Genomic DNA, 230,686 nt, shown 5'->3' with positions numbered 1-230,686 from the left:
AAATACATGGTGATGATATAACCACTGACACAAAGAATCAGATATTCGATCTTGAACTGCAATTCCCAAGGAAACTGAGGCAACCACTGTGTAAAGATAAGCTCGCCGTTGAACAAGGATCGAATACCAAGCAGTACAGTAAACAGGCCAAAGTATAACGGAGCTCTATCCTTACGTCGCAGCATGAACAACAGCAGGTTATACAAACCGATCACTAGCAAACTTGCCGTGATGAACATATCCCTGGCAAGATTCAGATTGGTCTGGGTCGTTAGTACGTCACTTCCACCCAGCTCGATATCCTTGGTAATGCCGCCCCGATGATGTTGGAAGTTGGATACTTGCATGACCAGCTCTAACGTGTCGCTTTCAGGCTGAAAATACACCAGCTTTGTTTCCAGTTGCGGGGTCATGCTGTGCTTGTCCTGACCAACCTCACCAACTTCTTCCAGCAGCTCGCCATTGACCCATAATTTGTACGCATTAAAAATGCTAGACAGCCGCAGAGCAAGCATCTCATCTCGATCCTGCTCGCTTAGATGAACGACCAGTCCAAAGGTTGCATAGCCTGTACCGCTCAGCCGCTGACCTTCTAACGGGTAGCCCAGCCAGGAGCTTGGGATGTTAATCCAGTGGTCCTGATTTCCTTCCCTTGCCGAACGAACCCGCATATCCTCAGGCGACAGCAGTTCTTGCCAATAGAACGCCCACTTCCCTGTTAATTTTTGCGGATTCGTACTAAGTTGAGCCTGCGTTAAATCCAGAATACCTTCTTCACTTTGGAGCCTAGGAGAGTCCGGCGAAGAAAGGACGACGTAGCCTGTAACCAAACCAATAACAGCAGCAATGATATACAACCAAACCTTACGAGAACCGACTCGGAGAATCTTCCTCATGATGAACCCAACCCCATTCTACAAGAGCGCAATAAGTAAGTTGATCATCCAAATAATATCATCATTACAGGAGAATGTACCCTGCAAATTTCTAGCAGGTGTCGATAGCTAACATCGCGATGAGACCCTTTTGACGACGCGCGCTTAGCTGGGTATGCCACCACAAAAAAAGTACGCACTTTGAAGTGCGTACTGATATGAAGGAGCTTATTCACAATGGATAATTCGAGCACAATCGCCATGTGCCAGAATCACAGATGACTCATGCATTATAGTGAATTATTAATGATTTCTGTGAAGGGCTTCATGTTGTACGTATCATCCTGAATGCGCCATTCTCCCTGATCCTGCAAAAAGGTGATATCACCCGATAACGGAATGGACTTGAACTCTTTGCCATGCTTATCCGTAAATTTCAAATCGAGCGTGTATTCCACAAGAATCCAATCACTCTTGCTATCTTTGATCTTGGTTTGTATATTTTCAGGATGCAGCAGAGCCTTCTCTTTGTCTGCTACACGTAAAGGAATCTTGTTAAATCGCGCATCTATATTGGATTCGAAATTCCTTTCTGTCAAAAATGGTCTGATTACTTCTGCTCTAGCCAGCAGACCCTCCACAGTTAACGTATCTTCATAGTCCTTATAATCAACAGTCAGTTCGGTTGTTTTATAATCCAGCGACATTTCGAGGACCTGCTGCTCATCTATGGCTGACGCCTTCTGATTGCTCACAATACTCGGCTGATTCGTCGCTGGTGGAATGGTCTCTTTAACGTTCTCGGCTGACTCAGATGGGGTGCACCCCATTATCATGACAGATGAAAGAAACAACGTACTCATCACATAAGCTAACTTACGCGAGGTGATCAACTCCTTTCTCTCCTTATTACTCTCAATTACCCCTTTAATAGGATATGATGTCCAGTTACGTAGCACAGCACATCCGAATAGAATATTTGTTTTATCATGCTGATAGGTTGTGTTATAGTCATCGGGAAGTGATTTGGAGGAGATAATGATGATGATCAAAATTACAACTGGACCAACTCTCGAAGGATAGCGCCTACGGGTCCAATAACTGCGTGTTTCCTTCAACATTGAAGGTGTGAAAGCTATGTCAACTTATCAAGTCGTTCCTATGATCTATGATTCCAAGGAACAGATTGAAGCTATTATTTTGCTCGAACAACAATGTAAACAGCTTGATTCCATTCATCTGAAAGCAGACCTTGACCATATTAGCAAAAAAGACGGAGACCACGCGCTCCTCTGTTATCGCCACGGTGATTTAGCAGGACTGCTCAGTTGGTATCCATCCGACGTCGTAACCGGAAATATTAACGCGATCGTACATCCGCATTATCGTCGCCAAGGTGTATTCAGCAGCCTACTGAACAGGGCCATCCTGGATATGAAACCACAGGGAATCAACCAACTCAGTTATCGCGTTCCTCAGGGCATATCTCCGGGTGTTCATACTGCACAATCCCTTGGAGCCGGATATGATCGTGCGGAGTACTCGATGCAACTTGTGAATCAAGTCCTTGAAGTTGCGGAACCGCCTGAACTAACGTTGTCCGTGGCAGAAGCGGAGGATATGGAGTTTATGGTCACTTGCTCATCCCAAGCTTTTGGAGATTCGGAGGACTGGACACGCAATTACTTTATGCAAACGAATGAACCCAGCCGAGTCACCTATATTGCATGGCAGGATCAACAGCCTGTTGGGCTGGTACGGGTCAACTCCATTAATGCAACAACCGCATTTATTCATAACTTCTGTATCTTGCCTGCTTATCAGGGACGGAAACTGGGGCGCACCGCGCTCAGTATTCTGGTGAATCTCCTAAGGAAACAAAGTTACACAGATATTCGCCTGTCTGTGGTTACCGAGAACGAACGTGCTTTGAATCTGTACCGCAGTGTTGGTTTTGAAGTGAATTCCGAGTATCACTATTTCAGCGGTAATCTCGGTAATCTATAAAAGGCAATGGAGAGAGATTGTTCTCCGCAATGGGAGACTTTCTCTCTCTTTTACGTGATACAGAGCCATACATTTATTTTCAGAGACCATTGGAGAATTGAAAAATCAATTTATAGCCATCGGACGTTTGCCCGTGCATTTCTCGATAGTTACCTTCGGTATAATTAGCCACCGTTTTCCGCCAGAAGGATTGGCCGATCTTATTGTTCTCCGATGGATTGGTGAACAACTCCCAACTTCCTCTAAACATGCCGAAAATCGTCGATGCCGCGTGTTCAGCAACGCCTACACCTCGAAACGGCCGCATCAGAAAGAAATTATGTACAAAGTAATCCGTTTCTTGTGAGTAATATGGCGGCACGGCTACGAACGCAAACCCTGCTGGAATGCTATCTACAATCATCAGGAACGGATAAAGACACTCCGGTTGTTCCCACCATACGTTCTGTACATCATACTGATCCTGTAACGTTCTGTACTCATGACTTTGTTCAAAAATCCCATGTTGATTCGGAGCATACTCTCCACCCAGACCATAATGACCGGATAGATCGTGCAAGTATAGCGGGTACATATTTTTAATCACATACGCCTCCTCCTTACTCGTTAATTTCACATCTATATTCATATTCACCAACCTTCCCAGTTGACCGAAAGATCTAGTTAAAGAACTCTCTTCGCATATCCTTTGTCCGTCATATGAATTGTACGCTCAGATATAGCACTCGAATATATAAAGAATCCTTAATAACCATTCTCTACATACGAAAAAGCCAATTCGATTGCTCGAACGTGGCTTTTAGTTTCATCCCTTTTTGCCATATACAATTTTCTTGATGCTATCCACGGATAAACAGTATTGCTCTGCAAGCTGATCAATGGTCCTACCTGCGGTGAATAGCTGGCGAATCTCGTTGTTCCGTTCCTGCACAAGAATTCTGCCACCCGAGTTCTCGCCCCACTTCTTATGGGCATCCTTGGGCCTAGGAATATAGATTAAGCCACCAGGGATATGACGCTGTATTTCTCTAAGCAATTCTTCCGGGAAGATTGTATCCGCATTAATATATTTCACGTTGCTCCACTCCTTAAAAGTTAAATTCTTTAAGGTAGCAGAGTCGTACAATGAACGCATTAAATATGCACTACACTACAATAGTATGGCGGAAATGGATTTCAGGCTCTATGCAAACAACCGCCGTTGTTCATCGTGTGGACTCTGCATAGAGCGGGTCGTTAAACTTCTTATGAATCGAATCATGGTAGCCCCCCATTCAATCGTCAAATCTGTAATAAACCCCTGTTAATTCTTCTGAAACGCTCCATAGCTTGTTTGAAATGTTAGCGTCATATAATTTATCGATAATCTTAGCGCTCTTGGGATAGCCCTTCGTGCCGCCCATACCACTGGGAGCAATATACTCCCCTCCCGTAATCGTCGGATCTGTTGCAGCATACAAGGTAGGTAATGCCCCCATATGTGCAGGTTGACTAATGATTTTCAAAAGACTCCGCATGAATATATTAGCCTGTTTCCCCGAACCGAAGGAAAATAGATTGGTATGCGAAATTCCTGGATGAGCGGCGATACTCATGGAATCAATATGGGCGGAATTAAACTTATTCTGCAGTTCTTTGGCAAACATCAGATTGGCTAGCTTGCTTTGACTGTAGAACTTCATGGGAGCATATCCTTTGGAGCCATCTAAATTATTAAAATCAATTGCACCATTACCAGCTGCCAAACTGCTTACAGTAACCACTCTCGATTTCGGAGTAGAAGTCAATCGAGGCAATAGCAGGCCCGTAAGCGCAAAATGGCCTAGATGATTACTACCAAACTGCAACTCAAAGCCATCCTTCGTCAACTGGAATGGAGGATTCATAATTCCTGCATTATTAACGAGAATGGACAAGGAATCGTATTGCTCAAGAAAAGCGGCTGCGAACTTACGGATACTAGCTAAATCGCTAAGGTCAAGCTGCATAACGACTACCTCTCCAGCGACATGTACAGACGACTTTATTTGATGAGCTGCCTTTTCACCTTTTTCCAGATTACGAACTGCAAGGATAACTTTCGCGCCTTTTTCAGCTAACGCTAATGCCGTTTCATACCCTAACCCACCGTTCGAACCTGTCACAATCACTACTTTATTGGATACTGTCGGGATGATGTCTTTAGTCCACACTTTGCTCATTTCTCTTCACACCTCTCTTATCTTTTCCTTAATACCCAAATGTCCAGCGTTTATAGCTTTTATCCCCCACCATACTGGCTAACACTCCGTTCCAGCAGCTCTCTAACCTGTTGCTTCAACTCAGGCGGCGAGATCACTTTCACTTCCGGGCCATAGGAGAGTAACTTTCGCGCTGTAAAAGAAAACTCTTCAGGCGGAACCAGTCCACGCCATTCATGGCCTTGATCCGACTTGAACAACACATCCGACGCGGCGATCCTTGCTCCAAATTCCGTGAATTGCAGCACCACTTCTACGCTCGCTCTGTCTTCTTTGGCATCTAGCCACGCTTTCAGACTCGGAACTGACTCATCCACCGATTCCATAATAGCCAACTGCTGCATACGATCCACCCGATACAACAATACACGATCCTTATTCCGGGCTGGCATGTACCAATGTCCCTGCTCATAGTAGATGCCATAGGGAAAGACTTGGACTTTTTTAAGACCACTGCGGGCATGATACATAAACTCGATTTCTCTCTTTTCTACCGCTGCACCCAATATCTCGGTTGTTAATGGTTCGGCATGCTCACCGGGATGCTGGACAAAGGTGATATGCTCTCTCATTCGCATAATGAGATCCTGTACATCCTCAGGCAAAGTGGAGAAATACTGCTCAGCCAGATGCTCACGCATCGTTCCATACGGAAAATCCGGGACTTGCTGTAGATATTCCAGCATCATAAACAGCCCTAATGCCTCCTGCTGTGTCAGTTGAAGGGGTGGCAAAATCCGATTAGGCAAGACCCGGTATCCGCCGTTCACGCCAACTTCGGTGTACAAGGGAAAGCCCAGTGCCTGCAACGCGTCCAGATCTCGCTGAATCGTACGAACCGAGACGTCGAACCTTTCTGCCAATTCTCGAGCAGTGAACTTCTGTCTGGAATCCATCAGACGCATAATGGCTAGCTTTCGATTATTCATGAATTCAACACCCTAACTACGTCAACTTTTGTCATAGTTAAAGTGTATCATACATTACAGAAGGGAGCGATGAACATGAACAATAACAAAACCATTTTGTACATTGCTATGAGTTTGGATGGATATATCGCAAGGCTGGACGGTTCGGTAGATTGGTTATTTGATGTGGAGGGTGATGGTGGAGACAACGGGTATGCTGCCTTTTATCAGACAATCGGGAGCGTTGTTATGGGACGTTATACGTATGAAGAGGTGCTCACACTGTCTGAAAAATTCCCCTATGCGGATCGGCCAACGTATGTGCTTTCCCGCTCGGAACAACCGCCCGCTCCACATGTACAGTTTACAAACGAGACGGTAGATACGCTCATCCCCCGATTAAAGCAGGATTCTGATGGAGATGTGTGGATTGTGGGTGGCGGAATATTGGTTCAGGCTGTGTTAGCCAAAAAATTACTGGATGAGATTGAAGTTGCCATCATTCCGAAAATCCTTGGTGAAGGCATCCCCTTGTTCCCAGTAGGCACTGTGCCCAGTCAATTCACAATGGTCCGCACTCAGACGCTCGGACAGATCATTTCGATTCGTTATGAGGTACAGAACAGCGTCACAGTGGACACACCCCCAAATATCTAGATAATGTAGAAGAAGAAACAGACCATTCTTATGATGAAGGGACCCCATAAAGTGAGACACATCTAACCATTGGGGTACCGTTCATGAAAGAGTGGTCTTTCCATCGACATGTTCAAGCTATCCTAGCATGCCTTGTACATATTCCGCTAACACTTCTGCCGTCCTACGGTGAGATAACTCGCCTGGATGAGTGCGCGCCCCTATCGTCTCTTCGGTTGTATCAGGAAGCTGGATGATTGAGACCTTGCGGTCCCCTGTCTCCTTCGTATACGCATCAACCGCACGGTAGATCGCAGGCATCATCGGGAAACCAAGCATGCCATACGCCCATACGAGGTGTGCCGCCGGATTGTTTTTCCGAAGTTTGAACAGGAACCGTTCCACCGCTTTCTCAAAAGCAGCCAAATCCTCTTCATGATACGTACCATCTTCGTTCATACGCTGCTTGTACACCTTGCCAGTGTCGGGATCTTTCCACTCAGGTGATTGAAATGCACCCCCATCATTGCTCCCCAGGTTCACAACGACCACATCCGGCTGCCACGAACTAAAATCATGGTGATCTCCTGCGCCGAGCGCTTCGGTACGTTCACCGGCAAGCAAGCCGCAGACCTGTTCGTAAACATTGGGGATATTCCCCTTCGGATTGTTATCCCAGCTTGTCAGTACACCCCAGCCACTCTGCGAAATAACCCGATACTCCGCATTCAATGCCTCTGCGGTCATAAACGTATAATTATGTATGCTACTAAACCACATTGGAATCCAATCCTCTTCCGCTTTGGCTCCAATTGCACCTTCACCGGAAGTAATGCTGTCACCAATAAACTCAATCTTGTACGTCTTTTCCTCTACAGGCAGAAATGTTCCATCCGATTTCACCGCATGAATCTGCAAGGAACAGCCCGGGTCTCCACTCATTGCTTGAACATCCTTAACGATCCGTACATTCTTCACCACATCGGCGTTCATGCCCCGGAATACACAGACCCCGTACCTTCCTGCGGTCAACATCTGCCGGCTCACCGGAACACCGTTAATGAGAACGCTAATCCAAGGCTCATACATATCATATTGTGACTCTACCTCTACCCATAGTTCAGAGCCCTGTACATTAAGTTCGATGGCACTTCCCGTCCAAAACAATGTCAAAGGTGCTAATTCACCTGTTGTTCGACCATGCACTTTGAGATAGGACAGTTCCGATAGCGAAACCGTCTGTATTCTTCCGTTACTTGATTGTACACTCACATATACTCCTCCTTAATAGATGGCGCTGAATGGCGCATGTCCTGTCTCGGCATTTCGCAACTGCATCAATCTTCCTTAGCCAACATCATCATCATCCCTGATCACGATAGAACGTGTCATCGACATCGGTTCCTTTTATTAGATTCACTTTGGGAATAGTTACACTAAACGTGGTACCTTTATCACCTAATGGGGCTGATTCCACCAGAATTCGTCCCGCCAACGACTGAACGATATCACGTACATGGGACAGGCCAATGCCCGTTGCGGCAATGCCGACTTCATTGAACTTCGTTGTGTAGCCCGGTTCAAAAATGACATCCCGTTTGGCTTCGGGTACGCCTTTGCCAGAATCCATCACTACGAAATGTACGTTATCTTCCTGCTCATATACACGAATCCGGATCGTCCCATCATGCTCAATCGCTTCTACCGCATTGGCAATCAGGTTGTTCATCACGGTTAGAAGAGGAATGTAGTAAGGGGATTCACAATCATACTGTTGCTCGATGTCGATCTCCACCTGCTTATGCAGCATCTCACTATATTTTCGGTTTGCTTTGCTGGCAAAGTTCAGCACTTCGGATAGGCTCATGTTGACCGCTTTTTCGTTATCATACAGCTTCAGCAGACCCGCCAGAATACGCTGTGAATCCTTCTTCACTTCATGAATTTGCTGAGCGATGCCCAGCGTGCGCTGACTGTATTGATTCATGTCCTGCTCCCGGAGATCGCGATATAGATCATAGCTGTCTGCCGTGATGCCTTCGATCGTATTCATCGCTTTCTTCAGGTAAAAGACCTCACCATACAGACCCGAGTTCACACTCAGCATCTGCTCCATCCGCTTCTCCTGCTCTGCATGTAAGAGCCGCATCTGCCTCACCGCAAAGCTGTTGTAGAGCCCAATGACAAAGTAACTTCGCAGACCACCCATCACCAACAGATATAACCATTCCTTCATATAAAAGATATTAGTCCCGTTTAATATCCCGCGAAGGAGCAACTCGATCAGATTGGATGAAAAATCAAGACATGTGATTAACCCACCAAGCAGAAGAGGCGGTATCTCATGGAATCGATTCTTGAATTTGCTAAGACCATAGGTGAAGATCACATAATATAGGCCCGCTCCCAGATTGTCCCGCATGCTTTCCAGAATGGACACGGTCTGCACATGATTGATTAGATCTGCCGACTGAAACAGGAAACTCGCGATGCCTGTCAGAATTCCTGTCTTCACATAAGACAGGTGCGGCATAATCATCAGCAGAAATAAAAGGATGCTGACCCCCAGCCCGATTCGGAAGTAATCTTCCCGGAACGGATTAATCTTGAATTGCGCCCCTACCGCTGTGGCAAAGGCGATGGCCGTCATCTGCACATTCTCATTTTTGACCCAATCTCGCATCGATCTCTTCACCCACTATAGCAACGTTTAGCGCCCACTGCCGGAATCCGCGCTTCTAATGTTAAATATACTAACATATGAAAGAAGCATTAGAAATAATTAAAATTAGGGAATGAACGCGCAAGCAAAACAAAAAGGCCGGAAGTCTTCACTTCGGCGGCCCTTTCTTTATATCTCATCCGGAATATCAAATGAAACCATCGTTCCCTCACCCGGCTCACTTGCGATTGATAATCCTTGACCATACCGTTGCAGCAATCTGCGGTTCGTATTCACAATGCCTATTCCGCCTTTTCCACCAGGCGTAGCATGTAGCAGGTCTGCAACCTTCTCCGGTTTGATGCCTTTGCCATTGTCCTTGACCTCAATACGGGTATAACCCTCATGGCGAGTGATAGACAGGCATACCGTCCCGCCCACATTCCGACTTAATAGCCCGTGTCTTACGGCATTTTCGATCAAGGGCTGAATCGATAGCGGCGGGAGAAGCAATGGCAGATCCGGCTCTATGTTCAATACCACCGACAACCGATCTTCAAATCGTGTTTTCTCAATAAAGAGATAGGCTTCCACGAGTTCAAGCTCGTATGATAATTTCACCAGCTCACCTGTATTGAGATAATTGAAGCTGATCCGTAGATACGATGAAAAAGCTTCTCCAAGCTTCCGCATATGCTCTGTATCAATATCACTTAAGACCATAAGTGAATTCAGCGTATTGAACAGGAAGTGGGGCTGAATCTGGGCCTGCAAATAGGCAGCCTCCATACGCAGGCGCTCCCGAATGGACTGATTCAACATGATCAATGCATGTATCCGATATTTTAGCTCCAACGCATCTACAGGCTTCGTAACATAATCATTCGCACCCGACGCGAAACCGGTATAGATATCCGGCGGCTGACTTCGTGCAGTCAACAGCAGTATGGGAAGCTCCGACATGGAGAATTGTTCCCGCACCTTCTGGGTTAATTCATATCCAGACATATTCGGCATCATCACATCCGTAATGAGCAGATCCCACTGACGTGTGCCCAGTAATTCCATCGCTTCCTGGCCCGAGCTGGCCGTAGTTATGGTGTATGGCTCCGTCGAAAGAATACTGACCAGCACATCCAGATTCACCGGATCATCATCCACAGCGAGAATGGCAGCTCTCCCCTCTTTTAACAACGGAGCCATCTCCGCTGTGGCCGAGGATTCCACTACGCCCATACCGGGACGGGGTAACAGGAATCCGTTAGGTGCATCTTCCATCATCTCCATCGCCTGTTCCCAGATCAGGGGAAGCTGCGGCTGAGCCAGATGGGTTTCATGTGCGAGCGGCAGATTGAAGCTGAATACCGAACCCTTTCCGAGTTCCGAGTGAACCGTTAGTGTCCCGCCGTGCAGTTCAACGAGCTGTTTGCAGATGTTCAGTCCAAGCCCGATGCCTTGTCCATCACTTATTCCATAAGACCCTTGTTCATATGGAAGGAATATGCGCATCCGCGTGGCCTCATCCATACCAATGCCCGTATCCGTCACATGAATCAGAGCGTGTCCTTCACGAATTTCGGCACTTACGGCGATCGTTCCTTCCTCCGTATGTTTGAGCGCGTTATGCAGCAGATTATACAAAATCTGAACGAGTCTTTCTTCATCAGCCATGACCAGTGGGAACGATTCCGTAATCTCCATATGAAGGCGGACTGGTTTCCGTTCTGCCATGAATTGCAGCATGGCCATAATGCCAGGCACAACCGACTGTATGGAGAGAGGTACCTGCCGCAGAATAATGCGATGCTCCTTCAATCGGACCACATCCAGCAAATCCCCGAGCAGATGGGACATCCGCCGACCGATCGTAATGAGCAACTCCATATCCTCCATGCTCCGTTCATCCAACCTGCTCTTCTCTCTGGTGACCACGTTGTGAGCGATGTTAATGATCCCGTGTAGCGGAGTCCGTAGTTCGTGTGATGTATTAGCCAAGAACTGATCTTTAATTTTGTCACCCTTCTGCAATTCTGTATTCAATAGCATATTCTCTCTGGCATTCCTGAAGTACTTCTTGAACCAATATGCAGAGAACCCCGTAATAGCAAAAATAATATCGATTGGATAATATACCGTCGTCACATCTTTGGCAGTCTCGGCCACGCTCCATAGCAGGTTGGATACAACGCCCCCTGCCGTTAGCAGCAGAAAAACCATGTCCCGGTCCGCTTGTTTCCTGAAAATCATCGTTCCGACGATGTATAGAAATCCAATCATGAAAAAGAGAAAGAATACGTTAATGATGTTGTAATGGATCATGGCATATGTAGTGTGAATGGGCACCACCACGATAACGGCGGTATAGATCAAGGAAATGACAGCATGTATCTGAAGCCATGTCTTTCGTATATGAACCATCGTTAATCTCTGGAATAACAGCAAGATACATACATTTTGTAACAACAATGAGATCAATCGAATTTTGATGCCCCAGGTATAATTGATAGGAAGCCATAACATCAATATATTATCATGACCCATCATAACCGCGATGCCAACAGATAAAGTTAATACGGCTCCAACCAGCAAGGAACGTTCCTGTCGATTAAATGCGTAGAGAATGCAGGCATACATGCCGTGAAGGAGCAAAATCAGAAAGATGACCATCTGAAACCCAATGGAGTACCATCGCGAAAAATCAACAGCTGCCTGTGAGCCGAAGCGAACAGACTTGCTAATCCCACCCATATACGGGCTGTCGTGGTTGGCTACGCGGATTAGCAGTTCAATGGCTGTTGTTCCTTCCTGATCGTAGGTCCCCGTATATGATGTGCTTCTGGGTGTATACGTACTGCTATCCACGGAGACCACACCCATACCCCCGTCGTTGTCTCCATTCATCTCAATCTCGGATGAACTTCGGATTCCCTTGAACCAGAAGGTAACAGGTGTCTGAAGCGGGTTTGTCAAAATACGCAATCGATATGTTCCGTAACCGTACGAACTATCTTGTTCCTGACTCTGTGCACTCCCCCAGTCTCCTGGGACCTGAACACTCTTCGCACCACCATTCCTCTTCGCAATCTCTTTCCGAGTTAGTAACTCATTCGGGTAGAGCTCCCATTCCCCATTCAAGTACATGACTGGAGATTGATTCAGATCCACACCCCGTAAGTCAATCACCCCATTAACGGCGCGATGCTCATCAACCGTGTAGAATAGCTGGGACCATGCCGAGCGCATACCAATCAATACTCCGAAAATGATCAGCATGATGATCATATATCTGTAACGATGCACAGGTTTCACTTGCAGTGATTTCATCAATTATTATGTCTGACTTTGGTTAAACCGAGTTTCCAGTCCTGATACCATTCGCTAATGTTCTCGCTGATGGGTATCTCCAAATCGTGCTCCATTCTGGTGGTTAAAAGACGATACTGTTCCTCTACACCGAGATCGTTGTGCATGTCATCATACAACTTCATTAGAATAAAATAACTTTCTTCTTCATCTGGAAGCATATGTTGGATACGCCTCGTGCTCTCAATCACTTTCTCCCCCAGCCCCTGCTGCTGGTAATACAGACTCAGTTGTCTCATATGATACAACCACAGGTAGCGTAACCTCTCCCGTTCAGGTTCGGCCCACATGTACTCGTAATTGCCCAGATACGTGCCCTTGTATAGATAGAGCGCTTGCTCATAGGCATGAACGGTACTTACGTCCACGACTTTCCATTGCCTGATTTCCTGTTCCCACTGCTCACTATCCAACTGAGCTTCACCCAATTCGAGCTTATAGCCTGCTTCCAAGTGCCCACTCTGAATCGTAATCATATCCATATTGTATGCTTTCAGGGTTTGGCGGACATGATACATTGCGGTATAGAGTTGATGCACCGTCTTATCCTCTTCCAATTCAGGCCACAGCATCTCAAGCAACACACTGCGATGAATCGTCTGATTCCGATGATGGAGTAAGTAAGCAAACAACTCCTGCGCTTTACTTGTGCGCCATTTGGCAACTTGTACATCCTTACCGGGAAGCTTAAAGTGAATCTGATTAAAACAGCAAATTAAAGGTACGTTCGTATCCTTAGACCGTTGCTCACGTTTTACGCTCAGTTTCTCCTGTACTCGGCTCACCGTCTGCTTCAATCGATCTTTCTGGATGGGCTTCATTACATAGTCCAAAGCCTGTAGCTCGAAGGCATGCACAGCATATTGGTCGTAACTGGTCACAAATATAATTTCGATGCCAGGTGTTAACGCCTGAATCTGTCTTCCCAGATCCATACCATCCATCTCTGGCATATGGATATCCAGAAATACAACATCAGGGCGATGCTCCATTATTCCTGCCATAGCCTCTGTCGGGTTCATGTATGTAGCGATAATCTCGATGCCGCTTACTTCTTTTTCTAGTGATTTTCTAAGGCCTATCAACGCTAGACGTTCGTCGTCAACCAATATCACTTTCACCGGAGCTTCCTCCTCGACCCTGAGGTCTTGAGATTTATTTTCACTATTATATCATAGGAATTTTAAGTATTTACGTTCTTGTTACCTATTTTTAATTTCTAGCAATTTAATTGTATAATACTTAATAGAAGACAGGTTAACAGATCCCGTCTAGAAGAGAGGAAGGTTCTATATGTCAGATACTAATCAAAGCTTTGGGCAAGCCCTTGTCAAATCATTGGTGGGGGAACGCGGTCATATCCGCATCGCCCGTGCTCTACCCGATATGGATGTCACACTTGCTGCTCGCACGCATGATGCGATGCCATATACCATCTATCAGTTGGTGAAACACATGCATTACTGGCAACAATTCATGCTCGATCACTTGGAAGGACGCAAGCCGCAACTCCCTGCTAACGTGAGTGAGAGCTGGCCCGAGGAGACAGGCCCACAGGATGAAGACACGTGGAAGGCGGATATCCAGGCATTTCTGGATGGAATTGATCAGGCGGTAGCCATTGCGGAAACTGCACAATTAGATGATCCACTGCTCTATTTCCCAGGTGAATCCAAGGCAGGACTTCTGCGCAATATCGCTTCCCATAACTCGTATCATCTGGGTGAGATTGTTCTGCTTCGTCGCTTCTACGGCGCATGGCCGCCACCAGGGGGCGGATTCCCGGCGTAAGCCATATGATGAATGGATCTATTGAATGAACGACATATGAAGCTGTGAAAGGAGCGTTCTTCTTTTCACAGCTTCTTGCCGTTGTAGCAGATCCGTATCTATCTATACGCCCATTATAACGTCCATGGCCTGCTCCAGAAGAGAGCGATGTTTATGGATGTCTTCCAGAATCTGAGTGACCGTACGATCATTCCGTAAAAAAAAAATGCATAAGAGGCCGATCCTCAATGGCAGAATCGACCTCTTATGCTCCTTCATCAATCAGAAGTGGGTGGCTTGAACCGGATTTCCCCCCGATTACTTCAAGAAAAGCTTTAGACTTCCGGTCTCATCAATCCTTGGATAAACGTCTCAAAATTCGGTGCAAGCGAAATGGTCATCTTGGGGTTTTCCCTATCCACATAGACCACTTCAGGTTCCCCGTCGTTACCAAACGAGCGATAATCAAGCATCACGACTCCCGATGCCAATGGCGACACAGCAATAACCACGCCAATCTCGGGATATCCATTACGCTCAATCAGAGTCCAGCTACCCTCTGTACCGCACAATGAGTAAGGCTTCTCACGCCCAATACCTAGTATGCCTTCGATTTCTATATACTCTGTAGCTCCTGAGTCTGCGTCCGTCACAGGGAAATAGCGGTTGTACGGAATTCCGCCATTATGTACCTTCATCAACTCAATATAGGAAGCAGGAAGACGGAACACCAATTGCTCCTCCACCGAATCAACGAGACCCTCACTTGGCAGAGCCGACACATAGTGCTCCAATGCCTGTTCACTGTCGTTCCAGAACTCACCGGATACCGGCTCAGGATCAGCGTGAACGATGGGCACCGTCGCAATCTCTGCACGGGATTCCGGGTTCGTTTCGGTTTCGGTATCGCTCTCTTCTCCAGCTTCAGATGGGGAATCAGATTCCTCTTCTTCTTGGTTTCGGATCCACTCCAGAAATTCCAGGGTGTCTTCATCTCCAGGGTCCAACTGATCCGCTCTTTCGAACGCATGTAGCGCATTATCGTATTGCTCCAGATAATAGTAAGCTAGTCCAATTCGATAATGCCAGAGCGGGTCGTCTGCCCCCTCATCTGCCACCGTCAGGAATTGCTCAACGGCTTCTTCATAACGTTCCAGATTATTCAGCGCTCGGCCCAGGTGATTAACCAGTTCATAATCCCTCACGTCTCCAGGAAGCTCCTGAACTGCATCTACAATCTCCAGGTATTTGTCTTCCTCGTGCCACGCTTCCAGTTGAACCAATAGATCTTCTCTCATTCCAATTGCCTCCCCGTTCATTCAATCATATTATGTATTGAAAATTATACCACTATCCAGATCACCTTCTCCAGCAGGACAAGATCCGTCTCACTTCATAACAAAACAAAAAAAGACGAGACAGCTCGTATACACGAACCGCCTCACCCTTTTTCCTGATGAAAATTATTCAATTCGTTCTATCTTTATTACAATCCTTCAATAAGTGCCTTAATGGAGCTATCGCTCTCCAGCGCACGGATGATGATTGTTACTGCTTCGGCACGAGTAGAATTGCCGTTAGGCGAGAACTCAGAAGTCGATGATCCTTGGATCAGATTAGCAGAGGAAGCCAGTTCAATCGCTTCGGCAGCCCAGTTTTCGGACTTCACATCGCTGAAATTAGTTGGTGCACTCGTCCCAATCGCATTCAGATCAAGTACACGAGCAATGATCGTCACCATCTCTGCACGGGAGATGGTCGCATTCGGCTTGAAGGTTCCATCTGCATAACCGCTGATGATACCCTTATCAGCCAGGGCACCAATGTAACCTGCAGCCCAGCTGGAAGTTGAATCCTTGAAGCTGTTTGCAGTCGGGCTTTCAACCAGACCGAAAGCTCGTGCAATCATCGCTGTGAATTCTGCACGGGTAACAGGTGCATTAGGACGGAACGAACCATTCTCGTATCCGTTAACCACACGCAATTTCAGCGCTACGTTAATGTTTTTGTTCGCCCAGTGACTCGCAATATCGCTCATGGCCAGCTGCTCATTTTTCGTTGCTGCAATAGCTTCGCTAACTGTTTTTAGCACATTTTCCTGACTTGTTACACCCGATTTGAACGGATTAGGCTGAGCAGTACCCGGATTGGTTGTATCCGTAACCGCCAGGGCAATCCGATCGTTCTGATACACTACCTCTGTGTTGAATTGACTTGGCAGACCACTTACCTCTACAGAAGCAAATTTGCCGTTTTGCTTGTGAGCACCATGGCTGACAAGTGTAATCATACCCTGAGCAGGTACATAACTGTTATCAAAATTCACTTGCAACTTACCATTCGCGTTCAACGCACCCTTTACGTTAAGCACATCATTAGTACTACTTACGTTAAGTTCCAGCGTTCCGTTAGCTGCTTGTGTAAAGTCACCTTCAATGTTCCATTGACCCTCTACATTCTCCGCAACTGTACCTCCATTATTCACTACATTACCGGTACCAAAAGCACTCAATGTTCCGCCTTCCAGTGTACCTGCGTTAACCTCAGTGCCACCAGAATACGCATTGTTGCCTTGCAGCATCAACGTACCATTGCCTTCTTTCGTCAGCTTTCCTGTTCCCGAGATGTTGTTCTTCCAAGTATCGAGGGCATGAAATCCTCCCTTGCTGGCATCCATGATCACCGTTACGTTGTTGTTGAATGCTCCATAACCGTCTGCCGCAGCAAAAAGATTCAGACGTCCCCAGCCTTCCGGATCATCCAGTACCGGATAACCTGATGCAATACCCGTTGTCGCCAGGACAGCGCGGCGTTGCTGATCGTTCAGATAAGGCTGTCTCGTTTCCAGCAGCACTTCCGCACCTTTAGGCACTTGTACCGGCTCTGTTGTGGAACCGATTTGCGGGAAGCCATACGTCAAACGCTGAGTGTATTCCGATTTGTTTCTAGCATAATCTGTGAAACGATCCTTACTTGTACCTGTCTCTTTCAAAAGTATATCGTGTGCCTGATCATACGCTTGTTTCTTCAATTCTGTATTATCTGGATCATTCAATGCTGATGCCGCAAACGCCGTTGCCAGTACACGGCCTCCCATAACATCAAGAGGGGAGTGCATTCCGGCTACGATCCGGTCGTCACCCATTTCCGAAGCACGTGTCACGAGCTCCTGGAATCGCTCAGGAACAGAATAGGCCAGTGCCAGTGCAGCAAGATAGGAGGCGTTCGTATGTCCACTCGGGAAGCCGCCATCTGTGGCTGGATTGCTACTTTGCACTGCAACCAGTGAAGGTACGATGACTGATTCATCCTTCCAGCGGAACGGACGCATGTATTGGTAGAACTTTTTCGCCTGTTGGGTTGAAGCATAATCACCGCGAACTTTACCTACCAAATCAACCATTTTACCAAGCTCGGAATTGGAATCCCCTGCTTTATTCGAGTCATTTTTGTCTGAATACTTGGTTGTAGCAGCGTCTGCCGGAATGCCTGCAATGGACGTAAATGTACCTGATTGCTCACGGTATACGCCTGAAAGTTTCCCCAAACCCTCTACTGCGCCATACGATTGATTGGTACGATCCGTATAGTATGCAGCATCTTCATCCGCTTTGGAGCGTGTCTGTGCGCGCTGTGCTACATAATCAATGTTGTAGTCCAGCACAGCACTGTTCAGTTTCTTCCCATTATCCCAAGAGTCTCCTGGCGTCCACAGATCCAGAAACTTGGACAGGGTTCCAATCGCCGGATTGCTATTTACAGTCATATTGTCAGGCTTATTATTCTTGTACGTATCTACGAAGTAGCCCCATGCCGGTTCTTTCGGTAATGCAACGGTGTCATTATTTTGTGCTGCAAGCGCAGCGCCCGGTGCCATGGAACTTGTCAGAACGACCAAACCTAGAGCAGCAGTGAACAGTCTTTTCGTGTTTTTGTTTTTAGTAGCATTCGTTTTCAAATCGTGTCGACTCCCATCGTTTAATAGTTGGTCTCGGTTCGGTCTCAATGTAGCATTGTGGCCGCCAACCAGCAATAAAACAATTTCGTCATTGTATCAATATCGACGCAATATCAAAAATCCTCAATATTTTACACTAAGTTAATATAAATCATGAACCTTACCGAAATCAGGTAGTGTATAATTTGGGCCGGGAGGAATGTCTAATGAAAAAATGGAACTCCGCATGGGCGGGTCTGGCGATCTCATATGGTTCCATCGTGGTCATCATTGTACTGCTCATATGCTCATTCTTCTATATCTATTTCTCGCGCAGTTATAATGAAGAATTAAAGAACAAGAATCAACTGATTCTTGAAAATACAGCCCGTACGATTGAAGGAACCGTATTACAACGTGTTCAACAGATGTATGTAGACCTGTCGCTCGACAAATCTGCCAACATAAGCATGTTCGCGGATAAAGCCAGTAATCGTGGCGGGTTGGATCATGTTGTTGATCTTCAAGAGCTGCTCAAGGCCAAAGTTGCCGGCAATGCCGACATCTCTCAAGCCATTCATCTCTATTATCCTAAACAAAACATCATGCTATCTTCGCTATACGGCCTGCGCTATGACGCAGATCAGGGCGAGAGTGCCGCATATTATACGGACTGGATTCAGGAGATGCGGACAAGCAAGCATAATAGCCTCTGGACGCCTTCACGCCATATCCCTAAGGATATTTTCTCCAGCATTCCGGCGGATACCAGCAATGATCTATTCACGTATGCACATAGCTATCCTTTTCGTTCTACGGGAGAGACCAGTGATGTCATCATCGCCATAGATGTGAAGGAAAGTGCAATAAACCAAATTATAGAGAATATGATGCCTTCGCAATATAAAGAAACATTTGTGGTAAACCGGGCGGGAAATCCCGTAAGTAACACGAATCAAGATCTGTTGATGCAGGACGGAAAATATGAGTCCAGTATGATGAAAGCGTTGAATTCCGGTCATGCCAAGGGCAGCTTTGATGAAGAGGTGAACGATGTATCCTCCGTCGTTTCCTATCAGACTTTGCCTTCAACAGACTGGATGATCTATAGCGCAACGCCCTCCAGCTTCTACTATAAGCAAGCAACCATGATCCAACAGCTCATCCTTGTCATCTGTCTTGTTGCCATAGTCGTCGGTCTTGCGTTATCCGCAGTACTCGTCCGAGCCAACTACAGTCCAATCAAGCGCCTCGTTGGCCGGGTTAAACACTTGTCTGGTCCGTCACCTAAGCATATCACCAATGAATACCATCTCATTGACAGTGCGTTCAATCAGTTGAACGACAAGGTAAGCGACCTGGAGGAGACGTTGCTGGCGAATAGCTCTGCAATCCGGCAAAAGGCAATCCTCCACCTGTTGCATGGTGGGTATACTCCTGAGCAATGGGCAGAGGACCTGCCTGCTCTGGGCATCTCACCACAACAATACTCTGCGTATTGTTGTTTGCTTCTGAATACAGGGGGAGCCCATCTGGGAATCCAATCAGATAACCTGTCTACGGCGTCATCCCGATTGATCCATGGACTGGAATCCCTGTCTCTACCGAACAGCCATCTCATTGCCGAGGAACTACCCGATAAGAAACTCGTGGTCATTCTGTGTACCAATCTGGATTCAGAGCCACTCCTGGATCAGCTATCCCATCTCCTCTCATCGGAGGCCAAACAACAATTCCATCGGGAGATCCAACTATCCGCTGGCCCTTGGGTACAGGAGTTGACCGATGTACATGAGAGTTTCAGTGAAGCCCAGACATTAATGAAATACGCATACTTCGTGCCTGAACTCACCATCCTGAATGATCGCAGCATACTCCAGCGCGAGCATAATCTGGAGGAAATTCCACAGTCGATGCTCACCAGATTCAGAGACAAGCTACATGCCAGGCAGCTGGAAGAGGCGATCAAGGCTCTGGACCAGTTCATTGCTACGATGCGCAAAGGTCTATATCCCGCAAACTATTGCCATTTCATGCTAGCAAACGCCGTATTCGTGTACTCCGATGTGGTGAAGAACGTTCGTTACAAGCACCCTCTTCAGCACGGCCAACCGGATCTGTACCAAGAATACGTCAGTATTGGCAACATTCTGGCGTACCGCAACTGGCTGGTGGAGTCGATCACGGTGTTTATCTCGGAGACCGAGAATCGGAACAGTGATCGGGCTGTTTCCACCATTGGGCTAGCGAAGCAATATATTAAGAATCATCTATCCGAAGACCTTTCACTGGAGGCAGTAGCCACTCAGGTATTCATTAGCCCCAAATATTTGAGCAAGCTTTTTAAAGAAGAAATGGGTGTTACCTATACCGATTACATCACTTCCCAACGGATGGAGCGGGCCAAGGAATTGATTGAAAGCAACAACATGACCGTTGAACGAATAGCCAGTTCGGTTGGCTACGGGACAACAGCCTATTTCATCAAAAGGTTCAAAGATATGTACGGCTGTACGCCAGGCCATTATCTGCGCAATATCTCTTCGGCAGCAATGGCAGATGCGGATCTTTAACATGAGGGGAGGGTTAGTGGATGAAAAAAAAGAGACAGCAACGTGTGACTGTGCTTCTCACGGTATTGTTTCTGGTCGGTATAACCAGTATTCTTGGTGGCTGTAATCTGCCTTGGTCACAGAAGGCCACCGTTGAAAAGGAACGCGTCGCGTCGATTAATTCAACGGATTCAACGCAAGCGCCACTCCACATTTCATGGACGATGCATCAGAATCTACCCGTCTCTGAAGATGCAGAGATGCTGAGTACTGTAGAAGATCAATTCGGTGTTGATCTCGATGTGTGGAACCTTGAAAACAACAAATATGAAGCTCTTCTGGACATGAAGCTGGCCCAAGGTTCCATTCCCGATCTGTTTCGCATCCGCCAGCCACAGGACTTACTGAAATACCAACAGCAAGGTGTGCTTGCTGAGATTCCTGAGGAAACGTTGAACACGTATGCCCCGAACCTGATGCGAACGATCCGTGAACAGGCACCTGCCTATGCGCATGCCGGGATGATTGACGGCAAATACTACGGAATTCCCGTCATTAATCCGACCAATATCTACCGCACACCTGTGGTGTATCGGCAGGATTGGCTGGACAAGCTTGGCTTGCCCGTTCCGCAAACGCTGGCTGATTTTGAGAAGATGATCTATGCCTTTACCTATGATGACCCTGATGGCAATGGCATTCAGGACACCTATGGTCTCTCCAGTGAAGGGATGAACGTGGTGTTTGGCGCCTTCGGGCAGATCGTCTTCGCAGATCAGCTCTACTTTGCCACGAAGGACGGGGAGAGGGTCATCGGTGCATTAGAACCGGAGATGCAAGAAGCCCTTCCATATTTGCGTAAATGGTACCAGGACGGTGTCATTGATCCTGAATTTGTCACCGGGGAGAACAAGGGCGGTTATAAACATTTGTCTCATGCCTTTATTAACAGCAGGATAGGCATGACATCGATGGGCAACTATTATCACTGGATTCAGGCGGGCGACTATCTGGACTGGCGATATGATCAGAATGGTCATATGGTGAAGACCCCGGCACAATCGACATATAACGTAAAAGAGCTAACTGCCAAAAAACCGGATGCCCAGGTTGTTGTCGGGAAACCTTTTACCGGACCTCACGGACAACGCGGCTCCAAAGGCTATGATATGCTGATGAGCTTTACGGCAATCGGTGCCGATGCCGTTAAAGAGCCTGGCAAGCTGGAGATGATTCTCCGTATTCTAGATTACGTGAGCGCGAACCCTGACCCGGACGAAGCAGCAACGATGACCTTTGGTATTAAAAATAAGCATTGGACCTGGACAGACACCCTCCCCCGGAACGTGATCATTCTTCCCCCATATGATACGATGTTTGGTTATCAGAACGGAATTGGTGCGAACATTGGCATGACAGTTCCAGTGAAGCAGACTGGGGAACGGGAGCGATGGGCATCCACGCTCGAACTGGATCAGGATGGTATCTATAACGCGCTTGAGGTGGCCACTCCTTCACTTGCCAAGTACGGACAAGAGTTGATTAAGCTAAAGAATAAGGCCTACATTGCCTTCATTACAGGCGAGAGACCGTTGAGTGAATTTGACGATTTCGTGCAGGAATTTATGGACTCAGGCGGTGCAGTCGTGCTGAAAGAAGCGAATGATCTGGCAAATTAAACAACGCAAAAAGGCTTCGTTACGTCAAGTTCGAAGTCTTTTTGCGCAGGATACTCACTTCAACTATTAGATGATTAAGGTCCGGTAATCACTTGTGGACTAGAGGGGAGTAATGCTGATTAATATGTGGGCGATATGGCGAAATATCGGAAACTGTTCATACATGGGTCTTTTTCTATATAACTCAGACCAAGTACTCCGCCATAATCTGCTCCATGTTATATGGTGTCACACCTTCATCCACCCCGTAGATCGTATCCGCCTGATCCATCGTATCCACCAGTTCACCTCTGGCCTTGGTGTGGAGCATGAACAAGTCATGCAGATTTGGTTTGCGTAATGTCGTCATCGCTTTGCCCATCAAGACCATGCCCTTCTGATTTCCCTCCACATTGTTGTTGAAGTCCGGGTATCTCTTCAGAGCCAGATCCGTCCAGATGATTGTACATTGAACCAGATCCAGAATAACCGGAATGGCGATCTGTGTATCTGCTGTAATATCGATCTTGTTGGCGACGGTGGACGGCTCATAGATCTCGCTAGACCCCGGCTTCTTCCGCATCATCCAGCCTGCAAAACATTCCGGCAGATCACAGTACGGATGACTGGTGAAGGAATGCAGCGTCGCAACCACATAACGTCCACCATAGTTCACGATCGAAGGAATATGCAGATCAATGAATTCACTCGCTCCGTAGGGTGCAGTCACCATATCCCCGCTATGGACCGCTTTATATTTCGCAGATCGCAGATTCGTGTACGAAATATGTTCAAGGTAATTCCAATTCTCGTCATACATGACGGCCGACAGATCAATGTCCACACGTCCTGTGGACTTGCCATCCACTTCCCCCTCTTTCCACCAGCTAAAGAAACGAATCGTATCACCCGCTGCCATCGGTACACGGCTTCCCCGCACAATCGTGTGAAGTGCCTTACTCGCTGATCTTTGGGAAAATGGCACCAGATAGTCCTTGAGCTGCGGATCGATGTAGGTCTTACCAAGCATGGGAAGAACGGCGAACCGTTGTACCAATGCCTGCTCACATAATTGTACGACTTCCTGACATATCGTCTCATCCATCTCCGGCAGCTGAACTGGAATCGCAAAAGCCTTTGCCACATTGCCTTTCGGGAAAAAGATACGCAGGTCCTGCGGTTCATTACGCTGCACAAAATGCTGTCTCACCTGTAACAGCACCGGGGTTGATACCTGCGCCGCTACCTCGCTGAATGCCAGCAGCACATAGGCTTCCTCTTCGGTGATGCGCAGCATGTGATCCAGCCTTCTGGCGAATTCACCTGGGCGCTGTGATAACAGATCGATCAGGGTCCAGATATTGCGATATTGGAATGCAAGCTCCACACTTCCATTGAAGGTTGTGAACGGTTTATCATTACGCAAAAGTTCAAAGGCTTCCTGACATCGCGGATACCTAAGCTTATATTCGGAAGGATGCAGAATTTCGCCCAGGCGAATCCAACGCTCCTTATAGCGGAGCATATCCTCTGTAATGGGGCCACACTGCTCCAGCAAGCCGAGCAGTAGGCGTCTCTCGCTCCGTTTAAATTTACGGAATGGGGAGGCGACAGCCAGACTGACGTCACCATCCGACCAGGAAACGGCTAGACGGAGCACATCGCTTGCCGTTTTGAAATAATGCCCAATCCGTTCCATATTCGCTTGTTCATACATTAATAGTGTAGCGACAACGAAGCCTACATTTTCTTTGAATGGAATATCCGCAGGCAGGATCGCATCCACCTCACTCGGATCTGCATGTTTCAATGCTCTTTTAATATCCTTCTTATCGGTATCGGATATGGAACCCTTCGCTTCAATGAGTTGGCGGATCAGCTTATGGAACGCTTGCTTGCTCCCCAGATCAATGACCTTCATATCCGTCCTGTCCAGTAAGGGCGATCTCCCTGCCAAGGGTTGACCGGAATAGTCCACTGCCAGATGGGTCAGATAATGAAAAATCGCGTTAAGGTATAGCTCTGCCTCATCCTCTTGCATGACTTGCAACGGAAATCCCGCATACATCGGTCTGTAATCCACATGGGCACCAACCATGACTTTGAGATCTTTCACGAGTTGGAGATATACTGCTTCGAATTGTTCCGTGGACAGCTTCCGTAGTGCGTGCATCAATTCATTCGAGAACGTGTATCCCAGTGCTTCAATATTTTTGAGGGCAGTCGCCAAATGAGCCTTAGGCAATCGTTTCTCCCCTTCATTAACTTCGATAATAAGTTGGTTTGTTCTGCGCAAATAGATGGTATTGTTCATGATTAAAGAGTCCAGGAAAGCCACATCCCTATACTATTGGATTAGGGTAGAAGGAAGGAATATGATAGCCTGGACGCCTCCTCTCTGAAAATGAAATCTTCAGGAGAGCGGCGACCCTATGATCTCCAATGATTGTAGAAGGAAGGATCGCCATAGCCTGAAGGCCATTGGTCCGAAGTTGTGACCCGAACCTTTGGTGAACTCATCATCTCAGATTCCATGATATCCCAACAGGGTGAAAGTATTACGACAATCGCTTCTTCCTGCAAAAGAATATCAAAAAGCCATTGCTAATCCCAAATATCAGCAAACATTGCGCTAGCTGCATGGCGTGCGATTTGTTCTATGGCTTCTTCTGCTGTCAGAAAAGATCCGATAATCTCGCAATCCTCTCTCTAGCAACAATTTGTTCTACCTGCTCAGAGAGAGATATTCATCATCTACCAAAATCACTCTCATATGCACAACTCCTCTGGCTCACTGATCATCCTTTAATCTATAATTTCACCATAAATATTCTTCATTGGCAGAGGACATGCAGGAATTTGAAATATAGTGTCGAAAACTAGTGTCTGCCATGAAACAAATAACCTATAAAAAGATACCCCGATATGTAGTGCTGTCGATTCTATTTCTGACTATTTTAATTGGTTTTCGCTGGATCTGGTCCGAATCTTTCACTATACCCAAACATCCTGAACCCAATAAGGGTGTTCTTGATCTTCGAGACTGGGATCTTGCCAACGCTTCACTAATATCCCTCGATGGAGAATGGGAATTTTTCCCCCATGCGTTAATCTCCAATCGCGACACAAGGATATCGAGCCACCCATCGACATGGATTCAAGTTCCTGGAGATTGGCGTAATACGTTACCATCATCTTCGTCATCATTCGGGTATGGAACGTACCGAATTCGTATTCTTCTGAACCCATCGGTCGAGGAAGTCACTCTCTGGGGGCAGATGATTAAGGCTTCATCGACCGTAGAGATGAACGGGACCATTGTTGCCAAATTCGGTCAACTCGCCACACATGCCGAAGCCTATCAACCAGAAAGGACTGCGTTTACAGCTTCCTATGCTCTTAACGGAGCCAGTGAAATTGATCTTCTTGTACAAACAGCGAATTTTGATGACCCTTACAGCGGTGGTATTATGCGCTCCCTCTATTTTGGATCTCCAGAAGCGATTGAAAATGAGCGAGGATTATCCATGGATTTGCAAAAAATTACGATCGCCGTACTGCTCCTGCACAGTCTGTATGCTTGTGTCATGTTTCTGTTTAACCGGAAGCAACGAGCTCTGCTGACGTTTTCTATGTTAACACTGACCGTTGCCCTAACGGTTGCATGCGACCATGACAGTCTTCTATTGAACTGGATACCGCTCAACTTCTCTTGGATGGTCAAGGTCACAGCCTTAGCCTATTCATTGTTCTCGTTCTTTCTTCTTCTGATGGCGAGAAGTTTCTATCATAGTCTACAAGGGCGCAGACTTTTCCACGTATATGCCAGCGTGCTTGGTGTCTACTCTGTATTTTTGCTGATTGCACCAGTAACAATGATCTACCACGTAATTGAGACCGGGTTCTCTGAGTTCCTTTATCTGTTTGCCATCGGCTGGTCTGTGTATCTGTTCTTCCGAATGGCAGCTGAGAAACGAAGTGATGCAAGCTTTTTGCTCTTTGCGGCAACCAGCAGCTTATCAAGTGCACTGTGGGGAGTCGTGAACTCCCATAACGAGATTACCAACGTGTATTATCCCATTGATGTCATCGCGGCCATATTCTGCTTCTCCACCTATTGGTTCAAGAAATACTTCCGCAATTCAGGTGAGATTGAGAAGTTATACGAACAGCTCAAAGAGGAGGATCGGCAGAAGGATCAGTTTCTTGTAAATACGGCCCATGAACTGCGCACACCCCTGCATGGCATCATCAATATTGCAGAGAGTATCGCGGTACGTGAACGGCGTAATTCAGGAAGTCAGCAGGCAGAAGACATGAAGTTGTTAGTTACCATCGGTCGACGCATGTCCCAACTGGTCGATGACCTTCTGGACGTGATTCGTTTGAAAGAAAAACGGATTAAGCTGGTGAAAAAGCCTCTATCTCTTTCATCTGTCATCTCAGGTGTTATCGGTATGTTCCGATTTATGGCAGAGGGTAAAAGTGTGCAAATGACCGTGGATATCCCAGAAGGAATACCACTTATTCAGGCTGATGAGAGAAGGCTTGTTCAGGTTCTCTACAACCTCTTGCATAATGCACTTAAATTTACCGATGAGGGTATCATTACCGTATCTGTTCGGGAAGATGGAGAGCACATCTTGATTCAAGTTTCGGATACAGGCGTTGGTATGAGTGAGGAGATACAACAGCGAATATTCGAGGCATATGAACAGGGGACCCCAGAGGCTCGTTTGAGTGGAGGAATCGGCCTCGGTCTAAATATCAGCAGGCAGCTCACCGAACTCCATGGCGGCCAACTCACCGTGCAATCTGTACCCGGGCAAGGATCGATCTTCCAAATCTCGCTTCCACGGGAAGATACCGCATCGCTAGCTGATCAGACGGAGCAGCGATGGGACGATCACAACTTCGAAGAAGTTGCGATTGCTGAACCGCAGCAAACCATTTCTCAAGATAAGACTGCCGCAAGAATTCTCGCCGTCGATGATGATCCTGTAAACCTGCGAGTACTGATCTCCATGCTTGCGAATGAACCCTACCATATTCAACCTGCCGCTTCCGCGCTTGAAGCACTTGAGTTGCTGGATATGGAGCCGTGGGACTTACTGATTGCCGATGTCATGATGCCTCATATGTCCGGCTATGAACTGACAGAGAATGTACGCAAACGGTATTCGGTATCCGAGCTTCCCATTCTATTGTTGACGGCTCGTAACGAACCGGCCGATATCTACGCCGGATTCATGGCTGGCGCTACGGACTATGTCACCAAGCCGGTTGATGCCGTAGAGTTGAGGCACCGCATCGGATCACTGATCGTGCTGAAACAATCCATCGATGAGCGGCTGCGCATGGAGGCTGCTTACTTACAAGCACAGATTCAGCCACATTTTCTTTTTAATACGCTCAATTCAATCATGGTTCTTAGTGAGATGGACACGGAGCGAATGCAGAAACTGGGCGATGCCTTTATCGAGTATCTTCAAACCAGCTTTCATTTCGTCAATTCGGAGAAAATGGTGGAGGTCACTCATGAATTGGACCTTTCACGTGCCTATCTCTACATTGAGAAAGAACGATTCATGGACCGGCTGAACGTTGTCTGGGAGATTCCAAGTGAGCTGAATCTGTGCCTGCCCCCACTATCCATTCAACCGCTCATTGAAAATGCAGTTCGGCATGGTGTACTAAGCAAAGTCGCGGGCGGTACCGTTTGTATCCGGATCATCAATCAAGCAACGGCTACCTTAATCGAGATCGAAGATGACGGTGTGGGCATGGGTCCAGAGCAGATCGAACAAGCTCTGGCTTGGCCCAAGAAGAGCACCGGGCGAACCGGTGGCATTGGACTAACGAATACACATCGACGGCTGACTCAGATGTACGGACAAGGCCTGACCATCGTCAGCTCACCCGGTCAAGGAACGAAAGTTTCCTTTGTGATCCCTTCTGACCGTAACAAGGGTCTAAGTGACAGGTGAGCCAGATGTAACCCTGCCTGACACTCCGTTCAGAGCGTGTGGGCAGGAAAATATAGACACGCCTAACGACAAAAAAAGAGCTAAGCCCCGTTGCAATCCGGCTTAGCTCTTTGGCATATTGAGTTAATAAAGCTACCTCATTAATATGTTAATCGTATCGGTATAAGGTTACACATGCAGCACATGCTTCTCATCGGATAAGCCAAGCGCCTTCGCGGTAGCCATATTCACTTCGCGAAGAAGGTCCTGGTTCTCAACAAGTGACACGCCATAGGAAGGAATCATCTCCTTGATCTTCGGCTGCCATGCCTCCATATGCTGCGGGAAGCAGCGCTGGAGAATCTCAAGCATGACCTGAACAGCTGTAGATGCACCCGGTGATGCCCCAAGCAGAGCCGCAATCGTTCCATCCGCAGACGTGACTACTTCCGTTCCGAATTGCAGTGTTCCCTTGCCCTGAGGGGTATCTTTGATCACCTGTACACGCTGGCCCGCCAGAACCATGTCCCAATCCTCACTCTTGGCACCCGGAACAAAGTCCCGCAATTCTGCCATGCGCTGTTCCTTGGACAACATCAGTTGTTGGATCAAGTATTTGGTCAACGAGATTTCTTTGACACCTGCTGCGAGCATGGTTAGCAGATTATGCATCTTCACAGACGTGATTAAATCGGCATTGGAACCCGTCTTGAGGAACTTCGGTGAGAACCCGGCAAACGGCCCGAATAGCAGCGACTTCTTATTGTCGATAAATCGGGTATCCAGATGCGGAACGGACATAGGCGGAGCCCCGACCGAAGCTTTGCCATATACTTTGGCATGATGCTGTTCCACGACTTTCGGATTTTTGCACACCATAAAGATCCCACTAACCGGGAATCCGCCGATATGTTTCCCTTCTGGAATGCCCGTCTTCTGGAGCAAATGCAGACTTCCGCCGCCCGCGCCGATGAAGACGAATTTCGCCTGATGGCGTTCCACGGCTCCGCTTTTCAGATTTTTCACCGATAACTCCCAGAGTCCATCACGGGTACGTTTCATATTCTTCACGCTATGTTCGTAGTGGATATCCACGTGTTGTTCCTTTAAATGTCCAAGCAGCATACGCGTTAAAGCACCAAAGTTAACGTCCGTGCCGGAGTCAATCTTGGTAGCCGCAATCGGCTCGTTGCTTGTACGATCTTTCATCATCAGCGGCATCCATTTCGCCAGCTCTTTCTTGTTATCCGAGAATTCCATACCCGCGAACAATGGATGGTTCGATAAGGAGTCATAACGTCTTTTCAGAAACTGGACATTGCTCTCTCCGTGCACATAACTCAAATGAGGAATCGGCATAATGAAGTCCCGCGGATTACGAATCAGACGGCTATTGACGAGATAGGACCAAAATTGCTTTGAGATCTGAAATTGTTCATTCACTTTAATCGCTTTGCTAATATCTACGGTTCCGTCTGGTCGTTCAACGGTATAGTTAAGTTCGCACAATGCAGCATGCCCGGTTCCAGCATTATTCCATTCGTTGGAGCTTTCCTCTCCTGCAGTGGCGAGCTTTTCAAAAACCTTAATATTCCAGTCTGGTGCCAATTCTTTTAGCAAAGTTCCCAAAGTTGCACTCATAATTCCGGCACCAATCAAGATCACATCTGTACTCGTTTGTCCCTGGCTCATGTCTACCGTCCTTATATCCTATATTTGCCAAAAGGATGTAAGCGTTGTCGATTTGGCATTTGAAGCAAGCCCATTCTTGAACGGGGTCGCACCTTCTCTGAATGAATATGAATATAACCTTGAACTAGTGTATCAATAATATAGAGCAATTTAAATATGCAATTTCAAGATATTAGCTATTCCCTCAGTATACGCTAGTTTATGTCAGATGGTTAGCCCGGTTATAGGCCTGAAAGATTTATTTGTTCAAAACAAAGAAAGGACCCCTGTTTTAGTGGGACTTGGCACATGAAATGTTGTATAGCCGCATTTAGTCGTAAAAATGGATGCGCCAAAAGCCGCTTCGAATCTCTTCGTCAGCGGCTATATATTTAAGATTAACCCTTACCACCCACGGCGTTTCCCGGAGTACTCAGAAGATCGAAATAAGTTCCTTCGTATACGAATGGCGTTCTTCAGCGAACAACGCATCCGCGCCAAAGCGATCAACAATCCGACCTTCCCGCATGACGATGATACGCTGGCTCATGCGATGTACCGCAGCCAGATCATGCGAGATGAACACGTATGACAGACCAAGCGATGTCCGGAGGTCAGTGAGCAACTGTAAAACTGAACCTTGCGAGATCACGTCCAGGCTGGCTGTCGGTTCATCCAGAACGACAACATCCGGCTCAATGCCGATGGCCCGTGCGATCGTTACACGCTGACGCTGTCCACCACTTAACTCGTGCGGATATCTTCCAGCCAAATCACTTGGAAGCTCGACAGCTTCAAGCAGCTTATGGACGTAAGCGTCCTTCGACGTGTAGGTAAAGTGGGACAGCTCGGCGTTTCGTCCAAGTTGTTCATATGGATCGATTAGTGAATCGGCGATCTTGAGCTTCGGATTCAGTGCAGCCATCGGGTTCTGGAATACAATCTGAATCTTCCGGCGATGAGGTCGCAATCGTCGGCCGCTCAGCCGCGCGATATCCTGTCCGCCCAGTGTAATCGAACCCGTGTCCGCATCTTCGATCCGCAGCAGACAGCGGGCAAGCGTACTCTTGCCGCAACCGCTCTCTCCAACCAGCCCAAGACACTCACCCCGGTTCAGGGCGAACGAAATATCATTCAAAGCTGGTCGGTCTGCACCTGCATACGTTCGGCTAAGATGTTCCACGTGAAGCACCGGATGATTAAGGATGTGGGGCGAGGAAGCAGTCTTTGCAACGGCGGCATCTAGAACGGAATCTGTATGCGCATGATCGGAATCTGTAGCATTTATAACTGCATTGTGTGTATCTATAGTATCTATGACCACATTGTCTGTATCTGCATTGTCTAACTTTGCATGGTTTACGCCTTTAGCAAGGTCACGGACCCGCACATTGGATTCTTCGGACTGATCGAGTCCATGGCGTTCTTCATTTGCAGTCGTCTTCATTCTGTTCCCGCCTCCTTCAATCCCGACTTCAGTGAGCGACTCAGAACGGGAGCCGCCTCGATCAGCTGGCGCGTATATTCATGCTGAGGATGATCGAGAATGCGATGCTTGCCGCCCGATTCAACGATCTGTCCTTCCTTCATGACCGCCAAGCGGCTGGCATAGCGACGTACATGACGCCAGTCATGCGTGATAAACAGAATGGCACAGCCTGTCTCCGCTTGCTTGCGTGCCAGCAACTCCAACACGCGATGCCCGGATACACTATCGAGCGCCGTCGTTGCTTCGTCAGCGATCAGCAGACGAGGAGACAGCATCAGCGACGTTGCTATAGAAGCACGCTGGAGCTGTCCACCGCTCAACTGGAACGGATAGCGGCGCAGCAATTCCGCACCAAGACCAACCGATTCCAGTGCTTCCTCGGCTCGTTTCTTGCGGATGGCAGAAGACTTCTCCCCATGTACCTTCTGGTACTCATCAAAGTGCCCACCAATGCTGCGAAACGGCGTAAACGCTCCCTGATAGTCTTGAAAAATATACGAGATACGGCTTCCCCGCAGGGCGCGCATCTCCTTAGGCTTCCGTTCGAGCAAGTTGCTGCCTTCGAACATGATTCGCCCCGACGCATGCAGGTTGGGCGGCAGCAGACGACCAATGGCTTGCGAGAGCAAGCTTTTGCCACTACCGCTCTGTCCAACCAGTGCCATGAACTCGCCTTCGCGAACAGCCAGAGAGACTTGATCTACAATCGTACGATCCCGACTGGAGATGCTCAGTTCCTCCATGGATAGAATCATGGCTGCACCTCCTTCTTCACATCAAACCGGTCTCGCAGGTAGTCGCCCAGCATGTTGGCGAGCAGGACTACTGAAACAATGGCAAGGCCCGGATAGATCATCAGCTCCGGCCGAGACTGGAAGTAAGGCCGCGAGTCATTCAGCATCGCGCCCCATTCAGGTGTTGGCGGCTGTGCGCCAAGGCCGATATAGGACAGTGATGAGATGAGCAGAATGATTTTGCCCAGATCGAGACTAGCTAACACGAGCACATGCCCTGCGATATGTGGAAGCAGATGTTTTCTCATGATACGACCGTCCGTTAGTCCGTTAGTCCGGGCGATGCGAATGTAATCCTTTTGGGACTCCGATAGAACCGTACTTCGAACGAGACGCGCATAACTGACCCACTTCACGATCACGATCGCCAATACCAGATTACCGATTCCAGCACCAAGTAAGCCACTGAGCACAATCGCCACGATGGTATCAGGGAAAGCCAGAAAGGCATCCGCAATCCGCATGAACAGTTTATCGACCCAACCACGTTTGTACCCTGCGATTAAACCAAACGGAATGCCGATCAGTAGTGCAGCCCCGAGTGCCAGCAGGCTATAACCCAATGTTTGACCACCACCAAGCAGCAGACGTGTCAGTACATCGCGGCCCAGATGATCGGTGCCGAATGGATGGAGGGTACTTGCGCCCTGCAATCGTCCGCGCAGATCGGTTAACGTATGGTCATGTTTCAAGTATAAAAAGGCATATAAGGAGGCCGCGATGACTAGCAGTGCAAACAGCAGACCCATGATCGCTTGCCAGCTATGTTTTTTAGCTTTTTTCGACGAAATGGGCATGGACATGGTTTTCATCGGTGGGCCTCCTTTTCCTTGAGTTTCATTTCGGGATTCAAATAATGATAAGACAGATCAACCGCCGTATTCACGAGGAATACCACGATCGCCATGATCAGGATGTAACCCTGGATCAGTGGGTAATCACGCTGGCGGATGGCGTCAACGACGAGCTTGCCGATGCCCGGATAAGCGAACAACACTTCGATCACGACGACTCCGCCAATCAGGCTACCGAGGCTTACGCCAAATACCGTAATCACAGGCGGGAGACTGTGCCGGAAGGCATGAACTAAGAAGATTCGGCCTTCGGATAATCCTCTTGCCCGGGCGGAACGAACGAACTCCTGACTTAGTGAATCTAGCAAGCTTGAACGTAAAAGACGCACATAGACGCTGGAGATGGCAAGTCCCAGCGTCAGAGATGGCAGAATAAGCGATGTGAATCCATCCCGGCCCATAGTCGGCAGGTTGCCGAAGCGTACGCCGAACATGTCGATCAGGATTAGGCCCAGCCAGAAGCTCGGCACCGCCGCACCCACAATGGACAGCATCCGGCTGCCTCGGTCAATCCAACTGCCGCGATGGAGCGCTGACAGCGAGCCGAGTGGGATCGCTATGACGAGCATGACCAGCAGTGCGCCAATCGTCAGTTCAGCTGTAGCCGGCAACGCACGCATCAGAGTCTGCATCACTGGCTGACCCGTTGAATACGACATGCCGAAATCCAGACGCACGAAATCAAACAGCCAGTTGCCGAACTGCACAGGAAGCGAGTCGTTGAAACCCATCTCCTCCCGTACCGCTTCGACCTGCTCCTGGCTGACGGACAATTCGTCTACGTTCAGGATCGTCAGCACCGGATCACCAGGAGCGAGACGAATGAACAAGAAGCTCACGAACATGATGAACATGAGAAAAACAAACACTTCCAGAAACTTACGAAGCAAAATGCGAAACATTACATCACATCCAGCTTGTTGGTAATCATGTAATATTCACTGCGCGTCGTGACCCAGTTCTTGATCTTCTTGCCGTTATAGGCAACGATCGTTGCTGGATGAAGGACGAATGAATTAAGTACATGATCATGCACATAGTTGGCTGCCTTCTCGGCAAGCTCTGCGCGTTTCTCCGGTTCAACCGTAAGCTTCAGCTCGTCGATGATCTTAGTCAATTCAGGATCTTCCGATCCACTAAAGTTAAGAGCACCCTTCGGGTGGTATGTTGCATTCAGGTAATAACCGGCATCCCCACGAGGAGCTGTCAAATTACTATACGTCGCAATATCCCAGTCTCGGTTGGACGCCATATAATCTTCCGGGGTGTCAATCTGGCGAATCTGGACGGCAATACCGATCTTCTTGGCGTCAGACTGGAACACTTGGGCAATCAGCGGCAAATCCGCACGAGCCGAATACGTCAGCAACGTCAACTGTAACGGTTTGCCGTCCTTGGTCATCACGCCGTTTTGCTGGGTGTACCCTGCTTCGCCAAGATATTTCACAGCCACATCAGCCCCGGATTCGGTTGTTGTATCTGTGTAGGTTGGTGCGAACGGCAGCGATGGCAGGAACGGTCCGATGGCTGCTTCGCCGTAGCCGAGCAAGATGGTGTCCACGATGCCCTGACGGTCAATCAGCGCGTCCAGCGCACGACGAACGTTGAGGTCCTTCATACCCTCCCGCTGCATGTTCATCGTTAGCTGATGCACGCGGAACGTCGACGTGGACTCAACCGTCATGCCGTCCATCTCTTTGATCGATTCGAGGCTCTCGACTTCTGGACGATATACGATATCAACCTGTCCAGATTTAAGCGCGAGTGTGCGGGCATTGGCATCTTCATTGAATGAGAACGTGATGGAATCCAGAGGCGATGCTCCGTCCCAGTATTCATCATAGCGGTCCAGTTCCAGCTTGCTGCCTGGTGTAAAAGAGGTCAGCTTGAACGGGCCTGTACCAATGGGCTTGTTCACAATGTCCGGCTCTCTCACATCGATAATCGCCGTGTTGGGATTCACCAGTTCCGAAGCGAACTCCGGGAACGGCTGAGTTGTGGTGATCTCCAGCTTGTCGCCCTCGGCTTCAATCGTATCGATCTTCAGCGCGTTCTGGATGGCTACATTCTCTTCCAGTGCCCGCTCAAGGGATGCCTTAACGGATTCACCCGTCATAGGCTTGCCGTTCTGGAAGGTCACATCATCTCGCAGGTCGATCGTCCAATGCTGACCGTCCTCGCTCTCCCAGCTCTCGGCGAGCCATGGAGCAACCGTCAGGTTATCTTCATCGAGACGAACCAGCGTTTCCGTAATGCCCGCGCGCAGCGGCACATAGCTGGAATCCACATGTGGATCTAGCGAGCTGGTGGAGAAGTTATATAGGAAGTGAACATTTTTATCGGTAGAAGGTTGCGCAGCGGGACTGGACTCAGATGATCCGCAGGCGCTCAACAGTCCAGCACTCAAGGCCAAGGAGACCAGCGCTAGCAGTGGCGTCTTTTTATTCAAGGTAATGCCCCTCTCTCTTAATCGTAATCATTATGATCTAAACAATGAGTATTATCATATCGTAATGATTACGTTTTGACAAGAGTTATATTGGTGGTGTAACGAGAAAGAATCCGACTCTCGGATGAGAGCGGATTCTTCATGTTTTTGTTACATATGAGGGCTTTATTAGTGGGCATTTCATTTGCGATCCGGGATTGTTTACATTTAGAACCATGCAGGGTTTCTCGAAGAGTTACAATCCAGTTTCGTAGTCTTCCAGCAAATGTGACCAGTAACCTCGATGTTCTTTAAGGATTAAACAAAATAGAGTTTATGCGGAACATTTCAGTTACAAAATTCGTTTAGCGTTTAAAGAGGGGGAGTACGATGAGAAGATATTCACTTATCGCCTTAATGTTTGCTGCAGTTATGGTCCTGATTCTTAGCGGCTGCCAAAGTTCTATTAAGCCCGATCAAGTCAGAGTAAGTAAAGTACCGAAGGAATTACACACCTTCTATCCTGGCGATATTACACAGGTTGATTCTATTGAAATGATGAGTGGCAGTGATGGTACTAAAAAAGTAACTACAGATCAAGTGCTGATTCAGGAATGGATTGAAAAGGTACGCGATTTAGAAATCGTTCTTGATCCGGATCAAGAAGATTCAACAGGGGTTTTGTTCCATGTCACGATGTTTGAGCAGGGAAAAGAAGTGCTGTACATGACACCTACCGATATGAATCATCAGCGAATGCAGCCACAGTTGGAATTGGCTGACCGAATGTCGGAACTTTATGATGCCATAGAATAAGAGTGTTCATGTGGCCTGTATTCAAAGTGATTACATTCCCAACAGTTCGATTTAGAATTATCCTTCGTAATCCACATTTTCAGCAAAGTAGGTTCTCTATGAAGTCAACCGCTTTACATCGGTTAACTTTTCCTGAAGTATTTGAATACTCGTACTCTGCAGTATGTCAGGATTTAATTCAGTAACAAAATCTAGAAACTGATGTGCATTTTTCATAATTTCTTCTGTAAAGGAAGCCGAACTTACATTAACACCATTCCAATTTGAGTATCTAAATTCCTCATTTGGTTCAGTAATAAATAAGTCCAGAATAACTTCCCGATCAATATCTTCTACTAAACTAACTTGTAGTTCCACTCCCTGCCGTTTAAACTCCAACCACAAATTAGCGCTATCAGGAATTCGATAAGCAACATATTGATGTATTCTAATCTTCTGGACTATAGTCAGTAAGTCCACAAACCATCTATTAAGTCTTTCATTACCAAATGGACAATCGTCAAAGAACATACCGTACTTACTTCCGTTAAAGTCCAATTCAATAATTCCTTCGATATCTTGTTTCGTTAGATCAAACTGCTTTGCAGACATTTGTTTAATTTCATCAAAGTTATCAATTGCTTTAAAAGAAATAGTGAACATATTTGTACACCCCTAATCTATTAAATCACTAATTTTATATATATGTGTACCATAAACGGAATCAACATTATCATTTCTAATGAAAACTTTAATCTGTTCATCAAATACAGTAAAAGTATGCAATCCATCCTTTATTCCCTGTTGCTTCAACTGATTAACGGCCTCTGTAGACGCATTAGTTATTTTATTATCAGACCACTCTTTATTAAAGAAAGACTTTCTACTTAGCATTTCATTGATTTGTTCATCGGACATTTTCTTTTGGAGATATGGGATTTGTTGCTTCGTACTATTAACAGAATGTCTATTAATAACATGGTCAATCAGATTTTGGCTCAACTGAGCTCTCTGCTCTGTGGCTTTTGGAGTTGCCTCTAGTGCATTTTTTTCTATACTCCCATTCTTAGCCTTAGCAGCCTCAATATTCTGCTTAATCTTCGCCACTGCGGGATTAGAAGCAGGCAATCGATAAGGCCCCTTACCACCCGGCATACTCCCACGAACCATCTGAATTGCCATGAAAATCTGACTGAACTTGAGAGACGCAACCATCATCTGAGCATACTTATCCGATACAGGCTCTCCTGTTGTAGGATGAATCCCCATCTCAAACGCCTTGATCTGTAACGCAAAAATATCTTCCCCAGGCGGTTCAACGTTTACAGCTTGCATACGATTAAAGTCCAGATGTCCCTGATCCCTCTCATAAGCCTGAAGGGCAGCCTGATCCGTAACACCTTTCTCATTCACAGGCATCATTTTACCAATCATCGAGTTATAAGCCATCCGATATCCCTTATCACCCGAACCTGAATCACCTGTTGATTTGGTCATCATAGCTGCGGCACCGACTGCTCCAATTGCACCACCCAGACTTACCCTCTGAGTATCTGCATCTTGGAATCGCGTGGCGATATCCTTCAATTCCTTCGATGTGTTCACCATACTCTCCAGCGCTTTATCCAGTATAGGTCGTGACTGCTCGAACTCATAGTAAAATCGCTCCTGCGTCGCGCCCATCCACATCATCTGAACGAACATGATCTGTCTCGTCAGATCACTTCGTATACTCTCTAACTGTTGTCTGGCTTGATCCACCTGATTCGATACGTGATGTAGTTGTTCAGGGGTAACTTTGATTGTACTCATACGTTTCTCCGCTCATTCGAAATAGGATTATCCTATGTTAGCAGAAGTGTGATATGTAAACTATCCGGCTAACATCCTGATTTCACCATGGTAAAAACACAAGCTGTGCTCCTCATCGGTGCTATGGTCCTATATGCATATACCCACTTCAAGGAATATCCTACCAGTTTCAGTAAATACCTTTCCTACTTCATTTCCTCCAGCATTACCCGATACCGCCCAATCTGCTCCGCTGTCGCCTCTTCCCGCAATGATTCCAACAATGCCGTGCACCTTATAAAATACCGATCCATCCCAAGCTTATCTGCTAACCGAGCCGCCTGCAAAATAAATTCCACTGACTCCTGCGGTCTTCCCATCCACCGTTCATACAAAGCCCGCTGATAACAGTAATGGTACATATCATCGTTGTTTAAAGAATCCATTTCTCTGACAACACCCTTTATCTGATCCTCGAACACAAGTAAAACCCGATCAATCTTCCATCTATACCGCACTGCTGCTTCCATAATCACTTTCAGACCTGCCAAACCTTCCTCCGGATGCTCAAGCAAAAAGTTCACATACTCCTCCCGCAGTTCCACCTGCCCAGCTTCAATCTCAAGAGCATACCGATTCGCTTGTACCTTATGCTTAAACTCCTGCACCACCTGCACACCTACCTCATCCAGATCCTCCATCCATCCCAGTTCTGCATACTGTTCGATACATGCCCGCGCCTGATCTACCTGTCCCATCTTCTGGTGGGCTATACCCCGCATCAAATGACTGAACCCATAATAGTAGACCAAGGGCCGCTCGATGTGTATATGTGGTGCAGATACTCCCTTTGACTGATACTCCTGCCGCTCTTCATGGATCGACTGCACACATTGATATAACATATCCGCCCTCTCCATCACCTTGTTCCAATTCTCAAAAGCCACAGCCATGTCCAACATTTCAACGATGATGTCCGGTTTGAGTGATTTTAGGATAGATTTCTGCAAAGGTGATTCCTCCTTTGATAGTATAGGCGAACAGTTTTTCTAATTACTCCTGTGAAGTAATGATATTCGTTTATTATACTACTTAAAATTAGTAAACAATATAATTATTACTATATATTTTAACCTGACTTTTATGACACATCTTATCTAAGCTTATTATGAGGTGATTCAAATGTCAGAGTTACGCCAATTAATTGGTACACGAATTAGAGCAATACGCAATGCCAAAGGTCTTACTCAACAAAAGCTAGCTGATATTGCTGGATTAGACTATAGATATATCGGAGCATTAGAAAGAGGCGAAAGGAACTTTTCCATTGATACTTTGGAAAAAGTCCTAGTCGCTTTGGATGTATCTATAAATGAACTAATGTACCTAGAAAACAAAACAAACTCTGTTGAAATTTTACGTAGAGAGGTCATTGATCAAATAGTTAGCATGACTACTGATTTAACTCAAGATCAATTAAGTATTATTAAAAATATCAATAAAGAGATTCGTACTAGTTTTAAAATTTAAAATTAATACTCCTTAAACGAAACCTGTAAATGACTTAGAAAACTTTACACTGTGCGCCTCCACAATTTTAGTACCATCTTTCGATATAGTTTTTTGCAGATTGTTATTTGCTCACGCCTAGCTTCTTCAAACTTGGTAGTGCACCTTCCATTAAGGAGAAAAGTTAGGTTCCGTTTATATAGTAATTTATTTTGAATATTATGGAGGATAAATATTGTACATTCTAGATAAAAACATAATTATTAATACCATGAGAGAAGCAGTAAAAGAACCTCTTCAGAAGTTGATGATAACCGATGCAAAGAAACAAGAGAAGACAAAAGAGATGAATAAGTTGCTTGATGAGGTACATAATCTTGTATTTCAAATGCTAAGAGATAAAGTCGGAGAGGATCAATTGTCAGAGTGTGCATTTTTAACAAGGTATTGCTGGATAATTGTATCATTAGAATGTCGTAATTATATTTGGAATTACGAATCAATGGATTTATCTAGAAGATCAGGAGAACTTTGGGAGTCTCTTGTTAAACTCTGTTGGACTTATCCTGTGAAAAAAAATGTAAGGAGATTTGCGGCCCCACATTTTAGCACTGTATCTTTACAAATAAAAAAAGCATTTCTAGAAAAAATAAGAAAAGGAAAATTATCTGAAGAATTAATAAGTTCAATTTATTATGATTACGAGCTACTATGGTCACTATTAGGTGAAAGTATTAATCTTGACTCAGATGAATTATTTGAAACCTTTGACGAGATAGAAGATAGCCTAATTGAGTCTGAAACTAAACATGAGAAAGTAATCATTGATTTTAAAGGTAGTTATGGTTCGAATGAAAAAGGAAATAAAGAGAGGCTTTTAACCGTAGCGAGAGTTTATGATATGTTAAATAAAAATAAGCTTACTGATAAATCTTATAGATGTATATTAGCCGTAAGAACTGTAGAATCCTCTGGGCATAATTATCTTAGACAGCTTGAGAGTTCAGGATTGTGGACAGTTATGCGGGGTAACGAAGTCTATAATATGATCCATAAATACACAGGCTTTGATGTTTTAAATCTCATAAGAGTTTACAATCTTAACATTGTGGATGATTTAGATAAGCCAACAGCAGAATATATGAGGAAGAATATTACCTCGAAGCAAGGGAAGTCGTTTGCTGAACATTATCTAACTTGGTGGTGACTTGAATAGATCTTAGGTTTGGCTTATGATTAACTTAAGCTAAACTTAAGATTTTTTGATTTGGGAGGATTATACTTTTGGACACTTTTAAGTCTTACTATACAAAATCACAATTTATTACAGATTACATGATAAAAAGAATTTCTCTTGAGGAAGGTGATCTTATCCTTGAGCCATCTGCTGGCGACGGGGTTTTCATTGATGAAATGTTGAAAAATAAATCTGATATTCAAATTGATGCGTATGACTTAAATGTTGATGCAATAGATGTTTTAAAAATAAAATACACCAAAAACTCCAATGTAAATATTACACACGGTGATACCTTATTAGACTTACAACTTGATATCCATGTAATGTCAAATGGGAAATATGATAAAATAATTGGAAACCCCCCTTATGGGGCATGGCAAGATCAAGACAAGAGGAGTACCTTGAAGAAAAAGTATGCGGGATTTTATGTTAAAGAGACCTATACTCTATTTCTATTAAGATGTATATCACTATTAAAAATTAATGGAATACTAAGCTTCATCATACCCGACACTTTTATGAATCTTCATAGACATAATAATTTAAGAGAATATATGCTCCTAAATACAAAAATAAAAGAGATTGTTCTCTTTCCTTCAAAATTTTTCCCAGGAATACAATACGGATATTCAAAAATGTGTATTGTAACGCTACAAAAGACCGATGATAAAAACATTGCGTTAGATAACGACGTTAAAATCATTAAAAATTTAAAGAAGCCGTCTGACATTGATAATATCACGCATGAAAGGGATCTGACCCATTTCAGCGTAGAATTATTGAATCAGAGAGTTATATTTGATTCTATAGATAAGGCCTTCCTTATTAAAGCAGGTGAAGGAGTCAGAAATTTAATTAATTCTTCTAAATTTACATTAGTTGATATTGCAGACTGTGTAACCGGAATCTACACAGGCGACAATAAAAAATATTTTAAAGTTTCATCTATAAATGTAAAAAACAATCTAAGTAAATGCCCTGTTATAGAAAAAGATGAAATAAATCATAATTTTAATAACATTGAAAATATTATGGAAGGTATTGAAGGTAACATGCACTTTATACCTGTTGTTAAAGGAAGTTCCGAAAGTTATATTCGAAAAAATGAATGGTTCATCGACTGGGGTAAAGAAGCAATTATTCATTATAAAACTAATAAAAAAGCTAGATTTCAAAATTCCCAGTACTACTTTAAAAAAGGCATTGCACTGCCTATGGTAAAATCGTCAAAGATTAGAGCAAACCTTATTGATAACCAAGTATTTGATCAATCCATAGTAGGTGTATTCCCAAAAGATGAGAAGTATTTGAATTTTTTGTTAGCATTTTTCAATTCAGAAGTTTTCAATTCGATAATTAATACTATTAATCCTACAGCCAATAACTCTGCAAATTATGTAAAAAAAATACCAATTATCTTGCCGAAAGAGTTATCTCACATTGATGAGTTAGTAAACCAACTAACAGATTTAAAAAAAATTAATGGTAAGGTTAATAATGAAATTCAGATTAAATTAGATAGAATCTTCACTGAATTATATTCTGATTGGATCATTTAATAATAAATGAAGTGTAATAATCATTTTTGTGAGAAAACATCTACTAGAATGGAGGTTTATCCACTGAATAGTAAAAATTAAAGTCATAAAATGTTGTTTCTGCATCTATATTTCTTTTTTTGGCAGATTGTCCGTTCTAATGCCTCAGCTACTCTGAGAAATATTTGCTAACCGCTTTACTCACCAGACATGCCTTCAGACCGTTCGGTCAGATATGTGAATCACGGCGCACAAACTGATTCCTGTTTACAGTAGTTGAGTTGGATACCCTTGCGTTTTCTCCTATCATACGCAAAGGTATCCAGCTCACCTTTTCCATATATCACACATTATATATTTAGTTTATTAGGGTTGGGCCACTCACGACAAACTTCCCTTTTTATTCAGCAGCCTACAGTCGTTTATCTTTGATATTCAACATCTTCAATCTAACTTTTTTAAGTCGATCTTATCACTTCAACAAACAACCCTAAACCTCAAAAAACAACTCCCCGCTCAAACGCCGCAAACTCAATCCGATTACGCCCATTCTGCTTCGCCTGATACAAGGCCTTATCCACCGCAGCGAACAGCTGGATCAGATACCCCTCTGGATTATCCGGTACATGCTCATACGCAAAATCCTCAATCGACAGAATACCGACGCTGATCGTAATCGACACCTGCGATATCTCGTGATTAACCACCATGTGGTTGGATTCCACAGCCAATCGTACCCGCTCCGCAATATCATTCGCCAAGTCATGCTCCGTGTGTGGAAGGTAGATCATGAACTCCTCCCCGCCATAGCGCGTCAGAATATCGGTACTGCGGATCGATTGTTTGACCGTCTCCGCCGTGCGGACGAGCACCTCATCCCCGATGACATGTCCGTAGCGATCATTGATCGCTTTGAAGTAGTCGATATCGAGAAGCAAGAGGGAGAACGGCGTTTTATATTGAATATTCGTGATCACCTCATGCGTCAGCTGCTGGGTTAGATAACGGCGGTTGTAACAGTTGGTTAGACTGTCCATTAGCACGAGTTCTTCCAGCTTGCGATTGGCTTCGGACAATTCCTGACGGATCAGGTCCAGCGCATGGTTCCGCTCCTGCAACACCTCATTCTGCCGATTCATCTCTTTGGCATAGAAACGCTCTTGCGAGATATCCTGGAAGGTTAGAATATGACCGATCGGCACAAGAGATGAATCGACAATTGGAGACGATTGCAAGATATATTGCCGGATCGTATCGTCCCGTTCCACGATCAATTCAATGTGAGACAGGGTATTTTTCTTTTGCCTGTAATGATTCAGGAACTCCCGATAGCTACCCGCGACATAGACAGATTCCAGGAAGGCTCCCATATCAAAAGAATCCCCCACATGCAGATCCATAAAGGATCGAGAGGCTTTGTTCGCTTCAACTATGACTTCATTCTCATCCAGTACCAGGATGCCATATGGAATGGTATTGATTACATCCTCATGGGCGATGGAGACCAGATCGAACACATTGTATCTTTTGATCACATAGACGAAGAACAGGTCCGACAGAAAGATCCCCAATGAAGTCATACCAGGAATAATCGGCAACCAGCGGGCTAGAACGACATTCAGAATCGCATCAATTGTTGCAAACACAGCCAAGACCAAGATGCCCCACAGGGTGATCCGCACCTGTTTTTTGATCATCGCAGACGTCTGCGAAGAATACACCGCCCTGAATAGAACCACGAGGGAAGTCAAGAAATAGCTCACCAGAATGACCATCACAACCCAGAACCAAGGGCCGTAAGCCCGCTCGATGTACCCGCCCTCCAGTGGAATGACGAACTCGTGCCATGGATTTGCGACCACACCTATAGCTCCGATCACCGCAGGGACGAATAGCAGGAAGGTTCCTTTTGCACTCAAACGCTCCGCATAACCGGTAATAAAGATCGTCAGTAGAAGCCACCCGCTCCCCAGCAGGGAGACCGCGACGAAAGATAACGTAACGTAGAACAACTGCAGACCGGAATCATCTGTGAGCGTACTCGCAAATTGACAGAAAGGCCACAGCATCATCAACCCGTGAAATAAAAAGTACACTTTATGTAAGTTCGTAATTCTAACCGTAGCAAACACATATACACCTACACCAAACAAAAGGACAAATAAAAAGAGATCATACCATACCAATGGGTTCACGAATCTTCTCCTTCTTAGATGCTACAATGACAACGTGGTTGTTCATAATTCTATATGATACTTATTTAAACTTCGATAAACACCTATACAATACGGCCAAGCAATCTTATTGGTTAATTTAACCATATCTTATCACACCCCCATAAGGGTGAGTAGCCCATACTCTGGAAGTCCGACCAACCTCTGATTGAAATTTGGATCTATTTTGCGCTTTTGTGAAGGAATCTGACTGTTACACGAAAAACCGCCCATATCCAACGGAGCGGCCAGCCAGCAATCTATTTTATTCAGATGATCCAAAACAATTCCGGAGTTAACCTCTCCGGCAGTAGTACACTCTCGTAATATTCACGAAAGTGTTTCATTCAGGTCTTTAACTACTACTGGAGAGTACTTCAACTTAGGATCAGGCTACATCTACTCTTCCCGTATTTCGGCTATGACTTGCCCATGATCAAGTAACCGTTCGCCTTCAGCGACCTGTTTCTCTGCGACCAACAGCTCCGATTGCAACGTATACCGTGCCTCCTTCATGAGATATGCTTCATGACTCATCACGACCGGATCTGCTTCACAATCAGGTGTAATGAGTGGTTCGTTGTCTGAGAACAAGTCTGGATTATCCTTCAGCATCTCCGTAATTACTTCTGCCGTCTTAGTCGCATCACACACTCTTACAACTGCATCGCCGAGCTTTCCTTTACGCATCGCACCTTCGCGAACCAGCACCTCGTCTACTTTCCAGAAGTGCTCTGACCATGACAACCCACAATGTCTGCGGGATGGTACTGAGATCTTGCTTTCATCCGGTAAAACCGTATATAGCATCTCATGCTCGTCCGTCATTCTGCCAGGGATGTCCACCCACTCTTCGACCCCATGGATAAACGTATTCCGTTTCAAGTCAACACCTACTAACAAGATCGTCGCTTTCCGATCGAGCAGTTTCCCCCATGCGGAACCTCGCGCACATGGCGTGTCGAAGAGATGATCGTCCTTCGTAAATACCTTTGCATCCCTTCCCAGTGCCGCTACCGAGTGTGTCGGGTGCCAGGAACGAACTACGCCAGGGCGTTGACGAAATAGTTCAGGCAGAATCCCAACGCAGCATGATGAAGTTTCCACGTGGAACACGGGGTTATCCGCATTGATCGTGGACCACGTATGGGTAGGTAACACTAGCAATCCGTCCTTCATATAGTCGCTAAAGGCATCCAACACCGTGTCCGCGCCGCCTTCGACCTCGCCTATACTTTTCATCGATGAGTGAATGAGCAACGTGCCTTGCCCATCCAAACCGAGCTGCTCTAGTTGCTGCATCAAACTTTCTTTTGTATACATGTCCTTCCTCCTTCATTTCGTATCCCTTTTCGATGGAAAAGCAAATCCTTGCTCCGCTTCACATCATGCTTCATAGCACTAGAGTAAAGGGCTGGATTCGCACCAGCCCCTCCTCATCAAACCGTACGTGAGGTTTTCCCTCATACGGCTTTCCGATGTTTGTCATTCATGGGCATGCGGTTCACAATAACGTTTTTAGTCCATACATGTTGGCAATATACTTGACTTCAGTCCCTGAACTCATCCAACTCCTGTACTGCCTCTTCTTCGCATACCACCGGGTTAATCGCTGCAGAATATACCAATCCAGCTTGGCTAGTCTCTTTTGGCTGTAGTTCGTGTAGTAGTAATTTCTCCATCCTTGAATCTTGGGATTGAGCCATTTCACATGCTCCGCGAACGATTTCGACCGCATACTCGGTGGAGCCAGTCTTTCTTTGATTACCCCTCGAATACGTTCCTCCGCCTTTTTCGTTAGCCACTGCTGCGTGGTGTGATACACCTTGCCTTGGGACGTTTCTGCTTTTGTTTTCCGGTGATGCATTCCTAAGAAGTCGAACCCTTCGTCTCCTGTCCATAGGCCTACAATGCGGGTTTTCGTTGGGTGCAAGGTCAACTCTAGACGTTCCATGATTCTGTTTATGAGTTTATATGCATGTTCAGCGTCCTTTTTGGTTTTACAGACCACTACTAAGTCGTCTGCATACCTTGTCAGTTCTCCGATTCCACTTCCGTGTTTCTCCCACAGCCGGTCAAAGTAGTTCAGGTAGATATTCGCCAGAAGCGGTGAGATAACGCCGCCTTGCGGTGTTCCTAAATCGGACCGCCTTACGCTTCCTTCTTCCATGATTCCCGCTTGAAGCCACTTCCGTATTAATTTTAGCACCTGCCTGTCATTAATACGCATCTGCACCAATTTCAGAAGCTTCTCTTGATTAATGGTGTCGAAGTAGCCTTGGATATCGACGTCTACTACCCATTTCCCTTTGCGGTTACAGGCTTTTCGGATTCGTTCCAGCGCTTCTTTCGCACTTCGTTTCGGGCGAAATCCGTAGGATACATCTTCGAAGTCTGCTTCGAAGATGGGTTCAATCACCAATTTGGTTGCCATTTGTATGACTCGGTCGTGCACGGTGGGGATGCCCAGCGGTCTTGGCTTCCCGTCTTTCTTTGGGATATAATGCCGCCGTACGGGCTGCGGATGGTAATTGCCTTCTTTCAATTCCCGTTCGCAGTCCTTCAGGAATTTCGTTTCTCCTTGCTCCTCAATATCTGCGAGCGTCACGGCATCTACTCCTGCAGCTCCCTTATTCGCTTTCACCCGTTTCCAGGCTTCGCACAGCACATCCCAGCGATAGACTTTGTCGTACAGAGCATGGAATTTGCGTTTATTGTTCTCCTTGGCCGCATGACCTAGCTTTTCTTGGAGTTGTTGAACTTTTTCCTTTGGTGTCGTTAGCCGGTTGGCATTCACTCACTCGTACCTCCTCCAAAAGCATAAACAAAGTAGGACTCCTTCCCTCCCTAAGGTTATGTTGTCCTTAGGTTCCTCGGTACTATGAGCCCCTCGGACTCCCTTCCCACAGACGGTTCATTTCATCTTCTGGACTTATAGAGCGTCTCTTTACGGGTTTCTAAAAAAAAATTCCGTGTGGGGGAGGGTCTCCCCAGTTCACTGCATTATCTTTCAATCCATGCCGTTCCCTTTACGCCGGAGGGTTCTTCACTGTTGTCCCAAGTTCTGCACAGCTTCCTTGGCCTTCGGTCCATTGTCACGAGACTCGGCTCCCTCTTTTCCCCTTCGCAGGGCCCTTTTGACGACGCGGCAGGATTCACTTGATGTTGCGGCCTGGGTTGTTGCTCGCCCGGTCTCTGACCGGTACTTTTGTCGATGCGCTTTTACACACAGATCTCGCCATGTGCAAGCATCCTAGCTACAAAGGTGGCTTGGCCCCTCCTTTGATTGGACTTTCACCAACTAGATAATGCGTGCCTCTGGGCACGCTAACAAACAAAGGGCCGAGGGTTAACCCCCGGCCACAGAGAAAGAATTGATATGAGTTCAGGCAGTAGCCCACGCTCCAACTTTTACTTAATAATCACGTACTCCAGATTCACCAGCTTCGCATACGTCACGATCTGATCTGTCGTCAGGTTCAGGGATACGACCGTATGGTGACCGCCACCATTTTCGATCCATGCTCTAACCCCGTCTTGGAAGTTCGGCTTCACGCTCCACAAGACGCGTGCTACTGGCAGGTTAGGTGCTGGAACGGTAGGCTCGAATGCAGACACTTCGTTGATCAGCAATTTGTAGTGGGTACCGAAGTCTGCCATGGATACCACGACACCTTCGCCAGCTTTGCCGTCGAATACGAGACGTGCCGGATCTTCGCGATCGCCAATGCCCAGTGGGGACACAATGATTCTTGGTTTCGTGCTCGCGAGTGTCGGATCTACTTCAAGCATGTGAGATTGAAGGATAGCTTCCTGTCCAGCGGCCATCTCGTAGGTGTAATCTTCCATGAAGCCTGTGTTCTCGTTATGGGCCATGATTTTTAGCAAGCGATCCAGCGCAGCCGTTTTCCAGTCACCTTCACCGGCAAATCCGTACCCTTGAGCCATCAGGCGTTGCACGGCCAGACCCGGAAGTTGTTTCATGCCATGCAGATCTTCGAAGTTTGTCGTGAAGGCACTGTAACCACCTTCGTCCAGGAAACGTTTGATCGCAATTTCATAGCTCGCTTGCACACGTACGCTGGCTTCCCAAGCTTCCTTGCTGTTTGTGCCATAGTCGAATTCGTACAGGTCTGCATACTGAGCAATCAGATCATCGACTTCCTGCTCTGTTACAGCGTTCACGTATTGCACAAGGTCGCCAATGCCGAAGTAATCAACCGTCCATCCGAATTGGATCTGTGCTTCCACTTTATCTCCTTCGGTAACACCCACGTTACGCATGTTATCTCCGAAGCGAGCCACTTTGAGATTGAAGCCTTCGTTAAAGGCAACCGCTACGTCCATCCAGTCTGCAACCTGCTGTTGCACTTCTGGGCGCTCCCAATAGCCGACAACGATTTTGTTTTGTTTTTTCAAACGCGCATTAATGAAGCCATATTCGCGGTCACCATGTGCCGCTTGGTTCAGGTTCATAAAGTCCATGTCGATCGTAGCCCAAGGAATGCTTTCGTTGAATTGGGTAGCCAAGTGCAGCAAAGGTTTTTGCAGCAATTTCGTACCACGAATCCACATTTTCGCCGGGGAGAATGTATGCATCCATGTGATGACACCTGCTACTTCGTCGCGGTAATTGACTTCCTTCATCGTGCTTGTGATTTTATCTGCGCTTACCGCCAGATCCTGCAATACGAGCGGGTACGGCAGTACGCCACTTGCATTAAGGGCATCCGTGATTTTCTGTGCGTTGGCTTTAACTTCGCCCAGTGCTTCTTCTCCGTACAAGTGCTGTGAACCGACCACGAACCAGAATTCTTTTGCTGCTGTTGCTGACATATAATCATCCTCATCTCATTTTTTTATAGTTGAACATATGGGTTTACACTTACCACTCCGAGTGCAGTACCATCTTCCGATCGCTGGTTATCCCCGGATTTTTTTGATTCCCTTTGTAAAGGGAAAATCCTGTGATAAACGCGAGCGCTTCGCTTCTCCAGCTTTCTTCTGTCTTCTCCGTTATCGTGTAAAAAGTATAGTTGAACAAAAGGGTCTACACTTACCACTCCGATTGCAGTACCATCTTCCGATCGCTGGTTATCCCCGGATTTTTTTGATTCCCCTTGTAAAGGGAAAATCCTGTGATAAACGCGGGGTATATCCTTCCGAAGTAGCTTTCTTGCAGAAAGCTTTTAGCTTCGCTTCTTCAGATTGGTTCTGCACTCTCCGCTATCGTGTAAAAGTTTTATACAACTTTATTGGTAGTAGTTACCGACAACTTATTCGCTTGAATTATTATCAACCGATCGTTAAATAACCAAATTACTTCTGTCCGTAATATGCGTCTTTGCCGTGTTTACGCAGATAGTGTTTATCCAAAATACCTTGTGGCAGTTCCTTCGCGAAGTTATTCAATTGCCGCGCGTACAGATTCATTTTGCATACTTCCTCCAGCACGACACTGTTCACCACCGCCGACTTGGCATCTTTCCCCCACGTAAACGGTGCGTGACCATGGAGCAATACAGCCGGGATCGCCATAACATCAATCCCACGCTGCTCAAATGTCTCAATAATGACGCGTCCTGTCTCCGCTTCGTATCCGCGATCCACCTCGGCTTGATTCAGGAAACGTGCACAAGGTACTGCTCCATAGAACGTATCCGCATGTGTCGTGCCCATCACAGGTACATCCAGCCCAGCTTGCGCCCAGATGGTCGCCCATGTGGAGTGTGTGTGCACAATGCCACCAATCTCTGAGTAATGCTTATATAGTACGGCATGTGTTGCGGTATCCGAGGAAGGTCTCATCTCACCCTCTACGACGTTACCGTCCAGATCGACCACAACCATGTCGCTTGCTTTCATCACATCGTAGCTGACGCCACTTGGTTTAATTACGAACAGACCACTTTCCCGATCGATTGCGCTGACGTTACCCCAAGTGAATTTCACAAGTCCGTGCTTGGGCAGTTCCAAATTCGCCTGAAATACCTCTTCTTTCAGTTGCTCTAACATGTTAATTCCTCCCGTTCTCTACCAGATGATCTACAGCTGCCTGCTCAATCGCAAGTCCATTCCGGTAGCGTTCGATAAATGCTTCAAACCCTCTCACATCCGATGCATCCGGCGCCACTTCGACTCCCTCCACATCGTTAAAGACCTTCTGCTCCAGAAACACATCCAGGCTCTCCTCTTGATCCTTGTTGATCATGTACGAAGCCAGAAGTGCCATGCCCCATGCGCCGCCTTCACCAGCGGTAGACATCACCGACACCGGTACGTTCATCGCAGCTGCTACAATCCGCTGTCCAACGACAGGGGTCTTGAACAGGCCACCATGAGCCAGAATGCTGTCAATCGACACCTGCTCTTGCTCTGTCAGGATGTCCATACCGAGCTTGAGTGCGCCGAAAGCACTGAACAGATGTGTCCGCATGAAGTTCGCCAGACTGAAGTTACTTTCAGGGGAGCGGACGAACAATGGACGGCCTTTCTCAAGTCCCGTAATGTTCTCACCCGAGTAGTAACCGTAGCTGAGCAAGCCGCCACCGTCTGGGTCAGCCTCCAAAGCCTTGTTGAACAACACGCTGAACAACTTGCCGTTATCCACTTCATATCCCATCGCCTGAGAGAATTCACGGAACAAGCCAACCCATGCGTTGATATCACTGGAACAGTTGTTGGCATGCACCATCCCTACTGGGCTACCATCCGGCGTGGTGACCATATCGATCTCGGGATACACTTTGGATAATTCCTTCTCCAGTACGATCATCGCGAATACGGATGTACCGACAGAGATGTTCCCTGTACGTTTACGCACACTATTCGTCGCCACCATGCCCGTTCCCGCATCGCCTTCCGGCGGACAGAGCGGAATGCCAGATTGCAGATCTTGCGAAGGGTCGAGCAACTTGGCTCCCGCTTCCGTCAATGCACCTGCATTCTCACCAGCGAGGTATACCTTGGGCAGGAGGTCCTCAACTTTCCACGGATAACCTTTGCCCGCGATCTGTTCATCAAACTGCTGGATCATGGATGGGTGATAATTATGTGTAGACTCGTCTATTGGGAAAATGCCTGAAGCATCGCCGATGCCAATCGCCTTATTGCCCGTCAGCAACCAGTGGATGTATCCAGCCAAGGTTGTCAGGTGATCGATCCGTGGCACATGCGCCTCTTCGTTCAAAACGGCTTGGTACAAGTGGGCAATGCTCCAGCGTTCCGGGATATTGAACTGTAGAAGTTCAGTTAGCTCCCTGGCAGCTGCTCCCGTAGTAGCGTTACGCCAGGTGCGGAAAGGTACCAGCAGTTCGCCCGCATGATCCAATGCAATATATCCATGCATCATGGCCGAGAATCCGATGGAACCGACCGTTCGCAGCGTAATTCCATATTTCTGTTCCACATCTTGCTTCATTTCACGATAAGCCGTTTGCAGACCTGTAATGATATCCTCCTGGTTGTACGTCCAATATCCATCTTTCAGGAGGTTCTCCCATTCATAACTGCCTGACGCGATGGTTTCAAAATGTTCGTCAATCAACACCGCCTTAATCCGCGTTGATCCAAATTCAATTCCAAGTGAAGTAGCGCCCTTGGTAATGGCTTCTTTCAAGTCCAATTGACTCATAATCACGTGTATCCCCTCTCTGGTCGCGATTTCACATCCTAAGGATGGCATATGTTGAGATGCACCCCTGTATAAAGTGCAGCTCCACGTACAGCATAAAGCTAGAATCTATTCCTAATTCGTATAAAGGCTTTCCTATAAGAATGCGCTTTCCTAATCTGACAGCCTTAGTATATTTTTTGTACGTACATTTGTCAATAATAACTGATAGTTATACTTACAATAATCACATACTCGCATGTAATCAGCCTTTTGCAATGTCTTTCAAGGTCTTTTTATCATCCATACTGGCTATGCTGTAAGGTACATCTCATCATTAAAGAGCCCGAAGTGTACGCATTATTGCGAAATTTGTACGGTTTCATTCTCAACTCTATAGAATCATGCTAAAATATGTACGTACAACTATTTGTACAACCCTGTTTCTATAGATAAGTCATGATGAAAGAAGTGGATTTCATGAAGCCCAAATACCAAGTCATTATTGATGATATAAAGAGTCATATCCTTTCGGGAACCTATAGCATAGGCGAACAGATTCCAACGGAGTCCGCATTGCAGGACAGCTACAATGTAAGTCGTCAGACGGTTAGGAAGGCCATTTTGGAGTTATCGAACGAAGGGTTTCTGCGAAGCGAAAAGGGTTCAGGCACCTATGTTAGCAATCAGTACCGATCCCGCTCGGGCGGTAATACGTCTAAGAAAACGATTGGCGTGATCACGACGTACATCTCGGATTACATCTTCCCATCCATTATTCGCGGTATTGAGAGTCGTCTGAATGAGGACAACTATTCGCTACTGCTCGCAAGTACCAATAATGATGTGGCTCAGGAGAAAAAAGCGCTCGAAATGATGCTCTCCTACGGTGTAGATGGCCTGATTATCGAACCGACCAAGAGCAATCTGTACAATCCCAATATTGCGTATTACCTTTCGTTCAAGGAACAGGATGTGCCGTTTACAATGATTAATGCGTTCTATGAGGAGCTGGAGGTTCCGTTCTTCTGCCTGGATGACGTGCAATCCAGCTATCTTGCCACTCGGGAATTGATTTCCAAAGGCCACACCCAGATCGGCATTATAGCTAAGATGGATGACTTGCAAGGCAAATATCGGATGAAGGGGTACATCAAGGCGCTGGGTGAAGCGAAGCTACGGTTCCATCCGGAGCAAGTGCTTTCCTTTGATACCGCATCGAAACCAGCGTTATCCTCTAATGTAGCAACGTATCTGAATGAAAACAGGGATGCGCTCACTGCGATCGTCTGTTACAACGACGAGGTGGGACTAGAGGTCGTGCACGCTTGCAGGCAACTGGGTATCTCCATCCCGGATGAGTTATCCATCATTGGTCAGGACAATTCATACATCGCCAAGAACGCCAACATCCGGCTTACCACACTAACTCATCCTCAGGAGCAGATGGGCCGCGACGCCGCCGATTGGGTGATTAAGAACCTGCAAGGCAAAAAGGATCTGCCTACGAACACCTACTATCAACCGGTACTGGTTGAAGGGGAAACGGTGAAAGAGGTTAGATCCTAGACATTTGATGTTCCTGACTGTAGTTGAATGATTCTAGTTGGTGCTTTTCACTCCCGTTTTATTCCAGAACATATAGCGGGAGTGTGAAGTAGAATGTGCTGCCCACCTCCAACGTGCTTTCTACATGGATTTCTCCTTCATGGTACTGGACGATCTCTTTGGCGATGGCCAAGCCAATACCACTACCCTGGATGGCTGGATTCCGCTTCTCCCGGAAGAATCGATCGAATACAAAGGGAAGCGAGTCCTCCCGAATGCCTGCACCATTATCCTGAACACGTATGGTCAGTTCTCCTACGGTACCATCTTCAGCATCCCATTCTTCGATATCGCAACTAATCCGAATTCGGCCTTCTGCCCCTGTATGCTGAATCGCATTGAACACCAGATTGGTCAGCACCTGTGTAATCCGATCCATATCCACAACGGCATGGTACTGATCCAACTTGGCTGCTTCAAAGGTAAGCTCAAAATCATATTGCATTTCGGCACGTACAACATCCAGCATGAATTTATCCTTGATTTTCATTACCAGCTCCTGAAGTGTCATCATGAGGAAGACCATTTCGGATTTGCCTGACTCCAGTCGTGACAACTCGAATAGATCATGAATCAGACGGTTTAAGCCCAGCGCTTTGACTAGAACCATCTGCAAATATCTGTTTTTATCCTCTTCCTGTTCTACCAGTCCAGATACAATTGCCTCCACATAGCCTTGAATGGCTGTCATCGGTGTACGAAGCTCATGGGAAATATCGCTAAGTAAACGCCTGCGGGATAGCTCCAGCAAGCTTAAATTTTTGTTTTTGCGTTCCAATTCCATGGTGCGCTCATGAATACGATATTCCAGATTGGTGTTCAGTTCGGATAGTTGCTCGTTCAGTTCAGCAAGCTGATGTGCATTCAGGCTTAATTCCTCAACCGATCTCTTCAATTGCAACAGCGTCAGAACACGACTCACCAGCTCATTACGACCAATCGGCTTCGATATATAATCATTCGCGCCCGCTCTGAAGCAAGCTTCAATCGTCTGATCTCGATTACTTGCTGTCATAATCAGGATCGGCAGCTCAATTAAACTATATTTTTCCCGGATCAATCCGCACAGCTCATACCCCGACATACCGATCATCATCAGATCCGCAATCACCAGATCAACTTCATGTAATTCATCCATACGTGCTAGCACTTCAGCACCACTACTAGCTATCTCAAACACACAGGATAAAGAGGTCAGTTGTTGAATGGCCACTTGCAGATTGACCGGCTCGTCATCTACAACAAGCACGCGATAGGGACGCTGCTCCGACATATGTAAGTCCGAGCTGCCCTCTGATCGGGTATATGAAGCCGTTGCCGCGGATTCATCCATGTTATTGTCAGACTTTTGCTTGATGAACAGAGCCATCCTGCTTGGCTTATTTTGCTCTGGCAACCGCTCAGTTGAACCATTTACCAACTGATTACGAATCGTAAAGCTGAACAGGGAGCCTTTCCCTACCTTTGAGGATACGTTAATTTCCCCTCCATGCAATTCGACAAGTTGCTTCGTAATTTTGAGACCAAGGCCTGTTCCTGTATCATCAATAGATTCAAGCTTCTCGAACGGGTTGAAGATCATTTCGAACTTGTCCTCCGCTATACCGATGCCCGTATCCTCGACACGAATCTCTACATAATCACGATGATAGGTTGCACTTACAACCACATGCCCAGAGGGCGTATACTTGATCGCATTGCCAATTAGATTGAATAAAATTTGCTGCATTCGATTGTCATCTGCATAGATCGGCGGAAAATCCGTGCCAATATGATTGTTCAACACCAGACTTCTGCCAGTGACCAGTGGCTTGACAACGGTTAGCACCACCTGCGTCAGTTGGTGCAGATCAATTTTGACAATATGTAATCGCATATCATTATTATTCAACAGAGCGTAGTCCAGAATATCATTAATCAAATAGGACATACGCTGACCGCTCGATACAATCATGTTGAGATGCACACGCTGGTTATCCTCCATCCGATCATCCATACTGTACAATAGGGATTGTGCCAGTCCGATAATGCCATTCAGCGGCGTGCGGAGTTCATGTGAGGTATTCGCGAGAAACTCGTCCTTTACTTTATCCAGATCAAGCAGGCGTGACGATAAACGTTCATTGGTTTTGATTGCATTGGAGAATTTGATCGATACAATGACGGATAAACAAATAATGAGAAACAACAGTCCATATGGAAAATAAATACCTGTTCTAATGGTCTGATTGCTCATCAAAATATCATTAATAACGGTAATGAAGAAGACAAAGGTACCTGCCAACATGAGATTGGCACCGGACATTCTATGGATCGCAGCCTTAATTACATACTGTATCAGCACAAAACCGATCACGGTCGCATAAACCTGCATGACCCCTGCCAACTTCGTATATACCTGAACCGGAGATACCATAATGAACAAGGTGAGCAGCACGCCTGGAACCATTAATACATTTCGCAGCCGTTTCGTCATTTGATCTGGGAAACTGTAATAGAAAAACAACACAAATAACGGGGCACTCCCGAGAAATCCGATATATTCAATTTTGATAAAGGCATTATCATTGAGCCCTTGGAGAAAGATGGATACTATGTATTGAGATTGAGCACTGTTTTTCATAGCTAGCAAAACACAAATCAGGCCAAAAAATAAAGATTCCCAATTTTTGCGCAAGAGGACAAATAAAAGAATGTGGTACAGCCCCATAATAAGCACACAGCCAATTAACAGGCTTTCGAACACGAGCTTCTGTTTCATATTATGATTCAGACTGTCGTAATTCCCCAAGGTTAGTGAAGCAAACAAACCCGCTTTGCGCTGCGTGTAGTTAGACACCTGAATGACAATGTCTGCCTCCTTGAGCCCTGCTTCCAATCGAAGCAGCGACGGAACCATATATGGATTCGCCTCTGACTCGCTGCGGCCTACAACACCACTTTCGGACACCAGTTTCCCATTGATCCAGATTCGGTGGGCCGTCGTAATGCCTTTGGTGATCAGTCCCAGTTCGGTGTCCGACTGTGGTAGTTGTACCCTAAGATGATAGGTGGCGTACCCTTTGCTTGGACGTCTCTCTCCGCCAGCTTCACTCTTATCCCATGAGCTGGGAACGGTAAGGTACTCCGCTTGGCCTGCTCTGCCTGCTGCAAAATCATCAGGCTCCAGCAATTGATTCCAATAAAACTCCCATTCTCCGTCCAGCCGGCTACCCTCACCCAGAATCTGCTCCTGTGACGTAATCGTAAGCTTACCCCTGCTCGCTTGAGGCTTGTCTTCATCTGAATTCAATTGAAAAGCCATCAGGATAATAAATATACATACAGCGAGAACTACCGGAATGCAATAGTAGAGGAAGGATACACGTTTTCTCATAGCAGCTTCACCGCTGATTACCCCTTTTATCCATCAAATAAAATAGCACAGCCATCGTGCTCACCTATGCATCATACCATAGCATTTTTCTATAGTTCATTGTTTTCAAAGTGTTTTTCAATTTCCTTTTTCTCCATATGAAGATACGTGTTAATCCACTGGTGGAGATGATACCGCTGCGGATCAACTGCAATGGCAATATCATCATCATGATCATCCAGTTGGACAAATTGCAATTGAAGGGCATACGCCGGGAACTTTTTGAGATAACGGGAAATTTCAAAAGCATCATATACGACTGCCAGCACATCTCCCTTCCGCACTCCATCAAATAGCTCTGCCGAGTTAAGATAGCCCATCTGATTTTGATCGGGAAAAAGATCATGTGCAAAACCCACATAAGAGGTCCCTGCCACAATACCAATTCGTTCGCCTCGTCCTTGGATGAGTGCAAGTGGATCAGTAACATCACCCTGATCATCCATTGCCGCAAGCTGCAAGCGGTTAATCAGCAGTGCTTGTTTCAAATTCAGATAAGCATCAGAAAATAATACCCGCTTCGCCCGCTCCAATGTCATACTCAGCTTGGATACGCCAATATCCACCTTACTCGTGGACACTTGATGAATGACTTCATCAAATGAATCGGCTGTACGAATAAATTCAGCATGCACGCCAAGCTTGAATGCAATATCATTGGCCAGATCCACATCGCTTCCCCGCAACACACCCTGATCATCAACATAAAAAAAAGGATAGCGGTCCTCGTGATAGAGGGCGACCCGAAGTTTGCCTCTGCTCAGAATGTCCCGAATATCCGACGGGTACGCTTTTAATTGCTGTTGGGTATACACTGGGAGTTCTGTTTTGCCCTCACCATTCTTCTTGTCGTCCACTCCCTCTTTCACAGACGGAGCCGAAGAATCTACCGGAGTTGGGCTGGTGACAGCTGAGCTTTCCGTTTCAACATGTTGTTCTGACTCCAATGAATAGCCCTGTTGTAACTTGCTTGCACATGATGTCGTCAATATGGATATTGCCAACACCAAAAACAAGCAGAAGGCCAAGCGACCGTATGTACCGATCATTGCTGGCCATCCTCCCCTCCATGTGAAACTTGAGTTTTGCGAAAGCAAACTGCGCATACGGTCATATCATACACAGCAATACGAACGTAGCAAAGTCTGCAGCGTGGAATAGAGACGGTTGCCAGACCTCCAACAACCTCTTCCAGTTCTGCTTCTAACAGTTCATCGACCTGCCTGATTTCCTCTTTATGATTGTTCTCGGCCTGCTGGTGCTCCATATGCCCGCCTCTTTCAAAGATTACCTTTCAGCCAAGTCGCGTCCTCATGTTCAGCTAGAGAACAGACTGAATCCCGTAACCCCATGTCGTATTTTGACCACTCATCCCATGCCCGTAATCAATAAGCAGACCCAACCCTTCGACCAATTCTTCCAATGCTGGCACTGGCGGTTTTAAGGCATATATATCAAACGCTTTGCGTTGATTGCGTCCGGTGGACACGTTGTTCTCTCTCTGAAAATATCCAAACGTCATTGCATTGACGCTAACCCGGAATGGAGAGAGTTCCTTGGCGAAGCTTTTGACAAAAGCAAGCGCTCCCTGGTTATACACCGGGGAGGAAGGAAAGCCGTTGTAATACAGTGAATCCGCCAACATCGGCACAATAATCTGCCCCCGCTGCTTGCGAGCCATTACAGCTCCTGCTGCCCGGCTGTACATGAACAGCTCATGTAGCAACCCGTAACTTTGCAGAGCAAAATCAGCAGGATTATGCCGTAGCTCTTCCAATTCATCTACCCAATGGTTACCGTGGATATATAGATCAAGTCCTTGCATTTGCGCGGCGTGCTCCGCTACCAGCGATTCAATGGCTTTCATTTCAATGACTGGTGCAACAATCGTATGAACTTGATCCTGCCATTGCGGCGGCAAGTTGTCTCTAAACGCGTCAGCCTGCGATGCCATCTGAAAGCTTGCCGTGACACGCATATCCCGCTGTAGCAAATACAGCGCGATCGCTGTGCCTGAAGCCGATTCGGCATGATGCAACAATACGTTCTTCATCGTCGTTCCCCCATTCCAATCATGCTTAACGCAAGAATCCGCCATCCAGTTTCAACGTATGACCTGCGTGATAACTGGCCATGGGCCCCGCCAAATACATAACCGCATCGGTTACCTCTTCGACTGAACCAAGCCTCCCGACTGCTGTATGTCTCAGGAAGTCTGCCATTTTCTCTGTCGGAACGCCTTGGGCCATATCCGTATCAATCATGCCTGGCGCGATGGCACTAACATGAATATTCTGCGAGGCATACAGCCGGGCATACAGCTTCGTCAGGCCCATAATGGCACCTTTGGAAGCAGCATAATTCGTCTGGCCTTCACGGCCATAAATGCCGCTGACGGACACCATATTAATAATGGCGCCCTTTCCTTGACGCAGCATATAACTCACGGCTTCCTGCGAACAGTAGCAGGTACCGATAAAGTTCGTATCCAGCACTTCCTGCCACTGCTGCTCTTCCATGAAGAGTGCCATATGATCACTCGTACGTCCTGCATTGTTGACTAGCACATCCAGCTGACCATACGTATCCACGATGTCTTTCATCACCTCGGCTACCCAAGCCTGATCGCTGACAGAACCTTTGTACAAGCTGATCTGCCCGCCAGCTTCCTTCGCAATGTCCTTCAACTGCTCGGCTGCTTCATCATCCCGTGCGTAAATACCGGCAACGACAGCACCTTCCGCCATGAATCTCAGGGCGATAGCCCGGCCAATGCCGCGTGTTACACCCGTAATCAGAATGACGTGATCCTGGAAGGTCATGATCCTTCTGTTCCATTCTGCCGACTTGCCATAATCAGCTCCGCAATGGACTGCACATCCTTCAGATGAATTTTCAATTCATCCGCCGGAATCTGCTCTACCGCCACCCCGTACAACTCCTCCATACCGACCATCACCTCAAATGCTTCAACCGAATCGAGGCCCAGCCCCTCACCGAACAAAATCAGATCGTCCGCAATTTCCTCTACTGTTATATCCTCAAGTCTAAGTCTGTCAATTAACAACTTTTGCTTGATCGTCAGCTTAACGGTATCCATATCCAAAATCTGCTCTACACCCATTCGTATGTGCCTCCTCAGGTATTAACCTTCTATTAATGATTATGATGATGTCTATGATGTCGATGATTTTGAAAAGAAACCCGCTGCTCACATACGCTTATCAGTCGTTCCACGCACTAACAACTGCGGCTGAATAGCTGCCGTTGGCGGTCGAGCTTACCACTAGAACATGCTGGAGCCGGTCTGTCTGTGGCACACCCAGATGAGCATAAGAACCGCTCGCATATGGACTCACAGCTGAACCACTTACTAGCTCCGCCGCCGCAGCAAGATGAAGCATCGAACTGTAGGACTCGCCATACCCGGCATAAGCATTGAAGCTAATGATGGGCGGCGTTGAATATTCTGCGGTACATGAGGATAAGGCTTGGAGCTCTATTTCCGTTTCCCCAGGTCTGCCGATGGTATTCAGCAAAATACAGTTAATCTGCGCCATGCCAATGCCCGCTTCATCTAATGCTGCCGCTACCGCCCGGCACAGCGTCGCTTCTCGCTGGAGGCCAATGGCTGCTGTGCCAAAGGCTGTGCCGAAGCCGCTTAATTCCGCATATATATCGGACTCGCTATGCACGGCTTGCTCCGCATCACGTAGCATTATACACACGCTACCTTCCACCATATGGAAGCGACTTGCTTGCAAGCCTTTAGCTCGATCAATGTCACTCGATAGTGCGGAACGTTCATCTCCTGCGCCAATAAGACAGCTCGTTAATGTCTGCTCACGAATTTTCCCTGCTGCATACAGCGCGGCTGTTAATCCCTCGTTACCTCCTGTGCTGAACGAACTGTTGAAGCCCAGCAGCTTCAGCTTCTCGGCTGTCTGTCCCGCCACCGAATTGATCACGGTGTGTGGGAAATATATGCTGCTCGCATATTCCGGCCCCTTCACGAATACAGACTCCAGATATTGAGAGATGCTATCTGTACTGCCGCGGGCTGTGCCATAAATAAAGCCAAGTTCTTCCTTCTCCTGCTCGGTTATATGAGCATCCTGTAATGCAGCAAGTGCGGCTCCAATCGTATTCTGCGACAGCTGATTCATTCTGCGCTCATATTTGCTTTTGTCATATTCCTTTAGGGAAAAGGAGGCTGGGCTGGCTGCATCTATAGGAGAGGAAAAAGAAGCTGCCTCCGCAAGCCAGTTCACAATTCCGCCCGAGTGGATACGCCCCCCACCAACAGCACCAATACCCGTAATAACCACTCGCCGCTTGGCATGGGGTGCTGGATTTCCCCTATTCGGCGCTGCAACATCACTCAGATCGGTCCGTAGCAATAACGAAACGTTATGTCCGCCAAAGGCCGCATTATTGCTGACGATATACTTGGGACGCATCGGACGCATGTTGTGCTGGATAATATCCACTTCTTCGCAACCCTCACGCGCCGTGTCAAAATGAAGCGTTGCTGGCACATAACCTTGCTTGATCGCGTATAGCGAAGTCACAAGCTCCAGCGCAGCGGCAGTACCCAAACTGTGCCCGAAATACGCCTTGCTTGAGCTGACTGGAATAGTTAACTGCTCACCGAAGCTGCGCTTCAAACCGTTCAGTTCCGCGCGGTCATTGGCCTGTGTTCCCGTACCATGTGCGTTAATATACGCAATATCGCGCTTTGCAACCTGACCCAGATTAAGCGCCATATCCACCGCCCGCTGCATCCCTGCCCCTTCCGGGTGTGGTGCGGTCATATGATGAGCATCATTGCTCAGCCCGTATGCACATAACTCTGCGTAGATGGTCGCCCCGCGCTGAACAGCAGCATCGAGCCGCTCCAGCACAACAAATGCTGCGCCTTCGCCCAGATTAAGGCCATAACGGCTGCCAAATGGGGAGGAAGGCAGCGGATTAAGCGCCCGGAGTACATTAAATCCGGCATATACACTATGCGACAGCGGATCGGAGCCGCCTGCGAGCATGACATCAGCATAACCCCAGCGAATCATATCGCTGGCATAGCCGATTGCATTGCCACTAGCGGCACATGCCGTATTTAACGTCGCCACCGGTCCCTGTACGCCGAGCCACTGTGCCGTATCATCACCCTGCTGATAAAAGGGATAGTTCGCGGTATTCTCTTCATCCAGTGCCGACAGATTCCATTGCTTCTCCAGCGATAATATACCACCATTACATGTTCCAAGTGACAGTCCAACCCTGGAGGCTGGAAGCGGATGCACAGCATCATTAACCTGACTCGTCGCAGCCACCATTGCAGGCATATCAGCTAACCCCCCAGCATGAGCCTGAACAAGAGCAGCTTCTGGTGCAATAGCCAGACCACTGCTGTGTAGCGCCTGCTTCGCGGCTGCAATCGCATAGCGTGCACACCAGTCCATCGACTGCTCTGCGGTATCCGCGAGAGCCTTTGCCCGCCAGGATTCGTCCAGTTGTCCCGCAAGCGAGCTTAACAACGCATCTGTATTGAAACGAGTCACTTTCCCAATCCCCGTCTCCGCTGCAAACATCCGCTCAAAGACGATCTGAGGTTCATTGCCCAGTGCACACAACACACCTATGCCCGTTATGGCTATCCGTTGGCCGCGTTCATTGTCTTTCATGCTCATCCCCCAATCCCTACTTTAATGACAGATAACTAACCCGCTTCTCACTCGTCTTCCATGAATAAGGTGCAAGCCACTGTTGGGCGAGCTTCATCATGACAGGGGTCGTCCGGTTTACCGTAAAAATACCGTAAGGAATACCTGCTTCCAATTGAAGCCGGATTGACCTCGCCAACATATGAAAAGCTAAACCTACCTGCTGATATTCGGGTGCAATGTATACTGCATCGTACAATATCGTGTCATCGGTTAATCGATACGTCATCGACCAGCCCTGAATCCCCTGCTCCGAGCGAAGTCCGAGACTATTGCTGGGCTCTAAAGGTGCAAAATTTTTGAACGGGGACAGGAAGTCTGGAATAATAGCCTCTGTTGATTCAATAGATCGTTTAAGCTCTTTTTCCGGCTGATCGGCCCATAGAAACAGCTCCAATCCGTTTGGCAAAGGACGTTCCCGCAACCAGCTTGCGCGAGCGATATCGCTATTGATATGGAAAACAATCGCTTCGCATATGGGCTGTGTCCAGCCTTCATGCTGTAGCCACGCTTCGATTGTTTCTGTAGAAGATTTACCGGCGTAATAGTAGACTCCAAGGTTCTGGACTTGCTTTTCCAGACAAAGGCTCCGCACTTCTTCCATGATGGAGGAGGCCATTCCCTTCCTGCGCCATGCCTTCGTGACGAACAGGCATTGCAGTATCGCATGCTGTGCCGTCGCCCCTTCTCTCAGCTCCAGAACAGCCAAACCAACCGGCGTATCCGCCACTTCAGCCCCCACCAGTACGTATCGAGTGTGCTCAGGGTGGTTCCTCTCACTCTGCTCCAATTGCAAATAAAGCCACTGATACATGAGCGGCTGGTATTTCAGTCTGTCATCCGACGTTAATCGCTTGATCTTGTACATAATGTTCCTTCCTGGCTGACAGAAGTGAAGCTGTAGCGCAATTCATGGACACATTCGCCGCTGTAATAATGGGATCAATAATTGGATTAATGGCGAGTAGTAGAATAATCGTCACTTCGGCTGGAAGCTTCAACATGCCTGCTATAATGGCAATCATGCCAATGGATACGACACCCGGAGACCCCGCACCTGCGATAGAAGTTAATACAGCCCCTAACAGCACCAGCATCCACTGCATGATCGTAAATTCGTATTCATACAATTGAGCGGTAAATGCAATGCCTAGTGTATACACAAGCACCATGCTGTAACGGCACATAATCATACCAATCGGCACAACGAGTTGAATGACGTGTGACTGCAGCTTCAGCTCTTTGCTTAAAGCATGCATACAAGATGGAACGGTAGCAATACTGTTTCGCGTACCAAATGCGATGATAAGTGACTCCTTCAACGCTTTGGCGATCACCCTTGGGGGCTGGCGCAATTGCAAGGATAGTACAGCAACGGAAATGACAATCAATACGACACTAACCAGATAAAACACCAGAATCAACTTCAACATCGCGGGCAGAATATCCAGGTTCAGACTCGCAAACTGTCCGGCCATCATGCAGAACAAGGCAAACGGCAGTGCGTACATCGACCAGGAAATCGCCTTCTGAAAAGCACCGAACAATACGTCAGCCAATTGAAGTACATCCTCCCCTTGCCTTGTTCGCATCATGCCAACGGCTACACCAACAATGACGGAGAAAAACAAAATTTGCAGCGTATTGTTCTCCATTAGTGCTGTAAAAATATTGGACGGGATCATGTCGAGTAAAAACAGCAAAATCCCTTGCGATTTCTCTTCTTCGACGGATGTCCCCTTCGCATTGGAGTCATTAACAATCGCACCAAGTACCTGCTTCGATTGCTCAGGCAAACCTGCTCCCGGATGCCCAATTTCACCAGCCGTAATTCCAAACACGCCGGAAATGATAAGTGCAATAGCGTAAACGAGGCACATACGCCCAATCGTTTTTACCGCACCACTTTGAATAAACAAGCTTCCAATGCTGGATATAATCGCAGTCATCATAATCGGGATGACACACATTTTCAGAAAGGATAAGTACAGATCACCGAAATCCGCCACAGCATGAGCGATGCTCGGCGCATATAGCCCCGTGGCTATACCAGACAACATGCACAGCATAATCATCCAGAACGACTTAATCCATTTGAATGACGAAACAGAAACAACCGACACACAAGCACCCTCTTGTTAGCTACGCAACGATACCGCTTCTATGACAATCACTGCCAAGTTGCTGTCCCACTCATCGCTTCACTATAAATTTGGAGCGATATCGCACCTGACGGCAGATATCACTCCAATGAAAGTTCTATTTAAGATTGAAAGAAATTATGATTTGCTGATATTTGAAGCTGCTGCATTACCAATGTTAGTACCCACGCCAATAGCTGCCCGCGCTGCGTCTTCAGCAATGCTGCCTACACCAGTGAAGAAATCAGTTGCGCCCTGTTTGCTGCCACCAGCAACAGATTCGAGTTCCGTTTCAGTCAACTCATCTTCTGTACCGCGTGCTTCTGGCAATACGATGGTTGCATGGTAGCCTGTTGCATCAACGATGTTGATTTTGAATTCTTGAGGTACCTCTTGTCCTGTCGCTTCTTTAATTGCTGCGTAGATGTCGCTTACTGCCAGTGCGCGAAACGCTGCATCTGTATTCGCTTTTGCAATTACTGCATTCACCGTATCCGTAACTTGCTGTTCAGTCCAACTCATCTTCTAATTCCTCCAATAATGTAGTTTTGTTCCTTACAAATATAAGAATAACAGTCCAGATTCAATCTGCTCTCAACTCTAATTCAATTTTAGTTCAAATATTTTAACCTTTATTTGGTAATGAAGCCACGATCCTTAGATTCAACCTCAACCGCTCTCAATTTTAGCGAGTTGGCATCGTTGACAGCCGTCTGCCGAACTCTTCAAAACCCTCTTTGCTTCCACCAGCAACGGATTCGAGTTCGGTTTCTGTCAATTCATCTTCTGCACCACGCACTTCTGGCAATACGATTGTTGTATGATAGCCTGTTGCATCGACAATGTTGATTTTAAATTCTTGTGGAACCTCATGTCCTGTCTCTGCTTTAATGGCTGCGTAGATATCACTTATTGCCAATGCGCGAAACGCTGCATCCGAACCTGCTTTCGCCAGAACGGCCTCTACCGTTTCATTCAACTGCTCCTGTGTCCAACCACTCATGTTTAATTCCTCCAATTTTAATTCAAATCTTTAAACTTTTATTTGGTAATAATGCCGCCATTTACTGGAAATGATATGGGGCCGATGGGCTTTACTTCATTATGAAAACGCATATCCGTAGTTGAAGCCGTACCTCCCAAGAGACCTATTCCACTGCCACCAGCAACGTTATCAAGCTCCGTATCTGTCAGTTCATCAGCAGCATTACGTACTTCTGGCAATATAATGGTTGCGTGGTACCCTGTTGCATCCACGACTCTAATTTTGAATTGTTGCGGCACCTCATGCCCCGTTGCTGCTCTGATCGCTGCATAGATATCACTCACTGCTAATGCACGAAACTCTGCATCCGAACCTGCTTTTGCCAGAACGGCCTCTACCGTTTCATTCAACTGCTCTTGTGTCCAACTCACGCTTCATTCCTCCTCAGATTCTTTTTAGTACATCTAATAGCATAGATGCCCCGCTTCAATCTGCCTTCAAATTGCATTCAATTTTAGTTCAAATGTTACGCTAACTGGCGGCTGGCAAGATCGGCGAACAAACCACGCTGCTGTAGCAGCTCCTCATACGTGCCGGACTGAATAATTCTGCCTTTATCAAACACATAGATCTGATCCGCCTGTGTAATTGTGCTTAATCGATGGGCAATAACGATCCTGGTCACCTGCAATTTGGTCAAGCTTTGGCTAACAATGCTTTGCGTCCGGTTATCCAGGGCACTTGTAGCTTCGTCAAAAAAGAGAATTTTCGGCCGCTTGGCAATCGCCCTTGCAATCATCAAGCGCTGGCGCTGTCCACCGGAAAGTGTGCCGCCGCCTTCGGATATCACCGTGTGCATCGCCATCGGCATGCTGCGGATATCCTCATCAAAGCCAGCCATCTCCGCTGCTTCCCACGCATCCTGGATCGTCAGATCAGATGTTCCAACAATGTTGGTGAAGATATCACCAGACATCAGTTTGCTATTTTGCAAGACGACACCAAACTGGCTTCTCAGCAGCCCCACATCCAGAGAACGTAGATCCTGTCCATCGAAATACACCGAACCGCCCTGCGGTTGCTCGAAGCCAAGCAATAATCGCATAAGCGTCGACTTACCACAGCCGGAAGCGCCGACAAAGGCTACGTACTGCCCTGCTTTGATATTCATCGACAGATCATTGAGCACGAGTGGCTGATCCTCGGAATAACGGAACTGGATATGGCGAATTTCAATCGCCCCACTGACTTCTCCCGGGTCTTCGAGCTGATCATGCAGTTCAGGCAACGTTTTGAGAATCGGTTTGGCTCGCTCATACAACGGTATGATATGCACGACCGATAATAAGGCAGAAGCCATAGCCAGCATGGCCATTAGAAAGCTCGAGAAGGCTGAGAAGAATGCGATGAATTGTCCTGCGGACAGCGTTGAATTACTGGAAACCACCAGATAAAACAGCACCATCGAAGCAGCCAAGGGGAAGAAGGACTGGAACACACTGGAGTAGTTATCCAGCATCCTGACCTTGAAGGACAATTTCTTTTGCTCCGCAAATGCCCTTGCCCATAGGAAGAACGCACGGTTCTCCGCCGCGGCCATGCGGAATTTGCTAATACCGTTCAGCAGCTGCAACACGGTGCCAGATATGCGTCCTTGAATATCCAGTAACCTGCGCTGGTAACGAATCTGTAGCAAACCAATACCCACTGTGAATGACATGGATATGAGCACCAGTCCTCCTGCGACCAGAGCAAGATTGGGGCTATAACGGAACAACAGCGCATATTGGAAAATGGAAAATACGCCTGTAAGCAGCGAGCCCAGAACAGCTCCTGATAATAGCTGTCGGATGGAGTTAATACTGCTCGCTCTGGAGGCTAGATCACCAGCCGTATAGTTGCGGAAGAAGGACACGGGCAGATTCAGCAGCCGATCCCAGATCGCGGCCTGAACAGAGCTTTCAACCCGCCCCTCCATTCGCATGGAAGCGAGTGAGCCAGCCAGCCGGAACAGTGCAATCGACAGAACAGCCGTGATGAGAATAAGTGCCATCTGGACAAGCGGTCCACGATACGATTCTGGAATAATCGTATCTACTAATATCCCTGTCGCAACTGGCATCATGATCCCGAGCAGACCTGCCAGTGCACCCATGAGCAGCACCATGATGAGATCCCGACGAATCGAACGATGTGTACCAAACTGCAAAATATCTTTAACACCAAGCGCACGAGCAGGGAACGTCCGGTAAAACATATACGCCATCGGCTCAATACCCGCCGCCAATGCACCATTAACGATCCCTTTTTCACCACTAAGCGGATTCTCCCATGTATAGGTACCGGCAGAAGCCGGAACCAAGGCAATGGGTTCATGCGCTGGTTCCATGTAAGCAAGGAGTGGCCCGTTATCTTCCTTCCACCATTCCCCTTTTAGCACAACCTGACGAGAGCGAACCCCCGAAGCCTCCGCGATTTCCTGAATAGGGGAACGCTGCGACTGTCTCTTCAGCTTTCTGGCTACAGGTTTAATTACGATGCTGGCATATTCGCCAACAACGCGGGAGGCCATAAACAATGGATCGGTTGAATCAAAAGCAATGGTCTGCTGGTTGTCTCCGCCTGTAACAGCTAGCAAACGCTTGAGTGCATGATCCATAAGCGAATCATCATGTTCGGTTCGCCGGATCAGGCGTTCATGCTCCTGCAACCGTTCTTTCGTCAATAGAACAGCCAAACGGCTGGCGATTAACTGATGAAACGCATATAAACCTTGCCATTGCTGATCCTGTTGCAGCCAATCTAGCGTGCTCAACAATTCAAGTTCAGCAGCCTGCTTCGTTTCCAGCCAGCTGGAGGATGTCACGGGTATATAATAAGGCTCTGCCGCCTTAATTGGATGTTCCGACATCCAATAGACGATACCTTCACGAATCTTAACCCACACCGTCTGCAACGATCGCCAGGTCTGATCCGGAGTAAGCTCCCAATGCTCACTTGGCTCCAGCAGTTCGAACTCCGGAGGGGCACTTCGCACACTCAGCGCCGCAGACCAGTAGCCCACCCATTGGTCGATCAATGGAGCAAGTTGCTCATCGTTCAGTCTGTATTCCTTTCGGTTCTTCATAAATAGATCCCGGTTCATCTGGCATACCTTCGTTCCCGCGGATGCGACCAGCAGCAAGCCCGTTTGCTCTATCCCTTCATAATCCTCAAATCCGAATAGGAGCGCACCTGCCTCCAGGCTAAATAAGTAGCGGCGCTTGTTTCTCGTCCCGCCCTTTTCAAGCTCAAGGGTAACTGCGAATACATCCACATAACCGGAATCGACATACCATATATCGTTTTGATCCGTCACCAGTATCGGTCGATTTCCCTCTACCTCATGACTCACACCATAACGTTCATACAATGAATGCAAATTAAATTGCACATCTTCAGCCATTTTCACACCTCCTTTTGCACGATTATCTATTGACTCTGAATGAGTCTGGTGTAGTAGCCATCTCGTTCCATGAGAGCATGATGCGTTCCACGCTCAATGATCTTTCCACGCTCCAGCACCACAATTTCATCCGCATCCCGAATCGTGCTAAGTCGGTGAGCCACGGTAATACAGGTTAATCCTCTGCGTCGTAGACTATCGTCAACCTTTTTCTCCGTTGCCGGGTCCAGAGCACTTGTCGCCTCATCCAAAATCAGAATCGAGGGATTGCCAGCCAGTGCCCTGGCTATTTCCAGCCGTTGACGCTGCCCTCCACTGAAATTGCCTCCATTTTCCGAGATCATATGCTCATAGCCGCCGCTGCGCTCCGCAATATGATCATGGATTACCGCATCCTTCGCAGCCCGAACGACATCTGTTTCCGGTATCGTGGAATCCCAGAAGGTAATATTCTCTTTAATCGTTCCTTCCAGCAGTACAATATCCTGATCGACAACCGCAAGGGAGTTGCCCATCCGGTTGCGGGAAATATCGTCGCGCGTCAAGTCATCAAAACGGATCTCACCATCCCACGGCTCGTAAATACCGGCAATCAGCTTGGCAATGGTCGATTTCCCACTACCCGATCCGCCAACCAGCGCAACCTTCATGCCCGGCTGGATCGATAAGTTAAACCGGTCAATCAGCGGGCCTTCCAGCTTGCTATAGCCATAGGTCAGATTGGTAATTTCGATCTGCCCTGATAACTTCGCTGTATCGGTCAGCTCTTCAGCCTGATCGGGGGTTTGGTTCATTTGTCTATCCATTGGATATTGCAGCACATCATCCAAGCGTTTCATGCTTCCTCCCGCTTCCTGAATGGTTCCAGCCAGTGCAACCATCTCATTGACGGGCTGACTGAAGCTGGCCGCTAGACTTTGGAAGGCTACCAGTGATCCGATCGTCAGTGCCCCATCCATCACCTGAAAGCCGCCGAGAAAAAGAATTGCTACGGCACTCAGACTCGTCAGTAGCGCAGGGACAGCCATCAGAAACTGGTTCGATACCCCGAATTGCTGCGTGGAATTAAGCAGTTTCGCCTGATACCCTGACCATTTGACGAAAAAGTCTGCCTCGGAGCTGTTGGATTTCAATGTCTCAATGACTTGCAGTCCGTTCATGGACACCCCTTGCATCTTGCCGGACTCCTGTAACAACCGCAGATTCTGGTCATTACGTTTGCGCGTTATCAATTGCATGAAGACCAGATTGAGCAGCGAAGCCCCCACCGCAAGACTTGTCAACACGACACTGTATTGCAGCATCAGCAGCAAATAAAACACAATCATGACGCAGTTTAGCGCCGCTACAGCCAGCTGCCCGGATAGTAACTGGGCAACGCGGTCATTGATCGCAACCCTTGCTGCGATATCTCCACTGAATCGCTGGGAGAAAAATTCGATCGGCAAACGCAACACATGCCAGAAAAAACGGCTGGATGAGCTTAGTGCAAGCTTCATTTCCAGCCTGAGCAAGTAATACCGTTGCAGCCACGTCAGGAAGGCCCGTAACAACGCGGTTAGTCCCATGCCAATTAACAGTGGGAACAACCAATTTTTCATATTGCCCAGTAGTATCTGGTCGATGAACACTTTGCTGAACACCGGAATAACCAGCCCTGGCAGCACCAGAAATAACCCAGCGATAATGGCAAAAATAAGTGCTTTTTCCGACCCTTGAATACGTCTGGACAGCGAACCAAGCACACTTGGTGCTTTCCCTTGACGGACATAGGTCGGGGAAGGCTTAATGGCAATGGCAACGCCAGTAAAGGATTGGTCGAACTCCTCAAACGTAATCTCGCGTGGACCTGTAACTGGATCATTCAAGAACACACGATCTTTAACGATGCCCTCCAGTACGAGAAAATGATTGAAATTCCAGTGGATAATCAGCGGCCAGGACATTTTCCTTAAATCATCCGGGTTTTTGCGATACCCTTTCGCTTCCATACCATATTGACGTGCTGCTTTGAGCACATTACTGGCCTTGCTTCCATCCCGGGAGACACCGCAGGCAATCCGCAGTTCCTCAAGCGGGATGAAGCTCTTGTAATATGCAAGCACGATTGCAAGCGAAGCTGCACCGCACTCCACAGCCTCCATTTGTAATACGGTTGGAGTCTTTACTCTTTTTGAGGCCACGAATCTGCTCTCCTTCGTTGGGCCTGGTGACCAAATATGTGCCACCGTGCCTGTCTCAATTATTTGAAATATGGGATAACCGTTGCAATCGGACGCTGTGAACTGACTGTAATCGAACCATCCACGATCATGCCGCTGTTAAGCCGAACAGGCGATCCCGCTTTCGTTGTCCAGTTATACCCGCTTGCCATCTCGGAGTTAGGTGAAAGATTCACACGAACTTCAAGGGATACACCCTGTGACGCCATCTGTTGAACCAGGCCTTCGTTGCCTAGCGTAGACATCATTCCTTGCACCGTTACCGGAAATTCAGTTACTGAAACAACCTGACCAATCAGCGATCCGAACTCTTCACGATTTATCGATCCCGGAGAAATACGCACCTCCATACCTGGAAGTAATTGTCTGCCCTGACTAACAGGCATATACAGCACGGCAATCAGTTCGTCCGTCTGCACCCCATACGTCTCCAACCGGATAATATCCGAGCCGTCACCAATATAACTTCCCGTTTTGGCCAACACCTCTTTCACTTTGCCAGTGTACGGGCTGATCACTCTTGTGCTGTATTCATAGCCAAGTTGCTGCTGCTTCAACTGTTGCTTCAGACTTTCAAGCTCTGCCGCATGTACATTTAGCTCTTTACCCTTTAGCCCTTCGAGGTTCGAAATAGCAAGCTTGGTCTGCTTCATCTGATCCAGCAGCTCTGGCTGCTCCATCCTTCCGATGACCTCACCTTGATTCACCGTGTCATTCTCGACGACGCGAATATCGCTTAACGCTCCTGCCGCAGAGACATGAACTGTTTTTAGTCCACCTGGACGAATAAGCACACCCGATGCATCTGCTTTGACGGTCATCGTACCGAAAATCCCCCAGTATAAGGCGGCCAGGATGAGTAGACCTACACCCGTTAACATAAGCCATCCACGAGGCGATGTTACCCGAACCAAATTATCGAGTTGCTCCGGGGAAGACAGACGCTCAACCGCCACTTTACGAAAAACTTGATTATTCATCACTACCTCCCAATGTTGAAGCCTGACACTGCCATGCCTTATTACGGATTTGGAATGTGTACTTCATCCAGTCGCTTGAACGTACCTGCTTCCAGCTTTTTCATGACGATATTCATTCCCTGAACATCACCCTGTGCGTCAAAGGAATGCTCACCGGTGACCCCTTCCCAACCCTTCAATGAGAGCAACGCGTTGGAAATCTCTTTGGGACTGCGTGATCCAGCTTCCTCGATCCCCTTAGCGAGTAACTTCAATGAGTCGTAAGCTTGCGCAGCCCATTTACCAGGCTCTTTCCCATATTTGTTGATGTATTGTTGTCGGAAGCTTTGATTAAGCTCAGAGTTGCCACGCTCATGATACACCGAAGCAACAATCGTTCCTGAGACAGCTTCTCCAGCACTCGCGAACTCTGCAGAGTCTAACGCATCCCCGCCAATAACGGGAATCGTCATGCCAGCTTCGCGGATCGCCTTAACAAAGGCGATTCCCTCTCTTGCTCCAGTGGCCACCATAATAAGATCACTATCGAGCGTCTTCCACTTATCTACGATACGTGAGATATCAGCCGTATCCTTATAACCTGACAGACGGTCTACGACATGAAGGCCTGATTGGGATGCCTGATCTTCAAAAGCATTCGCTAGTCCTCTGCCATACTCATCATCTGTATAATATATGGCTACATTCCGATGCTTGGTTTCTCCAGCGTACATGGCCAGTGCCTGCCCAAGCTGATTATCGTTAGGAATATTGCGGAAAATATAAGAGCTATTCACATCCGTCAGCTTCGGGGATGTTGATGCCGGTGTCAACATCACAATGCCAGCATGCGCGTATATCCGTGACGCAGGTACCGTTACTGACGAGCCACGGTGTCCAATGACTGCGCTAACGGCAGGATTATCCGCCAATTGCTGTGCAATTGCCATACCTTTTGTCGTAGAGGCCTCGTCATCCAATTCCAACAGCCGGATATTCTTCCCGCCCAGAACACCTTCCTGATTGATTTGCTCCAGCGCCAATTGGAGACCTTCATGGAATTGATCATTCTGCTTCTCGAAAGGCCATACTGCTCCAATAACCACCTCGCCAGCGGAACCGCCAAGTGCCTTCGACCTTGCTTGATCCGGTTCGGAAGATGAGGCACATCCGCTGATCATTAGCGCAATTCCAAGCAGTACAATGTTCCACAACAGCCCCTTCCGATGTATTCCCCCAATAACGTTCACTAGACTATCTCCCTTCAAAACTAAACCTTTATACCTATCAGTCCCACTGCAATACATTATAAAATAGCCCTAAACGTTAAACCATCAATTCAAATTCAAGATAACCTCAATTTCATTTAAAATCTAATGAATCCAATCGACTTATTTCTATGAACATGCGATACTTGAACCAGAGCGTTTTTGAGACTTTTGGCACGGTATGCTGCTGCTGGAGAAGCAACGATTGCACAAGCAATACCAGCAAGCTATACATAAGGAGAATGGATATCATATGTCTTCTAAACATACAATCTTGATTGTCGATGATGATCAGGAAATCAATGAATTGTTGGCGATCTCACTGAAAAGAGAGGGTTTCCATACCCTGTCGGCCTATAATGGTGTGGATGCAATTAAAGCTGCGCACCAGTATGCTCCTGATCTGGTCCTGTTGGATGTGCTGTTGCCGGGGATGGACGGGTATCAAATTTGTAGTGAAATTCGCAAAACGAGCACTATGCCCATTTTGTTCGTTAGCTGCAAGGATGAGGATATTGATAAAGTTCTTGGGCTTGGCCTCGGTGGAGACGACTTTATATCCAAACCGTTTAGTCCAATTGAGCTGATCGCCCGAGTTAAAGCACATATTCGAAGAAGCAATTTGTTGCATAAGCAGGTAGAGGAAATTGATAAAACGTTAAAATTTGATCAGTTGCTCATTGATCCCGACACTCATCTTGTGCTGGTTGACAACAAGCCTGTTTCCCTTTCAGCCAAGGAATTCAAGCTCCTGTTTCACCTTGCCAAAAATCCGAACCGGGTATACAAAAACGAGCAGCTATTCTCGCTGCTCTGGGATGATGTTCATATGGGAGATACGCATACGGTCATGGTGCATATCTACAATTTAAGAAAGAAACTCGAAAAAAACCCAGCAAAACCACATTACATTCGCACGATTCGCGGTGTTGGCTATAAATTTAATGATAAGCCTGTTGAAGTTGAAAGTGTCGATTAATCCGAGCTACGATATCACCAGAAATGGAAATAACACAAAGAAGGCCCGTCAGAATAATCTGCGGGCCTTCTGCTATTGAATACTATAGAGATTATTATTGCACCTGACCTGATCAGAGCCGGATTCCCATACCTATGATCTCACGTCAGTGTAAGAACGATCTGATCCCCGGAACGGGTGATTTTATAGATACCCTCCTGCATGTCGATGCCGTAATGTTTCTTCAGCAAATACTTGGCATTGAGATCCGTCTCCACAACCACCAGATAATCATAGCTGCTCAGCAGGTTGTCCATATTGTCCTCATAGAACAGCACGATCCCGTCCACATGTGGAGCATACAAGAAGTACTTTCCTACATATTGCATGTAATAATTCGTGACCTGCTGGTCCCTGTCTGAAGCGTAGAAGAGATATCTGTTGGTATCCTCCTGCCCTTCTTGGTACCACCGATCACCCGTAACCGCGTGAATCTTGTATGGAAGCGTCGTATCGTAGCTTTTGGCAATCGAGACAATACCATTGTATTCTGACAAAAGAATGGTGGCGGCAATCGCCATACAACCGATAATTCCCTTTTGATAATGGCCCTTCGTCTCAACTGTCTTAAAGGCTTGATAATCAGGCACTTCACCGATCCGGTAGTGAAAGGAACGCTCCAGATCGATCGCAGCACATAACACCAGCCCACCAGCGAACAGCACCACGATACTCGACGCATAACGCTCAAAGCCTGCCAGTACAATCGCCTCATCCAACGGCATGGAGAAGAGATACAGTGCCAGAATGCCTGCATAGTACAGTAACAATACAACGTCCAGGGCAATCAATGCTTTCCACAAGTTCCACTTCTTCTTGAGCACAACGATGGCAAATACAGAAGCTGCAATCGCTATAAGTTGAAAAATAACAATCCCAATCACAGGACGTGTCGTCAGATCCGTACTGGCCTTCAGGAAAGTCCACAGAATCTCCTGCATCTGCTCCTGCGTTTTGCCAGCCTGAACCCCCGAGGTAGCCACATCGAATTTGTTATCTACCCCTTGGAACACCGTTGCCATTCGCCAGCTCCAGCCAAAATAAGGAACCAATGCACCACAGATCGTGCCCACCATAGCCAGCGCGGATTTCCATCTGGACTTCTGCCCATGTGTAAGCCATGTATACACCAGGAACATAAGGCCGATGGCCGCGAAAATAATCCCTGTGCTTTTGATGATTGTTAGCAATCCCGCCAGTGGAAGAACGATGATACATGCCTTTTTGAGCTCATGCCGATACTGGTAGATAACTGCCAGGATTGCGAGCGCGTAGATCGGGAGCAAGAAGTCTACCAGCAGATTGGTGATCCGAATCGTAAGGTTAAAAAAAGAAAGCGTAGATAATCCGAGCCCGAGAAAAGCGTACAACAGAAAGCGTTTCTTCTCGGAAACGATGCCAAACATGGCGTAAAAACAGGAAAAGATCAGCAGACCTTGTGCCAAGAGCATCACGGACTGGGAGTGTCCCATAAAGTGACAGACATAATAAATGAATGACGAAGTTCCCAGCGGATAGTTTTTAAAATCAATCAGGCTCGAATCGGGTGTTGGAAAAGCATCTGTGCTGAGCATTTGCTTCAATACGATCGCCCAATGGGAGAAATTATCGTAATGTGTTAATTGGTTCTGAAAGAGTACCAGCAAGAAAACAAAAGTCCCTGCCAGGAATGAAAATTGGAATATGGAAAAGGACAACCGAAAGGCTGTCCCTCGGCGTAATCCAAGAAACACCGTTCCACCATACAAAAGCACACCTACAATTAGAATGACAAGGCTGCCCGTATAGAGCTGCCCTGCCAAACCACTTAGAAAAACAAGACAGGCGATTGAGGAAAACACAAACACAGGGATGAACTCCCAACGTAATGAAAGTGCCTTCCGCACAAACTGCATGTATCCCACGAAGGAGACTATCAATAAAACTCCCATCACAAATTGAAGCATAATGAGCATCTCTATCTCTCCTAACCCTCTCTGGTGAAACTCTCGGCATGTGGATGGGTCAAATCATTCAACAATTGACTAATTAGGCCCCGCTCCACAATATCATCGATATTCTCAACGGAGAGAAGCACTTCGCGATGATTGGCTGTTGTTTTGCCCGTATGCTGAAGAATAACTTCAATATTATTATGGGTATAAAACGTAACGACCGTCCCTGGTGAAATATCACCATGCAGACCCGTTGCAGAGAAGAAACGGTAATTGAAGCTGCGCAGCGTACAGCCAGCATTATTGGTAAAATCAACTGGTAGCGCAAGGGAAAGCCGTGGCATTTTTCGCTGATCTGATCTGGGCTGAACAATCCGTTTTTTGACATTGCGAAGCATATCGTCATAGGCCGTATCCCACAGATTCATCTGCTCAGGCAACGAGTGTTTGCGATCATAGATGAGCTGCATGTATTGACGGTTATCCGTCTCATCCTTCGGCTGAACCGTTGCGGAATAACGCCAACCTTCTCCATCTTGTTTTACATATACGATAACTGCATCGAGATTCGCTTCATAGCGCTCGGATTTCACCACCAGTGAGATGGTTTCCTGTTCCGGCAAATAAATGGGATAAGGGACGTAAAAGGCAATCCCATTCTCGGATACATCCACCGTTTTGGCCTGATAGCTCAGATTACTGGCTTGATATTGAATGGTTACATCCTCTTGTGCCCGAATGCGCTCCGTCTCCCGGTACGCACGACGGCCAACCATGAAGAACAGGGCATAGCACAGTGCAATCATGTTGTGAATCAGCCAGAAAATAATAATACTGCTGAAGAACAGCGCGATACCATACTTGCCATTGACATACCGAATCACTGCCGCAATGGAAAGCAAAAGCAAGAAGATATGCGGAAGTGCATATACCAGAGCAGACATCCATTGTCGACCGTTCGCTCTGCTTTTGTTCGTCACCTTGAATTTCTTCTCGCGGATGCCCAGGGTTTCCAGCAGAACCGGCCAGATCAGATAAGGCATAAATATGGTATCAATAACTTGACTCCATCGCTGATTCCGAATATTGCTGGATAGATATCGCATGGATACACTGTAGAAGAAATAGGATGGAAGCCAGAATATTAAGATTTGCCAGAAGGTTGTGTTAACAATCTGAAAATCAAATAACGCAAACAAAATAGGCGCCAAAATAAAAATCAGCCGGTTAAAGAAGGACCACCAGTACAAGAAACTGCTCATGTAGGTCACTCTCGTCCAGAAAGGAAGCTTCTCGGATAAGGGAGCACGCGTATTCTGCAAGCTTTGAATAATACCCCTTGCCCAGCGAATCCGCTGCTTAATCATACTCGGCACCGTTGTAGTCGTCTGCCCGGCAGCTTGAACCTCTTGAGTCGCATAGGTAATATAGCCTTCTTGCTGCAAGCGGATGCTTGTCTCAAAGTCCTCGGTGATTGTATTTAGCGGAAAACCTCCGATATCTTCCATGCCTTGACGGGAAATGATCGTGTTACTTCCTGTGTAGGCTACCGCATTGGAGGCGTTACGCAGAATGTTAACCTCTCTGGAGAAGAAATCCTGTTCATTCGGAATGCCTTGCTCTGCATACAGGTTAAACTGGAACAGATCCGGATTGTAGAAGCTCTGCGGGGTCTGCACCAGCCCCAGCTTGAAGTTCTTGTCCATTTCATCTTCTTGGCGAAGGCGCCATTCTCCATTCTCCTTAATAAACGTGGAGAGCAGGAAATAGGGGACCGTTTTCATCAAAAAGGTGTGTTGCGGGATCATATCTGCATCAAAAGTCGCAATGAGCGGAGATGAGGTTTTGCTTAGAGCATTGTTCAGGTTACCGGACTTGGCATCCTTGTTACCGGGGAACCCCAGATAGCCGATACCAAATTGCTTGGCAAGCTCCTCCACCTCAGGTCGTGCTCCGTCATCACATATATATATATGTACCTTCTGTTTGTCCGGATAATCCATGAACGTACAGGCATTAACTGTCTTATACAACAGATCAACTGGCTCATTGTGCGTAGCGATAAATACATCCACATCTGGATAATACTCCGGCGGGGCGGTTGGAAAATCAAGTTGTGTCCGTTCTTTTTGCATCTTTTGAAAGAATAATTCAAAGGTTGTCAGTACAGTTAACGTCTCAGCTACAATCAAGAGGATGCCGAAAATCACGTTCAGCACACCTTCGCCCCATGGCAGCGTAAAGAACGTGCGCCATAGCAAATAAATCGTCATCAGAATCATCGTGATGATAAAAAAGATATTTTGCCTCTTCTCGTTTTGCACTACAGCTGCTTCCTCCTAGCTGCAAATACCCATCTTCGCTGCAATTGAAAACTGAGCAGGAACAGCAAGGCATCACAGACAAATTTCGCCATTTTCTCATCCACGAAGAACACGGTGTGGAATACATATACCCCGGTACTGGAAAGCAAGATCACAACTCCGCATAACGTCAGATAGCGCCATAGACTTCCCCGGCTACTCTCCTTGCGGAATACAAAATACCGATTCAGAACATAGTTGACCACAATCGAAATAATCCTCGCAATCACGGTTGCGAGTAGAATTCTTAAATAGTGTTGTTCGCCCATAATAGGGCGCAGGAAGTCGATCAAAAACCAGGCAATGCCCAAATCGACCACAGAACTGGCTACCGATGACGAGATAAAGCGGAAGAAATTCGAGAACAGTACACCCATAACCCGGGCACTATCCTGGATTGCCTTAAAATGCGTACCCGCATTACCATTTTCATAGATGACCTGAATGGGTACCGTATGAATCGGTATCCCGGATTGGATACATGAAATCAGCATCTGCAGCTCATATTCAAACCGCGTGCCGCGAACATCCTGCATGAATGCAAGCAGTCCGGGCCCGAAAGCGCGGAGCCCGGTCTGGGTATCTGACAACTTCTTACCGTATAACATGGCAAAGATGGAGGAGGTCATCCGATTGCCTAGCAGGGACTTCGGCGGTATGTTTCCCTCGCTGAAGTTTCTTACCCCAAGAACCAGTTCGTCCGGGTGGATCTTGGCTTCCTGGGCAATGCGGTATACATCTTCTGCTGCATGCTGCCCGTCTGAATCCGCAGTGACAACGAAGCAAGATGCACCGTACTGCTGTCCTATATACTGAAAGCCGGTCTTGAGTGCGGCACCCTTTCCTTGATTTTCCGTATGCCTAAGCAGAGCACAACCACTCTCACGGAGCTCCTCAAAGATCGGCTGGTAGGCCTCACCAGATCCGTCGTCCACAATAACAATATTCGTCAAACCATACTCTCTCAATTGCCGTACATAGGCTGGAAGTCTCTCATCCGGTTCAAGTGATGGGATGAGGATGATCGTTTCGCCGTATTGTTTACCCATAATCATCCTAATAAGCCTCAATTCGACATGTTTTTGCAAATTCTTTTGGAATAAAGTGAGTATAACATCGATAGGTTATACAGTAAACGAATAACTTATATATATATTGGGAATAAAAAGCACACAATTGTAATGGAAAAAATAGGTGAAATTGGCTAGAAAATTAGAGAGAATTTATTGCAGATTTCAAGCTACAACCCATCGGGAATTCACGCAATTTGATAAAAGAATATGGGTATAACGCCTCATCTTCTCTGGGACAGATCTGGAACAAAAAATCACGCCCTCCAAGGGGAGGACGCAATTTGAATCAGATTGATTTAGTGTGTTAACATCGTCACGAACGCTTTCGGGCAACAACCGCTAACCGGCCATGTTCAGTCGAGTACTCACACGTAGACAGTACAATAAGTTGGTCACCATATTGAGCTGTTACACCCGTATCATAAAGGGCCAGTTTTTGGATGTTCTGAAGATAAGAATCAAATTCGGCTGGCGTACTCACATCTTCAATCTGGTAGTATTTAAAAACGTTGTCCGATTTGCGATACACTTTGGATAGAATAACAGCCACAATCTCATACTCTGCCTTTTCGTAAAGTGTACTGAACTGGAACGTAGCATGTTCTTGATAAAAGCTTTCGTTCTTGTACTTCATTAAATCTTTAAACATCCAACCACTCTTCATGTGATGACCATGAATTAGCCAAATGTCCGAATTGTTGGCCACACTATGCGCGTCCAAAAAGGGAAGGCCGCCTTGGTTTTCATTTTTATCAAAATCATGATTGAGATAGTACTCCGAATCCTGTGGGTTCTGCATGACCGGGTACTCAATTCGGGTACCATCAATCATTAGCCAGCCGAAGATGTCTGAGTTCCTCTCATAAAGCTCTCGGAATTCGGGAAGCATAACCGGCTCGTTGTTCTTATCGAACAAAATGGAGGGAACTGAATCCCCTCCACCTCTATCTGATCCTTCCTTCCAAATCTTTGTTAACTCTTCGATTTTCTGCTTCTCGGCATAGTCTCGCAAGAAAGTTCTCACAAGACTGACAAGAGAAACTACCAACACAAGCACGGAAACAGCGATAAGAATTTTTTTAGTTTTGCTCATTTTCTTAACGCCTTCCCTTCCATTACTGAATGTGCTTTTTCTTCTTGTTACCGAACAGACAGAACCCGATCGTCATCAAAGACATCAGCGCCAAAACCATATATAAGAATGGTGATACGCTGTTATCTCCAGTTTTCGGAGCATCGTCCAGCTCGTTCACGTCGTTATCGGTTCCGCTGTTAACAATGCCCGGTTCAGTCGTTCCGTTATCCGGGTCGGTATTATCGTTAACCGGATTGGTGACTTCGTTACCTGGCTCGGTCGTTACGTCACCGGGATCTGCAGCTTCGTTACCTGGCTCGGTTGTTTCGTCACCGGGATCTGTAGCTCCGTTATCTGGATCGGTGGTGCCGTTAACCGTCTCCGTAGTTCCATTAACCGGTTCGGTGGTGCCGTTGACCGGTTCCACAGTTCCGTTAACGGGGTCAGTCGTTCCGTTGCCCGGATCGGTGGTACCATTACCCGGGTTGCTCGTTCCGTTGCCTGGGTTAGTCGTTCCATTGCCACCGTTACCGCCACCAGATCGGATCGGCTTCATTGGTACATCGTATCTTACAATGTCAAAATCGACTGAAATTGTACCACTTGTGTGCGTTTCATATCCGTCTTTCGTTATGATCAGATAGTAATCTGCTTCAGGAAATACCATGTACGCATAGAAGCCATTAACATCGCTATCCTGCTCTGGACTCGCGTTATCGTGCGGCGGGAAATTTGGAACCGCAGGAAGCGTTACTTTGGTACCCGGAATGCGACCTTTATCTCTATTCCGCTGCGTATCCGCATAATACAGTGTAACTTTGGCTCCATCAATTTTCTTGCCAGTGCTGGCATCCCCTGTCGTTACATCATAAACCGTACCGTAAGGGTCAACCAATTCCTCGGAAATATTAAGCTCTCCGTTCGCTTTCACGTCCAGTTGTGTCACCTTCAGGAGCAGTTCCTCGCCTGTGTCAGCTGTATAGCGAACTTCCATTGTATATTTCTGCTCGCTTAGCCCTTCCACGGAGAAAGTTCCATTCGGTGCCATTGGAAAGGCCTTGAGCTGGCCATTCTCCTTAATATAATTGCCATCCTTGTCCTTCAAATAGATATGCATCTGGCTAGTAAACAAATGGTTGAATAGCTCTGTTGTTCCATTCATTTGCTTGAACAGAACAATTCCCACGGCCGTAATGTCTGCTGGAACAGTCTCGTCCGTTACACTGCTGTTCACATTTGCTTTTTGCGTGAACTCGACAGGTACATCCTTACCACCTACCCGATACCACTTCGTATATGTGATCGCATAGTCCGTATCCGCTACGGCTGGAATTGAATATTCACCCTTCTCATTCGTCTGCGTCCGAATCTCTTCGCCTGTCTTCAGATCGGTTACCGTAATCGGCGCATTCGGAATGACTTCTCCTGTGTTGTTGTTACGCAGCACGCCTTCCAGGTACGGGCGAGTATTGACATAATGTGCTTCAGACACTTTTTTCTCTGGAATAGTGCCCGTGTGAGTTAGACTCTCTGGACCCGTCACATAGCCATCTTTCGTATAATCATCCTGGGTCACCTTATACTGGAGATGGGTTGGCAGTCCTTGCACAGTGAGCGTCTGACCATCTGTAAGTTCGAAGGTATCCCCGTTCTTGATCATGCCCTTGCTACCGTCTGACTTCTCATAGTCGTAGGATTCATCCGATCCCTCACCTGTGAAGGTGACCTTGTACTTGAATGGCATCTTTTTGTCGTCATCTTTGCCTTTAACTGTGTTGCTGATTAACAGGCCGCCCTTCAATACTCGTACATTCGTAAACGGTGCATCTTCATCTTGGCCCTCCATGACTCCGGTATAATACCGTCCTTCAGGAATAGTCACGTATTCATCGATGGTGTATTCCTTCTGGGTAACTGTATATTTCAGATTCTTAGGCAGATCCGAAATATCCAGTGTCTCTCCATCCTTGAGCTTGAAGGTATCACCGGACTTGATGGTGCCCGTGACGTCGCCCGATTTCACGTAATCGTAGCTTCCATCCTTGCCTGCATCCTCAAAGATGACGGTGTACTCGAACTCCTTCGTCTTGTCACCGCCATTGCCCATGACCGTATTGCTGACGGTCAGCTTGTTCACGGTTCTTTCATTGACGAAGTCTGCCTTGTGATCGCCTTTATTCATGATTGTGCCAGACAGCTCTCTCGTCTCTGGCGTGGTTGTATAGCCGTCAACCGTCGTATAATCGGCCTCGGTTACGGAATAGACCAGATCCGCAGGTAATGCCGAGAGCGTAACCGATTCCCCGTGTTTGAGCGTGATTTTATCTCCGCTCTTAATCTTGCCAGATGTACTATCCGACTTCATATAGGCGTACGTTCCATCCTTGCCTTCACCCGTGAAGTTCACGGTGTATTCAAAATTCTTCAACGAATCGCTGCCGTTCCCTTCCACCTTATTGGTAATGGTCAGCTTCCCTTGTGCCGGCGTAGGTACAACCAGCGGATTATCAGAGGTTACTTTCACACCGTCAACCCAGATGGGCTTTCCAGGTGTGTTCCCAACATATACCTGATAAATTCTTGTCGTTGGCAACCATGTTGTTGTGTCAATATACGTTTCTTTCAGTTCATAATATCCTGGATCTGGGAATAGCAGATTCAGTTTTCCTCCGCTATCGGTTGTTCCTTTGGCAACTTCCGTTCCATCGCTTTTCTTATACAGTGTAAACTGTACGCCCTTTAACGGATTGTTGTTGGGATCTACCTTTTTCAGAGGCAGCAGGGCATTGGAGCTTGAACTGCCGGCTACGTCTGAATTGTCCAGTGTGCTTTCACTTTTGGCACTAATAGATTTTAGCTTATCATCGCCCATCAGCTTCACCACGTTGCCCAGTTTATCGCCAGCTTTCGCTTTAGAAGTATCAACCTCAGTTTGATACACAAACTGATAGAACTGATTAGGATCTTTCATTTGGAATGTTAGAACCGTGGTGCCATCCTCGCCCGGCTTGGCTTCCACTTGAACTTCAGCATTCGGGTCACTGAGATTCAGGGCAACACCATCCCGTTCCAGAGTACCGCTGGCCGTCAGTTTGGCAGGATAAACTGCAATACTCGGTGCGATCAGCACAAGCTGTCCGTTCTCTTCATAGCGTAGATTCATACCTGCGCCCAGGGTATCCTGTAAATAAACGCCCTGATCCATGTTGAATGGAGGGGTATAGTTCACTGTCCATTCCAAAACACCTGGAAATGGCTTCGTTACCGACTTGCCCAGCGTCTGAATAGGTACAATAACTTTACGCTGTTCAGTGATGACCTTCTCATCTCCGCCCCATGTCATATGAAGATCGGCTTTGTTATACACCACTTGCTTGTCTGTACCATTCGTCGTGTATTCGTCTAAATACTCCTGCAAAGTAGTATTGGAAGGTCTTGCCTTCACCAAAATAACATAAGGACTTTCCAATTTGGAGAAGTTGAAGATACCTTCATTACTACTATGGGAGAAATTCACCACATGAGCAGGGTCATTCGGCTCAATGATGGACACGGCATTGTTTCGAGTTCCAAAGCCCGTGCCGCTTCCATTATCCGAGTAGCCCTTATACAGCTCATAATCTCTTCCATTTTCAAAAGGAACGAATTCCCAGCCCTCCGGCAATGTGTCCACCAGTTTCACATTGGTGATGACTCGACTTCCGCCGTCTTTCGCCATTTCAACTGTGTTGTAGCCCGGCATATTGACGCCCAGGCGGAAGGTGACTGTCTTGGTTGTCCGGTCATAAGCGGCTACAGTATATTCATCGCCACTTGAAGAGCTGTCATACCCGATATAGCGTTGAATGTTGTTTGGACCATACCATGTATCAGCCGTCCCATCCCCCTTAATAGGATAGGATGCCGTAAGCATATCCTTATTCAGCATTCGCAGGTGTAGATTAGCGCTGTTTTGCGCTTGTTTTACGGTCTCACCGTCAATGAGCAAAGCCCGATTCCAGCTTGTTTTCCCTGCGTTAAAATCCTGTCTAAAGAGGATGTTCGGGTTAGTTTCAAGTGCACGGAAGCTGAAGGATGCAGCTTTTTCAGTGTACCCGGTCACCTTGATCAAATCCGCTACCACTTTACCGTCTACGGTTAAAGGAATAGCTTTCATAGTCAAACCGGTTGCATTCGCCTTTAGAGTTCCCGCCTTATACTGCTTCCAAAGCTGCGCAGAATTGACATTTGCTATGATTTTGGCAATTGTGTCCGCACTCACTTCGCTGGTTTCATCTACAGCGTTGTCCAAGACGTTCAAATCACCGCCATGTACCAGGACATCGTATACCGCCGCATTGGGCAAGGCATACTGTGGCGTTAGATTAACGGTCCACGTGATGCTACCCAGGTTATAATCTTCGTTTGATACTGCGCCTGTTTTGGTAAACGTGTGTGCGCCGATGTTGACGATTGCCTCATCCGTCACTGCGATAGGTCTTTTACCCGTCATTACATCGTTGTTCTGTATACCATCTGGTGTATCCAAATTCCAATTGGCACGAGGATCAATCTGGAAGCTGGAGCCGCTTATTGCCTTGCTCTTAATCCATAATTCTACTTTTCCATTCATATCTCCAAAGGAATAAACGCCATTTGAATCTGGTGTAATTGGTGTTTCTCCAGATACAGCGCCATCCTCCCGCCATTCAGCTGATATAAATTCCAGCCCAGCAGGTAATACATTGGTGATGGTAAAGTCCTTCAACCCTTTTTTGTTATATTGGTTAACAGTGACTTTCCAGGTAATGGTTTCATTCGCATGGTCATACGAGGCGCTGGCTTGAATCCAGTCGGGAGCAAAAGAAATTTCCTGACTTGCCTGCACCAACATAATATTGTCGTGTTTCAGTTCCACTTTTCCAGTCATATCCCGGTAGCTGCGACCCAGATTGCCTGGCGGATTCCGATATTCATAATAGTAAGATTCCTTTGGAATCCATGTTTTATATTCAACCTTTGGATCCAGACCTGTTCCCTGTGGAAAAGTGTAAGTCAGCGATCCATCTGCCCCAATGACTGGCGTTACATCTTGGTTGTTTACTTTGAATGAACCCTCCATATAGACACCACGAACATTTCCAAAGCCAGTATTATATGTTGAAGGATTCGTATAGAATACCTTCCCGTCTAACGGCAATTTAACTGTTTTATCAAACTGATCGAATGCCGATACGGTTGACTCCCAAGTAATCGCACCCTCAACAAATTGTGCCGGTTGAATACCACGATAACTATACTGGTCCCACCTGATCGTTCCAGGCGAGCTTAAAGTAATACTATGCGCTGCTGTAACATCCGGGTTTTTTAGCTCGTATACTCCCCCGAAAATTGTGATTGGCTTTGTTTCGCCGTAATTCAAGCCTGTTACATCCGAGTTGGCAGTGGTTTCGAAGCCGAAGGTAACCGCTCGTCCGACACCGTTAAAAAACCCATCGTCACCATTAAAAACAATCTTGATGCTATCCGGAGTGAAATAGGCGATGCCAAGCTGCTTCACACCTGAATCAGTTGTGGCCATCAAGGCTTTGGTAGCTGTTGGCAACACCACTTCATTGAAGTAGGAATCCCTTTTAAGCTCAATCGAGTCGCCCTTCTGAATGTACTTGGTCGTGTCATCCTGGTCGGCCGTACCCGCATAATCTCCCATCACGGGCACCCTGAGGCGCTCTGATTTGAGAGTAAACGCCTGTCGGCCTTGAATCGTACCGCCTGGAGCAACATCCGTTCCCTGCGTCACCGTCAGTGGAAAGGTTGGGTTAGCATCCATGAACACTGTCGTTTTGTCCGCCGGTTCTGCTGCCATCAACTGGAGTGCTGTTTTGGATGGCGAATCATCCTCAACATCAGACGACGATTCATCTGGCACATCGTCCGGTTCCTCAGGTACCGATGGTGGATCTTCAGTCGATGGTTCACCTGGTACGTCGTTCCCTACCTCAGGTGCCGAGGGCAGATTCTCAATCGTTGGTTCCTGATCGTTCACTACCTCAGGTACCCATTGCGATTCAGCTACATTTGGCGAGCCAGATCCGTCATCGGCATATACAGCAGCAGGTGACACCACTGTCTGCAAGACTAGTAAAACTGCTAGCCAGATCGATAGCATGGTTTTACCTATACTACGTTTTTGTTTCAATGTACAACTCTCCTCCACTTCTATAATTTCTGTTAAAGCTTGCAACTTTTTGCCCTTTCCTGGCTGTTATTCAACAACTTAAAACAGAAAGTGACAAAATGAGTCAACTATATATCGCGTGTTCGAACATTTTAATATACGGACCTATACAAATTCTCAACAATTTCCAGACTATGCTGACGCAACAGCTTGCATTAGTTCTCAGATGAGGACTACCCATTTCAACCAATGAAATAGATAAACTATTTAACGTTGTTATATGAAGTTTATACGCATAGAATTACAATCTCTACTTCTCGTAAATATTCTGGAATCCGTAGTCGTACGAAGGGGAGGGGAGATGATGCAATGAATCAACGTCCCCAAATGCAGTTGCTTCTACTCCAATGCTTCCGCCAACCATACTTGCATAGCCGAAGATTCCGCCCGATTCAGACGTAAGGCAATCTCCGTGTTGATCGGATCTGGCGGCATGAGCTCAACTAGGACACATACGGACTCTCGCAGCTGATTTAAGGCAAATATGCCTTCATCATCGAGCATTTTCATCGCCAGCTACCGGCGTATCACTTTCTTCTGCTTGCCTAGCAGACTCCAACGCCCATGACCAGGCAGAGATGCTCGGGGCATGTCCCTCGGCAGTAGTATATAGCGCACAATAATAGTACCGTTCACCATTTTCAAAAAGAGTGCAAAAGGACGTTCTGGCAGCAGCGGCGATCTCTGATTAGAGTTCTCCTTTCCATTCGTCGATCATCGACCACTTCAATATGAATTGGCTATCTGGATTAGATACCAGACACCCGCACCCACCAGGGCAGCGAACACCAGATTGATGCAGCCGAACACAATGAGTGACTTCGCTTTGCCTGGACCGATCCGGAAAGCGGTAGCGAGCTGGAAAACAGCCGGTAGCAGAAATGCCAACCATGAGATGGTTATCAGCTTTTCAGTTCTGAAGCTCCACCATACTACTGAACATGAGACACCGAGCAGTACCCAGGTAGAGATCATCTTTAGGGCGAACATCATTTCGGCCCCCTCCTATTTGCCATGAATCACAAGTCCATATTTATTGAAAATCCATGATTGGCTCAAGTCCTGCATTGCATCATGGCTAATACGCACCGTTGACTTCTGTTCCTTCATTGCATCTGCATCATGTGCTGAGAAGCGAAGCGGCTTGGTCATTTTTTTGATAGCGTCTCTTATTTCATCGAAAAGCGCATAGGTTAGCGGCTTATGATCCCGGATATCTTCATAGATATAATACTTCTCTTTTTCATCTTCCAAATTAACTTGAAAGCCTTTCGGAAATGAAAGCAAGATACATGGCAGTTCATCCTCTGCCCATTGTCCGTGATACGGAAAAGAAACACCTTCATTTCTCACAAAAAAACCTGAACTTTCATGATCGAACGCAACAGAAATGGAGTATACAAAAAAGGGATGAACATCGTTTCTCTTTTCACCTGTCACATAATACTGATAAAACGTCTGATACGCCTCATACACCTGATTATAATCATGCTCTGTCCGGGCAGCATTGGTATGATGGAATTGCACCTGTCTCTGCTCGAAAAGCTGTAAAAGACCTTTCAACTCTTCAGGAGTTATGAAGAACTTCAGTTTATAGAATCCACTGTTCTTTAATTTGTCCATTTCTTTTCGCTCACCTTCTGTAAATGTATCTTATTTCCATTATAGTGATCACTTGTCCTGAGTCTACCTACTTTACACCTGAATTTAGCGAATGAACTTTGAAAGGGTAGCGAAATATCAGGGTAATTGCGCCTGTGCGCGGGCAAAAGACAACCGTGGGGTGAACTCCAGACTACCTGACTTGTGCAGATGTGAGCAGGCCAACATAACGTGAGCAACACAAATTAGCTGTACGGGTGATCACCCGTACAGCTAATTTTGACTTATTCAGCTTTGGACCCAGATCATATTTGGAAGAGTTAAGGTTTAACTACAGCGAGAAGAGACTCATTCCCCTCAGAGATCACCGTTACATCTGTTGCAAATGTTGCATCACTTACATGTAGCGTTTCTCCAAGTTCCATCGTACTAATGTCAAATTCAATCGATGTTGGCAAGTGTCTCGGTAATGCCTCCACTTCAATAGAAGCTAATTGAACTTGCACAACTCCGCCCTGTTTTGTGCCGATCGGTGTGCCGTTGAACTTAACAGGAATTTTAGTGCGCATGATCTCATTCGTTTGCACCTGTTGAAAATCCACATGAAGCAAATCTCGTGTAACCGAATCACGCTGGAGGTCTTCCAACAATACGGTCAATGAGTCTTTGTCTTCAAACTGCAATTCAATAAAACCAGACGCTCCTTGCTTCAACCATTTTTGAAATTCTATTGTTGGAATATGAATCATCTCATTCTCGGTATTTCTGCCAAAAACAACGCCTGGCAACCGCCCGGATTTACGTAGATCCCTCAGTCGGGATGAATTTAATGGAATGCGGGTCTCCGCTTGAAAACTAGTAGTCATGCTATGTTCGCTCCTCTTTATTAAATGATATTTTCACATTTTTTATACTCATCCAACCATCCCCTGTTGGGGCTAAAGAGAGAAACATAGCATCACCACCTCCATAACCTATCCAATTGATTTTTAAATACATTTAATGTAAGCTCCCATGATATACATGAAGGCACTCTACTCCGAAGAGTAGAATGCCTATGAGATGCCTCAACCCTATCATAGAAACATCATTTTGTCGATCAACCCCATAATATGATCAAAAGTATCTGCTTCCTTATTCAATATCCTGCCCAATAGCATAGAAGAGATCGACTGCATGTAAGCATGAAAAAAAACACATCCTACAGTGGGATATCATTCTCCCAATCGGATGTGTTTTCCTATTTTAATATAAGATTTGGATAAGTTCTACATTACGAAGCTTTGGCTGCAACAGCTTTTTCAATTAGAGCTTTGGCATCATTAGTAGTGAGACCTTGTTTAGGTTGAAGCGATTTTTTATCTGTTCCACCCAGAATACCTTTGTCAATCAGTTTGGCCATAGGTTTAATTGCATAGGTAGACACGGATTTACCATCTTCGAATGTAGCAATAATCGTTGCCGCATTCGCTTCGGATGCCGGGCTGTTCACCAATTTTGCCAAAATCGTCGATGCCTCTTCCCGAGTAATATCACGTTCTGGGTAGAAGTTGCCACCATAACCTTGAATGAGTCCAGCATGCGTTGCTTCAGCAATCGCATCTGCATATGCAGCATTAGCAGCAACATCTTTGAACGCAGGTGCTGTAGCAACTTCGTTTAGTTTCAACATATCGACCAGAGCACTTACAAATTCAGCACGAGAAATGACTTCTGTCGTTACAGGTGTTTCTGTTGGCTCGGTAGATACAGCCAGGTTCGTGATACGTCCTTCATTTTTAGCCTCGATGCTACCGCCTTTATACGTATCTACAATGTACTGATAGAATACATCCAGATCAATAGGACCTGCCAAGGATGATTTAGCATCCAGCAGCACTTTATAGCTGTCTCCACCTGCTGCCATGAAGTTGTTAACTACTGATGTATATGTTTTTTTAGCATCGATCGGTGTACCATCTTCCAGACTCAAACTAGTAATACGTTCTGCAACTGGCTTATTGAAATCGGCACTATACTTTAAACCAGAGATTTGCAGTGTTTTGGTGTTGGGTGTACCGTCAGCATTGGTACCCCATTGTTGCTGCAATAACGTTTTAATCTGTTCGCCAGTCAGCTCCAGTTTCACTAACGTATTGCCGAACGGTTGGATTTTAGCAAGATCAGCGAAGGTCACATCACCTTTGGGCAGATCCGCACGAATACCACCTGGATTCATAAAAGCAAAGTCAGCATCGCTTGCTTTATCACCAAAGTCTGCTTGACGCATGGCATCTGCAATGAGGTTTCCTAGAGAAGCTTCGTTATTGTAAGCATCTGTACGAGTGACAGAACCATCTGTTGTACCTACTGGCTTCGTTAACTCAGGATGCTTGTCCAATGATTTTTTAATAATAGCCACCGTTTCAGGGTCTTCTTTCACACCCTCTTGAAAAGTCGTTGTAACCGTAGCTGATTTTTCAGTTACATCCCCTGTAGCAGGATCAATCATCAACTTGATATCTTCAAATGCTGTACCATAGGAATACGCTTGAACAATCAACTTTCCATTGACTTCACCGTTAGCTAGAGCGTGATTGTCACCTGCAACGATAACGTCAACAGGGGAATCTGCTGGTAAAGCTTTGGCCAAATCAGCCGCTTCTCCAGTAGTTACGCCTTCCTTGGTCGTTGCTGGATCATGCGCCAACACGATGATCGTTTCTACACCTTTATCTTGCAACTCTTTGGCATATTTATTAACGGCTTCCACTTCTTCTTCTGCGCTTAAAAAACGCACACCAGCGGTACCCGCTGGGGATACTTTGGCAGGTGTAGACTTCGTCACTAATCCGATGAATCCGATTTTGACTCCGCCTACTTCTTTAATCACATAGGGCTGAATCAATGTTTTGCCAGTAGCGGTTTCAATGACATTTGCATTAACATAATCAAATTTTGCACCCGCATGGGTTACCTTACCTTCTTTTGGATCCAGGCCACCAAAGATCTGTGCCTTCAAAGCAGCGACACCTTGGTCGAACTCATGATTTCCCAAGGAGCCTACATCAAATCCCATCATATTCATCCATTCCATGGTAGGCTCGTCGCGATCAAGAGACGAGGCTGGAGCAGATGCGCCAACCGAGTCTCCATTATGAAAGAGTAGGGAGTGCTCATATTTGGCTTGAGTTTCTTTGAGATAGGTTGCTAGAATCGGAGCAGATCCTGCCTTTTTATCACCGACCATTGATGTTGTATCCAGCTGACCATGAAAATCATTGATCCCGATCAAATGTACTTCTACATCGTTACCTGCCGCAGAGACAGAACCTGCTGCGCCAAATAGTTGCGTGAGTAATAGTGCAGTAGTAGCAATACGTATCGTGCTTTTGCCCAAAACTTTTTTCCAAGACATGAAATACAAAACCCCTCTCCAATTTTAGATCCTGAGATATTTTACCATAGTTCAATTCATAAAGATCGTAAAATATATAAAATAGATGTAAAAAGTTGAGAGACTGATCGGCTTTTTCTAGTACAAGAGACGAGATTGATCATTTCAGAATTTCATATAGAAAAATATGGCTTTTATATTTTCCGGTTGCTATAATGGAAAAAAAAGTATGTAAACTCACCTGATGACGCGACTTCTCTACTAGAGAACAAGCATATCCTACACGTAGCTTCCCTCTCCTAAAGCACACATCCCATTACATAATCCGTATCAAGAATTTCCAACTTTCTATTAAAGGAGGTGACCGTCGGGAGCATTTTAGATCTTGGTTCCTGTCTTTCCTACCAATATAAAAACATAGGAGCGTGTCCAATGAACAAACGACTTTTCCCAAAAACGATTCGAATTCTTATGGCTTGCTTGTTGATTCTCGCATTTGCTGTACCAGCAACGGCTTCTGCCGGCTATCTTGGAGATAAGCTCACGATCGGCCAAAGCATGGCGAAGGGTGACTATCTCACCTCCCAAGATGGCAGGTTCTCAGCCATTTGGCAGAATGACGGGAACTTCGTTATCTATCAGAATGGTTCTTCTCTTTGGAGTAGTGGGACAAGTAACAGTGGGGCTCTTTCGTTCAATTTTGAATCACAGTACGGGAAACCTGTCATCTATAAATACGGCATGAAATATCAAGATGTATACCAATATGCTAATCGTTTTGGATTCAACCCCGCAACAGGTAAATTCGAATTTTATACAGGTTGGGGATGGGATAAAGTTTTGATGATTGATACTTCTGTACAGGTAGCTGCTTGGTCTCCCAATACCACCTCATGGATTCCAGGTCATCACGGGAGCAGCTTACCGGCTAACACAACAGGTGATACACTGGTCATGCAAAGTGATGGCAATTTAGTTCTCTATAACACAACGCTGACCAATAACAATTATCCGAACAGCTGGATTCCTGTCTGGGCTTCCAATACAGGCGGGCGCTAAAAGGGAAAAGAACTGGAATGGAAAGAAATATAATGATGAAGAGCCGCATAATTTGCGGCTCTTTTTTTGTTCTCTGAGGAAGTTGATCGTTTAATAACGCCCGATGAGTTAAGCTTATTTTCATATATCTACAGATAAATGTGTTAATCTACTAAAAGGAGAATTGCCGTTCTACACTAAAGAAATGCTACATAAGTGAATACAGGCAGATCTTACGATAAACGTAGTTAGAAAGGAAACCCATGAATAGTTCCTTGAAGCAACTCATGAAATCATTATTAGTACCCGTGTTTCCCGGTGGAATCATAACCATTCTGATATTTTATCTGGATTACTTTCAATTCGAACTTGTTGAAAAATTTCTACTTTTTGCAGCTTTCGTCATTGTACCTCTTGTGATTTTACTTTTGAACCATGACGAAAAGAATAAACATCAACGAATGATTTATGCCGCTATCAGATGGCTTCAATTTCCCGCTGCGCTTCTGATCCTGGCCTCCGTAATGAGTAGTAAGATGTGGGGGTTAGAAAGCACGATAATACCAGGGATTCTGTCCCTTGGGTGGCTACTGTTCACACTGCTACTTGGCATCTATGGCATGACCACGATTATGATCTCTAAAGGAAAAGCAGCGGAAATAGCGATTGGCGCGGGGCTCGTTTATTTTTTTATCGGAGGCATTTGGTTTAGCTTATATCAATATCAATTGAACCTCTTCCAAGCTAATCCTGCAACGCACGCGTTAAGCTCGCTCCACTTTCATTTCTCATCTGCTATCGTTCCGATTTTTATTGGTGCACTGGGACGCATCATGACGAAGAAAAACTGGTATCCCTGGGTCGTTGCTATCGATATCATCGGACCCATTTTGATTGCGATTGGTATGATTTTCTCCAAGCCAATTGAATACATCGGTGTCACTTTGTTCGCCTGTAATATTGTGGTTTACACCGCTTATCTCCTTACTTACTTGAGAAAAAACGCTTTGGATATTAAGGCAAACATCTTTTTAGGCCTTTCTTGCCTAGCTTTCTACACGGTGGTTGTCATTTCCATCTTCTATCCGTTACTGAAAAATATGTACTCCTTAACCATACTCGATTTTATCCCCATTTACGGATCTCTGTATGCGTTTGGTTTTGTTTTATGTGGACTGATTGGTTGGGTGTATATGGTAGGCTTCATTAAGGAGTCGGCTTCATAGGAGTAGTTTATTCAGGTTCGTGCTATAATAGTGATCACATAAATAACATTCATCATTCTGCCGAGATGGCGATGATTAAGGAGATTGAATTTTGACGAACAACCATGATATTGGAGCAGTTAACGAACTACCGGAGAATTTTGAAGAGCTCAAACGAGCGGCTAATCGGACGTCAAGCTGGAGAGACAGACTGAATGCGGTGAACGAATTGGGGAACTGGAATACAGCCCCTACCATTAAGTTGCTGCAGCATGTTTTGAAAAATGATCAAGTGTTTCAAGTGCGCGAAGCCGCATATCTCAAGCTGAAACAGTTGGATGAAGATGTACAAATGCCTGCCAAAAACAAAGGTGAGCTGTTTAAAGGGACTAACAAAATTTTGCTGCGGATTAAAAAAAGCCTTCCTGAAGGTCACACATTTGAGGAATTTAAGGAAAAACTGCAAAAGACACGTCTGGATCTCTATGATACTTACGAGGGCGACAAAGATGCTGAATTCGACTCCTGGCTCCATGGAATTTGGGAGACACTAGGTAGAAGATAGCCGCCGTTCACCGTATAATAGCTGAATACAAAGCCACTCCAAAAAATGGAGTGGCTTCTTTATTTCTTCAGCGTCACCTCCATCAGATGTGGAGTTATTTTTTCTCTAAAAAAGCCACCACTGTCAAACTGATCTGACAAAAAAACGCCCTGTCTACTGATTCTTAAAAATCAGTAAACAAAGCGCAAAGTTAGAGCCTTTTTGAATAACCTCTATACCATTTATTCTGGTATATAAGGAAGATCCAGTGTCTTCGGAACGTTGATGACATGCTTTTCTGTATAAGTGCGGATACCTTCGGCGCCGTATTCACGGCCAATACCAGATTGCTTGAAGCCACCGAAAGGGAATCGAACATCCAGACCCTGCACAGCAGCTGTATTAATCATGGTCGTTCCAGCTTCGAGTTGACGTGCAACGGAGATGGCATCCTCTTCTTTCCCCCACACAGAACTCGTCAATCCATATATGCTTTCATTGTGTAGATGAATAACCTGCTCTTCATCGTCAAATGGCAGAATCGGAACCGTAGGGCCAAACTGTTCCTCCACTACAATCGGATCATGAACATCGCAACCTAAGACAAGCGTAGGTTGTAGGTAGTAACCTTGTTCAAACAGTTTCTGATCAAGAATTTGACCGAGAGGGATGACCTTAGCCCCACGCTTTTGCGCATCTTCCACCAAACCAAGCACATAATCCTTCTGCTTCAGGTTATTAACCGGGCCTACCGTCGTATTTGAATCAAAGGGATCACCAATTCGAATCCAGCGATTCGCTGCCTCGATATATTTCTCCACAAACTCATCATAAATAGAACGGTGTACATACACACGTTTGGCAATCATACAGATCTGTCCTGTTGTCAAGAAATTAGAAATGACAATCCGGCGCATTGCTCGCTCATCATGAACATCGAAGCTTTCCAAGAAGATCGCCGCATCATTACCACCAAGCTCAAGCGTCATATCCTTAATCGTTTCCGAAGCTGCTTTGATAATATGCTTAGCTGTTGCGGTTCCACCTGTAAAGGCGATCTTCGTAACAAGAGGATTACTAGTCAGTTCAACGCCTACATCCGCATCACCATGAACGACATTGATTACCCCAGCCGGGAACTCACTCGCAATAATCTCTGCCACCTTCGCTGCCGCCAGTGGCGCATATGGGCTTGGTTTAAGCACAATCGTGTTGCCCGCAAGTAGGACAGGAGCGATCTTGATCGTAGATAAAGCAATGGGATAGTTCCATGGACTAATCGCTGCTACCACACCAATGGGATCATAGGAAAGAATCGTTTTACCATTCTCATGCGTTTTGATCTCTTCCTGTAGAGCCGATTTAGCTTCATTACAAGCAAACTCCATCCACATTAACGAAACATAAATTTCACCGTGTGCATCATACAGAGGCTTGCCATGCTCTCTAGACAGCAAATGTACAATTTCACTCTCAGCTGCTCTAATCTTCTCGATCGCCTTGCGCATCATGGTAATGCGTTCATCAATGGAGGTCTGCTTCCAGGTTTTAAAAGCCACTGCCGCCGCTTCAATCGCTTCAACCGCTTGTTCTTTCGTAGTGACAGGGAAATAGCCTACGATCTCGGTTGGGTTTGTTGGATTTTCTTTTGCTAACTGCGAAAGGGATTTTACATTTTGACCATTAATGAACGCTTCAACTATAAAGGTCTCTTGGTCTGCTTGAATCGCCATTTTAAATCCCCTCCGTTATTTAAATTTATAATTATTTTATATTTATTAACTCCAAACTTCTTCTGCAATTTCCTTCACATAACGAAGTTTACGCCATTGTTGTTCTTCCGTTAGAATATTGCCTTCTTCTGTAGACGAAAAACCACATTGTGGGCTCAAACAAAGTTGCTCAAGTGGTACATAGGTTGCCGCCTCTGCAATCCGAGCTTTAATTTGTTCTTTATCCTCTAACTCGCCTGTTTTTGATGTGAGTAAACCAAGCACGATTTTCAAATCTTTTCGATTCACATATTGTAATGGCTCAAAACCACCTGAGCGCTCATCATCAAATTCCAAGAATAATCCATCTACGTTTAAGCCTCCAAAGATAACTTCAGAAGCGTACTCGTAACCACCCGTTGAGAAATAATTTGATTTATAGTTACCACGACAAATATGCATCGTCACAACTAAATCTTCCGGTTTATGAGTCAAGGATTCATTAATCATTCGCTGCATCGTTTTCAACTCTTCCGCCGGTTCCAGACCTTTAGCACGCAGCTTATCATGACCAGCTTCTGAGAATAGGTCTGCCCAAGCTGTATCATCTAATTGCAGGTATCGACATCCCGCATCATAGAAAGCTTGAATGGCTTTTTGATATGCCGCAATCGTATCCTGAAGGAATTGCTCTCGGTCCGTATAGATATTGGCGCCATTTTCCAAACGATATAGAAGCATGTTAGGGCTTGGAATGGTCTGTTTCGCCACTGTGTCACCTGCATGCTTTTTCAAAAACTCAAAGTCCTTAACAAAAGGATGATTCGAGAAATCAACTTTACCAACAACACGAATCCCGCCCTTGCGCGTTTGCATATTGTGGAATTTCGGTCCGTCTATTTGCTCATATAACTCAACACCATCCAAGCCGCCCAGAAAATCAAAATGCCACCAGCTTCTGCGGAATTCACCATCCGTAACTGCAGATACACCATTCTCCTTCTGCTTTTCAATAATTCGAATAATCTCTTTATCTTCCACAGCTCTTAATTCCTCATATGTGATGTTGCCTGATTTATATTGTTCACGTGCCTGACTTAAATCTGCAGGACGTAGAAAGCTGCCTACATGATCATTACGAAATGGTATCATAACTATTTCTCCTTCTAACTTTTTGGTTCACTGAGTATAGCATGATTGGAAAGACAGTATGTTATATGAAAAAAGCATGGCTAGTCATAGCTTTTAACAATAGCTAGAAGACTTTAATACGCAAAATCCATAACCTCCTATGGTAGTGGATTTTTAAGGTGGAGCGAGAAAGCATCATTTGGGCACATGTATGGTTATTGCGGATTTGATTATCGCGTATGCGATGTTCTTCATTGCCCCTTATAACACTCCAGCCAAATTAGTTGTTCAGGAGTATTTCATAACTTTTGATGAATGCCAAAAATAATAAGATTTATATGTCACCACATTATATATTGACTAAATATATATCGATTTGATATATTGTGTTTGTGATATACAAATTTACCCACAATACAAGGAGGTCAAATTTTGAACAGTCAAGATGTTATTTTAGGCATACTTATGAAAGAAGCGTTGACTGGATACCAAATAAAACAGTTGTTAGAAAATGTATTCTCTAATTTCTATAGTTCTAGTTATGGAACGATCTATCCCACACTTACCCGAATGGAAAAGGAGGGGTTGATCACTAAGGAAAATGTGCTGCAGGACGGTAAGCCTAACAAAAACCTTTTAAATATAACGCCTAAAGGCAGAGAGTGTTTTAACACCTATTTACTAGCACCGCTAGAAGGAGACAGCATCAGAAAATCTGATTTTATGATGAGGCTTTATTTTGGTGAATTCGTTGGATATGACAAGGTGATTGATTGGTTGAAGCAAGCCCAAGAGGTATCACAAAAAAAGTTAGATCAATTACTTGAGCAATATTCTCTCTATAAAGATGACATGCATCCAGCACAGATCATCTGCATCCAAATCGGGATAGAAGAATATAAGGCTAAACTTACAACCATTGCCGAGGGATTGGTAAACCTGGAGAAGTTAGTGCAAGAGTAGAGCTGAATATAGTGAATCCAAACGCTTACAAAGTAAGTTTGTACAAACATATTGAAGATGTAATGCTCATAGAACTTATAGGAGGAATGGTTATGAACACAATTTTTATCACGGGTGCTTCATCAGGGATTGGGAGAGCTACAGTAAAACATTTTGCGGAAAGAGGATGGAACGTAGTAGCCACGATGCGTTCACCTGAACAAGAAACTGAGTTTATTACACTAGATAATGTGTTGGTACTAAGGCTGGATGTTGAAAAAGAAGATACTATTCAATCTGCGTTAGCGGAAGCGATTAGACAGTTTGGTAGTATTGATGTTCTTCTCAATAATGCTGGATATGGAACAATGGGTCTAATAGAAGCCGCTACGGATGAGCAGATTAGAAGACAATTTGAAGTGAATGTTTTTGGTCTGATCCATATGACTAAAGCCATGCTGCCACATTTTAGATCTAATCAAAAAGGTCTGCTGATCAATATCTCTTCTATGGGTGGGAAAGTGACTTTTCCTACGATGTCTCTGTATCATTCATCCAAGTTTGCAGTGGAGGGTTTTTCTGAGTCAGTATCTTATGAATTAGCATCACAAAACATCAAAGTAAAGTTGATTGAACCAGGTGCTATTCAAACGGACTTTGGCGGAAGATCGATGGAATTCTACTTTAATGATGATGCATTAACGGACTATAAGGTATTTACTACGGCATTTCGGAGTAAATTGGGTGAGATGGAGAAACAATCGTCTTACGCCTCACCTCCAGAAATGGTTGCCGAAACCATATACCAAGCGGCCACAGACGGTACAAATCAATTCCGGTATGTAGTAGGTCCAGATGCCAAGATGCTCATTCATATGAAAGAAAATACGGATGAAGAAGAGTATTTAACTAATATAGCCCAACATTTCTCTTGAAAAAGGGAAAATGATGTAGTGGTGAAAAATACGAAAGGAGCATGCCTCGGCTGCTCCTTCGTGGCAAAAAGACAGCATCCACATGGGATACTGTCTTTTTGGTATGAAAATTTAGATTACGCTCTCCAGCAGCTCTTTCACTTCTGGCTGAAGATCTAATACATTAAGTAAGACCGTTAGAACCTCTGCACGAGTTGCTTTCCCGTGTGGATCAAAGTTCCCGTTATTCTTACCATTAATAATTCCAATCTGTGCTGCTTGCTGAATTGCGTTCATCGCATAAGGACTTGCACTGGATATATCCGAAAATTCACCTTTAGATACATCTTTGTTCAAGCTATCTAAGTTTACGATGCGTGAAAGAATGATAACGATCTCTTCACGACTAATGGTTTGTTCTGGCTTAAATTCACCGTTACCATACCCGCTAATAACGCCTACGCTTGCAAGAGCCTCGATCGCATCTTTTGCCCAGTGTTTACCGATGTCTTTTAATGAACTGGTTTGACCCATATTACTATTGTCGATTTCAAATAGACGTGCAGTAATGGATGCAAATTCCGCGCGAGTGATTTGGCCATTCGGATTGAATCTACCGTCGCTATAGCCCTGAATAACCCCAAGTTTTACAAATAGATCAATAGTCGATGCTGCCCAATGTCCATTGATATCTGTTAGCTCATTCTTCATCCCTGACTGATTAGCTTCTTCTATCTTAGATGCAATTTTGTTCACTAGATTAGTCGTATTTACAACACTATCACTGAAAACATTACCCTGAGCCTGAGGATTTTCAGGTTCTGGTGTTGGTGTTGGTGTTGGTGTTGGTGTTGGTGTTGGTGTTGGTGTTGGTGTTGGTGTTGGTGTTGGCACAGGGTTCGATCCTCCAGAGCCTCCGCCTGTTCCACCAGAACCTCCAGTTCCACCCCCACCTGAGCCAGGTCCTGGAGCCGATGTCGCTGCCGTTACCGTTATTGTTGCAATTGCTTTTTTGGTTGAGTCGAATTTCGACGTAGCTGTAATGATGTAATTTCCAATGGGTACATCTGTAGCTACTGTTACATATCCACTTGTACTCACACTCACTTTATTATTGCTGTCACTACTTGTCCATAATACCTCTTGTGACGCATTGTCTATCACAGTTACAACTGCTGTCAACTGCTTGCCTGTACCTTGCACCACACTTGCTGCTGAAGGATTAACGTTCACATTAGTCACCGATGGATGTTTAGATACTTCTTTCACGATGATTTCAGCTGATCCTGATATAGCAGGATTTACTGTTGAAGTTGCTGTAATTGTGTAGTCACCTGGCTGAGCATTTGGTGCAACAGTCACTAATCCAGTCTGATCTACTGATACATTAGAATTTTCATCACTCGTCCACTTTACTTCAATAGAAGCTTCACCCTGCACAGTCACAACTGCATTTAATTGCTGTGTTTGGCCTTGTTCCACATTCGAAGTAGCTGGATTAATGGTCACACTTAATACCTCAGGATCTACTACTTGATCTGTTACATTTATAATTGATGATCCAGATTTGCTAGAATCGAATGTTGATCTTGCGATAACGGTGTATTGTCCTAGCTCTGCATCAGAGGGTACGGATACTAAGCCCGTTTGATTTACTTCAATACCAATGCCATCATACTCATCAACTAACCACTCTACAGTCTCATCCGCTCCACCAACGGCATTAACAGTGGCAATCATTTGCTGTGTTTGTCCTAGTTTCACTTGTATATCTCCTGGTTGGACGGTAACACCTTTAACCTCTGGACCCACTAATGTTACAGACCCTGAATTTAATGATGGCACAGATTCTCCCTCAAGATTCTTCGCTGTCACTGTAAAAATATAGATCCCATTCGCTAGGCCTGTTACAGTAATTGGACTTGATGTTCCTGTTTGAGTGACAGGCGGTTTACCTATTGCACTTGCCGTTACTATATATTCAGTAATCGCAAGTCCTCCAGTATTAACTGGTGCTGTAAACGTAACCGTTACTTCTCCATTAACTGCTGTTGCAGATACACTCGTTGGTGCATCAGGAACAGAAACTGGCGTTACACTTGGAGAAGCCGCAGATGCCACTGATTCAGCTACACTATTCTTTGCCGTCACCGTAAAGGTATACGCTCTTCCATTCGTTAAGTCTGTTACCTTGATTGGGCTTGATAATCCTGTTTGAGTAACAGGAGGATTACCTGCTGAATTAGCTGTCACTGTATATTCAGTAATATCAGCTCCGCCATTATTAACTGGTGCTGTGAAGCTAACACTTGCTTCTTTATTACCTGCTGTTGCGGTTACGCCTGTCGGTGCATCCGGTGCAGCTGCTGGAGTCACGCTTGAAGATGGCGCTGATACCTCGGATGTTCCTTGGCTGTTTGTTGCCACCACCTTAAACGTATACGCTGTTCCGTTTTTTAAGTCGGTAACAGTAATTGGGCTTGATAATCCGGGTTTAGTGACCATTAAACTGTTGTCTACTGAGGTTGCAATCACTGTATATTGAGTGATCTCAGCTCCGCCATTATTAACTGGTGCTGTAAAACTAACAATTGCTTCTTTATTACCTGCTGTTGCGGTTACGTCTGTTGGCGCATCCGGTACAGTTGCTGCCGTCCCTAGAGTCACGCTCGCAGATGGCGCTGATGCTACGGATGTACCTACGTCGTTTGTTGCCTTCACCGTAAACGTATACGCTCTTCCGTTTGTTAAGCCGGTAACGGTAATTGGGCTTGATAATCCTGTTTTAGTGACAGGAGGATTGTCTACTGAGGTTGCAATTACTGTATATGCAGTAACCGCAAATCCTCCATTATCAACTGGTGCTGTAAACGTAACCGTTGCTTCTCCATTACCTGCTGTTGCCGATACACTCGTAGGTGCATCAGGAATGGAAAATACCTCTACACCTGGAGAAGCCGCAGATGGGGCTGATGAGCCTGCACTATTCTTTGCCGTCACCGTAAAGGTGTAGGTTCTTCCGGTCGTTAAGCCTGTTACCACGATTGGACTTGCCGTTCCTGTTTGAGTGATGGAAGGGTTTCCTGTTGAATTTGCCGTCACTGTATATTCGGTGATCGGACTTCCACCTGTATTGCTCGGTTCTGTAAATTGAACGATTATTCCCTTAATATCTTCTGCTGGTCCTACCGCTAGGATTGTCGGCGCATCCGGTGCAGTTGCTGCAGTTGCTGGAGTAACGCTTGAAGATGGCGCTGATGCTACGGATGGACCTTGGCTATTCTTTGCCGTCACCGTAAACGTATACGCTGTTCCGTTCGTTAAGCCTGTTACCACGATTGGGCTTGACGTACCTGTTTTCGTTATGGAAGGATTTCCAGTCGAGCTTGCCGTCACCATATATTCAGTAATATTAGCTCCGCCATTATTAACTGGGGCTGTAAAGCTTATCGTAGCTTCTCCATTGCCTGCTGTTGCAGATACACTCGTAGGTGCGTCAGGCACAGTTAATTTTACAGGCCATTCACTCCAAGTTCCTGTACTAACAGTAAGCTTTTGTATACGATTATTGCCTTCATCCGTAATATAGAGGTTGCCTGCTGTATCTGTAGCTAAACCACTTATTGATTTGTACTGTCCTAATTCAGTTCCGATACTGCCTATTTGCGTCCATAGTTGCGTATAAACTGAGTACTTTTCAAGAGTTGACGCACCTGCACCATTGCTAATACTAATATAAATATTATTCTCACTATCAATCTCAATTGCAGTAGCTCGAACATCTGTCCTAAAAACACTCCACTTATTGGTGACTGCATTTGGATCATACTTTTGAATTCGTGTGTTTCCATAATCAGCTACATATAAATTTCCACTTGAATCTGTTGCCATTCCAGTCGGACTGGAAAGTTGTCCAACTGCAGTGCCAGACAATCCGGTATTACCGTTATTACCTATTATGGTCCAAGTAGGTCCATCTTCGGCTATGTGTTGTATACGGTTGTTGCTATAATCTGTAACATACACCATTCCTGTGTTACTTACAGTAACGTCATTTGGTCCTCTGAATTTCCCAGCAGCGCTACTATTGTGTGCCTCAGAAGAGCTATTGAAAGCCGTCCAAGTTCCATTCTGTAACTTCTGTATATAGTTATTACTGGAATCGGCTAAATATAGTGCCCCACTAGGACCAATAGCCATACCTTTAGGAGACCAAAAACGACCAGGACCAGCACCTGGTTCATTTTGACCCGGCAAAAATGACCAAGGTGTCCAAACACCTGTACTTACTGTTAGTTTTTGAACACGATTATTCAATCTTTCCGATACATAGATATTACCATCTGCATCAACAGCAATCCCATGCGGAGTTACAAAACTCCCTACAGGCCCAGCTGGCGCTGCCTCGATTTTAGGTATAGGTAGATAGGATATTACAAGAAGCAAAGCCATCCCAACTGCAGCGAATTTCTTAAAAACACTAGCTCTGAATTTAAAAGCCATTCATACATCTCCTTCAGTTTCTAATTTCAAAATGCGACTAGATATGACTCATGTCACACTGAATCATAGTAAAAGTGAACAAAAAATGTATCAACCGAAAGTTGTAGACCATAGAAAAATGTCGAAAACCAAAAAAACTGATGCTATTTAGCATCAGTTTTCTACCTTTTATTCACTTGTTAGATTGCTATTACTTATGTTCACACGATGTGCAGCTCTTTCGCTCGAATAACAGCCTGTGCGCGTCGTTTGACGCCGAGCTTACCATATATATTAACAATATGTGTTTTTACCGTTGCTTCGGTTATACCTAAGCGCACTGCAATTTCCTTATTCGACAAACCTTCATTTAAAGTGACCATCACTTCAACTTCACGATTCGTAAATGGCTCAACAAGTAACTGTGAATCGTTAGATTTCACAACGGATGGATTAACACCTCTTGCTTCTGGAGAAGAATCCTCCTGTAAATATAAATATATTAATCGAGTAATCATAAGCTCTAGCACTCTTAAACTTCTTTCTACAAAAACATCTGTCACTTGTGTATTTTCCAAGTATAGTAGCAAGGATGCTTTGCTTCTTGGAAAACGTATAGGAACACAGAGAATAGAGCAAGGTGCTGCATTTGCAACATAAGGGTCTTTCACATAATAACTCCGGGTAGCATCACCTAGTATTACACTTTCACCCGTCATAGCAACATGACGAAGAATATACTCTGGATACAAGCTAGAGATCTCAGTTCGATTACTTCTCGCAGTCTCAGCTTCAATCCGGAAGTTTCCCCTTTTATATTCGAAGACATATCCCCGGTCTGCACCCAATTGGCGAATTGTGGCTACGAGAAACTGTTCCAACAAATTAGTGTCCTGCTCACTTGGCCATTTTACGATTTGTTCTAATAGTTTTTCCTCAGAATCATACGACAAGCCCTTTGCAACAGCCAACTCCTTGAATGGAGATTGTTCCTGTGGCGCAATCTTCGTATGATATGGCGATTCTTCCTGCTCCTTAGATGCAAACCACCATAAATCAGGATACTTATGCTTAATTTGATTTACTTTAGCGGTTACCCCCCAGACCGAATAGGCCATACAAGCATCCATGAGCATTATAGCTGCTCCATTCGTGCTGCCAATCTCCATATAATAATCCGCAAGCCGCTCGCAAGATATGGCTTCCATTAAGCCATGTTGCTCTTCTTTGGCCTGCTTAATTGCAGCCTCGTAATCTTGGCGCAAATCAGTCTTATCTCTGATTAGCCGCTTCCATTCAGCTTGGATCAGCAGATGTGCTGAGGAATTTCGGCCTAAATAACCAATCCATGTATTCATTTTGCGAGATAACTTTTTTAAGTGTTGTTTTGTATGACGCTGTTCTTCCAAGCTCGCGCTGCGATAGATGGCAACATGACATAAAGCCCTATACACTCGCAATTTTCGATTTTGGATCCAGTCTAAATCTAATTCTTGTTTCATTCCCCGCTCAGCCCAGCCTAATGCATCCGTATACCTACCTGCAAGGTAGGCCACTTCAAGCTTGTTAATACAGCTATAATTATCATATTGCTCCCAATTCTCTTCTCTACCTACAGAAACAAATCGTTCTTGCTGCATCTCATCTTGTAGAGCTTCACAATACTCCTTGGCATTCCGGTAGAGACTAAGCGTTCTATCATCCAGGATATCTCTTACCTTATTATCAATGAAAGCGAGTCGTTTAGATAAAGTAATTACACTGTCGTTATGCGTAACTAAAATTGTAATAATAGCCAAATTCGTAACCGATGTATCTCCAGACTCTAGTGCTCTTCGCATCGTCTTCTCTAAATAACCTGCCGCTTCCAGAGGATGCTCCAATTGCTTGAATAGTCCGATTACATACGAAATGCGATAATTGTTATCTGTATTGACAAAAGTAGTCGTTTTCAGATAATCAAGTGTTTGGCTCGGAAAAGCTTGGTATAAACCCGGTGCTCCGCGTTGTAGAAATATTTCATAACCACCCACAATGACCATTAAGGACTCATTGGTGCCCCGTTTTAATCCATAGCGAATAAATCTGGCACATAAGACAATGTACAATTGAGGATTATAGATGAGTAGAGCTACAGAAAGACCCATAATGAGCCTTGACATAGCCATATAATCTTCATCTTCATTCATCGGCAAGAGATGCAGCTTATTACGCATTCTATTTAAGGTAATTTGTGTAAGCAGAGCCTCTTTAAGTACAGTCCCTTTGGAAACCTTATTCGGTACGATCAAATCTAACTCCAAGAGTGCTTCTCTCCCCATTTGAATGGCTAACTCACTATCATCAAAGGTACGCATCTCTATTTGATACAAATAAAGCATTGCACGATCAATCTTATTTAGCTTATGTTTTTGATTCATTAATTGATCAAAAAGCGCCTTTGCTCGCTCTGTATTCCCGCCTATATGCTCACATACAGCTAGTCTGAAAATAATCTCGCAAGCAATTAAATCGGGCTCACTACCTTTTTCTACAACAAGATCCAAACCGATTTCAAAATATTTCTTGGCTTCTTCCAACTTCTTGTCATAATAAGCATTGGTTCCAGCATCAAAGTTAAAATGGCCAAGTTCCAACTTCTCTTCCTCATTCATTTCGCTCATACCTAAATTTAATTGATCTACTGCATTGAACATGACGTCATTGGGCCAATCCGGGCTATATCGCTGCAGAACACGCCCAATTTTCAAATGCCATTCACTTTGCTTGCCATCAGCAGTTTGATATACCATTTGCTGAACCTGAACATGTAAAAACATATAGTTTCTCTCATCCGTGTTCTCTGTGGATTCTTCATCTTCATAACAAATGATTCCCTCTATCTCTGCAGGTTGGAGTAGACGAAGGGTATCTGTCAGGGCATTCCCTGAAACTTGGGCAAGTATGACCGGCGAAAAGCTTGAACCTATTGCTGCTGCGATCCGCAGCAGATGCTTGGTATCATCAGACAGTCTACCCACGCCTGTCCTATACAGCTCAAAGCTCTCTGATGATTCATCCATTTGACCCTTAATCTCTTCACTCCACATCCATCGATGCTGCTTCTCATCGTAATACAGCTTATTGTCTGCATACCAACGATCTAGGAGCATCCTCATAACACAGGGGTTACCTTCCGATTGATCATATATCGTTCTCGCCAGCAACCGGGTACGGGTTGTATCCTCATGAACAATATGAGACAACCATTGCCTCACATCTTCGTAATATAACGCACTTAACGCTATAGATTCCACTCGATTATTCATAACCGGCGTATGCTGAGCACCAACGAACATCAAGCCTGTGAACGATTCGTTATGTATTAACTGTTCCAAAATTGCTAATGTTCCATCATCCGCCCACTGCAGATCATCCAGAAATATCACTAACGGTTGCAACGTCTCTACAAAACACCTCAACAATAAAGAAAGAACTTTACTGATCACAACTTCCGCATCTGAAAAACGTTCAGCAAAGCTGTTCCTATTATTTTTCAACAATACACTAACTTCCGGAAGAATCTCCACAAGCAATTGGACTTCTTGTTCCAATAGTTGTAATTGATTAAGCCGTTTCTTTACAGCATTAATTTTCGAGGCTGGCTCACTCCAGAGCTGCTCTATCCATTGACGAAGTACTTGCAAGATAGGATCAAATGGCCTATGATCCTCACTGATCGGATCACATTTCCCCTCGATGAATTGACCACCCTGCCTTATAACACTTTGTTTAAAATGCCCAATAAGCGCAGTCTTGCCTACTCCCTCACTGCCTGTAACATACATCTTAACAAAGCTTCCTGAGAACGCCTTCTCTAGCCCCGCCTGAAGCTGTTCTAATTCAGTACTTCTTCCAAAGAGTGCGTGCCCCGTTGTAAATATGCTAGCCTTGTCAAACTTGCCTACCTCAAATGGATGAATCGCACCACTTTTTTCAAGCATTTTTTTACAATGTTGCAAATCCTGAAGTAAACCATATGCGCTCTGATAACGATCTTCAGGCGACTTTGCCAGTAACTTCAGAATTATCGTTTCAAGCGGTCCTTCTAGCTCAGATCGAATTTCAACCAAGGGATGAGGAGACTCTGAAATATGTACAGAGCCCCAATCATTCCCGTCTTGTATTTGAAAAGGGAGCTGACCCGTGAGCATTTCATAGAAAATAACGCCTAGTACATAGAGATCACTGCGTTGATCTGGTGTGCGATTCATTCTCCCTGTTTGTTCAGGAGATTTATAAACAAAAGTTGACTCGACAATCTCTGTTATTTTAGCTGCGGATGCATCGATTTGAACTCTAATATTTGATGGATTCAATAATCCGATAATCTCATTGTTCTTATGCATCTTATACACCATATCCGTTAATGCAACGAACAAATGTACTACGAATTTCAAATCATGTAAAGGACTCGTCATCCATTCCTCTAAACTTTTCTCATCAGTTTGACTCATGTCGTCAGCCCTCGTTATATATCACATTTTAGGAAGTTATGTAGAGCAACCATCTGTCTATCTATCTTATCACATTTCATCTCCCCAAGGAGATATTCCTCCAGTCTGGCTCTGATGTTGCAAAAAGAGAGCAGGGAATCCCCTCTGAAGCTCGATCAGAATTTATGGTGAAATTTATCTAAAAAACAGCATGTCAACCTTTCGGTTGATACGCTATTATTCAGCTTCTTATATACTCAATGAAGTTTGTAGACCATGGATTGAATACGGGAGGATAGCGAAGCTGCATTATAAAAAAAGTCTAACCAATAAATAGGAGGTATATATAGAATGTATTTTTCTAACCGAGATTTAAAACAGAAATCTAAAAAAAGTTTTTTCTCAAAATTAATCATTGTCACATTACTAGTCAGCATCATTCAACCCATGTTGACCCACTCCACACATGTCTCTGCAGCATCTATGCAAGGCATATACTCTTTTGGGGCTGAGGGCAATGGGAGATTAGGCGTTTGGGCTTACAATACAACGATTCCGCATGAGATCGAGGACCTCCAAGACATTAAAGGAGTTGCTGCAGGGGCTTATCACTCCCTCGCTTTAACCACAGATGGCGATGTTTATTCCTTTGGGGCAGGAAACTCTGGACAACTAGGGCTCGGTAGTGATCTAGGTAGTAAACACACCCCTACAAAGATTGCTAATTTAGCTGAAGTCAAACAAGTCGCAGCCGGAAGGTCTCACTCCCTCGCCTTAACGGTTACGGGTAGCGTCTATTCCTTTGGCGGTGGTGGTGTTAACGACAACTTTGGGCAATTAGGGCATGGTGATTGGAGCGGGAAGAATACGCCAACGAAAATTGAGGGATTACCAGAGATTTCAGCAATTGCTGCTGGGCAGGATTATTCGCTTGCCTTATCTGTGACGGGTGAGGTCTATTCCTTTGGTAGAAATGACTATGAGCAATTAGGATATGGCGGAACTCAGACTAGCCCTAAAAAAATTGACGCTCTAAGCCATGTTACCGTAAAAGCAATTGCTGCTGGAAGAAATCACTCCCTCGCCTTAACCACCGATGGTGAAGTTTATTCCTTTGGCGCAGGAAGCTCTGGACAACTAGGGCATGGTAATACAATAAATAAGTTTAGACCTGAAAAAATCGCTGGTTTAACAGATATATCAGCGATTGCTGCTGGAGGAGCTCACTCCCTCGTCTTAACCACAGATGGCAAGGTGTTGTCCTTTGGTGGTAATGAATACAACCCTAGCCTCAACAATAACTATGGGCAATTAGGACACGGCGATACAATAAATCAGTCCAGCCCTAAAAGAATTGAAGCTGTAAACGATATTACAGTAAAATCGATTGTTGCTGGAAGCGAGAACTCCTTCGTCTTAACCGCAGATGGCGAAGTTTATGCCTTTGGTGCAGGGACGGCTGGGAAATTAGGACTTGGAACTACCAATAATGAGCTAACCCCTAAGAAAATGGAATTCGCAAAAAAGGTTACAGCAATCGCTGCTGGAGATGATCACACTCTTATGATGTCTACAATAGACAGCAAAATAGATCCTATAGATATTGTATATGATAAATATGTACAAGATGAAAATCACACAGACAAAACGATAAGTTTACAGTTGAATGGTCATTCCTTCACAGGCATTACGAATGAAGCAACCACATTAGTAGAGAATCAAGACTACACCGTCGATGGATCTAGCGTTACACTCAAAAAAGAATATTTGAATACCCTAGAAGTAGACATAGCTGCAACTTTGACATTCGCGTTTGATTCAGGCTTACCACAAAATTTATTGGTTTATGTAAATGACAGCACACCAGATGATGCAGACTTAACCGATCTCCAAGTGGATGGAACATCGGTGACAGACTTTGCTTCATACGAAACGGGTCCGTATGAAGTAAGTATCCCCTATACTCAAACATCCGTTGCAGTTACACATACAACATCCGATTCCGCTGCTACCGTTCAAGTGGCAGGAAACAAGAATCTTGTGGTCGGAGCAAATACCGTTACCGTTACTGTAATCTCGCAAAAAGGGACTCAAACAGTATACACGATTACCGTTACTCGTGCAGCTGCACCGACCGGTAATGGTGGTGGTAGTAATGGTGGTAGTGGTAGCAATGGAACATCAAGTGGTGGTGCCTCGACAACACCAACAACGCCGATTACCTCAACGAATGGAACCATTACAGTGCCAGTTGGTCGAGATGGCGAGATCAAGCTCGGTGGAGAGGTTACTGTATCCATCCCAAGTGGAGCCGCAGATCAACCTCTCACGATGACTATTGAAAAGCTGAAGGACATTGCAGCGCTTGAACAACAAGGAATCATCTTCGTCAGCCCCGTGTATGAGCTATTGAGTAATGTCCCGGGCAGCTTCAACAAGCCCGTCACTCTGACATTCCAATTCGATGCTAGCAAAGTAAAAGAAGGGCAGCATGCTTCTATCTACTACTACGATGAAAATCAACAACGCTGGATTGAGATTGGTGGTAAAGCAAATGGCAATACCATTACCGCAGCAGTCGATCGCCTTGCAAAATTTGCTGTACTGATCGTAGATAAGCAGCCAGATATAGCGTTTTCTGATATCGCAGGACACTGGGCAGAAGAACAAATTTATCAAGCTGTAGACCAAGGAATCGTGACAGGTTATTCTGATAAATCGTTCCGAGCGAATGCAAAGATTACACGTGCTGAATTTACAGTGATGCTAATGAATGCCCTCAAGCCGGCAGGAGATGGCCAAGCGCTCAGCTTTAGTGATAACGACAGCATTGGCGTATGGGCACAACGAGCCGTAGCTCAGTCTGTAGCGGCCGAGATCGTGACTGGTTACAACGATAGTACTTTCCGTCCAACCGCTAACATCACACGTTCGGAGATGGCAGCAATGATTGCTCGGGTATATGGATCAGGCTTGGCAACCGTAGATTCTACAGATTTTGCAGATGATAACGATATTCCAACATGGGCAAAGCCAGCTATTCAAGCCGTTAAAGAAGCAGGAATTACTCAAGGAATTGGAAACAACTTATTCGCACCTCATGCGACAGCAAGCAGAGCAGAAGCCATTACAATGATCCTGAATCTGCTCAAAGTACAGTAACGAATAACCGTCCCTAACATGAAGTAAATCAGAACACCTCCAAGAAAAGTCAACTATATCGTAAGATATAAGAGACCATTTGGAGGTGTTTTTTTATGTTAAACATTAGATCATACTGGATTTTCATTTTTAGCTTATCCCTACTTATGGTACGGTTCATTCCGATTTATCTTCACTGCGCGATAAATCTGTTCTACCAGCACCAGCCGCATAAGCTGATGCGGCAGGGTCATGCGCCCGAAGCTCAAGCGCTGCTTCGCACGGCGCAACACCTCATCGGAGAGCCCATGGCTTCCTCCGATGACAAACACGACATGGCTCGTCCCATACGTGCCGAGCTTGTCGATCTCCATTGCCAGCTCCTCTGAACTCCAGAGCTGGCCATCCAAAGCGAGCGCGACCACATGCGCCTCGCTCTTCACATGCGCGAGGATGCGTTCGCCCTCGCGCTCTTTCACCGCCCGAACCTCAGCTTCGCTCAGGGTATCGGGCGCCTTTTCGTCTGCGACCTCGATCATCTGAAACTTGATGTACGGGGCGAGCCGCTTGGCATATTCCTGAATGCCCAGCGTGAGATATTTTTCTTTCAATTTGCCTACGCCAATAATCTGAATAAACACGAAAAATCATTCCTCCTAAATTATCTTACTTGCGCAATATTCTATAAGTAAGATGCTTCACAGCATCGTTCGTTCCAACTGTAGTATACCTATACTACACATTTCTCCAAATTCTAACGAACCACACACACCTTATTCAGCCTCATTTCGGCTCCTTTAAAATCTAACGAATCTGAAACACGCTATCCCAGTCAAAACGAGCACTTCCCACCTCTCTTGAGGCCTTTTCAGTAATATAACGTGTCTACGATTCGTTAGATTTCAACCAGTCGGTATTTGCCACGAATAAGGTCCGTCAGGTTCGTTAGAGCTACTCGGACGATTCACACCCACGTCCCTAATTACTTCGTTGCCTACCAACCCCACCAATTCCCTGCACAAAGACAAAAAGAGCGCTCATCACGCTCTCTCTGCATCTTACTGTGATGTTCATACCGGATGGAAAGCCAGCCAGAAGCGCCACCTATAGTCACGCCTCCGTCCACCTAATTCCTACAGTACGCTAAACGACGAGGAATTCCGCATGCTGTTCGCACTCGGCGCACTTCGCAGGCGGGTCCCAGTCGGCAAATTCCGTCTCCTTCAGATCAACGATATCTGGAGCGTCCTCATACTCATCGACAAACATGTCGATGGCAATGTCCACGTGTTCTTTGCATACAACGTACATCCGTTAAGCATCCTTTCTGTAACCAGCTATGTTCCCGATTCACAACCGCGTATCCCATTACAGGATAGCCACTTCTCAGTTCTATCACACCTGCCACCGAAAAGAAACCCCTACACGCCTAATGAAAGCAAAAACATCCCTCCCGAATAACAGGATAAGGATGTTTGCCCTTTACTTATACCCTTTCCAAAAGTCCATCGTTAGACTCAAGGCCAAGAAATTTCGCCTTTAATTACCTGAGCGCTCGTCTCCAGATCGCCTGTATTCGTAAAGTCCGGATATGCTTTTTCCATGGCTGCAATCAGTTCTTTTGAATCTTTGGCTGTCTCTGCCTCTGCTTCAAACTTAGCAATATAATCACGGGTGAACGTAACACTGGATATATCCCCGACACTGGTACCCAGGTAATGACCTGGAATCACTCGCTCTGGATTCAATGCAATAATTTGGTCCAGCAGTTGGCGCCAGTAGTCACGGCTCTCTGGAGTTTGGTTATCTGCGATCCAGACGTGCGAATTTTCGTAGACAGGAACGCCACCAAGAACAGTCTTAATGGAAGGAATCCACAGGAACGTATGGGACGGATCAGAACCATCTAGACCGATAATCTCTACGGCTTCCCCATCTACGGTAAATTGAGCACCCTCAAGGACGTCCGGAACAATCTGTGCAGTTGGTGCATTTTCTTTCAGAATCGGATTCCAATAGTCATTCTTCACTTGAATTGTTTCCTTGATTCCTTCCACCGTTGCTGGAGTGGCAACAAATTTCGCATCAGGGAACGCCTCACGGATTACCGATAAACCAAAATAATAGTCCGGGTCCTTGTGACTGATATATACGGTGGTCAGTTCTTTACCCGTATCTTTAATCATTTTGACCAATTGCTCGGCATCATTCTTTTGGAACTGGGCATCAACGAGCACGACTTCAGTTGGGCCTTCAATCGAGTTTGATGAAACACCAAAAACGCTGTTTCCCCCAGGATTATAGGTGGTCACTTTCAGCTCCACCGCTGATATGTTTGTTTCCTCACTCTTTGTATTTTCAGCACCCGTAGCATTGGATGAAGATTCTGCCGAAGTTTCGGTTTTACTTGCTGTACCCGCACAAGCACTCAGAATTAACATGAAACATAGAACGAGCATAACGCCCACTGATGATCTTTTCGTAAACATTTAATTGATCTCCCTCTCTTTATGTCGTCGCCGTTTATCAATAACAATGTATCTAGCAATCGATTTGTTGATTTCTTATTCCGCCCCTATAGTCTGGTTGTACAATTGTTTCGACTAACATTAACATTCATTTAATATAATAATCCCCCTTCAAATCATTATGTGTAACTATTATAGTTACAACTTATATTTGTACTCATTATAGTTACAACTAACCGCATGTGTCAAGTCATTTATCCAGAAAAATCTATATCAAATAACATCTCCTCGCTACTCACAGACTTTATAAAATCACAAAAAAGCCAACCAGAAGTTTCTGATTGGCCTTCCCATATAACTCATCCTCCCTGCAATGTGCTTCATTCCACAGGGTCATATTCTTCAAATCCAATACTAATTTTAATTCAATCCCGACTGAGCCTTCGTTAACAGCTTGCCACCTTGAAAAGCAATAACAGCGTTGGCACCATTGCCGGCTGTGCCTTTATAGTTGTATACCACCATATTCTCCGCTTCACTCAGCGCTTCACCTTCGCCGCCTAGAATCTCGATAACATCTTCTACCAGCATGCCAACCTCAAGCTTCTCATACTGGGCAAACGTAATCAACACCCCGTCGCCTTTCCCCGCCGACCCATTGTTCCCTGGCACTACAGGTGTTTGGCCACCAGCTTCACCTACCGCAATCACCGTCGTACTCAGCTCACTCAACTTAGCCTCAAGCGCTGCGATCTTTTGCTCCTGCTTTCTGCTCTTGGCTCCCTGCTCCACCAGTTTCTTCTCAAGTCCTGCAATCTTCTCTTGCAAAGCACTTGTATCCACAGATGCCCCTGTTGTAGCTACCTCAGATCCACAGGCAGACAGCATAAACAGGGACAGTACCAAGCTCGTTCCCCCAAGCATCTTTTTCCTCAACCTTTTCATTACAAATACCCCTTCCTTTCTGAAATAAAAAATGTGATCGACAAACCGATGTTATTTGTACTAGCGACCGTCTCCAACATATTGACAACAGTTTACCACAGCCCGAGTCTGATGTATCTGCTCCTTTGGCTCCGGGTCTAACTGATCATGAGAACATAAAAATGGTTAATCTACTCATTTCCTGTCGAACGAGCACGCTCAATCCCTAGTACAGACAGTGTTATTTAGATACCCTGACTTATGTAATTACGAGCGGTCCAATCATATACATATTGCTTAACTACCAACTAAAAAAGAGTGGTCAGATATCTGATCACTCCTCTAGCATTGCCCTCTTTCAATCCAAGCAACGGTACACAGTCCGTTAAACATTCCCTATTCTGGCTTATCCGTCAGCTTCACGGATACCTTCTCCGCTTTGCCGTCCCGGTAAAAGGTCACTTCAATGGTATCCCCAATCTTTTTCTCATCGTATAGATATTTCCGCAGATCGAGCGTAGAGGTGATTTTTTGCCCATCAAACTCTGTAATGACATCATTTAGCTTCATACCCGCCTCGGATGCCGGACCCGATGCTTCCAGCACAACAACTCCGCTGTCCACGTGGGATGGCAGCTTCAGGTCCTTGCGCTGTTCATCATCTAGTGGTGCATAGGGATTGCTCAGATCCACCGTGTATACGCCCAGATACGGACGAGATACTTTGCCGTTCAAGAGCAGAGAATCAACGGTTCTCATCACTTCGTTCATCGGAATGGCGAAGCCGAGACCCTCAACGCCTGTGTCCGAGATCTTCATCGTATTAATGCCGACCACTTTGCCGTTCAGATCGACCAATGCTCCGCCGCTATTGCCTTCGTTAATCGCCGCATCCGTCTGGATCACATTTTGCTCCCAGTCGTATACGCCGTCCTGATTAATCGATACGGGCAGAATACGATCGGTGTAACTGACAATACCAGATGTCAGCGTGCCGCCCAGACCGAGCGGATTTCCGATCGCCAGTACCGTCTGGCCACGCTGAAGCTTACTGGAATCACCGATCTCTGCCACTGCACCCAGCCCTTTATCCTCTGCGGATAATACAGCAATATCACTCACGCGGTCTTTACCGACCAACTTTGCCTTGTGCGTCTCTCCGTCCACGGTCACAATCTCCAGATCACTCGCACCCTCCACCACATGGTGGTTGGTCATGATATAGGCCTTGCCATCTTCCTTTTTGAAAATGACCCCTGAGCCCAGTGCGGAATCCTCCATCGACAGGCTGCTGCCTGTTTTGTGATTCACAATGCTCACCACAGATGGACGAACATGCGCCGCTGCCTGAATAATCCGGTCATACGGATCAGCGATCTGGGATGTCTGTCCACCGCCTCCACCATTACCTGTAGCATTAGCCAGCGGTAACGATGTGGGCTGCATAATGAAGCTAAACAGCGTGACGGTCACGATGGAGCTGATCACCGAACTGATTACAGCTACTTTGACTGTGGAGCTGATTCCCGAACGCGATCTGCGCGGATTGCTCCAGCGGTCACGTCCACGTGCCCTGCCTCCAGGGCGAATGATCTGAAGTTTGCCTTTCTGTTCAGGTTCGGCGCGTCTTGATACTTTGGTTGAATAAAAATCGTCTCCAAACAATCCCATCGTGATCCTCTCCCCTTCGTTGTCACGCATCAAGACCCTGACTGCCGCCTAAGTTGTCGCATGGATCAACGATGATGTTCTTACGTTCTACACTCCAGTCACAGATGAGCCTCCAATTGCTGTCATTCACCAATTCTTTTGGACTCCCTTTTCCAAAGAAGAATTGTCCATAGCGTATGCTCTAAGTAGCTTTCTATCAAAAGCTTTCAGGCGAACGTTACGCTTCTCCAGCTTCGTTCTGTGCCTTCCGTTACGTGCGAACCTTGAATATCTCTCGTTTTCTCATGCTTTTTTGCATTTTCACAAAATGGTCTTTCATATCGCCGCACCCCAATATCAAATCGAGATACAGCGTCTATGTACAACAGAATGGACACGCCATCCTGTCAGTGACTCTATCAATCATGCTCTCGCATTCTACGACATGCCATTTCACACGCAAAACAGCCAAAATCACAATACTCCTACTATACTAAACACGTCAAATCCTAAAAAGTTGCATAATTACGTAGATTAACGCAAATTTCCGCTATAACGCGTTTAACAATAAAGGTCCATAGTATCTATCACCACAAAACCCGGTCCGCTAAGCGCCATTTTGGCAATTTAGAAGAACTTTTTCACTCCTGCATGGTCACAGATTCAGCATACACGCCCCACCACACAAATGTTAGCGGCAAAAAGAGGAATGTTTTCCACCAAGCCTGACTACAATAATAGTAAAAGACAATTCGAAGCTTCATAGAAGGAGGATGTATACATGGATCGTACACGTACAATTACTGCAATGGATGAAGTCCATATGGCGGCCAAGCTGGCCGATCTCAAGGAAGAACACTATCGTAATACCCTCGCACTCAGTACCATCATTGAACTACTTATTGATAAAGGCATCCTGACTCGTGAGGAAGTAGAGCGCAAAGCCGCCGAACTAGACAGCTTTATGGCTCACCCACCCTATCCCATGGTGTAGGACGGTCGTAATACGTATCACAGAGTTTGAACTCATGATCCTGATAAAAGCATCCACGGCTCTCCATCGCGTCGCGCACGGTCATTTTCGCCAAGTCCATCATATTATGATCCCGGCTAAGATGTGCCAGATACGTGCGCTTGATGCGTCCGTTCATCAGTTCACTGAGCGCTGCCCCAGCCGCTTCGTTCGACAAATGCCCGATGTCGCTCAGAATTCGGCGCTTGGTGTTCCACGGATAACGTCCCATGCGCAGCAATTCGACATCATGATTCGCCTCCAGCACCAGTACGTCCGAATCCGCAATCGCATCGCGGACCTTGTCACTCATATAGCCGAGATCCGTTGCGACCGACAGTTTCTCACTGCCATCATCGAACGTGTACCCTACCGGTTCAGCCGCATCATGAGAGATGCCGAAAGATTCCACGCGCAATGAACCAAAATCATGCTTTTCACCCGTTTCAAACACCCTGCGGTTCTCCTCTGGAATGCTCCCGACCGACTTCTCCAGCGCCGCCCACGTATTCAGATTCGCATAGATTGGTAAATTATATTTCCGAGACATCGCGCCTAGTCCTTTAATGTGATCAGAATGTTCATGTGTAACCAGAATCCCGTCCAGCTCTGCCCCAGAAATCTCCCTTTCCTGAAACAGTGCATCCAGTCGCTTCGCACTTAGACCTGCATCAATCATGAGAGATGTGCCTCCATGCTGAATGACCGTGGCATTGCCTGTCGAACCGCTGGATAACACGGTAAAATATATCCCCATAACGCATTACTCCCCTGGTTTGTCTGTCTTGGGACTGAATACATCCCCACTGATGCCCTGCACGTACAACACTTCGCCACTTTCCAGCACGAACCGCCATGCCGGCATCGCCACCTGTATATCTGAATTGAACAACTGGCCGTAATAGCCCAGCTGAATATCTTTGACAATCGCATCATTTGGCAAAAAGTTCTCGATCAGCGTTCCCAGCGCCTTCGACGCCGGAAGCACCTGCTGATCGCTCTCCTCTGCGGTCGTAATCCGCACCGGAGTCTGACGGTAACCCGTTATTTTCTGGTCGCTGTAGAATAGCTCCAGACTTACATTGAAGAGCGGCCACTTGCCATCCACAAGCGGATGAAGCACAAAGGCCCCGTCCACGGCCATCAGCTGATCCAGCCGATAGGTGCCGATCTGCGGTATCTCACTTTGCAGTGCATCCTCCAGCTCGCTCTGCGAGAAGATCAGCTTGCTATCTACAGGCTGCTCCAGTTCCACATCAACGCCCGCCTTATCCTCTTCAATGAACTCATAGGACAACTTGGGCAACTTCGGCGTTTCATTCGGGATGGGAGCCAGCACCTGAATGCCCTTCTCTTCCATCGCCTGCTGCGTATTATCTGCCAGTGAGGTGAAGTCCAGATTGGCTCCGGCCGTCTCCCGTGCATCCATCCAGATCTGATATCCCAGCACCAGATTAAGCAGCAGAAAGGCATAGATCAACACATTTTTCGCCCGTCCCCAATCCAAAACTTTCACCTCTCTCACTTAACTGGCTAAAATACTTTCAAACACTCTTGGATAATTGATCTCTATCCACGTTACCTGCTCGCTAACGAACTCCACACGCCTTATTTGCCCTATTTTCCGCAAGTTTGTAATCTAACGAATCTGAGAGAAGTTATTTCTATCATTTGTAGGCATTCCATCGGTTTTCACTCGTTTTCTGCCGGAATAACGTCGCTGAGGTTCGTTAGATTTTGCATTTAAGGCTAATTCGGCATTTAAGGCGTGTCAGATTCGTTAGCCGTTATCAAGATACGGTGGTTTCCTCACCGTTACCGAAGCGGATGACCCATACCGGGATCAGCTTCAGTCCGTCCTCGATTGTAGAAGGACGATACGCCGGATACACATCCACGACCTGGCGATTCTTGCCCGTTACCTTTTTAATTAGAGCCTTCAGCTTATCACCACCAGGCAAGTTCACCGACTTCTTCGTCTCTTCACCTTCATTCAGATATTCCAGTGATCGTTCATAACTGGACACTGTCTCCTGCTGCATCTCCATACTGATCGTGCCGAAGCGGAACTGCATCGAATCCAAAATCGGGAAGCTACCGTAATACTGCTGGAACTGAAGCTGTGTCTTGCTGTCAGCCGTCTTCAACATCATGCGCGACCTTCCTTTCCAGCCGCCATGCTGATTCACAAAATCAACTGCGGACAGCGCATCCTTGGCTGGATCAATCTGTCCCGCAGGTGGTGCAGCCGGATCGGTATAGCTGATCCAGCGCTGTTCCTGTTTCACTTGCAGACTGCGTTTGCTGTCCGTGTAGATCTCCGATCCATCCTTTTCCCGAATATTACGGGTCATGCTTGGATCGAAGAACAGGCTACGCTGCATCTGCTCCACAGTGAACTGGCCTGTAGGCACAACGGCTTCAATCGTCTCCAGCGCTTCTGCCGGGATATAATATCCACCGTCCATCAACGTATATGGCGTCCAGCTCGTACCAAAGTCGACATGCTGCTGCACGTCTTGTACCGTCAGGTCTGCCTGTGTTGCTTCATATACAACGTCTCCCTTGGCACTGAAGAACAGTGCATGGGCTTTTGTTTCGTTTTTTGCCGTATAGATCGAGATCCGGTTAATCGTCTCCCCTTGGAAGAGAGAGTCTGTACCCAGACGCATTACCCGCTGCAACAACGCAACCGGTATGCCTTCCTTGAACGAAAGTTCAAATCCGGGGTTCTCCTTGCGAAGCTGATTCCAGTTCACGGATTGCACACTCCGGCGCTGAAAATCATCAAACGCCCGCCCCTGTAACCGGGAATAGATCAACTGATAGAACGTGTTGCCAGGGTAGAACACGGTATGTTTATCCTCGCCCAGATGAATAATCATCTGATCTGGGAAGATCAATTCTTCAATATTACGTTCCTGACCCATATTCTCCGTTTTCACATAGTTCGTCTCGGAGGTCACAATAGAATCTCCACCTCCCGGCAAACGGTAGATCAGGAAATAGCTCTGCACCAGACTAGCTACAACAAGGGTAGCGAGCACCAGGGATTTAATCCGTTCCTTCATGGTGCTCACCCCCTTTCTCCCGCATCGGCAGCGTGAACGTTACCGTTGTACCGACGTCTACCTCGGACTCCAGAGAGATGCTGCCATCATGTGCCTTCACAATTTCCCGGGCAATGGACAGTCCCAGCCCTGTGCCTCCCATGCTGCGGGAACGAGCCTTGTCCACCCGATAAAACCGCTCAAAAATACGATCCAGATCCCGCTGTGGAATACCCATTCCCGTATCCGATATGGAGATGGCAAATGCATGTTCGTCACTGCGTCTGGCTGTAATCGTGATGGTGCCGCCTTCCAGCGTATACTTCAGCGCATTGGACACGACATTATCCAGAACCTGATCTATCTGGTCGCGATCCAGCGGAATAGCCGGAATATCATTCTCCACAGACAGCACAGACTGAATATCCTTCTGTTGCATCTGGAATGAGAATCGATCCGTCACTTCCTCCAACATCTCCAGAATGTCGGTTGGCTGCTTGCGTAGCAGGGCTTCCTTGGAGTCGAGCCGGGACAAATGAAGCAGATCCGTAACCAGCCTGATCATCCGCTCCGTCTCATTCTGAATGACGCCCACGAAGCGCCCGGCAAGCTGAGGGTCCTCCAGTGCACCATCATCTAATGCTTCCGCGTAACTCTTGATTGTGGTCAAGGGTGTACGAAGCTCATGGGATACATTCGCCACGAATTCACGTCGGGATGCTTCCAGCTCTTCCTGCTCCGTCACATCCTGAAGCACAGCAATGGTTCCGGTAATCCCCAACTCACGCCGATGAACCGGTGTGAACGTCATACGAATGACCACAGGCTCTTCTTGCCCCGCTGGTGCAATCTGTAACAGCGTTGAACCTGTGAAACCACTCGCGAGAGCTTCCGCATCCTCCGGATCAATGCCGAGCAATATAGCAAAATGCCTTCCTTCAATATCCGCAGGACGCATACCCAGAATGCTACTGGCACGACGGTTGACCAGAATGACTTTGCCATACTCGTCCGTGGCTACCACGCCATCACTCATATTGGTCAGGATGGAGGTGAGTTTTTCCTTTTCCTCTTCATTCTGAGAGAGTGCATCCCGAAGCCTGCTGGTCATATAGTTAAAAGCCCGACTGAGCTGACCAATCTCATCCGTGCCGAATACAGGTGTCTGCTGATCAAAGTTACCTTCTGCGACAGCTGTCGCCCTTCGAGTTACTTCCTTAATGGGCTGTGTGATCGTATGGGACAGAATGACGCCAAGCACCGCCGTTAACACCAGGGCAATCAGGATACCGGAGATGAAGATTTTGTTAATACCCTCCATCGTAGAATACAGCTCGTTCATGGATGCCGCGATGTAGACCGCACCAATGATTTTGCCGCCGGACAGAACCGGCTTGGCGACAACCTTTTTGCGAACATTATCCTCGTCTACGATATATTCCTCATTGTCCCGGATGCCTTGCAGCGCACGGCTAACGACGGTCTGGGTATTTTTGCGCCCAACATAATCCGAATGAGAACTTAGCGAGGTTGTCAATACTTTGCCACTGGCATCCAGTACCTGAATCTCGGCACCGTTAATGTTGAACAGATTGTTCACCAGCACGCGCAGATTTTCCGCCTTGTCCTCGCCAGCCTCTACTTCTCCACTCGCCATCGTCTCGCCTACGAGAACCGACAACATCTCCGCACGCGCCTGCAGATCTTCCGTAAAATTGCTCGTCAGTGAGTTCTTCATCGCACTCACAAAATAAACGCCGATCAATTGCATCGCAATCAGGATCAGCAGTACATAGATAATAATCAATTTCGCCTGAATCGTTCGGAAGAACGAGAATCGCGAGAATCGGCTCATTATATGCTCACGCTTTTGGCACTACGCACAAGATAACCCAGCCCGCGGCGAGTCAGAATCGTTTCCGGTTTGCTCGGGTTCTCCTCAATCTTCTCACGCAGTCGGCGAATGGTTACATCCACCGTACGTACATCACCGAAATACTCATACCCCATACCGCTTGTAGCAGATGTTCCCGTGTCATGACTTTACCGGAATGTTTCGCCATGTAATAGAGAAGTTCGTATTCGCGGTGGGTCAGGTCCAGTGGCTCCCCGCCTTTGTAAGCCGTGTACATGTCCATGTCAAATGCCAGATCGAACAGCCTCATGACCTGTCTTTCCTCATCTTCTGGCGCCTCTGCCGTATTAGCAGGCTTCTGCCGTCTGCGCATCTGTGCCTTCACCCTTGCGAGTAGCTCACGCGTACTGAATGGCTTCGTTACATAGTCATCCGCACCCAGCTCCAGTCCGAGCACCTTGTCAATCTCGCCATCCTTAGCTGTGAGCATAATGATCGGCATCTCCAGATGAGCACGCACCTCGCGACATACATCCATACCGTCCTTGCCCGGGAGCATCAGATCCAGCAGCATCAGATCCGGTTTCTCGGATAACGCCAGTTCAACTGCACGAATGCCATCAAATGCACAGATGACTTCGTATCCCTCTTTTTCCAAATTAAACTTCAAAATGTCCGCGATGGGTTGTTCATCGTCCACCACCAAAATCTTTCCCTGCATCGGCTGAATTCACCCCTATATCCTGCTTGATCCGCGCTAGCGGCTTATATCTCTCTTCTATGTTCAGCTTATACCAAAGCCTGGTTGATTGGTTTCTCTATATAAGTTGAACTAACGATTATTTACACTCACACTACGATGACAGAACAACCTTCCAATCACTGTTACCCCCAGATTTTTTCGATTCCCTTTTCTCAAGGGAAAATCCGGGGATAGCGTATGCTTCCGATGCAGCTTTCTTTCAGAAAGCTTTTAGGCGAAAGCTTCGCTTTTTCAGGTTTTTTCTGTCCTCTCCGTTATCGTGTAAATGATTAGTTCAACTTATATGCCTTGTTGTGTATAGTTTATAGTTTAACATACCTGAAGCACCGTCACATCCCGATCTGGGGCTTGGAGGTCTTTCATTGAAGATATTTTTCAGCAGCAAAAAAAAGGCCAGCTTCTCAGCCAACCTTGTTCTCATTCAAGCTCTATATTAGTTCAGATACGTCATCGGATTCTCCGCTGTACCGTTCTTCAGGATTTCGAAGTGCAGATGTGTCCCGGTCGAGCGCCCCGTGTTACCCATAACGCCGATGCTCTCCCCTTTTTCAACCACTTGTCCAACCTTTACACCGATACTGTCCAGATGTCCATACAATGTTTCATATCCATTACGATGGTTAATAATGATGACATTCCCATAGCCACTCTTCTGTCCTGCAAAAGTAACCACGCCTTCATCGGCTGATTTCACATCCCGATTACCTACCAGATCGACCCCTTTATGCTGACGACCCCAACGCTGTCCATAGCTGCTGCTCATGGATGCATTCGATACGGGCCAAGCAAATTCACCTGTACCTTCACCAACGACTTTCGTTCCGCTGAGAACCACTTCGGTTACGGCTACCTTGATCACTTCCTGACCAAGCCACTCTTCCTGAACAACTTCACCGTTTTCCTTCGTAATACGGTACTGCATACTTTTCAATCCGCTTTGTCCTGGACGCACGACTTTGGTTGTGCCTGCTTTCAGTTCAGCACTTTTGCGTACTTCCACTTGCGGTTTAATCTCAATCTGCTCCATAACCTGCTCAACCGATTTAACGGTAACGGCTGGTTTGGGCACAGTCAGGGTCAGTTCGTCTCCAATTTGCAGAGACGTTTCCTTAATACCTGGGTTATGTTTGCGAATCTCGATTTGTGTAATTTCATACTTGGAAGCGATCGAAGAGATCGTATCTCCTTCACGAACAACATAAGTTACAGGCGCGTCTTTACCAACGGTTAAAGCTTTAACCGCCTCGGACACATCCCATATTTTGTTCGGATCAGCCTTCACTACATCCGTCGCCACATCTTCCTTGATACCTACCGACTTCAGTGTTGTGCTCGGTCCCTCGTCTTTCTTCGAGGAGTTAGCCGATACCGACTTCGTCTTCAGCGAACTTCGCACAGCCGACGCCGATATGTATTGGTTTTGAACTTGTTCCAGAATCGCGTTTGCGGTTGCCTGATCCTTTACAATGCCAATAACTTCACCGTCTACCTTGAGTTCCACACCTTTGGCATAAGCCGTCAGCATATGGCTCAGTTTATCCAGCGTTTCATCACTGTTCACTTCAGGTTTGTACGCTTTTACCGTTTCGGTCGTGATGCCATCCGTGTTCAGCACCATTTCCGCATCCGGATATTTATGTTGATATTCCTCGGTTTTGTCTGTAAACAATTGCTGTAATAGCGCTTCATCTGCAATGGTACCAATCTCGCTACCTTTAACCAGTACCTTATAATACGGGACCGTGTTGGCGGTAACATATTGATTGCCCGCGAATCCAGCCGATGCTGCGATGAACACACCGCATGCTACTGTAATGATCCATTTGCGCGAGGCCAGAACGCGCTTCTTATTTAGACTGAAGTTGGACATGCTCATGTTGTTTTTGTCTTCGGCCGTCCGGTGTTCTCCGGATTGTTCGTGTACCCGGTCTTTGCCCGGTTGGCGTATGCCTCTGAAACCTTTCATGATTCTCTCCTTTTCAGCACTTCTCAGTTCGCATTTCTGTCAGGACATCACCCATCGTGTTGTCCCATGCTCGTTGAATACTTTTGTTTTGGGTGTCCGCAAATCAGGACTTTAGCTGCGCTCTTAAAAGTGTCAAAATCTTAACCTTTTATCACACCCGTATACTTTAACACAGATTTTACACTCATTTCAACTTTATACGTCACAAGCAAAGCCGCGCCACTCCTGGTTTCTCTGAAACATCCATAAGTTAACAGACTTATTCCTTCCCCCAGTATGCCTCAACTTCCGCTGTATTATGTACTTTCAATCCCTATTTAAGACTAGGTTCTAAGACCCACTTAAACCTGCTTTTATTTTCGTAAAAACACAAAAGAAAATCCTCACCAGATTAACTCTGATGAAGATTTCCGTTAACGATTGCCTTTATTCTATGACTGCCACAGGATCATCTATATATCACTCCACTTTCAGAACCTCCATGAGATTATCGTATTCTTCACTGGTCAGATACTTCGAGATCACCTGTTCAATGTCACGCAGTTCCTGTTCCGTCAAACCACCTTCCATCGCACCCGAGATCTGCTGCATTTCCTTCTGCGGCAGCTTGTTCATGAGCAGGCTGAAAATCTTTTCCTTCTCCTCCACTGGCAGTTTATCCTTCGCACCTGTGATATCATCCGGCGATACTACGATGGCATCATTACCTGTGGAAGCATTACCACTATTGGTTGCTCCGTTTCCGTTTCCGTTTCCGTTTCCGTTTCCTGAAGCTGCTGAACCGCTACCTTCCGCTTTTCCTGAATCGGTACCTGAACTTGAGCCTCCGTCCAAATCTGTTCCCGAACCCGCTCCCTCGCTCTCAGTGGTCGGGCTGTTGCTCTGGGACGTACCGTTGCCTACGTCTACGCCAGATTTACCACGCTCTGACCCGTTCCCCATAACCGATATGGCATCTTCCGGAACCTGTTCCTTCTCCGCTCCGGTCGGCTGATCCTTCGTGCCATTTCCCGGTTGGTCTCCCTCACTGGCTTTGCCACCGAGCGCACCCTGGAACATGGCAGTGAGTCCCATCGGTTGACCTTCCCATTGAATATTGAAACTCGCGAGCAGGGATTTCGCATAAGATTGTACAATTAATCCGGTCGTAAGCAGGGTCAGTGAACTGACCAACAATACGGTTAGCACGATTTTGACAAACCACACAAGCAACTTCATGTCCGTTTCTCCCTCCGATTATCCCACCCGTCTAGCATGTGCATGTCGGGGTCTGGACTCTACTGTTAACCAGTATTGACGGAAATCTCGGGATTATATCCGAAAAGTATACAAAAAACCTCCAGTCATCGCTATAAAAGCAACAATTGGAGGCTTAACCTGCCTGAGATCGGCAGACTAACATCATTTATAATTCAAGAAACAATCTCTCTTTATCGGTTCAATTATTCGTAGATAGGAAGAACCTGATTCGTCTGCTCACGATTACGACCAACGGAGAAGATGGCAATTGGAATATTCGTCAGCTCAGACACACGTTTTACATAGTTCTGTGTGTTCACTGGCAGGTCTTCCAGTTTCTTCGCTCCAGTGATATCTTCGCTCCAGCCTGGAAGTTCTTCGTATACCGCTTCACATTCAGCCAGCATTTTGAGGCTTGCCGGATAGTGTGTGATAATCTCGCCACGGAATTTGTACCCCGTACAAATTTTCACCGTTTCCAGACCGGACATCACATCCAGTGAGTTCAGAGAAAGGCCTGTGATCCCACTAACACGACGTGCATGGCGAACAACAACACTGTCGAACCAACCCACACGACGCGGGCGTCCAGTTACGGTACCGTACTCATGTCCAGTCTCACGGATTTGGTCACCGATGGCATCATGCAGTTCCGTTGGGAATGGGCCATCTCCTACACGCGTCGTATAGGCTTTCGCTACCCCAATAACTTGCTGGATACGAGCAGGGCCTACACCAGAACCGATACATACGCCACCGGCAGATGGATTGGAAGAAGTAACAAACGGATAAGTTCCTTGATCAAGGTCCAACATCACGCCTTGTGCGCCTTCAAACAATACTTTTTTGTCTTCATCAATGTATTCGTTGAGCACAACGGATGTATCACGTACGTAAGGACGCAGAATTTCTGCGTATCCCAGATAATCCTTCAGAATCTCTTCCACATCAACAGGCTCGCCGTTGTAGACTTGCTGGATGATCCGGTTCTTTTCTTTGACCAGATGGCGCAATTTCAGTTCGAACTCTTCAGCATCAAGCAGGTCAACCATCCGAATGCCGATCCGAGCTGATTTGTCCATGTAACATGGGCCAATACCCTTACCCGTTGTACCAATCTTGTTCGGGCCTTTGCTCTCTTCTTCGAGTGCATCCAGTACCATGTGATACGGCAGAATGATATGTGCACGCTCACTGATGGACAGGTTCTTTGTTGTAAAATCATTATCATGAATATAATTAATTTCTTCGATGAGTGCCTTCGGGTTGATAACCATTCCGTTACCAATGACACACGCTTTATCCGTGTAGAAGATACCTGATGGAATCATCGTCAGTTTATATTTTTTGTTATCAATCAGAATCGTATGACCCGCGTTATTACCACCTTGATAACGAGCCACTACATCAGCGCTCTCCGCCAAATAATCCGTGATTTTACCTTTACCTTCGTCTCCCCATTGCGTTCCCACTACAACTACCGTTGACATAGTTAACATTCCTCCGTGGGTGCCTTGCGCACCTTTGTATTGGTCTGTCCGTCCTCTATCCCGGCAGGAATTTTTATCGCAAAAAACCGGCGGAGAAGCGTGCTAACGGACAGTGAAAAGCTCCTTCCGTTACATTCAAGGGAAGGTTTGTGCTGCTTTAACGCAGCAGTATTAGTGTACCAGTCCCCATTTTCAAAGTCAAATCAAATGGCGAACAATTAGATATAGTACAACTATAATGTTCGGAATTAAGCCAATATATCGACACAAAAAACCGGAGACTTCAGTCTAAGCTTGCTTGACTGCGATCACCGGTTCATGAAATCCTATTTCATAGCGAATCTATATAGGGTATTTATAACCCTTGCTTGAGTTCATATACTCTAATCATAGATATCTTCGGGACAGACAATATTACTCCCCTGATCGGAGCGCATAGCGCCTGTCCGCTACATCGCAAAGGCGTCATTGTGCGCCCTCTCGTAATTGACGAATTTATTAAAGTTTTTCAGAAAGACCAGCTCCACCGTACCTACCGGACCATTACGCTGCTTGGCGATAATAATCTCGATAATATTCTTCTTCTCGGTATCCTGGTTATAGTAGTCATCCCGGTACAGGAACGCTACGATGTCAGCATCTTGCTCGATCGAACCTGATTCCCGCAAGTCACTCATCATCGGACGTTTGTCCTGACGTTGCTCTACACCCCGGCTCAGCTGGGACAAGGCAATAACCGGAACTTCCAGTTCCCGGCCAATCTGTTTCAGGGTACGTGAAATCTCGGATACCTCTTGTTGACGGTTCTCCCCAGCTTTACCACGTCCACTAATCAGTTGAAGGTAATCGATCAGGATCATGCCAAGGCCTTTCTCTTTCTTGAGACGACGGCATTTGGCACGAATATCAGCTACCGTAATCCCCGGCGTATCATCAATATAGATGTTGGCTTCTGACAAGGCAGCAATGCCCATCGTCAGCTTCTGCCAGTCTTCATCACCCTTGAAATCACCCATACGCATCACACTGGCATCCAGGTTAGCTTCTGCACAGATCATACGTTGCACCAGTTGGGCAGCTGACATCTCCAGACTGAAGATGGCAACCGTCTCCTGCGCACGAATAGCGACGTTCTGAGCGATGTTCAAGGCGAAGGCCGTCTTACCTACAGAAGGACGAGCCGCGACGATAATCAAGTCGCTACGTTGGAACCCGGCAGTCATCTTGTCCAGATCGATAAAGCCAGACGGAATCCCCGTTGTGGTTCCCTTATTCTGATGAAGTGTTTCCACACGGTCGAATACTTCCATCAGTACGTCCTGGATGGCTATAAAACCACTACTGGAGCGACGGTTGGAGATCTCCAGAATGCGACGTTCAGCTTCTCCCAGCATCCCTGCAACATCTTCGCCGCTTGTATATCCTTCGCTCACGATCTGTGTTGCCGTACGAATCAGGCGACGCAGCATCGATTTCTCTTCGATAATCTGAGCGTAATAGTCTACGTTCGCGGCTGTAGGTACACCATGGGCCAGCTTAGACAGATAACTTACGCCGCCAATGTCCTCCAGCTCACCTTTATCCTTCAGAAGAGAAGTAAGTGTCACGAGGTCAATCGGTTGATTTCCCTCGCCAAGCTGAATCATCGCTTCATAGATTAATTGATGGGGTTTATCATAGAAATCCTCGGTTTGCACCCGTTCCATCGCTGTAATCAGGGCCTCACCCTGCAACAGGATTGCACCCAGCACGGCCTGTTCGGCTTCCAGGTTCTGCGGGGGAATCCGGTCGAATGACATTTCGCCGCCCATCTTACTCTTCCGTTACCTGTACCTTCAAGGTTGCCTTCACTTCAGGGTGAATCTTGACAGTTACTTGCGTTACGCCGAGTGTACGAATAGGCTCGTCCAGCTCAATTTTGCGTTTGTCTACTTTCAGACCCTTTTTAGACAAAGCTTCAGCGATCTGTTTGCTAGTAATTGCGCCGAACAGACGGCCGCCTTCACCGGATTTTGCTTTCAGTTCAGTCACTTCTGCTTCCAGTTTCTTCGCAAGTGCTTCCGCTTCGGCTTTCTCTTCCTGTTTGAGTCTGTCTTCAGCCGCCTTCTGGTTGTCCAGTGTCTTCATGTTGCCGTCCGTTGCCAGACGTGCGATTCCACGTGGCAGAAGGAAATTCTGTGCATATCCCTCAGATACTTCCTTCACTTGCCCTTTCTTACCTTGACCCTTCATATCTTTTATAAAAATGACTTTCATTCGAACAGCCCCTCTTCCTTTTCGATTTCAGCCAGTACGTTCGTCAGCCGTTTTTCTGCCTCTCCAAGCGTTCCTTCAAGCTGCACGGCAGCATTTGTCAAATGTCCGCCACCGCCCAACCGTTCCATGACCACCTGAACATTCATGCGCCCCAGTGATCTCGCACTGATGCCAATCAGTCCATCCGGGCGTTCGCTTATAACAAATGAAGCGACTACGTCCGTCATGTTTAGCAATGTGTCCGCCACCTGGGCGATCATCATCTGTGGAATCTTGCTACCAGGGTCCGTGACCGCCAGCGCAATGTTCCCGTATACCATTTTAGCATGCTTTATGATTTCTGCCTTAGCAATATATTCTGACAGGTCTTCTTTCATTAACCGTTGGATCATAATGGTGTCCGCACCACTACGACGCAGGAAACCTGCCGCTTCAAACGTTCTGGATCCGGTATGCAATGCGAAATGCTTCGTATCCACCGTAATCCCGGCAAGCAGAGCCGTAGCTTCAAGCGGAGTGAATTGCACCTTGTCATGGATATATTGCAAGAGCTCAGTCACCAGTTCCGCAGCAGAGGATGCGTACGGCTCCAGATAGATCAACACCGCATCATTGATAAACTCTTCGCCCCGACGATGATGATCCACTACCACGACACGGGTAGCAGACTGAACCAGCTTGGGCTCCATTGTCATGGATGCTTTATGCGTATCCACCACAACCAGCAAGGTATGCTCGGTCATCATCTGAGTTGCCTGTTCCGGTGATACAAATGCTTTGGACAACTTCTCGTCCTTGTTCACCTGCTCCATTAAGCGTTCAATCGATGGATTAACACCATCCAGAACAATCCGTGCTTCCACATTGTACAGACTTGCTGCTTTCCATACCCCGATGGATGCGCCAATCGCGTCCATATCCGGAACTTTGTGCCCCATGATAAGCACTCGGTCGCTCTCCTGCATCAGATCACGCAGCGCGTGAGCAATGACTCGGGCTCTGACCCGTGTTCGTTTCTCCACTGCGTTGGACTTCCCGCCATAGAAAGACAGACGTTGTCCGGACTTCACGGCAGCTTGGTCGCCGCCGCGTCCAAGAGCCATATCCAGACTGGACTGCGCCAGTTCTCCCATCTCGCTGATGCTATCCGAACCGAACGCCAGTCCTACACTGAGTGTCATTGGCACTTTGAGGTCAGCGGTCATCTCCCGAACTTCATCCAAAATGACAAACCGGCTCTGCTCCAGTTCCTGCAAAGACTTATGATTCAGCATCAACAGATAACGATCAGAAGACAGGCGGCGCAGGTACACTTCATACCGCTTGGCCCATGACGTAATCTCGCTAGTCACACGGGCAATCAGCGCTGTACGTTGCTGGTCGTCCATGCTCTGGGCAGCCTCGTCCAGATTATCCAGAACGAGAATACCCAATGCAAGGCGTTCATTTTCATATTTATCACGAAGAATGGCTAGCTCCGTAATCTCGTATACATATACATACCGCTCCTGCGGGTTATGAATAACTCCATAATACCGATCATCCAGTTGGAATTCATCATGAAACTCCTTGGATGAAGGTTCCCTGGTTCCATCCTTCTTCTCTTTGGGCTGAGGAAGCTTGGGGAACAAGCTGGGTAGCGAATGGCCTACCATGGTCTTCTCCTGGAACATCTCCGCAACGAAGCGATTATGCCACTCTACCGTACGATCTTCGCTGTACAACACAATTCCAAATGGAAGCATGCTGACCGCTTCTCCTTCCATTCGTTTGATCCGAATGGACAGGCCATTAATGTAGTCGTTAAGCTCACGGCGGAACGCCAGCTCCGCCTTAATCATGACGATACCCAGCGCCGAGGCCAGTATCAGACTAATCAAACCAAGCGTCCAGTTATAGATGGTAACGAACATAACGAGCAACAGCAGCAGTATGAACGCCCATACGGTATAGTAGCCGTGCCAGCGTTTCTTCAGAAATTTAGGCATGACTCATCACCCTATCGTTTTGATTTCGATATTGCCTCACGAAGCGGGAACGCCAGATCGATAATTCCGATAATCCGAAGCGGACCAATGAAGAAGACTGCAACCGCCAGGAAATAAGGTATAACCGGATTCCACTTCTTGGTATGTGAGAGAAAGAAGAAGAAGCCGATCGCTTGAATCATGAAGCCCAGATTGATTAATGGCGACAGGTTCATGGCAATCATCGCCCAATACGTTCCGTCACTCTGTCTGGAGATCACTTCGATTAACAGTGCGAGGAAATAATACCAGATCAGCGCACGTGGCATACGCCACTCTCTCGCAGGTGGAAGCTTCGATACCGTCACACCCATCACATTCAGAATCGGACGTGCAATAACGTGAGTAATCAGCGCCATCACCATCGATGTCACAACCAGCGCAAACGGAATCATTAGCTGGGTCTGTTTGGCAACATCCTCCGTCATTTCAGGCGTCCATGCGAACCCGTTAATCATCTGATTAGATGAATTCGTGAGCGGTTCAATGGTCAGTCTGACCACATCTTCAATATAGCTGGACAGGTCAAATTGGAATATGACACTGCCGACCAACAGCAACAATAAATATTCTGCAAGCATCGCGCCACTTCCCGCCATTAGCGTGAACAAGGCCGATTTCTGTTTTTTATAGGCGTAACCCATAACAATCGCAGGCAGGGTGAAGATGAGCAATAGTAGCAGGTAGATCGGATGGAATATGACCAGAATAACGGCCACTGGCACGAGATGCCATATAAATGATTTTAGTGATAATGAAGCATACAAAATAACTCCCGGAATCATCATAAAAAATATGGCAAGAACCGATAAAGGAGTTAACAGCGAAAGTAACAGGAGCAGATAGACTGCGCTCCAAACAGCTGATTTAAAGCTAAATTTCAACAAATTCACCTCTTACGCATATGATCTTCTAGCGCGGAAATATCCTGGTACCAGTCTTCAAGCTGGTGACCTTCCTGTTTATGCTTTTTCAACTTCTCAACTAGCAGTGCATCCAGATCCTTGAACGGAATACCGAGCCTGCGGCCCAATATGTAACTACTCATGATCAAACTGGCAAGACTGTCCCCGATTCGGGTTGTACTGCCTTCCCATAACGCCTTGAATAATCGGGATACCTGATCAAGTACTTCGGTTTTCAGCCATTCAATCACTTTAGCACGTTTGGCTACATCCAGTTCTTTAGGCATATTGGCGAAAGTCACTCTCCCCCGAAAAAGCTTTATTCTCGATTATAGCATAAAAAGAGGGCCCGCAAAATTACCCAAATAGCGGAGAAGTCCTCCGAAACTGATGTCAGGTACTTATGCGGAGTCCTCCGTACATCCAATCCACATCTATCTTAATAGAAACTTCGAACTAACCCTCTACTCAGTCTTCTTTAAGTTTAACATGATACCGGATGGCTGTGATTATCCCTACTGTCACAATATTTATGAAATGCGTTGAAATCTTACTTGGCCTTGATTGATTCCTTAGCCACAATACCCTCGCAATATTCAATAATCTGACTCCGTCTCACAATACCAATAAACCGCTCCATATCATCAACCACAGGCACAAAGTTCTGGACTTTGGCCAGATTAATCAGATCTTCCATGTTGGCGTCAATGGATACGGGCTTAATATCGAGGCGAAGTGGAACGTCTTTGAGCAAGAACTTTGAAGCGTTTTCAAATGAAATCTTTCCCTCGGCATTCTTCATATACCACAGCAAGTCGCCTTCGGTAACCGTACCCATATATTTGCCTTCCTTATTCAAAATGGGCACCGCCGTGAACCGATGATACTCCATCCGTTCCAACGTTTGCCGCAGCGTAGAATCCGACGTCACGCACGTAACTTCTTGTTTGGGTAGCAAAAAAAATGCGATGTTCATACCCTTACGTATCCTCCTTGTGAATTTCTTCGATCAACTTATCTCGCTCAACTTATATTATACGGTTCAGAACGCAGGATGTTCCAAAAGGATATTCGATCCTGATGGTACCGCTAGGCATGATTCGTTCGTAATCAAAAGAAGACTTTTGAACAACCTCTGCAAAGAAAAAAACAGCAGCCCGCGAATAAACGTACTGCTGATCGTTGTCTACAACAAATCATCGGTATGGAATTAATTATTCAATCATCTGCCGGTCAGGGATCATCACTTCACTGGCTGGAGTTGATTGATCCATCCAGTTGGTAATCAGCTCTTTGGCATACTGGACATCTTTCTCGTCAGCACGGCCATAATAAATACCGTCTTTACGCATCCCCTCACCCAGAATGGTGAAGCTTGAAATCTGCGGTTTCTCCTGAGTAAGCACCTGTTTGGCCAGATCAATAATGAAGGAAGCTCGCATATCCGTCTGGAAGCTGTCTCCCATGATCTGAATCAATTCCGGAATTTTGGCGATTTGATTCACATTCAGCATCTCATTCGCCATCGCGTTCAGGAAAATCTGTTGGCGCTTGGTACGATTGAAATCACTATCCTCACGGTACCTCACATAATACAGTGCTTCCTGCCCATCGTAGATTGGCTTACCGCCTTCAATTGTGAATTGCACATGATTAGGGTCTTTGTTCACAATGTCCTCATCAATCGGCAGTTTGACACCTCCAAGCGCATCGACGACTTTTTTGATTCCGTCGAAGTTGATCGTGGCATAGTAACCTACATCGGCTTCAAGGAATTTCTCCACCGTATTGATGGACATATTCTCCCCACCAAAAGCATAGGCATGCGCCAGCTTGTCGTAATCATCTTCCCCATCCTTATTCGCATCCCGTCCCACAATCTGCACATAAGTGTCACGTGGAATGGATACTAACAATACTCGGGATTCCTTGGGACGAACCACAGCGTAAATGACGGTATCCGAGCGTCCACGCGTCTTCTCATAAGCGCGTTTGTCCGAACCGAGTAACAGCACAGAAAAAGGCTCCTTGCGATATACCGCTGGATCCGGGGTATTATTGCCTTCCTGCGGTACATAGGAGCGGGACAGCTGCTCTTCAACCGAGCCTGCCAGGAACAGATCAAATGCCGCTACAGCCAGCTGTTGACGGAATAAATAACCTCCGATTAACAAAACAACAAGCGATACGAGCGTTATATATAGGCCTTTTCTTCTTTTCTTCTTCTTATCTTTAGTTCTGCTCTTCATCCATTGATTCCTTCTTCACTATCAAAATGAATTACTGTACTACTCATTAAACGTCGGTCATGACTTGTGACTCGGTGTTCTCTGAAGTTTTCTCTCTCTGGAGTCAAGACACCGCTTACGCTCGTTCTATTGTAATCATTGCGGGATGATGAAAAGTTACAATCCGGTTAAATTGAAAAGAACAGCATCTCCTTTTTGGGTTACAAAAGGTACACTGTTCTCTTCATTTACCATGCCGCCTACTTAATCCGTTGAACCCTTTGTCACAGGATGACTCTTCTCTTTATGACGCAGACGTCCTGTTATAAGCGCCGCTATCAGCGTCAGAACAGAGAATAGGACTGCGGACCAGAACAGCCCATTGTAACCCTGACCTGTCGTTTGATGCAGTGCCTGGAGCAACACGTCGCGGATACCCGCATCAGGGATCTGGGACAGGCCCTCTGTCAGACTGGAGATATCACTCCCTGCTCCTCCACCCGAAGCGTATTGTTGCAGCATCTCGGGTGGCACCTGAATCCCCTGATCAGCGAATCCTGTCTGAATGTTGGACCCCAGATTGGAGAATGAACGGGCCAGGAATCCGGCAAAAATCGTAGGCGCAATCGCCATTGCCATCTGGCGGAATAACGAGCTCGTCGCTACAGCAATGCCTTTGTTGTTATCTCCTGCCTGTTCCGTAACCAGTACGTTAACCGGGGCACCAAGCATCATACCGAAGCCGATCCCTACGAGCGTACTCGCAATGACGAATTGCCAGATATGCTCTACCCATAGCGGGAATAGCAGGAAACCGATCGCCGACAATAGTCCAGCTACAGATAACGTCCAGATCGGACCTCTGCGGTCAACGAGGAAGCCACCGCCAGCCGCCCCAATCCCGGATGCCAACGCAAGCGGAGTGAACCAGTAACCGGAAGCTGTGTTGGATACGCCGAGATACTGCTCTACAAAGCCTGGAATGAAGATCACCGAGGCCAGGATGGCTCCGGAGAAAAAGGCAATCAGTAGCGTCCAACGGAAGGACGCAATGCCCAATAGCTTGGTTGATACGACAGGTTCACGCTCAGACCCTTCCAGCCTTTTTTCCATAAAGTAAAAGAGAACCAGAATGATCACCCCTGCCAAGAAGAAGCCGTAGAACATCGGTGATCCCAGGCTTTGAAGCATGTTCACACCGTCCAGATTGCTGAAGCTATACATTAAACTAAGTACACCTAACGTCAGGACAGCGATACCGCTCCAGTCCACTGCTGCACGATTAAGTTCCTGCTCTTCATGGATTAAACGAATACCTGCAATGAACAACAGAATGGCGATCGGTACGTTGATCAGGAACAACCAATGCCAGTTGCCCGTGATATCCAGTATGAAAGCACCTACATTGGGTCCCAGAATAGCGGCAACACCATTCATACCTCCGAGCAGACCCAGAGCAGTACCTTGACGCTCCGCTGGGAACTTGCTTAATACGTATGAGCTGGCAATGATAAATATCCCACCACCACCCAAGGCTTGGATGACACGAGCAATCAGGAAGAAGGTAAACGATGTGCTTAGTGCAACGAGCAGGGACCCGATCCCGAACAGCCCCACTTCGATCAGAAACAGTTTCTTGCGACCGTAACGGTCCGACAGCTTGCCTGCAATAGGGACACTCACCGCAAGTCCGAGAGTGTAGAGCGTAATCGTCCACGCCCCCCACGTCGGTGACACACCAAACGATGCATTTAAGGTGGTCAGTGAAGAAGTGATAATCCCGTTATCCAGCGCAGCCATAAATACCCCTATGGCAAACAGGATCAGCGGCCATTTCATTTGCTTTTGCATCACATATTCCCTCCCCGATCAGATCGTAATTCCAGAATCGTACCGTTGTATGGTACATATATATTAAACTGGATTGAATAATAATGACTCACTGGTCATTTTAAAACAAAAGAAATCGATATGTCAATTCATTAATATGATTATCTGGTTCATTATACCTCTGATCCGATAATATAAAGCTGCCCGCAGGTTCAATAGAACCTGCGGGACAGAAGCTTCATTCTCGGGCAAGATATCTGCAAAACCTGTAAGGGATGCAGGCATATCCAGTTTAAGTACACGTTGCAGAATTATGGTTGCTTCCGCAGGAATGATCGGGGTCGTTCAATCTGTCATTCCTTCTATGTATCCCAGTTGCTGTAGTGTCCAAGCCATCGTAAGTGTGAGAGCATAACCCTTGATGATGTCCATAATCACCCTTTATTTCGAACCCGAAAATCCATAATTCAACAGCTTCCGTGTCTCAATAAAACGTCCTTCACGCGTATCTGTTCCAAATACCACTGAAATCAGCCTTTTGCCATCCCGTTCTGCTGTTCCAACAAAATGATACCCGGAATTTTCATCATACCCCGTCTTCAATCCGTCATTCCCGTCGTAAGCATAGGGTCCACCAATGGAGGACAACATCCAGTTGGTGTTACTCATGTACATTCCTTTTTGATGCATTGATACTTGCACTTGACTGGAGACTCTTAGAATCTCGGGATGGTTACTGAGCAGATATCGTGCAAGCTTACATGCATCTACAGCCGTCATTACGGTCTGCCCCTGTATTTCCTGTGGACGGTTAGGACCAAGCAACTTTTCACTGAGACCTGTTGAGTTCGTGAAGTGTGTACCGTCCGACATGCCAATCTGATTCGCTTTCTGATTCATTTGCTGGACAAACTTCTGCTCTGTACCACTAATATGTTCAGCCAGGGCAACCGCTGCATCATTCGCTGAATAGACAGCTACAACCTGGAACAACTCCTGCACAGTGAATTGCTCTCCCTGTTTCATAGTCAGCTGACTGCCGCCCACTGAACTGGCATACAGACTCACATGAACAAGATCATCCCACCCGATATCTCCATTAATCACGGCCTCCATCACGAGCAGTTCTGTCATCAACTTGCTGACACCTGCTGGAGCAATTTCTTCAGAGCCATTGAAATCCATGAGGACCTGTTCGGAGTTCATATCCATTAGTACAGCAGATTCTGCTTTAATCCCCGGTTTGCCTACCAGCATGTCCGGTTTCACACCCAAATATATAATGACCAGCAGAGCCAGCAGCATACCCGCTCGTTTCCACCATGTTTTCATAAGATGATCACCTCTTACCTATATAGACGAAGTGAGGAGGCACTTTGTCTGCACTTTTTTGAAAAAAAGTTAAATTTTTTTTATATTTTGGTTACAAAAAAAACATGAACCCCATACACCCATGCCAAAGTGTACAGAATTCATGCTTTTATGTTGATTTTTAGCAACAAACTACTTAAAGGACCCCAATCCTTACAGCTGCTAATTTGATTGTATTACTCAGCCACTACAGCTTTATCTGCATTAACTTGCAGATCGTTTAGGTAAACGCCTGTTCCATCACCGATCGCGTAGTTCATTACACGTTTGTTAACCGGTGCTACAACTGCACGATACAGTGTTGGGAATACAGGTACTTCATCCACCATGTATTGCTGCCATTGATTGTAGATCTCTTTACGCTTGTCTACATCGAATGCTTCAGCAGAGACACCTTGTGCCAGCAATTTATCATTCTCTTCGCTGGAGAATCTGGAGAAGTTGTAGAGTGCATCACGGCCATACAGGCCGGATGGATCTACGTCAATACCAACGCCCCATGCGGCTTGATACACATCTACGTTTGGATCATCTTTACCCGTGTTACCTACACGGTCGTAGAAGCTGTTGAACTCAACCATTTCCAGGTTTACTTTCAAACCAATAGCTGCCCAGGATTGAACGTAGTAACGTGCCAAGGGTTCAGCTGTGTCGCCACCCGTCATGGATACAAAGTTGATTTCGAGTGGTGTTCCGTCCGGATTGGTACGGAATTCACCATCCAGTTTGTAACCAGCTTCCTCAAGCAATGCTTTCGCTGCTTCTGGATCATACGTTACACCCGGATTGTTGGAATCATGGAATTCTGGGTGAGACGGTGGAATCAAGGTTGTTGCATTCCAACGCAGACCGTTATAGAAACGTTTACCTACTTGATCGTTATCTACAGCCATCCACATTGCTTTACGCAATTTTTTGTCGCCCATTTTTGCTTCAGCATTGCTTACAACTTTTCCATTCTCTTCATCCCACGTACCCAGTTTGAATCCGATGTACGTATAAGCACGATCGATTGCACCCAGGAATTCTACGTTGGACAGGTTAGCATTGTCTTTGTATTGATCTGTCGGGAATGCATCCACGAGGTCTACTCCGCCAGATTTCAATTCTTGAACAACCGTTGTCGGGTTGATAACTTTCAGAGTTACTTTGTCCAGTTTTGGAGCTCCGCGCCAGTAGTCTTCATTTTTAACAAAAGTTACAGACTCCCCTGGTGTGATGACATCCACTTTAAATGGACCATAACCAATTGGTTTTTCACGTACTTCTTTGGAAGAAGACATTTTCGCTACATCCATATCTCCGAAGATATGTTTAGCAAGTGGATACGTCCATACGCCACCTGTCAGCAAGGATGGTGTGGACTCTTTATACGTAATGCTGATTTGTTTGTCGCTCAGCACTTTAATACCAGAGATTGTTTTTGCTGTTCCCGCATGGAACTCATCCATACCTACTACAGTAGTAAAGTTGGAGTCGTAACGTGGACCATCATACGCTTTGTTACCGATTACTTCATAAGCAAATTGCAGATCCTCAGCCGTTACCGGCTTACCATCATGCCAGTTTACATTGTCACGAATGGTCAATGTGAATGTTTTGCCATCTTCGGATGTCTCATATGTTGCTGCACCATCATTGGTGTACACATAGTCTTTATCCCAAGTTAGCAAGCCTTCATCAAACCATTGAAGAACCTGTACATCCGGGTTACCGGAGTAGAAGTTGTAGTTCAATGTACCTTCAAAAGCCGTATCCGATACAAGTCCGAATGTAATGGATCCACCTTCGATCGCAGTACCTTCATTCGTCTTGACATTGTTGAAGTCTTCAATGGAGTAAACGCCCTCTTCTTTAGCAGGTTTTACCTCTGTCTTTGTTTCCCCTGTGTTCGAAGTAGGCGCTGGTGTTGCCGCCTCTTTCTCCGAGCAAGCCGCAAGCGCCAGTACGAAGACCAGCATCATCGTGAAAAATAGTCCCCGTGAAAATAATCCCTTTTTCATGAACCTTTCCTCCCTTTTTTTAACCTCTTCTTTGTCTTGCATCAGTCGCACGCTTTAGGGCTTGTCCGACATTATTTATACTCAACATCAGTACCAGAATTAGTACCGATGCGGGTAGCCATATCCACCATCTGGATTCCAGGGTTTGCGGATTACGTGCATAGCTTACAAGTGTTCCAAGACTGGGCGTACTCTCGGGAAAACCAAATCCCAAGAATGACAGACCGGATTCGAGGCCAATGTTGGCAGCGAGATTCAATGTCATCGTTACAATGATAATGGAGCTTAGATTCGGAAGAACCTGTGAAAGCATAATCTTCAAATGGGAAGAACCTAATGTTTTTGATGCTTTTACATAGTCCAATTCCCGTTCCTGTAACGCTTTGGAGCGAATCAACCTGGCAATCCCCATCCAGAGGAATGCGGTCATGATAAGAGAGAACGAGATGATATTGTATTTCGGTACTGCCGTAACAAACGCGATAACAATCATCAACATCGGAAGGATCATGAAGAAATCAACAACACGCATAAACAGGTTGTCAATCATTCCACCGAAATAACCGGATAAAAGGCCAATGAAGATACCTATGAAGCCAGTCATTAACGTTACGATAATACCAATGGTCAGTGAGTTACGTGTACCTATAACCAGTTGGCCAAATACATCGCGTCCTCCGTAGTCTGTTCCAAGCCAATATTGCGCAGAAGGCGGTTCATATAACGCGAACAGATCCACACGTACGATATCGTCCTGATTCAGAATGAGAGATGTACCATATACAAGCAACATGACCAAGCCCAAGAAAATGAGCGAGATTAGTGCCACCTTATCTCTGACAAGCTCCCTCCATAAGATATTCAAGCTAGAGGGGCTTTTATCAACCTTTTGTGAAGTTACAACTACCTCGTTGGCCTTGCTCATCTTGTTTTCACCCCGAAATCTTCAAGTTCTTACTTGATCCGTATACGCGGATCTACAATTCCCAGAATTATGTCAGACAGCAATGCCCCGAGAATGGAAGCTACGCCATATAACAATACGAGTGCAGTCACAACGCTAAAGTCACGCAAAGAGATGGAACTCAGGAACAACTGCCCCATACCCGGATAACTGAATATGCTTTCGATAAATACCGTACCTCCGATAAGTCCTGTAATCTCATATCCGAAGAATGCGGCAATAGGTAATAGCGAGTTCCTCAAGATGTGTCTGTTATAGATCCGGGATTCTGATGCACCCTTGGCTCTTGCCGTAATAACGAATTCCTTATGCTTGATATCAATGATTTCACTACGCAAGTATTGAACGGTAGATACCGTCGTAATCAGTGCCATAGATAGTGCCGGTAATAATAGATGATAGAACTTGCTCATGACGTAGCTGAATGTACCTGGTATAAGTCCAGGCTCGACACTTCCTCCTGTTGGGAACCAGCCGAAGTGAAATCCGAAGATCCATACCATCACCAGCGCGAAGATGAACAATGGTGCAGCAAAGCCCAAGTATGTGTAACCTGTGATCAACCGGTCAGACCAAGTATCGTTATAACGACCACTGATGATACCCAGTGGAATAGCAATCAGGTAAGTCAGTACAAGTGTCGTCAGTGCAAGCCAGAACGTATTGGCTACACGCTGACCAATCAGGTCAGTAACTGGCATTTTGAAGCGGAAGGATTGTCCAAAATCACCTTGTATGGCATTTTTGATCCAGTCCCAATATTGCACGTACCATGGATTGTTTAGTCCAAGTCTTTCTCGCTGGGCTTCCAGTGCTTTGGGATCCACGCTTGGATCAAGCAAACCGGTTAATGCGTCACCCGGCATCGCTTTGGCCATCAGAAAGACCAAAAGACTTAGTAAAATAATCTGAGGGATCATTATGATAACTCTGCGTACTATCGTTTTCCACATATGGCCTTCAACCTTTCTGAGGTAGAGCTACTCGGTGAGTATCGGAAATGGATTGGAGCGAGTATGCAAGCCCTTCCTCATCAAAGAAATTTCGGTATGAATGTTCATACTCGGATTTGACCTGTTGACGGAAGGCTACCATTTCCTCTCGTTTGGTTGGGTCCATATCCGGAATGGCTGCAATGAGACGTTTGGTATAAATATGTTGCGGATTTTCAAAAATATCATTCGTTGTTCCCTGTTCCACATATCGACCTTTGTACATAATTCCAATCTCGTCACACATATGACGGATAATGCCGAGATCGTGACTGATGAACAGGTAAGTCAGATTCAATTCCTTTTGAATCTCCTGCATGAAGTTAAGTACCTGTGCCTGTACCGATACATCCAGTGCTGATACAGGTTCATCCGCAATAATCAATTTTGGCTTCAGTGCAATGGCTCGTGCGATGCCGATCCGTTGACGTTGTCCCCCAGAGAACTCATGTGGGTACTTGTAGATTGACTCCGGACTCAGACCAACTTTCTCGAGCAATTCCCTTACCTGTCTTTTCTCCTCGGTAGCTGTCAGACGTTCATAGTTTCGGAACGGCTCAGCGATGATATCAATAACCCTCTTCTTGGGTTGAGTGATGAGTACGGGTCTTGGAAGATCATTTGTACATCCCGCTGGAGTTGCCTGTCTTTGCGCCGCTCTGTAGCCAGGTTTTTGCCGTTGAAAAGGATCTTTCCTGCTGTTATGTGGTTCAGTCCAATAACGGCTCTTCCTGTAGTCGTCTTGCCTGAACCTGATTCTCCAACCAAACCGTAGGTCTGACCTTGCTCAATGGAGAAGCTAACATCATCAACAGCCTTTACACTGCCAATTTCCCTCTTGAGCAATCCACCGCGAATCGGAAAGTGTATCTTAAGTCCTTCTACTTCGAGTAATGCCATTATGTTATTCCTCCTCAGCTTGATCAGGGAAATGAAAGTGCTGGTAACAGGTACACCGTACATAGTGACCTGGCGCAATTTCATGCATCTGTGGGTTCTCTTCATGAGCCGAATCACTAATCCATGGAATTCGGGCCTTGAATCGGCACCCTTTACGAGGAAGATTTTTGAGTGAAGGTACAATGCCTTGGATGACATGCAATTTTGATTTTTCTTCAGACAAGGTAGGAATGGAGTTCAACAGTGAACGTGTATACGGATGCTTCGCGTCATTCATCAGTGTGTAGATATCAGCGATTTCAACAATTTCACCTGCATACATAACTGCAACGCGGTCAGCCATCTCGGCTACTACACCCAGATCATGTGTAATCAGAATAATGCCTGCGTTAATATCGTTCTTCAGATCACGGATCAGCTCCAGAATCTGTAGTTGAATCGTAACGTCAAGCGCCGTTGTTGGTTCATCTGCTATGAGTAGTTCTGGTTTGTTGGCAATAGCAATCGCGATGACAATTCTCTGTCTCATACCACCAGATAATTCGTGGGGATACTGCTTGTATATTTGTTCGGGACGTGGAATCCCTACCTGATTCAATAAGTGAATAACCTTTTCTCTCTTCTCTTTGGAAGACAGTTTGGACTGATGAAGCGTGAGAGTCTCTTCAATCTGTTCACCAATAATCATTAGAGGATTTAGTGCAGATAATGGATCTTGGAAAATCATGCCCATTTCTTTCCCGCGCAGCTTGTTTAACTTGTTGGCGGAGATATTAGCGATATCTTGACCTTTATATAGAATCTGACCTTCAATCTTTGCCTTGTTATGCAAGCCCATAAGAGAGAAAGCAAAAGCGCTTTTACCTGACCCGGATTCTCCTACAATGGCCAACACTTCATTTTTCTTAACCTTGAGGTTTACGTGATCAACTGCTGCATAATAGTCATCTTCAATTCTGAATGATGTAGTTAGATTTCTGACTTCCAATAGCTCTGTATTCAAATCAATCACCCTAACCCCATATTTTCTGTTGATCGTATTTATATGAAGAATGCATTCAATGTATATTTCCATGTTCTTGAAGATGATGAACGATAGTTTATACAAAATACCAAATCTTTAGGAGAATCAAATCTAACAGACTTTCATTTAGACCATTGGTCAATTAATGTTGACAATTCCTAGTGGAATTATATAGCAAAATAATTAATGTAATCATACGTGTAATTTTAGTTAACGTCAATGCTTATTTTGAGATTTTTGGTATAAATGTTTTTTATATCACAGTTCTGGATATTAGTAATACTTTAAAGGCTTTTCGCAAGGAATTTAAGAGGTCTCTCAGCACTTTTGGAAAAGAAATGTAAATAAGTTAAAGAACTTTTTACCATATATATAACATAGTAGTTACATCATATGTATATATATGTGTGGTTTATAGTGTAATATCATTAATATGTGTAAGGTAAGTGTTATATATAGGGGTAATGATTGTCTTCATTATATAGTAGCAATCCGAATAACTGGAGCAGTTAGAGTTGCATTTGAGATCATCTGAGTGAGTGGAGTAACAACCTAGTTAATATAGTATAGTTTTATTTATTTGCGAATGTAAAGACCAAATTGTCATCTTTTATCATTTATTTTACAAAAGAAAGAAAAAAGCCCTGCATAATGCAGTGCTTTTCTAATATTCATTCATATAATTGAATATATATTACCTGTTTATTTTGAATCCAGAGGTCTTTTACCACGTTTTAACTCATTGATACTTAAACCAAAATCCATCTGTAAGTGAGGATAGTCCGGAAAGTTAGCCCAGTCACCGCCCCAAGTGAACCCTAACTCTTTGGCGAGATCCACAACTTCCATCCAGTCTGTCTTGCCATTGCCGTTATCATCCCGTTCCATATCCCACACTACATCTCCCTCAGGAGTTCGAAGTGCAAAATCAATTGCTAATCCATAGTTATGATAGGACTCTCCACCAGGTGCATTAGTAACGATACTACCGGTACTTGAGCGTCCTTGATTAAATAGTGCATCTTGCTCCTCTGAACTTCGGTAGCCATGCGTTATCACGATGTCTATTCCTCGCCTCGCTGCCTTGCGTACCAATAACGTCTCATTCTCCGCTACCACAGGGTGAAGCCCGGTAATCGAAACCGTTTCTTGTATCGTTGTCCCCGGCCACATATTGTCTATCTCACCTTTTTGCTGTAACCATACATATATAATAGATAGTAACAACGTTGCTACGATCCAGAGTTTCAGACTTCTCTTTTTTCTATGTTTGCCTTTACGCTTAGATGTATTCATATCCACTCCTGATGTTTAAACTGATCGGACAGCTATTCCTGATACCTGAACCTTTTCAGTAGATTAGACTCTATTATAGTTCATTTGAGCCCTGAATGCTTCTACCTATGGAGATAGGAATAACTGACTTGTCAGCGTGTACATGTTGTTTCTATTTATACATATAAAAAAGCAGTCGGCTATAAGCCGACTGCTTCGTATGCAAGCTAAGTAGAAACTACTCAGTTGTGTATGGCAGTAATGCGATTTGACGGGAGCGTTTGATTGCAATCGTCAACATGCGTTGATATTTAGCGCTAGTACCTGTTACACGGCGTGGCAAAATTTTTCCACGTTCGCTGACAAATTTACGAAGCAAGTCCGTATCTTTATAATCGATGTGAGTAATTTTGTTAGCTGTGAAGAAGCACACTTTACGACGTTTATTACGGCCGCCACGACGTGCCGGTCTTTTATCGTTGTCTCCGCCTTCTCTTTGCTTGAAGCCCATGCTTTTCAGTCCTTTCCTATCATGTAACCCATATCTCGTTAGAGTATCGGTTCATGTTAAAATGGCAAATCATCATCCGATATATCAATCGGTTTTCCGTCATCGGAAAAAGGATCCTGATTGTTGCTACGCGAATTATTGTTATTGTTCGCGCGTCCGCTGCCGCCTCCATAAGAAGGCTCTTCACGCACGGGTTGCCCACCGCCACCACCGTTATTATCACGGTTGGCTGACTCCAAGAAACGGACATTATCGGCAATGACTTCGGTCACGTATACACGTTTTCCTTCGTTATTCTCGTAGTTCCGTACTTGAATGCGTCCTTCGACTGCAGCCAGGCGTCCTTTGCGCAAATAGTTTGCACAAGTCTCGGCAAGCTGTCTCCAGGTTACGACCGGAATGAAATCCGCTTCCCGTTCTCCCCTTGGCTTGTAAACGGTCTGTCCACTGCCAAAGTGAATTGCGTAACTGCTACTCCTGCTGGAGTGTAACGCAACTCAGGATCCCGGGTTAACCGGCCGATCAGAATGACACGGTTCAACAATGTAATCCCCTCCTTCAGAGCGTATTGGTGCGTTGATCACGAGTTGTCTTAAGCAGACTTAACGTCGTTTGTAATGAGATAACGAATTACATCGTCAGAAATCTTCATGAGACGCTCAAGTTCAGTAACGACTGCTGGTTCAGCAGTGAAATGTACCAGAACATAAACACCATCACGGAATTTCTTGATCTCATACGCAAGACGGCGTTTACCCATAACGTCGTGAGCAGTAATCTCACCACCGCCGTTGGAGATGATGCCTTGGAATTTTTCGACTGCAGCTTGAACAACTTCTTGCTCAATATCAGGACGAATAATGTACATCACTTCATATTTGCGCATAATTTTCACCTCCTTATGGACTCTGGCCCTCAATCTGTGTTGAGAGCAAGGAACGAGCACAAACTCGAACTATATTAATATAACAAAAACCGAGCCGAAGTGCAAGCAAACGTTCCCTGTACATATTGGCACATGATCACCCGGGCTATGGAGCACACTACAGAAGTATTAATGAAGTACATTACATTAGGCCAAGGAGGTTTTATCATGGGTGAAAAAACCGAGTTTGAACCAGGAGACAAAGCACCAAACGATGGAGAGTACACGGAAGTCGGGGAAAAAAGCTTTGTCTCGGAAATTCAGAACCCGAAGCGGGTAACGCTGCAAAAAGGCGAAGCTTTTCCCGAGACAAGCAATCATAATCGCAAGTGGAAGAAGCTGACCAAGGCCCGCGTTCACTAATCGCAATACCTTTCTAATGATCGATGTATATAAAATGTAATAACGCACATAATACAGTTAGGCGGTGCACGAGAGAGGTGTGGTTCCGTTGGACAACGAAGCCGATCATTCGCTGTTGGAGATTCATCACGTAATTTAAGAAGCAAGTGGTTGTGTATGTAAGGCCCTTCGTCTTAAACACGCGTATTGCTACGTGCAGTACACCAGGTTTCTGATTGTTACGACCGATTGTTTCCTAACAAACTAATGCACCGCCGGACAAAGAGCCCTTCGGGCTCTTTGTTTTTTCATTTATGTATTACGTATCCCCGAAGGATTGTTGGACCAACTCCAATGTAACGTACAAAAAAAGCCCTCCCAATTGGGAAAGCTTCTTATCGATCTTTTATTGAACTCAACATAATTGAGTAAATTACAGCTGAAGTGGCGGAAAGGGTGGGATTCGAACCCACGCACGCTTTGACACGCCTAACTGATTTCGAGTCAGCCCCTTGGGCCTCTTGGGTACCTTTCCGCAGCAATAATGATTATAGCATGCTCATTTACAGAACGCAACATCTATATGGAGCCTGCATGTAAACGTTATTATGGGCACTACATTCTGCATTATTGTGACATTAGGATTCCGTGGAATCTTCGGCTGAACGCAATACCTTTTTCATGTTTTTTTCGAATTTTGCTCTTGGAATCAACACACTGTGTTTACATCCGACACATTTGATCCGAATATCCATGCCCATTCGAATGATCTCCATCTCATTACTGCCACAGGGATGCTGCTTCTTCATCTGTACAATATCCCCAAGCTGGAAACTTTTACGCTCCACCAGTGCCATCCCCCTCATCTTTCTCCAGAGCTGCTGCATGTTCCAATGCTGCCTGATTGCTCATCTCATGATACTCCAATGTCTTTTTCACATCACCCTGTATCTGACGTTCCACAGAAGCACGAGAGTTAGGCATACATTCCGCTACAATTCGTACCACATACTCTGATGTAGACATGGACTGTATACCAAGCACATCCGGCACCTTCACAATATTCAGATCCCGTTCTTCGATTCCGACCAAAGACTGCTTCACCAAGTGCACTGATTCATCGAGACTCAAGTCCGCCTTCATAGGAATATCCACTACAGCAAGGGAATTCGACATGGAGTAGTTCGTCACACTCGCAATCGCCCCGTTTGGAATGATATGCACTTCACCCTGCCAGCTAACCAGTTTAGTTGTTCTCAGACCAATAACCTCAACCGTCCCCTTATAGGTTCCTGTCTGAATGACATCTCCCACAGCGAACTGATCCTCTAATATAATGAAGAAACCCGTAATAACATCCTTGACCAGACCCTGTGCACCGAAACCAATCGCAAGTCCGAGCACACCAGCACTCGCCAGCAGCGGACCGACCTGGATATTGATCTCAGATAACAGGAGCAGAATCATAATAAAATTACAGGTTATGGAGGTCGCATTTTTCAACAGTTCCCCAACGGTTATGAACCTGCGTGGATTTACGCGAATCTTGCCTTCCTGCTTGCGTGCCATGGAACGATCTATGATGCGATATACAACCTTAATGACAATGCGGGTGATGATGAAAATAATGATGATCCGGAATGAGCTGAACATAATGTTAAGCCACATATCGGCATCCGCAATTATGTTCCACATTTGATCGGTCCAGCGGAGGGCATCAGTAACGGTCGTTAATACACCGGTCATACTATCACCCTGAGCAAACTGAAATGGCAACATCCATCATCCCTCCTCTACATCGGTATGTTATCATAGCTGTCTTCCGTTTTGAAATAGAGGCCGCGGATCTCCACATACTCGTTACGAATGATTTTCTGTACTCTCTCCAAATCCTCTTTGGGAAACTGAATACATAGAGCACAGCCTGCGGTAATTTCTTTGGGTGTAGGAAACAAGTCGATCTCAATCTCGGCAAACTCCAGCAGCATTTCAGCACGCAGCGCCTGCTGGGTTGAGTCAAATGCAATCAGCATCCAATCGTTAATCCACTCGTCCATGTCCGGCTCCTTTCGCTATACGTTCAACCCTTGAGAAAAAGCTTGTCCTCATGAAGTATAAAACGCTCTATCTTTCCATATACTGTTACTACTATTCCAAGGGAAAGGATAGATCCTATGAATCCTACTTCGCGTTCCTTTTCATCACAAGACTTGACCAGTTTGAAAATCCCCCATACCGATCCAAGCATTCACTCGGCCATTACACATCGTTTAATGTTCCATCTCTATAAAGCCCACTCTCTGCAAAATGTGGTGATCGTCTGCATCGGCACAGATCGCTCAACCGGCGATTGTCTTGGTCCACTAGTTGGATCATCCCTTTCCAAGTGGGACAGCCCTTTATTCCATCTGTATGGCACCCTGGATGAACCCGTGCATGCGATGAACCTCCAGGATACGCTCCACAACATACGCCAAACACACCATAACCCTTATGTGATTGGGATTGATGCCTGTCTGGGGCAGTCATCCAGTGTAGGGTGCATCCAGGTTGTGAACGGCCCGCTCAAGCCGGGTGCGGGGGTAAATAAAGAATTACCGCCGGTCGGCGATATCCATCTGACAGGTATCGTTAACGTCGGCGGCTTTATGGAATACTTTGTTCTACAGAACACGCGGCTCAGTCTCGTCATGCGCATGTCCGAGATTATATCCAGCAGTCTATACTCGGCTATCCGGGAATGGCATACACGTTCTACTCTGCTTGCTGTGCCAGAGTAATAGCTTCTTTTTCCTCTGGGGAAAGAGTGTACGTGGACTCTCCCCCTTTAAGAGGTTTTGCATATACATAAGAACCGTCACGGTTATAGATCCCTGTAAGGATCATGCCATCCTGGCTATCGTTAATCATGGCCATCGAGAAGCTTAGATCGCTACCACGCTCTCCATAAGCATTGTATCTTTTCACGCCAACTTTACCTTGAATGCGGGTCAGCTTTTGCATGACAACTTGCAGCTGATTCGTTTGCAGTGTGTGTTCATCCTCAATGCTGTCCATCTGAATTTTCAGATTAATCAGCAGCGATTCCAGGTCCTCCACTCCACTGCCAGCCATCATGGCTTCATATTTACGTTTAAACTTTCGTAACTTTGCCCCTTGAACAATACTTACAATCAGCAAGATCATCGTAAGTAGTACCATTCCGCCAATAATCCATAACAGCTGTTCCAGAATCAGCTCGTTTAATTCAGTCATGTAAGTGCAACTACCCCTCTGTTTTTTTGATCAGATTAACGTCTGTCTATATATATTATCATTCATTATTAATCAACCCGATATCCATAAAATTAACCATGCCAAGCGGATCCATTCGATTACCGGAGAATTATCCCACTATAATCTAGCTTGACCCTGTCAACTCCATCACAGCCTCAATAAGCGCATCCACTTGTTCCTTAGTCGAGTTGTACCCTACACTAGCCCTAACCGCACCCGTAGCCGTTGTACCGGCTGATTCATGCGCAAGCGGAGTACAATGAAAACCGGAACGGACAGCAATGCCATAATTCCGGTCTAAACGGAAGGCAAGTTGTGCTGAGTCATACCCTTCCACAGTGAAGGATAGTAAACCGGTACGAGGCTTCCCTATTTGCGGACCGAGCATACGAATCCCCTTAACGGATGAGAGCCCCTCCATCATATGTTGGGTCAGTTTCCACTCATGTTGGTAGATCGATGCTGGTGTCATCTCAATTACATGCTTTACACCAGCATTTAACCCTGCGATCCCCACTGTATTCGGCGTTCCCGCCTCATACCGATCAGGACGTACCTTCGGCTGCTCCAGCGCTTCCGACTGGCTTCCTGTTCCTCCATGAAGTAATGGCTGCACATCCAGCTCAGGAGCAATGTACAGGCCGCCTGTCCCCTGAGGGCCGAGCAATCCCTTGTGTCCCGGGAAAGCCAGCATATCAATCTCAAGTTGCTGCACATCTACTGGCATAACCCCAGCACTTTGAGCCGAATCTACCAACAAGATCGCCTGATATTTACGACACAGGAGCGAAATTTCACCAATAGGGAGAATACTGCCAAGCAGATTGGAGCTGTGCGTACAGACCACCAATCTGGTATTCGAACGAAACATACGTTCCATTTGAACTAAATCAATCTCTCCCGCAGCGTTAACAGGTACATAATCTACATCCACATTTCGGGACCTGCGCATATACTCCAATGGTCGTCTGACAGAATTGTGCTCAGCCATGGTAGCAATCACATGATCGCCTTCCCTGAGCGAACCTTGAATAGCCAGATTCAGGGCTTCTGTCGTATTCGAACCAAATGCAATATCATTCGCATTCTTGATACCGAAAATAGTAGATATGGATCTTCTGGCCTCAAACAGTACCCGACTAGCCTGAACAGCCATTCGGTGACTTCCTCTGCCCGGATTTGCCCCTGCTATCTCCAGTGCGCTCATCATCGCTTCACCGACAGCAGGTGGTTTGGGCCAAGATGTTGCTGCATGATCTAGATAGATAACTCCCTCCATCTTACAACCACCTCTGTCCCATAAATTAATGGTTTGCCTTTGCCTGTACATACTGCACAACTAACCCTATAAACAAAGAATGACATATCGGTTCTCCATGGTACAGAGGCGATATGTCATGACATGAGTAAGCCCCGCATGTTGTTAATGAATCATCGATCCGACTATTATTGCAACAATTCCAATAGCCGTTCCAGATCCTGTTGGCTGTAGTAGTTGAGCTCAATTTTACCTTTATCTTTGTTATGCTTTATTTTCACTGTTGTTTTGAAACGTTCACGTAGAGATTCTTCCACCGTGTCAATGAATGGATCTTTCTTTTTCAACTTTGATTTGGCTTTATTAGCCTCACCCGTTTTGGAGCGATCCAATTGTTGAACAGCTTCCTCTAGCTCACGTACACTCCATTGCTGATCAATGGTTTGTTTGGCAAGTTGCTTCACCACAATCTCATCTTTAATTCCAACGATTGCACGTGCATGTCCCATAGATAATGTTCCACGTGAAACATGGTCTTTCACTTCTTCGGGCAAAGATATCAAACGCAAGAAGTTAGCAATGTGAGAACGTGATTTACCTACTTTTACAGACAACTCTTCCTGAGTCAACGAAAATTGATCCATTAACCCCTGATAAGCAACTGCAACTTCCATAGCATTCAGATTCTCCCGTTGCAGATTCTCGATCAATGCGATCTCCATTACCTGCTGGTCACTGAAGTTACGGACAACTGCTGGAACGGTTGCATTACCACAATACTGAGAAGCTCTGAACCGTCGTTCTCCAGCAATTATCTCATAACCTCTTAGAACAGGACGAACAATTATGGGCTGTATAACGCCATGCTGACGAATGGACTCCGCCAGTTCATGTATTGCATCCTCATCAAAAACCTTACGTGGTTGATAGGGGTTAGCCCGCAGTTGACTAATCGGGATTTCTACGACTTTATCATCGTCATTAATTGAAAGCGAAGGAATGAGGGCATCAAGGCCTTTTCCAAGCCGCTTACTCATAAGAAATCACTTCCTTTGCGAGCTCTAAATACACTTCCGCTCCTCGGGACCGAGGGTCATACGTGATAATGGATTGACCGTGTGATGGTGCTTCACTAAGCCGAACATTGCGCGGAATAATAGTCTGATACACTTTTTGTTGGAAATACTTTTTCACTTCTTCAATAACCTGAATACCCAGATTGGTTCTTGCATCAAACATCGTTAGCAATACCCCTTCGATCTGAAGGGACGTATTCAGATGCTTCTGTACCAGACGAACCGTATTAAGCAATTGGCTTAATCCTTCAAGTGCGTAATACTCACACTGAATCGGAATGATCACCGAATCGGAAGCAGTTAACGAATTAATCGTCAACATACCAAGGGATGGTGGGCAATCGATCAGTATGTAATCATAGTTTTTTTTCACCATGGCGAGTGATTTTTTCAGGCGAACTTCCCTTGATATCGTGGATACCAATTCGATCTCGGCTCCGGCGAGTTGAATCGTTGCAGGTATGATATGAAGACCTTCAATCTGAGTCTCCACAATCGCTTCTTGGGGAGGAACCTCATTAATAATGACATCATATATACAATTAGCCACATCTGCTTTATTGATTCCGACTCCGCTGGTTGTATTCCCCTGAGGGTCAATATCGACAAGCAATACTCTTTTCCCGAGTGAAGCCAGTCCTGCACCCAAGTTAACAGATGTCGTCGTTTTCCCCACACCGCCCTTTTGATTTGCTACGGCCATAATCTTAGACAATTACTTCACCTCAAATAAAATAGGAGTCTTTTCTTGTAGGTTGACAACAACTACGATTTTCTCAATATGCTATTCTCTAAAAAAATCAGGCATGGCTTGTTCTATAGACATAAAAAGCGGCCCATTGCCGCCATAAGCTTCAATTATTTGCGTTTTGGAATATGAATAACGATTTCATAATGATCCTCATGGTCTGCTTCCTTCGTTTTGATATCCAGACCAGATCCAGTTACCATATCAATGGATTGACGAATCGTGTTAAGTGCCAGTCTTACGTCCTTGGTAAAGGAAACACGTTTTGATTTTTTGATTTTGGAAGATTCCTTGTAAAATGCAACACGTGTCTCTGTCTGTTTCACATTCAATTCTTTCTCAATGATCTCACGAAGCAACTTCATCTGCAGTTCTTCCGTATCGAGAGAAAGTAATGCTCTTGCATGCCGCTCCGAAATTTTGCGTTCCATCAACGCTCCCTTGATGCCCTCTGGAAGTTGCAACAACCGAATTTTGTTTGCGATGGTGGACTGGCTTTTGCCAAGTCGTTGAGCAAGGCTCTCCTGTGTCAGTTGATGCAAGTCGATCAGCTTCTGATAAGCGACGGCTTCCTCAATTGAAGTCAATCCTTCGCGTTGCAAGTTCTCAATCAGTGCAATGGATGCGGCCTGAGAGTCATTGAATTCACGTACAATAGCCGGAATATGATCCAAGCCCAGTTTTCGAACTGCACGCCAGCGACGTTCCCCGGCAATGATCTCATATGATCCATTTCGTACGCGAACGACAATAGGCTGAATGACGCCATGTGTTTTGATCGTCTGCAACAACTCATCAATTTTATTATCATCAAAAATAGTACGGGGTTGGTATGGACTGCTCACAATTTCATTAACCGGAATCTGTTTAATTTCATCTCCGTTATTGCGATCCGCCAAACCAAACAACTTCGAAAATTGTTCTTTCATTCCGCAGATTACCACCTAGTTTCGTAATAGCTCCCACAGTTTTTGCAGGTGCTTCTTATTCAAAAAGCGACCTTTCACATGCATCGTTCTTGGAATAAGTTTTGCCTTTCATAACGCTTTCTGTCATGCCACACCGAACGTATATCCATCTATCTATACATATAATCTATGATCGCTGTAACCCAGGATCGGATACTTCTATTCTATCATCTTTTCTATTATAATCCTATGCTTACCTATTCTTTAAAGTCTGCTGATTTTCCTGCTTTTTCTTCTTAAATATTGGAAATATGCCGACTTATACACATTTCATTACTGAAAATGCACATGGTATGATCTGCTTATAAGAGCTAGTTCTGCTCTCCAGCAATTCTCCCAACAATAACCATTCAGGACATGAGCTGCTGCAGATTGAATCCATCATCAATCAGAATAGAGGAGTAAGGAGTAAATATGGTGATTCGTTCCTCCGATTCTGAAAATAAAAAATAAGAGAATGTTTCACGTGAAACATTCTCTTATTTCTATGTCTTCTACTCTATTAGGTTATGACGTTAAACTTTCCCGTATCTACACCAGCGGAGTTTTCATTGGAGTTCCAGCTTTGCGCGGATATTTATAAGGTGTTTTATCAAACTTCTGAATTAGAATGATATGACGCTCCGACTCTTCAATTGGTAGCTGGAAGGAATGAACAGCCTTTACCCGTCCCTTCAGCTGGTTGAAGCTGAACTCTGCTTCCTTCATCTCTTCACGCGGGTCTCCACCCTTCATGGCAGCGAACATTCCACTTTTACGAACAAATGGAAGACAGAATTCATTTAGCACTGCGAGCTTGGCCACTGCACGTGCAGTTACGAGATCGTAGCTGTCACGATATCCCTCTTTGCGTCCAAGTTCCTCCGCACGACCATGGATCAGTTCAACATCGGTAAGTCCAAGTGTGTCTACCACGTACTGCAAAAAACCAATACGCTTATTCAATGAATCAATGATCGTTAACTTGATATGTGGAAAACAGATTTTCAGCGGTAATCCTGGGAATCCCGCTCCTGAACCAATGTCAGCCAGTGTATTTACCTTAGACATATCTGTATAGAACGCCAGCGATACCGAATCGTAAAAATGTTTTGTATACACCTGCTCCCGATCCGTAATTCCGGTCAGATTCATTTTTTCATTCCAGGTCACCAATTGCTGATAATATAGTTCGAACTGCTCCAACTGGAGTTCTTCCAGTTCCAGCCCATGTTCTTTCAAGCGCAGTTGAAGTTGCCGTTGAATATCGTCCATTATTGTCCCCTTGCTGCGGTTACACGGTTATAATGCTCCAGGTAGACCAGCAGTATGGAGATGTCGGCAGGAGTAACTCCAGCAATACGAGAAGCCTGACCAATCGAGATTGGACGAATCTTAGCGAGCTTCTGCTTGGCTTCCATTGCAAGACCATGAATCTCATCATATACGATGGTATCCGGAATTTTCTTTTTCTCCATTTTTAGCAAACGTTCTACGTGCATCAATTGTTTCTCAATATAACCCGCATATTTAATTTGAATTTCTACTTGTTCCTTCATATCCGCCGACAGTTCAACCTCAGATGGTGAGATCTGATCAATCAAGTCATATCCAAGTTCCGGACGACGCAGCAAGGTGAGCAACGTACTTCCATCCTGAATAGGGTTTGACCCGTACTCTTCCAGCTTCGCATTCACTTCCGAAGGGCGAGCTTTCGCTACTTTCAGACGCGCAACTTCCTGCTCGACTTTCGCCTTTTTGTCCAGAAACTTAGCATAACGTTCATCTGGGATCAGTCCAATATCATGTCCGATTTCCGTTAAGCGCATATCTGCATTATCATGACGAAGCAACAGACGATACTCGGCACGTGAGGTCAACAAACGATATGGTTCGTTCGTGCCCTTCGTTACCAGATCATCAATCAGCACGCCAATATAACCTTGGGAACGGTCAAGTACAATCGGCTCTTGGCCTTGTACTTTACGTGCTGCATTAATGCCAGCCATAACACCTTGTCCAGCTGCTTCCTCATAACCGGAAGTACCGTTAATCTGACCAGCGGTGAACAGACCAGGCAGACGTTTAGTTTCAAGGGAGGGCCACAATTGGGTAGGAACCATCGCATCATACTCGATCGCATAACCGTTACGCATCATTTCTACTTTTTCCATACCCGGAATGGAGCGCAGCATAGCCAGTTGAACGTCTTCTGGCATACTCGTAGACAGCCCCTGCACATAATATTCCGATGTGTTTTTGCCTTCTGGCTCCAGGAAGATCTGATGTTTCGGCTTGTCGCTGAAACGAACAATTTTATCCTCAATGGAAGGGCAATAACGTGGTCCGGTACCTTCAATAAGGCCCGAGAACATTGGAGCTCGATGCAGATTATCATTAATAATCTGATGGGTTTCCACAGATGTATATGTCAACCAGCAAGGCAATTGTTCATTATCAGAAGATTCTGTTTCATAGGAAAAGAATTTCGGCTTGTCATCACCAGGCTGGATTTCCGTTTTGCTGAAATCAATCGTATCCTTATGCACACGCGGGGGTGTACCTGTTTTGAAACGAACCAGATCGAAGCCCAGCTCACGTAAGTGCTCTGACAATTTAAGTGATGGTTGTTGATTATTCGGTCCACTCTCATACATCAACTCACCCATAATCACTTTGCCACGCAAGTAAGTGCCTGTAGTCAGAACGACCGCTTTGGCCCGATACTCTGTTCCGGTCTGAGTCACTACCCCTACACAATGTCCGTCCTCAACCATTAAGCGGTCAACCATCGCCTGACGCATAGTCAGATTGCGCTCATTCTCCATCGTTTCCTTCATCTTATGCTGGTAGGAGAATTTGTCTGCCTGAGCACGGAGCGCATGAACAGCAGGTCCTTTGCCCGTGTTGAGCATCCGCATCTGAATAAAGGTTTTATCGATATTTCGTCCCATTTCTCCACCAAGCGCATCAATCTCACGCACGACATGTCCTTTAGCCGGTCCCCCAATGGATGGGTTACAAGGCATAAAGGCCACCATATCCAGATTGATCGTAATCATCAGTGTTTTGGACCCCATACGGGCTGCGGCCAGCGCAGATTCCACACCGGCATGTCCTGCACCAACGACGATTACATCATAACTGCCGCCATCAAAAGCCATTCTTGTTTACCTCCTTATTCCGCTGCATTTGGTGTAATCCATACAGACGGATCATCTACTGCACAATCATGAAAACTAAGAACTTCTAACCGTTCATCGGAACTTGCATTCCTATCTATATGAAACCAACATATCTTGGCAACAGCATCATACCATCCTTTGACAACGGGCAGAAATTGTACCCTCTTCCACCATACAGAATGATTCCAATGAATCAGCAGTATAATGAATTTACTTTCCTAGACAGAACTGGGAGAAAATCTGGTCAATTAATGCATCATGTGCCGTATCGCCTACGATCTCACCCAACTGCTCCCATGCCAAACGAACATCAATCTGGATCATATCGATCGGAATTAACTGCTCTGCAGCTTCATAAGCATCCACCAAGGATTGCTTGGCTTTTTTGAGCAATGCAATATGCCGTACATTACTGACATAAGTCAGGTCCGCAGATTCCAGTTTACCACTGAAGAACAGCGTAGAAATGGCATCTTCCAGTCGATCCACACCCAGATCATCCTTCACCGACATCGGAACAAGCCGTTCTTCCGGAATGTAACGGAGCAGCACGTCACGATCTACCTGTGGCGTTAAGTCCATTTTATTCATAATGATTAACGATTGTCTACCGCGGATTTGTTCCAATAATTCGATCTCATCTGGATGAAGCGGCTCAGCAGCATTCAGAACCATCAAGATCAGATCGGCTTCATTCACCGCTGAACGAGAGCGTTCTACCCCGATCTTCTCTACAACGTCCATCGTTTCCCGGATTCCTGCCGTATCGAGCAGTTTTAGCGGAATATTATTAATTGTAATGAACTCTTCGATTACATCACGTGTAGTTCCTGGAATATCAGTTACGATGGCACGATTATCCTGTGCAAGTGTATTCAACAAAGAGGATTTCCCTACGTTAGGTCGTCCAACAATCGCAGTTGTAATTCCTTCTCTCAGTATCTTTCCTTGCTCTGCTGTGATCAGCAATTGTTCGATTTCAGTCATGACCTGACTGGACTTTTCTTTAATAAAGTCAGACGTTAACGACTCCACATCATGCTCGGGGTAATCGATATTCACTTCAATGTGAGCAAGTGTTTCCACCAACGTGTATCTTAGTTCACGCAATTTGGAAGACAATCTACCTTCAACTTGTTTTAGTGCAACCGAGAAAGCCCGGTCTGATTTGGAACGAATGAGATCCATAACGCCTTCGGCCTGGGACAGATCAATCCGTCCATTGAGGAAAGCACGTTTGGTGAACTCGCCGGGTTCAGCAAGACGAATATCGAGCTGCAATAGCAAGTCCATGACTCTTTTAACCGATACCACACCGCCATGAGCACTAATCTCTACAACATCTTCTGTTGTAAAAGAACGTGGAGCCCGCATGACCGTAACCAGCACTTCTTCGATCTTCTCACCACTCGCTGGATCTATGATATGACCATAATGAACCGTGTGGGATGCCGCCTGAGTTAAGGGGGTTTTGCTGCGGAAAATCTTTTCCGTCTCCGTCACTGCATCCGGGCCGCTGACCCGGATCACGGCGATACCCGCCTCTCCGACAGCCGTTGATATCGCTGTGATCGTATCACTGATCATGGTTATCTCTCCTTGCTCTATTTTAAAATTGCCGCCCCATGGGGACGCCATATCCATTTTCAAATCTATTAAAGTTAATACTGAAGTCACTACTCATATAATCATAACTGATATCCTTGGCTTCTTGCATAATCTACGTATCAAATTGCTTCTGTACGAAAAAAACAATGGCTTCTGCACCGGGCAGGAAGCCATTGCGTCTTCAATTTCGTGTTATTTCGTCGTAATAACCACGCGCCGATTGGGCTCTTCGCCCTTACTTATAGTCTTAATCTGCGGATGATTTTGCAGTTTTGCATGAATGACTTTTCGTTCGAGTGGAGGCATCGGCTCCAAAACAACTTCCTTGCCGGTACGAATCGCTTGTCCAGCCAACCGTTCAGCCAGATCTTCCAGCGTCTTCCGCCGACGTTGACGGAAATTCTCTGCGTCAAGCACAATCCGAACGAAGCTTTCCGAATATCGATTCGCTACAATGTTCGTTAGATACTGAAGTGCATCCAGCGTCTGTCCACGTCTGCCAATAATCATGCCCAGGTCTTCACCCGCAATATTGAACAGATGTCCGTCACGCTGTTTTTTGATATGCACATCCACATCCAGTCCCATTCCTGCTGCGACCTCTTTCAAGAAAGCAGCCGCTTCTTCATAGGGATTTTTAGCTGCTACACCCTCAAGTAATGCATCTACTTCAGGTTCGTATGCAGCCGGCTTGATCGGTTGTGGAACAACTTCGGGTACAGGCAGAAGCTTTACTTCAACTTTGGCCGCCTTCACCCCGATCAAACCCAGGAATCCTTTTGACGGCTGCTCTAACACTTGTATCTCGACCTTGTCCCGGCTAACGCCAAGCTCGGCCAATCCTTGGTTTACAGCATCTTCAACGGTTTTTCCTGACGTAATGACTTTGGTCATTTCGATTTTTTGGCCCCTTTCGACCCTTTTCCAGAGACGGTCGCTTTGCCACCGTTTTTGCGTTTAGCTCCATTTTTGGAAGAGCTATTCTGCTTCACGTTGACCTCAGCCACGATTTTATCATTATTCCGGTAAAGGAAATAGTTTTGCACGATCGTGTAGATGTTACTGTAGAACCAGTACAGCGGAAGTGCTGACGGGAACTGATAAGACATCACGAAGATCAAAATCGGGTACACCCACAGCATGAACTGCATTGGTCCCACTTGCTGTGCAGGGTTCATACGCATCATCATCCATGTTTGAATGAATGTTGTGATGGCAGCCAGCACTGGCAAAATAAACAGGTGATCCGGTTCCCCGAGCTGGAGCCACAAGAAATCATGTGTTCTCAGACTGGAGTTTCCGTAAATGGAGTTATAAAGTGCGATGTAAATCGGCATCTGAATGATAAGTGGCAGACAACCGGCCATCGGATTAACTTTGTTCTCTTGGAACAACTTCATCGTTTCTTGCTGAACTTTCTCAGGTGTATCTTTAAACTTGGCTTGAATCTCCTTCAACTGCGGCTGAATAGCCTGCATGGCTTTGGAGCTACGGACCTGTTTCATTGTTAATGGTAAAATCAATGTCCGTACAATAAGCACCATCACGAGGACAGCTAGTCCATATTCACCGTTAAACCAATTGGCGAATGTATCGAGCGCTAGTGAAAACCAGTATATAACATTACTTTGCCAGAATGAGCCACTGTTCTTCAGATCTTCTGTAGTGACCCCGGCTCCTTGTGGAGCACACCCGGCGAGTACGGTGACCATTGCAATGACTGCAATGAGGAGAATCCACTTCCCCTTTGATGTCTTCAATCGCGACACTTCATAACCCCTCTCTTAACCATTCCATTCCATCGTAAAATCATACCATAATTAGGAGGACAAATAAACCGAAGCTTACCGCTTGCCCGACTTCAAAAGAGAGCCCTTACGCATCGCATGCAGCAGGCTTTTTTCCATCTCCTTGTAGGACATGTCCAATGCGCCTTTTCTGACGATAAAGATCAGATCCATCTGCGTGACAATCTCTTTCTCATGATGGCGTACAATTTCCTTAATCATGCGTCTCATCCGGTTGCGTACGACAGCGTTTCCGATTTTCTTGCTGCATGATACGCCTACCCGGAATTGCTCTGTATCTTTACGGCGGCATCCATACACCACGAATTGATGATTGGCAAACGATTTCCCATACCGGTATACGCGGCTAAAGTCCGCCCGGTTTCGTAGACGCAGTCTTTTATACACGGCGCTTCTCCTTGCTGTTCTCCACCCTCATTATTGACGGAGGCATCATTACTGATTTAGTATAGGCTTTCTTGAATGACGGTAAACCGTCTTGGCGACAACTTCATTTAGCGTGAAAGTGAATTGGTTGCTTGAACCGTTCACCATTCATCCGGGATGATTGTTGATTGGCTGCTGAACCATTCACCATTCATCCTTATATAAGGTAAGTTTTCGAAAACAAAAAACTCATTCGACATACATAGATGTGTGTACTTGGAACTTTTTCACAGCCAATTCAGACCTGATCTGTACCAGCATCCAGTCTGAATTGATCAAATTAAGAAAAAAAAGACCACCTCGGTGGTCTTCACATGCATTAAGCACTCAGGTTTTTACGGCCTTTAAGGCGACGTGCGGCCAAAATTTTACGGCCGTTGCTCGTGCTCATTCTTTTCCGGAAACCATGAACTTTTTTACGTTTGCTAACGTTCGGTTTGAATGTAGGTCTCAATGTATTGCACCTCCTCACAAGGAAATACTTATGTGATGAATCATTTTCATCTTGAACAGAAAACACCTTTATATATTTAACCATGACCACCTGGAAAAGTCAACTGCAAGGCTCCAGGCTCCAGGCTTCACCCTCTTTTGTACACGCTCTCCTTCCCGCCTGAAGTAATAACCACAGTCCCTTCACTTCTTTGCCATTATGAAGTCCCAAAGAGTGTCCCGAAAGTTATCCCCAGATCCTAGCCAGATCACAATATTACAGCGTTTATGGTTATCCACACCCTCCAATACCTGCTATCTCCTTCATTGCATCAAGTTTCAAAGTTATTCACATGTGGATAACGAATATGTCTGCAAAATTTATGGACTCCTAATGAAGTTGTATACGCTTTAATCAAGGTTTACAAGTTTTTGAGAAAGGTGTAGGATAAAAATCACATCTTGTATACAAGTATATGTATGAAGCTGTTTGATTGGATTTACTGCGGGCTATCGTTCAAGTCCAAATGTCCAGTCTGCTAAATAGTTATGCTATGATCAGTAATGAACTGATTACTTCATAATAGGAGCGTTAGCCATATGCTGTTTCCTTCTTCCTGGCTTCAAGGAGCTTCTCGTGGTGAAGCCATTGCCTGCGAATTAAGGCTGCGGATCATCAGCGGAAGCCTTCGTCCTGGAGAGATTTTGTCAGAAAATCGAATTGCCGCTGATTTTGACAGCAGTCGTTCACCTGTTCGCGAAGCGTTACGAACCTTATCGAATGAAGGTCTTATTCGGCTGGAACGTATGGGCGTCGTTGTGCTTGGGTTAAGAATCAAGGATGTCGAAGAACTGTATGATGTCCGTTTCCTGATCGAAAGTTTCGTACAGCAGCGCCTCGCAGGTGATGTTCCAGATTCATTAATTACACAGCTGCGGAATGTAATCGACAAAATGCACCTTGCCGGACGGCATCAGGATGCTGTCGAATTTGCCTATCAGGATCTCAGCTTTCACGAAACCATCATTGAAGCTGCACAGCATTCCCGTATTTCACACCTATGGAACAGTATTCGATATGTTGTGATGACCGTTATGCTGCTCACGACGCGTAGAGTATTTCTTCAAGGCGAGCAGAAAGTAAGCGATGTAATTGAGAAACACCGCTCGCTCGTTAAAGCACTCGAATCCGGTGACCTAATGCTCATTCAGGCTGGAGTCCGCACGTATTTTCAAGATTCAGGCAAGACACTGCACGAAAGCTTTGATTCCTAGTGAGCTTCAGCTTGTACTGCTATCTACGTTCCCGGCTGATGGCACAGCCATATTTAGGATCACGGCGTTCGCAATCATATCCAATGTGAATGATTGCACCTCAACTTGTCGACAAGTATACAAAATGCGATTTTATTTTAAATTGGGCATGATAAAGCTTCCTTTTGCAACTTCCACGGCCTCAGTACGGTCACATCATTTTACTTGTTGACGATGATTTCAATTGTAAGCGTTCTATATCAGACATAAAGGAGCACACAACATCATGAGCACTCTTTTTGGACTATCCCATAATGCAACATTATTAGTCTGGACATTTATTGCGATCGTTTTTCTGATCGTCTTGATCTCCAAATATAAATGGAACCCCTTTATTACCCTTTTGTTATCCGCATTGATGCTCGGTTTGCTTGCAGGCATGAAACCTGCCGATGTGATCTCTTCCATTACCGGGGGACTTGGCGGCACACTTGGGACCATCGCAATTGTTATTGCCCTCGGTACGATGCTCGGTAAGATGATGGCTGAATCTGGCGGTGCCGAGCGCATTGCAACTACACTAGTGGATCGATTTGGTGTGAAACGTGTGCACTGGGCCATGATGATTGTTGGATTTATCGTCGGTATTCCCGTTTTCTTCGAAGTCGGTGTAATTCTGATGATTCCGATCATTTTCACTGTTGCGCGTAAAACCAACATGTCGCTCTTGCAGATTGGTATTCCCATTTTGGCGGGACTGTCGACTGTACACGGTTTGGTTCCACCACACCCTGCACCCATGATCGCAATCGAGGCCTTCAGTGCGGATCTGGGTAAAACCATTTTGTACTCCCTTATTGTTGGTATTCCTACAGCCATTATTGCAGGCCCTTTGTTTGGTAAGTTTATTGGTAAAAGAATACACACCGAACCGCCAGCTGAACTGGCTGAACAATTCGCAACCAAAACAAACACCAACCTGCCCGGGTTTGGTATTACCCTGTTTACCATATTGCTACCGGTCATTTTGATGCTGATTGGTTCGATCGCAAGTATCATTGACCCAAATGCCACGAGTGGATTCACCGTTTTCAGTGAATTTATCGGTCATGAGATCATTGCTCTGCTGATTTCTGTCGTATTCGCCCTATTTTCACTCGGCTTCGCACGTGGATTCACCAAACACGATATTTCACGTTTTACCAGTGAATGTCTGGCGCCTACGGCGACCATCATTCTCATTATTGGCGGAGGCGGTGCATTCAAACAGGTATTGATCAATAGTGGCGTCGGCAACGCCATTGCTGAAGTTGCTACCCATGCCAACATTAATGTGATCCTGTTTGCCTGGCTTGTCGCTGCACTGATCCGAGTAGCTACTGGTTCAGCAACCGTCGCCATGACCACAGCCGCCGGTATCGTTGCTCCAGTTCTTGCACTTACCCCTGGTGCTAACATTGAGCTGGTTGTGCTCGCTACAGGTGCAGGGTCACTGGTGTTGTCTCACGTGAACGATGCAGGATTCTGGATGATCAAAGAATTCTTTAATATGAGTGTCTCTCAGACACTCAAGACGTGGACCGTTATGGAAACACTATTATCTGTGGTGGGACTGATCTTTATTTTGCTGCTGAGTACAGTGGTATAAATGGAATCTCTATAGTAGCAAAGAATACACTCTCATTGCTTTCTGAAGAAAGAAGGTTGAAATACATGAACAACTATATGATTGGAATCGATATCGGTACAACCAGCACCAAATCCGTGTTATTTACAGAGCAAGGCTCCGTTGTCAGTACTTCAACTCATGAATATCCATTGTATACCCCTGCACCCGATGTAGCCGAGCAGGACCCCGAGGAGATTGTACAGGCAGCCCTTCGTTCTGTACGAGGAGTCATGGATCAGAGCGGTGTTACTGCTGAGGAGATCCTGTTCGTATCCTGCAGTTCGGCCATGCATAGTGTCATTGCGATGGACCAAGATGGCCAACCCTTAACCCGTTGCATCACCTGGGCGGATAATCGAAGCGCCAAATGGTCTGCTAAGCTGCAAGAGAATGGGGTTGGTCACCGCATCTATCTGCGAACAGGTACACCCATCCATCCGATGTCACCGCTGACCAAATTAATGTGGCTACGCCACGATGAACCTGAACTTTTCGAGCGCACAGCCAAATTTATCTCTATTAAAGAATATCTGTTCTTCCGTCTATTCGGACAATATGTCGTCGATCATTCCATCGCTTCCTGCACAGGCTTGCTCAATCTGGAACAACTGGACTGGGACGCGGAGGCCCTTGAGGTTGCAGGCATTACACCAGACCATCTGTCGAAGCTCGTACCCACAACACATACATTAGAAGGAATGAATAACGAATCAGCTGAAAAAATGGCCCTCTCCCCCTCCACGCCCTTCGTTATTGGCGCAAGTGATGGGGTCTTATCCAATCTCGGCGTGAACGCCATTGAACCGGGTGTTGTCGCAGCGACCATCGGAACCAGCGGTGCCATTCGAACTGTCGTTGACCGTCCGGTTACCGACCCCAAAGGTCGAACATTCTGTTACGCCCTCACAGAGAATCTTTGGGTTATTGGTGGACCTGTGAATAATGGTGGCATGCTGTTTCGTTGGGTGCGGGATGAATTCGCTGCGTCTGAAGTGGAGACAGCGAAGCGACTCGGCATCAATTCCTATGATGTGCTGACCAAGATTGCCGAACGTGTCCATCCTGGCTCAGATGGACTTCTATTTCATCCGTACCTTTCGGGCGAACGTGCTCCTTTGTGGAATCCGGATGCCCGTGGTTCCTTTTTTGGCTTAACTCTCCATCATCAGAAAGAGCACATGATCCGCGCAGTACTTGAAGGGGTTATTTTCAACCTGTATACCGTGCTGTTGGCCATGGAAGAACAGATTGGGCAACCTACCTCCATTCAAGCCACTGGTGGGTTTGCACGTTCCCCTCTCTGGCGGCAGATGATGTCCGATATTTTCAATCAGGAAGTGGTTGTGCCTGAAAGCTTCGAAAGTTCCTGTCTGGGTGCCGTTGTGCTTGGCCTCTACGCTACGGGACGGATCGATTCGCTTCATGCGGTTTCTTCCATGGTGGGTACAACCCACCGACATACTCCTGTCAAAGAGAATGCTGCCCTCTACCAGGAGCTGCTGCCCATCTTTATTCGGATCTCTCGCAAACTGGAAGAGGAGTACGCCGACATCGCTGAGTTCCAGCGCAAGGCTTCCATTCCCCATCCATAACCCATCAATCATGATGATTTCTGTACCAAAAGAGGTTGTCCCCTGGAACCAGTAATCGGTTTTAGGAGACAACCTCTTTTTAGATGAATCCATACGCTGAACTTCGAATTCAATAATCCAATTGAGCCCCTTTTTGCGTTGTTTTTCAACATCGCCAGTGCGCTGGATCACTGCCCTCTCAAAAGCTCAACGTTTCTCTTGTTCATCTATATGCATGAATTGATCATTACCTACGCCTTCCACTTTAATTCTAAATTCATGGATTTCAACATGATTTCTTGGGCGAAATAAACACAAAGAAGAGAGGTGAGTTCTTTTCACATCTCGATCATGCTCCATTTTCACTTCAAGGTTATCCACAACCGTGTTATTCACAATCGGAGAATACTTTTACACACAATTTGGCATCATTTGACGGATAACCTGTGTATAAAACATTTTTGGTTTTTGGGTCATCCTGTCGAAAATTAAACACTTTATAAACAATATATTGTGTTGTGACTAAAAATTATACACAAGTTATTGAATTTGTGGATAAAATATCGCCATACGTTGAAATGCGGGGCTTCTTTTGCTATGATTGTATTACTTTTGGATGTGAATATGTGATCTGACCCATAATATTATCAACAGCCTGTGGATAAAGTTGTGAACAATTTTCCGTTGTTCATTCTTTTTTTGTTTTCGACCTGCGGGGGTTTGGGGATAAATTCAACAATATATCTCGTATTTCGACATTGAATCATGGCTTAAGCCACACTTGGAACATGTAAAAGGAGTGACAGTCTGTGGACAGCCATACTTCCGATTTATGGCAGGAAATTTTAGCTATTATACAAAACAAGCTCAGCAAACCCAGCTTCGATACCTGGTTCAAAGCAACCAAAGCAACCAAGCTGAATGACCGTTCAATCGTTATTTCCGCGCCAACCACGTTTGCCGTCGAATGGCTGGAGAGCCGTTACACCAAATTGGTTGGCTCGACGGTATACGAACTGCTTGGCAAACAAGTTGATGTGAAATTTGTCATCGAAGAGAATAAGCCTGCTGAGCCGGACCCTCAATTGCCGGCACCAACACCTAAAGTCGTGCAGGAAGAAGCAGTATTCAGCATGCTGAATCCGAAATATACGTTCGATACATTTGTCATCGGGCCGGGCAACCGTTTTGCCCATGCCGCGTCGCTGGCGGTCGCTGAAGCGCCCGCCAAAGCTTACAATCCTCTCTTTCTGTATGGAGGCGTAGGTCTCGGTAAGACTCACTTGATGCATGCGATCGGACATTACGTTCTGGAGCATGATCCAGGTAGCAAAGTCGTTTATTTGTCGTCTGAGAAATTCACGAATGAATTCATTAACTCGATCCGTGACAACCGCGGGGAGAGCTTCCGTAATAAATACCGGAGCGTCGACATTCTGCTCATTGATGATATTCAGTTCTTAGCGGGAAAAGAATCGACACAAGAGGAATTTTTCCATACGTTTAATGCGCTGCATGAGGAACGGAAGCAGATTATCATCTCCAGCGACAGACCACCGAAGGAAATTCCAACCCTGGAAGAACGGCTTCGTTCTCGCTTTGAATGGGGATTGATTACAGATATTCAGCCTCCTGATCTGGAGACGCGGATTGCAATTTTGCGTAAAAAAGCACGTGCAGAGAATCTAGACATTCCAAATGAAGCGATGATGTACATCGCAAACCAGATCGATACCAACATTCGTGAGCTGGAAGGTGCCCTGATTCGGGTTGTTGCCTACTCTTCGCTTACTAACCAGGATGTAACCACTCATCTGGCAGCTGAAGCACTGAAGGATATCATCCCTTCCAGTCGTCCCAAAATGATCACTATTCATGACATCCAACTAAAGGTCGGCGAGTACTATAGCCTTAAGCTTGAAGATTTCAAAGCACGGAAACGGACCAAGGCAGTTGCCTTCCCAAGACAGATTGCCATGTATATCTCTCGTGAACTGACAGACTTTTCTCTACCCAAAATCGGGGAAGCATTCGGAGGACGAGATCACACCACTGTCATACACGCGCACGAGAAAATCTCCCAACTGATTAAAAACGATCAGGATCTCTATAAAGTTATCAACAACTTAACCGAAAAAATTAAGAATCCAACCTGAACAAGTCCCAAGCCTATGCACAACGTATACACATGTGGATAGGCTTGGGCGTACGGGTTTATACCCACTTATCCACATATTCAGTGCCCCTATTACTATTATTACTATAAAGATCTTAAAGATATCATCTCCAAAATAGCCATTTCGAAGCTTAGCCTTCGGCCTTTGAAAAACCCGTTTCAACACCTCAACACCCAAAAAATCAGCTAGGAGTGAAACCATGAAAATCAGCATTATGAAAAACTACTTAAACGATTCCATACAGCAAGTATCCAAAGCGATCTCGAGCCGTACAACCATTCCGATTCTGAGCGGTATCAAATTTGATGTGAATCATCAAGGGGTAACGTTGACAGCAAGCGATACGGATATATCCATTCAATCCTTCATCCCGCTTGAAGATGGAGATAAAAGTGTTGTTCAGGTAGAGCAACCGGGCAGTGTAGTATTACCAGCCAAATTTTTCGTGGAGATCATCAAGAAGTTGCCATCGCAGGAAGTACACATGGAGGTCAAAGAGAACTTCAACACCTTTATCTCTGCAGGTGCAACCGAGATTCAACTGGTAGGTCTTGATCCGGAAGAATTCCCGGTACTGCCAAGCATCGAAGAAAACCAAACGGTCTCCATTCCGGGAGATTTGCTGAAAAATATGATCAAACAAACCGTTTTCTCCATTTCCACCCATGAGACAACACCCATTCTTACAGGGGTACTCTGGAGTTTGGGTGACAATGAGTTGAAATTTGTGGCAACAGACCGTCACCGCCTTGCTACTCGGGCAGCAATGCTGGATAATGCAGAGGGTGTGCGCTTTAACAACGTGGTCATTTCCGGCAAAACGCTGAACGAGCTCAGTAAAATTGTGCCGGATCAAAATACACTTGTGGATATCGTTGTCGCGGATAATCAGGTCCTGTTCAAAATTGACCGTGTTTTGTTCTATTCCCGCATTTTGGACGGAACATATCCGGATACTTCTAGAATTATTCCAACTTCGTACAAAACAGAACTTGTTTTGGACACTAAAAAATTAAGTGAATCTATCGACCGGGCTTATTTGCTGTCGCGTGAAGAAAAAACAAACATCGTGCGTATGCAAACGATGGATTCAGGTTCTGTCGAAATTTCCTCAAGTTCTTCCGAGCTTGGGAAAGTAAGAGAAGAAATCCAACCCGCCGAATTTACGGGTGATCCGCTAAAAATCTCGTTCAACTCCAAATACATGCTGGATGTGCTGAAAGTCGTTGAAAGTGAGCAACTGATGATCGCTTTTACCGGGGTTATGAGTCCAATCATCTTGAAACCGCTGGATGACAGTCACAGCCTATACGTCATACTGCCATACCGGACGACCAACTAACGAAAGGAAGATCATTGTGAAACAAGTATCGATTCGTACGGAATATATTAAGCTGGACCAATTTTTGAAACTGGCTGACTGCATCCCAACAGGAGGTATGGCGAAAGCTTTGCTTCAGGATGGACTTATACGTGTGAATAAAGAGTCTGAGGAACGCCGCGGACGGAAGTTATACCCTGGGGATATCGTTGAGGTGGACGGAGAAGGTTCGTTCGAAGTTGTCGCAGAGTAAAAAGACCAGTGTGATCCTGCTGCCTCCTGACGGACGGGATAAAAGGGAGGTTACCGCGTGTTTGTCAACAGCATTGATCTGCAGCAATTCCGCAACTATGAACATCTGAGACTGGACTCTTTTGGTCCAGTAAATTTGTTAATTGGGCAAAATGCCCAAGGCAAGACCAACCTGGCAGAGGCTATATTTGTACTTGCTCTCACCAAAAGTCACCGTACATCCCGTGACAAGGAGCTAATCCGTTTCGGGGAGGAACGTGCCAGACTTGCAGCAGAGGTCGACAAAAAGTACGGATCGGTCAAGCTTGAACTTTCTTTGTCACAACAAGGCAAAAAAGCGAAGATTAACGGCTTGGAACAGCGCAAGTTAAGTGATTTTGTCGGAGCGCTCAATGTCGTGATGTTTGCACCGGAAGATCTGGAGATTGTCAAAGGCACACCGGGGGTCCGCCGCCGGTTTCTTGACATGGAGATTGGGCAGGTTGCACCAGGTTACCTGTATCATCTGCAGCAATATCAAAAAGTGCTAGTCCAGCGGAACAATTTGCTCAAGCAACTATGGGGAAAAGGGGCATCGGCCCAGACCATGCTTGAGGTATGGAATGAACAACTGGTCGAGCATGGTGTTAAAATCGTCAAAAAAAGGAAACAATTCATAAAGAAACTGCAAAAGTGGGCAGAAACGATTCATCAGGGGATCACCGGAGGCGGAGAAGTCTTGCGGCTGGCCTACCTTCCTTCCTTCAGCGAAGCCGCTGAGGAAGATGAAGCTGTCTTAATGGACCAATTTATGATAAAATTATCACAAATGAAAGAGCAGGAGATTCGCCGAGGCACAACCCTTAGTGGGCCGCATCGGGATGACCTGTCCTTTTTCATTAACGATCGGGAAGTACAAACATATGGCTCGCAGGGGCAGCAGCGCACAACGGCGTTGTCCCTTAAACTTGCTGAAATCGAACTGATTCACGAAGAAATTGGAGAATATCCGGTCCTGCTACTGGATGACGTACTGTCCGAACTGGACCCGTTTCGTCAGACACAGCTGATCGAAACGTTCCAGAGCAAGGTGCAAACCTTTATTACAGCTACGGGGATCGAGAGCCTGAACGTTGACAAGCTCAAAGATGCCAGTATTTATCACGTTCATGCCGGACAGGTTGAGCGCTAAGGAGTGAGGGCTTATGTACATTCATCTGGGCGGTGAGAAGATCATCCGTTCTTCCGAATTGGTCGCTATTTTTGATATATCGATTGAAAAATCCTCAAAAATCTCCAAGCAGTATGTCACACATGCCGAGCAGGAAAAAACAGTAGAACACATCGGCGAAGAGGAAGCCAAGTCCATTGTGGTGACCAAAAACATTGTGTACTATTCGCCTATTTCCTCAGCCACGCTGAAGAAGCGGGCTCACATTTTTCCTGATTTATAGCATTTCCACGGCATCATTTTAGTTAACGCATATTTACGATATTGAATCTTATAGAAGTAGGTGAAAGCATGTCTATGAATCAACCGTCATATGGTGCAGATGAAATTCAGGTTCTTGAAGGGCTGGAAGCCGTACGGAAACGTCCGGGGATGTATATCGGTTCCACAAGTGCCAGAGGTCTGCATCATCTGGTCTGGGAAGTAGTGGACAACAGTATCGATGAAGCGCTCGCAGGTTACTGTGACCATATCGAAGTTACCATCCATGAAGATAACAGTGTCACTGTAGTCGATAACGGACGTGGGATTCCTGTCGGTGAACATGCCAAAATGAAACGTCCTGCGCTGGAGGTCGTTATGACCGTCCTCCATGCAGGAGGTAAGTTTGGTGGCGGCGGGTACAAAGTCTCCGGTGGTCTGCACGGTGTAGGTGTATCCGTAGTTAATGCACTCTCCGAAAAAGTTGTTGTCACAGTTAAGGTTGACGGTCATGTCTATCAACAGGAATACCGTCGTGGTGCTCCTCAGTATGACCTGAAAGTAATCGGTACAACCGATGAGACAGGAACGACAGTTAGGTTCCATCCGGACCCTGAGATTTTTACAGAAACCAGAGTCTACGAATACGATATCTTGCTTACCCGTATTCGTGAGCTGGCGTTCCTGAATAAGGGCATTGGTCTTACGTTGACAGACGAGCGTACAGGTGCAACGAACTCGTTCATGTACGAAGGCGGTATCATCGAGTATGTCTCCTTCCTGAACCAGAAGCGTGAAGTACTGCATGAAAATCCAATTTACGTTGAAGGTTCCAGAGATAGCATTCAGGTGGAAGTTGCTCTGCAATACAATGACAATTACACCGAAAATATCTATTCCTTCGCTAACAATATCAACACGCATGAGGGCGGAACGCATGAATCTGGTTTCAAGAGTGCCCTTACACGAATCATTAATGACTATGCTCGCAAGGCGGGGGTAATCAAAGACAGCACGGGTAATCTTTCCGGAGACGACGTTCGTGAAGGTTTGACGGCCATTATCTCGGTCAAGATCCCTGAACCGCAATTCGAAGGACAGACGAAGACCAAGCTGGGCAACAGCGAAGTGCGCGGAATTGTGGAATCTCTGTTTGCTGAGAAGCTGCAGGAGTTCCTGGAAGAGAATCCTTCCGTATCCCGCCGCATTTTGGATAAAGGACTGCAAGCAGCACGCGCTCGTGAAGCTGCCCGTAAAGCACGGGAACTGACACGTCGTAAAGGTGCGCTCGAAGTCAGCTCCCTGCCAGGTAAACTGGCCGACTGTTCATCCAAGGATGCTTCAATCAGCGAATTGTACATCGTCGAAGGTGACTCTGCCGGTGGATCTGCAAAGCAAGGTCGGGATCGTCATTTCCAAGCGATTTTGCCGCTGCGTGGTAAAATTCTGAACGTGGAAAAAGCGCGTCTTGACCGGATCTTGGGTAATGCGGAGATTAGAGCTATTATTACGGCAATGGGTACGGGAATTGGTGATGACTTCGATATTGCCAAAGCCCGCTATCACAAAATCATTTTGATGACGGACGCCGATGTCGATGGTGCCCATATCCGAACACTGCTGCTGACATTCCTGTATCGGTACATGCGCAAAATCATCGAGGCAGGTTATGTATACATTGCTCAGCCGCCATTGTTCAAGATTGAGCGTAACAAAGTGATTCGCTATGCTGGTTCCGAGAAAGAACGCGATGAAATTATCGCAACTCTTGGCGAAAATGCGAAATTCAACATTCAGCGTTACAAAGGTCTCGGTGAGATGAATGCTGGACAACTGTGGGAAACGACGATGGACCCGGAGAGCCGGGCCATGATGCAAGTATCGATCAATGATGCCATACTTGCTGATACGATGTTCGACACCCTGATGGGGGATAACGTTGAACCTCGTCGTGACTTCATTCAGGAAAATGCAAAATACGTGAAAAACCTCGACATTTAACGATATTCGAAGAGGCGCCTGTGAGGGCGCCTTTTTATATTATTGGAATCATGGAACAGGGAAGGTAGTTAGACTTCCCTGTTACTCTGTTATCGACGTACACGTCTTTTGGCAGATACGGCCTGTGCTTTAGGGGAAGGGCGAGAGGTCTTTCCCTTTTTGGAAGGCAAACGACCGTAGGCAATCGCATACCGTTTAATCTTCCGGTACGTTTCCTTGTCTGGCAATAAGCCAAAAGCGTAAATGCCTGGCAGTGTGTTGACCTCCAGAATCCAGGGGCGTCCTTCTTCGTCTAGAGCAATATCAATACCAATCTCTTTGAGCCTTGGAAATGATGTTTGCAGCTGCACGGCGGTATGAATGCCCAAGCGGTACAGCTCATTGCGAAGCTGCTTGAATGCGTCCTTGTGAAGATGGGGGAGTACCAGTTCTTCGAACGTAGCCAATCGCCCACCACCATGAATGTTGGTGATGATTTTGCCTGGTGCAGCAACCCGTCCTAGAATACCTGTTGTTTCCCAGTTGTGTTGTAGATTTTTCTGGGTCAACACTCGCAAGTCAAAAGGCAAATCCTCATGCCTCATCAGCGGGATTCCTTGTTGAATGATATAGTCACGTTTCTGAATACGATTATTCAGTGCTCGTTCAAGTTCGTCCAGAGAATGAAATGATTTCTCTTCTGTTCCGTATTGAAGCTGATATGTTGTGAGATAGACAGCACTGGAAGTAACAGCGTTTGCTTCAGTTTCGTCAGATGAGTTCCGATCACTGGACTCATCGGGAACTTCTACATCTGTGGTGGACTCTTTGGAATGGAACGCAGGTTGGTGCATGCGGGCAGTTTTCACCCGCATGACGCCATTACCGTAAGTGCCCCGATCGGGTTTGATATAGTTAGACTCGAATAATTCAGTCATTCGTTCGAGGGTTTGACGGCTATATTTTCGGGTCACTGGAATATATTCATTCACATTGCGACTACGTTGTAACACAGCTGTTTTGGCCCATTTGCTGGATACACGCTGGATACTCAAGATTCATCAATCCTTTCATGTTTTGTTGGATTCTCAAGAGGGAAAGATACAGAGAAATCAAAGGACAAGAGACGATTTCAGTGGTATAATAGAGAAATATGGCGTTTTGTGTGATTAGCTGCACAATTTGTAGTTTGATCGTAGAACGGGAACGGCTTTAGCCTCAATTAGCACAGGATATATGCCGCTTTTCTAGCATTGTATGTGCATTTGAGGAGGAAGGCAGGGCGAATCCCCAGACACGTTGAAGTTCCCGGAAGAAAGGCTATTGCCCAGCGGACGTTTAATTGTGTAACTTTTGTGAAAGTAATATAATAAAGAGTAGCGTTCTTGCGAGGTTTTAGCCTTGTTAGGCTTTTCACATATAATCAACTTTTTTTGAATGATGGAATGGAACGTTTGTTGAAGGACAAGAAGGAGGTCCAGCATGGCGGAAGAAATGAACTCGCAGATTACAGATCGGGATATTGGCGTCGAGATGCGTGAATCGTTTATGGATTATGCGATGAGCATCATTGTTAGTCGTGCTTTACCTGACGTGCGTGATGGATTGAAGCCGGTTCACCGGCGTATTCTGTACGCAATGTCGGAACTCGGCATGACACCCGATAAACCACATAAAAAATCAGCCAGAATCGTCGGTGAAGTTATCGGTAAGTATCACCCGCATGGTGACTCTGCCGTATACGAAACGATGGTACGGATGGCACAGGATTTCTCCCTGCGCTACATGCATATAGATGGGCATGGTAACTTTGGATCGGTCGATGGCGATATGGCAGCAGCTATGCGTTATACCGAGGCTCGTCTGTCCAAGATTGCAATGGAAATGCTCAGAGATATCAACAAGGATACGATTGACTTCCAGCCGAACTATGACGGTGAAGAACATGAACCAATCGTTCTACCAGCTCGTTTCCCCAACTTGCTTGTGAATGGAGTCGGCGGGATTGCGGTAGGTATGGCAACCAATATACCTCCTCATAATCTGGGAGAGGTCATTGACGGCGTACAGGCGATGATTCAGAATCCCGAGATCACATCCATGGAATTAATGGATTACATTCAAGGGCCAGATTTCCCTACTTCCGGTTATATTTTGGGACGTTCAGGCATTCGCCAGGCGTATCAGACCGGACGCGGATCTGTAACAATGCGGGCCAAAACCAATATCGAAGAAAATAATAACAAGGCACGTATTATCGTTACAGAACTCCCATATCAGGTGAACAAGGCGAGACTCGTTGAGAAAATTGCTGAGTTGGTACGTGATAAAAAAATTGATGGTATTACCGACCTTCGTGATGAGTCTGACCGTAACGGTATGCGGGTCGTGATTGAGCTCCGCAGAGACGTGAATCCGGGGGTTGTTCTGAACAACCTGTACAAGCATACATCGATGCAGTCCACTTTTGGGATTAACATGCTTGCGATTGTCAATAAAGAACCTAAAATTCTGAACTTGCGTGAAGTGTTGTATCACTACCTGCAGCATCAGATTGAGGTTATTCGCAGACGTACGCAGTTTGATCTGAAGAAGGCTGAGGCTCGTGCACACATTCTGGAAGGCTTGCGTATTGCGCTGGATCATATCGACGAAATTATTAAATTAATTCGTTCATCCAGCAATGCAGATGCAGCCAGAGAAGGTTTGATTGAGCGTTTTTCACTCAGTCATGATCAAGCTCAAGCCATTCTCGATATGCGTTTGCAACGCCTTACAGGTCTGGAACGCGAACGTATTGAGAATGAATATAACGAACTGATGGTTAAAATCAAGGAGTATCGTGAAATTTTGGGCAATGAGCATCTGGTACTTGAGATTATCAGTACGGAGCTGCAAGAGATTCGCGATCGCTTTAGCGATGATCGCCGTACAGAGATCACTGTAGGTGAAGAGAGCATTCTGGATGAGGATCTGATTCCGCGTGAAGAGGTTATCATCACGATTACCCATACAGGCTACGTGAAACGACTGCCAGTATCCACATATCGTAGCCAGAAACGTGGTGGACGTGGGGTTGTGGGGATGGACACTAAAGATACTGACTTTGTTGAGCATCTGTTTGTGACAAACTCTCACAACTACCTCATGTTCTTCACCGACAAAGGTAAAGTATATCGTCTCAAAGCTTACGAGATTCCTGAGCTTGGACGTACCGCGCGGGGAACGCCAATTATCAACCTGATTCAGATTGAGCAGGGTGAATCAGTTAATGCCGTGATTCCGGTGCAGGAATTTGAAAGTGACCGATACTTGTTCTTTGCTACCCGCCAGGGGGTTGTGAAGAAGACGCCACTTGAAGATTACACCAACATTCGTAAAGGCGGCCTGATCGGTATTTCCTTGCGTGATGATGACATTCTGATCGATGTTAAGCTGACAGACGGACAACAAGAGATCATTATGGGTACAGCTCACGGCATGTCTATCCGATTCTCGGAAGGTAATGTACGTTCCATGGGACGTACTGCAACCGGAGTTAAAGGGATTACATTGGATAAACAGGATGCTGTTATCGGCATGGATGTAGTTGATAAGGAGCTTGATGTCCTGATTGTTACAGCCAAAGGTTATGGTAAACGTACACCTGTCATGGATTATCGGATGCAGACTCGTGGCGGTAAAGGGATCAAAACCATTAATGTCACAGACAAGAACGGGGCAGTAGTCAGCCTCAAAATGGTTAAAACGGAAGAGGATCTGATGATTATCACTTCTAGCGGTACATTGATTCGGATGAGCATGGAAGGCATATCCACTATGGGTCGATATACGCAGGGTGTGAAGCTGATTCATACTCGTGAAGAAGATTCGGTAGCTACAGTCAGCCGGATTGACAAGAATGAAGAAGAACCAGACGAAGAACTGCTTGAAGGTCTGGAAGCTGGTGACTCTCAAGATCCAGTAGTCAGTGAAGAAGAAGGCACCACTTCTGAGGCAGAAGCTGAAGTTGAGGGTGACGATTCCGGTTCGGATGAGTAACATAGTCTTTTCTTAAGACCAACGTCTTGAGGATTGCACAAGATACGGAGGGCCCCGCTGGGGGCCCTTTTGTTGTATTGAGGCATCCTCGTTAACCTTCTTCAAAAACTGGGATGTACAGCCTGATTTTTGAGTAATATAATGGGAAATAACATGAAAAACCGGGACTATGGTCTTGTTTTGTATCTTCATAGAAGAACGATGAGCGAGGGGAAGAAACATGGGATTAATTACCCTGTCAGAAGTCAAACCAGGACTCAAACTTGGGAGTGATGTGCACACGCTTCGAGGCAATGTTTTGCTTCAGAAGGGCAAAGTCATTTTGCCCAAGGATATGGAAGTGCTCAGAGCTTTTATGATTCACCAAGTAGACATTGATCAAGAACGAACAGTTTCAGGCAGTACAGGCAACAAAGGGGTATCTGCACCCACAGGAAGTACAGCAAATGAGAAGATTGCGGAACGGGCAGGCAAGACGGGTAACGTTGTCACCATTCCTGCTGTAACGTCACTGCAGGATGAGTATGAGAAGATGGTCGGATTGACCAAGAATGCGTTTCTGTCCTCTCTGGCAGCTGAATTGCCTGTGTATGAGCTGCGTACACAATTGGAGTCTTTGTTTGTACATCTCAAACAATATAATGTACTTACCTTCAATCCACGAGTAATGCAAGAACATGATTATGTATATCACCATGCTGTTCTAAGCGCGATCACATCTTATCAACTGGCCCAGTGGATTGATCTTCCCTCCAAGGACTGGATGCAAGTTGCTTTTGCAGGCTTGTTCCATGATATTGGTAATAACAAAGTAGACCCGCAAATCCTCCATAAGCCCTCTACGCTGACGGTTACAGAGCAGGAAGAAATCAGGCAGCATACCAAATATGGTTATCAGATCCTTAAACAGGCAAAAGCTATTAATGAGGGTGCCAGACTTGCAGCCTTGCAGCATCACGAAAAAGTCGATGGATCGGGTTACCCATTGCAGCTCAGCGGAACGCAGATCCATATCTATGCCAAAATTGTAGCTATCGCTGATATATTTCATGCTATGACACTTGAGAAGATCTACCGTAAGGCTCAATCGCCGTATCTGGTCTTGGAACAGATTCAAAGTGAAGCATTTGGAAAATTGGACCCTGCAATTGTAAGTGTATTTGTTCAACGTTCAACACAGATTCATAATGGTATCCGTGTGAAACTCAGTAATAACCAGATTGGTGAGATCATATTCTCTGATCGGGATCATCCAACGCGGCCTATGGTATCTGTAGAAGGAACCATCATTAACCTGATGCAGCAACGGCAGCTCCACATTCAAGAGGTTCTCGGTTAACTATAGGTACTATTAGTGTAATTTGAAGAGAGAGTCTTTCCTTGATGGAGAGGCTTTTTGGTATGAGATTATTGTGGGTATGCAGATATGGATTAAAAATCATAATGTTTTTATAATTAATCAAAAAAAGACTTGCAATGAATATCTGTACATGGTATATTCTAATTCCGGCCAAGAAAACACAGGATAAACGGTGCGGCAAGCAAATAAAATAAGCTTCGAAAGAAACTTAAAAAAAGAGCTTGCAACGTTGGCTCGGATGTGATAAGATATAAAAGTTGCTGAAGAGAACAACATTCGGTAACGGAATAAGTTTGATCTTTGAAAACTGAACAACGAGTGAGTAAACATTCTGCTTGCAGAATGAACGCGAAAGTTGGAGACAAGCCTTGGCTTGGATCGACTGGAGCACAAATGAGATTTTTAATCTCGTCAGATTCAAAATGAGCATATCGCTCTTTTCAAATACTTGAGATGATTTTTATAACGTCTAACCACGTTACTGAAATTCATCTTTTATTGGAGAGTTTGATCCTGGCTCAGGACGAACGCTGGCGGCATGCCTAATACATGCAAGTCGAGCGGACTTGAAGAGAAGCTTGCTTCTCTGATGGTTAGCGGCGGACGGGTGAGTAACACGTAGGCAACCTGCCCTCAAGTTTGGGACAACTACCGGAAACGGTAGCTAATACCGAATAATTGTTTTCTTCACCTGAAGAGAACTGGAAAGACGGAGTAATCTGTCACTTGGGGATGGGCCTGCGGCGCATTAGCTAGTTGGTGAGGTAACGGCTCACCAAGGCGACGATGCGTAGCCGACCTGAGAGGGTGATCGGCCACACTGGGACTGAGACACGGCCCAGACTCCTACGGGAGGCAGCAGTAGGGAATCTTCCGCAATGGGCGAAAGCCTGACGGAGCAATGCCGCGTGAGTGATGAAGGTTTTCGGATCGTAAAGCTCTGTTGCCAGGGAAGAACGCTTGGGAGAGTAACTGCTCTCAAGGTGACGGTACCTGAGAAGAAAGCCCCGGCTAACTACGTGCCAGCAGCCGCGGTAATACGTAGGGGGCAAGCGTTGTCCGGAATTATTGGGCGTAAAGCGCGCGCAGGCGGTCATTTAAGTCTGGTGTTTAATCCCGGGGCTCAACCCCGGATCGCACTGGAAACTGGGTGACTTGAGTGCAGAAGAGGAGAGTGGAATTCCACGTGTAGCGGTGAAATGCGTAGATATGTGGAGGAACACCAGTGGCGAAGGCGACTCTCTGGGCTGTAACTGACGCTGAGGCGCGAAAGCGTGGGGAGCAAACAGGATTAGATACCCTGGTAGTCCACGCCGTAAACGATGAGTGCTAGGTGTTAGGGGTTTCGATACCCTTGGTGCCGAAGTTAACACATTAAGCACTCCGCCTGGGGAGTACGGTCGCAAGACTGAAACTCAAAGGAATTGACGGGGACCCGCACAAGCAGTGGAGTATGTGGTTTAATTCGAAGCAACGCGAAGAACCTTACCAGGTCTTGACATCCCTCTGATCGATGCAGAGATGTATCTTTCCTTCGGGACAGAGGAGACAGGTGGTGCATGGTTGTCGTCAGCTCGTGTCGTGAGATGTTGGGTTAAGTCCCGCAACGAGCGCAACCCTTATATTTAGTTGCCAGCACTTCGGGTGGGCACTCTAGATAGACTGCCGGTGACAAACCGGAGGAAGGTGGGGATGACGTCAAATCATCATGCCCCTTATGACCTGGGCTACACACGTACTACAATGGCCAGTACAACGGGCTGCGAAATCGCGAGATGGAGCCAATCCCAACAAAGCTGGTCTCAGTTCGGATTGCAGGCTGCAACTCGCCTGCATGAAGTCGGAATTGCTAGTAATCGCGGATCAGCATGCCGCGGTGAATACGTTCCCGGGTCTTGTACACACCGCCCGTCACACCACGAGAGTTTATAACACCCGAAGTCGGTGGGGTAACCGCAAGGAGCCAGCCGCCGAAGGTGGGATAGATGATTGGGGTGAAGTCGTAACAAGGTAGCCGTATCGGAAGGTGCGGCTGGATCACCTCCTTTCTATGGAGAATCGTTTCCCGAGTGGAAACATTCAAATAAGCTGGTTCTTCGAACCAGCGCAACTCACTCGTTGCTCAGTTTTGAGAGCTCAAACTCTCAAACAGCTTGCTTTTGCATGGAGCTTGTTCTTTGAAAACTAGATATCGAAACGAAATTTTGCGAATTAGAACATTCCTTTAAGGGATGGATGTTTGTTCGGTTCAATTAACCGATCAACAATCATCCTAGCTGAACTTGTGTAAACAAGTGAAGTGTTTATAAGGTAGATAATTGCTGTTGTGATGGTATCGAATGGGAGTGACTTTTGGATTTGCGTAAGCAAAACAAGGGAAGCAAGCCGTCGAAACCGGAACAATTTGGTTAAGCTACTAAGAGCACACGGAGGATGCCTAGGCGCTAGGAGCCGATGAAGGACGTGGCGAACAACGAAACTGCCTCGGGGAGCTGTAAGCAAGCTTTGATCCGGGGGTGTCCGAATGGGGAAACCCAGCTGGGGTAATTTCCAGTTACTCATAACTGAATACATAGGTTATGCAGAGGCATACCAGGGGAACTGAAACATCTAAGTACCCTGAGGAAGAGAAAACAATAGTGATTCCGTCAGTAGCGGCGAGCGAACGCGGAGAAGCCCAAACCAGAGAGCTTGCTCTTTGGGGTTGTGGGACGTCTCACATGGAGTTACAAAGGAACCGATTAAGCGAAGAGGTCTGGAAAGGCCCGCCAAAGAAGGTAAAAGCCCTGTAGTTGAAAGTCTGTTCTCTCCGAGACGGATCCCGAGTAGTGCGGGGCACGTGAAACCCCGTATGAATCCGGCAGGACCATCTGCCAAGGCTAAATACTTCCTAGCGACCGATAGTGAAGCAGTACCGTGAGGGAAAGGTGAAAAGCACCCCGGAAGGGGAGTGAAATAGAACCTGAAACCGTGTGCTTACAAAAAGTCAGAGCCCGTTTTAGGGGTGATGGCGTGCCTTTTGTAGAATGAACCGGCGAGTTACGTTCCCGTGCAAGGTTAAGGTGAAGAGCCGGAGCCGCAGCGAAAGCGAGTCTGAATAGGGCGACATAGTACGTGGACGTAGACCCGAAACCGGGTGATCTACCCCTGTCCAGGGTGAAGGTGCGGTAACACGCACTGGAGGCCCGAACCCACGCATGTTGAAAAATGCGGGGATGAGGTGGGGGTAGCGGAGAAATTCCAATCGAACTCGGAGATAGCTGGTTCTCCCCGAAATAGCTTTAGGGCTAGCCTCGGAAAACAGAGTCGTGGAGGTAGAGCACTGATTGGGTGCGGGGCCCGCAAGGGTTACCAAGCTCAGTCAAACTCCGAATGCCATAGACTTACTTCCGGGAGTCAGACAGTGAGTGCTAAGATCCATTGTCAAAAGGGAAACAGCCCAGACCATCAGCTAAGGTCCCCAAGTGTGTGTTAAGTGGGAAAGGATGTGGAGTTGCACAGACAACCAGGATGTTGGCTTAGAAGCAGCCACCATTGAAAGAGTGCGTAATAGCTCACTGGTCGAGTGACTCTGCGCCGAAAATGTAACGGGGCTAAACACGCCACCGAAGCTATGGCTTGATGCAATGCATCAGGGGTAGGGGAGCGTTGTATAAGGGTTGAAGGTGTACCGTAAGGAGCGCTGGACATTATACAAGTGAGAATGCCGGTATGAGTAACGAAAAGACAAGTGAGAATCTTGTCCGCCGAAAGCCTAAGGGTTCCTGAGGAAGGCTCGTCCGCTCAGGGTAAGTCGGGACCTAAGGCGAGGCCGAAAGGCGTAGTCGAAGGACAACAGGTCGAAATTCCTGTACCACCGTAAGCCGTTATGAGCAATGGGGGGACGCAGTAGGGTAGTGACGCGGACTGATGGATGTCCGTCTAAGCAGTAAGGCTGATGTGTAGGCAAATCCGCACATTACTAAGGCTGAGCTGTGATGGGGAGCGAAAATTATAGTAGCGAAGGTCATGATCTCACACTGCCAAGAAAAGCCTCTAGCCAGGTGATGGTGCCCGTACCGCAAACCGACACAGGTAGGCGAGAAGAGTATTCTAAGGCGCGCGGAAGAACTCTCGTTAAGGAACTCGGCAAAATGACCCCGTAACTTCGGGAGAAGGGGTGCCCCGGTAGTGTGAATAGCACGAGGGGGCCGCAGTGAAAAGGCCCAAGCGACTGTTTAGCAAAAACACAGGTCTGTGCGAAGCCGTAAGGCGAAGTATACGGGCTGACGCCTGCCCGGTGCTGGAAGGTTAAGGGGAGTGGTTAGGAGCAATCCGAAGCTGTGAACCGAAGCCCCAGTAAACGGCGGCCGTAACTATAACGGTCCTAAGGTAGCGAAATTCCTTGTCAGGTAAATTCTGACCCGCACGAATGGCGTAACGACTTGGGCGCTGTCTCAACGAGAGATCCGGTGAAATTTTAATACCTGTGAAGATGCAGGTTACCCGCGACAAGACGGAAAGACCCCATGGAGCTTTACTGCAGCTTGATATTGAATTTGGGTACGATCTGTACAGGATAGGTGGGAGCCTTTGAAACGTGAGCGCCAGCTTGCGTGGAGGCAACGTTGGGATACCACCCTGATCGTATCTAGGTTCTAACCTGGTACCGTAATCCGGTGCGGGGACAGTGTCAGGTGGGCAGTTTGACTGGGGCGGTCGCCTCCTAAAGAGTAACGGAGGCGCCCAAAGGTTCCCTCAGAATGGTTGGAAATCATTCGAAGAGTGCAAAGGCATAAGGGAGCTTGACTGCGAGACCTACAAGTCGAGCAGGGACGAAAGTCGGGCTTAGTGATCCGGTGGTACCGCATGGAAGGGCCATCGCTCAACGGATAAAAGCTACCCTGGGGATAACAGGCTTATCTCCCCCAAGAGTCCACATCGACGGGGAGGTTTGGCACCTCGATGTCGGCTCATCGCATCCTGGGGCTGAAGTAGGTCCCAAGGGTTGGGCTGTTCGCCCATTAAAGCGGTACGCGAGCTGGGTTCAGAACGTCGTGAGACAGTTCGGTCCCTATCTGTCGTGGGCGTAGGAAATTTGAGAGGAGCTGTCCTTAGTACGAGAGGACCGGGATGGACGTACCGCTGGTGTACCAGTTGTTCCGCCAGGAGCACCGCTGGGTAGCTATGTACGGAAGGGATAAACGCTGAAAGCATCTAAGCGTGAAGCCCCCTCAAGATGAGATTTCCCAGTATGTAAGACCCCTTGAAGACGACGAGGTAGATAGGCTGGGGGTGGAAGTGCAGCAATGCATGGAGCTGACCAGTACTAATCGGTCGAGGGCTTATCCAATATGCAAGTGATAAATCGCAAATTTCGTTTCGAATCTAGTTTTCAGAGAATGATCTCTGAATTTGCGCTAAACCATTCATCCACACAGCCGTGTCGGACCGAATGGAACGCGAACGCATTTGTACTACAAATGCTCGTTTGGTGGCGATAGCGGAGGGGTTCCACACGTACCCATCCCGAACACGACCGTTAAGCCCTCTAGCGCCGATGGTACTTGGACCGCAGGGTCCTGGGAGAGTAGGACGCCGCCAAGCGAAGAACCACTGCCGATGTTATTCGGTGGTGGTTTTTATTTGTTTACAAAACTTTAAATATTATGAGCAAAGGCTCTAACATGATCGTTATTTGAAGGTAACATTTTTGTTACGGATAACAGCGGTAAAACCAGTATAATAGGACTATGTTAAATATGCTAAAAGTACCTGACCACAGAGCTGGAATGTGCAGCTGTGAAAAGGAGGGTGTGTGTGTTAAGTTGGCGGAGACTTGGACTAAATTCGTTTCTGTTGCTTTGCCTGGCAGTTGTTCTGGCTGGATGTGGTGAAACTTCAGGATCTGTATGGACTTCATATGAGGGTGCGGTTAACGAGAGGAGTTTTCCGGTACCTAAAGTAGCGAATAAATCTGACCAATCTGAAAATAATTCAGATATGGATTATGTACGATATACACTGTCTGGTATTAGTGAAAGTACTAGCTTACCCGAGGTATATCTAAACGAGATCAAAAGCTGGGGTTGGACAGAGAGGCAAGCCAAGGGTGCAACCAATGAATCCAGTACCCTGCGTGTATTTGCAAAGGAAGGGCATACGGTACATTTAGCTGTACATGATGGTTCCTTTACACTGATGGTTCCTAGAAACGATGTTACTCAAACAACCATTAAATCTTTAGATGAAGATGATTGAGCTGCACCGAGAGTTTGGTATGATCAAAATTAACGCTGTGATGTCTCTTATATAGTAAAGCTCCCGTTTAAGTATCGGGGGCTTTTTGTTATGTGTGGTGAAATAGAGCTATATGGAGGGGGCAGAAGATGATACATATCAGGGCCAGTAAAAGGGCAGGAGTTGAAATACGAAGAGGTCTCCTTTTTCGCAAGTAGTCCTTAATATGGCTGTGAGCATAAGGAATTCTAGATCGACAGAAATAAGTATATAGAGTTCTTAAAGGACGGATGATATTGAACAACAATGGGGAAGGATCAGAAGAGTAGGCAGGGCTGAGCGAGGTATCGCTCAAGGGTGTAAGATCTGCAACATGACCCGAGTCGAGATATAAAGAAACAGAGGAAAAGGAGGAGAAAAACGAATTTGGCGTGGGGATAACCCGTGTAACTATACCCATACTGTGGATAAGGAATAAAATAGGCACGACAAATAAAGGTTATCCACTGTGGATAACCTTTATTTGAACATGTGAGACTAAGCCTTTCGTTGATGTACCAATCATGCTTATATATTGATATGTTTGAAGGGCGTAGCCATTATGTATTACAGGCAGGTGAAGGTACATTAAGCTATAAGGTAGAGGATAGTGTTTATTGCAGATAGTACGAAACGTCTTGCTCATTCAATTTGATGAGTCCGTCCTTACGCTCACGGGAGAGGACCGTTACAACATATAAGCGTGGCCCTAGTAACCACATATGCCAGAAGATCAGCGAGAGGGTGAAGGACAAAGGCGACCATATCAAGCATACAGTGATGATACAAAGTCCGATCCAGCTCATATTCAGGTGTACCCGGACAAACATGCGATAGCTGAAATGCTGATCAGGAATATAGCCTAACCAGGGCATACGCAGATTCCAGCGCCACCGTTTGGCATAAGAGGTACGGACCAGAAGTAATATGGTTCTGGCGATAACATAATGAATCCAGATAGTGAGTGGGCCTGCTAGTACAAAAAAGAAGAGGCTAGTCCAGGAGAATGCGATTAGATTGAATAAGAGCATAATGACGGGCAGACACAGATAGCTATAGATTACACTACGGGCGATAGACTTTTTTTTCAGAAGCCGGTATTGATAAAATGTTGCTTTATTCTCCGGTTCGGCGATCATACGGTATATATCCTCCTTCGGAATCACGTTCTTGTCTGGGGTAGGTATTCGTTTTTCGTACACCGTGTAAAAGGGAATGAATCATGTATGTATATGAGCATTTTGCATAAATCCCAAGAGTGACTTGTAATCAGCAAGATATAGATCGGAACGCTTCTGTTCGTCTATACGTTGGTTAGATCAGGATGCTTTTTCCTGTCCAACTCTTGTACCCGGGAGCGAGTAGAATCGAATGATGCAAAATGCTGATATATGAACCTTGTATGTCACGATATGACGATTGTACAAGATATTGAGATTCGACCGAGCTTATCTCAGTATACTCCCGAATGCACGGCCTGTCAGGCTATGATATCGTTATCATGTATTATATATCGGCTGAGATTCCAAGATTTTTTAAGAATATTGAATATAAGTTTTGAGTCAGGCCAATGGATACATAATTTAGAGGGGAAATACGATGAAATGCAGCAGATCTGTGTGGAACACAAGCAGGGAGAAGGTATTGTAGGAAGAATGAATGTATTTTTCGGTACAGACACCCAAGAGGGGGTAGGCGAATATATATACTTTATAGAAAGAAAGCACTATGAAAATGTTTAAAATAATAGAAACTGTGCAATACTGATAGTAAACGTAAAACAAGGTGGGATGGTTCATGGAAGAACATGCCGAACACACATGCATTATCTGCGAGCAACGAAAAAGAGAAGGCATTTTTATTGTATCTGAATTCATATGTGACACTTGTGAAGCAGAAATGGTTCATACCGATGCGCAGGATGCCAAGTACAATTATTTTATTAATCAGATGAAACAGATTTGGGTACAAAAAAACGCATAATGAATGTTGCCAATAGAAGAAGAAGCTAAAACATCGCAATGCTATGACGCTGATGTGTAGAGGCCCAGTGGGCCTCTTTCTGTTTTTAAGAGGAGAGATTGCTTGTCTGCCATCCCAGGAAGGCGTATGCTGATATAATAATATGGGACAATATGCAGCATAGCTTATGAAGGTAGTTAGGAACGGCGTTACTTGAAGTTGTAAACAATGGAAACGCACAAACTCACATTATATGTACAGGATGGTTACTTCATGGATCATAAAATTAAATTAAGTACAGCCCCTTTATATGAAGCGTTGCTTGCGTATCGTGATTCGAAGCAGCGTTCTTTTCATGTGCCTGGGCATAAGAATGGACAAGCTTATCGACATTTGGTAGAACAAGCGGAACTGTCTCCTGTTGAAGATACTAATAATAGTATCAATGAGGTAGACCAGCAGAACGTAGAGATACAGGACGATGCAGGACGACTGATTAATCAAGGGGTAGAGCATTCCAGTTCAGTGAAAGAACGTGGGGCTGATCTTGATGGGATTGAGAAACGAGTAGACAACGAAGATGTTCATCCAGAAATAGTTCTAGTACCCACGCGTTCATTTCTGGAGATGATGGAAATGGATGTTACGGAGATTACCGGCACCGATGACTTGCATCACCCTGAAGGTGTCATCAAGGAGGCACAGGAGCTGGCGGCAGATTGTTTTGGTGCTGAAGAGAGCTTCTTTCTTGTGGGAGGGAGTACGGTAGGCAATCTGTCGTTACTGCTCACGGTGTGTGATGAGCCAAACTGTATCGTATTGGTGCAACGTAATGTGCACAAGTCGGTTATTCACGGGTTGATGCTGGCAGGTGCAAGAGCTGTATTCCTGGAGCCGTGGGTTGATCCTGCGTCTGGACTTGCGGTTATGCCGTCGGTGGAGACGGTTCAGGCTGCTGTCCAGTCCTATCCTGAGGCAAAGGGCGTGCTAGTCACTTTGCCCAATTATTACGGCATGGGCGCTGATCTGACGCCTATAGCCAAGGTATGCCACGCTGCTGGCATGCCACTGCTCGTGGATGAAGCGCATGGCGCGCATTATGGGCAGCATCCGAAGCTGCCTGTCTCTGCACTGTCTTGCGGAGCAGACGGTGTAGTGCAGTCAACGCATAAGATGCTGACGGCGTTCACCATGGGTGCCATGCTGCACATTCAGGGACCACGGTTAAACCGGTCCCTGTTAAGGCAGCGCTTGGCCATGGTGCAAAGCTCAAGCCCATCATACCCAGTGATGGCTTCGCTCGATCTGGCGCGCCGCCTGCTGCACGTGCAGGGCGCGAACACATTCACGGCGGGGCTTGCCGCCGTGAATGCCTTTAAACGCGGCCTCGCGGAGCTGCCGCGCTTCCAGTTGCTGCAGCCAGCACAGCCGCTGCAGCAAGAGCCGCCAGCCGGAACAGCGAAGCCGGCTGGTATATCCGTGTCCGCTGCGCAGCGGACACGGGAGGGCCTGACCGCGGCGGCGATGCCATCTGCCGCGGGGTATACCGCTCAGGACCCGTTCAAGGCCGTCATCTATGACGGCGCAGGGGTGCTGAGCGGTTATGGGCTACAGCAGCAGCTGGAAGCATGCGGCTGTGTGCCTGAGATGAGCGACGAACGGTACGTCGTCTTGCTCTTCAGCCTTGGCTCTACGGTGCAGGATGCCCAGCACCTGTTGCAGGCTTTACACCATATCAGCTCTGCCAATAAGCCTGATGAGCAGGGCTGGTCTATTGCAGAGCATCCACAAAAGGTTACAAAAGAGCCCACACATTACATTTCCACGTGGAACAATTTTCAAGAAAACATTCCATATTCGGAACTAGTCTCCTTTACAATGAAACCCATTGTGGAGGCAGATACAATTGAGGTTCCGATTGAGGAAAGTGCGGGCTGTCGATCCGCAGAGATGGTTATTCCCTATCCACCGGGCATTCCTCTTATATATCCCGGGGAACGTATAAGTTCATCTATTGCAAAACGTATACAGCTTCTGCGGGATGAAGGAGCCAAATTTCATGGGGTATCTGATACTTCTCTAAAGGTACTAAAAGTCATGAAGGATTGAAAAGAACAAATGAAGATCTAAATTGCATTCACCAATGGGAAGTTCAGAAGACCAATATCGATAGCGATACCGGCCCCATATATGTGAGGGTCTCTTGGTCATTAATTTACTTGCTAAATCAGTTAAACCAATCATTTACAAGTAACGGAGAGGACAGAAAAAACCTGAAAAAGCGAAGCGAACGCTTAAAAGCTTTCTGGAAAGCTACATCGGAAGCATATGCTGATCCCCGGAATATCCCTTTCGGAAAGGGAATCAATACACACTTGGGACAGCGATTGGAAGGTTATTCTGTCATTGTAGTGTCTGTGTAAATAATCTTTAGTTGAACTTCTAAAGATAGACATAAGAAAGAAGGGACCACTTTGGGTATTCCGCTAAAAAAATATACAGGAATAGTCCTGCAGGTTTTATGGATGTATGGTTTTTACTGGATCGGTAACATGATTCAAGCTTTATTACATTTGCCTTTAACAGGTAGTATTGTAGGAATGCTGATATTATTTATCGCGATTCAACTGGGATGGATTAAAATGAGCTGGGGGGAGAAGGGTTCGAATTGGCTCCAATCTCATCTGCAATTGTTCTTCATCCCACCTACCGTGGGCATTATTAATCATTTTGATTTTTTTAGAGCTAACACCTTACTTTTGGTTCTTGGCTTGATCGTTAGTACCTTAATAACCTGTCTGATATCTGCCAAAATAAGTGAGTGGCTTATGGCATGGAAAGCATCGCATCAAGGCAAAAAGGAGGCGATCTCATGTCAGTATTCTTCTTCGGAATCGGAATGATTGTACTAACTTTGGCTACGTATGGTTCAGCTACTCAGCTATATAAAAGGTTAAAATGGCCGATACTTATGCCTGTACTTACATCTACTGCAATACTAATCCTGATCTTGGTGCTCTCCGGTATAAAGCTGGACACGTATATGCAGGGTGGTCGATGGATACAGGAGCTTCTGGGTCCAGCAGTTGTGTCGCTCGCATTTCCGTTGTCCAAGCATCTGCAAGTATTAAAGCAAAATATTCTACCCATTATAGGTGGAACAATCGGCGGCAGTATTGTGGGTGTAGTGACAGGTGCTTCCGTAGCCATAATGCTCGGTTATCCACGTGAGACGGTCATTGCACTTATGCCAAAGTCTGTGACCACACCTGTAGCGATTCAATTGGCTAATCAGGTTGGAGGCAACGCCTCTTTCACTTCGCTGTTTGTGATGATAGCAGGTTTCTCGGGCATCTTACTGGGGCCAATGCTGTTGAAATGGGCCAAAGTCCAAAGCAAAAATGCCTATGGAATTGGACTGGGTTCAGCATCTCATGCCCTTGGTATGGCAAGATCATTCGAATATGGAGAGAATGCGGTAGCACTCAGTTCGGTATCCATGATTGTCAGTGCCATTGCCGGATCGATTATGCTTCCATTGTGGGTATGGATCATCTACGGTTGATCTTTTTACTTCGTTGTTCATGTTGGAGTAACAGCTGACCTATAGTATTATAGAGAAACAAGCTAGTACCATTCGAATGGATCTATCCAGTAGATCAGAATATACACCTCTAGGCGGGCTATTTCATATCCTGAAGCAAGAGAGGTTCTACACACATATTCATTACAGCAGCAATAGATGCAATTATCGACATAGAAAGCAGGGAAGCTTATGCAGGGCAGAGGTAAATTCATTACGTTGGAAGGGGGAGAGGGCTCCGGTAAAACAACGATGATTGGTAGAATAGGTTCTTATTTTGAAGAACAGGGTATACCTTACGTAATTACGCGAGAGCCCGGCGGGATTGAGATTGCGGAGAAAATACGTGCGATTATCCTGGACCCTCTTCATACGGCAATGGATGCTCGAACCGAAGCGCTATTGTATGCAGCTGCACGCAGCCAGCATCTGGCGGAGAAGGTAGAGCCTGCACTGAGAGCTGGAAAAGCAGTGATCTGTGACCGATTTGTTGATAGCAGTCTTGCCTATCAAGGATACGCACGCGGACTCGGGATGGAGAATGTATGGGCCATTAATCGTTTTGCAATAGGTGACCTGATGCCGGATGTAACATTGTATCTCGACATCGAGCCTGAGGTGGGGCTTGCCCGAATCGATGCTCATGATGGCCGCGAAGTGAACCGTCTGGATCTGGAGAACCTGGAATTCCACCGTAAAGTACGAGAGGGTTACTTCCTATTAAAGGAGCAGTTCCCGGAACGGATCAGCGTTATCGATGCTTCCATGAAGCCGGATGAGGTTGTCGAAGCAATGATTTTGTCGCTGAAAATGGGGATTTTGAAGGATTTTGACGAGTAATTGTCTAATATATAGACAGGGCACTGGATAAGAGTGCTTATTCTAAAGGAGGTTATGCAGGATGAAACTGATTGTTGCGATTATACAGGATAAAGACAGCAACCGATTATCCAGCGCACTGGTTAAAGCGAACTTTCGGGCAACAAAGCTTGCCAGTACGGGTGGATTTTTGAAGGCAGGCAACACGACGTTTATGATCGGTGTCGATGATGGTCAGGTCGAGTCCGTAATGAACGTCATTCGCAGCAGCTGTAAGGTTCGTGAACAGCTCGTCACTCCAGTCACACCGATGAGTGGAACAACCGACTCTTACCTGCCGCTACCTGTTGAAGTTCAAGTAGGTGGAGCTACTGTATTTGTTCTCCCAGTAGATCGCTTCGAACATTTCTAAATAAACGTATTGCATAAATCCCATGAGCGTCTTTCATTACTGATAGCATGTTGGAAACGGATGATGCAAGAAGGATTATTCAGCGTTTGTGCGTACCGCTTATGAATCGCCTTTCTTGATAACAAGAATCGGCACACTCTTTCCGAAGGAGTATTTCTTCCTCTGGAGATGTATCATTTCGGAAAGAGTTTGACTACTAACAGTTCTTGATGACGATATTTATCTACCATTATATATAGAGTGTGAATCAGCATGATATGAAGGCCTCATCCTCACGCACAGGTGCACCGCGCACTGTGCTGATGGGCGATTAACCAACTATGAATGAAAGCGGGCGTATCCATGAAAATCAATCCTGGATTCAGACCGATGCAGAGCGGGATCAGTTCCACTGATTCAAGTTCCAAACCGGTTCAATCCAAAAATTTCTCTGATATGATGAATCACCAGGGGGAACGGGCCTCACAAGCTGAACTGAATCGCCGATTGAGTGAAATCCAGCTTCAGGGCGATCGCTTGTCACGTTCTATGACCATTCGTGAACTGAAGGCGTACAAGCAACTTGTCAAAAGGTTCCTAGAAGAGACCGTTCGTCGCGGTGTATCCATGAAAGAGACAAGGGGTTGGGATCGTCGCGGCAGAGGTAAGCGATATAAGCTGATTGATGAAATTGACTCCGCTCTGTTATCCATGGCCGATGAACTGCTGGATACAGAAGAAGGAAAAATCTCTTTATTACAACAAGTAGGGGAAATTCGGGGGATGCTTATTAATTTAAGCTTCTGAGGAGGAAGTATGTCCTTTCAACAGATTATGGGTCAACAGACGGCCAAGCAAATGTTACAGAGCAGCTTGAGACGTCAGGCAATAAGCCATGCGTATCTGTTCAGCGGTCCAGCGGGTAGCGGACAACGGAAGACGGCAATTACGTTTGCCAAGGCAATATTCTGTACAGAGCTTGATGATGACGCATGTGGACAGTGCCTTGAATGTCGCAAAGTGGAACATGGTAACCATCCGGATCTTACGATGCTTGCACCAGATGGAAACAACATTAAAATAGATCAAATACGGGATCTGCAGCGCATCTTTTCATACCGATCAGAGGCAGGACATCCCAAAGTATATATTGTAGAACAAGCCGAGAAAATGACGGTTCAGGCAGCAAACAGTTTGCTAAAGTTTCTGGAGGAACCACCGGTACCTGCAGTGGGCATACTTATTACAGATAATGGACAGGCCATGTTGCCCACGATCCGTTCCCGTTCCCAATTGGTGCCGTTCAGTGCACTGAATCCGGAGGAGATGTTGCAATCATTGATCGAGGAAGGGCACCCTGCCAATCTGGCTCGTTCTGCCGTCCATTTAGCGTCAGGATTGGAAGCATGTAGAGAAATTCTCCAGCAGAATTGGTTTGCAGAAATTAGAAACGTAATGTTACAATTAGGGAAGGAGTCCCTGGGTAGAGGAAGTACATCATTGATCTCTGCACAGCAGAAGCTTTTCAAAACCGGACTCTCTGAACACCTGGACATGATGCTTAGTCTGTTCCATTTATGGTTTAGGGACATGCTATATGTTCAGTACGATAGGCATGAACATATCGTTTTTATAGATCAGTTAGACATGCTGTCTCAGTTGGCACACACCCGGAGCACAGAGCAGTTGGTTTCCTATATGGATTTGGCCGCAGCATGCAGGAAAAAATTGCGATTTAACGTCAATGGCCAGCTTTGTCTGGAGCAATTTTTGATCGGTTTGGCATAAGACTGGGAGAGGGCAGCGTTAGTTCCAATCATATGCAAACGGTTATAACTTCGGCGGGTTCCCTAAGAAGACAGGGCTTCAGACGAAGTGGGGTTGGCTTACAAGGGGGTTAATTTTTTGTACAGTGTAGTGGGTGTCCGTTTCAAAAAAGCGGGCAAAATTTATTACTTCGATCCCCTGGACCTTCCCATTGAGAAAGAAAACTGCGTTATCGTGGAGACAGCGCGGGGGGTTGAGTACGGTAAGGTTGTCGTTGGTAAGAAGGAAGTGGGCGAGTCCGATGTGGTGTTGCCGCTGAAGAAGGTCATCCGCGTTGCGGGCGAAACCGATGCCCGTGTGGTAGATGAGAACAAGCGTGCAGCGAAAGAAGCATTTGGTACTTGTTTAAATAAAATCAAAGACCATGGCCTCAAAATGAAGCTGGTCGATGTGGAATTTACGTTTGATCGCAATAAAATTATATTTTATTTTACAGCTGAAGGAAGAGTCGATTTCCGGGAGCTGGTCAAGGATTTGGCAAGCATATTCCGCACACGAATCGAACTGAGACAGATTGGTGTACGGGATGAAGCGAAGATGCTTGGCGGGATCGGACCTTGCGGCCGCGTGTTGTGTTGTTCTTCCTGGCTGGGAGACTTTGAGCCGGTATCAATCAAGATGGCTAAAGATCAGAGCCTGTCACTGAATCCGACGAAAATTTCAGGGTTGTGCGGAAGACTCATGTGCTGTCTGAAATTTGAGCATGATAACTATGAAAGTGTGAGAGAAGAACTGCCGGCTGTAGGCAAATTGGTCGTCACCTCATTGGGTGAAGGAAAAGTTGTTGGAATTAATGCCGGTAGCCGCACAGTCCATGTTCAACTGTTCGACATCAGTAAAGTCAAAGAACTTCCGCTGGATGACGTCGTTATCAAGTAAACCATAAAGGTTGCTTCGGGGTGGAAACTTGGAAAAGAAAAATCTGTTTACGCACATTCATGAAATGGAAACCCAATTGGGTCAGTTGCACGGTGATTTAGGAGAGTTAAAAATGATTGTGAAGGAGCTGCTGGAGGATAATCAGCGGCTTACCATTGAGAATGAGCAGTTACGCAAACTGCTAAAGCGTGAGGCTCCGGCAGATCTGCCCATCTCCTCCGTACTCGCTCCCGTAGCAAGACCAGCAGGTCCAGCTACAGGTGAAGATGTCGTGGGTGAAGGGTATGATAATCTGGCCCGGCTGTATCACGAAGGCTTCCATATCTGCAACGTCTATTATGGGCATCTGCGGACGGAAGGCGATTGTCTGTTCTGCCTGTCTTTTTTGAATAAATGAAGTGACCGTAGGGATTCCCTACGGTTTTTTTTCAAGGTTACAAACCTGAATTAAAACAAACCAGAGATATAGAGTACCGGAGGATGAGCGTAACATATGACTGTAAACGAAGTAATGCTACAGGAGTCAGAGCGGATTGATGATCTGCTCTCACATGATCTGAGGATCATACAAAGTGATGAAGTATTTAGTTTTTCGATGGATGCCGTATTGCTCGCTCGGTTTGCATCTGTGCCCAAACGGGGTCGCGTGCTCGATTTGTGCACAGGTAATGGGGTTGTTCCCATTTTGCTTACAACACGTACGCAGGCTAGTCTGGAGGGAATCGAGATTCAGCCTCGTTTGGCTGATATGGCGCGTCGCAGCGTGCAATTGAATGCACTGGATGAATCAATTATGATTCGTGAAGGTGATTTGCGAGAACTGGTGAAAGAAACTGGCCACGCAGTATATGATGCAATCACGGTTAATCCTCCATATATGCCCTTGAATGGCAGTGATCTCAAGATGAACACACATCAGGCAATGGCACGTCATGAGATTGGATGTACTTTAGAGGAAGTGATACAGGCTTGTAGTCGACTCGTGCGTAATGGTGGTAAAGTATCCATGGTCCATCGTCCACAGCGCCTTGTTGAGATCATATCACTGATGCGTGAATATAAGCTGGAGCCAAAGCGGATTCGAATGGTACATCCTCGTGCTCATCTGGAAGCCAATATGGTATTAATTGAAGCGATGAAAGATGGTAAACCTGAAGTGAGGATGCTTCCTCCACTCATTGTCTACAATGATGAAGGAACCTATTGTGAAGAAATTATGGATATTTATTATGGACAGCAACAGGCTGAACGTACTACGGAAGGAGGAAAATAGATGGCATTGCATATTCAAAAAAGCTATGCGGAGCAGCCTGGAGATCCAGGTAAGCTATATCTGGTTGGAACACCCATTGGTAATCTGGAGGATATGACCTTCCGGGCCATCAAAACTTTGCAGAGCTGTGACATTATTGCGGCAGAAGATACTCGCCAGACCCGAAAACTGCTTACCCATTTTGAGATTACACCTTCTATGCTGTTTAGTTATCATGAGCATAATAAGGGAGCAAGTGGCCCTGAATTGATACGCTATATAATAGAAGGAAAAAATCTGGCACTCGTCAGTGATGCGGGACTGCCGGCTATTTCGGACCCAGGTTCTGACCTTGTACAGCTTGCACTGGAAGCCGGAATAACGGTCATTCCCATTCCCGGAGCCAATGCCGCGTTGTCTGCTCTGATCGTGTCCGGACTACCGACGGAGCGTTTCACATTCGGCGGTTTTTTGCCGCGAGAGAAAAAGGACATACGAAAAGTGTTGGAAGCTTTTGACGAATCCAACGGGACTTTGTTATTTTATGAGTCTCCTCACCGCATCCGAAAAACACTAGTTCATCTTGAAGAAATTCTGGGTGATCGTTCCATCGTTCTGGCTCGTGAATTAACCAAGCGTCATGAGGAATTTGCAAGAGGTAGTGTGAAGGAATGTATCGATTGGCTTGAAGAGCATCCGCCTCTTGGAGAGTACTGTCTGCTAGTGGAAGGGATTAAGGAAGAGGAGCGTAAAGCCGAGCGTGAAGCCTGGTGGCAGCTCATGTCGCTTGAGGATCATGTTAGTCATTATGAGGGTGAAGGATTAAGTCGTAAAGATGCGATGAAAAAAACAGCGGGGGATCGCGGTTTGACAAAGCGTGATGTATATAATGCTTTAATCGAGTAGCGGGTGAACCGGATGAGTGATCTTCTATAGATGGGGAAGAAAACGTGAAGAATCGTATTCCCAACCTTAAAGGAATATTAAAAAGGAACAGAGCGAGGAGAAAAAAAGTCACTAAAATTTTTCTCGCTCTCTCCGGGTTGGAGGATGACAGACATGAATGGGGTAATGGAACTCATAATAGGACAAAAAAAACCTCCACGATGAGTTCACACATCGGGAAGGCAATATGGAATATAAAAAGGTAGAAATAACAATTAGTATAAGTCCATTATACTTGATACCTGTAATTTTTATTTTGTCACAGGTGCAGGGATTTCGGAAATACATTCGTTACAAACGATTTTACCTTTGAAGTAAGTAACGTTCTCTGCATTACCACAGAAGATACAAGCGGGCTCATATTTTTTCAACATGATGCGTTCGCCGTCAACGTAAATTTCCAGAGCATCTTTTTCACCAATACCGAGCGTACGGCGCAATTCGATTGGAATAACTACCCGTCCCAGTTCGTCCACTTTTCTTACAATACCTGTTGATTTCATCATTATAATCAGTGCTCCTCTCAGCTAACTATTATTGTCATTATTCGACATTATTTTATGTTTTATGATACTCATCATACCAACGATTCCCAAAACAGTCAACCTTAAAATTAGCTTAAAATAAGGGCTGTTTTTCATAAGGTTACGGGTGGTAAGGGATTGCAAGCTATTTTTCGCATTTAAACACCCATGTCAGCTTTGTCGATTTGGAAAACCACAAAACTACGTTATTCGACAATATTCGTCAAGTTATGTCGAATCTACGGTGAATTACAAAGGTAAAAACGTTAATATAAAAGTAATTAAAGGAGTGAATCGACATGGAACAACGTTTAACGGAAGAGAAAGTGTTTAAAGATCCGGTACATAATTACATCCACGTGCAAGATCCGATTATATGGCAGTTAATCAATACGCCGGAATTTCAGCGCTTACGCCGAATTCGCCAGCTAGGCACTTCGTATCTTACCTTTCATGGAGCAGAACACAGTCGTTTCTCCCATTCACTGGGTGTCTATGAGATTACGCGCAAGATCATCTCTCAATTCGAACGAAGCCATTATTCGGATTGGCCGAAGGAAGAGAAGATTGTAGCTCTATGCGCAGCTCTGCTTCATGATCTCGGACACGGGCCATTTTCTCACTCGATCGAGGAAGCCTTTGACATGAATCACGAAGATTGGACTTGTCGCATCATTACAGGTGATACCGAGGTAGGGGCGATCTTAAAACGGTATGCTCCTGATTTTCCTGAGAAAGTGGCATCAGTGATTCAAAAAACGTATGAGCAACCAATCGTGGTCAATCTGGTGAGCAGTCCCCTTGATGCGGACCGAATGGATTATTTGCTCAGGGATGCTTATTTTACAGGAGTTAATTATGGAACGATTGACCTTGATCGTATCCTTCGCATGTTGCGTCCATATCATGGACGGATTGTAGTCAAGGAGTCGGGTATGCATGCGGTGGAGGATTACTTGATGTCCCGGTATCAGATGTATTGGCAGATCTACTTCCATCCGGTAACCCGAAGCTCTGAAATTATATTGCGACAAATATTCAAGCGGGCTAAAACACTCATACAGCAAGGGTTTCAATTCCGCTTCATGATCGATCCGTTGCCTCAATTATTTAATGGAGAACTATCGGTAGATGAATATTTGCAGTTGGATGAAGCCTTGATTCAGACAGCATTTATGCAGTGGCGCAAAGAGGACGATACTGTTCTGAGTGAGCTGTGTGAACGATTCATGGATCGCAAGTTATATAAGTATGTAGAACTCGAACAGATCGATGTGGCAAGAATTGAAGAGATTCGGGTAGCATTTGCCCAAGCAGGTCTAGACCCCGATTATGATCTTGAAATTGATTTTCCAACGGATAATCCGTATGATGTGTTTCGTCCGGATCAATCCACGGATAAGCAGATTCTTCTGCTTGATCGACAGGACAATTTACATGAGTTGTCAGAGGTATCCGACATTGTCCGTTCCATCAGTGGGCTCCACCGGGGAAAACACCATTTGTATTACCCGCAAAATAAGGTGGATGCGATTCTTCATGAATTACCGTCCCATATACGCCCCTATTTCTTGTAATGAGGATGGTGCAACTCCGTAAAGTTGGGTGAAAAGTTTTGATATCAAAAGACTTTCCAAAAGAGCTATTTTTCATGATACAGTAATCTGCTTTAATGGGGAGTATATGTAGATCGACATAATTTTGTAATCTGAGCATGTTCAATACAAATCAGAATGGGTAGAAATAGCAAGATATTGATAGGATTAACTACAGTTCTTCTATATATTGTACTGATGAAGTAATGAATGAAAGGATAAACACCACAAGGCAGGTTGAAAAAAATAAATGATGTGTACAACGTTATATTTCGTGATCAATAACAGGTAACCAAAAGAAGGAAGTCGTTGGTTCGACATGAAGGGAGTAATAAACATGATGCTGTTCGACACACACACACATCTGGATGCACCACAATTCGACGAGGACCGCGAGGACATGATTCAGCGTGCTGTGGATGCAGGGGTTGGTCGCATGATTAACGTTGGCTTTAACCGGGAGACCATTCCAACTACAATGAAGCTCGCTGAAACGTATGATTTTATATATGCAGCTGTAGGATGGCATCCTGTGGACGCCATCACGATGCAGGACGGTGACTTGGAATGGATTGCATCTTTGTGCAAGCATGAAAAGGTGGTTGCCATCGGGGAGATTGGATTGGATTATCACTGGGACACTTCGCCGAAGGAAGTGCAGCACCGCGTATTACGACAACAAATTGCGCTGGCTCGTGAAGTGAATATGCCAATTGTCATTCATAATCGCGATGCACATGAGGATATCGTCAAGATTTTGCGTGAAGAGAAGGCAGGCGAAGTAGGTGGCGTGATGCACTCGTTCTCCGGCAGCTGGGAAACAGCGAAGCAATGTCTGGATATGGGCTTCCATCTGTCCTTCGGAGGTCCCATCACATTCAAGAATGCAAAACAGCCAAAAGAGGTACTGGAAAAGGTTCCGATGGATCGATTTTTCATTGAAACCGATGCTCCATATTTGACACCTCATCCTTATCGTGGGAAACGAAATGAGACAGCGCATGTACGTCTGGTTGCAGAGGTAGCAGCGGAAATTAAAGGCATTTCGTTAGAGGAAATTGCTGCAATAACAACCAAAAATGCCATGGAACGATTTGGGATTCGTTAAAATATGGAGTAAATCAGGTGAAAAAGGAAGCTAAGTGGAGTTAATTTGCCCTTTGCCCCAATTAAATCGATAATATTACAATATTTTAACCAAATATTCAGCAAAACGCACTTGATCAACGCTTTACAACATGCATCAAAACAGGATATCATCTTTTCAGTGAATTGTTGTGCGGAAAATTGGACAGATGTTCGGGGGATGAACAAAAGGGACACTTTCCGATGAAACAACATTACTTTCATGAATCAGTCTCGCTGAGTCTCCGTTAACGGAGAGCGGGGGAACCAATAGGGCTCAAACATCGGCGTATTTGGCCGATGCGCATCGTTCGCTGACCCAAAAGCAGTGAAAGGATTTGCGAAGCCGTATTTGATTTCTTCTTTGGGTCTCGGGTGAATTCAAGGGCGTCCGCCATGAGCGGGTGACCTAAGATAGGGCGGCTCTCTTTCGCCCGAACCCGACAGCTAACCTCGCAAGCGGAAAAAGAGAGGCAACCTCGTGCATGAATTTCCGATATTCAGAATCATTCGGAAGCCACGAAAGAGTTCCTCTTACACTCTTTCTTTGGCTTTTTTGTTTTTGAATAAAAGAAATGTTGTCATCATACGGTAGGTATTCAGGAGGATGGCATCATGTTGCGAAGAGGGGTTCATGGTGCAGAACCGGTCATTTGGTCTGATCTGTGTTCTGTAGAAAATTTGGTATAGTCACGTCAAAGACATCATGCGTTACTTTAGACGGCGAGGCTATGAAGGAGGACGGAGAAGTGGGCACATTCCAACCAGAAGAGACCCATGAGTCACGATCATCCAGTAAGTCTTTCGCGTTGCGGTGGAAGCATGAGAACATGCGTCAAATGGCATTGATCGCGATTTTCTCAATTGCGCTTACAATCATGATCTTGTTAGTCGTTTACGGTCAGGCCGGGAAACAAATTTCACTGGTTATTGATGGCAAAGCTCAGGTGGTAGAGACTCGTACAGGAATGCTTCAGGAAATGCTGGAGGAGCAGTCAATCACAGTCAGCCCTCACGACAAGGTATCCATGTCCATGAACGGGGCAATTACAGATGGAGACCGAATCGTTATTGAGCGGGCCGTCCCAGTTAACATTACGGCAGACGGAGACACCAAGACTCTGTATACAACCGATTCATCGGTACAAGATGCAATTCAAAAATCAGGTATTCAGGTTGCAAGTAATGACAAGGTGTATCCAGCGCTAGGATCTGCAGTCAAAGCGGATATGAAGATCCGTGTAGTGCGGGTAACAAAGCGTACAGTGAAAGTGGAACAACCGATTGCTTACAAAGTGATCAAAACGGCTGACCCTAGCTTATATAAAGGGGATAACCGTGTCGTTATAAACGGCAAAGAAGGCACCATCGTACAACATATCGAAAAGGTATTTCAGGATGGAGAATTGGTCTCCAAAAAAATGGTCGGCAAATCGGTCGCGAACAATCGCGTTGATAAGGTTATTGCTGTCGGCACCAAAGCAAAACCGGTCGTAAAGGCGCCTGAGATTCAGACCGTATCGGCTCAGACTTCAACAACAAAAAAGGCAACAACCACGAACTCGAAGAAAACCTCTGCCTCGGGCAGCAAAGTAATTACCGTATCCGGGAATTCATTCAAATATTCCAAAGTACTCAAAAACGTATCCATGACTGCCTACTCTTCCGAAGAGCCTGGCATTGGTACGAAAACAGCTTCCGGTACTCGTGTAACGGAAGGGCGCACCATAGCGGTTGATCCCAAAGTCATTCCAATTGGCTGGTGGGTATATATCGAGGGGCTGGGCTTCCGCCGTGCGGAAGATACAGGTGGTGCCATTAAAGGCAACAAGATTGATGTATATTATGACAGTGTGAAGCATGCCCTGAATTTTGGACGCAAGAAAGGCAAGACGGTCTACGTGATCGGTCCGGTGAAGCCGGAAGCGAACTAAAATCGTTTTACTTTGAAATGGGAATGCTATAAAATAGTTGCATGAATGATTCATGCGGAATATGCGGCGGGGGAGTCTGAATTCAGTCTCGCCCGCCGTTTGGCAGAGAAGAGGATATTCCTCTTCTTTTTGCGTTAGAAAGGAAGAAATGGAACATGATAAAAGAAGTCATTGTGGTGGAAGGCCGTGACGACACAGTAGCCATCCGGCGGGCTGTGGAAGCCGATACCATAGAAACAGGTGGATCAGCCATCAATCAACGCATTCTCAAGCGGATCGCGCTTGCTCAGGAGAGACGGGGAGTCATCGTACTAACAGACCCGGATCATGCTGGCGAACGCATCCGTAAAATTATTGCGAACAAAGTACCTGGCTGTAAACATGCCTTCATCCCGGAAGCCGATGCAACGCGCAAAGGTGACATCGGAGTTGAGAACGCCTCACCGGAGGCGATTAGGCACGCTCTGGCACGCGTACATACTTCATACGAGGGTACTCCGAGCCTGATTGATTGGGAGGACCTGATCGCAGCAGGGCTTATTGTACACCCGCAGGCGGCTGCACGTCGCATGGAGATGGGCAATCTGCTGGGTATTGGATATTGTAACGGCAAGCAGTTCTACAAACGCCTGAGTGTATTTCAGATTACACGGGAAGAGTTCTCCACAGCATTAGCGCAAATTGAACGTGAAGGATTGTGAGCATATGAGGGACATGGAAGAAACGATAGAAATTGCAACGCCCAAACGAACCAAAGAGATTATTCAAAGACACGGATTCTCATTCAAGAAAAGTCTGGGTCAGAACTTTCTGATTGATCAAAATATATTAAACAAGATCGTTAACGCAGCTGATTTGGATGAGTCCAAAGGAGCACTGGAGATTGGTCCGGGTATTGGAGGACTCACAGAGCGATTGGCACGGGTAGCTGGCCCTGTCACAGCGGTAGAGATTGATCAGCGATTGATCCCGATCCTGGGAGAAGTGATGGAGCCTTATCCGAATGTACGTGTTCATCATGGGGATGTGTTGAAGCTTGATCTGGCTGAGTTGTTTAAGACGGATTTTGCATCCGTGGATAAAGTCAGTGTCGTGGCTAACCTGCCTTATTATGTAACGACCCCAATCATGATGAAACTGCTGGAAGAGAAGCTGCCGGTAGACAGCATTGTAGTTATGATCCAAAAAGAAGTGGCTGAACGCATGGCGGCTGCACCGGGGTCCAAAGACTACGGCAGTCTGAGCATCGCAGTTCAGTATTACAGTATGCCGGAGCTGGTGTGTATTGTGCCGCCTACGGTCTTCATTCCGCAACCGAATGTGGAATCAGCTGTTATCAAGCTGAAGGTGCGTGAGCAACCGCCAGTGGAGATTCCGGATGAAGCACACTACTTCGAAGTGGTACAGGCCTCTTTTGCCCAGCGAAGAAAAACAATCTCGAACAATCTGAAAGCCCGCTTCTTCACCAAGGAGAACAGGGGACAGGCAGATCAGTTGCTGGAGCAGGCGGGTATTCAACCTTCCCGGCGTGGAGAGACATTAAGTCTGCAGGAATATGCCACACTCAGCACGGTGATGTGGGAAGCGGGAGTACGCGCTGCGCTGTAAAATTCGAATGAACCAATCCGGGTCTCTGCCCATACGATGGGGGTAGAGGTGATTACGTTGATGAATATCGGAGACTTGGTCGTTCGGAAGTCATACGGCGGCGATGTGACTTTTCGGGTGGAAGGCCTCCAGTTGGATGCTGCGGTCATTAAAGGGACCGAGTTCCGGCTGCTTGCCGATTCCCCGGTGAACGATCTGATACAGGTTCCCTACGAACCCCAAAGCGCCAAGACCAGACAGGCGCATATTAAAGCACATCAGACCCTTTCACGCCTGCAGCAGAATCGCATGGAACAGGCAGAGCGGAATCGGGAAGGTCTGGTGCAGGAGTGGGCTACCCAACAGGAACCTGCTTATTTTGAAATGCCTGGTAAGGTGCTTCATCTGGATGGAGACCCAAATTATTTGAAAAAAAGCATGGATCTCTATGAGCAACTTCGTGTTCCCGCTGAGGGACAATATGTTCATGAATCGGCAATGGCAGATACCTTATATCGGTTATTACCCAAAGTACGCCCGGATATCGTGGTGATCACCGGTCATGATGGGGTACTAAAGACACGTCAGCCCTATGACTTATATAGTCTAGGTAGCTACAAGAACTCGCAAAATTTCGTAGCAGCCATTCAGGTGGCAAGACAGTATGAACGTCATCTGGACGCACTCACCATTGTGGCGGGGGCCTGTCAGTCCCATTTTGAGGCACTGTTGCGCGCTGGAGCGAACTTTGCCAGTTCTCCGGGCAGAATCCTCATTCACGCACTTGATCCGGTCTATGTGGCAGCTAAGGCAGCCTTTACGTCCGTTCGGGAAACGGTCAACATGAGTGATGTTCTGCACAATACCATCAGTGGTAGCCAGGGTGTGGGTGGTGTGGAGACACGGGGAAGTTACCGGGTAGGTTTGCCAGGGCTGAATGATTTATCCACGTTAAAAGTGAACCCATCGGCTGTCTGATGTAGGCCATTTAAAGTCCCAATTCGGGGCTTTTTTTATTTGCAAAAAAAATTATTGACAACAACTTTTTGATGCTGATATAATAATTAGTTTTGATTTGACAATGACTGTAAAATCCGGTATAATGGACAAGAAAAGAGGTGGTCGTCGACAATGGCTAAAAACACGCTGTTGGATATCAAACGCAATCTCGACGCACATATTGGTCAGAAAATTATGTTGCGGGCTAATGGTGGCCGCCGTAAGACCATTGAGCGTACGGGTGTATTGGAAGAAACGTACCCTTCTGTTTTTATCGTCAAGCTTGATGAAGAACAAGAAACCTTCAAGCGAGTATCTTATAGTTATGCGGATATACTTACGGAATCGGTGGAAGTCATGGTCTTTGACCCGGGCAGCCAAACGCATAGCTCCTACATGGAGACGTAAGGATCGTTTTACAGGCGATTCGCCCCACAAGGCGGATCGCTTTTTTATATTTGCTCCAATTCGTCCATTCGCCTTCAAAGGATAACGATACATCCACAGGAATGAGCGAGGAACGGTCGCGGCATACTATTTGGACAGGTGAAGGGAAGTTTCTAAAGCTATATAGGAAACTGAACTTGGCCTGGGACCAAGTTGTCCAAAACGTGAACGGACTCATCACATCATGACAGATACTTTGGAGGAGGATGGTTCATGAGTCGGAGAAGAAGAAGTGTAATGTCAGAGGAACTGAAGAATGAGCTGGCGAAAGACCTGGGTTTCTATGATACGGTCCAACAGGAAGGTTGGGGCGGAATCAAAGCCAAGGATGCAGGAAACATGGTGAAACGAGCCATTCAACTTGCTGAACAGGCTGCGCGCAAATCTTAATCCGGTTCAATCAGATTGGAAAGCGGGGCAATTCGTCAGAAATAACCCCGCTTTTTCCCCATAGATGTGGAATACAAATGACTTGACAGCCCCATTTTGATATAATATGTTAAGTTGTCTTAGGGAAAAGGTGAGGACGGGTGAACGCCTTGAAAATTTACGAAAAAGCGCCTGCTAAAATTAATTTGATGTTGGACGTTTTACATAAAAGAAGCGATGGATTCCATGAAGTTGAAATGATTATGACCATGGTCGATCTGGCTGATCGGCTGGAAATGTCGGAACTGCCGCGAGATACCATTTTCATCTCCAGTCAGGCGGGCTACATCCCGCTAGATGAGAAGAATTTGGCTTTTCAGGCAGCCAGACTCATTAAGGAGCGCTACAACGTGCGCACCGGAGTTCATATTCATCTGGACAAAAAGATTCCAGTTGCAGCTGGACTTGCCGGGGGTAGCAGTGATGCAGCAGCAGCTCTGCGTGGATTAAACCGTCTGTGGCGGCTCAATATACCAGATCACGAACTGCAGGAGCTTGGAGCCGAACTAGGATCGGATGTTCCGTTCTGTATTACTGGAGGGACTGCGCTCGCCACAGGCCGTGGTGAACAGCTGACCCCCATACCTAATCCGCCGCAATGTTGGGTTATATTGGCCAAGCCTCCCATTAATGTGTCCACAGCTGATGTATACGGACGGTTCCGCAGTGACAAGATTGTTCGGCATCCGAGCGCGTCCAAAATGGAGCAGGCTATTCGCAACCAATCATTTGCGGAAGTATGTGACCACATGGGCAATGTGCTTGAAGATGTAACGTTGAAGCTGTATCCGGAAGTTCAGCATCTGAAAGATACCATGATTCGGTTGGGTGCAGATGGGGTGCTGATGTCTGGTAGCGGTCCAACGGTATTCGGGCTGGTCTCTAAAGAATCGAAGGTTGCCCGGATATACAATGGTCTGAGAGGTTTCTGCAAAGAAGTGTATGCAGTACGTATGTTGACGTAAAATTCGCTTTTATAATGTACAAACACGTATAAAGATGGTATATTCTTAAATAATTATTCGGATTTGGATGTTTCCGTGATCGTGAGGATGGATCTCTGTGAAGAAGTTAAAACGAAGCGCAAGGCTGGTTGACATGACGCAATACTTATTGTCCAGACCGCATACGGTTATTCCGCTCACCACATTTGCCGAACGTTATGGTGCCGCTAAGTCTTCAATTAGTGAAGATTTGGCGATTATCAAAGAAGTGTTCGAAGAAGGTGGGTCGGGAGAACTGCATACACTGGCTGGAGCAGCCGGGGGAGTGAGATGGATTCCGAAGGTATCCCGAGAATTGGCACTGGCATTTGCGGAGCGACTCTCGACCCAGCTCGCACAATCTGATCGGATACTGCCTGGAGAATACCTGTACATGTCCGACTTGCTTGGACAACCCGCATTGATGAATGAAGCCGGCAAGATCTTTGCAACGGCCTTTGGTAATATGAATATTGATGTGGTTATGACAGTAGAAACCAAGGGAATACCACTGGCTTATGCGACTGGAGCCCAGCTCAACCTGCCTGTTGTGCTCGTACGCAGGGACCATCAGGCTACAGAAGGATCGGCCGTAAGTATCAATTATGTATCAGGGTCCCATAAAAGTCTGCATACCATGTCCCTGTCTCGCAGGGCGATGCGTGAGCATTCCAGAGTTCTTATTGTGGATGACTTTATGAAGGCTGGGGGTACGGTTCAAGGAATGATCGATCTGTTGGCTGAGTTTAATGCTACGGTAGCCGGGGTAGGGGTATTGGTGGAATCTGGTTCCGTAGATTCAGAAGAACGCCTGCTAACAGATTACGTATCTCTCGCGAAGCTGACAGCGGTTGATGCCAAGAGCAGACACATTTCCGTCAAGCCTGGCAACTATTTTGACCTGTAGAAAGATGGCGAATACCATGTCGGGAAAAGTTCTTTTTCATCGACCTGGCACTAACATTGTCGAATTGTGTATTAAATAAAAAAATTCCTGAAATTAGGAAATTTTTGTGGTTATAAAAAGAAGGAGTTCGTATAGGCTGTGTGGAATTATACACCAAGTTCTGATGGAAAAAGGTGGTGAACACACACATGCAAATTACGGATGTCAGACTCCGCCGTGTTAACTCGGAAGGGAGAATGAAGGCTATCGCATCCATTACCATCGATAACGAATTCGTCGTTCATGACATTCGTGTCATTGATGGTAACAACGGAATGTTTGTTGCTATGCCGAGCAAACGGACTCCTGACGGAGAGTTTCGTGATATCGCCCACCCGATCTCTTCCGGTACTCGTGAGAAGATTCAGGCAGCAGTTTTGACTGAATATGATCGTGCAGCAACTGAGGAAGAAGTCATTGAAGAAGGTGCCTGAGAACATTATTGGGGTTCGAAGGAAAAGAGAGCCATGTCTTATGGCTCTCTTTTCTTTTTGACCGGAATAAGATATATTCAGTATTGAGTTTATTAGCAGAGAATAAAAAGCGCAACGTGCGCTTGGTGGCAGGGCGGCATCTTAGGAATCATTGGGATTCGGTTAAGCTCGCAGGTACACGGCGTATACATATAGGTCACGAGTCGGTAGTGTCCGCGTTGTTACGTGTGATTACAGAGACAGCAGGCGATGAACAAGACTGGCTTGAAGCCGGCTGAACGATACTCATTGGATATAGACAAGCAATGCATTTCAATGGGATTTTCAGAACAGGAGGTCGTGAATCTTGAAACGAATGGCAATCGTTCTTGCCGCAGGGCAAGGGAAACGAATGAAATCAAAATTGTACAAAGTACTGCATCCCGTATGCGGTAAACCTATGGTTGGACATGTGCTGGATGCAGCACTCAGCGCAGGCGTTGAACGCAGTGTTGTTGTAGTCGGTCATGGTGCCGAAGCGGTGCAGTCCTTTTTGGGTTCCAGAGCGGAGTATGCACTCCAGGCTGAACAACTGGGCACAGGTCATGCCGTGAAGCAGGTTAAATCCTTGTTTGGCAGCGAAACAGGCTCTACGATTGTGGTCTGTGGAGATACACCACTCGTGACCAGTGAGACGTTGGAGGGTCTGATGAAGCTCCATGAGAGCAGCGGAGCAGCAGCAACAGTTCTTACGGCCCAGTTGGACAATCCCAAAGGGTATGGCCGCATAATCCGCGGAGAAGATGGGTCTGTACAACGAATCGTGGAACAAAAGGATTGCACGGAGCAGGAAGATGCTGTGAATGAGATTAACACAGGCACATACTGTTTTGATAATGCAAAATTGTTTGCTGCCCTGGAGAAAGTGACGAACCAGAACGTTCAGGGAGAGTATTATCTCACAGACGTGGTTGGCATTTTCCGCAATGATGGAGAAGTGGTGGAGGCGTATATGTCGGATGACATCGCAGAATCCATCGGGGTAAACGACCGACTTGCACTTTCGCAAGCTGAAGCCTTCATGCGTGAACGTCTGGCTGTACGCCATATGTTGAACGGTGTTACGATCATCGATCCGACATCGACATATATCGGTGCGGATGTTACGATTGGAGCAGATACGGTGTTGTATCCGGGGACGATCCTCAAAGGCACAACTTCCATCGGTGAAGCATGTCATATCGGTCCTCAGGCAGATGTGGAAGACAGCGTTATTCAGGATGGGGTTGCAATCAAATATTCGGTGGTATCTAACGCCGAGGTTGGTGCTGATGCAACGGTAGGTCCATTTGCCAATTTGCGTCCAGGTACCAAACTGGGTCGAAACGTAAAAATCGGTGACTTTGTTGAAGTGAAAAATGCTACAATTGATGAAGGATCCAAAGTATCTCATCTCAGTTATATCGGGGATGCCAAAGTAGGGAAAAACGTAAATGTTGGATGTGGGGCAATAACTGTCAATTATGATGGTTATAATAAAGCTGTGACAACGATTGAAGATGATGCCTTCGTAGGTAGCAACGTCAATCTGATTGCACCGATTACGGTAGGAAAAGGCGCTTATGTGGTTGCTGGCTCAACCGTTACCCATTCCGTTCCCGAGAATGATCTGGCTATTGCTCGTCCACGTCAGGAGAATAAACCTGGTTATGCGGAGAAGATTCGCGGACGTGCCAAAGCCAAGAAACAAAATAACAAACCCGAATAAGGGGTTTTGATAATCATTGCCTCCCGAAGGTCGGGAGGTGCCGACATGTCGCAGACGCTTATAGATTCCAATGAACCAGCACGGAGGGTTTTTATTTTATGACTTATTTTGATTCGAAACTAAAAATATTTACTTGCAATTCTAACCCCAAGCTCGCCCATCAAATTGCTGATTATATCGGGATTCCTATGGGCGAATCTCACACAACCAGCTTCAGTGATGGTGAGATTCAAGTGAAACTCTCCGAGAGTGTTCGGGGCTGTCACGTCTACATCGTGCAGTCCACTTGCTTGCCGGTTAATGACAACCTGATGGAAATGCTCGTTATGATTGATGCACTCAAACGGGCATCTGCCAAGACGATTAACGTCGTTATCCCTTATTATGGTTATGCAAGACAGGATCGCAAAGCACGTTCGCGTGATCCGATTACTGCGAAACTGGTAGCCAACCTGATTGAAAAAGCAGGGGCAACCCGTGTCATTGCAATGGACTTGCATGCGATGCAGATTCAGGGATTCTTCGATATTCCGGTCGACCATCTGCTTGGAGTACCTATTCTGGCTCAATATTTCCGGTCGAAACAGATCGAAAATCCAGTTGTCGTGTCGCCTGACCATGGTGGTGTAGTTCGTGCACGTAAACTGGCTGATTTCCTGAATGCACCTCTAGCGATTATCGACAAACGTCGTCCTGAGCCGAATGTTAGCGAAGTGATGAATATTATCGGTAACATTGAGGGTAAAACAGCCATTCTGATTGATGACATTATTGACACAGCAGGGACGATTGTACTTGGAGCGAATGCTCTGATGGAAGGCGGCGTGAAGGAAGTCTACGCTTGCTGTACTCACCCGGTATTGTCGGGACCTGCGATGGAACGCTTGGAGAATGCACCATTGAAGGAAGTCATCGTAACGGATACCATTCCGATTACACATGCCAATCCGACAAGCAAACTCAAAGTGTTGTCTGTAGCACCTTTGCTCGGAGAAGCCATTATCCGGGTTCATGAGGAATTGTCAATCAGCAAGCTGTTTGAAATTGAATAAGGATGTCTGCATAAAGTAGTAGAGGGGTTACGTTTTCCGGTTCAATGGAAAATGTAACCCCTGTCGGCGTGCCGTTTTATTAAAAGTGAAACAAACGCTGGTTAGTCCATATAAGTTGAACTAAATTACACAATAACAAAGAGGGCAGAAAAGATCGGAAGATGGTTCTGCCCGCGTAGTGGTCCAGTGTAAGATCCTTCATTCAACTTATATGGTTAATACCCGGGGCGGGAAATAAAGCGGAAGCGACGCCGGTGAAAAAGGGTGTCCGCAATCTCGACGAATTGATTATCGAAACGCGTAACGATACCGATCTCAATATGGGCGTCGCGGTCGTATACCTGTACAGGTACGTGATATTCGAGATGATAGATAAAATCACTATGTTGAGTCAGTTGTCCATTGTCTTCGCGCAAAACCCGCTCACCTTCCTGGGTTGATGAAATATATAATGAAAATACTACAGCTCATCGGAACCTTACTTTCTTGATATTATATGAAATATAACATTCGAAGTCTATGCCTCACCTCAGGCTAATCCGAAGGAGGGAACGAGATGAAGTGGATTGTTGGACTTGGAAATCCAGGCTCGAACTATGCCAAGACCCGTCATAATATCGGTTTTATGGCATTGGATCGATTAGCTGCTCGCCATAGTATCTCCATTACACAGAGTAAATGTAAGGCACTAATTGGAGAAGGCAATATCGGCGGTGTAAAGACCGTGCTGATTAAACCAATGACCTATATGAACTTGTCTGGTGAATCGGTACGAGCATACATGGATTTTTATAAAGTTAGTCTGGAAGATCTAATTGTTGTGTACGACGACATGGATACAGAGATCGGCAAAGTCAGATTGCGTTATCAAGGCAGTGCTGGCGGTCATAATGGAATCAAGTCCATTATTCAGCATACCGGTACACAGCAGTTTAACCGGGTCCGCATGGGAATATCACGACCAGAACCAGGACATGCCATTGTTGATTATGTGTTATCGACCTTTATGAAGAAAGAAAAAGAAGCCCTTGATCAGACCATTGAGCATAGTTGTGATGCTCTGGAGCATAGCTTGACCCATTCGTTTGAACAAACGATGGCAAAGTTTAACGGATAATTCTGTAAGCTATATTGGTAAAATGATCAAAAAGGACGGGTTCGATTCATCCATACTGGACATACTGGACTTATAAACCATGTTCAGGAGGCATAAACATGTCAGTGAATTACGTATGTAGGCATTGCCGTACCTTTATTGGACGAATCGATTCTGCCCGAATAACGGAAGCACAGTTGGGCTTTCATTTCTTGACCCCCGACGAGCGGAGGGATATAATAGCGTATAATTCCGGTGGTGATGTTACCGTCCGGATTACATGTGATTACTGCAAGGAAGCACTGGAGCATAATCCGGAGCTCAGCCTGCTCGCGAGTCCGCTTCAATAGACATCGCCTGGCAAGCACGAATGGCAGTTGAGGGCGGTTGCGGAATACGCTCCACCTTTTATAGCCTTGGCAGCCTGCTGAGGCTTCTTTTCAGTTGGAATGAAAGCTAAAGCATTCTCGGACTCAATGTCAGCCACATCAACAGATGTGGCAATGTTGCGAGTAATCCTTTATGATGAAACAGGAGAAAAAGGAATTTGTATCCATTTTTAGTAGCGATACTACGCGTATATGTGAGATAATCAAGTAAGTTATAAGAGAGGTGCCCCTTTTGTTACAAGCACTTATACAGGCTTTTTCCAAAGATCCGGACTTCGGGTCCATTACAGCCGGAATTAAGTCCGGCATGAAGGAGCAATTGGTTTCAGGTTTATCAGGATCGGCGCGTCAGATTATGCTGGCTGCGCTGCATCAGGAAATGAACCGACCGTTGCTCGTAGTAACGCATAATATGTTTTCAGCTCAAAAAATTGCAGAAGATTTACAGGAAGCGCTTTCACCTGATCAGGTGTTGCTCTATCCTGCCAATGAACTTGTCGCTGCTGAAGCTGCTGTTTCCAGTCCGGAAACATTGGGTCAGCGTATTGACGTGTTGGTCCGGTGCGCCCAGGGATTCAGGGGCGTTGTTGTTATTCCCTTTTCCGGGGTAAGACGTTATGTTCCGCTTCCGGAAATCATGGCCAATGCTCGGATCTTGATTAAACAGGGCAACACACTTCAACTGGATTCCTTCCTGCTTGAGATGGTAAAGCTCGGATATGAGCGTGTGGAACGTGTAGAATCTCGCGGAGAGATGAGTGTACGCGGAGGCATTATCGACTTCTATCCGGTCACTTCATCGATCGCATATCGAGTGGAACTATTTGACGATGAGATTGATTCGATTCGGACGTTTGATCCGGCAGATCAGCGTTCCATTGAACGGATTGAGGAAATCACAGTTCTGCCATGCAAGGAGTTAATCGCTGATCGTGAGCGGATGGAGCAGGCTGCGGATGCGGCTGTCATTCTGTTGGAGAAACAGCTGGAGAAGATGACGGATCGGCAGGCGAAACTGCGTCTTCGTGAAGAGATTCACCGGGAGATCGAACTTTTGCGGGAGCATGTGTATTTCTCGGAAATGTATAAATATATCTCACCACTCTATCCGGAGAACAAAACGATCTACGATTATATGCCGGAAGATACTCTGCTGGTGCTTGATGAGCCTGCAAGACTATCGGAAACGTCGAAACAGCTGGACCGTGATGAGTCCGAGTGGAATTTGCATTTAATGCAAAACGGTAAAACACTACCGGATCTTCCCTTATCCGCAGATGGGGATGAACTCTTGTATGAGCGTCCATTTCAGACGCTGTTTATATCCATCTTTTTGCGTCAGGTTCCACATACCCAACCACAGAACATTCTGAATTTCATCAGTCGTGGCATGCAGGATTTCCACGGGCAGATGAATGTACTCAAGGCCGAGATGGAGCGTTGGCAGAAGGCCGGAGTTAGAGTGCTCATGCTGGCGAATGGTGAGGAACGACTGGATCGGATGCGCCGGGTACTGATGGACTATGAAATTCCGGAGCCAGAGATGCTTATCGGTAACTTGCAGACCGGATTTGAAATGCCGTCCATTCATTTGGCTGTTGTGACAGAGGGCGAGATGTTCTCGCAAAAACAACGTAAAGTACGTAAGCCGATTCGAAATGTAGACAATGCTGAACGGATCAAATCCTATAGCGAGCTAAAAGTGGGCGATTATGTCGTTCACCAGAACCACGGGATTGGTAAATATCTGGGCATTGGCACGTTAGAGGTTGGCGGCATTCATAAAGACTACATGCATATCCTCTATGCGGGTGGAGACAAACTGTCTGTACCCATTGAACAGATCGATCTGATTCAGAAATATGTAGGTTCCGAAGAGAAAGAACCGAAAATATATAAACTGGGCGGCAATGAGTGGACTCGGGTCAAAAATAAAGTTCGCACATCCGTACAGGATATCGCTGATGATCTGATCAAGCTGTATGCAGAGCGTCAGACCTCCAAAGGATTTGGATTCGACAAGGATACTGCCGAACAACAGGAGTTTGAGGACATGTTCCCTTACGATGAGACACGTGACCAGGTACGTGCAATTGAGGAAATCAAGAAGGACATGGAACAAAACCGCCCGATGGATCGTTTATTGTGTGGGGATGTCGGTTACGGCAAGACCGAGGTGGCTATCCGGGCCGCATTCAAATCGGCTATTGAAGGCAAACAGGTTGCTGTACTTGTTCCGACAACCATTCTGGCACAGCAGCATTTTGAGACGTTCCGTGAGCGGTTCTCCGGTTATCCTTTCAACATTCATGTGCTCAGCCGTTTCCGCTCCCGCAAAGAGCAGAACGAAACAGCCAAAGGCATCAAGGCAGGCACAGTGGACATTGTCATCGGGACACATCGACTGCTGTCACAGGATCTGGTGTTCAAGGATCTGGGATTGCTAATTGTTGACGAAGAACAGCGCTTCGGAGTAACGCATAAGGAGAAACTGAAGAAGCTGAAAACCAACGTGGACGTGCTGACGCTAACAGCAACGCCAATTCCGCGTACACTTCACATGTCCATGCTGGGTGTGCGTGACTTGTCCGTTATTGAGACTCCGCCGGAAAATCGTTTCCCGGTACAGACCTATGTGGTAGAACATAGTCAGGCACTTGTCCGCGAAGCCATTGAGCGTGAGCTGGCGCGTGGAGGGCAGGTCTATTACCTCTACAACCGTGTACAGGGAATTCAGGAGATGGCTGCCGAAATTTCTGAACTGGTGCCTGAAGCCAAGGTTGGTGTTGGACATGGTCAGATGTCAGAAACAGAGCTGGAGAAGACCATTCTGGACTTCCTGGATGGCGAATATGACGTGCTGGTTAGCACAAGTATCATCGAGACCGGGGTAGATATACCGAACGTGAATACTTTGATTGTGCATGATGCGGATAAAATGGGGCTCTCCCAGCTGTATCAGCTGCGCGGACGGGTGGGTCGTTCCAACCGTATTGCTTATGCGTACTTTACGTACCAACGAGACAAAGTGCTCACTGAAGTTGCCGAGAAACGTCTGCAATCCATTAAGGAATTCACCGAACTCGGTTCAGGATTCAAAATTGCCATGCGTGACTTGTCGATTCGTGGTGCGGGGAATCTGCTAGGAGCAGAGCAGCATGGGTTCATCGCTTCCGTCGGATTCGATCTGTATTCCCAGATGCTCGCGGAGGAGATCAACAAACGCAAAGTTACGATGCTTGGCGAGGAGCCGGTACCTTCCGATCAGTGGAACACGACCCTGGATCTCAGTATCGATGCCTACTTGCCGTCGGATTATATATACGACAGCATTCAGAAGATTGAGATCTATAAAAAAGTGGCGGTCATTGCATCCTTCGACGATGCAGTGGAGTTGGAAGACGAATTGGTTGACCGATTCGGTGATCTTCCGGAAGCGGTCATCAACTTGCTGGCTGTTGCACGGATGAAAGTATATGGCAAGATCTATGGCATTGAGTCCATTTCCCAACGCGGGGATGATCTTACCGTGAAGTTCTACGAAGGGCGCGAACATGCCTTTGAACTCTCAAAAATTTCGCACATTGGAAATCAGTTCGAAAGACGTGTACAATTTGAACAAGGACCCCATATGCTGATTCACGTTAAAGGCAAGGGGCTTGGGGATAAGCAACTGATGGAGCTGGTAGAGAAATTTCTGGAGTCCATGAAAACTGCTTTTAAATCAAAGGGGGAACTAAAAGATGTTACCAAAGTATAAAAAAGTAGGAAAAGTACTGTCTGTGAGCATGATCGCAGTACTGTCCTTATCATTGCTTGCTGCTTGCGGCAAGAAGGAAGAGGCGAAAGCACCGGAAGCAACAGATAACAGTGCTGTAGTCGCTACGTATGAAGGTGGCACCATTACAGCTAATGAATTCGATATGGAGCAACGCGTCATGAAATTCCTCTATCCGGAATATGCACAAATGATGGATATGGACGATTTCAAGGAGTACCTGGTGAAGCAGGAAGTTGCCTATGAATATCTGAGTGGCAAAGCAAGTGAAGAAGCCAAAACAGCGGGTGTCAAAACAGCAACCGAGCAGTTTGATAAAATGAAAGCTTCTGTTCAGGCAGACCAATGGACTGAGATGCTGAAAGCTCAGAATCTGACGGAACAGAACATCAAGGATTATATGACTCGCATCATGACGGTAATCAAAGACAAGGAAACAGGCGTTACGGAAGATGCCATCAAGGCTGAGTTTGAGAAAAACAAAGATCAGTTCACAACGGCTTCCGTTCGTCACGTTCTGATTAATTTCACAGATCCAAAAACGAAAAAAGAGCGTAAAAAAGAAGATGCACTGAAAATTGCAAAAGAAGTTAAAGCCAAGTTGGATGGCGGAGCTGATTTTGCTGAAATAGCGAAGAAATATTCCGAAGATCCAGGTTCTGCTGAAAAAGGTGGGCTGTATGAAGAAACACCTGTAGGCAGCTGGGTAGAGGCATTTAAGGAAGCAGCCAAAACGTTGCCACTGAACAAAATCAGTGATCCTGTAGAGACGGAATACGGCTACCACATCATGAAGGTGGAAGCTCGTACTGAAGCGGACTTCACCAAATTGACGGCTGAGCAAAAAGGAAGCCTGAAGAGTCAATTGGCTGCTGCCGAGATCGACACGTTCATGAATAGTGAACTGGACAAAATTGTGAAAGAAGTTAAACTGCCGAAAACAGAAAAGGCTGAAGAAGGCACAAAAGGTACTGGAACTGAAGGAGAGCAAACAACTGAACCAAAAACAGATGGCTCTACAGGTGGTACGGACACCAAGACGGACCAAGGTACTACCGGAACAGATAAAGATGCAAAAACAGATGAAGGTACAAGCAGTAAGTAAGTTGCTGTGGATGCATACGTTCAGCGGCTAAACCCGTCCGAATGAATGCCGTGCACTCCGTAAATATGGACAACCATACAGAGAAGCAAGGGGAGGACTTAGGACCTCCTTCTTGCTTCTTCTTGTTGCTAGGAAGACCTTATGGGTACATGGTCGCCTTCTTCGAAAGTTACACAACTATATTCTCCGAAGCATGTATAAGGAAATGGGAACAGATGAATACTATGGTCAAGATATCACACTAAAAGTTCTGGGACTTTCCTCTACCCCTTAAAGAACAGTAGTTGAAAAATCTTCTCGAGAAAGTGGGGCAACATGTGAAATGAAAGCTACTGGTATTGTCCGTCGTATAGATGACCTCGGTCGTGTGGTCATTCCAAAGGAAATCCGCCGTACGTTACGTATTCGTGAAGGCGATCCACTGGAGATTTTCGTGGACCGTGATGGAGAAGTCATCCTTAAAAAATATTCGCCGATTAGTGAGCTTGGCGATTTTGCCAAAGAATATGCAGAATCCCTATATGAGAGTACAGGCCATGTAACGATGATCTCCGACCGGGATACCATTATCACGGTGGCAGGTGGCTCCAAGAAAGAATATTTGGACAAGCAGGTAGGTCTACTGTTGGAAAATTGTATGGAAAACAGAAAGACCATTCTGGAAACAAACAATGGTACCTATGAGCTTAGCAAAGATCATGACGATACGTTATCCTCTTTTGTTATTGCGCCGATTATCTCGGGTGGTGACCCCATCGGGACAGTGATCTTCTTCAATAAGGATGAATCAGTGAAGATGTCCCAGATGGAAATTAAGATGTCTGAGACAGCTGCTGGTTTCCTTGGCAAGCAAATGGAACAATAGACAGCAGATGGACTCCTGGTGCCCTGATTTGGGCATACGGGAGTTTTTGCATTTTAGGGGATAAGGAGCGGATTCAGATGAATGTCATGCTGGGAAGTTAGATTGCGCGCCTTCAGGCAGGTATAATAGCAAGGTATGCTTATAATATGTGTTCAAAAAGAACGGTTTTCAGTACCAAGAGATGAGGAGGGAATTATGAAACAGCCGTCTACAGGCTCAAGGCTGCTACAGGGTGCGTTTATACTAGGGCTTGCCGCCATTATCTCCAAAATCATTGGTGCTTTTCAGAAGATCCCACTGCAGAATCTGGGGGGAGACGGTGTTTTTGGCATTTACAATACGGTGTATCCGTTATATATGCTCATGATCATACTTGGTGCTGCAGGGCTGCCTCTGGCTGTCTCCAAATTTGTAGCAGAGCAGAATGCACTCGGAAGACCGGATGAGAGCAGAAGGATTATCCGATTATCCTCAATACTGCTTGGAGGAATTGGACTGGTCATGGCGTTCTTGATGTATACAGGTGCGCCACTGATCGCTGATCTGATTGGTAATCGACAGGTGGTTCCATCGATTCGCACAGCTTCATGGGCTTTGTTGTTCGTACCATTGATGACAGGACTGCGTGGATATTTTCAGGGTTTACAGCAGATGGTACCAACAGCGGTATCACAAGTCGTGGAGCAGACGATTCGTGTCACCGTCATGATCGTTCTGCTTCTCTGGTTGATGAGGCGGGATGCTTCACTTGAAACCATCGCTGCGGGTGCCATGATGGGCTCTGTTGCCGGCGGTATGGTTGGACTGTTAACAATGCTGGGATATCTGTACCGTCATCGGCGAAAGGAACAGGAGAACACTCAGTCGGATGTATATGCAAATGGAAGATCCGAACAGGCTGTAATCGGAGAAATTGCCTCTGTAGTTAAGCGAGAAGATGGCGGAGCCGGGATGGATCGGAGTGACCCGGGTCATGAGATGATTCTGGAACCGAAGAAATGGGGCCTTTCTGATCAGTCTGATCGGGTGGGGTATCGTCGATCCAATGGGGAATGGATCAGGACGCTACTCATGTATGCCATCCCGGTCTGTCTCGGATCATTGGCCGTACCACTGATGAATCTGGTGGATACCTTTACCGTACCACGGCTATTGCGAGGAGAAGGGCTGGACGAGATTCAGTCGATGGTCTCCTTTGGCATCTACAATCGTGGATTGCCGCTGGTCCAGCTGGTGACGATGCTGGCCATGTCACTGTCTGTGCTGTTTATTCCGGCGATGGCGGAAGCCCGGTTAAAGGGCGGGCCAGAAGCCGTTCGGCAGCAAGCCGGCCTCGCGCTGCGCTGGTTCTGGTTGATCGGCCTGGCGGCGTCCGCGGGTCTAGCGGTGCTGGCGGAGCCGATTAACCGCATGCTGTACGGCGATGCCGCAGGCACCGAAGCACTGCGGTACATGGCGCTGACGGCTGCGGGCAGCACCGTCAGCATTATTGCGGCGGCGCTACTGCAAGGGCTAGGCGCCGTGCGCGCACCCGCGTTCAGCATGCTGGCCGCCGCAGGCGTCAAGGCGCTGCTGAACGTCATGCTTGTGCCCGCGCTGGGCATCAGCGGCGCGGCTCTGGCTGGCGCAGTCGCCTACATGCTGGCGGCTGGCCTGAATGTGGCGCTACTGGCGCGGCTCGTCGCCCTGCGCCCTGCCCCTGGCGCCGTCCTGGCGAAGCCGGCGCTGGTGATCGCCGCCATGAGTCTGGCGGCGGTAGGCACGGCCTTGGCCGCCGAAGCGGTGCTCGGCGGCTTGGGCATCGCGGCCGATCGCAGGCTGGCCGCGATGGGCGTGAGTCTGCTGGGCATAGCCGCAGGCTCGGCCGTGTTCTTGCTGGCGGCGGCCCGCACAGGGCTCCTGACCGCCGCGGAGCTGGCGGCTGTGCCCAAGATGGGGCCTCGCCTTGCCAAGCTGCTGCGCAGACTGCGTGTGCTGCGCTAGCTCAATCCTCACGGTGCTTCTACGCCCTGCACCAGCACAATGCCCTTACCCCAATCCATCCTGGATTATCTGGGATGTCACTTATGGCTAAATTGAATTGAACAGCAAATATGCAATTATAGGATATTGAATGATTCTGTTATAATACGTGTAATTAGTTCTGCTCAGGTACGATGAATGTGAGTCTGGGCAAAATAGTTCGGATGGAGGTTTGAAGGTTATGAGTGCAGCTTTGACAGTGGTGGGTCTTGGATCGGGAGATGCAGACCAACTGACGGTAGGGATTATCAAAAAAATGAAACATGCAGCTACGCTATATGTACGTACACTGGATCATCCTGTATTGAATGATCTGAAGCAGGAGGGGCTGGAGATGACATCTTTCGATGCCATCTATGAGGCAAAGTCGTCCTTCCCGGAAGTGTATGACGAGATCGCAGATCAATTGATAGAGGCCGCTCGGCAGGGTGAGGCCGGAACCGAGATTGTGTATGCCGTACCGGGGCATCCCATGGTGGCAGAAGCAAGTGTACGCCTGCTCAAAGAACGTTGCCCGCAGATGGGCATTTCACTGCGTGTTATGGGTGGAGAGAGTTTTCTGGACGAAGCCTTTATACGACTTGGCTTTGATCCGATCGAAGGGTTTCAACTTCTGGATGCCAGCAGTCTGAATACCGAACTGGTACAACCACAGCTACATACGTTGATTGGACAAGTCTACGATGTGTTCACTGCGTCGGATGTGAAGCTCTGCCTGATGGAGGTCTACCCCGATGATTATCCGGTATTTGTTGGACATGCCTTGGGCGTACAAGGCCAGGAGATTATTCACAAGATTCCGTTACACGAACTGGATCGAATCGAAGGTTACGGTAATCTGTCACTGATTTATGTACCTAAGAACACCGATGATGCGCTGCGTCGTCGATCCTTTGCGCGTTTACATGAGATCGTGAACATTCTTCGCAGCCCGGGTGGCTGTCCATGGGATCAGGAGCAGACACATCAGTCCATTCGCAAAAACCTGATTGAAGAGACGTATGAAGTCATTGAGACAATCGATGAGGATGACCCTGATCATATGAAAGAAGAGCTGGGCGACCTCCTGTTGCAGATTTTGCTGCATTCCCAGATGGAAGAAGAGGTTGGCACATTCAATGTGTATGATGTTATCGAAGGGTTGAATGATAAGCTGATCTTCCGTCATCCGCATGTTTTTGGAGAACATCAGGCTGAGGATGCGAATGAAGCCCTTCAGAACTGGGAACAGATGAAAGCAGAGGAGAAAAAACGCAAGGGTCAGGATCTGCAGAAGGTTTCCGTGCTGGACGGCATACCGCGTGATTTGCCTGCATTGATGAAGGGATATAAGCTACAGAAGAAAGCAGCCAAAGTGGGCTTTGACTGGGATGATGTTGAAGGTGTATTCGCCAAGATTGAGGAAGAACTGGCAGAACTGAAGGAAGCCGTTCAACAAGGCCAAACTGCGGAAGAACAGAAGCTGGAACTGGGTGATCTGTTATTCGCAGCTACGAATGTTGCGCGATTCATTGATACAGACCCGGAAGAGGCACTGGCTGCCACAAACCGCAAATTCATGGGGCGATTCCAGTACATCGAGGATCGTCTGCGTGAACAGGGCAGAACGCCTATAGAGAGCAACGTGGAAGAGATGGAACGTTTCTGGCAGGACGCGAAGAAAGCAGGATTATAAACGCTTCGTGTTTCTGGAAAAAAACGGACAAGCTTATTCCATGATGTTATCCAGTGTGTTATGATATACGAACATGTGTTCATCTCCGTGACCGAGGCAGAGGTGTTTAGCGACGGACAGTTTCGGGTATTGGTCTTAGACTGTTCCCTGCCGACTATCGGCAGAAAGCTAAAAAAAGTCGCGGACCAAGGCAGGATTTCAGATGCCAAGCCAGAATACATGTTGTAGTAACCTTACGCGAAACCGATGGCGATAGACTTATTGCCTAGGCTCGCAGATACTTTTTTTTCAATTTGGGAGGCTTTTAAAATGAACAAAACAGATCTGATTAACAACATTTCAACCAAAAGCGGTTTGACTAAAAAAGACGTTGAGTCCGTATTGAACGGCTTTTTGGGAGAGATTACAGATGCACTTGCCAGCGGAGACAAAGTACAATTGATTGGCTTTGGCACTTTTGAGACCCGCAAACGTTCCGGTCGTACCGGACGTAACCCACAAACAGGGAATGAGATTGTGATTCCTGAGTCCACTGTTCCTGCATTCAAAGCAGGTAACAAACTTAAAGAAGCCGTAAAATAATGCGTCTTGATAAATTCCTGAAGGTCTCCCGGCTGATCAAACGCCGTACTGTGGCCAAAGACGTCTCTGAGCAGGGACGTGTTCTGGTGAACGGACGTGAAGCGAAGCCCAGCGCCGCTGTCAAAGTGGGCGATGAGCTGACGGTTCAGTTCGGCCAGAAACTGGTCACTGTGAAGGTGGAACGTATTGCCGAGAGTACCAAGAAGGATGAGGCGAGCAGCCTCTACACCTTGGTTAAGGAAGAGCCGATCGCCAAGGATAACGGGATGAACTGGTAACAGTACGTCTGATCTGATTGTTATTCATTCAATGCAAATTGAATCAAAACGTCCTCCCCTAACAGGGTAGGGCGTTTTTGTTTTGCTCAAACAAGGGGCTGCTTGTTCATCCGCACAGGTTCTATTCCAACCTCCTCATCCATAAGCTAGGTGTAAGAAGGAGGGGTACATGCCATGGTTGAGCACGGTAAAGCCAAACATCATCATTTGAGCATGCAGAATCGGAAACTGCTGGATCTGACGGGTGTCTCCAATGTGGAGAGCTTCGACAGTGAGGAATTTTTGCTGCAGACTGAACTTGGGCATCTGACCATCCGGGGGCACAATTTACATATCAAAAACTTAAGCCTGGAGGAAGGTCTCTTATCCATTGAGGGTACAGTCAGTTCGCTCCAATATCTGGACCCCGGTTCTCAGTCCAAAAATGGTAAAGGCCTGTTTGGCAAGATGTTCCGATGAGTCCCGATACTCAATGGATCACATTGATGTGGATGCTCCTTTCGGGGGTCGTGATGGGGATGGCCTACGACAGTTACCGGGTACTGTCCGGACAGCTGCGATTTCCGAGATGGAGCATCCATACGCTCGATCTGTTGTACTGGGTTGCTTCCGCGCTGTTCGTTTTTCGGATGCTATACGCCGGAAACCACGGACAGCTGCGGTTTTATGTCTTTTTGGGTCTGATTATAGGGGTTTGCTTCTATTTTTGGCTTTTAAGTGTTACAACCCAGCGTTTTGTGGTAATGTTAATTAAACTCGCAAGAACGCTGATTCATTGGTGTGGACATATCCTTAACATCCTAATCGTTATGCCGGCTAAGGGAATTTATAAGTTAATTCGCGTATTATTCGGTTTTGTAATTGCGATACTATTATTCTTGGGCAAGCTGGTGCTGCAATGTCTGGTACCTTTAGGCAAGTTGTTCCGCTGGATGTTTAGGCCGCTCCTGAAACATTGGGTAACGCCACGCTTCATGATCCGTGTGGGTACAAGTATTGCAGCGATATGGAAACGCTGGTTTTAAGGAGGTCCAATAATGGGTAAAACACCTGTGGGCAGATCAAAGGCTCCAACTAGCCAAGGGAAATCTGCTGGCGCACGAAGGCGCCTCATGCTATGGATGACGTTTATGGTCGTATTTGTCATATGGGCCGGATATACATTCCTTGTGCAGACTGCACAAATTTCGGACAAGAGTTCTCATCTGGCCTTACAGCAAGCTTCAAAGGAAGATACGTTGAAGAAGCTGGAACAGTTGAAGTACGAAGTCAGCCGGTTGAATGACCCCGAATACATAGGACAGCTGGCGCGGAAAAAAGGATATTATCTTCCTGACGAAACGCCGATCCAGGTCGAAGAGTCAGGTAACTGATGGAAATCGGTCCAATACCAAGCTAGGTTTGCTATCCATGTGTCTGAAGCCGTTAAACCGGAAAAAATAGGCTCCCTAATGGGGGAGTGTTCAGTTGACCTTGGTTTACGGCATAAGGTATAATTACATTAGCGCAGCATTGATTTTGGCATTCAAAAAATCGGGTTGTATATTTTTAAGGGAGGATCATTTTATTCTATGGCAATTGAAGTGGGCACCAAGTTAGAGGGCAAGGTGACAGGAATCACGCATTTTGGAGCATTTGTGGATCTGTCAGGAGGTGTCACGGGTCTCGTTCACATCTCGGAAATCGCCGACAATTACGTCAAAGATGTCAACGACCACCTGAAGCTGAATGACCTCGTTACAGTGAAGGTTATCAACGTTGACAAGGATGGCAAGATCGGACTTTCCATTAAGCAAGCTGTTGACAAACCGGTTGAGCAACAAACACAATCCAGACCACCGAGAGCTCCTAGACCGGAACGCAGTGGAGGAGATCGCGAACGATTCAGCGGCGGAGGCCCTAGTGGTGGCCAAGGTCGTAGTGGCGGTGGCGGCGGTGGATTTAACCGTGGAGACCGCGGAGGCCGTTCTTTCAAGCCCGCAGCAGGCAAACCTTCATTTGAGGATAAAATGTCACGCTTCCTGAAAGATAGCGAAGAGCGGATCTCTTCGCTCAAGAAGAACACAGAAGGCAAACGCGGTGGCCGTGGCGCCAAGCGTGTGTAATCTGTCTCAACCTGATCTAACATATAAAAAAACCGTTAGCCCTTTGGCTAACGGTTTTTTGTGTTTACTCTGGTATACGGCATCTATATGAGTAGTTGATTCGCTGTTTTTGTAAGGTGAGGCTCCATATCCCCGGTTTTTCTGCACGGTAAATTGGAACCATAAGAACATTTGTCGTCTACCATTTTTTACCGACAGGTTTCCGTGGCATTCCACAGCTATCCTGCTCAGATCATGGCGAGTCCAAACCATCTCCGGTTCAAAATCAGACAATCGGCTTGTCAGAACCAGGTGTGCGGATGATTAAAACTGCAATAAGGCCGGGGGTTTCTCTCCACCGCGCTGAGCTGGTTTCTTTTGTCGTAAACTTTTTGGACCCTGCTCACCTATTCTGACAAACTACGTCTTCTATTCTATCTATAATCAGAACCATCGAGAACGAAACACGAAAATTCAAATTAATCGAATGGGGTGCCTTGAGGATGATGGAAAAGTGGAATGTCATTCAATTTCCGGGAATGAAAGCAGGTAAAGGCGGTACAGAGGCTCGGGAGGAGCTGTCGGTACGTCTGAAACACTGGCTCGGCTCCCGCAAGGCTGTCCAGATCGTCGCTGCACGCAAATGGGTACTGCTTCTCACATTCATGGGATTTCTGCTTGGTAAGGCCATGATCCTAAATGAGTTATCTCCCTTTGCCATTGCTTACTTCGCCGTGATTGCTTTCATGCGCAGGGATTACATTATTCCGGTAGGCGCCGCTCTACTCGCAGGCAGCCTATTTGCACCGTTTCCAGTACCACTCATTGTTGCCTCGGAGATCGCTATCTTCTATCTGCTGTTCCGGGGACTGGAGTCATATGATCGTGCTGAATTATCTTATGCGCCTACGATGGTGTTTACCACTACATTTATGGTCAAGTTATTCACCGTCGTAATTGGACCTTCCTTCAGTTGGTACGCCATGCTGATGCTCACGATGGACTCTATATTAAGCTTCGTGCTCACCCTGGTTTTTATACAAGCTATACCGATTTTCACCTACCGCAAAAAAAAGTTCAGCCTAAAGAACGAGGAGATTCTCTGCCTGATCATATTATTGGCCTCCGTCATGACAGGAGCCGTGGGGTGGACCATTCAATCTTTGTCCGTGGAGCATATGCTCTCCCGTTATCTCATCTTGATCTTTGCCCTAGTGGGCGGAGCCCCCCTTGGAGCCTCGGTAGGGGTCATTACCGGCTTGATTCTGAGTCTGGCTGACATGTCAGCCGTGTATCAGATGAGCCTGCTTGCTTTTGCCGGGATGCTGGCGGGTATGCTACGAGAGGGGAAACGTGCGGCGGTTGCGCTGGGCATGCTATTGGGCTCGTCTATTCTATCCATATACCTGGGTGGTCCAGGTGATGTGATGAACTCTTTATGGGAGACGTGTGCGGCCATTGTTCTGTTCATGCTAACACCTAAGAGTATGTTAACAGCGATATCCAAATATGTGCCTGGCACGCAGGATCACACGAAGTCCCAGCATGAGTATGCCAAGCGGATACGGGATGTTACGGCAGAGCGGGTAACCCGCTTCTCCCAAGTATTCCGTCAATTGTCACGCAGTTTCGATCAGATGTCCGGTGCGGGGGAGCCGGTGCAGAAAGAGGGCGGGATGGAGCATTTCATGAATGCGGTTGCCGAAGGCACCTGTGCAAGTTGTTTCAAGCGAACGCAATGCTGGGATGCGAAGTTTGTTCAAACCTACAAATATATGACGGATGTGATGAGTGCCATTGAAGCAAATCCGGAGATCTCAGGCAAGCAGGTTCCGGTGGAATGGAATAGAGTGTGCGCGAAACCGGAAGAAGTACTTGAAGTCATGCGCTCCCAGTATGGTTTGCATCAACATAACATGCAATGGAAGCGTCAGATTATGGATAGCAGGCAGCTAGTTGCGGAGCAATTGTCCGGTGTATCCCAGGTCATGGAGGACCTGGCCAAAGAAATTCAACGCGAAAGCGATGAGATGGTACAACAGGAGGAACAGATTCGGGATGCGCTGGAATCACTGGGACTGTCCATTCATTCCATTGAGATTATTAATCTGGAAGCAGGCAATGTGGAGATTGAGATTGTGCATGCATATACGAGAGGATTTGATGAGTGCCGAAAAATGATAGCTCCGCTGATCTCGGATGTATTGGACGAGCATATTGCTGTCTTACATGAGACCATGACCGACCCTCGTCAGGGACTCGCAACCGTAACGTTTGGTTCAGCCAAGACTTTTGAAGTAACAACGGGTGTTGCTGCTGCTGCCAAAGGGGGAGATGTGATGTCAGGGGACAGCTTCAGTACAGTTGAGTTAGGCAACGGAACGTTCGCGGTAGCGCTCAGTGACGGGATGGGAAATGGGGAACGGGCACGCATGGAGAGCAGTGCAGCGTTGAACATACTGGAACAGTTGCTCCAATCCGGCATGGATGAGAAATTGGCAATCAAATCCGTGAATTCGGTCCTGATGTTGCGCTCGCCTGAAGAGATGTATGCTACGGTCGACATGGCACTGATTGATGAGTATACGGCAGAGACCACTTTCATGAAAATCGGCTCAACACCAAGTTTTATCAAACGTGGACAGGAGGTCATCCCAGTCTCAGCCAGTAATTTGCCAATCGGCATTATTAAGGATATTGAAGTGGATCTGGTGACGTTGCAGCTACAACCGGGCGATATTCTGATTATGATGACGGATGGCATCTATGATGCACCGGGATATGCGGTGAACAAAGAGTTATGGATGAAGCGACTCATTCAAGAGATTAATACCGATGATCCACAGGAGCTCGCCGACTGTCTGCTCGAAAGTGTTATAAGGTATCAGCAGCATGAGATTATAGATGATATGACTGTCGTTGTTGGAAAAATAGAGCATTATCGCCCTGAATGGGCCACACTTCGTATGCCGGGTATTAACCGGATGGAACGTCCGCGCACCGTCAGTTAATTGCATATTCTTCTGTTTGAAGTCTCTTCATTCTGGCCATGCTAGTCATAGAGTTGGAGAGTAACAAATAACGGAGGGATATCGGATGAAGCAAATTTTGTTGATCACCGACGGTTGTTCCAATGTAGGGCCAAGTCCGGTGCTGGCAGCGGCCGAAGCACAGGAAGAAGGGATTACAGTCAATGTGGTCGGTGTGATTGATTATGGAACCATTGGTGAGCTTGGCAGCCGGGAGATTGAGGATATCGCCAGAGCCGGGGGTGGAATCAGCCAGATTGTAGGTACACGGCAGCTTGCCCATACCATGCAGATGATGACGAGGAAAACGGTGGTTCAGACGATTCAGCAGGCGGTTAATAGAGAGTTAACACAAATTTTGGGAGAGAAGGAGCCCAAAACAGTAACGGATCTTGAACCTGCAAAGCGCGCCCGGGTCGTCGAAGTCATGGATGATATGGCTGAGACAACAGCGTTACAAGTGATATTACTGATTGACGTCAGTGCCAGCATGAAACCCAAACTGGCTGCGGTAGAAGAAGGGATTCGGGATTTAATGCTAAGTTTGCAGGCGCGTATAGGTCAGAGCAAGCTTTCCGTATTTCATTTTCCGGGACGACACAGTGGGGAAGATGCGGTAATGGATATTGAGTGGACAACGGATCTAAGCCGTGTTCGTTCCCTGTTCGGGAGGTTGAAGATGAAGGGTGCAACGCCGACAGGTCCTGCAATTCAGAAGGTGATTGATTTTTACCGTTATGGTACACTGGAGAAACAGCAGGAAATAGAAGGGAACTATCGCATTGAAAGAGAAGGGATGCTCGGTGACAACGTTGTCTGATGCCTCTTTCCCGCCAGGAACAGTGATTACAGGGAAATGGAACCGCAGTCGTTACACGATTCGGAAGCTGCTGGGCAAAGGAGCCAATGGCATCGTTTTTCTGGTTCAGCGGGGTGAAAATGGCAAACACTATGCGCTAAAAATGGGATTTGACCCGGTGGATCTGCAATCGGAAGTCAATGTGCTCAAATCTTTTCAACTACAGCGTAATCATGAAGCCCTTCGGCAGAGCGGCATTCCTTCCTATCTTAAAGATGTGGATGATTATGCCGTTCGAGGCCGGGATATTCCCTTTTATGTGATGCGTTACGTTCGAGGTGAAGCTCTTCATCACTTCATTCGGCGTCAAGGGACAGACTGGACACTTTTGGTTGGACTCAGGCTCTTGCAGAAGCTGGCACAATTGCATCAGGCGGGATGGGTTTTTGGTGACCTCAAGCCTCAGAATGTGCTGGTATCCGATTATGGGCAGGTAGAACTTATCGACTACGGCGGAGTTACGTCAATCGGACGGAGTGTCAAACAGTTCACCGAATGGTATGATCGCGGCTTCTGGAATGCAGGCAGTCGAACAGCAGATGGAACCTATGATGTATTTGCCTTTGCATTATTGTTAATTCATGTTCTTGAAGCGGACGCGCTCAAGGCATTGGCCGCGGAAGGACTACCGCAACTGCGAAGTGCGAATCAGCTTGTATCGTTGGTGGAGCGCAGTGAACGATTGAGTCCTTTTCGAAATTGGACGATTCAGGCATTGCGAGGTCAGTTTCCTGATGCAGATTATGCGGCAAAAGGTTGGAAGGAATTGATGGCACGTCCCGCACCTCTTCGCCGTCGTTCCAAAAGTACAACACCGCGCTGGCTCAAGAATGCATTTGCCGTATCTGTAATATTACTTATTGGGGTTCTCATCTATGCACTACGTTTCTGATCTGTGATCGTGCATATACATAACGCAA

At 46.3% G+C, this 230,686-nt stretch carries 182 protein-coding genes, 1 tRNA gene, 3 rRNA genes, 4 pseudogenes and 1 riboswitch (1 of these 191 cut by a window edge); of the genes and pseudogenes, 79 read left to right on the top strand and 111 right to left on the bottom strand.

The annotated features are described in order from the left end of the window. Together C0Q44_RS06365 and C0Q44_RS06360 are read right to left on the bottom strand one after the other, a co-directional pair. Positions 1–896, bottom strand: partial view of a sensor histidine kinase gene (locus C0Q44_RS06365; RefSeq protein ID WP_105406512.1) — the beginning only. 1,246 nt of this gene lie to the left of the window's left edge; the window shows 896 of its 2,142 coding nt (coding positions 1–896); its start codon is at positions 894–896; its stop codon lies beyond the left edge, outside the window. A 269-nt stretch (positions 897–1,165) separates the two neighbouring features. Further along, entirely contained in the window at positions 1,166–1,768 is a 603-nt protein-coding gene (locus C0Q44_RS06360; RefSeq protein WP_146113432.1) for a hypothetical protein, read from the bottom strand. A gap of 244 nt (positions 1,769–2,012) precedes the next feature. Between C0Q44_RS06360 and C0Q44_RS06355 the strand changes: the two genes are divergently transcribed. Next, positions 2,013–2,882, top strand: a complete 870-nt coding sequence (locus C0Q44_RS06355; RefSeq protein WP_105406510.1) for a GNAT family N-acetyltransferase — start codon at positions 2,013–2,015, stop codon at positions 2,880–2,882. 79 nt (positions 2,883–2,961) lie between these two features. Here C0Q44_RS06355 and C0Q44_RS06350 read toward each other — a convergent pair whose 3' ends face one another. The 4 genes from C0Q44_RS06350 to C0Q44_RS06335 form a co-directional block, all read right to left on the bottom strand. Continuing rightward, a complete protein-coding gene (locus tag C0Q44_RS06350) occupies positions 2,962–3,468 on the bottom strand; it encodes a hypothetical protein (protein WP_258166189.1) in 507 nt (168 codons plus the stop codon). Between the two features lie 219 nt (positions 3,469–3,687). Further along, positions 3,688–3,957 (bottom strand): CD3324 family protein, encoded by a 270-nt coding sequence (locus C0Q44_RS06345; RefSeq protein ID WP_105406508.1) that lies wholly within the window; start codon positions 3,955–3,957, stop codon positions 3,688–3,690. A 199-nt stretch (positions 3,958–4,156) separates the two neighbouring features. Continuing rightward, positions 4,157–5,083, bottom strand: a complete 927-nt coding sequence (locus tag C0Q44_RS06340) for an oxidoreductase (protein WP_105406507.1) — start codon at positions 5,081–5,083, stop codon at positions 4,157–4,159. 59 nt (positions 5,084–5,142) lie between these two features. After that, positions 5,143–6,051 carry a helix-turn-helix transcriptional regulator gene (locus C0Q44_RS06335; RefSeq protein WP_105406506.1) on the bottom strand — a complete coding sequence of 303 codons (909 nt, stop codon included), beginning with the start codon at positions 6,049–6,051 and terminating at the stop codon, positions 5,143–5,145. A 69-nt stretch (positions 6,052–6,120) separates the two neighbouring features. Here C0Q44_RS06335 and C0Q44_RS06330 point away from each other — a divergent pair, with 69 nt between their 5' ends. Then, positions 6,121–6,687: a dihydrofolate reductase family protein gene (locus C0Q44_RS06330; protein ID WP_105406505.1), complete on the top strand. Its 567-nt coding sequence runs from the start codon at positions 6,121–6,123 to the stop codon at positions 6,685–6,687. Positions 6,688–6,804: 117 nt separating this feature from the next. On the opposite strand, the gene C0Q44_RS06325 is transcribed toward C0Q44_RS06330, so the two are convergent. The 4 genes from C0Q44_RS06325 to C0Q44_RS06310 all read right to left on the bottom strand — a co-directional run bounded on the left by C0Q44_RS06325 (position 6,805) and on the right by C0Q44_RS06310 (position 13,812). Then, complete coding sequence (locus C0Q44_RS06325) at positions 6,805–7,938, bottom strand: SGNH/GDSL hydrolase family protein (protein WP_105406504.1); 1,134 nt, start codon at positions 7,936–7,938, stop codon at positions 6,805–6,807. Positions 7,939–8,029: 91 nt separating this feature from the next. Further along, complete coding sequence (locus tag C0Q44_RS06320; protein ID WP_258166187.1) at positions 8,030–9,361, bottom strand: sensor histidine kinase; 1,332 nt, start codon at positions 9,359–9,361, stop codon at positions 8,030–8,032. 156 nt (positions 9,362–9,517) lie between these two features. Beyond that, positions 9,518–12,652, bottom strand: coding sequence for a hybrid sensor histidine kinase/response regulator (locus tag C0Q44_RS06315; protein WP_105406502.1), 3,135 nt, complete (start codon positions 12,650–12,652; stop codon positions 9,518–9,520). Then, entirely contained in the window at positions 12,652–13,812 is a 1,161-nt protein-coding gene (locus tag C0Q44_RS06310; RefSeq protein ID WP_105406501.1) for a response regulator, read from the bottom strand. The genes C0Q44_RS06315 and C0Q44_RS06310 overlap by 1 nt, the downstream gene beginning before the upstream one ends. 172 nt (positions 13,813–13,984) lie before the next feature. Here C0Q44_RS06310 and C0Q44_RS06305 point away from each other — a divergent pair, with 172 nt between their 5' ends. Beyond that, positions 13,985–14,482 (top strand): DinB family protein, encoded by a 498-nt coding sequence (locus C0Q44_RS06305; protein WP_105406500.1) that lies wholly within the window; start codon positions 13,985–13,987, stop codon positions 14,480–14,482. Positions 14,483–14,796: 314 nt separating this feature from the next. On the opposite strand, the gene C0Q44_RS06300 is transcribed toward C0Q44_RS06305, so the two are convergent. Further along, positions 14,797–15,759 (bottom strand): SMI1/KNR4 family protein, encoded by a 963-nt coding sequence (locus tag C0Q44_RS06300; protein WP_105406499.1) that lies wholly within the window; start codon positions 15,757–15,759, stop codon positions 14,797–14,799. 188 nt (positions 15,760–15,947) lie between these two features. Next, positions 15,948–18,338, bottom strand: coding sequence for an S-layer homology domain-containing protein (locus tag C0Q44_RS31415; protein ID WP_105407620.1), 2,391 nt, complete (start codon positions 18,336–18,338; stop codon positions 15,948–15,950). Between the two features lie 287 nt (positions 18,339–18,625). On the opposite strand from C0Q44_RS31415, the gene C0Q44_RS06290 reads away from it, so the two are divergent. Together C0Q44_RS06290 and C0Q44_RS06285 are read left to right on the top strand one after the other, a co-directional pair. Then, positions 18,626–20,971 (top strand): helix-turn-helix domain-containing protein, encoded by a 2,346-nt coding sequence (locus C0Q44_RS06290; protein WP_105406498.1) that lies wholly within the window; start codon positions 18,626–18,628, stop codon positions 20,969–20,971. Between the two features lie 20 nt (positions 20,972–20,991). Continuing rightward, positions 20,992–22,629 (top strand): extracellular solute-binding protein, encoded by a 1,638-nt coding sequence (locus C0Q44_RS06285; RefSeq protein ID WP_105406497.1) that lies wholly within the window; start codon positions 20,992–20,994, stop codon positions 22,627–22,629. Between the two features lie 184 nt (positions 22,630–22,813). On the opposite strand, the gene C0Q44_RS06280 is transcribed toward C0Q44_RS06285, so the two are convergent. Then, positions 22,814–24,922: a TerD family protein gene (locus tag C0Q44_RS06280; protein ID WP_105406496.1), complete on the bottom strand. Its 2,109-nt coding sequence runs from the start codon at positions 24,920–24,922 to the stop codon at positions 22,814–22,816. A gap of 577 nt (positions 24,923–25,499) precedes the next feature. Between C0Q44_RS06280 and C0Q44_RS06275 the strand changes: the two genes are divergently transcribed. Then, complete coding sequence (locus tag C0Q44_RS06275) at positions 25,500–28,595, top strand: hybrid sensor histidine kinase/response regulator (protein WP_105406495.1); 3,096 nt, start codon at positions 25,500–25,502, stop codon at positions 28,593–28,595. 168 nt (positions 28,596–28,763) lie between these two features. On the opposite strand, the gene C0Q44_RS06270 is transcribed toward C0Q44_RS06275, so the two are convergent. The 6 genes from C0Q44_RS06270 to nikA all read right to left on the bottom strand — a co-directional run bounded on the left by C0Q44_RS06270 (position 28,764) and on the right by nikA (position 35,831). Continuing rightward, positions 28,764–30,266 carry a malate:quinone oxidoreductase gene (locus C0Q44_RS06270; RefSeq protein ID WP_105406494.1) on the bottom strand — a complete coding sequence of 501 codons (1,503 nt, stop codon included), beginning with the start codon at positions 30,264–30,266 and terminating at the stop codon, positions 28,764–28,766. 412 nt (positions 30,267–30,678) lie between these two features. Then, a complete protein-coding gene (locus C0Q44_RS06265; protein ID WP_308737390.1) occupies positions 30,679–31,692 on the bottom strand; it encodes an ABC transporter ATP-binding protein in 1,014 nt (337 codons plus the stop codon). Continuing rightward, positions 31,689–32,489, bottom strand: coding sequence for an ABC transporter ATP-binding protein (locus tag C0Q44_RS06260; RefSeq protein WP_105406493.1), 801 nt, complete (start codon positions 32,487–32,489; stop codon positions 31,689–31,691). Before C0Q44_RS06260 ends, C0Q44_RS06265 begins: the two co-directional genes overlap by 4 nt. Next, a complete protein-coding gene (gene nikC / locus C0Q44_RS06255; RefSeq protein ID WP_181150870.1) occupies positions 32,486–33,340 on the bottom strand; it encodes a nickel transporter permease in 855 nt (284 codons plus the stop codon). Before nikC ends, C0Q44_RS06260 begins: the two co-directional genes overlap by 4 nt. Next, complete coding sequence (nikB, locus tag C0Q44_RS06250; protein ID WP_105406492.1) at positions 33,337–34,284, bottom strand: nickel ABC transporter permease; 948 nt, start codon at positions 34,282–34,284, stop codon at positions 33,337–33,339. The genes nikC and nikB overlap by 4 nt, the downstream gene beginning before the upstream one ends. Beyond that, positions 34,284–35,831, bottom strand: coding sequence for a nickel ABC transporter substrate-binding protein (gene nikA / locus C0Q44_RS06245; protein ID WP_105406491.1), 1,548 nt, complete (start codon positions 35,829–35,831; stop codon positions 34,284–34,286). The genes nikB and nikA overlap by 1 nt, the downstream gene beginning before the upstream one ends. Before the next feature lie 369 nt (positions 35,832–36,200). On the opposite strand from nikA, the gene C0Q44_RS06240 reads away from it, so the two are divergent. Then, positions 36,201–36,626 carry a hypothetical protein gene (locus tag C0Q44_RS06240; RefSeq protein ID WP_105406490.1) on the top strand — a complete coding sequence of 142 codons (426 nt, stop codon included), beginning with the start codon at positions 36,201–36,203 and terminating at the stop codon, positions 36,624–36,626. A 96-nt stretch (positions 36,627–36,722) separates the two neighbouring features. On the opposite strand, the gene C0Q44_RS06235 is transcribed toward C0Q44_RS06240, so the two are convergent. The 3 genes from C0Q44_RS06235 to C0Q44_RS06225 form a co-directional block, all read right to left on the bottom strand. Continuing rightward, positions 36,723–37,268 (bottom strand): hypothetical protein, encoded by a 546-nt coding sequence (locus C0Q44_RS06235; protein WP_105406489.1) that lies wholly within the window; start codon positions 37,266–37,268, stop codon positions 36,723–36,725. A gap of 12 nt (positions 37,269–37,280) precedes the next feature. Beyond that, positions 37,281–38,417 carry a WXG100 family type VII secretion target gene (locus C0Q44_RS06230; RefSeq protein WP_105406488.1) on the bottom strand — a complete coding sequence of 379 codons (1,137 nt, stop codon included), beginning with the start codon at positions 38,415–38,417 and terminating at the stop codon, positions 37,281–37,283. 185 nt (positions 38,418–38,602) lie between these two features. Continuing rightward, a complete protein-coding gene (locus C0Q44_RS06225) occupies positions 38,603–39,406 on the bottom strand; it encodes a DNA-binding protein (RefSeq protein WP_105406487.1) in 804 nt (267 codons plus the stop codon). A gap of 172 nt (positions 39,407–39,578) precedes the next feature. Here C0Q44_RS06225 and C0Q44_RS06220 point away from each other — a divergent pair, with 172 nt between their 5' ends. From C0Q44_RS06220 to C0Q44_RS06210, 3 genes are all read left to right on the top strand, one after another. Continuing rightward, positions 39,579–39,926: a helix-turn-helix domain-containing protein gene (locus C0Q44_RS06220; protein WP_105406486.1), complete on the top strand. Its 348-nt coding sequence runs from the start codon at positions 39,579–39,581 to the stop codon at positions 39,924–39,926. 214 nt (positions 39,927–40,140) lie between these two features. Further along, entirely contained in the window at positions 40,141–41,112 is a 972-nt protein-coding gene (locus C0Q44_RS06215; protein ID WP_105406485.1) for a hypothetical protein, read from the top strand. A 77-nt stretch (positions 41,113–41,189) separates the two neighbouring features. Beyond that, positions 41,190–42,704 (top strand): Eco57I restriction-modification methylase domain-containing protein, encoded by a 1,515-nt coding sequence (locus C0Q44_RS06210; protein WP_219845171.1) that lies wholly within the window; start codon positions 41,190–41,192, stop codon positions 42,702–42,704. A 476-nt stretch (positions 42,705–43,180) separates the two neighbouring features. On the opposite strand, the gene C0Q44_RS06205 is transcribed toward C0Q44_RS06210, so the two are convergent. The 6 genes and pseudogenes from C0Q44_RS06205 to C0Q44_RS06180 all read right to left on the bottom strand — a co-directional run bounded on the left by C0Q44_RS06205 (position 43,181) and on the right by C0Q44_RS06180 (position 52,529). Further along, the gene (locus C0Q44_RS06205; RefSeq protein ID WP_105406484.1) at positions 43,181–44,878 is read right to left on the bottom strand and encodes a histidine kinase N-terminal 7TM domain-containing diguanylate cyclase; all 1,698 of its coding nucleotides are present in this window, start codon (positions 44,876–44,878) and stop codon (positions 43,181–43,183) included. Between the two features lie 588 nt (positions 44,879–45,466). Beyond that, positions 45,467–46,219 (bottom strand): annotated as a pseudogene (locus C0Q44_RS06200) (AAC(3) family N-acetyltransferase); the annotation flags it as partial. 181 nt (positions 46,220–46,400) lie between these two features. Continuing rightward, the gene (ltrA, locus tag C0Q44_RS06195) at positions 46,401–47,693 is read right to left on the bottom strand and encodes a group II intron reverse transcriptase/maturase (RefSeq protein ID WP_105406482.1); all 1,293 of its coding nucleotides are present in this window, start codon (positions 47,691–47,693) and stop codon (positions 46,401–46,403) included. 614 nt (positions 47,694–48,307) lie between these two features. Further along, entirely contained in the window at positions 48,308–49,732 is a 1,425-nt protein-coding gene (gene araA / locus C0Q44_RS06190; protein WP_105406481.1) for an L-arabinose isomerase, read from the bottom strand. Positions 49,733–50,215: 483 nt separating this feature from the next. Then, the gene (locus C0Q44_RS06185) at positions 50,216–50,911 is read right to left on the bottom strand and encodes an L-ribulose-5-phosphate 4-epimerase (protein WP_105406480.1); all 696 of its coding nucleotides are present in this window, start codon (positions 50,909–50,911) and stop codon (positions 50,216–50,218) included. Position 50,912: 1 nt separating this feature from the next. Beyond that, a complete protein-coding gene (locus tag C0Q44_RS06180; RefSeq protein WP_105406479.1) occupies positions 50,913–52,529 on the bottom strand; it encodes a xylulokinase in 1,617 nt (538 codons plus the stop codon). Positions 52,530–52,988: 459 nt separating this feature from the next. On the opposite strand from C0Q44_RS06180, the gene C0Q44_RS06175 reads away from it, so the two are divergent. Continuing rightward, positions 52,989–54,077, top strand: a complete 1,089-nt coding sequence (locus C0Q44_RS06175) for a GntR family transcriptional regulator (RefSeq protein WP_105407616.1) — start codon at positions 52,989–52,991, stop codon at positions 54,075–54,077. Between the two features lie 58 nt (positions 54,078–54,135). Here C0Q44_RS06175 and C0Q44_RS06170 read toward each other — a convergent pair whose 3' ends face one another. From C0Q44_RS06170 to C0Q44_RS06100, 16 genes are all read right to left on the bottom strand, one after another. After that, on the bottom strand, positions 54,136–57,492 hold the full coding sequence (locus C0Q44_RS06170; protein ID WP_105406478.1) for an ATP-binding protein: 3,357 nt from the start codon (positions 57,490–57,492) through the stop codon (positions 54,136–54,138). A gap of 89 nt (positions 57,493–57,581) precedes the next feature. Further along, positions 57,582–58,580 carry an ABC transporter substrate-binding protein gene (locus tag C0Q44_RS06165; protein WP_181150869.1) on the bottom strand — a complete coding sequence of 333 codons (999 nt, stop codon included), beginning with the start codon at positions 58,578–58,580 and terminating at the stop codon, positions 57,582–57,584. Further along, on the bottom strand, positions 58,577–58,798 hold the full coding sequence (locus tag C0Q44_RS29835; RefSeq protein WP_146113431.1) for a hypothetical protein: 222 nt from the start codon (positions 58,796–58,798) through the stop codon (positions 58,577–58,579). Before C0Q44_RS29835 ends, C0Q44_RS06165 begins: the two co-directional genes overlap by 4 nt. Positions 58,799–58,852: 54 nt before the next feature. Continuing rightward, a complete protein-coding gene (locus C0Q44_RS06160) occupies positions 58,853–59,584 on the bottom strand; it encodes an SDR family NAD(P)-dependent oxidoreductase (RefSeq protein WP_181150868.1) in 732 nt (243 codons plus the stop codon). Between the two features lie 25 nt (positions 59,585–59,609). Beyond that, the gene (locus C0Q44_RS06155; protein ID WP_105406475.1) at positions 59,610–60,353 is read right to left on the bottom strand and encodes an SDR family oxidoreductase; all 744 of its coding nucleotides are present in this window, start codon (positions 60,351–60,353) and stop codon (positions 59,610–59,612) included. Continuing rightward, complete coding sequence (locus C0Q44_RS06150; RefSeq protein WP_219845170.1) at positions 60,350–60,655, bottom strand: acyl carrier protein; 306 nt, start codon at positions 60,653–60,655, stop codon at positions 60,350–60,352. Before C0Q44_RS06150 ends, C0Q44_RS06155 begins: the two co-directional genes overlap by 4 nt. A gap of 100 nt (positions 60,656–60,755) precedes the next feature. Continuing rightward, complete coding sequence (locus C0Q44_RS06145) at positions 60,756–63,215, bottom strand: beta-ketoacyl-[acyl-carrier-protein] synthase family protein (RefSeq protein ID WP_181150867.1); 2,460 nt, start codon at positions 63,213–63,215, stop codon at positions 60,756–60,758. Positions 63,216–63,231: 16 nt separating this feature from the next. Beyond that, complete coding sequence (locus C0Q44_RS06140) at positions 63,232–64,122, bottom strand: GNAT family N-acetyltransferase (protein WP_105406473.1); 891 nt, start codon at positions 64,120–64,122, stop codon at positions 63,232–63,234. Continuing rightward, positions 64,091–65,377 carry a dicarboxylate/amino acid:cation symporter gene (locus C0Q44_RS06135; RefSeq protein ID WP_105406472.1) on the bottom strand — a complete coding sequence of 429 codons (1,287 nt, stop codon included), beginning with the start codon at positions 65,375–65,377 and terminating at the stop codon, positions 64,091–64,093. The genes C0Q44_RS06140 and C0Q44_RS06135 overlap by 32 nt, the downstream gene beginning before the upstream one ends. Before the next feature lie 156 nt (positions 65,378–65,533). After that, positions 65,534–65,917, bottom strand: coding sequence for a hypothetical protein (locus C0Q44_RS06130; RefSeq protein ID WP_105406471.1), 384 nt, complete (start codon positions 65,915–65,917; stop codon positions 65,534–65,536). Between the two features lie 163 nt (positions 65,918–66,080). Continuing rightward, entirely contained in the window at positions 66,081–66,398 is a 318-nt protein-coding gene (locus C0Q44_RS06125; protein ID WP_105406470.1) for an NHLP leader peptide family RiPP precursor, read from the bottom strand. Between the two features lie 38 nt (positions 66,399–66,436). After that, positions 66,437–66,811: a hypothetical protein gene (locus tag C0Q44_RS06120; protein WP_105406469.1), complete on the bottom strand. Its 375-nt coding sequence runs from the start codon at positions 66,809–66,811 to the stop codon at positions 66,437–66,439. Positions 66,812–66,906: 95 nt separating this feature from the next. After that, positions 66,907–69,825, bottom strand: a complete 2,919-nt coding sequence (locus tag C0Q44_RS06115) for an NHLP bacteriocin export ABC transporter permease/ATPase subunit (RefSeq protein ID WP_105406468.1) — start codon at positions 69,823–69,825, stop codon at positions 66,907–66,909. Between the two features lie 26 nt (positions 69,826–69,851). Further along, entirely contained in the window at positions 69,852–72,008 is a 2,157-nt protein-coding gene (locus C0Q44_RS06110; RefSeq protein ID WP_105406467.1) for an NHLP family bacteriocin export ABC transporter peptidase/permease/ATPase subunit, read from the bottom strand. Positions 72,009–72,067: 59 nt separating this feature from the next. Next, positions 72,068–73,027 (bottom strand): NHLP bacteriocin system secretion protein, encoded by a 960-nt coding sequence (locus C0Q44_RS06105; protein ID WP_105406466.1) that lies wholly within the window; start codon positions 73,025–73,027, stop codon positions 72,068–72,070. 41 nt (positions 73,028–73,068) lie between these two features. Continuing rightward, entirely contained in the window at positions 73,069–74,256 is a 1,188-nt protein-coding gene (locus tag C0Q44_RS06100; protein WP_181150866.1) for an ABC transporter substrate-binding protein, read from the bottom strand. Between the two features lie 271 nt (positions 74,257–74,527). On the opposite strand from C0Q44_RS06100, the gene C0Q44_RS06095 reads away from it, so the two are divergent. Then, the gene (locus tag C0Q44_RS06095) at positions 74,528–75,253 is read left to right on the top strand and encodes a response regulator transcription factor (protein ID WP_105406464.1); all 726 of its coding nucleotides are present in this window, start codon (positions 74,528–74,530) and stop codon (positions 75,251–75,253) included. Positions 75,254–75,393: 140 nt separating this feature from the next. Here C0Q44_RS06095 and C0Q44_RS06090 read toward each other — a convergent pair whose 3' ends face one another. The 12 genes from C0Q44_RS06090 to C0Q44_RS06045 form a co-directional block, all read right to left on the bottom strand. Further along, positions 75,394–77,139, bottom strand: coding sequence for a hypothetical protein (locus tag C0Q44_RS06090; RefSeq protein WP_146113430.1), 1,746 nt, complete (start codon positions 77,137–77,139; stop codon positions 75,394–75,396). Between the two features lie 119 nt (positions 77,140–77,258). Further along, positions 77,259–79,550 (bottom strand): glycosyltransferase family 2 protein, encoded by a 2,292-nt coding sequence (locus C0Q44_RS06085; protein WP_105406462.1) that lies wholly within the window; start codon positions 79,548–79,550, stop codon positions 77,259–77,261. Beyond that, positions 79,550–80,644, bottom strand: a complete 1,095-nt coding sequence (locus C0Q44_RS06080) for a bifunctional glycosyltransferase family 2/GtrA family protein (protein ID WP_105406461.1) — start codon at positions 80,642–80,644, stop codon at positions 79,550–79,552. The genes C0Q44_RS06085 and C0Q44_RS06080 overlap by 1 nt, the downstream gene beginning before the upstream one ends. A 331-nt stretch (positions 80,645–80,975) precedes the next feature. Further along, a complete protein-coding gene (gene srtB / locus C0Q44_RS06075) occupies positions 80,976–81,755 on the bottom strand; it encodes a class B sortase (protein ID WP_105406460.1) in 780 nt (259 codons plus the stop codon). 22 nt (positions 81,756–81,777) lie between these two features. Then, the gene (locus tag C0Q44_RS06070; protein WP_105406459.1) at positions 81,778–87,915 is read right to left on the bottom strand and encodes a DUF7601 domain-containing protein; all 6,138 of its coding nucleotides are present in this window, start codon (positions 87,913–87,915) and stop codon (positions 81,778–81,780) included. Between the two features lie 378 nt (positions 87,916–88,293). Next, positions 88,294–88,464 (bottom strand): DUF4303 domain-containing protein, encoded by a 171-nt coding sequence (locus C0Q44_RS30760; protein WP_258166185.1) that lies wholly within the window; start codon positions 88,462–88,464, stop codon positions 88,294–88,296. Continuing rightward, on the bottom strand, positions 88,448–88,636 hold the full coding sequence (locus C0Q44_RS30755; RefSeq protein WP_258166277.1) for a DUF4303 domain-containing protein: 189 nt from the start codon (positions 88,634–88,636) through the stop codon (positions 88,448–88,450). Before C0Q44_RS30755 ends, C0Q44_RS30760 begins: the two co-directional genes overlap by 17 nt. A gap of 44 nt (positions 88,637–88,680) precedes the next feature. Further along, entirely contained in the window at positions 88,681–88,947 is a 267-nt protein-coding gene (locus tag C0Q44_RS06060; protein ID WP_105406458.1) for a hypothetical protein, read from the bottom strand. A gap of 12 nt (positions 88,948–88,959) precedes the next feature. Beyond that, positions 88,960–89,577, bottom strand: coding sequence for a hypothetical protein (locus C0Q44_RS06055; RefSeq protein WP_105406457.1), 618 nt, complete (start codon positions 89,575–89,577; stop codon positions 88,960–88,962). A gap of 299 nt (positions 89,578–89,876) precedes the next feature. Then, positions 89,877–90,422: a 50S ribosomal protein L25 gene (locus C0Q44_RS06050; RefSeq protein WP_105406456.1), complete on the bottom strand. Its 546-nt coding sequence runs from the start codon at positions 90,420–90,422 to the stop codon at positions 89,877–89,879. A 1-nt stretch (position 90,423) separates the two neighbouring features. After that, a complete protein-coding gene (locus C0Q44_RS30750; RefSeq protein WP_258166184.1) occupies positions 90,424–90,555 on the bottom strand; it encodes a hypothetical protein in 132 nt (43 codons plus the stop codon). A 274-nt stretch (positions 90,556–90,829) separates the two neighbouring features. Beyond that, positions 90,830–92,953, bottom strand: coding sequence for a 5'-nucleotidase C-terminal domain-containing protein (locus C0Q44_RS06045; RefSeq protein WP_105406455.1), 2,124 nt, complete (start codon positions 92,951–92,953; stop codon positions 90,830–90,832). A gap of 411 nt (positions 92,954–93,364) precedes the next feature. Here C0Q44_RS06045 and C0Q44_RS06040 point away from each other — a divergent pair, with 411 nt between their 5' ends. From C0Q44_RS06040 to C0Q44_RS06030, 3 genes are all read left to right on the top strand, one after another. Next, the gene (locus C0Q44_RS06040; RefSeq protein WP_105406454.1) at positions 93,365–93,991 is read left to right on the top strand and encodes a hypothetical protein; all 627 of its coding nucleotides are present in this window, start codon (positions 93,365–93,367) and stop codon (positions 93,989–93,991) included. A gap of 266 nt (positions 93,992–94,257) precedes the next feature. Beyond that, entirely contained in the window at positions 94,258–95,196 is a 939-nt protein-coding gene (locus C0Q44_RS06035) for a YndJ family protein (RefSeq protein WP_258166183.1), read from the top strand. 91 nt (positions 95,197–95,287) lie between these two features. After that, complete coding sequence (locus C0Q44_RS06030) at positions 95,288–95,740, top strand: HEAT repeat domain-containing protein (RefSeq protein ID WP_105406452.1); 453 nt, start codon at positions 95,288–95,290, stop codon at positions 95,738–95,740. 221 nt (positions 95,741–95,961) lie between these two features. On the opposite strand, the gene C0Q44_RS06025 is transcribed toward C0Q44_RS06030, so the two are convergent. Both C0Q44_RS06025 and C0Q44_RS06020 read right to left on the bottom strand, forming a co-directional pair. After that, complete coding sequence (locus C0Q44_RS06025) at positions 95,962–97,452, bottom strand: aldehyde dehydrogenase family protein (protein ID WP_105406451.1); 1,491 nt, start codon at positions 97,450–97,452, stop codon at positions 95,962–95,964. A 45-nt stretch (positions 97,453–97,497) separates the two neighbouring features. Continuing rightward, positions 97,498–98,583 (bottom strand): 5-methyltetrahydropteroyltriglutamate--homocysteine S-methyltransferase, encoded by a 1,086-nt coding sequence (locus tag C0Q44_RS06020; protein WP_105406450.1) that lies wholly within the window; start codon positions 98,581–98,583, stop codon positions 97,498–97,500. Positions 98,584–98,994: 411 nt separating this feature from the next. Here C0Q44_RS06020 and C0Q44_RS06015 point away from each other — a divergent pair, with 411 nt between their 5' ends. Then, positions 98,995–99,525, top strand: coding sequence for a PadR family transcriptional regulator (locus C0Q44_RS06015; protein ID WP_105406449.1), 531 nt, complete (start codon positions 98,995–98,997; stop codon positions 99,523–99,525). A 92-nt stretch (positions 99,526–99,617) separates the two neighbouring features. Next, positions 99,618–100,439, top strand: a complete 822-nt coding sequence (locus tag C0Q44_RS06010; protein WP_105406448.1) for an SDR family oxidoreductase — start codon at positions 99,618–99,620, stop codon at positions 100,437–100,439. A 111-nt stretch (positions 100,440–100,550) separates the two neighbouring features. On the opposite strand, the gene C0Q44_RS06005 is transcribed toward C0Q44_RS06010, so the two are convergent. Then, positions 100,551–104,921 carry a fibronectin type III domain-containing protein gene (locus C0Q44_RS06005; protein WP_105406447.1) on the bottom strand — a complete coding sequence of 1,457 codons (4,371 nt, stop codon included), beginning with the start codon at positions 104,919–104,921 and terminating at the stop codon, positions 100,551–100,553. A 200-nt stretch (positions 104,922–105,121) separates the two neighbouring features. Then, positions 105,122–109,396: an AAA family ATPase gene (locus tag C0Q44_RS06000; RefSeq protein WP_105406446.1), complete on the bottom strand. Its 4,275-nt coding sequence runs from the start codon at positions 109,394–109,396 to the stop codon at positions 105,122–105,124. 330 nt (positions 109,397–109,726) lie between these two features. Between C0Q44_RS06000 and C0Q44_RS05995 the strand changes: the two genes are divergently transcribed. Next, positions 109,727–112,537: an RCC1 domain-containing protein gene (locus tag C0Q44_RS05995; protein ID WP_105406445.1), complete on the top strand. Its 2,811-nt coding sequence runs from the start codon at positions 109,727–109,729 to the stop codon at positions 112,535–112,537. A 140-nt stretch (positions 112,538–112,677) separates the two neighbouring features. On the opposite strand, the gene rlmH is transcribed toward C0Q44_RS05995, so the two are convergent. From rlmH to C0Q44_RS05970, 5 genes are all read right to left on the bottom strand, one after another. Beyond that, complete coding sequence (gene rlmH / locus C0Q44_RS05990) at positions 112,678–113,157, bottom strand: 23S rRNA (pseudouridine(1915)-N(3))-methyltransferase RlmH (protein WP_105406444.1); 480 nt, start codon at positions 113,155–113,157, stop codon at positions 112,678–112,680. Positions 113,158–113,659: 502 nt separating this feature from the next. Further along, positions 113,660–113,827 carry a CxxH/CxxC protein gene (locus C0Q44_RS05985; RefSeq protein WP_017691462.1) on the bottom strand — a complete coding sequence of 56 codons (168 nt, stop codon included), beginning with the start codon at positions 113,825–113,827 and terminating at the stop codon, positions 113,660–113,662. A gap of 206 nt (positions 113,828–114,033) precedes the next feature. Next, positions 114,034–115,005 (bottom strand): MBL fold metallo-hydrolase, encoded by a 972-nt coding sequence (locus C0Q44_RS05980; RefSeq protein WP_105406443.1) that lies wholly within the window; start codon positions 115,003–115,005, stop codon positions 114,034–114,036. A 399-nt stretch (positions 115,006–115,404) separates the two neighbouring features. Further along, positions 115,405–115,929 carry a hypothetical protein gene (locus tag C0Q44_RS30745; protein ID WP_258166182.1) on the bottom strand — a complete coding sequence of 175 codons (525 nt, stop codon included), beginning with the start codon at positions 115,927–115,929 and terminating at the stop codon, positions 115,405–115,407. A 375-nt stretch (positions 115,930–116,304) separates the two neighbouring features. Next, positions 116,305–117,579, bottom strand: coding sequence for a S1C family serine protease (locus C0Q44_RS05970; protein WP_105406442.1), 1,275 nt, complete (start codon positions 117,577–117,579; stop codon positions 116,305–116,307). Positions 117,580–118,339: 760 nt separating this feature from the next. On the opposite strand from C0Q44_RS05970, the gene C0Q44_RS05965 reads away from it, so the two are divergent. Next, on the top strand, positions 118,340–118,552 hold the full coding sequence (locus tag C0Q44_RS05965) for a hypothetical protein (RefSeq protein WP_105406441.1): 213 nt from the start codon (positions 118,340–118,342) through the stop codon (positions 118,550–118,552). On the opposite strand, the gene C0Q44_RS05960 is transcribed toward C0Q44_RS05965, so the two are convergent. From C0Q44_RS05960 to rpsF, 26 genes and pseudogenes are all read right to left on the bottom strand, one after another. Beyond that, positions 118,521–119,327: an MBL fold metallo-hydrolase gene (locus C0Q44_RS05960; protein ID WP_105406440.1), complete on the bottom strand. Its 807-nt coding sequence runs from the start codon at positions 119,325–119,327 to the stop codon at positions 118,521–118,523. The genes C0Q44_RS05965 and C0Q44_RS05960 overlap by 32 nt on opposite strands. Before the next feature lie 6 nt (positions 119,328–119,333). Continuing rightward, positions 119,334–120,077, bottom strand: a complete 744-nt coding sequence (gene yycI, locus C0Q44_RS05955) for a two-component system regulatory protein YycI (RefSeq protein ID WP_105406439.1) — start codon at positions 120,075–120,077, stop codon at positions 119,334–119,336. A gap of 283 nt (positions 120,078–120,360) precedes the next feature. Beyond that, positions 120,361–121,641, bottom strand: a complete 1,281-nt coding sequence (locus C0Q44_RS05950) for a YycH family regulatory protein (RefSeq protein ID WP_105406438.1) — start codon at positions 121,639–121,641, stop codon at positions 120,361–120,363. Beyond that, positions 121,625–123,475, bottom strand: coding sequence for a cell wall metabolism sensor histidine kinase WalK (walK, locus tag C0Q44_RS05945; RefSeq protein ID WP_105406437.1), 1,851 nt, complete (start codon positions 123,473–123,475; stop codon positions 121,625–121,627). The genes C0Q44_RS05950 and walK overlap by 17 nt, the downstream gene beginning before the upstream one ends. Continuing rightward, positions 123,475–124,196: pseudogene (gene yycF / locus C0Q44_RS05940) on the bottom strand (response regulator YycF). Before yycF ends, walK begins: the two are co-directional and overlap by 1 nt. Positions 124,197–124,671: 475 nt before the next feature. Continuing rightward, positions 124,672–126,204, bottom strand: coding sequence for a peptidoglycan DD-metalloendopeptidase family protein (locus tag C0Q44_RS05935; RefSeq protein WP_105406436.1), 1,533 nt, complete (start codon positions 126,202–126,204; stop codon positions 124,672–124,674). A gap of 459 nt (positions 126,205–126,663) precedes the next feature. After that, positions 126,664–127,422: a hypothetical protein gene (locus C0Q44_RS05930; RefSeq protein ID WP_105406435.1), complete on the bottom strand. Its 759-nt coding sequence runs from the start codon at positions 127,420–127,422 to the stop codon at positions 126,664–126,666. Positions 127,423–127,646: 224 nt separating this feature from the next. Then, positions 127,647–128,933, bottom strand: a complete 1,287-nt coding sequence (locus C0Q44_RS05925) for an adenylosuccinate synthase (protein ID WP_105406434.1) — start codon at positions 128,931–128,933, stop codon at positions 127,647–127,649. Positions 128,934–129,382: 449 nt separating this feature from the next. After that, positions 129,383–130,744, bottom strand: coding sequence for a replicative DNA helicase (dnaB, locus tag C0Q44_RS05920; RefSeq protein ID WP_105406433.1), 1,362 nt, complete (start codon positions 130,742–130,744; stop codon positions 129,383–129,385). Position 130,745: 1 nt separating this feature from the next. Then, positions 130,746–131,189, bottom strand: coding sequence for a 50S ribosomal protein L9 (gene rplI / locus C0Q44_RS05915; protein ID WP_105406432.1), 444 nt, complete (start codon positions 131,187–131,189; stop codon positions 130,746–130,748). Continuing rightward, positions 131,186–133,177, bottom strand: coding sequence for a DHH family phosphoesterase (locus C0Q44_RS05910; protein ID WP_105406431.1), 1,992 nt, complete (start codon positions 133,175–133,177; stop codon positions 131,186–131,188). Before C0Q44_RS05910 ends, rplI begins: the two co-directional genes overlap by 4 nt. 11 nt (positions 133,178–133,188) lie before the next feature. Beyond that, positions 133,189–134,109 (bottom strand): DUF2232 domain-containing protein, encoded by a 921-nt coding sequence (locus C0Q44_RS05905; RefSeq protein ID WP_258166181.1) that lies wholly within the window; start codon positions 134,107–134,109, stop codon positions 133,189–133,191. Continuing rightward, the gene (locus tag C0Q44_RS05900) at positions 134,106–134,408 is read right to left on the bottom strand and encodes a MazG-like family protein (protein WP_017691445.1); all 303 of its coding nucleotides are present in this window, start codon (positions 134,406–134,408) and stop codon (positions 134,106–134,108) included. The genes C0Q44_RS05905 and C0Q44_RS05900 overlap by 4 nt, the downstream gene beginning before the upstream one ends. Before the next feature lie 263 nt (positions 134,409–134,671). Next, a complete protein-coding gene (locus C0Q44_RS05895) occupies positions 134,672–135,097 on the bottom strand; it encodes a CBS domain-containing protein (protein WP_105406430.1) in 426 nt (141 codons plus the stop codon). Between the two features lie 238 nt (positions 135,098–135,335). After that, a complete protein-coding gene (locus C0Q44_RS05890) occupies positions 135,336–136,370 on the bottom strand; it encodes an LCP family protein (protein WP_105406429.1) in 1,035 nt (344 codons plus the stop codon). Between the two features lie 243 nt (positions 136,371–136,613). Then, positions 136,614–138,200: an MFS transporter gene (locus C0Q44_RS05885; protein WP_105406428.1), complete on the bottom strand. Its 1,587-nt coding sequence runs from the start codon at positions 138,198–138,200 to the stop codon at positions 136,614–136,616. A gap of 420 nt (positions 138,201–138,620) precedes the next feature. Beyond that, positions 138,621–139,511 (bottom strand): D-alanyl-D-alanine carboxypeptidase family protein, encoded by an 891-nt coding sequence (locus C0Q44_RS05880; protein ID WP_105406427.1) that lies wholly within the window; start codon positions 139,509–139,511, stop codon positions 138,621–138,623. Between the two features lie 215 nt (positions 139,512–139,726). Next, positions 139,727–141,553 (bottom strand): oligopeptide ABC transporter substrate-binding protein, encoded by a 1,827-nt coding sequence (locus tag C0Q44_RS05875; protein WP_105406426.1) that lies wholly within the window; start codon positions 141,551–141,553, stop codon positions 139,727–139,729. Between the two features lie 19 nt (positions 141,554–141,572). Further along, complete coding sequence (locus tag C0Q44_RS05870; RefSeq protein ID WP_105406425.1) at positions 141,573–142,478, bottom strand: ABC transporter permease; 906 nt, start codon at positions 142,476–142,478, stop codon at positions 141,573–141,575. Between the two features lie 29 nt (positions 142,479–142,507). Next, entirely contained in the window at positions 142,508–143,470 is a 963-nt protein-coding gene (gene opp4B, locus C0Q44_RS05865; RefSeq protein ID WP_105406424.1) for an oligopeptide ABC transporter permease, read from the bottom strand. Between the two features lie 7 nt (positions 143,471–143,477). Further along, a pseudogene (locus C0Q44_RS05860) lies at positions 143,478–144,409 on the bottom strand (ABC transporter ATP-binding protein). A 4-nt stretch (positions 144,410–144,413) separates the two neighbouring features. After that, positions 144,414–145,412 carry an ABC transporter ATP-binding protein gene (locus C0Q44_RS05855; protein WP_105407612.1) on the bottom strand — a complete coding sequence of 333 codons (999 nt, stop codon included), beginning with the start codon at positions 145,410–145,412 and terminating at the stop codon, positions 144,414–144,416. Positions 145,413–146,135: 723 nt separating this feature from the next. Then, the gene (locus C0Q44_RS05850) at positions 146,136–146,729 is read right to left on the bottom strand and encodes a M15 family metallopeptidase (RefSeq protein WP_105406423.1); all 594 of its coding nucleotides are present in this window, start codon (positions 146,727–146,729) and stop codon (positions 146,136–146,138) included. Positions 146,730–146,946: 217 nt separating this feature from the next. Then, positions 146,947–147,219, bottom strand: a complete 273-nt coding sequence (gene rpsR / locus C0Q44_RS05845; protein ID WP_105406422.1) for a 30S ribosomal protein S18 — start codon at positions 147,217–147,219, stop codon at positions 146,947–146,949. 56 nt (positions 147,220–147,275) lie between these two features. Next, positions 147,276–147,763: pseudogene (gene ssb, locus C0Q44_RS05840) on the bottom strand (single-stranded DNA-binding protein). A 48-nt stretch (positions 147,764–147,811) separates the two neighbouring features. Next, positions 147,812–148,105: a 30S ribosomal protein S6 gene (rpsF, locus tag C0Q44_RS05835; protein WP_105406421.1), complete on the bottom strand. Its 294-nt coding sequence runs from the start codon at positions 148,103–148,105 to the stop codon at positions 147,812–147,814. A 207-nt stretch (positions 148,106–148,312) separates the two neighbouring features. On the opposite strand from rpsF, the gene C0Q44_RS05830 reads away from it, so the two are divergent. Next, complete coding sequence (locus C0Q44_RS05830) at positions 148,313–148,507, top strand: YjzC family protein (protein WP_105406420.1); 195 nt, start codon at positions 148,313–148,315, stop codon at positions 148,505–148,507. Positions 148,508–148,931: 424 nt separating this feature from the next. Here the strand turns inward: C0Q44_RS05830 and C0Q44_RS05825 are convergent. The 4 genes from C0Q44_RS05825 to C0Q44_RS05810 form a co-directional block, all read right to left on the bottom strand. Then, a tRNA-Ser gene (locus C0Q44_RS05825) sits at positions 148,932–149,021 on the bottom strand. A gap of 103 nt (positions 149,022–149,124) precedes the next feature. Further along, positions 149,125–149,334 (bottom strand): DUF951 domain-containing protein, encoded by a 210-nt coding sequence (locus C0Q44_RS05820; RefSeq protein ID WP_036611950.1) that lies wholly within the window; start codon positions 149,332–149,334, stop codon positions 149,125–149,127. Then, on the bottom strand, positions 149,324–150,265 hold the full coding sequence (locus C0Q44_RS05815) for a mechanosensitive ion channel family protein (protein WP_374955069.1): 942 nt from the start codon (positions 150,263–150,265) through the stop codon (positions 149,324–149,326). Before C0Q44_RS05815 ends, C0Q44_RS05820 begins: the two co-directional genes overlap by 11 nt. Before the next feature lie 14 nt (positions 150,266–150,279). Continuing rightward, positions 150,280–150,543: a putative Se/S carrier protein gene (locus C0Q44_RS05810; protein WP_181150865.1), complete on the bottom strand. Its 264-nt coding sequence runs from the start codon at positions 150,541–150,543 to the stop codon at positions 150,280–150,282. Between the two features lie 117 nt (positions 150,544–150,660). Between C0Q44_RS05810 and yyaC the strand changes: the two genes are divergently transcribed. Next, on the top strand, positions 150,661–151,266 hold the full coding sequence (gene yyaC / locus C0Q44_RS05805; protein ID WP_105406419.1) for a spore protease YyaC: 606 nt from the start codon (positions 150,661–150,663) through the stop codon (positions 151,264–151,266). Here the strand turns inward: yyaC and C0Q44_RS05800 are convergent. From C0Q44_RS05800 to rpmH, 12 genes are all read right to left on the bottom strand, one after another. Next, entirely contained in the window at positions 151,241–151,741 is a 501-nt protein-coding gene (locus tag C0Q44_RS05800; protein WP_105406418.1) for a DUF4446 family protein, read from the bottom strand. The two genes, yyaC and C0Q44_RS05800, sit on opposite strands and share 26 nt — an antisense overlap. Positions 151,742–151,886: 145 nt before the next feature. Next, entirely contained in the window at positions 151,887–153,041 is a 1,155-nt protein-coding gene (locus C0Q44_RS05795; protein WP_105406417.1) for an aminotransferase class V-fold PLP-dependent enzyme, read from the bottom strand. A gap of 167 nt (positions 153,042–153,208) precedes the next feature. Beyond that, positions 153,209–154,057, bottom strand: a complete 849-nt coding sequence (locus tag C0Q44_RS05790) for a ParB/RepB/Spo0J family partition protein (protein ID WP_105406416.1) — start codon at positions 154,055–154,057, stop codon at positions 153,209–153,211. Further along, complete coding sequence (locus tag C0Q44_RS05785) at positions 154,050–154,811, bottom strand: ParA family protein (protein WP_024629525.1); 762 nt, start codon at positions 154,809–154,811, stop codon at positions 154,050–154,052. The genes C0Q44_RS05790 and C0Q44_RS05785 overlap by 8 nt, the downstream gene beginning before the upstream one ends. 143 nt (positions 154,812–154,954) lie before the next feature. Beyond that, entirely contained in the window at positions 154,955–155,773 is an 819-nt protein-coding gene (gene noc, locus C0Q44_RS05780) for a nucleoid occlusion protein (protein WP_105406415.1), read from the bottom strand. Between the two features lie 570 nt (positions 155,774–156,343). Next, complete coding sequence (gene rsmG / locus C0Q44_RS05775; protein ID WP_105406414.1) at positions 156,344–157,066, bottom strand: 16S rRNA (guanine(527)-N(7))-methyltransferase RsmG; 723 nt, start codon at positions 157,064–157,066, stop codon at positions 156,344–156,346. After that, complete coding sequence (gene mnmG / locus C0Q44_RS05770) at positions 157,066–158,955, bottom strand: tRNA uridine-5-carboxymethylaminomethyl(34) synthesis enzyme MnmG (protein ID WP_105406413.1); 1,890 nt, start codon at positions 158,953–158,955, stop codon at positions 157,066–157,068. Before mnmG ends, rsmG begins: the two co-directional genes overlap by 1 nt. Before the next feature lie 231 nt (positions 158,956–159,186). Continuing rightward, positions 159,187–160,563, bottom strand: a complete 1,377-nt coding sequence (gene mnmE / locus C0Q44_RS05765) for a tRNA uridine-5-carboxymethylaminomethyl(34) synthesis GTPase MnmE (protein ID WP_105406412.1) — start codon at positions 160,561–160,563, stop codon at positions 159,187–159,189. Positions 160,564–160,776: 213 nt separating this feature from the next. Further along, the gene (gene jag, locus C0Q44_RS05760) at positions 160,777–161,478 is read right to left on the bottom strand and encodes an RNA-binding cell elongation regulator Jag/EloR (protein WP_105406411.1); all 702 of its coding nucleotides are present in this window, start codon (positions 161,476–161,478) and stop codon (positions 160,777–160,779) included. After that, positions 161,475–162,353, bottom strand: coding sequence for a YidC/Oxa1 family membrane protein insertase (locus C0Q44_RS05755; RefSeq protein WP_105406410.1), 879 nt, complete (start codon positions 162,351–162,353; stop codon positions 161,475–161,477). Before C0Q44_RS05755 ends, jag begins: the two co-directional genes overlap by 4 nt. A gap of 75 nt (positions 162,354–162,428) precedes the next feature. After that, entirely contained in the window at positions 162,429–162,779 is a 351-nt protein-coding gene (rnpA, locus tag C0Q44_RS05750; RefSeq protein WP_053781949.1) for a ribonuclease P protein component, read from the bottom strand. A 358-nt stretch (positions 162,780–163,137) separates the two neighbouring features. Then, positions 163,138–163,272: a 50S ribosomal protein L34 gene (rpmH, locus tag C0Q44_RS05745; protein ID WP_017691413.1), complete on the bottom strand. Its 135-nt coding sequence runs from the start codon at positions 163,270–163,272 to the stop codon at positions 163,138–163,140. Between the two features lie 578 nt (positions 163,273–163,850). Between rpmH and C0Q44_RS05740 the strand changes: the two genes are divergently transcribed. From C0Q44_RS05740 to gyrB, 9 genes are all read left to right on the top strand, one after another. Next, positions 163,851–164,525 carry a GntR family transcriptional regulator gene (locus C0Q44_RS05740; RefSeq protein WP_105406409.1) on the top strand — a complete coding sequence of 225 codons (675 nt, stop codon included), beginning with the start codon at positions 163,851–163,853 and terminating at the stop codon, positions 164,523–164,525. Positions 164,526–164,790: 265 nt separating this feature from the next. Beyond that, complete coding sequence (locus tag C0Q44_RS05735; RefSeq protein ID WP_105406408.1) at positions 164,791–166,152, top strand: GntT/GntP/DsdX family permease; 1,362 nt, start codon at positions 164,791–164,793, stop codon at positions 166,150–166,152. Between the two features lie 65 nt (positions 166,153–166,217). Continuing rightward, positions 166,218–167,765, top strand: coding sequence for a gluconokinase (gene gntK, locus C0Q44_RS05730; RefSeq protein WP_105406407.1), 1,548 nt, complete (start codon positions 166,218–166,220; stop codon positions 167,763–167,765). Positions 167,766–168,553: 788 nt separating this feature from the next. After that, positions 168,554–169,900 (top strand): chromosomal replication initiator protein DnaA, encoded by a 1,347-nt coding sequence (gene dnaA / locus C0Q44_RS05725; RefSeq protein WP_105406406.1) that lies wholly within the window; start codon positions 168,554–168,556, stop codon positions 169,898–169,900. A 220-nt stretch (positions 169,901–170,120) separates the two neighbouring features. Continuing rightward, positions 170,121–171,263, top strand: a complete 1,143-nt coding sequence (gene dnaN, locus C0Q44_RS05720; RefSeq protein ID WP_105406405.1) for a DNA polymerase III subunit beta — start codon at positions 170,121–170,123, stop codon at positions 171,261–171,263. Positions 171,264–171,279: 16 nt separating this feature from the next. Beyond that, on the top strand, positions 171,280–171,495 hold the full coding sequence (yaaA, locus tag C0Q44_RS05715) for a S4 domain-containing protein YaaA (RefSeq protein WP_105406404.1): 216 nt from the start codon (positions 171,280–171,282) through the stop codon (positions 171,493–171,495). Positions 171,496–171,552: 57 nt separating this feature from the next. Then, positions 171,553–172,665, top strand: coding sequence for a DNA replication/repair protein RecF (gene recF, locus C0Q44_RS05710; protein WP_105406403.1), 1,113 nt, complete (start codon positions 171,553–171,555; stop codon positions 172,663–172,665). Positions 172,666–172,678: 13 nt separating this feature from the next. Beyond that, the gene (gene remB / locus C0Q44_RS05705; RefSeq protein WP_017691405.1) at positions 172,679–172,927 is read left to right on the top strand and encodes an extracellular matrix regulator RemB; all 249 of its coding nucleotides are present in this window, start codon (positions 172,679–172,681) and stop codon (positions 172,925–172,927) included. A gap of 68 nt (positions 172,928–172,995) precedes the next feature. Then, positions 172,996–174,906 (top strand): DNA topoisomerase (ATP-hydrolyzing) subunit B, encoded by a 1,911-nt coding sequence (gene gyrB / locus C0Q44_RS05700; protein WP_105406402.1) that lies wholly within the window; start codon positions 172,996–172,998, stop codon positions 174,904–174,906. Positions 174,907–174,995: 89 nt separating this feature from the next. Here gyrB and C0Q44_RS05695 read toward each other — a convergent pair whose 3' ends face one another. Beyond that, on the bottom strand, positions 174,996–175,940 hold the full coding sequence (locus C0Q44_RS05695) for a YheC/YheD family protein (RefSeq protein ID WP_105406401.1): 945 nt from the start codon (positions 175,938–175,940) through the stop codon (positions 174,996–174,998). 427 nt (positions 175,941–176,367) lie between these two features. Here C0Q44_RS05695 and gyrA point away from each other — a divergent pair, with 427 nt between their 5' ends. The 6 genes from gyrA (at position 176,368) to C0Q44_RS05665 (ending at position 186,526) form a co-directional block, all read left to right on the top strand. Next, the gene (gene gyrA, locus C0Q44_RS05690) at positions 176,368–178,926 is read left to right on the top strand and encodes a DNA gyrase subunit A (protein ID WP_105406400.1); all 2,559 of its coding nucleotides are present in this window, start codon (positions 176,368–176,370) and stop codon (positions 178,924–178,926) included. Positions 178,927–179,146: 220 nt separating this feature from the next. Next, positions 179,147–180,265, top strand: a complete 1,119-nt coding sequence (locus tag C0Q44_RS05685; RefSeq protein WP_105406399.1) for an HD-GYP domain-containing protein — start codon at positions 179,147–179,149, stop codon at positions 180,263–180,265. 516 nt (positions 180,266–180,781) lie between these two features. Continuing rightward, positions 180,782–182,334 (top strand): 16S ribosomal RNA (locus C0Q44_RS05680). Positions 182,335–182,692: 358 nt separating this feature from the next. Next, positions 182,693–185,618, top strand: a 23S ribosomal RNA gene (locus tag C0Q44_RS05675). Positions 185,619–185,755: 137 nt separating this feature from the next. Beyond that, positions 185,756–185,872 (top strand): 5S ribosomal RNA (rrf, locus tag C0Q44_RS05670). The 16S, 23S and 5S rRNA genes sit together here, the layout of an rRNA operon. Positions 185,873–186,085: 213 nt before the next feature. Next, the gene (locus C0Q44_RS05665) at positions 186,086–186,526 is read left to right on the top strand and encodes a hypothetical protein (protein WP_105406398.1); all 441 of its coding nucleotides are present in this window, start codon (positions 186,086–186,088) and stop codon (positions 186,524–186,526) included. A 632-nt stretch (positions 186,527–187,158) separates the two neighbouring features. On the opposite strand, the gene C0Q44_RS05660 is transcribed toward C0Q44_RS05665, so the two are convergent. Next, positions 187,159–187,683: a hypothetical protein gene (locus tag C0Q44_RS05660; protein ID WP_105406397.1), complete on the bottom strand. Its 525-nt coding sequence runs from the start codon at positions 187,681–187,683 to the stop codon at positions 187,159–187,161. A 273-nt stretch (positions 187,684–187,956) separates the two neighbouring features. Here C0Q44_RS05660 and C0Q44_RS30070 point away from each other — a divergent pair, with 273 nt between their 5' ends. From C0Q44_RS30070 to rsmI, 13 genes are all read left to right on the top strand, one after another. Next, entirely contained in the window at positions 187,957–188,286 is a 330-nt protein-coding gene (locus C0Q44_RS30070) for a hypothetical protein (protein ID WP_181150864.1), read from the top strand. 55 nt (positions 188,287–188,341) lie between these two features. After that, a complete protein-coding gene (locus C0Q44_RS05650) occupies positions 188,342–188,527 on the top strand; it encodes a sigma factor G inhibitor Gin (protein ID WP_062838106.1) in 186 nt (61 codons plus the stop codon). A 252-nt stretch (positions 188,528–188,779) separates the two neighbouring features. After that, positions 188,780–190,615, top strand: coding sequence for an aminotransferase class I/II-fold pyridoxal phosphate-dependent enzyme (locus C0Q44_RS05645; protein ID WP_146113429.1), 1,836 nt, complete (start codon positions 188,780–188,782; stop codon positions 190,613–190,615). 365 nt (positions 190,616–190,980) lie between these two features. Further along, entirely contained in the window at positions 190,981–191,409 is a 429-nt protein-coding gene (locus C0Q44_RS05635) for a CidA/LrgA family protein (RefSeq protein WP_105406394.1), read from the top strand. Continuing rightward, positions 191,379–192,071 carry an LrgB family protein gene (locus tag C0Q44_RS05630; protein ID WP_105406393.1) on the top strand — a complete coding sequence of 231 codons (693 nt, stop codon included), beginning with the start codon at positions 191,379–191,381 and terminating at the stop codon, positions 192,069–192,071. Before C0Q44_RS05635 ends, C0Q44_RS05630 begins: the two co-directional genes overlap by 31 nt. Positions 192,072–192,281: 210 nt before the next feature. Next, positions 192,282–192,929 carry a dTMP kinase gene (gene tmk / locus C0Q44_RS05625; RefSeq protein WP_105406392.1) on the top strand — a complete coding sequence of 216 codons (648 nt, stop codon included), beginning with the start codon at positions 192,282–192,284 and terminating at the stop codon, positions 192,927–192,929. A gap of 61 nt (positions 192,930–192,990) precedes the next feature. Beyond that, complete coding sequence (locus C0Q44_RS05620; RefSeq protein WP_017691391.1) at positions 192,991–193,320, top strand: cyclic-di-AMP receptor; 330 nt, start codon at positions 192,991–192,993, stop codon at positions 193,318–193,320. Between the two features lie 342 nt (positions 193,321–193,662). Beyond that, complete coding sequence (locus C0Q44_RS05615; protein WP_105407608.1) at positions 193,663–194,106, top strand: YaaR family protein; 444 nt, start codon at positions 193,663–193,665, stop codon at positions 194,104–194,106. Positions 194,107–194,115: 9 nt separating this feature from the next. Beyond that, entirely contained in the window at positions 194,116–195,087 is a 972-nt protein-coding gene (gene holB, locus C0Q44_RS05610) for a DNA polymerase III subunit delta' (protein ID WP_105406391.1), read from the top strand. Positions 195,088–195,204: 117 nt separating this feature from the next. Beyond that, complete coding sequence (locus C0Q44_RS05605) at positions 195,205–196,005, top strand: PSP1 domain-containing protein (protein ID WP_053778939.1); 801 nt, start codon at positions 195,205–195,207, stop codon at positions 196,003–196,005. Between the two features lie 28 nt (positions 196,006–196,033). Continuing rightward, on the top strand, positions 196,034–196,402 hold the full coding sequence (locus C0Q44_RS05600; protein WP_105406390.1) for an initiation-control protein YabA: 369 nt from the start codon (positions 196,034–196,036) through the stop codon (positions 196,400–196,402). A 96-nt stretch (positions 196,403–196,498) separates the two neighbouring features. Beyond that, complete coding sequence (locus C0Q44_RS05595; RefSeq protein ID WP_105406389.1) at positions 196,499–197,278, top strand: tRNA1(Val) (adenine(37)-N6)-methyltransferase; 780 nt, start codon at positions 196,499–196,501, stop codon at positions 197,276–197,278. After that, positions 197,279–198,163: a 16S rRNA (cytidine(1402)-2'-O)-methyltransferase gene (gene rsmI / locus C0Q44_RS05590; protein WP_105406388.1), complete on the top strand. Its 885-nt coding sequence runs from the start codon at positions 197,279–197,281 to the stop codon at positions 198,161–198,163. A gap of 290 nt (positions 198,164–198,453) precedes the next feature. Here rsmI and C0Q44_RS05580 read toward each other — a convergent pair whose 3' ends face one another. Continuing rightward, positions 198,454–198,708 (bottom strand): AbrB/MazE/SpoVT family DNA-binding domain-containing protein, encoded by a 255-nt coding sequence (locus tag C0Q44_RS05580; protein WP_024633700.1) that lies wholly within the window; start codon positions 198,706–198,708, stop codon positions 198,454–198,456. Positions 198,709–199,025: 317 nt separating this feature from the next. On the opposite strand from C0Q44_RS05580, the gene C0Q44_RS05575 reads away from it, so the two are divergent. The 14 genes from C0Q44_RS05575 (at position 199,026) to C0Q44_RS05510 (ending at position 212,004) form a co-directional block, all read left to right on the top strand. Continuing rightward, a complete protein-coding gene (locus tag C0Q44_RS05575) occupies positions 199,026–200,303 on the top strand; it encodes an HD domain-containing protein (RefSeq protein ID WP_105406386.1) in 1,278 nt (425 codons plus the stop codon). Between the two features lie 355 nt (positions 200,304–200,658). Then, entirely contained in the window at positions 200,659–201,429 is a 771-nt protein-coding gene (locus C0Q44_RS05570) for a TatD family hydrolase (RefSeq protein ID WP_181150976.1), read from the top strand. A 242-nt stretch (positions 201,430–201,671) separates the two neighbouring features. Further along, positions 201,672–201,924: riboswitch (cyclic di-AMP (ydaO/yuaA leader) on the top strand. A 271-nt stretch (positions 201,925–202,195) separates the two neighbouring features. Next, on the top strand, positions 202,196–203,380 hold the full coding sequence (locus C0Q44_RS05565; RefSeq protein WP_105406385.1) for a resuscitation-promoting factor: 1,185 nt from the start codon (positions 202,196–202,198) through the stop codon (positions 203,378–203,380). A gap of 155 nt (positions 203,381–203,535) precedes the next feature. Further along, a complete protein-coding gene (rnmV, locus tag C0Q44_RS05560) occupies positions 203,536–204,081 on the top strand; it encodes a ribonuclease M5 (RefSeq protein ID WP_105406384.1) in 546 nt (181 codons plus the stop codon). Between the two features lie 4 nt (positions 204,082–204,085). After that, positions 204,086–204,988, top strand: a complete 903-nt coding sequence (rsmA, locus tag C0Q44_RS05555) for a 16S rRNA (adenine(1518)-N(6)/adenine(1519)-N(6))-dimethyltransferase RsmA (protein ID WP_181150863.1) — start codon at positions 204,086–204,088, stop codon at positions 204,986–204,988. Between the two features lie 60 nt (positions 204,989–205,048). Beyond that, positions 205,049–205,945: a sporulation peptidase YabG gene (gene yabG / locus C0Q44_RS05550; RefSeq protein ID WP_105406383.1), complete on the top strand. Its 897-nt coding sequence runs from the start codon at positions 205,049–205,051 to the stop codon at positions 205,943–205,945. Positions 205,946–206,098: 153 nt separating this feature from the next. After that, positions 206,099–206,374, top strand: a complete 276-nt coding sequence (gene veg / locus C0Q44_RS05545; RefSeq protein WP_053778931.1) for a biofilm formation stimulator Veg — start codon at positions 206,099–206,101, stop codon at positions 206,372–206,374. Positions 206,375–206,626: 252 nt separating this feature from the next. Beyond that, the gene (locus C0Q44_RS05540; protein ID WP_105406382.1) at positions 206,627–206,803 is read left to right on the top strand and encodes a small, acid-soluble spore protein, alpha/beta type; all 177 of its coding nucleotides are present in this window, start codon (positions 206,627–206,629) and stop codon (positions 206,801–206,803) included. A 149-nt stretch (positions 206,804–206,952) separates the two neighbouring features. After that, positions 206,953–207,807 (top strand): 4-(cytidine 5'-diphospho)-2-C-methyl-D-erythritol kinase, encoded by an 855-nt coding sequence (gene ispE / locus C0Q44_RS05535; protein WP_105407605.1) that lies wholly within the window; start codon positions 206,953–206,955, stop codon positions 207,805–207,807. A 97-nt stretch (positions 207,808–207,904) separates the two neighbouring features. After that, the gene (gene purR / locus C0Q44_RS05530; RefSeq protein WP_105406381.1) at positions 207,905–208,732 is read left to right on the top strand and encodes a pur operon repressor; all 828 of its coding nucleotides are present in this window, start codon (positions 207,905–207,907) and stop codon (positions 208,730–208,732) included. A gap of 188 nt (positions 208,733–208,920) precedes the next feature. Next, a complete protein-coding gene (gene spoVG / locus C0Q44_RS05525; protein WP_017691372.1) occupies positions 208,921–209,205 on the top strand; it encodes a septation regulator SpoVG in 285 nt (94 codons plus the stop codon). Positions 209,206–209,288: 83 nt separating this feature from the next. After that, positions 209,289–209,483, top strand: coding sequence for a hypothetical protein (locus tag C0Q44_RS05520; RefSeq protein WP_146113428.1), 195 nt, complete (start codon positions 209,289–209,291; stop codon positions 209,481–209,483). A 77-nt stretch (positions 209,484–209,560) separates the two neighbouring features. Further along, complete coding sequence (glmU, locus tag C0Q44_RS05515; protein ID WP_374955091.1) at positions 209,561–210,952, top strand: bifunctional UDP-N-acetylglucosamine diphosphorylase/glucosamine-1-phosphate N-acetyltransferase GlmU; 1,392 nt, start codon at positions 209,561–209,563, stop codon at positions 210,950–210,952. A 98-nt stretch (positions 210,953–211,050) separates the two neighbouring features. Next, positions 211,051–212,004, top strand: a complete 954-nt coding sequence (locus tag C0Q44_RS05510) for a ribose-phosphate diphosphokinase (protein ID WP_017691370.1) — start codon at positions 211,051–211,053, stop codon at positions 212,002–212,004. A gap of 215 nt (positions 212,005–212,219) precedes the next feature. Here C0Q44_RS05510 and C0Q44_RS05505 read toward each other — a convergent pair whose 3' ends face one another. Then, a complete protein-coding gene (locus C0Q44_RS05505) occupies positions 212,220–212,420 on the bottom strand; it encodes a hypothetical protein (RefSeq protein WP_105406378.1) in 201 nt (66 codons plus the stop codon). Positions 212,421–212,560: 140 nt separating this feature from the next. Here C0Q44_RS05505 and pth point away from each other — a divergent pair, with 140 nt between their 5' ends. The 16 genes from pth (at position 212,561) to C0Q44_RS05425 (ending at position 230,658) form a co-directional block, all read left to right on the top strand. Further along, positions 212,561–213,121 carry an aminoacyl-tRNA hydrolase gene (gene pth, locus C0Q44_RS05500; protein ID WP_105406377.1) on the top strand — a complete coding sequence of 187 codons (561 nt, stop codon included), beginning with the start codon at positions 212,561–212,563 and terminating at the stop codon, positions 213,119–213,121. A gap of 98 nt (positions 213,122–213,219) precedes the next feature. Further along, positions 213,220–213,450, top strand: coding sequence for an anti-sigma-F factor Fin (gene fin, locus C0Q44_RS05495; protein WP_105406376.1), 231 nt, complete (start codon positions 213,220–213,222; stop codon positions 213,448–213,450). Between the two features lie 271 nt (positions 213,451–213,721). Further along, complete coding sequence (gene mfd, locus C0Q44_RS05490; protein ID WP_105406375.1) at positions 213,722–217,249, top strand: transcription-repair coupling factor; 3,528 nt, start codon at positions 213,722–213,724, stop codon at positions 217,247–217,249. Next, the gene (locus C0Q44_RS05485; protein ID WP_105406374.1) at positions 217,233–218,372 is read left to right on the top strand and encodes a peptidylprolyl isomerase; all 1,140 of its coding nucleotides are present in this window, start codon (positions 217,233–217,235) and stop codon (positions 218,370–218,372) included. The genes mfd and C0Q44_RS05485 overlap by 17 nt, the downstream gene beginning before the upstream one ends. A 322-nt stretch (positions 218,373–218,694) precedes the next feature. Beyond that, positions 218,695–219,237, top strand: a complete 543-nt coding sequence (gene spoVT, locus C0Q44_RS05480; RefSeq protein ID WP_105406373.1) for a stage V sporulation protein T — start codon at positions 218,695–218,697, stop codon at positions 219,235–219,237. Between the two features lie 195 nt (positions 219,238–219,432). Next, positions 219,433–221,220 (top strand): putative polysaccharide biosynthesis protein, encoded by a 1,788-nt coding sequence (locus tag C0Q44_RS05475; RefSeq protein ID WP_105406372.1) that lies wholly within the window; start codon positions 219,433–219,435, stop codon positions 221,218–221,220. 220 nt (positions 221,221–221,440) lie between these two features. Beyond that, positions 221,441–222,934, top strand: a complete 1,494-nt coding sequence (gene yabN, locus C0Q44_RS05470; protein WP_105406371.1) for a bifunctional methyltransferase/pyrophosphohydrolase YabN — start codon at positions 221,441–221,443, stop codon at positions 222,932–222,934. Between the two features lie 309 nt (positions 222,935–223,243). Then, on the top strand, positions 223,244–223,516 hold the full coding sequence (locus C0Q44_RS05465) for an HU family DNA-binding protein (RefSeq protein ID WP_017691362.1): 273 nt from the start codon (positions 223,244–223,246) through the stop codon (positions 223,514–223,516). Next, positions 223,516–223,794 (top strand): RNA-binding S4 domain-containing protein, encoded by a 279-nt coding sequence (locus C0Q44_RS05460; protein WP_036606120.1) that lies wholly within the window; start codon positions 223,516–223,518, stop codon positions 223,792–223,794. Before C0Q44_RS05465 ends, C0Q44_RS05460 begins: the two co-directional genes overlap by 1 nt. Positions 223,795–223,968: 174 nt before the next feature. Next, on the top strand, positions 223,969–224,253 hold the full coding sequence (yabP, locus tag C0Q44_RS05455; protein ID WP_105406370.1) for a sporulation protein YabP: 285 nt from the start codon (positions 223,969–223,971) through the stop codon (positions 224,251–224,253). Further along, on the top strand, positions 224,250–224,819 hold the full coding sequence (gene yabQ, locus C0Q44_RS05450) for a spore cortex biosynthesis protein YabQ (RefSeq protein WP_105406369.1): 570 nt from the start codon (positions 224,250–224,252) through the stop codon (positions 224,817–224,819). Before yabP ends, yabQ begins: the two co-directional genes overlap by 4 nt. A 12-nt stretch (positions 224,820–224,831) precedes the next feature. Then, entirely contained in the window at positions 224,832–225,167 is a 336-nt protein-coding gene (locus C0Q44_RS05445) for an FtsB family cell division protein (protein WP_105406368.1), read from the top strand. A 198-nt stretch (positions 225,168–225,365) separates the two neighbouring features. Then, entirely contained in the window at positions 225,366–225,899 is a 534-nt protein-coding gene (locus tag C0Q44_RS05440; RefSeq protein ID WP_105406367.1) for a S1 domain-containing RNA-binding protein, read from the top strand. A gap of 482 nt (positions 225,900–226,381) precedes the next feature. Continuing rightward, entirely contained in the window at positions 226,382–228,889 is a 2,508-nt protein-coding gene (gene spoIIE, locus C0Q44_RS05435) for a stage II sporulation protein E (RefSeq protein WP_181150862.1), read from the top strand. A gap of 85 nt (positions 228,890–228,974) precedes the next feature. Continuing rightward, on the top strand, positions 228,975–229,727 hold the full coding sequence (locus C0Q44_RS05430) for a vWA domain-containing protein (protein WP_105406366.1): 753 nt from the start codon (positions 228,975–228,977) through the stop codon (positions 229,725–229,727). Beyond that, positions 229,711–230,658, top strand: a complete 948-nt coding sequence (locus tag C0Q44_RS05425) for a serine/threonine protein kinase (protein WP_105406365.1) — start codon at positions 229,711–229,713, stop codon at positions 230,656–230,658. Before C0Q44_RS05430 ends, C0Q44_RS05425 begins: the two co-directional genes overlap by 17 nt. Positions 230,659–230,686 lie beyond the last annotated feature (28 nt).

Source organism: Paenibacillus sp. PCH8 (genome assembly GCF_002968835.1).
GTDB lineage: Bacteria > Bacillota > Bacilli > Paenibacillales > Paenibacillaceae > Paenibacillus.
Note: the sequence above shows the minus strand (reverse complement) of the source record. Positions and strands in the feature narration are given on the sequence as shown.

Excerpts from the sequence above, each read along its gene's own strand:
- C0Q44_RS06355 (WP_105406510.1), top strand. The coding sequence starts at position 2,013 with ATGTCAACTTATCAAGTCGTTCCTATGATCTATGATTCCAAGGAACAG.
- C0Q44_RS06340 (WP_105406507.1), bottom strand. The coding sequence starts at position 5,083 with ATGAGCAAAGTGTGGACTAAAGACATCATCCCGACAGTATCCAATAAA.
- C0Q44_RS06335 (WP_105406506.1), bottom strand. The coding sequence starts at position 6,051 with ATGAATAATCGAAAGCTAGCCATTATGCGTCTGATGGATTCCAGACAG.
- C0Q44_RS06330 (WP_105406505.1), top strand. The coding sequence starts at position 6,121 with ATGAACATGAACAATAACAAAACCATTTTGTACATTGCTATGAGTTTG.
- C0Q44_RS06315 (WP_105406502.1), bottom strand. The coding sequence starts at position 12,652 with ATGAAATCACTGCAAGTGAAACCTGTGCATCGTTACAGATATATGATC.
- C0Q44_RS06305 (WP_105406500.1), top strand. The coding sequence starts at position 13,985 with ATGTCAGATACTAATCAAAGCTTTGGGCAAGCCCTTGTCAAATCATTG.
- C0Q44_RS06300 (WP_105406499.1), bottom strand. The coding sequence starts at position 15,759 with ATGAGAGAAGATCTATTGGTTCAACTGGAAGCGTGGCACGAGGAAGAC.
- C0Q44_RS31415 (WP_105407620.1), bottom strand. The coding sequence starts at position 18,338 with ATGGCACCGGGCGCTGCGCTTGCAGCACAAAATAATGACACCGTTGCA.
- C0Q44_RS06290 (WP_105406498.1), top strand. The coding sequence starts at position 18,626 with ATGAAAAAATGGAACTCCGCATGGGCGGGTCTGGCGATCTCATATGGT.
- C0Q44_RS06285 (WP_105406497.1), top strand. The coding sequence starts at position 20,992 with ATGAAAAAAAAGAGACAGCAACGTGTGACTGTGCTTCTCACGGTATTG.
- C0Q44_RS06280 (WP_105406496.1), bottom strand. The coding sequence starts at position 24,922 with ATGAACAATACCATCTATTTGCGCAGAACAAACCAACTTATTATCGAA.
- C0Q44_RS06275 (WP_105406495.1), top strand. The coding sequence starts at position 25,500 with ATGAAACAAATAACCTATAAAAAGATACCCCGATATGTAGTGCTGTCG.
- C0Q44_RS06270 (WP_105406494.1), bottom strand. The coding sequence starts at position 30,266 with ATGAGCCAGGGACAAACGAGTACAGATGTGATCTTGATTGGTGCCGGA.
- C0Q44_RS06265 (WP_308737390.1), bottom strand. The coding sequence starts at position 31,692 with ATGAAGACGACTGCAAATGAAGAACGCCATGGACTCGATCAGTCCGAA.
- C0Q44_RS06260 (WP_105406493.1), bottom strand. The coding sequence starts at position 32,489 with ATGATTCTATCCATGGAGGAACTGAGCATCTCCAGTCGGGATCGTACG.
- nikC (WP_181150870.1), bottom strand. The coding sequence starts at position 33,340 with ATGAAAACCATGTCCATGCCCATTTCGTCGAAAAAAGCTAAAAAACAT.
- nikB (WP_105406492.1), bottom strand. The coding sequence starts at position 34,284 with ATGTTTCGCATTTTGCTTCGTAAGTTTCTGGAAGTGTTTGTTTTTCTC.
- C0Q44_RS06240 (WP_105406490.1), top strand. The coding sequence starts at position 36,201 with ATGAGAAGATATTCACTTATCGCCTTAATGTTTGCTGCAGTTATGGTC.
- C0Q44_RS06235 (WP_105406489.1), bottom strand. The coding sequence starts at position 37,268 with ATGTTCACTATTTCTTTTAAAGCAATTGATAACTTTGATGAAATTAAA.
- C0Q44_RS06230 (WP_105406488.1), bottom strand. The coding sequence starts at position 38,417 with ATGAGTACAATCAAAGTTACCCCTGAACAACTACATCACGTATCGAAT.
- C0Q44_RS06220 (WP_105406486.1), top strand. The coding sequence starts at position 39,579 with ATGTCAGAGTTACGCCAATTAATTGGTACACGAATTAGAGCAATACGC.
- araA (WP_105406481.1), bottom strand. The coding sequence starts at position 49,732 with ATGTCAGCAACAGCAGCAAAAGAATTCTGGTTCGTGGTCGGTTCACAG.
- C0Q44_RS06185 (WP_105406480.1), bottom strand. The coding sequence starts at position 50,911 with ATGTTAGAGCAACTGAAAGAAGAGGTATTTCAGGCGAATTTGGAACTG.
- C0Q44_RS06180 (WP_105406479.1), bottom strand. The coding sequence starts at position 52,529 with ATGAGTCAATTGGACTTGAAAGAAGCCATTACCAAGGGCGCTACTTCA.
- C0Q44_RS06175 (WP_105407616.1), top strand. The coding sequence starts at position 52,989 with ATGAAGCCCAAATACCAAGTCATTATTGATGATATAAAGAGTCATATC.
- C0Q44_RS06170 (WP_105406478.1), bottom strand. The coding sequence starts at position 57,492 with ATGAGAAAACGTGTATCCTTCCTCTACTATTGCATTCCGGTAGTTCTC.
- C0Q44_RS06165 (WP_181150869.1), bottom strand. The coding sequence starts at position 58,580 with ATGATCGGTACATACGGTCGCTTGGCCTTCTGCTTGTTTTTGGTGTTG.
- C0Q44_RS29835 (WP_146113431.1), bottom strand. The coding sequence starts at position 58,798 with ATGGAGCACCAGCAGGCCGAGAACAATCATAAAGAGGAAATCAGGCAG.
- C0Q44_RS06160 (WP_181150868.1), bottom strand. The coding sequence starts at position 59,584 with ATGAAGAACGTATTGTTGCATCATGCCGAATCGGCTTCAGGCACAGCG.
- C0Q44_RS06155 (WP_105406475.1), bottom strand. The coding sequence starts at position 60,353 with ATGACCTTCCAGGATCACGTCATTCTGATTACGGGTGTAACACGCGGC.
- C0Q44_RS06150 (WP_219845170.1), bottom strand. The coding sequence starts at position 60,655 with ATGGGTGTAGAGCAGATTTTGGATATGGATACCGTTAAGCTGACGATC.
- C0Q44_RS06145 (WP_181150867.1), bottom strand. The coding sequence starts at position 63,215 with ATGAAAGACAATGAACGCGGCCAACGGATAGCCATAACGGGCATAGGT.
- C0Q44_RS06140 (WP_105406473.1), bottom strand. The coding sequence starts at position 64,122 with ATGTACAAGATCAAGCGATTAACGTCGGATGACAGACTGAAATACCAG.
- C0Q44_RS06130 (WP_105406471.1), bottom strand. The coding sequence starts at position 65,917 with ATGAGTTGGACTGAACAGCAAGTTACGGATACGGTGAATGCAGTAATT.
- C0Q44_RS06125 (WP_105406470.1), bottom strand. The coding sequence starts at position 66,398 with ATGAGTGGTTGGACACAGGAGCAGTTGAATGAAACGGTAGAGGCCGTT.
- C0Q44_RS06115 (WP_105406468.1), bottom strand. The coding sequence starts at position 69,825 with ATGGCTGAAGATGTGCAATTTAATTTGCATTCATTGTATGAACGTTAT.
- C0Q44_RS06105 (WP_105406466.1), bottom strand. The coding sequence starts at position 73,027 with ATGAATAATCAAGTTTTTCGTAAAGTGGCGGTTGAGCGTCTGTCTTCC.
- C0Q44_RS06095 (WP_105406464.1), top strand. The coding sequence starts at position 74,528 with ATGTCTTCTAAACATACAATCTTGATTGTCGATGATGATCAGGAAATC.
- C0Q44_RS06080 (WP_105406461.1), bottom strand. The coding sequence starts at position 80,644 with ATGATTATGGGTAAACAATACGGCGAAACGATCATCCTCATCCCATCA.
- srtB (WP_105406460.1), bottom strand. The coding sequence starts at position 81,755 with ATGAGCAAAACTAAAAAAATTCTTATCGCTGTTTCCGTGCTTGTGTTG.
- C0Q44_RS30760 (WP_258166185.1), bottom strand. The coding sequence starts at position 88,464 with ATGAAAATGCTCGATGATGAAGGCATATTTGCCTTAAATCAGCTGCGA.
- C0Q44_RS06060 (WP_105406458.1), bottom strand. The coding sequence starts at position 88,947 with ATGATGTTCGCCCTAAAGATGATCTCTACCTGGGTACTGCTCGGTGTC.
- C0Q44_RS06055 (WP_105406457.1), bottom strand. The coding sequence starts at position 89,577 with ATGGACAAATTAAAGAACAGTGGATTCTATAAACTGAAGTTCTTCATA.
- C0Q44_RS06050 (WP_105406456.1), bottom strand. The coding sequence starts at position 90,422 with ATGACTACTAGTTTTCAAGCGGAGACCCGCATTCCATTAAATTCATCC.
- C0Q44_RS30750 (WP_258166184.1), bottom strand. The coding sequence starts at position 90,555 with ATGTATTTAAAAATCAATTGGATAGGTTATGGAGGTGGTGATGCTATG.
- C0Q44_RS06045 (WP_105406455.1), bottom strand. The coding sequence starts at position 92,953 with ATGTCTTGGAAAAAAGTTTTGGGCAAAAGCACGATACGTATTGCTACT.
- C0Q44_RS06040 (WP_105406454.1), top strand. The coding sequence starts at position 93,365 with ATGAACAAACGACTTTTCCCAAAAACGATTCGAATTCTTATGGCTTGC.
- C0Q44_RS06035 (WP_258166183.1), top strand. The coding sequence starts at position 94,258 with ATGAAATCATTATTAGTACCCGTGTTTCCCGGTGGAATCATAACCATT.
- C0Q44_RS06025 (WP_105406451.1), bottom strand. The coding sequence starts at position 97,452 with ATGGCGATTCAAGCAGACCAAGAGACCTTTATAGTTGAAGCGTTCATT.
- C0Q44_RS06020 (WP_105406450.1), bottom strand. The coding sequence starts at position 98,583 with ATGATACCATTTCGTAATGATCATGTAGGCAGCTTTCTACGTCCTGCA.
- C0Q44_RS06010 (WP_105406448.1), top strand. The coding sequence starts at position 99,618 with ATGAACACAATTTTTATCACGGGTGCTTCATCAGGGATTGGGAGAGCT.
- C0Q44_RS06005 (WP_105406447.1), bottom strand. The coding sequence starts at position 104,921 with ATGGCTTTTAAATTCAGAGCTAGTGTTTTTAAGAAATTCGCTGCAGTT.
- C0Q44_RS06000 (WP_105406446.1), bottom strand. The coding sequence starts at position 109,396 with ATGAGTCAAACTGATGAGAAAAGTTTAGAGGAATGGATGACGAGTCCT.
- C0Q44_RS05995 (WP_105406445.1), top strand. The coding sequence starts at position 109,727 with ATGTATTTTTCTAACCGAGATTTAAAACAGAAATCTAAAAAAAGTTTT.
- C0Q44_RS05985 (WP_017691462.1), bottom strand. The coding sequence starts at position 113,827 with ATGTACGTTGTATGCAAAGAACACGTGGACATTGCCATCGACATGTTT.
- C0Q44_RS05980 (WP_105406443.1), bottom strand. The coding sequence starts at position 115,005 with ATGTTTACGAAAAGATCATCAGTGGGCGTTATGCTCGTTCTATGTTTC.
- C0Q44_RS30745 (WP_258166182.1), bottom strand. The coding sequence starts at position 115,929 with ATGAAAAGGTTGAGGAAAAAGATGCTTGGGGGAACGAGCTTGGTACTG.
- C0Q44_RS05970 (WP_105406442.1), bottom strand. The coding sequence starts at position 117,579 with ATGGGATTGTTTGGAGACGATTTTTATTCAACCAAAGTATCAAGACGC.
- C0Q44_RS05965 (WP_105406441.1), top strand. The coding sequence starts at position 118,340 with ATGGATCGTACACGTACAATTACTGCAATGGATGAAGTCCATATGGCG.
- C0Q44_RS05960 (WP_105406440.1), bottom strand. The coding sequence starts at position 119,327 with ATGGGGATATATTTTACCGTGTTATCCAGCGGTTCGACAGGCAATGCC.
- C0Q44_RS05950 (WP_105406438.1), bottom strand. The coding sequence starts at position 121,641 with ATGAAGGAACGGATTAAATCCCTGGTGCTCGCTACCCTTGTTGTAGCT.
- walK (WP_105406437.1), bottom strand. The coding sequence starts at position 123,475 with ATGAGCCGATTCTCGCGATTCTCGTTCTTCCGAACGATTCAGGCGAAA.
- C0Q44_RS05935 (WP_105406436.1), bottom strand. The coding sequence starts at position 126,204 with ATGAAAGGTTTCAGAGGCATACGCCAACCGGGCAAAGACCGGGTACAC.
- C0Q44_RS05930 (WP_105406435.1), bottom strand. The coding sequence starts at position 127,422 with ATGAAGTTGCTTGTGTGGTTTGTCAAAATCGTGCTAACCGTATTGTTG.
- C0Q44_RS05925 (WP_105406434.1), bottom strand. The coding sequence starts at position 128,933 with ATGTCAACGGTAGTTGTAGTGGGAACGCAATGGGGAGACGAAGGTAAA.
- dnaB (WP_105406433.1), bottom strand. The coding sequence starts at position 130,744 with ATGGGCGGCGAAATGTCATTCGACCGGATTCCCCCGCAGAACCTGGAA.
- rplI (WP_105406432.1), bottom strand. The coding sequence starts at position 131,189 with ATGAAAGTCATTTTTATAAAAGATATGAAGGGTCAAGGTAAGAAAGGG.
- C0Q44_RS05910 (WP_105406431.1), bottom strand. The coding sequence starts at position 133,177 with ATGCCTAAATTTCTGAAGAAACGCTGGCACGGCTACTATACCGTATGG.
- C0Q44_RS05900 (WP_017691445.1), bottom strand. The coding sequence starts at position 134,408 with ATGCCTAAAGAACTGGATGTAGCCAAACGTGCTAAAGTGATTGAATGG.
- C0Q44_RS05895 (WP_105406430.1), bottom strand. The coding sequence starts at position 135,097 with ATGAACATCGCATTTTTTTTGCTACCCAAACAAGAAGTTACGTGCGTG.
- C0Q44_RS05890 (WP_105406429.1), bottom strand. The coding sequence starts at position 136,370 with ATGAAGAGCAGAACTAAAGATAAGAAGAAGAAAAGAAGAAAAGGCCTA.
- C0Q44_RS05885 (WP_105406428.1), bottom strand. The coding sequence starts at position 138,200 with ATGCAAAAGCAAATGAAATGGCCGCTGATCCTGTTTGCCATAGGGGTA.
- C0Q44_RS05880 (WP_105406427.1), bottom strand. The coding sequence starts at position 139,511 with ATGAAAACATGGTGGAAACGAGCGGGTATGCTGCTGGCTCTGCTGGTC.
- C0Q44_RS05875 (WP_105406426.1), bottom strand. The coding sequence starts at position 141,553 with ATGAAAAAGGGATTATTTTCACGGGGACTATTTTTCACGATGATGCTG.
- C0Q44_RS05870 (WP_105406425.1), bottom strand. The coding sequence starts at position 142,478 with ATGAGCAAGGCCAACGAGGTAGTTGTAACTTCACAAAAGGTTGATAAA.
- opp4B (WP_105406424.1), bottom strand. The coding sequence starts at position 143,470 with ATGTGGAAAACGATAGTACGCAGAGTTATCATAATGATCCCTCAGATT.
- C0Q44_RS05850 (WP_105406423.1), bottom strand. The coding sequence starts at position 146,729 with ATGAATACATCTAAGCGTAAAGGCAAACATAGAAAAAAGAGAAGTCTG.
- rpsR (WP_105406422.1), bottom strand. The coding sequence starts at position 147,219 with ATGGGCTTCAAGCAAAGAGAAGGCGGAGACAACGATAAAAGACCGGCA.
- rpsF (WP_105406421.1), bottom strand. The coding sequence starts at position 148,105 with ATGCGCAAATATGAAGTGATGTACATTATTCGTCCTGATATTGAGCAA.
- C0Q44_RS05830 (WP_105406420.1), top strand. The coding sequence starts at position 148,313 with ATGGGTGAAAAAACCGAGTTTGAACCAGGAGACAAAGCACCAAACGAT.
- C0Q44_RS05815 (WP_374955069.1), bottom strand. The coding sequence starts at position 150,265 with ATGTTGCCATTTCAGTTTGCTCAGGGTGATAGTATGACCGGTGTATTA.
- C0Q44_RS05810 (WP_181150865.1), bottom strand. The coding sequence starts at position 150,543 with ATGGACGAGTGGATTAACGATTGGATGCTGATTGCATTTGACTCAACC.
- yyaC (WP_105406419.1), top strand. The coding sequence starts at position 150,661 with ATGAATCCTACTTCGCGTTCCTTTTCATCACAAGACTTGACCAGTTTG.
- C0Q44_RS05800 (WP_105406418.1), bottom strand. The coding sequence starts at position 151,741 with ATGACTGAATTAAACGAGCTGATTCTGGAACAGCTGTTATGGATTATT.
- C0Q44_RS05795 (WP_105406417.1), bottom strand. The coding sequence starts at position 153,041 with ATGGAGGGAGTTATCTATCTAGATCATGCAGCAACATCTTGGCCCAAA.
- C0Q44_RS05790 (WP_105406416.1), bottom strand. The coding sequence starts at position 154,057 with ATGAGTAAGCGGCTTGGAAAAGGCCTTGATGCCCTCATTCCTTCGCTT.
- noc (WP_105406415.1), bottom strand. The coding sequence starts at position 155,773 with ATGAAAGAACAATTTTCGAAGTTGTTTGGTTTGGCGGATCGCAATAAC.
- rsmG (WP_105406414.1), bottom strand. The coding sequence starts at position 157,066 with ATGGACGATATTCAACGGCAACTTCAACTGCGCTTGAAAGAACATGGG.
- mnmG (WP_105406413.1), bottom strand. The coding sequence starts at position 158,955 with ATGGCTTTTGATGGCGGCAGTTATGATGTAATCGTCGTTGGTGCAGGA.
- mnmE (WP_105406412.1), bottom strand. The coding sequence starts at position 160,563 with ATGATCAGTGATACGATCACAGCGATATCAACGGCTGTCGGAGAGGCG.
- jag (WP_105406411.1), bottom strand. The coding sequence starts at position 161,478 with ATGACCAAAGTCATTACGTCAGGAAAAACCGTTGAAGATGCTGTAAAC.
- C0Q44_RS05740 (WP_105406409.1), top strand. The coding sequence starts at position 163,851 with ATGCTGTTTCCTTCTTCCTGGCTTCAAGGAGCTTCTCGTGGTGAAGCC.
- C0Q44_RS05735 (WP_105406408.1), top strand. The coding sequence starts at position 164,791 with ATGAGCACTCTTTTTGGACTATCCCATAATGCAACATTATTAGTCTGG.
- gntK (WP_105406407.1), top strand. The coding sequence starts at position 166,218 with ATGAACAACTATATGATTGGAATCGATATCGGTACAACCAGCACCAAA.
- dnaN (WP_105406405.1), top strand. The coding sequence starts at position 170,121 with ATGAAAATCAGCATTATGAAAAACTACTTAAACGATTCCATACAGCAA.
- remB (WP_017691405.1), top strand. The coding sequence starts at position 172,679 with ATGTACATTCATCTGGGCGGTGAGAAGATCATCCGTTCTTCCGAATTG.
- gyrB (WP_105406402.1), top strand. The coding sequence starts at position 172,996 with ATGTCTATGAATCAACCGTCATATGGTGCAGATGAAATTCAGGTTCTT.
- gyrA (WP_105406400.1), top strand. The coding sequence starts at position 176,368 with ATGGCGGAAGAAATGAACTCGCAGATTACAGATCGGGATATTGGCGTC.
- C0Q44_RS05685 (WP_105406399.1), top strand. The coding sequence starts at position 179,147 with ATGGGATTAATTACCCTGTCAGAAGTCAAACCAGGACTCAAACTTGGG.
- C0Q44_RS05660 (WP_105406397.1), bottom strand. The coding sequence starts at position 187,683 with ATGATCGCCGAACCGGAGAATAAAGCAACATTTTATCAATACCGGCTT.
- C0Q44_RS30070 (WP_181150864.1), top strand. The coding sequence starts at position 187,957 with ATGACGATTGTACAAGATATTGAGATTCGACCGAGCTTATCTCAGTAT.
- C0Q44_RS05650 (WP_062838106.1), top strand. The coding sequence starts at position 188,342 with ATGGAAGAACATGCCGAACACACATGCATTATCTGCGAGCAACGAAAA.
- C0Q44_RS05645 (WP_146113429.1), top strand. The coding sequence starts at position 188,780 with ATGGATCATAAAATTAAATTAAGTACAGCCCCTTTATATGAAGCGTTG.
- C0Q44_RS05630 (WP_105406393.1), top strand. The coding sequence starts at position 191,379 with ATGTCAGTATTCTTCTTCGGAATCGGAATGATTGTACTAACTTTGGCT.
- tmk (WP_105406392.1), top strand. The coding sequence starts at position 192,282 with ATGCAGGGCAGAGGTAAATTCATTACGTTGGAAGGGGGAGAGGGCTCC.
- C0Q44_RS05620 (WP_017691391.1), top strand. The coding sequence starts at position 192,991 with ATGAAACTGATTGTTGCGATTATACAGGATAAAGACAGCAACCGATTA.
- C0Q44_RS05615 (WP_105407608.1), top strand. The coding sequence starts at position 193,663 with ATGAAAATCAATCCTGGATTCAGACCGATGCAGAGCGGGATCAGTTCC.
- holB (WP_105406391.1), top strand. The coding sequence starts at position 194,116 with ATGTCCTTTCAACAGATTATGGGTCAACAGACGGCCAAGCAAATGTTA.
- C0Q44_RS05595 (WP_105406389.1), top strand. The coding sequence starts at position 196,499 with ATGACTGTAAACGAAGTAATGCTACAGGAGTCAGAGCGGATTGATGAT.
- rsmI (WP_105406388.1), top strand. The coding sequence starts at position 197,279 with ATGGCATTGCATATTCAAAAAAGCTATGCGGAGCAGCCTGGAGATCCA.
- C0Q44_RS05580 (WP_024633700.1), bottom strand. The coding sequence starts at position 198,708 with ATGATGAAATCAACAGGTATTGTAAGAAAAGTGGACGAACTGGGACGG.
- C0Q44_RS05575 (WP_105406386.1), top strand. The coding sequence starts at position 199,026 with ATGGAACAACGTTTAACGGAAGAGAAAGTGTTTAAAGATCCGGTACAT.
- C0Q44_RS05570 (WP_181150976.1), top strand. The coding sequence starts at position 200,659 with ATGATGCTGTTCGACACACACACACATCTGGATGCACCACAATTCGAC.
- rnmV (WP_105406384.1), top strand. The coding sequence starts at position 203,536 with ATGATAAAAGAAGTCATTGTGGTGGAAGGCCGTGACGACACAGTAGCC.
- rsmA (WP_181150863.1), top strand. The coding sequence starts at position 204,086 with ATGAGGGACATGGAAGAAACGATAGAAATTGCAACGCCCAAACGAACC.
- yabG (WP_105406383.1), top strand. The coding sequence starts at position 205,049 with ATGAATATCGGAGACTTGGTCGTTCGGAAGTCATACGGCGGCGATGTG.
- veg (WP_053778931.1), top strand. The coding sequence starts at position 206,099 with ATGGCTAAAAACACGCTGTTGGATATCAAACGCAATCTCGACGCACAT.
- C0Q44_RS05540 (WP_105406382.1), top strand. The coding sequence starts at position 206,627 with ATGAGTCGGAGAAGAAGAAGTGTAATGTCAGAGGAACTGAAGAATGAG.
- spoVG (WP_017691372.1), top strand. The coding sequence starts at position 208,921 with ATGCAAATTACGGATGTCAGACTCCGCCGTGTTAACTCGGAAGGGAGA.
- glmU (WP_374955091.1), top strand. The coding sequence starts at position 209,561 with ATGGCAATCGTTCTTGCCGCAGGGCAAGGGAAACGAATGAAATCAAAA.
- C0Q44_RS05510 (WP_017691370.1), top strand. The coding sequence starts at position 211,051 with ATGACTTATTTTGATTCGAAACTAAAAATATTTACTTGCAATTCTAAC.
- pth (WP_105406377.1), top strand. The coding sequence starts at position 212,561 with ATGAAGTGGATTGTTGGACTTGGAAATCCAGGCTCGAACTATGCCAAG.
- fin (WP_105406376.1), top strand. The coding sequence starts at position 213,220 with ATGTCAGTGAATTACGTATGTAGGCATTGCCGTACCTTTATTGGACGA.
- C0Q44_RS05485 (WP_105406374.1), top strand. The coding sequence starts at position 217,233 with ATGTTACCAAAGTATAAAAAAGTAGGAAAAGTACTGTCTGTGAGCATG.
- spoVT (WP_105406373.1), top strand. The coding sequence starts at position 218,695 with ATGAAAGCTACTGGTATTGTCCGTCGTATAGATGACCTCGGTCGTGTG.
- C0Q44_RS05475 (WP_105406372.1), top strand. The coding sequence starts at position 219,433 with ATGAAACAGCCGTCTACAGGCTCAAGGCTGCTACAGGGTGCGTTTATA.
- yabN (WP_105406371.1), top strand. The coding sequence starts at position 221,441 with ATGAGTGCAGCTTTGACAGTGGTGGGTCTTGGATCGGGAGATGCAGAC.
- C0Q44_RS05465 (WP_017691362.1), top strand. The coding sequence starts at position 223,244 with ATGAACAAAACAGATCTGATTAACAACATTTCAACCAAAAGCGGTTTG.
- C0Q44_RS05460 (WP_036606120.1), top strand. The coding sequence starts at position 223,516 with ATGCGTCTTGATAAATTCCTGAAGGTCTCCCGGCTGATCAAACGCCGT.
- yabP (WP_105406370.1), top strand. The coding sequence starts at position 223,969 with ATGGTTGAGCACGGTAAAGCCAAACATCATCATTTGAGCATGCAGAAT.
- yabQ (WP_105406369.1), top strand. The coding sequence starts at position 224,250 with ATGAGTCCCGATACTCAATGGATCACATTGATGTGGATGCTCCTTTCG.
- C0Q44_RS05445 (WP_105406368.1), top strand. The coding sequence starts at position 224,832 with ATGGGTAAAACACCTGTGGGCAGATCAAAGGCTCCAACTAGCCAAGGG.
- C0Q44_RS05440 (WP_105406367.1), top strand. The coding sequence starts at position 225,366 with ATGGCAATTGAAGTGGGCACCAAGTTAGAGGGCAAGGTGACAGGAATC.
- spoIIE (WP_181150862.1), top strand. The coding sequence starts at position 226,382 with ATGATGGAAAAGTGGAATGTCATTCAATTTCCGGGAATGAAAGCAGGT.
- C0Q44_RS05430 (WP_105406366.1), top strand. The coding sequence starts at position 228,975 with ATGAAGCAAATTTTGTTGATCACCGACGGTTGTTCCAATGTAGGGCCA.